160 protein-coding genes, 3 tRNA genes, 3 rRNA genes, 8 pseudogenes and 1 riboswitch (1 of these 175 cut by a window edge) are annotated in these 230,686 nt (G+C 69.8%); of the genes and pseudogenes, 103 read left to right on the top strand and 71 right to left on the bottom strand.

All coding sequences use genetic code 11. The annotated features are described in order from the left end of the window. On the top strand, window positions 1-58 hold the 3' end of the coding sequence (locus CWS50_RS11420) for an ABC transporter ATP-binding protein (RefSeq protein ID WP_127842891.1). It extends 1,070 nt beyond the left edge of the window; the window shows 58 of its 1,128 coding nt (coding positions 1,071-1,128); its start codon lies beyond the left edge, outside the window; its stop codon occupies window positions 56-58. Window positions 59-290: 232 nt separating this feature from the next. Next, window positions 291-1,657, top strand: a pseudogene (locus tag CWS50_RS11415) (DUF4032 domain-containing protein). 332 nt (window positions 1,658-1,989) lie between these two features. Here the strand turns inward: CWS50_RS11415 and CWS50_RS11410 are convergent. The 15 genes from CWS50_RS11410 to CWS50_RS11340 all read right to left on the bottom strand — a co-directional run bounded on the left by CWS50_RS11410 (window position 1,990) and on the right by CWS50_RS11340 (window position 15,162). Further along, on the bottom strand, window positions 1,990-3,231 hold the full coding sequence (locus tag CWS50_RS11410) for a hypothetical protein (protein WP_127842890.1): 1,242 nt from the start codon (window positions 3,229-3,231) through the stop codon (window positions 1,990-1,992). 79 nt (window positions 3,232-3,310) lie between these two features. After that, window positions 3,311-4,318 carry a 23S rRNA (guanosine(2251)-2'-O)-methyltransferase RlmB gene (gene rlmB / locus CWS50_RS11405; RefSeq protein ID WP_127842889.1) on the bottom strand — a complete coding sequence of 336 codons (1,008 nt, stop codon included), beginning with the start codon at window positions 4,316-4,318 and terminating at the stop codon, window positions 3,311-3,313. 38 nt (window positions 4,319-4,356) lie between these two features. Then, window positions 4,357-5,937, bottom strand: coding sequence for a cysteine--tRNA ligase (cysS, locus tag CWS50_RS11400; RefSeq protein ID WP_127842888.1), 1,581 nt, complete (start codon window positions 5,935-5,937; stop codon window positions 4,357-4,359). 64 nt (window positions 5,938-6,001) lie between these two features. Beyond that, on the bottom strand, window positions 6,002-6,526 hold the full coding sequence (ispF, locus tag CWS50_RS11395; RefSeq protein WP_243118568.1) for a 2-C-methyl-D-erythritol 2,4-cyclodiphosphate synthase: 525 nt from the start codon (window positions 6,524-6,526) through the stop codon (window positions 6,002-6,004). 176 nt (window positions 6,527-6,702) lie between these two features. Further along, the gene (locus CWS50_RS11390; RefSeq protein WP_127842886.1) at window positions 6,703-8,376 is read right to left on the bottom strand and encodes a PTS ascorbate transporter subunit IIC; all 1,674 of its coding nucleotides are present in this window, start codon (window positions 8,374-8,376) and stop codon (window positions 6,703-6,705) included. 66 nt (window positions 8,377-8,442) lie between these two features. Then, window positions 8,443-9,426: a PTS sugar transporter subunit IIA gene (locus tag CWS50_RS11385; protein WP_206610414.1), complete on the bottom strand. Its 984-nt coding sequence runs from the start codon at window positions 9,424-9,426 to the stop codon at window positions 8,443-8,445. Between the two features lie 203 nt (window positions 9,427-9,629). Then, window positions 9,630-10,430, bottom strand: a complete 801-nt coding sequence (locus CWS50_RS11380; protein ID WP_127842885.1) for a hypothetical protein — start codon at window positions 10,428-10,430, stop codon at window positions 9,630-9,632. After that, entirely contained in the window at window positions 10,430-10,966 is a 537-nt protein-coding gene (locus CWS50_RS11375; RefSeq protein ID WP_127842884.1) for a hypothetical protein, read from the bottom strand. Before CWS50_RS11375 ends, CWS50_RS11380 begins: the two co-directional genes overlap by 1 nt. Further along, window positions 10,963-11,409 (bottom strand): hypothetical protein, encoded by a 447-nt coding sequence (locus tag CWS50_RS11370; protein WP_127842883.1) that lies wholly within the window; start codon window positions 11,407-11,409, stop codon window positions 10,963-10,965. Before CWS50_RS11370 ends, CWS50_RS11375 begins: the two co-directional genes overlap by 4 nt. Then, window positions 11,406-11,912, bottom strand: coding sequence for a hypothetical protein (locus tag CWS50_RS11365; RefSeq protein ID WP_127842882.1), 507 nt, complete (start codon window positions 11,910-11,912; stop codon window positions 11,406-11,408). Before CWS50_RS11365 ends, CWS50_RS11370 begins: the two co-directional genes overlap by 4 nt. Next, complete coding sequence (locus tag CWS50_RS11360; RefSeq protein WP_127842881.1) at window positions 11,909-12,406, bottom strand: hypothetical protein; 498 nt, start codon at window positions 12,404-12,406, stop codon at window positions 11,909-11,911. Before CWS50_RS11360 ends, CWS50_RS11365 begins: the two co-directional genes overlap by 4 nt. Next, complete coding sequence (locus CWS50_RS11355; RefSeq protein ID WP_127842880.1) at window positions 12,403-12,921, bottom strand: hypothetical protein; 519 nt, start codon at window positions 12,919-12,921, stop codon at window positions 12,403-12,405. Before CWS50_RS11355 ends, CWS50_RS11360 begins: the two co-directional genes overlap by 4 nt. A gap of 13 nt (window positions 12,922-12,934) precedes the next feature. Next, complete coding sequence (locus tag CWS50_RS11350) at window positions 12,935-14,008, bottom strand: hypothetical protein (RefSeq protein WP_127842879.1); 1,074 nt, start codon at window positions 14,006-14,008, stop codon at window positions 12,935-12,937. Further along, window positions 14,008-14,292 (bottom strand): hypothetical protein, encoded by a 285-nt coding sequence (locus tag CWS50_RS11345; protein WP_127842878.1) that lies wholly within the window; start codon window positions 14,290-14,292, stop codon window positions 14,008-14,010. Before CWS50_RS11345 ends, CWS50_RS11350 begins: the two co-directional genes overlap by 1 nt. Window positions 14,293-14,484: 192 nt before the next feature. Then, entirely contained in the window at window positions 14,485-15,162 is a 678-nt protein-coding gene (locus CWS50_RS11340; RefSeq protein WP_127842877.1) for a uracil-DNA glycosylase, read from the bottom strand. 412 nt (window positions 15,163-15,574) lie between these two features. On the opposite strand from CWS50_RS11340, the gene CWS50_RS11335 reads away from it, so the two are divergent. From CWS50_RS11335 to groL, 3 genes are all read left to right on the top strand, one after another. Continuing rightward, a complete protein-coding gene (locus tag CWS50_RS11335) occupies window positions 15,575-16,216 on the top strand; it encodes a LytR C-terminal domain-containing protein (RefSeq protein WP_127842876.1) in 642 nt (213 codons plus the stop codon). Then, window positions 16,213-17,565, top strand: a complete 1,353-nt coding sequence (locus CWS50_RS11330) for a glycoside hydrolase family 15 protein (RefSeq protein WP_127842875.1) — start codon at window positions 16,213-16,215, stop codon at window positions 17,563-17,565. Before CWS50_RS11335 ends, CWS50_RS11330 begins: the two co-directional genes overlap by 4 nt. Window positions 17,566-18,065: 500 nt before the next feature. After that, window positions 18,066-19,691 carry a chaperonin GroEL gene (gene groL / locus CWS50_RS11325; protein WP_127842874.1) on the top strand — a complete coding sequence of 542 codons (1,626 nt, stop codon included), beginning with the start codon at window positions 18,066-18,068 and terminating at the stop codon, window positions 19,689-19,691. Between the two features lie 138 nt (window positions 19,692-19,829). On the opposite strand, the gene CWS50_RS11320 is transcribed toward groL, so the two are convergent. The 7 genes from CWS50_RS11320 to CWS50_RS13675 all read right to left on the bottom strand — a co-directional run bounded on the left by CWS50_RS11320 (window position 19,830) and on the right by CWS50_RS13675 (window position 28,262). After that, window positions 19,830-20,123 (bottom strand): WXG100 family type VII secretion target, encoded by a 294-nt coding sequence (locus CWS50_RS11320; RefSeq protein WP_127842873.1) that lies wholly within the window; start codon window positions 20,121-20,123, stop codon window positions 19,830-19,832. Window positions 20,124-20,419: 296 nt separating this feature from the next. Further along, window positions 20,420-21,733 carry an HD domain-containing protein gene (locus CWS50_RS11315; protein WP_127842872.1) on the bottom strand — a complete coding sequence of 438 codons (1,314 nt, stop codon included), beginning with the start codon at window positions 21,731-21,733 and terminating at the stop codon, window positions 20,420-20,422. A gap of 108 nt (window positions 21,734-21,841) precedes the next feature. Next, window positions 21,842-23,500 (bottom strand): sensor histidine kinase, encoded by a 1,659-nt coding sequence (locus CWS50_RS11310; protein WP_127842871.1) that lies wholly within the window; start codon window positions 23,498-23,500, stop codon window positions 21,842-21,844. After that, the gene (locus tag CWS50_RS11305; RefSeq protein WP_127842870.1) at window positions 23,500-24,237 is read right to left on the bottom strand and encodes a response regulator transcription factor; all 738 of its coding nucleotides are present in this window, start codon (window positions 24,235-24,237) and stop codon (window positions 23,500-23,502) included. Before CWS50_RS11305 ends, CWS50_RS11310 begins: the two co-directional genes overlap by 1 nt. A gap of 134 nt (window positions 24,238-24,371) precedes the next feature. Next, on the bottom strand, window positions 24,372-24,962 hold the full coding sequence (locus CWS50_RS11300; protein ID WP_127842869.1) for an NYN domain-containing protein: 591 nt from the start codon (window positions 24,960-24,962) through the stop codon (window positions 24,372-24,374). A gap of 189 nt (window positions 24,963-25,151) precedes the next feature. Then, window positions 25,152-25,991: a PspA/IM30 family protein gene (locus tag CWS50_RS11295; RefSeq protein ID WP_127842868.1), complete on the bottom strand. Its 840-nt coding sequence runs from the start codon at window positions 25,989-25,991 to the stop codon at window positions 25,152-25,154. A gap of 168 nt (window positions 25,992-26,159) precedes the next feature. Further along, window positions 26,160-28,262, bottom strand: a complete 2,103-nt coding sequence (locus tag CWS50_RS13675; protein ID WP_243118319.1) for a TPM domain-containing protein — start codon at window positions 28,260-28,262, stop codon at window positions 26,160-26,162. Window positions 28,263-28,379: 117 nt separating this feature from the next. Here CWS50_RS13675 and CWS50_RS11285 point away from each other — a divergent pair, with 117 nt between their 5' ends. Further along, complete coding sequence (locus CWS50_RS11285) at window positions 28,380-29,372, top strand: type 1 glutamine amidotransferase (RefSeq protein ID WP_127842867.1); 993 nt, start codon at window positions 28,380-28,382, stop codon at window positions 29,370-29,372. 131 nt (window positions 29,373-29,503) lie between these two features. Here the strand turns inward: CWS50_RS11285 and CWS50_RS11280 are convergent, their stop codons facing one another. Then, window positions 29,504-31,180 carry a DNA repair helicase XPB gene (locus CWS50_RS11280; protein ID WP_127842866.1) on the bottom strand — a complete coding sequence of 559 codons (1,677 nt, stop codon included), beginning with the start codon at window positions 31,178-31,180 and terminating at the stop codon, window positions 29,504-29,506. A 143-nt stretch (window positions 31,181-31,323) separates the two neighbouring features. Here CWS50_RS11280 and CWS50_RS11275 point away from each other — a divergent pair, with 143 nt between their 5' ends. The 9 genes from CWS50_RS11275 to CWS50_RS11235 all read left to right on the top strand — a co-directional run bounded on the left by CWS50_RS11275 (window position 31,324) and on the right by CWS50_RS11235 (window position 45,073). Then, on the top strand, window positions 31,324-33,738 hold the full coding sequence (locus tag CWS50_RS11275) for a helicase-associated domain-containing protein (protein ID WP_243118318.1): 2,415 nt from the start codon (window positions 31,324-31,326) through the stop codon (window positions 33,736-33,738). A gap of 69 nt (window positions 33,739-33,807) precedes the next feature. After that, the gene (locus tag CWS50_RS11270; RefSeq protein ID WP_164860137.1) at window positions 33,808-34,908 is read left to right on the top strand and encodes a DUF3027 domain-containing protein; all 1,101 of its coding nucleotides are present in this window, start codon (window positions 33,808-33,810) and stop codon (window positions 34,906-34,908) included. 157 nt (window positions 34,909-35,065) lie between these two features. Further along, a complete protein-coding gene (locus CWS50_RS11265) occupies window positions 35,066-36,544 on the top strand; it encodes an NCS2 family permease (protein ID WP_243118317.1) in 1,479 nt (492 codons plus the stop codon). 238 nt (window positions 36,545-36,782) lie between these two features. Next, window positions 36,783-37,454: a metal-dependent transcriptional regulator gene (locus CWS50_RS11260; RefSeq protein WP_127842862.1), complete on the top strand. Its 672-nt coding sequence runs from the start codon at window positions 36,783-36,785 to the stop codon at window positions 37,452-37,454. A 303-nt stretch (window positions 37,455-37,757) separates the two neighbouring features. Beyond that, window positions 37,758-37,939: riboswitch (cyclic di-AMP (ydaO/yuaA leader) on the top strand. 3 nt (window positions 37,940-37,942) lie between these two features. Then, window positions 37,943-38,803 carry a C40 family peptidase gene (locus CWS50_RS11255; protein ID WP_127842861.1) on the top strand — a complete coding sequence of 287 codons (861 nt, stop codon included), beginning with the start codon at window positions 37,943-37,945 and terminating at the stop codon, window positions 38,801-38,803. Window positions 38,804-39,013: 210 nt separating this feature from the next. Next, the gene (locus tag CWS50_RS11250; RefSeq protein WP_127842860.1) at window positions 39,014-39,946 is read left to right on the top strand and encodes a universal stress protein; all 933 of its coding nucleotides are present in this window, start codon (window positions 39,014-39,016) and stop codon (window positions 39,944-39,946) included. A 127-nt stretch (window positions 39,947-40,073) separates the two neighbouring features. Next, window positions 40,074-40,146 (top strand) — tRNA-Arg (locus CWS50_RS11245). Between the two features lie 170 nt (window positions 40,147-40,316). Next, window positions 40,317-44,798, top strand: coding sequence for a DNA helicase (locus tag CWS50_RS11240; protein WP_127842859.1), 4,482 nt, complete (start codon window positions 40,317-40,319; stop codon window positions 44,796-44,798). Further along, complete coding sequence (locus CWS50_RS11235) at window positions 44,795-45,073, top strand: hypothetical protein (protein WP_243118316.1); 279 nt, start codon at window positions 44,795-44,797, stop codon at window positions 45,071-45,073. Before CWS50_RS11240 ends, CWS50_RS11235 begins: the two co-directional genes overlap by 4 nt. 236 nt (window positions 45,074-45,309) lie before the next feature. Here CWS50_RS11235 and mscL read toward each other — a convergent pair whose 3' ends face one another. The 3 genes from mscL to CWS50_RS11220 all read right to left on the bottom strand — a co-directional run bounded on the left by mscL (window position 45,310) and on the right by CWS50_RS11220 (window position 47,366). Next, window positions 45,310-45,693 carry a large conductance mechanosensitive channel protein MscL gene (mscL, locus tag CWS50_RS11230; protein ID WP_127842858.1) on the bottom strand — a complete coding sequence of 128 codons (384 nt, stop codon included), beginning with the start codon at window positions 45,691-45,693 and terminating at the stop codon, window positions 45,310-45,312. Window positions 45,694-45,783: 90 nt separating this feature from the next. Further along, on the bottom strand, window positions 45,784-46,539 hold the full coding sequence (locus tag CWS50_RS11225) for an SAF domain-containing protein (protein ID WP_127842857.1): 756 nt from the start codon (window positions 46,537-46,539) through the stop codon (window positions 45,784-45,786). A 164-nt stretch (window positions 46,540-46,703) separates the two neighbouring features. Further along, window positions 46,704-47,366, bottom strand: a complete 663-nt coding sequence (locus CWS50_RS11220; protein WP_127842856.1) for a 5-formyltetrahydrofolate cyclo-ligase — start codon at window positions 47,364-47,366, stop codon at window positions 46,704-46,706. Window positions 47,367-47,541: 175 nt separating this feature from the next. On the opposite strand from CWS50_RS11220, the gene CWS50_RS11215 reads away from it, so the two are divergent. The 4 genes from CWS50_RS11215 (at window position 47,542) to CWS50_RS11200 (ending at window position 51,233) form a co-directional block, all read left to right on the top strand. After that, a complete protein-coding gene (locus CWS50_RS11215) occupies window positions 47,542-48,753 on the top strand; it encodes a molybdopterin molybdotransferase MoeA (RefSeq protein WP_127842855.1) in 1,212 nt (403 codons plus the stop codon). A 118-nt stretch (window positions 48,754-48,871) separates the two neighbouring features. Then, entirely contained in the window at window positions 48,872-49,567 is a 696-nt protein-coding gene (locus CWS50_RS11210; RefSeq protein ID WP_243118315.1) for a GNAT family N-acetyltransferase, read from the top strand. Between the two features lie 221 nt (window positions 49,568-49,788). After that, window positions 49,789-51,060, top strand: a complete 1,272-nt coding sequence (locus tag CWS50_RS11205) for a hypothetical protein (RefSeq protein ID WP_243118314.1) — start codon at window positions 49,789-49,791, stop codon at window positions 51,058-51,060. Window positions 51,061-51,160: 100 nt separating this feature from the next. Continuing rightward, window positions 51,161-51,233 (top strand) — tRNA-Ala (locus CWS50_RS11200). A gap of 814 nt (window positions 51,234-52,047) precedes the next feature. On the opposite strand, the gene CWS50_RS11195 is transcribed toward CWS50_RS11200, so the two are convergent. Beyond that, complete coding sequence (locus CWS50_RS11195; RefSeq protein WP_206610413.1) at window positions 52,048-52,788, bottom strand: SDR family oxidoreductase; 741 nt, start codon at window positions 52,786-52,788, stop codon at window positions 52,048-52,050. A 357-nt stretch (window positions 52,789-53,145) separates the two neighbouring features. Between CWS50_RS11195 and CWS50_RS11190 the strand changes: the two genes are divergently transcribed. The 14 genes and pseudogenes from CWS50_RS11190 (at window position 53,146) to CWS50_RS13875 (ending at window position 73,546) form a co-directional block, all read left to right on the top strand. After that, window positions 53,146-53,622 carry a DUF4342 domain-containing protein gene (locus CWS50_RS11190; protein WP_127842852.1) on the top strand — a complete coding sequence of 159 codons (477 nt, stop codon included), beginning with the start codon at window positions 53,146-53,148 and terminating at the stop codon, window positions 53,620-53,622. A gap of 507 nt (window positions 53,623-54,129) precedes the next feature. Further along, window positions 54,130-55,703 (top strand): 16S ribosomal RNA (locus CWS50_RS11185). A gap of 539 nt (window positions 55,704-56,242) precedes the next feature. Next, window positions 56,243-59,431, top strand: a 23S ribosomal RNA gene (locus tag CWS50_RS11180). 211 nt (window positions 59,432-59,642) lie between these two features. Beyond that, a 5S ribosomal RNA gene (gene rrf / locus CWS50_RS11175) occupies window positions 59,643-59,759 on the top strand. The 16S, 23S and 5S rRNA genes sit together here, the layout of an rRNA operon. Before the next feature lie 339 nt (window positions 59,760-60,098). Further along, window positions 60,099-61,317 (top strand): annotated as a pseudogene (locus CWS50_RS11170) (IS110 family RNA-guided transposase). 564 nt (window positions 61,318-61,881) lie between these two features. Beyond that, entirely contained in the window at window positions 61,882-63,690 is a 1,809-nt protein-coding gene (locus CWS50_RS11165; RefSeq protein WP_164860136.1) for an asparagine synthetase B family protein, read from the top strand. Then, on the top strand, window positions 63,690-64,847 hold the full coding sequence (locus tag CWS50_RS11160) for a glycosyltransferase family protein (protein WP_127842850.1): 1,158 nt from the start codon (window positions 63,690-63,692) through the stop codon (window positions 64,845-64,847). The genes CWS50_RS11165 and CWS50_RS11160 overlap by 1 nt, the downstream gene beginning before the upstream one ends. 5 nt (window positions 64,848-64,852) lie before the next feature. Then, window positions 64,853-65,632, top strand: coding sequence for a geranylgeranylglyceryl/heptaprenylglyceryl phosphate synthase (locus CWS50_RS11155; protein WP_243118567.1), 780 nt, complete (start codon window positions 64,853-64,855; stop codon window positions 65,630-65,632). A 29-nt stretch (window positions 65,633-65,661) separates the two neighbouring features. Beyond that, the gene (locus tag CWS50_RS11150; RefSeq protein WP_127842848.1) at window positions 65,662-66,753 is read left to right on the top strand and encodes a glycosyltransferase; all 1,092 of its coding nucleotides are present in this window, start codon (window positions 65,662-65,664) and stop codon (window positions 66,751-66,753) included. Continuing rightward, window positions 66,750-68,330, top strand: coding sequence for a carbamoyltransferase C-terminal domain-containing protein (locus tag CWS50_RS11145; RefSeq protein ID WP_127842847.1), 1,581 nt, complete (start codon window positions 66,750-66,752; stop codon window positions 68,328-68,330). Before CWS50_RS11150 ends, CWS50_RS11145 begins: the two co-directional genes overlap by 4 nt. Then, window positions 68,327-69,181, top strand: a complete 855-nt coding sequence (locus CWS50_RS11140) for a hypothetical protein (protein ID WP_127842846.1) — start codon at window positions 68,327-68,329, stop codon at window positions 69,179-69,181. Before CWS50_RS11145 ends, CWS50_RS11140 begins: the two co-directional genes overlap by 4 nt. 908 nt (window positions 69,182-70,089) lie before the next feature. Then, window positions 70,090-71,197, top strand: a pseudogene (locus tag CWS50_RS11135) (IS630 family transposase). 922 nt (window positions 71,198-72,119) lie between these two features. Beyond that, complete coding sequence (locus CWS50_RS11130; RefSeq protein ID WP_127842845.1) at window positions 72,120-72,989, top strand: glycosyltransferase family A protein; 870 nt, start codon at window positions 72,120-72,122, stop codon at window positions 72,987-72,989. 68 nt (window positions 72,990-73,057) lie between these two features. After that, window positions 73,058-73,546, top strand: coding sequence for a serine acetyltransferase (locus CWS50_RS13875; protein WP_279221954.1), 489 nt, complete (start codon window positions 73,058-73,060; stop codon window positions 73,544-73,546). Here the strand turns inward: CWS50_RS13875 and asnB are convergent. The 3 genes from asnB to CWS50_RS11110 all read right to left on the bottom strand — a co-directional run bounded on the left by asnB (window position 73,527) and on the right by CWS50_RS11110 (window position 76,788). Next, the gene (asnB, locus tag CWS50_RS11120; protein ID WP_127842843.1) at window positions 73,527-75,365 is read right to left on the bottom strand and encodes an asparagine synthase (glutamine-hydrolyzing); all 1,839 of its coding nucleotides are present in this window, start codon (window positions 75,363-75,365) and stop codon (window positions 73,527-73,529) included. The genes CWS50_RS13875 and asnB overlap by 20 nt on opposite strands. A 77-nt stretch (window positions 75,366-75,442) precedes the next feature. Next, entirely contained in the window at window positions 75,443-76,174 is a 732-nt protein-coding gene (locus CWS50_RS11115; RefSeq protein ID WP_127842842.1) for a hypothetical protein, read from the bottom strand. Continuing rightward, window positions 76,174-76,788: an ATP-binding cassette domain-containing protein gene (locus CWS50_RS11110; RefSeq protein WP_127842841.1), complete on the bottom strand. Its 615-nt coding sequence runs from the start codon at window positions 76,786-76,788 to the stop codon at window positions 76,174-76,176. Before CWS50_RS11110 ends, CWS50_RS11115 begins: the two co-directional genes overlap by 1 nt. A gap of 674 nt (window positions 76,789-77,462) precedes the next feature. On the opposite strand from CWS50_RS11110, the pseudogene CWS50_RS13270 reads away from it, so the two are divergent. Next, window positions 77,463-78,428: pseudogene (locus tag CWS50_RS13270) on the top strand (glycerate kinase). Between the two features lie 256 nt (window positions 78,429-78,684). Here CWS50_RS13270 and CWS50_RS11090 read toward each other — a convergent pair. Further along, a complete protein-coding gene (locus CWS50_RS11090; RefSeq protein WP_243118313.1) occupies window positions 78,685-79,455 on the bottom strand; it encodes an IclR family transcriptional regulator in 771 nt (256 codons plus the stop codon). 378 nt (window positions 79,456-79,833) lie between these two features. On the opposite strand from CWS50_RS11090, the gene CWS50_RS11085 reads away from it, so the two are divergent. The 3 genes and pseudogenes from CWS50_RS11085 to CWS50_RS11080 all read left to right on the top strand — a co-directional run bounded on the left by CWS50_RS11085 (window position 79,834) and on the right by CWS50_RS11080 (window position 82,220). Continuing rightward, window positions 79,834-80,832, top strand: a complete 999-nt coding sequence (locus CWS50_RS11085) for a GntT/GntP/DsdX family permease (RefSeq protein ID WP_341472747.1) — start codon at window positions 79,834-79,836, stop codon at window positions 80,830-80,832. Further along, window positions 80,738-80,950: pseudogene (locus CWS50_RS13870) on the top strand (GntT/GntP/DsdX family permease); the annotation flags it as partial. The gene CWS50_RS11085 and the pseudogene CWS50_RS13870, both read left to right, overlap by 95 nt. Window positions 80,951-81,001: 51 nt before the next feature. Beyond that, a pseudogene (locus CWS50_RS11080) lies at window positions 81,002-82,220 on the top strand (IS110 family RNA-guided transposase). Between the two features lie 108 nt (window positions 82,221-82,328). Here CWS50_RS11080 and CWS50_RS11075 read toward each other — a convergent pair. Then, a complete protein-coding gene (locus CWS50_RS11075) occupies window positions 82,329-84,365 on the bottom strand; it encodes a dolichyl-phosphate-mannose--protein mannosyltransferase (protein ID WP_127842837.1) in 2,037 nt (678 codons plus the stop codon). Window positions 84,366-84,399: 34 nt separating this feature from the next. Here CWS50_RS11075 and rsmI point away from each other — a divergent pair, with 34 nt between their 5' ends. Further along, entirely contained in the window at window positions 84,400-85,410 is a 1,011-nt protein-coding gene (rsmI, locus tag CWS50_RS11070) for a 16S rRNA (cytidine(1402)-2'-O)-methyltransferase (protein ID WP_127842836.1), read from the top strand. 14 nt (window positions 85,411-85,424) lie between these two features. On the opposite strand, the gene CWS50_RS11065 is transcribed toward rsmI, so the two are convergent. Further along, window positions 85,425-86,465, bottom strand: a complete 1,041-nt coding sequence (locus CWS50_RS11065; protein ID WP_127842835.1) for a hypothetical protein — start codon at window positions 86,463-86,465, stop codon at window positions 85,425-85,427. A gap of 255 nt (window positions 86,466-86,720) precedes the next feature. Here CWS50_RS11065 and metG point away from each other — a divergent pair, with 255 nt between their 5' ends. From metG to CWS50_RS11030, 7 genes are all read left to right on the top strand, one after another. Then, entirely contained in the window at window positions 86,721-88,574 is a 1,854-nt protein-coding gene (gene metG / locus CWS50_RS11060) for a methionine--tRNA ligase (RefSeq protein ID WP_127842834.1), read from the top strand. Between the two features lie 21 nt (window positions 88,575-88,595). Then, window positions 88,596-89,537 carry a TatD family hydrolase gene (locus CWS50_RS11055; RefSeq protein WP_127842833.1) on the top strand — a complete coding sequence of 314 codons (942 nt, stop codon included), beginning with the start codon at window positions 88,596-88,598 and terminating at the stop codon, window positions 89,535-89,537. A 342-nt stretch (window positions 89,538-89,879) separates the two neighbouring features. Further along, complete coding sequence (locus CWS50_RS11050; protein WP_127842832.1) at window positions 89,880-90,875, top strand: G5 domain-containing protein; 996 nt, start codon at window positions 89,880-89,882, stop codon at window positions 90,873-90,875. A gap of 111 nt (window positions 90,876-90,986) precedes the next feature. Continuing rightward, window positions 90,987-91,898: a resuscitation-promoting factor gene (locus CWS50_RS13865; RefSeq protein WP_279221953.1), complete on the top strand. Its 912-nt coding sequence runs from the start codon at window positions 90,987-90,989 to the stop codon at window positions 91,896-91,898. A 41-nt stretch (window positions 91,899-91,939) separates the two neighbouring features. Then, window positions 91,940-92,854, top strand: a complete 915-nt coding sequence (gene rsmA / locus CWS50_RS11040) for a 16S rRNA (adenine(1518)-N(6)/adenine(1519)-N(6))-dimethyltransferase RsmA (RefSeq protein ID WP_243118312.1) — start codon at window positions 91,940-91,942, stop codon at window positions 92,852-92,854. Beyond that, window positions 92,851-93,828, top strand: a complete 978-nt coding sequence (locus CWS50_RS11035; protein ID WP_127842829.1) for a 4-(cytidine 5'-diphospho)-2-C-methyl-D-erythritol kinase — start codon at window positions 92,851-92,853, stop codon at window positions 93,826-93,828. The genes rsmA and CWS50_RS11035 overlap by 4 nt, the downstream gene beginning before the upstream one ends. After that, complete coding sequence (locus CWS50_RS11030) at window positions 93,828-95,810, top strand: ABC-F family ATP-binding cassette domain-containing protein (RefSeq protein WP_127842828.1); 1,983 nt, start codon at window positions 93,828-93,830, stop codon at window positions 95,808-95,810. The genes CWS50_RS11035 and CWS50_RS11030 overlap by 1 nt, the downstream gene beginning before the upstream one ends. A 121-nt stretch (window positions 95,811-95,931) precedes the next feature. Here CWS50_RS11030 and CWS50_RS11025 read toward each other — a convergent pair whose 3' ends face one another. Beyond that, the gene (locus tag CWS50_RS11025) at window positions 95,932-96,474 is read right to left on the bottom strand and encodes a hypothetical protein (RefSeq protein ID WP_127842827.1); all 543 of its coding nucleotides are present in this window, start codon (window positions 96,472-96,474) and stop codon (window positions 95,932-95,934) included. A gap of 335 nt (window positions 96,475-96,809) precedes the next feature. Here CWS50_RS11025 and CWS50_RS11020 point away from each other — a divergent pair, with 335 nt between their 5' ends. From CWS50_RS11020 to CWS50_RS11010, 3 genes are read left to right on the top strand one after another with little or no spacing between them, the layout of a single operon-like run. Then, window positions 96,810-97,280, top strand: a complete 471-nt coding sequence (locus tag CWS50_RS11020) for an FHA domain-containing protein (protein ID WP_243118311.1) — start codon at window positions 96,810-96,812, stop codon at window positions 97,278-97,280. A gap of 10 nt (window positions 97,281-97,290) precedes the next feature. Beyond that, complete coding sequence (locus tag CWS50_RS13655; protein ID WP_243118310.1) at window positions 97,291-99,777, top strand: FHA domain-containing protein; 2,487 nt, start codon at window positions 97,291-97,293, stop codon at window positions 99,775-99,777. Then, window positions 99,777-101,282, top strand: coding sequence for a serine/threonine-protein kinase (locus CWS50_RS11010; RefSeq protein ID WP_127842826.1), 1,506 nt, complete (start codon window positions 99,777-99,779; stop codon window positions 101,280-101,282). Before CWS50_RS13655 ends, CWS50_RS11010 begins: the two co-directional genes overlap by 1 nt. Window positions 101,283-101,426: 144 nt before the next feature. On the opposite strand, the gene CWS50_RS11005 is transcribed toward CWS50_RS11010, so the two are convergent. The 7 genes from CWS50_RS11005 to CWS50_RS10975 form a co-directional block, all read right to left on the bottom strand. Next, a complete protein-coding gene (locus CWS50_RS11005; protein WP_127842825.1) occupies window positions 101,427-103,361 on the bottom strand; it encodes an RDD family protein in 1,935 nt (644 codons plus the stop codon). After that, window positions 103,358-105,919 carry a transglutaminase-like domain-containing protein gene (locus tag CWS50_RS11000; protein ID WP_127842824.1) on the bottom strand — a complete coding sequence of 854 codons (2,562 nt, stop codon included), beginning with the start codon at window positions 105,917-105,919 and terminating at the stop codon, window positions 103,358-103,360. Before CWS50_RS11000 ends, CWS50_RS11005 begins: the two co-directional genes overlap by 4 nt. Further along, window positions 105,916-107,202 carry a DUF58 domain-containing protein gene (locus CWS50_RS10995; RefSeq protein ID WP_243118309.1) on the bottom strand — a complete coding sequence of 429 codons (1,287 nt, stop codon included), beginning with the start codon at window positions 107,200-107,202 and terminating at the stop codon, window positions 105,916-105,918. Before CWS50_RS10995 ends, CWS50_RS11000 begins: the two co-directional genes overlap by 4 nt. Further along, a complete protein-coding gene (locus CWS50_RS10990; protein WP_127842823.1) occupies window positions 107,199-108,164 on the bottom strand; it encodes an AAA family ATPase in 966 nt (321 codons plus the stop codon). Before CWS50_RS10990 ends, CWS50_RS10995 begins: the two co-directional genes overlap by 4 nt. Window positions 108,165-108,271: 107 nt before the next feature. Next, window positions 108,272-114,208 (bottom strand): fibronectin type III domain-containing protein, encoded by a 5,937-nt coding sequence (locus CWS50_RS10985; protein ID WP_127842822.1) that lies wholly within the window; start codon window positions 114,206-114,208, stop codon window positions 108,272-108,274. Beyond that, window positions 114,205-114,645 carry an FAD synthase family protein gene (locus CWS50_RS10980; protein ID WP_127842821.1) on the bottom strand — a complete coding sequence of 147 codons (441 nt, stop codon included), beginning with the start codon at window positions 114,643-114,645 and terminating at the stop codon, window positions 114,205-114,207. Before CWS50_RS10980 ends, CWS50_RS10985 begins: the two co-directional genes overlap by 4 nt. Then, window positions 114,645-116,129, bottom strand: a complete 1,485-nt coding sequence (locus tag CWS50_RS10975; protein WP_127842820.1) for a sugar transferase — start codon at window positions 116,127-116,129, stop codon at window positions 114,645-114,647. Before CWS50_RS10975 ends, CWS50_RS10980 begins: the two co-directional genes overlap by 1 nt. Before the next feature lie 507 nt (window positions 116,130-116,636). On the opposite strand from CWS50_RS10975, the gene CWS50_RS10970 reads away from it, so the two are divergent. The 4 genes and pseudogenes from CWS50_RS10970 to CWS50_RS10955 all read left to right on the top strand — a co-directional run. Then, window positions 116,637-118,211, top strand: a complete 1,575-nt coding sequence (locus tag CWS50_RS10970; protein WP_371854776.1) for an oligosaccharide flippase family protein — start codon at window positions 116,637-116,639, stop codon at window positions 118,209-118,211. Further along, window positions 118,189-118,905 (top strand): CDP-alcohol phosphatidyltransferase family protein, encoded by a 717-nt coding sequence (locus CWS50_RS10965; protein ID WP_127842819.1) that lies wholly within the window; start codon window positions 118,189-118,191, stop codon window positions 118,903-118,905. The genes CWS50_RS10970 and CWS50_RS10965 overlap by 23 nt, the downstream gene beginning before the upstream one ends. A gap of 142 nt (window positions 118,906-119,047) precedes the next feature. After that, window positions 119,048-119,992 carry an O-fucosyltransferase family protein gene (locus tag CWS50_RS10960; protein WP_127842818.1) on the top strand — a complete coding sequence of 315 codons (945 nt, stop codon included), beginning with the start codon at window positions 119,048-119,050 and terminating at the stop codon, window positions 119,990-119,992. A 212-nt stretch (window positions 119,993-120,204) separates the two neighbouring features. Next, window positions 120,205-121,459 (top strand): annotated as a pseudogene (locus CWS50_RS10955) (transposase); the annotation flags it as partial. An 843-nt stretch (window positions 121,460-122,302) separates the two neighbouring features. Here CWS50_RS10955 and CWS50_RS10950 read toward each other — a convergent pair. Together CWS50_RS10950 and CWS50_RS10945 are read right to left on the bottom strand one after the other, a co-directional pair. After that, on the bottom strand, window positions 122,303-123,508 hold the full coding sequence (locus tag CWS50_RS10950; RefSeq protein WP_127842817.1) for a glycosyltransferase family 4 protein: 1,206 nt from the start codon (window positions 123,506-123,508) through the stop codon (window positions 122,303-122,305). Beyond that, window positions 123,505-124,638 carry a DUF1972 domain-containing protein gene (locus CWS50_RS10945; RefSeq protein ID WP_127843426.1) on the bottom strand — a complete coding sequence of 378 codons (1,134 nt, stop codon included), beginning with the start codon at window positions 124,636-124,638 and terminating at the stop codon, window positions 123,505-123,507. The genes CWS50_RS10950 and CWS50_RS10945 overlap by 4 nt, the downstream gene beginning before the upstream one ends. A gap of 665 nt (window positions 124,639-125,303) precedes the next feature. Between CWS50_RS10945 and CWS50_RS10940 the strand changes: the two genes are divergently transcribed. The 4 genes from CWS50_RS10940 (at window position 125,304) to CWS50_RS10925 (ending at window position 133,241) form a co-directional block, all read left to right on the top strand. Further along, the gene (locus tag CWS50_RS10940) at window positions 125,304-127,109 is read left to right on the top strand and encodes a WD40 repeat domain-containing protein (RefSeq protein ID WP_127842816.1); all 1,806 of its coding nucleotides are present in this window, start codon (window positions 125,304-125,306) and stop codon (window positions 127,107-127,109) included. 261 nt (window positions 127,110-127,370) lie between these two features. Continuing rightward, entirely contained in the window at window positions 127,371-128,882 is a 1,512-nt protein-coding gene (locus CWS50_RS10935) for a WD40 repeat domain-containing protein (protein ID WP_127842815.1), read from the top strand. Window positions 128,883-128,979: 97 nt separating this feature from the next. Next, window positions 128,980-129,687 carry a hypothetical protein gene (locus CWS50_RS10930; RefSeq protein WP_127842814.1) on the top strand — a complete coding sequence of 236 codons (708 nt, stop codon included), beginning with the start codon at window positions 128,980-128,982 and terminating at the stop codon, window positions 129,685-129,687. 521 nt (window positions 129,688-130,208) lie between these two features. Next, the gene (locus CWS50_RS10925) at window positions 130,209-133,241 is read left to right on the top strand and encodes a LamG domain-containing protein (protein ID WP_127842813.1); all 3,033 of its coding nucleotides are present in this window, start codon (window positions 130,209-130,211) and stop codon (window positions 133,239-133,241) included. Window positions 133,242-133,486: 245 nt separating this feature from the next. On the opposite strand, the gene CWS50_RS10920 is transcribed toward CWS50_RS10925, so the two are convergent. Further along, complete coding sequence (locus tag CWS50_RS10920) at window positions 133,487-134,584, bottom strand: glycosyltransferase family 2 protein (protein WP_127842812.1); 1,098 nt, start codon at window positions 134,582-134,584, stop codon at window positions 133,487-133,489. 266 nt (window positions 134,585-134,850) lie between these two features. Here CWS50_RS10920 and CWS50_RS10915 point away from each other — a divergent pair, with 266 nt between their 5' ends. Together CWS50_RS10915 and CWS50_RS10910 are read left to right on the top strand one after the other, a co-directional pair. Continuing rightward, window positions 134,851-135,879, top strand: a complete 1,029-nt coding sequence (locus tag CWS50_RS10915) for a glycosyltransferase family 2 protein (protein WP_243118565.1) — start codon at window positions 134,851-134,853, stop codon at window positions 135,877-135,879. Beyond that, window positions 135,876-136,865 (top strand): glycosyltransferase family 2 protein, encoded by a 990-nt coding sequence (locus tag CWS50_RS10910; RefSeq protein WP_127842810.1) that lies wholly within the window; start codon window positions 135,876-135,878, stop codon window positions 136,863-136,865. The genes CWS50_RS10915 and CWS50_RS10910 overlap by 4 nt, the downstream gene beginning before the upstream one ends. Here the strand turns inward: CWS50_RS10910 and CWS50_RS10905 are convergent. The 3 genes from CWS50_RS10905 to CWS50_RS10895 all read right to left on the bottom strand — a co-directional run bounded on the left by CWS50_RS10905 (window position 136,862) and on the right by CWS50_RS10895 (window position 139,786). Beyond that, window positions 136,862-138,127: a hypothetical protein gene (locus tag CWS50_RS10905; protein WP_243118308.1), complete on the bottom strand. Its 1,266-nt coding sequence runs from the start codon at window positions 138,125-138,127 to the stop codon at window positions 136,862-136,864. The two genes, CWS50_RS10910 and CWS50_RS10905, sit on opposite strands and share 4 nt — an antisense overlap. A gap of 134 nt (window positions 138,128-138,261) precedes the next feature. Then, window positions 138,262-139,023: a YveK family protein gene (locus tag CWS50_RS10900; protein WP_127842809.1), complete on the bottom strand. Its 762-nt coding sequence runs from the start codon at window positions 139,021-139,023 to the stop codon at window positions 138,262-138,264. A gap of 88 nt (window positions 139,024-139,111) precedes the next feature. Next, complete coding sequence (locus CWS50_RS10895; RefSeq protein WP_127842808.1) at window positions 139,112-139,786, bottom strand: TetR/AcrR family transcriptional regulator; 675 nt, start codon at window positions 139,784-139,786, stop codon at window positions 139,112-139,114. 183 nt (window positions 139,787-139,969) lie between these two features. Here CWS50_RS10895 and CWS50_RS10890 point away from each other — a divergent pair. The 7 genes from CWS50_RS10890 (at window position 139,970) to CWS50_RS10860 (ending at window position 156,364) form a co-directional block, all read left to right on the top strand. Then, window positions 139,970-140,041, top strand: a tRNA-Gln gene (locus CWS50_RS10890). Between the two features lie 175 nt (window positions 140,042-140,216). Continuing rightward, complete coding sequence (locus CWS50_RS10885) at window positions 140,217-141,215, top strand: bifunctional UDP-N-acetylglucosamine diphosphorylase/glucosamine-1-phosphate N-acetyltransferase GlmU (protein WP_127842807.1); 999 nt, start codon at window positions 140,217-140,219, stop codon at window positions 141,213-141,215. Window positions 141,216-141,353: 138 nt separating this feature from the next. Next, window positions 141,354-142,337: a ribose-phosphate diphosphokinase gene (locus tag CWS50_RS10880; protein WP_127842806.1), complete on the top strand. Its 984-nt coding sequence runs from the start codon at window positions 141,354-141,356 to the stop codon at window positions 142,335-142,337. A gap of 338 nt (window positions 142,338-142,675) precedes the next feature. Beyond that, the gene (locus CWS50_RS10875; protein WP_127842805.1) at window positions 142,676-146,701 is read left to right on the top strand and encodes a DUF5979 domain-containing protein; all 4,026 of its coding nucleotides are present in this window, start codon (window positions 142,676-142,678) and stop codon (window positions 146,699-146,701) included. Between the two features lie 312 nt (window positions 146,702-147,013). Then, the gene (locus CWS50_RS10870; RefSeq protein WP_127842804.1) at window positions 147,014-147,991 is read left to right on the top strand and encodes an aldo/keto reductase; all 978 of its coding nucleotides are present in this window, start codon (window positions 147,014-147,016) and stop codon (window positions 147,989-147,991) included. A gap of 203 nt (window positions 147,992-148,194) precedes the next feature. Further along, window positions 148,195-152,091 (top strand): transcription-repair coupling factor, encoded by a 3,897-nt coding sequence (gene mfd, locus CWS50_RS10865; protein WP_127842803.1) that lies wholly within the window; start codon window positions 148,195-148,197, stop codon window positions 152,089-152,091. A 451-nt stretch (window positions 152,092-152,542) separates the two neighbouring features. Next, window positions 152,543-156,364, top strand: coding sequence for a DUF5979 domain-containing protein (locus CWS50_RS10860; RefSeq protein WP_127842802.1), 3,822 nt, complete (start codon window positions 152,543-152,545; stop codon window positions 156,362-156,364). A gap of 142 nt (window positions 156,365-156,506) precedes the next feature. Here the strand turns inward: CWS50_RS10860 and CWS50_RS10855 are convergent, their stop codons facing one another. Genes CWS50_RS10855 through CWS50_RS13035 form a run of 3 tightly spaced genes read right to left on the bottom strand, consistent with a single transcriptional unit; the run spans window position 156,507 to window position 162,105 of the window. Further along, a complete protein-coding gene (locus CWS50_RS10855) occupies window positions 156,507-157,862 on the bottom strand; it encodes an isochorismate synthase (RefSeq protein ID WP_127842801.1) in 1,356 nt (451 codons plus the stop codon). Beyond that, complete coding sequence (locus CWS50_RS10850; RefSeq protein ID WP_127842800.1) at window positions 157,859-158,758, bottom strand: SDR family oxidoreductase; 900 nt, start codon at window positions 158,756-158,758, stop codon at window positions 157,859-157,861. The genes CWS50_RS10855 and CWS50_RS10850 overlap by 4 nt, the downstream gene beginning before the upstream one ends. Next, complete coding sequence (locus CWS50_RS13035) at window positions 158,755-162,105, bottom strand: AMP-binding protein (protein ID WP_164860134.1); 3,351 nt, start codon at window positions 162,103-162,105, stop codon at window positions 158,755-158,757. Before CWS50_RS13035 ends, CWS50_RS10850 begins: the two co-directional genes overlap by 4 nt. 230 nt (window positions 162,106-162,335) lie before the next feature. On the opposite strand from CWS50_RS13035, the gene CWS50_RS10840 reads away from it, so the two are divergent. From CWS50_RS10840 to CWS50_RS10760, 17 genes are all read left to right on the top strand, one after another. Further along, window positions 162,336-163,328 carry a FecCD family ABC transporter permease gene (locus CWS50_RS10840; protein ID WP_164860133.1) on the top strand — a complete coding sequence of 331 codons (993 nt, stop codon included), beginning with the start codon at window positions 162,336-162,338 and terminating at the stop codon, window positions 163,326-163,328. Then, a complete protein-coding gene (locus tag CWS50_RS10835; protein WP_206610412.1) occupies window positions 163,325-164,410 on the top strand; it encodes a FecCD family ABC transporter permease in 1,086 nt (361 codons plus the stop codon). The genes CWS50_RS10840 and CWS50_RS10835 overlap by 4 nt, the downstream gene beginning before the upstream one ends. Window positions 164,411-164,555: 145 nt before the next feature. Beyond that, complete coding sequence (locus CWS50_RS10830) at window positions 164,556-165,410, top strand: ABC transporter ATP-binding protein (RefSeq protein ID WP_127842797.1); 855 nt, start codon at window positions 164,556-164,558, stop codon at window positions 165,408-165,410. A gap of 50 nt (window positions 165,411-165,460) precedes the next feature. Beyond that, window positions 165,461-166,567: a Fe2+-enterobactin ABC transporter substrate-binding protein gene (fepB, locus tag CWS50_RS10825; protein WP_127842796.1), complete on the top strand. Its 1,107-nt coding sequence runs from the start codon at window positions 165,461-165,463 to the stop codon at window positions 166,565-166,567. Between the two features lie 135 nt (window positions 166,568-166,702). Next, window positions 166,703-167,659, top strand: coding sequence for an isochorismatase family protein (locus CWS50_RS10820; RefSeq protein WP_127842795.1), 957 nt, complete (start codon window positions 166,703-166,705; stop codon window positions 167,657-167,659). After that, entirely contained in the window at window positions 167,656-175,851 is an 8,196-nt protein-coding gene (locus tag CWS50_RS10815; RefSeq protein ID WP_127842794.1) for an amino acid adenylation domain-containing protein, read from the top strand. The genes CWS50_RS10820 and CWS50_RS10815 overlap by 4 nt, the downstream gene beginning before the upstream one ends. 362 nt (window positions 175,852-176,213) lie before the next feature. After that, a complete protein-coding gene (gene eno, locus CWS50_RS10810) occupies window positions 176,214-177,500 on the top strand; it encodes a phosphopyruvate hydratase (protein ID WP_127842793.1) in 1,287 nt (428 codons plus the stop codon). A 230-nt stretch (window positions 177,501-177,730) separates the two neighbouring features. Continuing rightward, entirely contained in the window at window positions 177,731-178,303 is a 573-nt protein-coding gene (locus CWS50_RS10805; RefSeq protein ID WP_243118307.1) for an FtsB family cell division protein, read from the top strand. Next, window positions 178,300-178,818: a DUF501 domain-containing protein gene (locus CWS50_RS10800; protein WP_243118306.1), complete on the top strand. Its 519-nt coding sequence runs from the start codon at window positions 178,300-178,302 to the stop codon at window positions 178,816-178,818. The genes CWS50_RS10805 and CWS50_RS10800 overlap by 4 nt, the downstream gene beginning before the upstream one ends. A gap of 90 nt (window positions 178,819-178,908) precedes the next feature. Next, on the top strand, window positions 178,909-179,979 hold the full coding sequence (locus tag CWS50_RS10795) for a Ppx/GppA phosphatase family protein (RefSeq protein ID WP_127842792.1): 1,071 nt from the start codon (window positions 178,909-178,911) through the stop codon (window positions 179,977-179,979). Then, window positions 179,976-180,992: a type I 3-dehydroquinate dehydratase gene (locus tag CWS50_RS10790; protein WP_243118305.1), complete on the top strand. Its 1,017-nt coding sequence runs from the start codon at window positions 179,976-179,978 to the stop codon at window positions 180,990-180,992. The genes CWS50_RS10795 and CWS50_RS10790 overlap by 4 nt, the downstream gene beginning before the upstream one ends. 327 nt (window positions 180,993-181,319) lie before the next feature. Further along, window positions 181,320-181,898 (top strand): 50S ribosomal protein L25/general stress protein Ctc, encoded by a 579-nt coding sequence (locus CWS50_RS10785; RefSeq protein ID WP_127842791.1) that lies wholly within the window; start codon window positions 181,320-181,322, stop codon window positions 181,896-181,898. Window positions 181,899-181,917: 19 nt separating this feature from the next. Continuing rightward, window positions 181,918-182,529: an aminoacyl-tRNA hydrolase gene (gene pth, locus CWS50_RS10780; RefSeq protein ID WP_127842790.1), complete on the top strand. Its 612-nt coding sequence runs from the start codon at window positions 181,918-181,920 to the stop codon at window positions 182,527-182,529. 268 nt (window positions 182,530-182,797) lie between these two features. Continuing rightward, window positions 182,798-183,850: a DUF2599 domain-containing protein gene (locus CWS50_RS10775; RefSeq protein ID WP_127842789.1), complete on the top strand. Its 1,053-nt coding sequence runs from the start codon at window positions 182,798-182,800 to the stop codon at window positions 183,848-183,850. Window positions 183,851-183,995: 145 nt separating this feature from the next. Further along, window positions 183,996-184,406: a hypothetical protein gene (locus CWS50_RS10770; RefSeq protein ID WP_127842788.1), complete on the top strand. Its 411-nt coding sequence runs from the start codon at window positions 183,996-183,998 to the stop codon at window positions 184,404-184,406. A gap of 11 nt (window positions 184,407-184,417) precedes the next feature. Then, the gene (locus CWS50_RS10765) at window positions 184,418-184,903 is read left to right on the top strand and encodes a hypothetical protein (RefSeq protein ID WP_127842787.1); all 486 of its coding nucleotides are present in this window, start codon (window positions 184,418-184,420) and stop codon (window positions 184,901-184,903) included. A gap of 9 nt (window positions 184,904-184,912) precedes the next feature. Then, window positions 184,913-185,401 carry a hypothetical protein gene (locus tag CWS50_RS10760; RefSeq protein ID WP_127842786.1) on the top strand — a complete coding sequence of 163 codons (489 nt, stop codon included), beginning with the start codon at window positions 184,913-184,915 and terminating at the stop codon, window positions 185,399-185,401. Here the strand turns inward: CWS50_RS10760 and CWS50_RS10755 are convergent. From CWS50_RS10755 to CWS50_RS10735, 5 genes are all read right to left on the bottom strand, one after another. Beyond that, entirely contained in the window at window positions 185,398-186,147 is a 750-nt protein-coding gene (locus CWS50_RS10755) for a response regulator (protein WP_127842785.1), read from the bottom strand. The two genes, CWS50_RS10760 and CWS50_RS10755, sit on opposite strands and share 4 nt — an antisense overlap. After that, complete coding sequence (locus CWS50_RS10750) at window positions 186,129-187,880, bottom strand: sensor histidine kinase (protein ID WP_243118304.1); 1,752 nt, start codon at window positions 187,878-187,880, stop codon at window positions 186,129-186,131. The genes CWS50_RS10755 and CWS50_RS10750 overlap by 19 nt, the downstream gene beginning before the upstream one ends. 213 nt (window positions 187,881-188,093) lie before the next feature. Further along, on the bottom strand, window positions 188,094-188,993 hold the full coding sequence (locus CWS50_RS10745) for an ABC transporter permease (RefSeq protein ID WP_127842784.1): 900 nt from the start codon (window positions 188,991-188,993) through the stop codon (window positions 188,094-188,096). A 79-nt stretch (window positions 188,994-189,072) separates the two neighbouring features. Further along, window positions 189,073-190,026 carry an ABC transporter ATP-binding protein gene (locus CWS50_RS10740; RefSeq protein ID WP_127842783.1) on the bottom strand — a complete coding sequence of 318 codons (954 nt, stop codon included), beginning with the start codon at window positions 190,024-190,026 and terminating at the stop codon, window positions 189,073-189,075. 376 nt (window positions 190,027-190,402) lie between these two features. Then, window positions 190,403-191,050: a septum formation family protein gene (locus tag CWS50_RS10735; RefSeq protein ID WP_127842782.1), complete on the bottom strand. Its 648-nt coding sequence runs from the start codon at window positions 191,048-191,050 to the stop codon at window positions 190,403-190,405. 326 nt (window positions 191,051-191,376) lie between these two features. Between CWS50_RS10735 and CWS50_RS10730 the strand changes: the two genes are divergently transcribed. The 7 genes from CWS50_RS10730 to CWS50_RS10700 all read left to right on the top strand — a co-directional run bounded on the left by CWS50_RS10730 (window position 191,377) and on the right by CWS50_RS10700 (window position 200,618). Beyond that, entirely contained in the window at window positions 191,377-192,399 is a 1,023-nt protein-coding gene (locus CWS50_RS10730; protein ID WP_127842781.1) for a Bax inhibitor-1/YccA family membrane protein, read from the top strand. Window positions 192,400-192,540: 141 nt separating this feature from the next. Then, window positions 192,541-192,948: an FKBP-type peptidyl-prolyl cis-trans isomerase gene (locus CWS50_RS10725; protein WP_127842780.1), complete on the top strand. Its 408-nt coding sequence runs from the start codon at window positions 192,541-192,543 to the stop codon at window positions 192,946-192,948. A 339-nt stretch (window positions 192,949-193,287) separates the two neighbouring features. Next, window positions 193,288-195,174 carry a dihydroxy-acid dehydratase gene (gene ilvD / locus CWS50_RS10720; RefSeq protein WP_127842779.1) on the top strand — a complete coding sequence of 629 codons (1,887 nt, stop codon included), beginning with the start codon at window positions 193,288-193,290 and terminating at the stop codon, window positions 195,172-195,174. A gap of 273 nt (window positions 195,175-195,447) precedes the next feature. Then, window positions 195,448-196,311, top strand: a complete 864-nt coding sequence (locus tag CWS50_RS10715) for an ATP-binding cassette domain-containing protein (protein WP_127842778.1) — start codon at window positions 195,448-195,450, stop codon at window positions 196,309-196,311. Window positions 196,312-196,327: 16 nt separating this feature from the next. Beyond that, window positions 196,328-197,254: an ATP-binding cassette domain-containing protein gene (locus CWS50_RS10710; RefSeq protein ID WP_127842777.1), complete on the top strand. Its 927-nt coding sequence runs from the start codon at window positions 196,328-196,330 to the stop codon at window positions 197,252-197,254. Then, window positions 197,251-198,813 carry an ABC transporter substrate-binding protein gene (locus CWS50_RS10705; RefSeq protein ID WP_127842776.1) on the top strand — a complete coding sequence of 521 codons (1,563 nt, stop codon included), beginning with the start codon at window positions 197,251-197,253 and terminating at the stop codon, window positions 198,811-198,813. Before CWS50_RS10710 ends, CWS50_RS10705 begins: the two co-directional genes overlap by 4 nt. A 20-nt stretch (window positions 198,814-198,833) precedes the next feature. Then, a complete protein-coding gene (locus CWS50_RS10700) occupies window positions 198,834-200,618 on the top strand; it encodes an ABC transporter permease subunit (protein ID WP_127842775.1) in 1,785 nt (594 codons plus the stop codon). A gap of 187 nt (window positions 200,619-200,805) precedes the next feature. On the opposite strand, the gene CWS50_RS10695 is transcribed toward CWS50_RS10700, so the two are convergent. The 3 genes from CWS50_RS10695 to CWS50_RS10685 form a co-directional block, all read right to left on the bottom strand. Beyond that, window positions 200,806-201,729, bottom strand: a complete 924-nt coding sequence (locus CWS50_RS10695; protein WP_127842774.1) for a glycine betaine ABC transporter substrate-binding protein — start codon at window positions 201,727-201,729, stop codon at window positions 200,806-200,808. A gap of 79 nt (window positions 201,730-201,808) precedes the next feature. Continuing rightward, the gene (locus CWS50_RS10690) at window positions 201,809-202,657 is read right to left on the bottom strand and encodes an ABC transporter permease (protein WP_127842773.1); all 849 of its coding nucleotides are present in this window, start codon (window positions 202,655-202,657) and stop codon (window positions 201,809-201,811) included. Beyond that, entirely contained in the window at window positions 202,654-203,958 is a 1,305-nt protein-coding gene (locus CWS50_RS10685; RefSeq protein ID WP_127842772.1) for a quaternary amine ABC transporter ATP-binding protein, read from the bottom strand. The genes CWS50_RS10690 and CWS50_RS10685 overlap by 4 nt, the downstream gene beginning before the upstream one ends. Before the next feature lie 369 nt (window positions 203,959-204,327). On the opposite strand from CWS50_RS10685, the gene ilvA reads away from it, so the two are divergent. Continuing rightward, the gene (gene ilvA / locus CWS50_RS10680) at window positions 204,328-205,998 is read left to right on the top strand and encodes a threonine ammonia-lyase, biosynthetic (protein ID WP_371855173.1); all 1,671 of its coding nucleotides are present in this window, start codon (window positions 204,328-204,330) and stop codon (window positions 205,996-205,998) included. 218 nt (window positions 205,999-206,216) lie between these two features. After that, the gene (locus CWS50_RS10675) at window positions 206,217-206,771 is read left to right on the top strand and encodes an NADPH-dependent FMN reductase (RefSeq protein WP_127842771.1); all 555 of its coding nucleotides are present in this window, start codon (window positions 206,217-206,219) and stop codon (window positions 206,769-206,771) included. 83 nt (window positions 206,772-206,854) lie between these two features. On the opposite strand, the gene CWS50_RS10670 is transcribed toward CWS50_RS10675, so the two are convergent. Then, complete coding sequence (locus CWS50_RS10670) at window positions 206,855-207,463, bottom strand: DUF1269 domain-containing protein (RefSeq protein ID WP_127842770.1); 609 nt, start codon at window positions 207,461-207,463, stop codon at window positions 206,855-206,857. A 394-nt stretch (window positions 207,464-207,857) separates the two neighbouring features. Continuing rightward, a complete protein-coding gene (locus tag CWS50_RS10665; protein ID WP_127842769.1) occupies window positions 207,858-208,460 on the bottom strand; it encodes a LysE/ArgO family amino acid transporter in 603 nt (200 codons plus the stop codon). A 55-nt stretch (window positions 208,461-208,515) separates the two neighbouring features. Here CWS50_RS10665 and CWS50_RS10660 point away from each other — a divergent pair, with 55 nt between their 5' ends. Continuing rightward, window positions 208,516-209,451: an ArgP/LysG family DNA-binding transcriptional regulator gene (locus CWS50_RS10660; RefSeq protein ID WP_243118303.1), complete on the top strand. Its 936-nt coding sequence runs from the start codon at window positions 208,516-208,518 to the stop codon at window positions 209,449-209,451. Between the two features lie 293 nt (window positions 209,452-209,744). Next, complete coding sequence (locus tag CWS50_RS10655; protein WP_206610411.1) at window positions 209,745-211,709, top strand: ABC-ATPase domain-containing protein; 1,965 nt, start codon at window positions 209,745-209,747, stop codon at window positions 211,707-211,709. 132 nt (window positions 211,710-211,841) lie between these two features. Here CWS50_RS10655 and msrA read toward each other — a convergent pair whose 3' ends face one another. The 3 genes from msrA to trhA form a co-directional block, all read right to left on the bottom strand. Next, entirely contained in the window at window positions 211,842-212,552 is a 711-nt protein-coding gene (gene msrA, locus CWS50_RS10650) for a peptide-methionine (S)-S-oxide reductase MsrA (RefSeq protein WP_127842768.1), read from the bottom strand. A gap of 157 nt (window positions 212,553-212,709) precedes the next feature. Further along, window positions 212,710-213,195, bottom strand: a complete 486-nt coding sequence (locus tag CWS50_RS10645; protein WP_127842767.1) for a GreA/GreB family elongation factor — start codon at window positions 213,193-213,195, stop codon at window positions 212,710-212,712. Window positions 213,196-213,446: 251 nt separating this feature from the next. Further along, the gene (gene trhA, locus CWS50_RS10640; protein WP_127842766.1) at window positions 213,447-214,169 is read right to left on the bottom strand and encodes a PAQR family membrane homeostasis protein TrhA; all 723 of its coding nucleotides are present in this window, start codon (window positions 214,167-214,169) and stop codon (window positions 213,447-213,449) included. A 325-nt stretch (window positions 214,170-214,494) separates the two neighbouring features. On the opposite strand from trhA, the gene CWS50_RS10635 reads away from it, so the two are divergent. Both CWS50_RS10635 and CWS50_RS13860 read left to right on the top strand, forming a co-directional pair. Then, window positions 214,495-215,274, top strand: a complete 780-nt coding sequence (locus CWS50_RS10635; protein WP_127842765.1) for an isoprenyl transferase — start codon at window positions 214,495-214,497, stop codon at window positions 215,272-215,274. Window positions 215,275-215,431: 157 nt separating this feature from the next. Beyond that, on the top strand, window positions 215,432-216,421 hold the full coding sequence (locus CWS50_RS13860) for a restriction endonuclease (protein ID WP_127842764.1): 990 nt from the start codon (window positions 215,432-215,434) through the stop codon (window positions 216,419-216,421). Window positions 216,422-216,604: 183 nt separating this feature from the next. Here the strand turns inward: CWS50_RS13860 and CWS50_RS10625 are convergent, their stop codons facing one another. From CWS50_RS10625 to xseA, 3 genes are all read right to left on the bottom strand, one after another. Beyond that, on the bottom strand, window positions 216,605-217,549 hold the full coding sequence (locus CWS50_RS10625) for a carbohydrate kinase family protein (RefSeq protein ID WP_127842763.1): 945 nt from the start codon (window positions 217,547-217,549) through the stop codon (window positions 216,605-216,607). Between the two features lie 184 nt (window positions 217,550-217,733). After that, complete coding sequence (locus CWS50_RS10620; protein WP_423243483.1) at window positions 217,734-218,102, bottom strand: exodeoxyribonuclease VII small subunit; 369 nt, start codon at window positions 218,100-218,102, stop codon at window positions 217,734-217,736. A 101-nt stretch (window positions 218,103-218,203) separates the two neighbouring features. Continuing rightward, the gene (gene xseA, locus CWS50_RS10615) at window positions 218,204-219,643 is read right to left on the bottom strand and encodes an exodeoxyribonuclease VII large subunit (protein ID WP_127842762.1); all 1,440 of its coding nucleotides are present in this window, start codon (window positions 219,641-219,643) and stop codon (window positions 218,204-218,206) included. A gap of 102 nt (window positions 219,644-219,745) precedes the next feature. On the opposite strand from xseA, the gene CWS50_RS10610 reads away from it, so the two are divergent. Both CWS50_RS10610 and CWS50_RS10605 read left to right on the top strand, forming a co-directional pair. Further along, window positions 219,746-220,792, top strand: a complete 1,047-nt coding sequence (locus tag CWS50_RS10610) for a 4-hydroxy-3-methylbut-2-enyl diphosphate reductase (protein WP_127843416.1) — start codon at window positions 219,746-219,748, stop codon at window positions 220,790-220,792. A 357-nt stretch (window positions 220,793-221,149) separates the two neighbouring features. After that, window positions 221,150-222,565, top strand: a complete 1,416-nt coding sequence (locus CWS50_RS10605; protein ID WP_371855181.1) for an amino acid permease — start codon at window positions 221,150-221,152, stop codon at window positions 222,563-222,565. A 203-nt stretch (window positions 222,566-222,768) separates the two neighbouring features. Here CWS50_RS10605 and CWS50_RS10600 read toward each other — a convergent pair whose 3' ends face one another. Then, entirely contained in the window at window positions 222,769-224,163 is a 1,395-nt protein-coding gene (locus CWS50_RS10600; protein WP_127842760.1) for a DNA recombination protein RmuC, read from the bottom strand. Between the two features lie 339 nt (window positions 224,164-224,502). Between CWS50_RS10600 and ychF the strand changes: the two genes are divergently transcribed. The 3 genes from ychF to CWS50_RS10590 all read left to right on the top strand — a co-directional run bounded on the left by ychF (window position 224,503) and on the right by CWS50_RS10590 (window position 227,120). Further along, entirely contained in the window at window positions 224,503-225,588 is a 1,086-nt protein-coding gene (gene ychF / locus CWS50_RS10595) for a redox-regulated ATPase YchF (RefSeq protein ID WP_127842759.1), read from the top strand. Window positions 225,589-225,711: 123 nt separating this feature from the next. Beyond that, window positions 225,712-225,810 (top strand): hypothetical protein, encoded by a 99-nt coding sequence (locus CWS50_RS13855; RefSeq protein ID WP_279221952.1) that lies wholly within the window; start codon window positions 225,712-225,714, stop codon window positions 225,808-225,810. Then, entirely contained in the window at window positions 225,807-227,120 is a 1,314-nt protein-coding gene (locus CWS50_RS10590) for an ApeA N-terminal domain 1-containing protein (protein ID WP_306821247.1), read from the top strand. Before CWS50_RS13855 ends, CWS50_RS10590 begins: the two co-directional genes overlap by 4 nt. Window positions 227,121-227,273: 153 nt before the next feature. On the opposite strand, the gene CWS50_RS13640 is transcribed toward CWS50_RS10590, so the two are convergent. The 3 genes from CWS50_RS13640 to CWS50_RS10575 all read right to left on the bottom strand — a co-directional run bounded on the left by CWS50_RS13640 (window position 227,274) and on the right by CWS50_RS10575 (window position 228,733). Continuing rightward, window positions 227,274-227,498, bottom strand: coding sequence for a hypothetical protein (locus CWS50_RS13640; RefSeq protein WP_243118302.1), 225 nt, complete (start codon window positions 227,496-227,498; stop codon window positions 227,274-227,276). 128 nt (window positions 227,499-227,626) lie between these two features. Next, on the bottom strand, window positions 227,627-228,082 hold the full coding sequence (locus CWS50_RS10580) for a prevent-host-death protein (RefSeq protein WP_127842757.1): 456 nt from the start codon (window positions 228,080-228,082) through the stop codon (window positions 227,627-227,629). 129 nt (window positions 228,083-228,211) lie between these two features. Then, a complete protein-coding gene (locus CWS50_RS10575; protein WP_127842756.1) occupies window positions 228,212-228,733 on the bottom strand; it encodes a DUF4256 domain-containing protein in 522 nt (173 codons plus the stop codon). 318 nt (window positions 228,734-229,051) lie between these two features. Here CWS50_RS10575 and CWS50_RS10570 point away from each other — a divergent pair, with 318 nt between their 5' ends. From CWS50_RS10570 to CWS50_RS13255, 3 genes are all read left to right on the top strand, one after another. Next, on the top strand, window positions 229,052-229,462 hold the full coding sequence (locus CWS50_RS10570; protein ID WP_127842755.1) for a GNAT family N-acetyltransferase: 411 nt from the start codon (window positions 229,052-229,054) through the stop codon (window positions 229,460-229,462). Window positions 229,463-229,637: 175 nt separating this feature from the next. Then, a complete protein-coding gene (locus CWS50_RS13260) occupies window positions 229,638-229,907 on the top strand; it encodes an HXXEE domain-containing protein (protein ID WP_206610410.1) in 270 nt (89 codons plus the stop codon). A 35-nt stretch (window positions 229,908-229,942) separates the two neighbouring features. Next, window positions 229,943-230,143 carry a hypothetical protein gene (locus CWS50_RS13255; protein ID WP_206610409.1) on the top strand — a complete coding sequence of 67 codons (201 nt, stop codon included), beginning with the start codon at window positions 229,943-229,945 and terminating at the stop codon, window positions 230,141-230,143. Between the two features lie 128 nt (window positions 230,144-230,271). On the opposite strand, the pseudogene CWS50_RS10560 reads toward CWS50_RS13255, so the two are convergent. Continuing rightward, window positions 230,272-230,619: pseudogene (locus CWS50_RS10560) on the bottom strand (PIN domain-containing protein); the annotation flags it as partial. Window positions 230,620-230,686: the final 67 nt, after the last annotated feature.

Genomic DNA, 230,686 nt, shown 5'->3' with positions numbered 1-230,686 from the left:
CCGCCCGGGTGAGGAGCACATCTTCTCCTCAGCCACCGGCACGCGGCTTCCCTCCTGATGCCCTCTCCCGGCCTGGTGGCGCACCCCGGTGCGCCACCAGGCCGCACCTGCTCGTAACCTCCTCACGGCGGGTCCTGCCCCTGGCTACCGGAGCGGGACCCGCCGTGGTGGTACCGGGGCGCCACGGCCCGGTACCGCTCTCCCCGCTCCCCCTCCCGCCGCCCGCCTTGTCCTGAGGGGCGAGGCCCGGGGCGCGCACCGTCAGTCTGCCGACCTGAGAGGATGAGCCCATGCCCCAGTCCATGAAGATCGCTGCGGTGACCATTGACCCCGCGCTGCTGGACCTTCCGTGGGAGACGCCGCTGGAGCGGTGGCCTGCAGAGGTCCTCGCCGCGCTGCCCCGTGGCCTGTCGCGGCACGTCGTGGCGCTTCGTCAACCTCTCCGAGCGGGGTGATCGCCGTCAAGGAGATCGGTGAGTCGGTCGCTCACCGGGAGTACACGCTGCTGCGGGACCTGGTGCGCCTGGGCGCGCCCTGCGTCCAGCCTACTGCGGTGGTCTCAGGACGCACGGACCTCAACGGAAGCCTGCTGAACTCCGCGCTCGTCACTGAGCACCTGTCCTACTCCCTGCCCTACCGTGGCCTGTTCAGCCAGTACATGCGTCCCGAGACCGCTACCCGCCTTATCGACGCCCTCACGGTCCTCCTGGTGCGGCTGCACCTCCTGGGCTTCTACTGGGGCGACGTGTCGCTGTCCAACACCCTGTTCCGGCGTGACGCCGGAGCCTTCGCGGCCTACCTGGTGGACGCGGAGACCGGTGAGCTCCACCCCGACGGGATCACGGAGGGCAAGCGCCTCTACGACATCGACATCGCCCGGACCAACATCATCGGTGAGCTTATGGACCTCCAGGCAGGTGCGCTGCTGGAGCCCACTGTGGACACCATAGCGGTGGGGGACCGGATCGTGGCCCGCTACGTCGAGCTGTGGGACCTTCTCACCGCTGAGGAGTCCTTCTCCTTGAGGGAGCGGTGGCGGGTGCGCAGCCGTATCGAGAGGCTCAACGAGATGGGCTACGACGTCGCCGAGCTCACCATGACCACGGACGCCGGCGGCACCTACATGTCCATCCAGCCCAAGGTCGTTGACGCAGGCCACTACCACAGGCAGGTCATGCGCCTGACCGGCCTGGACGTCCAGGAGCGTCAGGGCCAGCGCATGCTCAACGACCTGGAGGCCTACCGGGCGATCTGCGGTCGCAAGGACGACCCCGTCGAGCTGGTCGCCCACGCCTGGCTCTCGGACGTCTTTGAGCCGACCATCATGGCTGTCCCGCTCGAGTTGCGCCGCAAGCTGGAGCCCGCAGAGATCTTCCACGAGATCCTGGAGCACCGCTGGTACATGTCGGAGCAGCGTCAGGGCGACGTGTCCATGGAGGACGCCACCGCCGACTACGTGGCGACGGTCCTGCCCCAGCACCGTGACGAGCGGGCGTTCCTCGCCACGCCGGACACCCAGGAGATCGAGGCGGTCCCCGTCTCGCAGGAGGCTGAGCCGCAGGACACAGAGTTCGCTGCCCTCGACGCGCAGACACTTGCTGCCTACGAGGCCAACCCCTTTGGCTTCACCGCAGGAATGAAGTTCAAGGGGGAGTGAGGACGGCTCCCCCGGCCCTCGGGGACGGCTGCTGGTACGTGCCCGCACCCATCATGCACATCTTCACTGGCTGCGACGCCCGGCGCCAGCGGACTGGCCCGCATCGCAACCGCATCACTCTGCGGGAAAGACCATCCGGGTTGGCCCCACACCGCCTGCCACAGACTTGATGATGTGCAGCACCCACTCTTCTGCACATCATCGGCCTGGCAGCCCGCGCAGCAGCCTCAGAACCCTGCGGGCCGCGTTCCCGGCCCGACCTGGAAGGACCGTGAAGATGTGCAGCAGCCGGGGCTGGAGGGGCTGGTCCCAAGGAGGGTGAGGGTGCGGTGTCAGGCCCCGAGCTCCTCGGCGACCAGAGCGGTCTCCCGGTCTGCCCGGCGGCGCAGCTCGCGGTGGCGGGTCCACGAGGCCAGCGAGACCTCGGTGACGGCATCGACAATGAGGAAGGTTCCCAGAGCCACAAGCCCTCCTGACAGGCTGCCCCCGCTGCGGTGCCGACGCACCGCAGCACCCATGAGCGTCCCGCCCAGGCTGGCCTCCAGGAGGGTGACCGCCCTGACAGCCCAGGGCATGTCGGTGACCGTGCGGACGTAGGAGTGCCAGAGGGCGGAGCCGGGGGAGGAGGGGTCCTCCAGGAACAGCCCGACACTGCGGCCCACGGCGTTGGACAGGCCCCGGGGCTCGTGGACGACGACACCCGGCACCTCGACCGGGGCCAGGCTGCCCGTCAGCACCTTGAGCACCCAGTCGGGAAGGCCCAGCGCCTCGATCATTGCCTGGAAGCCCTCGACACCTGGCCGAAGCACAGCGGCCGCCGCAGCCTCCAGGTCCGCACCCGGCACGGCGGCAGCGATGTCAGAGGCGTCCTTGCGGTCGGCGAGCACCTCGTCGGCCAGGGCGCGCAGGGCGGGACCCGGCTCCTTGACGGCGCCCCACACGTGCAGCGAGCTCATGCCCCAGGAGAAGACGGCGTCCTCCTCCGGGTCCCCGGTAGTCACGGCGCGCACCGACATGTCCTCCGAGTCGGAGGTCAGGACCAGGGCCGGGAGGGACTCCTCGTCCCAGCCGAAGGCTCCCAGGCCGTTGCCCTCCCCGGAGTACATGATGATGCGGCGGTCCAGGCCAGGCGCGGAGGCGACCGCCAGGGGCCGTTCCAGGAGCGTGGCCTGCAGGGGAACCATGTAGGCGCTCACGGGGGAGACTACGACAGTGCGCGCGCTGGCGGCCCCGTGGGTGGTGGCCGGGGGCAGCGTGAGGTCGGTCGGCAGGGCGTTGAAGGAGGCCGGGCCGACAGCGACGTCAGCCGTGAGCTCACGTGCCAGTGACTCCACCAGCTCACCGACCCCTGGGCCGGGGACGACGCCCCCGCGGGAGGGAGGGGTGACAGCCACGCGTCCGTCCGCGTCGGTCATCAAGGTGAGGCTGAGCAGGTGGGCGGTGGTGGGGAACCACTCAAGGCGGGCGACGACGCTGCGGGCGGCAAAGGCGGCAGCAACGGCCTCCGGGGCCGCGCCCGGGGCGACAAGCACCCCGTCGGTACGGTTCCAGCGCTGGGGCACGGCTTGGGCCATGGGGACCTCCTGTGGTGGGCTGGGCCTATTGTGTCAGCAAACAGGGCCCGGTTGTCTGTGGGGAGAGCGCCAGTGAGTCCTAGCGGGTGCCGACCTCGGCCGCGCCCCGTGCCTGGCGGCGGAGGCGGTCGACCTCGTAGAGGCTGATGCTGGTGGCGACTGCGGCGTTGAGGGAGTCCACGGAGCCGGTGATAGGCACTGAGACCAGAAGGTCGCAGGTCTCACGCACCAGACGGGACAGGCCCCTGCCCTCCGAGCCGGTCACGACGACCAGGGGGGAGTCGGCCAGGCCCATGTCCTCCACGTGCGTCGTGGCGCGGGTGTCGAGCCCCACCACAAAGCACCCCTGCCTCTGGAGGCGTTCCAGGCAGCGCACCATGTTGGTCTCACGTGCGACGCGCACCCGTGCCGCCGCGCCTGCGGAGACCTTCCACGCGGCTGCGGTGACGCCGACGCTGCGGCGGGCGGGGACGATGACCCCGTCGGCGCCGAAGGCTCCAGCGCTGCGCAGGACGGCTCCCAGGTTGTGGGGGTCGGTGACCTGGTCCAGGGCCACGAGCAGGGGGGTGCGGTCCCGGCTGCGGGCGCCCTCCAGCAGGTCTGCCGCGCTCACGTACTGGTAGGGGGGCACCTCCACGGCCACGCCCTGGTGGGCGGCGCCCTCGGTCAGGGCATCCAGGTCCGCCCTGCTGGCTTCCACGACGGGGGCGGCAGCCAGGGCGGCACGCCGTACTACCGCCTGGAGGCGCTCGTCGTCGTCGGCCGAGGCGGCCATGAAGACCTGGGAGAAGGGCACGGAGGCGTAGGCGGCCTCTGCCACGGCGTTGCGGCCGAACACGATCTCGCTGCTGCGGGAGACCCGGAGGCGCTCGCGGGTGCGGTGGTGCTGCTCAGCGCGGCTGGGGCGCTCCTGCTGCGCCTGAGCCTGCTGCCTGGCCCGCGCCCTGGGGTGGCCGACGCGGTCCTCCGCCTTTGGCGTGGGTCCTCTGCCCTCCAGGCCGCGACGGCGGTTTCCGCCGGACCCCTTGGTGGGGCCCTTCCTGCCGCGTCGGCGCAGGGCGCCGTGGCGACGGTCGTTTCCAGGCATCGCTGGGTGCCTCCTTAGCTTGTCGTTCCTGGTCCTGGTCAGGCCAGGTGCCAGCGGGCGCCGACGGGTGAGTCCTCGACGACGACCCCTGCCTGCGACAGGGCGTCACGCAGGGCGTCCGCCCGGGCCCAGTCCTTAGCGGCCCGGGCCTGGGCGCGCTGGTCGAGGAGGTCGGTCACCAGGTGGTCCAGGGCGTGCGCGGCCGCGTCGGACCCGCTTGTCGACCTTGCGGCCCCTGCCAGGCAGGAGCGCCACGGATCGCTGAAGGGGTCAAGCCCCAGGACGTCTAGCATAGCGCGCAGCTCCAGGGCGGCCTGGCGCACGGTCTCAACTCCGGAAGGCGCGGCCCCGGCTGTCCCCGCGTCGGCGGCGGCGCCCGCGCCGTCGTGGCCCGCCTGGGCCAGGGCCATGTTGAGCCTCTTGAGGCAGGCGTGCACCTGGGCCATGGCGCCCGCCAGGTTGAGGTCGTCGTCCATGGCGGCGGCAAAGGCCTCAGGCAGCGCCAGCCGCCTCAGCCCAGCCTGGTCGGTGCTCCCCAGGTCCCCGCAGAGCTCCTGCGCCCGGGTCAGGGCACTGGTCAGGCGCTCCCACAGGGAGGCGGCCTCGGTCAGGGTCTCCTCGGAGAACTCCACGGTGGAGCGGTGGTGGACGGTCCCCATGGCCAGACGCAGGACGACCGGGTCGTGCGACCTGAGGAGCTCGGCCACGGTCAGGGAGTTGCCCAGCGACTTGCTCATCTTGGCGCCCTTGATCGTGACCCAGGCATTGTGGACCCAGTGCCGGGCAAAGCCCCACCCAGCGCCGTGGGACTGGGCCTGCTCGTTCTCGTGGTGCGGGAAGCGCAGGTCGATCCCACCCCCGTGGATGTCGAACTCCTCGCCCAGGTAACGGTGCGACATGGCCGAGCACTCCAGGTGCCACCCGGGACGCCCGCGCCCCCACGGGGCGTCCCAGGCGGCGTCCTGCGGCTCGCCCGGCCTGGCCGCCTTCCACAGGGCGAAGTCCCGTGGGTCGCGCTTGTCCGCCTCGGTGTCCTCCTGGTCCTCCTGCTGCGGCTCCTCCTCGGTGGAGGCCAGGTCCTCGGGACGCTGGTTGGTCAGCGAGCCGTAGCCGGGCAGGGAGGCCACAGAGAAGTAGACGTTGCCAGCCTCCCCCGTGTAGGCGTGGCCGCGTTCCAGCAGGCGGGTGACCAGGCTGATCATCTCCGGGACGTGGCCGGTGGCGCGAGGCTCGTAGGTTGGGGGGGCCACGCCCAGGGCGCGGTAGGCGGCGTCGAACTCGCGCTCGTGACGCTGCGCCCACGCCCACCAGGCGACGGGGGGGACGGCTGCGGCGGAGCGGGTAAGGATCTTGTCGTCGATGTCGGTGACGTTGCGGATGAGGACGACCTTCTGGCCCTGGCGCTCCAGCCACCGGCGCAACACGTCAAAGGCGATGGCTGAGCGCATGTGCCCGATGTGCGGGCTGCCCTGGACCGTGGCGCCGCACAGGTATATCGCGACCACTCCCGGGGTCACGGTGGGGGCCAGGGGGACGACCTCCCGGGCTGCGGAGTCGTACAGGCGCAGGGTCGGCTGGGGGGCGGGGGAGCCGGCAGGCACGGCAGTCACTGTAGTCACCGTCCCACCCTACCGGGGTGTGACGGTGACCGGGGCTGGAAAGGCTGGTGACCAGGAGACGGGGTCAGGAGGCGCGCCAGGCCGGGTGAGCCGGGTAGACCAGTGCGGTGGCCACCGCAGCCAGCCCCTCCTCCCGTCCCAGGAACCCCAGGTGGTCGGTCGTGGTGGCGCTGAAGGTGACCCGTGCCGAGGCCGCTGCTGACAGCGCCGCCGCCGCCTCCGCGGTACGGTCGGCCACCCGGGGGCGCTGCCCGACCAGCTGGACGGCGACGTTGCCGATCTCGAAGCCGGCCTGGCGCACCCGCCGGGCGGTCTCAGCCAGGAGGAGTGCCCCTGAGGCCCCCTGCCACCGTGGCTCCGCCGTGCCGAAGACGCTGCCCAGGTCCCCCAGGCCGGTAGCGGACAGGAGGGCGTCACAGCAGGCGTGCGCGACGACGTCGCCGTCGGAGTGACCCTCCAGCCCGGTCTGCCCGGGCCACTCCAGGCAGGCCAGGTGCAGCGGGGTGGTGGAGCCGGGGGCGGCGAAGGCGTGCACGTCGGTGCCGATCCCGGTCCGGGGCAGGTAGTGGACCACCTGGTCGAGGTCGATGGTGGCGGGGCCGGTCGCGTGCCGGGGCTGGCGGCGGCGTGGCGGGGCCAGGGGCGGCGCGGCGTCGGGCGGTGAGCTCCTGGGCGAGGTGGGTGTGGTGGGTGCGGCAGAGGCGTTAGGGCCGGGCTGAGCGGTGTCGGGCAGTGGCTCAGGGAGTGCGGTGCTGGTCATGAGAACTAGTGTGCCTGAGTGGGGCCGGTGCTGTCCTGCGGGAGGGGCGGCGGGGGAGGGGCCGGAGCGCCGGCCGGGGGTCTCACGCGCGGGTGGCGCCGGGGTGAGGTGGGGGAGTCGTCTGTCGTGCCGGAGACGGTTCCGGCCTGCTGCCGTGGCGACGGCGGTGCCTGTGACGCCTCTTGTGACGCTGCGTTACCCGTGGCCTCGGCGCCGGGGGCGGCTGCGGCCTGACCGCCTGTCCGGGGACGGGCCGGGGCGGGGTCCCAGCCGGGCTCCACCACCCGGCGCTGCACCACGATGGCTGCCGCCAGGAGCCCTGCGGCCACCAGGGCGAGCACCACGCCTCCTGCTGCGGTGCCGGTCCGGGCGCCGTACCCGATGAGAAGGCCGAACCAGCCGAAGTCGGTGTCGCCGAAGGTGGTGGCAGCCGTCTCCAGCGTCCCTAGGACCCGCAGCAGCAGCGCGGGGAGGAAGGTCACCAGCAGGCCGTTGACGAACCCGCCCGCCACCGCACCCCGGCGCCCACCAGTGGCGTTGCCGTAGACGCCTGCCGCGCCCCCGGTGAAGAAGTGGGGGACGAGCCCGGGCAGGATGAGTGCCAGACCGAGGGCGGGCCCCAGCCAGGTCCCCAGGACCGCCAGCCCGACCAGCCCCCCGGTGAAGGAGGAGAGGAACCCGATGAGGACGGCGTTCTGGGCGTAGGGGAAGACGATCGGCGCGTCCAGCGCCGGGACGGCCCCGGGGACCACGGCCTGCGCGATCCCCTGGAAGGCGGGGACGAGCTCGCCCAGGATCGTGCGGACCCCGAACAGGATGACAGCGACCGCGATACCGAACTGGAGGCCCTGGGTCACCGCCTGCATGAGGTAGTTGCCGACGTCTGTGGCCCCGTCCGCGAAGGCTGTGAAGGCCACGTCCGAGCCACGCCGTGCCAGGTAGGCCACGGCCAGCACCAGGTACATGACCACCATGGACAAGGCGGTGGACACCATGGAGTCGCGTAGGAAGCGCAGGGACTCCGGCACCTTGAGGTCCTCGGTGGAGCGGGAGCGTCCCCGGGGGTCCACCAGCCGCCCCACGGCTCCTGCTGCGATGTAGCCCAGGGTGCCGAAGTGGCCGATGGCGATGGAGTCGTCCCCGGTGACCCGCCTGGTCCACGGGTGCGCCAGGGCGGGCAGGGACACCATGAGGACTCCCAGGAGCAGGGCTCCCAGGGCGACGACGACCGGTCCCGGCATGCCGGCGGAGGCCATGACGATGGTGATGAGGGTGGCCATGAACAGGAGGTGGTGGCCGGTGAGGAAGACGTAGCGCAGCGGGGTCAGGCGGGCCAGGAGCAGGGCTACCACGAAGCCGAGGATCATCAGCCAGGAGACCTGGGTGCCGTACTGCTCCTGGGCGATGCCCGCGATCGCCTCGTTGGTGGGGACGACGCCCCGGGTCCCCAGGCTGCCCTGGATCATGGTCCCCAGGGGCTCCAGGGAGGCGGTGACCAGGCCCGCGCCGGCACTGACCAGCAGGAAGCCGAGCACGGCCTTGATAGCGCCTCCCAGCACCGTGCCGGTGCCTCGCCGCAGGGCGACCAGGCCAGTGGCCGTGATGATGCCGATGAGGAAGGCGGGGACGCTGAGGATCTCGTTGACGACGAACTGGGCGATGGTGGCAAGGAGTGACACAGTGGTCTCCTGCGGTTGGTGCTGGTGGTCAGGACTGGTGGCTGGACGGGGCGGGCGGTCGCAGGCTCACACGGCGTAGGTGCGGCGTAGCGCGGCGTCGAGCTCGGTGTGGGAGGTGAAGTCCTCAATGACCTCGACCGGCACACCGGGGTCGCCCAGGGTCTGGGCGATGGCCCCGGAGGTCAGGAGGAGGTCGGCGTCCTTGGCCCTTCCCCTGGCTGAGATCGTGTCGGTGGCCTCGACCCTCAGGTAGGGCAGCCAGCCCCAGGTGTCGAGCACCTGCTCCAGGGTGTTCTTCAGGAACAGGCTGGTGCCCAGGCCGTTGCCGCACACGGTGAGGACCAGTCCCGTGGAGGCGACGGTGGTCTCAGTGCTGGCTGCGCTGCCTGTGCTGGCTGCGCTGTCTGCGGCGGCCTCGGCGGTTCCCGGGTTCCCCTTGCTGTCGGCGCCCTCGGGACTGCCTGTGCCTCCGGCGGCCTCGGTGCTCCTGCCGACGGGCGGTCCTGCCTGCGGTGGCCGCAGGGCGTCGAGGACCTCCTCGGGGGTGGTGGCGTTCTCCAGCCGGTGGCGGCGCTGCGGGTCAGCCAGGATGGCAGCCAGGTCCGCCAGCGCCCTCAGGTGCGCGGTGCCGTCAGCGGCGGCCAGGGCCATGACGACGCGGACAGGGTCGTTGGTCTCGTGGCCGAAGGCGACGGGGGACGTCAGGCGCACGTAGGACAGGGCGGTGCGGGTCACAGAGTTGTCGCCGTCGCCGTCGTCGGGGCGCGCGTGAGGCAGTGCCAGGCCGGGTGACAGCACGATGTAGGGGCCGTGCTCCTCCACCGAGCGGATCATGGCCTCCGTGTAGGGGGCGGCGCAGGCCCCGGCCGCGACCAGGGCGTCACCGGCTTCCCGGACAGCCTCGCGCCAGTCGGAGGCGGTGGCTCCCAGGCGGACGGAGCGGGTGTCGACCAGGGTGGGCAGGCTGGGCGCGTCGGTGGGGTCGGGGCGGGGGTCAGGCTGGTCGCGGGGCTCGGGCACGGTACCCTCCTTGGTCGCGTGAGTGCCCACGGCGGCTCCTGGGGCTCCCGGGAGGCGGTAAGGCCCCGGAAGACGAGGCCTGTCGGCACATATAGTCTACAGCACACGGCGGATGTCGTCGGGGTGTGGAGCCGTTGGTATGTGGAAGCGGGTCACAGGCCGTGGGGCGGGGGCGAGGGTGGCCGCTCGCTCCCGCCGGGGATGTCGTCACGGTGCCCGCTGCGGGCGCCGGGTCAGGCAAAGAACCAGGGGACGGCGCGCAGCCAGGCGATCATGGCGGTGGTGGGATCCATGATGAGGTCGTCGGGGTCGTCCCCGCTGCCTGGGCTGCGCCCGGCAGCCTGAGCCAGCGAGCGGGGGTAGAACTCGTAGAGGCACTCGGGGACGGAGAACGTGTGGAGACTGGAGTCCACCTGCCAGTCCAGGACGCCTGGGACCCGCACGCTGGCCGTGATGATGGAGATCGACCATGTCTGGTTGACCAGGCCCTCGATCAGCGGCGTGGTATCACCGGCAGCCCCTGGGTGCGAGCCCGATCGCAGCCGCTTGCCGACCCTGGTGAAGATGCTGGCCAGGGGAGAGAGGTCCCCGCCCTCGCTCAGCAGCCCAGTGGCCTCGGGCGCGGGCACCACCACGGGCTCCGCCTCGACGAGGGGGCGCGGGTGGAAGTCGAGGAACTCGGCGAAGGCGGAGGGGACCTCGCAGGCGTCCAGCCCGTAGACGTGCAGGCCGTCTGTCAGGCTCTTCATCATGGTTGTCCGGGAGGGGCCGATCCAGGCCAGGACCTGGCGCACCCCCTCGCGCGGACCCAGGCGGACCACCTCCAGGTAGCGGCTCGCGGTGGCCCGCCCTTGGAAGGCGGGGGCGGCGGCCTGGGTGAGGCCCACGTCGTCGATGATCCCGGCCTTGCGCAGCCTCCGGGCGAGACGGTCCTCAGGGATGGGGTCGCCCTGGCAGAGCGCCTCGACCGTCAGCCACTCCTGGTCGGAGAGGATCGCCACAGGGTTGGGCGTGTCCGTCCTGAGCCGCGCCATCAGTGCACCTCCAGGGTCTCAGACATGGTGGAGAAGAAGGGGACGGTGACCGGGCTGGTGCTGGTGGGACAGGTGAAGGTCGCGGTGACGCCGCGTCGCAGCCTGCCGTACCTGTGCGTCTCGACCCAGCTGCACTGGTAGAAGGTCAGGGAGTGGTCGCTGGTGTCGATGTAGACGCCCAGGCGCAGCAGGCCCGCCGAGGCGCTGCGCGACCGCCAGCCGAGGAGGTCGATCATCCGCACGCCCGCGATGGTCTCCATGACCTGGGCGGTGCTCGTGCGGAACCACTCCTCCTCCGGGACGTCCTCGGGCAGGCGGACGGTGGTGATGACGCAGCTGTCCACGAACCCTGGGGCGGAAGGCTCTGAGGCGGTGCACACCAGGTCGATCCCGTCCTCGTTGCTGGCGTTGACCGGGGCCACGCCCAGGTCGGGGAAGTCGGCGTCCACGACCTGCCAGGTGGCGGGGGCCGTCACGGTGGTGAGGTGTCCGCGAAACGTGGTGGTGAGTGGTCCGTAGGGGGCTGGCTCAGTCATCGGGGCTCCTGTTTCGGCGCTGCTGATCGAGTCGGGGGTCCTGTTTTGGCGCTGCTGGTGCTGGTGCTGGTTGCGGCCAGGGCGGCGCGGCGGCGTTCCAGGCGGCGCGCGGCGTGCCACTGGGGGTACATCCACCGGGGCAGGGGGATCGGGAACCGGAAGACGAGTCCGAGGATCAGGAGGAGTCCTGCGAATATCGAGGCGGCGGTGCGGGCGTTCTCCGCGCCGGGGAACAGCGGCTCGGACAGCATGACTATACCAATGATGGTGAAGGCCAAGCCGCCGACTGGGGCGAAGAAGGCGGTGCCGTTCTTGACGTCGGACAGGGAGTCGTAGCGCTTGCCTGCCTGGGTGTCGGTGAACATGGCCAGCGCCCAGAACGCCAGAGTTGGTATGCCCAGGAAGCCAAGGCACCCGATTCCGACCAGGGTGTTCTCGCTCATGCGGTTTGTCCTTCGCCGGGAGAGCGGCTTGGTGGCTCCTGTGCTGAGCCCGCCTGCTGAGGGGGTGCTGGAATGGTTGCTGGTGGCTGTGGGGTCCTGTTGGCTCTGGTGGTGCTGGTGGTGGTGCTGGCTGCGGCCAGGGCGGCGCGGCGGCGTTCCAGGCGGCGCGCGGCGTGCCACTGGGGGTACATCCACCGGGGCAGGGGGATCGGGAACCGGAAGACGAGTCCGAGGATCAGGAGGAGTCCTGCGAATATCGAGGCGGCGATGCGGGCGTTCTCCGCGCCGGGGAACAGCGGCTCGGACAGCATGACTATACCAATGATGGTGAAGGCCAGGCCTATAACGGGCAGGCAGAAGGCGGTGCCGTTCCTGACGTCGGACAGGGAGTCGTAGCGCTTGCCTGCCTGGGTGTCGGTGAACATGGCCAGCGCCCAGAACGCCAGAGTTGGTATGCCCAGGAAGCCAAGGCACCCGATTCCGACCAGGGTGTTCTCGCTCATGCGGTTTGTCCTTCGCCGGGAGAGCGGCTTGGTGGCTCCTGTGCTGAGCCCGCCTGCTGAGGGGGTGCTGGAATGGTTGCTGGTGGCTGCGGGTCCTTATTGGCGCTGCTGGTGGTGCTGCTGCTGGCTGCGGCCAGGGCGGCGCGGCGGCGTTCCAGGCGGCGCTCGGCGTGCCACTGGGGGTACATCCACCGGGGCAGGGGGATCGGGAACCGGAAGACGGCTCCGAGAATGAGCAGCAGGATCGCGACTGCTGAGGCGGCGATGCGGGCGTTCTCCGCGCCGGGGAACAGCGGCTCGGACAGCAGTGCGGCGCTGCCGATAGTGAAGGCCAGGCCTATGGCGGGCAGGCAGAAGGCGGTGCCGTTCCTGACGTCGGACAGGGAGTCGTAGAGTTTGCCTGCCTGGGTGTCGGTGAACATGGCCAGCGCCCAGAACGCCAGAGTGATCACTCCTAGAAATAACCCAATGGCAAGCCATACTGTGTCGCTCATGCGGTTTGTCCTTCGCCGGGAGAGCGGCTTGGTGGCTCCTGTGCTGAGCCCGCCTGCTGAGGGGGTGCTGGGGTGGTTGCTGGTGGCTGTGGGGTCCTGTTGGCTCTGCTGGTGCTGGTGCTGGTGCTGGTGCTGGTGGTGGTGCTGGCTGCGGCCAGGGCGGCACGGCGGCGTTCCAGGCGGCGCTCGGCGTGCCACTGGGGGTACATCCACCGGGGCAGGGGGATCGGGAACCGGAAGACGAGTCCGAGGATCAGGAGGAGTCCTGCGAATACTGAGGCGGCGATCCGGGTGTTCTCCGCACCGGGGAACAGCGGCTCAGACAGCACTGCGCCGCTGCCGATGGTGAAGGACAGGCCTATGGCGGGCAGGCAGAAGGCGGTGCCGTTCCTGACGTCGGACAGGGAGTCGTAGAGTTTGCCTGCCTGGGTGTCGGTGAACATGGCCAGCGCCCAGAACGCCAGAGTGATCACTCCTAGAAATAACCCAATGGCAAGCCATACTGTGTCGCTCATGTGCTGTCCTTTGCTAGTGGAACAACTTGCTAATTCCCTTATTGACGGCGTTGGCAAACGTTTTGCCGGCCTTGGATCCAGCGAATCCGCCAATGGCTCCACCAATAACCGTTCCAGCGGCAATGCCGAGCGGCCCGCCCAAGGCACCAATCATGGCTCCGGCCTGGGCGCCAGCCCAGGCTCCTCCGTACCCTCCAAGCCCCTGCGCGACGGCCTGGGTCCCTGCCCGGGCAATTTTCTCTCCCTCACCCATGCTGGGGTTGGCGGAGTCCTTCTGGTACTGCTCGAGGCCGCCAAGGCCACCGCTGACCGCGCCGGAGGCCCTCCCGGCCCACTTCATGGCGGTGGTGCCCAGCCTCCAGTAGGGCTGCGTCCTCCAGTTGCCGGGCACGGCGGGCTTCTGGTGCGCCGCCTTGGAGACCCAGTTCTCCAGCTTGGTCTTCTGCCAGAGCGTGGACAGAAGGCCCGTGGGGGAAGTCGCGGGCGCGAACTTGCCCCGGCGGTGCACCTCCGCCCAGCGGGCCGCCGTGACACCGCGACTGGCCCAGCTGTAGGCGGTGTTCGCCGTCGCGGCCGCCCCGGCCGCCCCGCCGGGGCCTTCCGGCTCGACCCCCGAGACCTCCTGGCAGGCCGCCTGCAGGTCGTCGTGGGCGGTGGACTCGTCCTGCCTGATGACAGAGAGGTCCTCATCCAGCTCGCTGTAGGTCTTCTGCTTCTCCTCGTAGTCCGGGTCCGAGGCCTCAGGCTCCAGGATGAGGTCGCCTGAGACCACCAGTCCTGCCTCCGAGGCCCGCGCCCGGGCGTCGTCCAGCCGAGTCTTGACTGAGGACATGGTCTGGGCGAAGGCGTTCACCGCCGTGGACAGCGAGGAGGTCTCCGAGCTGAGCGTGTCGATCGTGGTGCTCTGCGTGCCCAGGCTGGTCTCCGCCGCTGTCGCGGTCAGGCCGGTGTTCTCCGACTGGATCAGGCTGCGGGCCGACGTCACGGTGGCCTCGGCGTCGCCGACCGTGGTCGCTGCCGTGCTCAGGCTCGACGCGAGGGTGAAGGCCGTCTCCGGGAGGACGAGGACTGTGACGTCCAGCGGCATCAGTACGGCCCTCCCTCGAGCTGCCGCGCGCCCTGGGCGCTGGCCTCGTCGACCTCGACGAAGTCGGCCCCCGCCCGGCGCAGGCTCGACGCAATGTTGGTCAGGCCCGTGGCCGTGCTCGCGGTCCGCGAGGACAGCGCGCTGACCGCCTGGCTGACCAGGCTGGTTGAGCGGTCCAGGCCGGAGACCTCCGGGAAGTCTGCGCCGCTCAGCTCCCCTGACGCGGCGTCGGCCTTGCTCGCTGCGGTGTTGAGCGTGTCCGGGCTGATGGACAGGTCCGCCATAGGAACCACGACCTTTCGCGCCGTCTGAACGTGCCTGCGACAGCTGACCCTAATCTGGGTCTATATGCTTCCGCAACCAGCGTCACGCTATCATCACGTGAGGCTTGTCGCCAAGGCGTGCCGCCGTGGCAGCGGCACTAGTGGCACTAGCGGCACTGCGGGGTTGCCCCGCCCGGCCCCGGTCCTTCCGGATCAGGGCAGGCGCCAGTCCACGGGCTGCGCCCCCAGGGACTCCAGGGTCTCGTTGGCTCGGCTGAAGGGGCGTGAGCCGAAGAACCCGCGCGAGGCGGACAACGGCGAGGGGTGGGGCGAGGCGATGACAGGTGTGTCCCCCAGCATGGGGGTCAGGGACTGGGCCGGGCGCCCCCACAGGATCGCCACCAGCGGGCCGCCGCGCTCCACCAGGGCCTCAATAGCCCGCTGGGTGACGGTCTCCCAGCCCCACCCCTTGTGCGAGGCCGGGGCGCCTGGGCGCACGGTCAGGACCCGGTTGAGAAGCATGACGCCCTGCTCGCACCACGGGGTCAGGTCCCCCGAGCCCGGCTGGGGCACATCCAGGTCGGAGACCAGCTCGCGGAAGATGTTCTCCAGGCTGCGCGGGGGCCGCACCCCGGGGGCCACGGAGAAGCTCAGGCCTACCGGGTGCCCTGGGGTCGGGTAGGGGTCCTGGCCCACGATGAGGACCTTGACCTGGTCCATGGGGTAGGTGAAGGCACGCAGGACGTCGGTGCCGGCGGGCAGGTAGCCGTGCCCTGAGGCGACCTCCTCGCGCAGCCTGGCCCCGATCTCGTGGACAATGGGCTCTACCGGGGCCAGGGCGCGTGCCCACGAGGCGTCAACGAGCTCGGACAGCGGTTTGGCGGAACTCACCCCAGAAGCCTAACCAGGCCAGTGCCCGCCCGCGACCATGGCTGCACATCTTCACTTGGCGGGCGCGGTGCCGTTGCTGGCGTGCGAGGCCTTCGAGCTGGTTGTATCCGCCCAGTTCCGCCAGATTCCTATAGGTGGGCGGCTGGAGGCCGTGGGGCGGTGGCTGTGGGAGCGTGTCTATGATGTGCAGCAGGAGTCGTTCTGCACATCATGGGCACGGTGTCGGTCGGCAGATCCCGGTGCCTGGCCTGGCCGATGCCCATGATTCCGCGAGACCCTGCTCCTGTCCCCGCAGCCATGAGGACGGGGCGCAGGCTGAAGATGTGCAGCAAGGGGTGCGCGAGGAGCGGCGGGGTGCGCAGCGGGGCTTGTTGGTCCCCACGATCGGAGTCGAGGCCGGTATCTTGGGAGTGTGAGCGAGTACAACTACCCGGAGGACGAGTTTGACGTCAGTGAGGACGACGCCCCTGTCCCTGTCGGGGTGCACCGGGCGCAGGCACCTCGCTGGCGGGGCTGGGTGCCCCTGCTTGCCGTCATCATCGTCGTCCCGGCCCTGGCTTGGGGTGTGGTGACTCTGCTCGGGCAGCGCGGCGGTGACGGGGACTCCCCCGGTGGTGCTGCGGTGGCCTCAGGCGCGGCCGACGACGGAGGCGGCCAGACCCCGGGTGGCGACGGGGAGGACGGCGCCGATCAGGAGACCCAGGACCCCGGTGCCTCGCAGGAGGCTACAGACGACCCCACGCAGGACCCCACCGACGCCTCGGTGGACTACACGCTGGGAGTCACCGTCTACAACGGGACGACGACCAGCGGCCTGGCAGGACGCAGCGGTGATCGGCTCAGCCACGCCGGCTTCGCCTCGGTCACGGTCCCCGAGGGTGTCTACCAGGGCTCTGAGCCCACCGAGACGACCATCTACTATGCCAGCCCTGAGGACCGTGGCACGGCAGAGGCCGTGGGTGAGCAGCTCGGTATCGACAACGTCGTCGAGGACGCCGCCAGCGCCTCGTCCAACCCCATCGTCATTATCCTGCGCGAGGACTTCCAGGAGTGACCCCGGCGGCACGTCCCGGCCGCCGCGATGTCCTTGCTGCTGGGGCCGTGTCTGCTGGGGCCGTGTCGCTGGCAGCCGGGGTGTGGGGCGTCCCCCGGCTGCACGCCGCGCTGAGGCCTGATCCTGAGGCCCTGAGCGAGGGCGTGGTCGTCGGGGCGCACGGTACCCTCCAGGTGCTGCCTCCAGGGGAGGGCGTGGACTACCTGCCGGGGACCCGGCTCCCGGCCGACCCGGCTTCCTGGGGCATGGACCCGCAGCAGCGCGACGAGCTGGCCGAGCGCGCGGCCCGGCGCCAGCAGGGGGCGCGTCTGCCGCGCGGGAGGTGGGGGTCGCTGGCTCGGGAGGCACTCGCCGACCTCCTGGCCCTGACCGGGCCGACGCTCGTGGGCGACGGTGCGGCAGGGGGCGTGCTGGACTTCCCTTCCGGTGCCGTGGCCGCCGCGCCGGTGGGGGGCTGGCGCTACGTGTGGCCCCGGGACGCCTCCTTCGGCGCGGCGGCCCTCAGCAGTGTCGGCCTGTACCGGGAGGCTCTTGGCGTCCTGGGGTGCCTGGCCTCCTGGCAGGACGAGTCGGGAGCCCTGGAGGCCCGCTACACCCTCAGCGGGAGACCCCCTGACGACCGGCCTCGCCAGACTGATGGCGTGGGCTGGCTCATGTGGGCTGTGGGGCGCCTGCTGGCTGACGGCGCCTCCGTGGCCGAGCTGGAGGAAGCCCTGGGTGCCTGCCTGGTCCGCACGACCTCCCGGCTCCTGCGGCTCACGGATACCGCCTCCCACCTTCCGGCGGCCAGCCCGGACTACTGGGAGGTGCCCGAGTCCGTCCTGACCCTGGGCACGGCCGCGCCGGTGCTGCTGGGCTTGGAGGCTGCGCTGGGGCTCGCCCGGGCGGGAGCGGACCTGGGGGTCGCCCCGGGGGAGCTGGAGGAGCGGGTTGCCACGGTGCGCCAGGCGGTGGAGCGTGGCTTTGCCCCCGGATGGGGTAGGCACGTGCGTCAGGACGACGTCGACGCGGCACTCGCCTTTGTCCTGCCGCCCTTCACCACGGAGCTGGCCGGGGCGCGTGAGGTGAGGCAGGACGCCGTAGCGCGGATGTCGCGGCCCGCCGGGGGCGTGGCTCCCGGCTCGTCCTGGCGCAGGGACGGCGTGTCCTGGACCCCGCAGACGGCCCTGCTGGCGTGGTCAGGTGTGGTGCTGGGCATGGAGGAGGGGCAGAGGCTCCTTGGGTGGCTGGAGTCTCACCGTACCCGGGCGGGGGCTCTCCCGGAGAAGGTCCTGGCTGACGGCTCCCCGGCGGGGCCCGCCCCCCTGGCCTGGACCTCAGCGCTGGTGGTGCTGGCTGCCGGAGCGTGAGCGGGGCTGGTTCCAAGATCCGAGGGTGTACGTGGAACGTCAGGTGGCTGCCGGAGCGTGAGCGCGAGCGGGGCTGGTGCTCCCCGGGGGTGTCGACAACGCGGCATGCAGGGGGACAGAACCAGAGGGGTACTGTCCAGGGGCGGGTGGTCCCGGGCTGAGGCCGATGCCCCGCCCGGAGGTGGGTGGTCCCGGGGCTGGGTGGGTCAGGTCTGTGGGTCAGCTCCGTGGGCCAGGTCCTCAGGTGGTCCCGGGGTGGGAGAGAGGGTACGGTGACGAGTCGCTTCGCCGTCGGAGGATTCCTGGGGACGTCAGACCTGAGCGTCTTGCACTCAAGCCCCGAGAGTGCCAGCATTGCGGTTAGCACTCGGAGCCTTCGAGTGACAACGCACATGGCTGGGCCGTGAGGGTCGGTGCCGGGCGTGACGTGAACGCCCGGGACTGGTCCGTCCGTCGCGGGCGCGGGTCGGCCGCACCTACCACGCAGTGGAGGAGACCTAATGTCCAAGATCATCGCCTTCGACGAGGAGGCCCGCCGCGGCATGGAGCGCGGCCTGAACACCCTGGCTGACACAGTCAAGGTCACTCTCGGCCCCAAGGGCCGCAACGTGGTCCTCGACAAGAAGTGGGGCGCCCCCACGATCACCAACGACGGCGTGACCATCGCCAAGGAGATCGAGCTGGAGGACGCCTACGAGAAGATCGGTGCCGAGCTCGTCAAGGAGGTTGCCAAGAAGACCGACGACGTCGCTGGTGACGGCACCACCACCGCCACCGTCCTGGCCCAGGCCCTGGTGCGCGAGGGCCTGCGCAACGTGGCTGCCGGTGCCAACCCGATCGCCCTGCGTCGCGGCATCGACAAGGCCGTCGAGGTTGTTGTCGAGCGCCTGCTGGCGGACGCCAAGGACGTGGAGACCCAGGAGGAGATCGCCGCCACCGCCTCCATCTCCGCCGCTGACGAGCAGATCGGTGAGCTGATCGCTGAGGCCCTGGAGAAGGTGGGCCACGAGGGCGTCGTGACCGTCGAGGAGTCCAACACCTTCGGCCTGGAGCTTGAGGTCACCGAGGGCATGCGCTTCGACCGCGGCTACATCTCGCCCTACTTCGTCACTGACGCCGACCGTCAAGAGGCCGTCCTGGAGGACGCCTACGTCCTGCTGGTGGAGTCCAAGATCTCCAACGTCAAGGACCTGCTCCCCCTCCTGGAGAAGGTCATGCAGGCGGGCAAGCCGCTGGCGATCATCGCTGAGGACGTCGAGGCCGAGGCCCTGGCTACCCTGGTGGTCAACCGCATCCGCGGGACCTTCAAGTCCGTGGCAGTCAAGGCCCCCGGCTTCGGGGACCGCCGTAAGGCGATGCTGCAGGACATGGCGATCCTCACCGGCGGTACCGTCATCTCCGAGACAGTCGGCCTGAAGCTGGAGAACGCCACCCTGGAGGACCTGGGCCAGGCCCGCAAGGTAGTCGTCACCAAGGACGAGACCACCATCGTGGACGGTGCTGGGGACAAGGAGGCGATTGACGCCCGTACCTCCCAGATCCGCATGGAGATCGAGAACTCCGACTCCGACTACGACCGTGAGAAGCTCTCTGAGCGTCTGGCCAAGCTGGCGGGCGGCGTGGCCGTGCTGAAGTCCGGTGCCGCCACCGAGGTGGAGCTCAAGGAGCGCAAGCACCGCATTGAGGACGCCGTGCGCAACGCCAAGGCAGCGGTCGAGGAGGGGATCGTCGCTGGTGGTGGCGTGGCCCTCCTCCAGTCTGCGGCCCAGGCTCTGGAGTCCCTGGAGCTGAGCAACGACGAGGCTACTGGTGCGGCGATCGTCAAGGTGGCTGTGGAGGCCCCGCTCAAGCAGATTGCTGTCAACGCCGGCTTTGAGGGTGGCGTCGTGGTGGACCGCGTGCGCGGCCTGCCCATCGGCGAGGGCCTCAACGCCGCGACCGGCGAGTACATCAACCTGCTGGAGGCCGGTATCGCCGACCCGGTGAAGGTGACCCGTTCCGCGCTGCAGAACGCGGCCTCCATCGCCGGCCTGTTCCTCACCACCGAAGCCGTTGTGGCGGACAAGCCGGAGCCCCCGGCTGCTCCGGCCAACGGTGGTGGTGACGAGATGGGTGGCATGTACTGATCTGCCACCCTGCGGCCTGGGCCGGGTCAGTGAGCCACTGAGCCGGACCTGGTCGCTGAGCCACGGTGGGGTCGTCTCTCTCACGAGGAGGGGCGGCCCCACCGCTTGTGCGCGTAGGCGTGCATGCCGACGGCGTCCTCAGGCGCGCCCGAACCGCCCGGTGTTGGCCGACTCGGCGTCGTCATAGGAGGTCGCGGCCTGGTCCAGAGCCAGGCTGATCGTCTCCAGGGTGGCCTGGACCTGGAGCTGGGTGAGCCGCCACTCCTGCGCGCACACGGCCATTGAGGCCGAGGCTGCCCCGGCCCACACGTTCTCCAGCGCCCCGATGTCGGCCTGCATCCCGTCAACCTCGGTCTGAATGGTGGCGATACGGCTGCGCGCCCGCGCCGCAGTGTCTGCGATGGCGCTGGTGTCGACAGAGAAGGCAGGCATGACAGGGACCCTTTCATCAGTCTGGTAGGTGACGCCTGGCGGCGTACGCCCACCCTAGGGGCCAGGAGGTGCTGGCCGGGCTAGAGCCAGCCGTCCTTGTGGGCTGCCCCTGCATCCGCCCGCCTGTGGTGCCGGGAGGGTAGGAGGCGGAGGGCCTGGTAGGTCGGTCAGGTAGTAAGCTCGTGCGGTTGGGGGCTGCCTGGTGGTAGTTGACATCAAGCGGAGCCGACTAGTCTGTGTGGGCAGCAAGCCCAGTGGGCTGGCCCGAGCTCGTCTGGACCGTCTCCCTGTCGTCCCTAGCTGTCCCTACCCCAGCTCGCAGGATTGCCAGAGCGTGCCTCGCGTAGCTGCCTGGCTTCCTGGGCCTTCTCCCTGAGCCTCTCGGTGAGACGCAGACGAGCCGCCTCCGCCTGGGCGCCCCGGTCAGCAGCGGGCTCGCCCTCTGCAGGGTAGCGGGAGCGCGGGGCTGCCAGGAGAAGGTCGAGGTCCTCGGCGCAGGACTCCATGGAGGTGCTCAGCGCTAGGTCCGTGTCCGTGCTCCTGTCAGCCGACCGGACCGACCTCCCGTCTGCGGTCGGCGGGACGAGGCGGGGAACCCCCGTGGCAGGTGTCCGTGGGGAGGAGGCGGATACCGGCGTCGAGGAGGATGCCACGGGAGGCGTTGAGGACGGGGGCAGGGCGACCGGTGCCTCGACGGAGCTTGTGACCTCGGCGGCCAAGGAGGATGATGGCACCGCGACGCTCCCGGCTGTCCGGGTACTCGCAGCAGCCACGGTGGTGCTGCAGTCGCGAGGTGGGCGAGGGTCGTCAGGCTCCTCGGCCAGGCTGGAGGAGGAGCAGTCGGCAGAGCGGGGCTGGCGGCTCGGCGCAGACTCTGACTGCCAGGGGCAGCAGTCGGTGTGCTGCCCCGCCTCGTCCGGGGTGAGTCTGGCCAGCTTCTCCGTCAGACGCTTCCTTTCTGCCTCAAGGTTCTGCCGTGCGGGCAGCTCCCAGTGCTCACCCAGAGGGGAGTGGAAGAGCCTGTCACGGCCCAGGAGCCTGCCCACGATCACCAGGCGGGTCTCCAGGTAGGTGGCCAGGGGGACGTGGGCGTACTCCTCACGCAGCAGCCGCAGGTACTCCTTGTAGGTCTGCGGGTCCACCGCGAGCGCGCCCAGGTCCGCGTCGGCCAGGGCTGCCGCGTCCATGTCACCGGTGTCCGGGGTGTGCCCTCTGAGGCTGAGGATGAGGTTCCGGACGCGGGCCGTCGTCGGTTCCGGGACGCCGAGGTCGCCCAGGTCGTGGACAGCCACCTCGGCGGAGGCCTCCTCGTTCTCGCCGCTGCTGTGCTGCCTGGTCTCCTGCGCACTGGTGGAGAACACGCAGCCGTGGTACCAGGTGGCGACCCGCATGATGTCGGGACTGTGGGACTCGTCCGCCAGCTCATCGACACGCGCCAGCATGTCGATGAGATGGCGGAGGTTGTGAAAGCGGCGGTCCGGGGTGGACCACCGCTCAATGAGGTGCTCACCACGGGAGTGGACCTGCTCGGCGGAGGCCGTGGCGCCTAGTGCCCGCAGGCTGCGGGCGAAGGCGGGAAGAAGCCACTGCGGCGCGTCGGTGACGCCCATAGGTCTGTCTCCAGGATCGGGTAAAGGACAACTGCCATCGTAGGACTACCTGCTGGAGGAAGTCGAAGAAAGAGTGTGTCTCTCCCGCCACGTCCTTGTGCCTGCCCTCTAAGTACCTGCCTCCTGATGAGCGGGATGACCGGGGCGGCCCGTCCTCCTTCCCGGAGGCGACGGGTGCCCTGTGGTGTCGTCAGGCAGCGGCAGCTCGATGTGGACTGTCGCGCCGCCCCCGGGTGTCTGGAGCATCTGCACGGTGCCGCGGTGGCGCTCCACGATGCCCAGCACGATCGACAGCCCCAGGCCAGAGCCTCCTGTCTCACGGTTGCGTGAGGAGTCGGAGCGGTAGAAGCGCTGGAAGACCTTGTCTGCCTCGTCGGGGGGGACCCCGGCTCCGTGGTCGCGGACCTCGACGACGGCCACCTGGTACTCCGCAGTGTCGGTGCTGACCCTGGACGCGGTGCTCGTTCCCACCGCGATCTCCACCGGTGTCCCGTCAGGAGTGTGGCGCACCACGTTACCCAGGAGGTTGGTCAGCACCTGGCTCAGCCGGTCCTTGTCCCCCACCACCGTCACCGAGGGGGCGTCCTGGCCCGCCGCCTCCGCCTCAGGGTCGAGCGGGACGAGGGCACAGTCCCGGTCAGGGGCCAGGACGGCCATGTCGGACAGGGCGGCACCAGCCAGGTCGGTGAGGTCCACCTCGGTCATGTCCATCTGCCGACCCTCGTCCATGCGCGCCAGCTGGAGGAGGTCGTCCACCAGCCGTCCCATGCGGTTGGACTCGTCCTCAATGCGCCCCATGACCTCGCTCGTCTTCTCGGGCGAGACCCCGCCCATCCGGTAGAGCTCCCCGTAGCCTCGGATCGCGGCCAGCGGGGTACGCAGCTCGTGGGAGGCGTCGGATATGAAGCGTGTCATGCGCTCCTGGGCCACCACCTGCACGGAGAAGGCGTGCTCGTTCTGGGACAGCATCGTGTTGAGCGCCCGCTGGAGGGACCCCACCTCTGTCGTGGGCGGCTCGGTCACCAGGATGCGGGCGGAGAGGTCCCCCTGGGCGATCCTTCCTGCCACGCCCTCGATCTGGCGCAGCGACCGGAAGGATCGGCGTACCAGGTAGGTTGCGGTCAAGGCGCCTAGGAGGATGATGATGATGTCGGAGAAGAGCACCACCAGGTTGGTGCGCTCCAGGGTGCTGGTGACGTCCTTGAGGGGGAGGGCGATGGCGACGACGCCGATGTACTCCTGGGTGCGGTCATCCTGCATCAGCATGATGATGACCCGCCACTGGCTGGCGGGCTGCTCCGACTCCACGGTGACCAGCTGCGGGCGGCCCTCGTGCTCGAGAGCGGTCTCAAGGTCCAGGGCGTCACCGAGCCTGGGCGTGCCGTAGCGGGCTGCTGTCCGGGGGTTGATCCACGGGCCGTCGTTCTGGCCGTTCTCGTTCTTCGCCTCGACGTAGTAGGTGGTGGGCAGGTCCCCGTTGCCGGGGTTGTTGCGGATGGCCCGGTTGCCGAAGGCCTCGGCCGTGGTGGTCAGCTGCTCGTCGATCTGTCCCAGCATCTGGTTGCGTAGCACGAGGCTGACTACGAAGGAGACGATGACCAGGCCCAGGGCGAGCAGGACGGTGATCATGACAGCGAGCCGGGTCCTCAGGGGCAGTGCCTGAACCGGTCGCTGGATCGCCGTGATCGGGTGCCACCGGCCCCGTTTGATAGGGCGGTGCTGCTTGCTGACCGGCCGTGAGGTCCAGGCGCGTGCGCGCGCCCTCATTACTCGCTCTTGGGCTCACGCAGCATGTAGCCCACGCCGCGGCGAGTCTGGATGAGGGGGACCACGGGCTGACCGTCCCGGCCTGTGATCTGGTCCACCTTGCGGCGCAGGTAGGAGATGTAGGACTCGACGATGGCCGCGTCCCCGTTCCAGTCGTACTCCCAGACGTGGTCGAGGATCTGGGCCTTGGAGACCACGCGGCCGGCGTTGAGCATGAGGTAGCGCAGCAGCTTGAACTCGGTGGGGGACAGGTCGACCTCGACGCCGGAGCGGTGGACCTCGTGGGCGTCCTCGTCCAGGATCAGGTCCGCGACGTGGACCACCCCGTCGTCCTCGTTCTCAGTGGCGTGCGTGCGCCTGAGGATGGCACGTATACGGGCGATGACCTCCTCCAGGCCGAAGGGCTTGGTCACGTAGTCGTCGCCCCCGACCGTCAGTCCCTGCACCTTGTCCGCCATGTCGTCACGGGCGGTGAGGAACAGGATCGGGGTCGTGACGTCACGCTCGCGCAGACGGCGGGCAACCGTGAAGCCGTCCATGTCGGGGAGCATGACGTCCAGGACGACCAAGTCTGGCTCCCCCCTCTCCACGTTCTTCAGCGCGCTGTTGCCGTCGCCGGCCACGGAGACCTCAAAGCCGGCGAAACGTAGTGATGAGGCAAGTAGGTCACGGATGTTCGGCTCGTCGTCGACGACGAGCAGATGAGCTTCGGTGCGAGACTGCTGGGAACGCTCCATGAACGACACCTTCCCCCTCGGTCCTGGGCAACTCCTGAATGTTATCAGTGCGAGCGCTGCACCGGAGGGGGTGAGATCGGGGTGGGCGGATGTGCCGGGCGGGTCGGGGCACCAGCGGGTGGTGCCCGGCGGACTCAGAGGAACTTCGCGGGGTCGAAGTCGGCCAGGGGGATGATGCGCACTCGCGGCAGGGCGATGGTGAAGGCGTCCACGTCGCTCTCCAGGTCGTGGATGGTCAGGCCTCGGGCCTCCAGCGCCGCGAGGTGGGTGTTGAGGAACTCCCGGAAGCACAGGACCCCGACACGGGCTCCGGCGTCCAGGAGCCTCTCCACCTGGGGGATGTAGTCACCGTCGTGGGAGCCGAGGAGGACGTGGACGTCCTGGCCCGCCTCGACCTGAGCGGCCAGGGTGTCCAGGGTCCGCTGGATGCCGGTGTCGACGACCTTCTCCTCGGGCAGGCCCGACCCTGCCAGCGGTACTGGGCGGTAGTCCATGGCCAGCAGGGCCTGGATGAAGCCCATGGGCATGTGACCTGAGGTGGCGTTGAGGAAGAACAGGGCGCGGGCACCCTCCTCGCCCTCGGTGCTCGACAGCTGGTCGCAGTAGGCGAGCACCCGATCCCACCGAGGGCGCTCGTCCGGGTCGGGGCGACGTCCCAGGACGCTCATTCCCAAGGTGGCGTCGATGTTCTCCCCATCGACGAAAAGATAGGTAGAGGCGGTCATGGGGTCATGGTAGTGGTGTGCTCCAGGAATGCGGTGTCAACACGGTGTCAACGCAGCCGGTGCGCGCGCTGCGCCGCCGTGGTCCTGTCCGTCCGCCGGTGCTTTGTCCCGGTTTGTGCCGCCGGGGCTGCGGCTGAGGCGGGTGCAGCCCCGGCAGGGTGGCGGGAGCCTGGTAGGAGGTCAGTGGGATCAGTAGGAGGAGCCGTCCTCGCTCGGGCGGGTCTGCGCCTTGAGCTCCTCGAAGGCGGCGTCAAGCTGTGCCCCGTCACCTTCTGTGATCTGCGCGGTGGGGGTCGTCGGGGGGAGCGGCGTGGCCTGGCCGGTCTTGAGGGCGGCCAAACGGGCCTCTGCCTCCATGCTGGTACCCGAGGCCTCCAGCTCAGCGAACTGGGACTCCAGAGAGGACCCGGCCAGCTCCGCCTGCCCTGCCGCCTGGGCCTCGACCCGACGCACCTGGTCCTCGTAACGGGCCAGCTCGCTGGTGGGGTCCAAGACGTTGATTGACCGGATCGCCCCTTGGACCTTGACCTGGGCCTGGGCGGTCTTCTGCCGGGCGAGCAGCTGGTCCCGCCGGGACTGGAGCTCACTGAGCCTCAGCTCCATCTGCTGCAGCCCGTTCTTGAGCTGGTCGACGACCTGGCGCTGCGAGGCGATGAGAGGCTCAGCCGCCTTGGCCTCGTTCTCGGCGTTGATCTGCTTGGTCAGGGCGACCTTGGCCAGGGAGTCCCACTTGTCGGCCCCGGCGGCGTCCCCTGCGGCGCGCAGCTGGTCCGCCTTGCGCGAGGCGGCCAGGGCCTTGCCGCCCCAGTCCCGGGCCTCGGCCAGGTCGGCCTCGTGGTCCTTCTCCGCCAGGCGCAAGTTGCCCACGGTCTGCGCGACGGCGTCACGGGCCTCGGCGATAGAGGTGGAGTAGTCGCGTACGAGCTGGTTGAGCATCTTCTCCGGGTCCTCGGCCCGGTCCAGGAGCGCGTTGATGTTGGCGCGGGTCAGCTGGGCGACGCGTCCCAGGATCGACTGCTTCTCAGCCATGGGTGCAAGTCCTTCTGTCGGTGCGCGGCGGCGCAGGTCCGCAGCACGGTGGTGGGGCCGATACTTCCAGGTCCTCGGCGCGGCAGGCAGGTGGTACGGCGCCCTGATCGCTCAGGGCATGATGGTGGCGCGGTATCCAGCCGTGCGGGGTTCCAGGCGTCACATGGGTCAGAAGCCGCCACCGCGACCTCGGAAGCCGCCGCCCCCGCCGAAGCCTCCTCCTCCGCCTCGGAAGCCGCCGCCCCCGCTGAAGCCTCCGCCAGGGCGGGGCCCAGGTGCGCCCCAGCCCCCGTACCTGCGGGGTCCTGAGCCTCCACCGAACAGGATGCCTCCCAGGACCAGAGCACCCAGGGTGTCAGCGCCAGGCCCGTTGAACGAGCCGCTGGGGCCGCTGCCACCCCTCACGTCGGCCTCCGCCAGTGCCTGGGCCTGCGCCACGAGAGACTCCCCGGCGGCCACCTCGGCCAGGGCCGCTACCGGGTCCGCCTTCTGTGCCGTCGTGGCGGCGCTGGCGTGCCTGGAGGCCTCGCTCAGGGCGGTGCGCGCCGAGGCGCCCACCACGCCCCGGTGGGTGGTGATGTAGGCGGTCACTGCCTCCACCTGGGAGTCCAGCCGACTCAGGCGGGAGCCGACCGAGGCCCGTGCGCGAGAGATGTTCTCCTCCTGCTCCCGTGCCGGTGCCAGGGCGGCGTCAATGGCGGCCTCAGCCCGTGCCAGGTGGTCGAGTGCCGCCAGTGGGTCCCCCGACGGGCTGGGCCCGCTGGCGGCCCGCCCCTCCTGGACCGCCGCCTGCGCGTCCTCCACCAGGGGGCGCAGGGTCGCCTCGGGTACCGCGTCGGCAAGTCGCTGCGCGTCTACCAGGTCAGAGGAGATCGAGGCGATAGCCGCCTCCAGGGCCTCGCCCGCCCTCTGAAGGCGCTCCCGCGCGGTGGTCACCTGCGCTGCCAGGTCGTCCGCCTGGGCGATGGCCCCCTGGGCGATGCGCACCTGCTCGACGGCTGCGGCATTCTGCCCCTGCTCGATGCTGCTGCGGGCCTGGTCCAGGGCGGTGCGGCCAGCCACCAGGAGCCTGCGGGCCTGGGAGGGGGCCTCGGAGACGCTGGTGAGGGAAGGGGCCGGGTAGGCGGCGTGCAGGGTCACTAGCAGGCTCTCGGCCACAGTGATGGCCTGCTCGGTCTCCTCAGCCCTCTGGGCGGTCTCCGCGACAGAGGTCGGCAGGCTCGCCTCGATCCCCCGGCGCGCGCTGAAGGCCTGCGCCTGGACGCGGATCTCCTCCACCGCAGCCTCACAGCGCCTGAGGATCTCGGCGCTCATCTGGCGCTGCTGCGCCTCGGTCTCAGGGACGTCGTCATCCAGGGCCTGGCGCAGCTCGAAGGACCGAGCCACGTGCTCACGCGCCCGGTCCAGGGCGGCGGTAAAGGCGTCTGTCGCGGACAGCCCGAACTGCGCCTGGGCGTAGGAGAGCTCCTCGGCCGCGGAACGCACGGTGTCGTCGGCGTCTACCAGGGCACTGCCGGCCCGGACCCGCAGCTCCTCAAGAGGCAGGGCGTCAGACTGCCTGTCGCCCCCGGCCCCCGCGCTCGTGGCGGTCGCCCCGCCCTGGTCCTTCCGTCTTCTGCGCGAGGCAGCCCAGGCTGCGGCGCCACCGCCCACGGCGACAGCCCCCACCCCCAGGGACAGGACGGCCGGGCTGACCGAGCCGGATGCGCCCATGCTCTCCGGAATGGAGGCGACAGCGGCGTCGTAGCGCTGCTCGCCCAGCTCCTCCCTGAGGGCGTCGTCAATGCGGTCGAGCTGGGAGTCGGAGATCCGGGAAGTGCCTGCCCTTGTCTGGAAGCTGTAGGTGCGCGCTGACGGGTTGTCGCTGGGGATGTTGATGACCAGGACGGCGTCGTCGTCGCCGAGCCTGGTGTCGTTGAAGACCGCCTGGGCGGTCTCCGTCGCGCTCCTGCCGGGGTCGGAGACGGTCAGCACCCACAGCCCGACCCCGTGGTCGGAGGCCATGCGGGCGACCACGTCCTCGGCGGCCGACCGGTCCAGGATCCCCAGCTCGTCGGTGACGTGGCTGGTCAGGACTGTCGGGGAGCCCGAGGCGTCTGAGGGTGCGCCTGAGCCCGTGCCGTGCGCAGGCAGCACAGGTCGTGTGGCTCCCGGCTCGGCGGCGGGGGCAGCCAGGGCGCTGACGGGCACAGCCAGGGTCCCTGCCAGGAGGAGGCCGCAGGTGGTCAGCAGGGTCAGGACGCGGGTGGGAGGCGAGGGTGCGTGCGGCATCAAGGCCATGGTCGCTGCCAGGTGGGCGTGAGGCAAGCCCGTCCTGCCCTTTTTCGCCCAAGGCGGCAGGCGCGGCCGACCCGTGCCAGCGGCGGGGTGGTGGCTAGCATGAGTGGTATGCGCGAGACGACCAGTACGCATGTCCCGGACAGGGGCGGACCGCGGCCCCGGCGTCCGGAGGGCTCCGGCTCCTGCCGGGTCCCGGACGGTCGTGTGGTACCCACGGCCTCCCCGCAGGCATCTTCCCTGCGGACAGCCTTGCCTCCCCCGTCGGCCTCCCTGACGGTCACCGTGGTCCAGCCCGAGGAGCGCGCCCCGCTGGGGCGGCTGGGGGAGTGGCTGCGCGCCGAGGGTGTCGGGCTGCGTACGGTCAGGCTGTGGCGCGGGCAGGAGGTGCCCGCTGTGGAGCAGGTTGACGACGCCCTGGTCGTCCTGGGCGGTGCGATGAGCGCTCATGACGATGGCACCTGCCCGTGGCTTGCGGACCTGCGTGGACTCCTGCGCCACGCCGCCCGCAACGACCTCCCCACGGTGGCCGTCTGCCTGGGTGCCCAGGTGGCCGCCGAGGCCCTGGGAGGCCAGACGGCGGTGCCCTCCCCGCACGGCAGGGAGGGTGGTGTCGTGGACCTCCACCTGACCCGGGCGGCACGAGAGGACCCGCTGCTCGGCCCGGCTGCCGAGGCTGCAGCGCGCGAGGCTGCCGACCTGGGCCTGCCCGTGTGGCACGACAGGCGCCTGCCTGCCATCGTCTCCCACGACGACGCCGTGGTAAGGCTCCCCGACGACGCGGTCCTCCTGGCCTCCTCGGCTCAGTGCCCCCTCCAGGCGTGGCGGGTCGGAGGGCTCCTGGCCCTCCAGCACCACCCGGAGTCCTCGCCCCAGCGGGTCGGCTACTGGCAGGCGCGCAGCGTGCTGCGCAGCCAGGGTGTCGCGGGGGCGAGCACCATGGACCAGGAGGACATGCCCCGGTGGGCAGTGGCTGCTGGCGAGCGCGCCCAGCGCCAGGCGCAGGAGGCAGACCCTGTCATCCGGGCCTTCGGACGGGCACTGGCCGTCTCCCTGGTGGGACAGGCCCGGGGGCGTGGCGCAGGCCAGGGAGGCCAGGGGTAGCGCGGAGGCAGCCCTGGGGCAGGCAGGTGGCGCCAGGAAGCGCGTGGTGCGGATCGCCGCCACGGGTGTCCGTGACGGCGGAACCTGCGGCAGTACCTGTCGGCAGAAAGGCCGGAGGGGCCAGCAGGGGACTACAGGAGGTCCTCGGCGTCCACGACCTCGTAGGCGTAGCCCTGCTCAGCCAGGAAGCGCTGCCGGTGGGCTGCGGTCTCCTGGTCCGCCGTGTCCCGGGTGACCACGGTGTAGAAGTGCGCCTGGCGCCCGTCCTCCTTGGGGCGCACGATCCGCCCCAGCCTCTGGGCCTCCTCCTGCCGCGAGCCAAAGGTCCCCGAGACCTGGACGGCCACGCTGGCCCCGGGCAGGTCGATGGAGAAGTTGGCCACCTTGGACACGACAAGCCGCTCCACCTCCCCGGCGCGGAAGGCGTTGTAGAGGCGCTGGCGCTGGCGCACCGTGGTGTCCCCGGTGATGAGAGGTGCCCCCAGGCGCTCGGCCAGCTCGCGGACCTGGTCCACGTACTGGCCGATCACCAGTGCCTGCTCCCCCGGGTGGCGGGCCAGCAGCTCCTCCACGACCTCCACCTTGGCCGGGGCGCAGGAGGCCAGACGGTAGCGGTCCCGCGGCTCGGCGGTGGCGTAGGCCATGCGCTCCCCGGCGGTAAGGGTCAGGCGCACCTCGGTGCACACGGCCGGGGCGATCCAGCCCTGGTTCTCCAGGTCCTTCCACGGGGCGTCGTAGCGCTTGGGGCCGATGAGGCTGAACACCTCCTCCTCCCGCCCGTCCTCACGGACCAGGGTGGCGGTCAGCCCGAGCCTGCGACGGGCCTGGAGGTCCGCTGTCATGCGGAAGACCGGTGCAGGCAGCAGGTGCACCTCGTCGTAGACGATCAGGCCCCAGTCGTGGGAGTCCAGCAGGTCCAGGTGCGGGTAGACGCCCTTGCGGCGGGTGGTCAGCACCTGGTAGGTCGCCACGGTCACCGGCCGGACCTGCTTGCGCGCCCCCGAGTACTCCCCGATCTCGTCCTCCTCCAGGGAGGTGAAGCGGACCAGCTCCCCCTTCCACTGGCGCGCCGAGACTGCGTTGGTCACCAGGACGAGCGTCGTCGTCGAGCTGCGGGCCATGGCCGCCGCCCCCACGAGCGTCTTGCCCGCCCCGCAGGGCAGGACCACCACGCCCGAGCCGCCCGACCAGAAGGCCTCGACCGCCTCCCTCTGGTAAGGACGCAGACGGAAGGCCCCCGGTGCCCGGGCGTCCACCTCCTCCTGGCTGGACTCGCGCAGGCTGAGGGGGTGGGCCTCGCCGTCCACGTAGCCTGCCAGGTCCTCGGCGGGCCAGCCCAGCCGGATGAGCACCTGCTTGAGGTGGCCCCGCTCCGAGGGGTGGACGACGACGTCCTCCTCCCCCAGGCGCTGGCCCAGCATGCCCGTCGTGCGCCGGGAGCGCAGCACCTCCTCGAGCACGGGGACGTCCAGGGCGTGCAGGACCAGGCCGTGCGCCGGGTCGGTGAGCAGCTGGAGGCGCCCGTAGCGACCCATGGTCTCCGCGACCTCGCTGAGCAGGGAGTGGGGCACGGGGAAGCGCGAGTAGCTGACCAGCGCGTGGACCACTGTCTCCGCGTCCAGCCCGGCCGCGCGGGCGTTCCACAGGGCCAGAGGGGTGATCCGGTAGGTGTGCACGTGCTCGGGGGCGCGCTCGAGCTCGGCAAAGGGGGCGATGGCCCGACGGGCTTGCGGGGCGTCAGGGTGTGACGTCTCCAGCAGGACGGTCTTGTCGGACTGGACGATGAGGGGTCCCTCAGAGGTGGGCATGCACGGAAGTATCCCAGTGCGGAGCACGGTTGTGTCCACCCGGTTGCCTGTCCGGAGATGGCGGGGCTGTGGGGGCGGGGCGGGGGGCGGGTTGAGGGCGGGGCTGCCTGTCGCGGTGCCTGTGGTGGCGTAAGCTGGGGCAGGTGAGCCCCGACGCCTCCCACCAGGACCTCGCTGCCTACCTGGCTTCCCTGCCTGACCGCGAGGTGGCCTCGTTCCTGCGGGCGCGACCGGACCTGGCCCGCCCGTCCTCGGCCTCCTTCAGCGCCCTGGCGGCCCGCGCTGCTGCCCGCCCTAGCGTGGAGGCTGCCCTGGCGCGCCTGGACGCACCCACCCTGGCGCTGGCGGAGGCCGTCGTGGCGCTGGCGGGCCTGGGTGCCCGTGAGGGCATCGGTGACCCTGGTTCTCCCGGTGATGCGCTGGGCCTGGAGCCCGACGAGGCACGCAGTGCGCTGCACCACCTGGAGCGCCTGGGGCTCGTCGTCGAGGGCAGGCCCGTGACAGGCCTGGTTGAGGCGGTGGGTCCCGCTCCCTTTGGGCTGGGACCCCCGGCTGCCACGCTCCCCGCCGTCCTGCCGCCACCCCTGGAGGTTCTTGAGAGGTACGCGGCTGACAGCGGCGAGGTCCCTGTCGGGCTCTGCGGTGACGAGGTCTCCGGCGGCGGGACACTCCCGGGACAGGTGCCCGGTGAGGCGGTCGTGGTCCTGCCCCGAGCCGCCGTCTCCCTCCTGGCGGCTCTGGCCTGGGGTCCTGCCTCAGGGGTCCTGGGCGCCAGGGGCTATCCCCCGGAGGTCGAGCCGCTCCTGGGCCTGCGGTGGCTGGAGCGCGGGCACGACCCTCGTGGCGGGAACCGGCTGGTCCTGCCTCGTGAGGTGGGGCTGGCCCTGCGCGGGGGACGGCTGGTCCGTGAGGCGCTCCGGCCCCCGGACCCGGGCGCCCTGGCAGTGGCAGAGGTGGACGCCGTCGCCTCGGAGTCCGCCTTCCACGCGGAGGAGATGGTCCGGCTCGTTGGCCTGCTCCTCAGGCAGTGGCGGCACGACCCGGCGCCGGTCCTGCGCAGCGGCGGGGTGGGGGTGCGTGCCCTGGGTCGCACCGCACAGTCCCTGGAGCTGGACACGGTGCAGGCCGCCACCGTCATTGAGGCTGCTGCCAGCGCGGACCTGCTGGGGCTGGACGAGACCGGGACGTCATGGCTCCCCTCACGCGTGGCCTCCGACTGGCAGGAGGACCCGACTGCCGCGCGCTGGGCGCCGCTGGCCGCAGGCTGGGCGGACAGCGCGCGCACACCGTGGCTGGTGGGGACCCGGGACGAGAGCGGGACGCCCAGGCCGGTCCTGGGTGCTGACCTGGAGGCGGGCTGGGCGCGTCGGCTGCGTCGGCGGGTCCTGGGGGTCCTGCTCGACCTGCCGGAGGGGGCGGTGGCTTCCGCCGAGCTGGTGCGTGCCGTCCTGGACTTCTGGCGGCCCCGGTGGGTGGTGCCGGCCGAGGCCGTGAGCGCGGTTCTGGCGGAGATGGAGATGCTGGGCCTGACAGGGGCCGGCGCCTTGTCCCGCAGCGGGCGTGCTCTCGGGCACAGGCTGGTGGCGGGGGACCGCTCCGCCCAGTCGGCTGCGGGGCTCCTGGCCGTGCTGGAGGAGGCCATGGCCCAGGACCTCCCTGACACTGTGAGCACCCTTCTGCTCCAGTCGGACCTGACAGCCGTGGTCCCAGGGCGTCCAGAACCACGGCTGGCTCGTCTTCTGGAGCTGGCCAGCCGGACGGAGTCGCGCGGCGGGGCGCTGACCGTGCGGTTCACCCCCGAGTCGGTACAAGGTGCCCTTGACGCCGGTGCCACCGCCTCGGAGCTGCTGGCCGCCCTGGAGCACTTCAGCCCTGTCCCGGTGCCCAGCGCCCTGGAGGCAGTGGTCCGCGACGCCGCCCGCCACCACGGCGCGGTGCGTGTGCGCCCCGTGTCCAGCGTCCTGAGGGTGGCCGACCCTGCGGTGGTGGCGGGGCTGGTGAGTGACTCCCGGCTGGCAGGCCTCGGGCTCGACGAGCTGGCTCCCGGGCTCCTGGTCTCCTCCTCCCCCTCCGTCCACGTCCTTCGTGCCCTGCGTGAGGCAGGACTGGCTCCTGCCTTGGAGGACGGCTCGGGACGCCTTGTCCTGACGGCGCCGGACGCCGAGCGGCCGACTGCGGTGGTGGACCCGGCTCGACCGGGTCGCGACTACTCCCCGCAGGCCGCACGACGTCGGGGACCGGGCGACAGGGACCTCGCCGCCGTGGTGGGCAGGCTCCGGGCAGGGCAGGAGGAGCGCCGGATGGCGGGAGCTGGTGGTGCAGCGGCGTCGGCGGCTGACCCGGGTCATGTCCTGGGCCTCCTGCGTGAGGCGCGCTCCTCGCGCGCGGTGCTGCGGCTGAGCCTGGCGGGTGCTGACGGCTCGGTGCAGGAGCGGAGGGCGCGTGTGGTCGCGGTGGAGCCCGGGAGGGTGCGGCTGCGTGACCTTGACCGGGAGACCGAGCTGACGGCGGCCGTCCACCGGATCGTGTCGGTGGGGCAGGAGCAGGGGCAGGAGTAAGGGGAAGGGGACATGTAGCCGGGTGCGGGTGGCGGCCCGCGCCGTGCCGCTGCCTCTACACTGGGGGACGTGACCGAGACCGTACCTGACACGATCCCGCGCCCGGGGACGCTTCCTGCGGCGCCGGTGCAGGCCCAGGCGGCCAGGGACAAGCCCCTGAGCTCTGCTGCGGCGGTTGACCTGGCCCGTCGCGCGCTGGCGGAGGTTGCTGCGGCTGATGCTGTGGGGGACCACGTCGCTGCCGCCTACGACGCCGAGCGTCTGGTCACCCACCTGTTTGACTGCGCCATGCCCGGGTACCGGGGCTGGCGCTGGGCGGTGACACTCAGCCGCCCACCACGCAGCCGTACTGCCACGGTCTGCGAGGTGGGGCTGCTGCCCGGCGAGGACGCGCTTCTCGCCCCGGCCTGGGTCCCGTGGGCCGACCGGCTCCGTCCCGAGGACCTCGCGGCCGCAGGCCGTGCGCCTGCTCCGGCGGACGGCGACGCCGACTGGCCGGCCGAGGAGGAGGTGCCCGGGGGAGGTGCCCTGACGCTGGAGGCGCTGAGGCCTAGGAGCCGACGGGTCCGTGGCACTGAGGGCGGTACCGAGAGCCTGGCCCGCGCCGCTCAGCGTTGGTACGGCAGTGCTGTCTGTACCTCCGGTGCTCCCCGTGCCCCTGGCTCCCGGGGCGCGGGTGCGGGCGAGATGGCGACCTGCTCCGCCTACGGCTTCTTCCTGCCCCTGACAGGGGCAGTGCGGGCGGTGCTCGGTGAGGGGGCCGCTGGTGCGCCAGCATCCTGGCAGCCGAGGTCCCAGCAGGCTGACAGCCCTGAGGGCTGTGGCGGTGAGGGCTGCCGTGAGAGCAGCGGTGGGTACCGTGGTCAGGACCGCAGTGCGCAGCCTGCCGGTGGGGCACAGCCCCCACCCCCGGCAGGCCCGGCTGCGGGTGGTGCTGTGGCCGAGAAGCCTGGGGAGGCTGAGGAGGTGATGGAGGAGCCAGTGGAGCCGACGGAGGAGGACCGTGCGGCCTCAGCCCGTGCTGCGGTGATGGACCTGGCCTCTGGCCTGACAGCTCCTGCGACCTGTGGGGACGACACAGGACAGGACGCGCCGGGGCGGGACGGTGGCACTCCTCCTGCCACGCCCTGGACCCTGGAGGACCTGGAGGCTGTCCTGCCCAGGCACTGAGCTCGTCCCCCGGAGAGCAGCTCACGGCGGGCACGGGGCACAGGCAAGGGGGCGGCTGCCTGGCAGACCTCGTTGTCCGCGGTGCTGTCTGCGGTGCTCCTGCGATACTCCTCGCGGTGTTCGCCCCGGGTGACAAGACGTGGGAGAATCCGGCCACGTGAGCACGACACCACCCCCGAAGTCCCCGACGACGTCGTCACCAGCCCTGCCCCTCCTGGACCGCTTCTTTCACGTCACCGAGCGCGGCTCAACCCTGGCCCGGGAGGTCCGCGGCGGCATCGTGACCTTCTTCACGATGAGTTATATCCTGGTTCTCAACCCCCTCATCCTCTCCACAGAGCACGAGGGCGTCGCGCCCCTGGGCACGACCCAGCAGATCGCCGCCGGTACCGCGCTGGTGGCCGGGCTCATGTCGATCTGCATGGGGGTGGTCGCCAACTACCCGATGGCCCTGGCTGCTGGCCTGGGGATCAACGCGATGGTCGCCTACACGTTGGTCGGCACAGGCGGGATGACCTACGCCGACGCCATGGGCCTGGTGGTCATCGAGGGCGTCATCATTCTCCTCCTGGTCCTCACCGGCTTCCGTGAGGCGGTGTTCAAGGCGGTGCCCGCCCATGTCAAGACCGCCATCTCGGTGGGGATCGGCCTGTTTATCGCCCTGATCGGACTAGTGGACGCCAAGGTGGTGCGTCCCGGGGGCACCCCGCTGGAGCTGGGGCTGGGGGGCTCCCTCCAGGGGTGGCCGGTCCTGGTCTTCCTCCTGGGTCTCTTCCTCATGGTCGCCCTCCACGTGCGCAGGGTCAGGGGCGCCCTGCTGATCGGCATCATCTCCTCCACGGTTGTGGCCGCCCTCATTGAGGGTGTCCTCCACCTGGGGGCGTACAACGACGACCCGGACAGGGGCCCGGTCAACCTCACCGGCTGGTCGTTGTCGGTCCCCACCCTGTCGGGGTCCCCCGTGCAGCTGCCGAGCCTGGCCACGCTGGGCGAGTTCAGCCTGCTGGGCAGCCTGGAGAAGGTCGGGGCTGTCTCAGTGGTCCTGCTGGTCTTCTCCCTCATGCTTGCCGACTTCTTCGACACCATGGGCACGATGGTGGCCATCGGGGCCGAGGGCGGGCTCCTGGACGAGCAGGGCAACCCGCCCCGGACTCGTGAGATCCTCGTGGTGGACTCCCTGGCGGCCATTGCCGGCGGTGCGGGCGGGGTCTCCTCCAACACCTCCTACGTGGAGTCGGCGGCGGGCGTGGGCGAGGGGGCGCGCACCGGCCTGGCCGCAGTCGTCACCGGCTGTATGTTCCTGCTGAGCATGTTCCTCGCCCCGGTGGTCTCCATGGTCCCCTACGAGGCGGCGACCCCGGCACTGGTCATCGTGGGCTTCCTCATGATGACGCAGGTGACTGACATCGACTGGCGGTCCGCCTCGACCGCACTACCTGCCTTTGTCACCATCATTATGATGCCTTTCTCCTACTCCATCACCAACGGTATCGGCGCGGGCTTCATCACCTACCTGGTGGTCCAGCTCGCCACGAGGCGGGCCAGGCAGGTCCACCCGCTCATGTGGGTGGCCTGCGCGCTGTTCGTGATCTACTTCACCCTGGCGCCGATCAGGTCGATACTGGGGCTGGACTAGCCGGGCTGGAGCATCCGGGGCTGGGTCGGCTGACGGCGGCGTCGGCTGCGTCCGCTGCCCGTCGGTCCGGCCCCGTGAGACAGGCGGGTCGGCAGGGCCGCCTGCCTGCCTGACGGATCCGAGCCTGCCACTGCATATTCTGTGAGAGGACGCATGGCAGACAGAGGCCCTCCCCCCGGGCCTCAGCCGGGAGCCGTGCTGTTGTATTTCACCCAGGCCAGGCAGGAGGCTCAGGCGCATGAGCGATCTGATCGACACCACCGAGATGTACCTCAAGACCGTCTACGAGCTGGAGGAAGACGGTGTTCCTCCGCTGCGGGCGCGCATCGTGGAGCGGCTGGGCCACTCAGGGCCGACCGTGTCCCAGACGGTCGCCCGGATGGAGCGTGACGGCCTGATAAAAGTTGCCCAGGACCGGTCCCTCAAGCTGACCGACGAAGGCCGTCGCAGGGCCACGGAAGTTATGCGAAAGCACCGTCTTGCTGAAAGACTGCTTCTGGACGTGGTGGGACTGGACCGCAGGCTGGTCCACGAGGAGGCCTGCCGGTGGGAGCACGTCATGAGCGAGCAGGTTGAGGAGCGCCTGGCCCAGATCCTCGGTGAGGTGACCACCGACCCCTTCGGTAACCACGTCCCCCCGAAGGGAACTGACCACCCCGCCCCCGCAGGGGACGAGATCGGTGCGGACCGTGCTGCGGGCGGCGAGACGACGTCCGCTGTCATACGTCGTGTCGGAGAACCTATCCAGGCTGACGGGGAGCTCATCGCCCTCGTGGAGGACGCGGCCCTCGTCGTCGGGGCGCAGGTGGGGCTGCGCCGCACGGCAGGGGGGGTGCGTGTCACCGGGCCGGCAGGTGATCCTGTCGTCCTGCCCGACGACGTCGCGCGCCACCTGTTCCTGGAGCGCTGACCGGGGCAGTCCCGTTAGCTGTCGCACGGTGCCGGTGTCGACCGTCCGGGGTGGACCACAGATGCGGTCTTTCTCACTCTGGCTCGCTCTGAGCCGTCTTTCTGTGGAGGCTGCTGCCCTGAACAAGGGCGTTGCCGCCCGAGGGAACCCAGGGGAAAGGTATTCCGGTGCTCGGTACGTGCTTGGCTTCACACCAATGTGTGTGACCCTCCCGTGACGGCGCGGCTCCAAGTCATGTAGCGTTCTCGACGTCGCCGGAGCGACCCCCTGACAAGGTCCTCCGGTGATGCTTCGGAACGAGGCTTAGTCCTGCCGCTCGGTCCGGGGCCAGTGAAACAACAACGTGGCAGGAACGGGGGAACCAATCATGGTCGTCCGGGCAGCGCCCGGTTGGCCTTGGGGTGAAGCCCGCAGAAGACCCTGCGGGCCGGGCGTCTCCAGTCCGAACCCGACAGCTCACCTCGTCGGCTACCCAGGAGAAAGCATTCATGTCCTCACGAACCACAGCACGTCACCGCAAGGCCACCCGCGCCCTGACCCCGCTGGACGACTTTGCTCCCACCGCTCGTCGTGGTCTTGCTGTCGCAGCCACCTCCGGTCTCGCGCTGACCATGATCGCCTCTGGTGCCACGGCTGCTGGCACCGCCACTGAGGTCGGCTCTTCCGCAGGCTCCCTTGAGGCCTCCGGTGTCGGTGCCCTGGCCGCCTCGGCGCGCGAGGCCGCCGCCACTAACGCCGCTGTCACTGTCGCGGACAACGTGCAGTGGGCCACGGACGCGACGACCCAGGTGCAGGCTGTCGCTCCCGTCGTCGAGGAGCCCGAGCCTGAGGTCGGCGAGGCGACGCAGGCCACCGAGGCCGTCGCTACCGAGGCCGAGTCCGTCACCGAGCCCCAGGAGGAGGGTGCCACCGAGGAGGCGGTCGCCACCCAGGAGCAGGTCGAGGAGACCACTGTCGAGAGCGTCTCCGCCCCTGCGACTGAGGTCACCCCGACCACGGAGGCTGCTCCGAGCGCTGCCTCCACCTCCTCGGTCGTCGCCATCGCGATGCAGTACGTGGGTACCCCCTACGTGTGGGGCGGCTCCAGCCCCTCCGGTTTCGACTGCTCCGGCTTCACCTCCTACGTCTACTCCCAGGTGGGGATCTCCCTGCCCCGTACCTCTGGCGCGCAGGGTGCTGCAGGCTACGCGGTCTCTGCTGCGGAGGCCCAGCCTGGTGACCTGCTCTACTGGCCCGGTCACGTCGCTATCTACGCTGGCGACGGCATGCTGATTGAGGCCGCCAACCCGGGGACCGGTGTCGTCTACCGTCAGATCTGGGGCTCACCGACCTACATTCGCCTGGGCTGATTCTCCCACCACGCTTTTCACTGCCTTTCGGGGGCGGGCACGGCGCAAGCACGTGCTCGCCCCCGAGCGGTGTCGTGGAGCTCCCGGAACGAGGAGGGGCGTTCTCCTTCAGGAAACGACCCGCGTCGGCGCGTGTGCTGACCGCCACAGGTTGTTTCAGGGCAGAATGACCAAGGACACAGACTCGCCCCGGAGGAAGGGAACGGACCCATGGCTGGAGATAGTGTTGTTCTTGTCGGAGTTGACGGCTCGCCGCAGTCGTTGACCGCCGTGGACTGGGCGGTGGCACGGGCCTCGCGCCAGGGATGGCGAGTTCACGTCCTGTGCGCCTACTCCCTGCCGTCCTTTACGACAGCCTCACTTGACGGCGGCTACGCGGCGCTGGACGACTCGGCTATCCGCTCCGGCGCCCAGGCGGTGGTTGACGAGGCTATCGCGAGGGCGCAGGGGAGCGGGGTGACGGTGACCTCCTCCCTGGAGACCGGTGACCCGGCAGGAGTCCTGGTCGACCTCTCCGACGAGGCGACGCTGGCAGTCGTGGGAACCCGTGGGGGCGGCGGGTTCGCGGACCGGCTCCTGGGGACCGTCTCCTCGGCGCTGCCAGCCCACGGGCACTGCCCGACCGTCGTTGTGCCTCAGCGTACTCAGGGGGCTGACTACACCCCTGTGCGGCGGATCGTCGTCGGGGTGGACGGCTCGTCCTCGGCGCGCAAGGCCTTGCACTGGGCGGTGGCTGAGGCCCAGGCGTGGGGGGCGGAGCTGACGGCGATTGCCGCCGTCCCGATGGCGTCTGGCGCTGGCGCACTGGCCTGGCTGCCTGCAGCCGTTGACCGGGACCAGGTCCTCGCCGACGTCCGTTCCGGGCTGGACCGGACGGTGGCTGAGGCGCTGGAGGGGCGTTCCGAGGTGGTTGTCCGCCGGCACGCGCTGGACGGTAACCCAGCTGAGCTGATGGCGGAGTTCTCTACCGCTGTGGACCTGGTCGTGGTGGGCTCCCGGGGGCGCGGCGGCTTCTCCGGCCTGCTCCTGGGCTCGACGAGCCAGGCTGTGCTGTCTCACGCCTCCTGCCCCGTGATGGTGGTTCCCTCGCGCAGCAGGGACGAGGCCCCGTCGCGCACCTCGACGCCGTGGGGGCGGGCCTAGCCGGTCGCGGCCTGGGGCTGCCTGGGGCTCCTGCACGACGGCCCCTGGCCGTTCCTGGGCGCTCCCGTGGTTGTGTCGCGCTTGTCGGCTGGGTACCGGGCCTGGCTCCTGGTAGGCTTGCGCGCACGCCCTCGTAGCTCAGGGGATAGAGCACCGCTCTCCTAAAGCGGGTGTCGCGCGTTCGAATCGCGCCGAGGGCACGCAGCATCCTACTCGCAGGGGCGGTGGGAGTCGTACGGCTTCGCAGCGTCCCGGACCGGGCGGTGGCGGTGCCCGGCGGCGTGGGCTGGGGGTGGTTGTAGGAAGACAGCCCTCCTGGCACCGACGAGTCTCCACGATCTCACTGCGGCAGCCCGTTATCTTGGGCGCTATGACACCTTCGTTGTTCTCCTTCGGCCGCAAGCGGCGTAAAGCCGCCTCCAGGGCGAAAGAACGCGAGGCTGCGGAGGCGCCACACCGCTTGGCACCCCCGCCTGCTCCCTCTGGGACTCCAGCGGTGGAGCCGGACGCTCCTGCCGCTCTGCCTGAGCTGCCCCGCCCAGTTCCCGAGCCTCCGATCACGGAGGAGGACGGACTGCGACGAGAGCAGATTGAGGCGGCTCTTGAGGCCTGGCGCAGCGAGCTGGTGGACCTCGGGGGCGTGGCCAGCCTGGACGACATCACTGTTGTCGACGGCGTCGTCGACCTCACGGCGGCGCACCCCTCGGGGCTGGCCCAGCTCTACGCCGGACGCGCCACCCACCTGTCCAGCCTGGTCCGCGAACGTGCTGCCCTGGGGGACGCCCGTCAGTCGCTGCGCGAGGTCGCCTCCAGGACAGAGCTCCTGGCCCGGAGGTTCGGGGTGGCTCCGGTCTACCTGGCTATCGGCGTCGCGACGTGGAACGAGACCGTCTCGGCCTCAGACACCCCGGACGGTGACGGCGGAACCGCTGGTGCCAGCGAGCCTCCTGCGGACGGCCCAGGCAGCCTCGGTGTCGGTGAGAGAGCAGCGGCGGCCGGGGCCGCCCAGGGGGTCGACGAGGACCGTACCGTCCAGATCCCGCAGGTGGCGCGTATCGCTGCGGAACAGGCGGCGCAGGCCGCGATGGCGGCCGCTGGTTTCATGTTCCCCGAGGAGCCGAACAGCCCTCGTGTCCGCACGGTCAACGCCCCGGTGCTCCTGCGCCCGGTGCGTCTGACCAACGCCACCGCGGACGCCACGCTGGCTCTGGAGCCGAGCATTGAGGTCAACCCGGTTCTTATCAGGGCGCTGCGCCGGTACCAGTGTGCCACCGACGTGGAGGCGATCGCCCAGGCCGCCCTGTCGGCCGAGGGCTTCACCCCCCGCTCAGCCCTGGCGCGCATCGGTGCCGTGGGGCGGCAGTACCTGCCTGGCTTCGAGTTTCACGAGCGGCTTGTCGTAGGCGCCTTCGTCCACCCGGGTCAGGCCCTGGTGGAGGACTTCGACGCTGTTATTGAGCGCTCGCGGACCTCGGCCCTGGTTGCGGCGCTCGCAGGTGACGAGGGTGCCCGCACCGCCTTGGAGGTGGGTCTCCCTGATCCTGACCTGAGGGACCGCGCTCCTGAGGCGGAGCGTGGCGTGGGCGACCTCGACCCGGCACAGCTGGCAGTCATCGAGGCCGTGGGCACGGGGGCGAACCTTCTTGTCGACGCCCCGCCAGGCTCCGACGTCCCAGGCACCCTGGCAGCCGTGTTTGCGGATGCCGCCGCGATGGGGCGCACGGTTGTCCACGTGCCTGCGACCAGTGCCGACGGACATGCGGTAGCGGCCGCGATGCGTGAGGCCGGGGCCGGGGCCATGGTCATCGACCTCACGGAGGACCCGGCCTGGCGCCAGCACGCCTCCGAGGCGATCCGGGAGGCGCTGGGGGTCCAGCCCCCCGCGCTGGACGTGGCTGGCATCATGGAGATGCGTGAGCACCTGCAGCAGGTACGCTCCCGTCTGGACCGCTATGTCGGGGCGCTCCACCGCTCGCGCCAGCCCTGGGGGGTCTCGGCCTACGAGGCCTTGCAGACGCTGGCAGAGCTGACAGGGCGTCGCTCCTCCAGAGCCACCACCCGGGTACGTGTCAGCCCCGACCTCCTGGAGCGCCTGGACGAGGAGGGGCTGGAGCGCGCGCGTGGACTGCTTCGTCGCGGTTACGCGCTGGGAATCTTCACCTCTGAGGTGTCCACCAGCGCCTGGAACGGGATCGCCGTCAGCGACATGGACGAGGCCACTGACGCGCTGGTCCACCTGCGCGCCCTGGGAGAGCTGCTGCCAGGCGTGCAGCGTCATGTTGAGCAGACAGCCCAGTCGACGGGTCTGGCCCGGGCAGGGACCCTGTCAGAGTGGATGGACCAGCTCCGGGTCCTCGACGGCGTGCGCGAGTCTCTTGACGTCTTTGTGCCGGAGGTCTTTGAGCGTTCTGCCGCTGACATGGTGGCGGCGACGGCGACACGACGGTGGCGGGAGGAGCACCACGTCACCATGGACGGTGCCCGCCGCCGTCGCTTCACCAGGCAGGCCAAGGACCTCGTCAGGCCTGGGAGGGTGGTCAGTGACCTTCACGGCGAGCTGGTCAAGGTCCAGCGCTGCCGGGAGGCCTGGCGCCGCTACGACCCTGACGACGGCTGGCCCAGCCTGCCTCACGGCCTGGACGAGATGACCCGCGCGGCCGCCACGGCTCATCGCGCCGTTGAGGAGGTCCAGCCGATTCTGGCTCGTACCCAGGACACCTCGGTGCTGGTCGACTACCCCCTGGACGAGCTTGTCGATTACGTCAACGCCCTGGCTGCCGACGACCTGACGGCGCAGAGGCTTCCCGAGGTCAACCGAATCCGGGCCGAGCTGGAGAGGCTGGGCCTGGGGCCCCTTGTCGAGGACCTGGCGCAGCGCGGGGTCGAGGAGGGCCGGCTGGACAGCGAGCTGACCTACTGCTGGTGGTCATCGGTGCTGGCCTACATCCTGCGTGAGGACCCCGACATAGGCGGGCTGGACGCCCGGGCACTGACGGAGCTGTCCTCCCGGCTGCGTGACCTGGATGCCGCACAGTCGCAGTCCCTGCCCGGGCCGGTGACCCAGGCCTACGCACGGCGGGTGCGGGCTGCGGTAGAGGCGGACAAGGATGACGCCCGGGCGCTCTACATCGCGCTCGCCCGGGATGACGGCGTGCCCATGCGTGAGATCCTGGCGGCCCACCCGGTGGCCCTGCTGGCCAAGCCGGTGTGGATCATCCCGCCGACGCTGGTACCGCAGGTCCTGGACCCGATGGCTGTGGTGGACCTGGTGGTCATGGACGCGAGCGGGCACCTGCCGGTGTCCCAGGTCCTGCCCACCTTCGTGCGTGCTGAGCAGGTCCTGGTCGTCGGGGACCCGCGCCGCTCCTCCAGCGGCATGGCTGCTGAGCTCGGTCCTCTCCTCCCCTCGGTGACCCTGCCCACCTTCCGCAACACCTTGGACGCCGGGATCGCCGCCTTCCTGTCCTCCCACGGCTACCAGGGCGTGGTGGACGCGGTCCCCTCCCCGCCGGGAGAAGGGACCCTCAGCCTTGACCTCGTGGACGGCAGGGGCATGCCTGCTCCTGGGCAGACTGCGGTGGAGACGGTGTCGGCGGAGGTGGACCGCGTCGTCGACCTGGTGATCGACCGGGCACTGACCTGTCCTGAGGAGTCCCTGGGGGTGGTCGCCCTCAACACCCTGCACGCTGACGCGGTGCGCTCAGCGGTGGCCCAGGCGGTGGCGGGCTCCCCGGCCCTGGAGCGCTTCTTCTCCCCCGGCGCGGACGAGCCCTTTGTCGTGGTGGACCTTTCCGGGGCTCGTGCCCTGCGCCGTGACCACGTCATTGTGAGCGTCGGCTATGCCAAGACCCCCCACGGCCGCACCATCCACAGCTTTGGGGCGATCTCCGACCACGACGGGATGGTTGGCCTGGTGGAGGCCCTGTGCGCCTCACGGGGGCGCACCCAGGTCGTCTCCTGCCTGGCGGCCGACGACATCGATCCTGAGCGTCTGCGGTCGGCAGGGGCGCAGCTGCTGCGCGAGGTGCTGGCGCGCGCTGAGGCAGCGGCGATTCCCGGCGGTTCTGCTGGCAGGGTCCCGGACCGCCTCCTGGTGGACCTGGCGGAGCACCTGTGGCGCAAGGGGCTGTCTGTGGTCCCCCGGTACGGGGTGGAGGGAGGCGTGCGTATCCCCTTGGCGATTGGTCACCCGGACTACCCTGACGAGCTCCTGGTCGCGGTGCTCACGGATGACACCGACTACGTGGCCGAGCCGAGTCTGCGTCGCCGTGACCGGCACCGGGTGGAACGGCTGGAGCAGCGGGGGTGGCGCGTGCACATCGCATACTCGGTCGGGGTCTTTGTGGACCCACAGGCGGAGGCGGGCCGGGTCGAGGACCTGGTGCTGTCCGAGCTGGTGGCACGCCAGGAGGCCCGGGCAATGGCTCCGGGGGAGGCGCTTCCCGACCACGTTGACGACACGGAGCCGACCCTGCCAGCAGCCTCGGGCTCTGCTGCTGCGGTCTCCCGGTCCTCTCTGCCCAGTGCGCCTGCCCCAGTGGGCCCGGAGGCTGCCTCCTGGGTGCCCGTGGCTGCAGACCGTGCCCCGGCTCCGGCGCCTGCGCCGGAGCCCAGCGACCCCATGGCCGTGCCGTGGGACAACCGAGTTCAGCGCCCACCTATCGCCCAGGGGCTGCCGCTGCAGGCCTACTCCGACGACCAGCTGGATGACCTGGTGGCCTGGATCCGCTCCGACGGCGTGGTTCGTGAGGAGGAGGAGGAGATCGAGGAGCTCAGGGCGGCCCTGGCGCTGCGCCGACGTGGCTCCGGTATCGATGCTGTCCTGACCAACGCGGTGCGGCGGGCACGGTGAGCGTGTCCTCAGGAGGCCGCCGCAGGCACCGGAGGGTTGTGGTCCTGTCCTCCAGGGACCGGGATCGTGTGGCCCGTGGCGAGGTGCCTGAGGACCTGGCGCAGGCTGGCTCCACCACTGGCGCCCTGAGGAGCGCGGCTGCCTGCGGTGAGACTGGTCCCGGCAGCGCCTATGACAGCAGCGGTGGCGCTGGCTGGGCTGACGGCGTCGTCCGTGCAGGCGATGCCGACGCTAATGACGCCCGTCTGCTGCGTGACGTCCCACCCCACTGGTAGTCCTTCCAGGCGCTGGGACGGTTCTGGTGCCAGGGGGCTGTCCGGGACGGGCCTGGGCTGTGCGGCCTCGTCCCTGCCGTGCCCTCGCCATGGCCCGTCGCAGGTCTCCACAGGTCATCCCTGCGCGCAGGACCCCCCGGCCGCAGCACGCAGTGTGGTGTGGGTGCCCTGGCCAGGGGGTCCTGTGGCTAGATGCCTGCGACAGCCTGTCCTGGCTGCCGCAGGGTGGGTGGTGCCTAGCCCCGCTGCTGGGAGAGCAGGTCCCGGATCTCGGTCAGCAGCTCGACGTCGGTCGGCTCGGCGGCCTCCTCGGCCGCCTTCTTACGACGCTCGTTAAGCCTGTTCATGGGCATGACGATGCAGAAGTAGACGGCTGCGGCGACAAGCAGGAAGTTGACGACCTGGGTGACGATCGTGCCGGGCTGGATCATGTCCGAGCCGTTGATGGAGAACTCACCGACGGAGTCGAAGTTCGGCTGGCCCACCAGGGCGCCGACAATACCCATGATGACGTTGGTGACGGCCTCAACGATAGGGGCGAAAGCAGCGCCGATGATGACGGCGACGGCGAGGTCGAGGACGTTGCCCTGGGAGATAAAGTCCCTGAAGCCCTTGATCATGTCGGTCCTTTCATAGTGGCGCTGGCGTCTCAGCCATCATGCGCCATCGGGGGAACGGAACAGGCGCGCTCTGCAAGCGGCCACAGCGGCTCACGGGCTCAGGACAATACCGAGCGCTCCAGTGGTGGCCGCAGCGGCAACCAGGGTAGCGTCACCTGAGGAAACAGCAATGGTTATGAGTGTGACTTTCGTCCCTGTTCCCCAGGGGGTGCTGTCGTCACCCGGCTGGGTCATGAGGACCCGTGCCCGTCGTGTCAGCACGGTGGTCTGTGGCCTCTGGGTGGATACCGGGCTGGACAGGACAGGGGGAGCCTCCTCAGAAGGGCTCTCAACGGCCTGCGCGATGCTGCTGGTGGCACGTGCGTCGATGACGTCTACCTGCGCCCCTGGCTCCGCCAGCTCTGCTCCGACACCGACCGGTACCTGGACGACTCGCTGGTCGGGATCGAGCCCCTGGGTCAGTGCCGCGCTCGTCATGGAGCTCGTGAGGACCGTTCCAGGCTCCAGGGTGATGGCTGAGCGCTGCCCGACCACCTCCTCCCCGGCCAGGCCGGACTCGGGCAGCCCCTGCGCGGGGACGTTGCGTCGGGCCACGTCGTCCTCGGTGACGAGCGCGCCGGCGCTGACCTCCCTGGCGGCCACCAGCACCTCCTGCGTCGGGGGCGGGGCGGGGCGCAGCACGTTCAGCGCCGCCACCACTGCGGTTGCCAGGCAGGCGGCCACGACCAGGTGCCGGTGCCTCCACAGCAGGCGGGAGGGGCGTGGTGCTCGGGTACGGGGCTGTGTCCGCGGTCGTGGGGAGGGGGAGGAGGGCCTGGTTCGGTGTGTGCGACGACCTACGATCATGCGGCCATGGTGCCGGTCCTCCTGGTTATCAGGTGCCCCCGGCACTGCTTCCTGTTGACGAGGCGGACCAGGTCCGGTCTGTGGTGACCTGTCCTGCTCTCGCCTGAGTGGGCGGCCCGGGGCGGGTGAGGCCGGTCGGCGCGCGAGGGGCGGTCGGGACGGGGTCAGGCCGGGGGCGGGCCGCTGGAGGAGAACTGCGAGCCCTCCAGCAGGAACCACTGCTCCTCGCAGATGATGGCGTCAACACGCTGGTCGTGCGGCTCGACCGGGAGATGGTCGGTGAACAGCTCGTCGGGGTGGACGACCGCGAAGGCGGGGGTGCCGTCGCGGCGCAGGGGCAGCATGCGGTCGTACCAGCCGCCTCCTTGTCCCAGCCGCTGGCCTGAGCGGTCCACCGCCAGGGCCGGGACGATGAGTGCCTCTGCCTGTGCCACTGCCTGTGCGGGCAGTGCCTGCCCCCCGGGCTCGGGCGGGCGTCCCGGTGAGCGCTCAGCCAGGTCGTGGCTGCCGCTGAAGCGGCCCCAGCAGCGGGCCAGGCGTGGGCCCAGGACGGGCAGGAGCACCTCCACCCCCTGCTCGCCCAGCCGTTCCAGCAGGAGCCGGGTGCAGGGCTCGGACCCCACGGAGACAAAGGCGGCCACGCACCGGGCGCCGTTGACAGCCTGGAGGGCGTGGCTGGTCAGTGCCTCGCACCCGGGGCCGTGGCCGTGGGTGGGATGGCGGTGGAGGGAGGACCGGCGGTCCCGGAGCACCTCGCGCAGCCGCTCCTTGGCGTCGTCAGTCGTGAGGGCTCCGGTGTCGGGGAGGGGGCGGGCGCCGTTGCTCATGACGTCATTGTCTCAGGTTCCCTCAGCCAGGTACATACCGGGTGCGTACGGCGGGCGTATGAGGTGCGCGCACCTGTCGTGCTCCGTGTGCCCACTCGTGACTCCACTCCGCCCTGCTGGTGCTGACGGTGAGGGCTGCGCGGTGGTTCCTGTGGCTGGGCGGTAGCCTGGGGCCATGAGAACAGTCGCCGAGCACCTGGCTGCGTGCCTTGAGACTGCCCAGGCGGCTGCGCCGCTGGACGTCGCCCTTCCTGACGCCGTGGAGTGCGTGCTCGCCCAGGACGTCGTGGCCGGGGCAGACCTGCCTGTAGTCGACCTGGCGGGAGCTGACGGCTACGCCGTCGCCTCCGCCGACCTGGCAGGCGCCTCCCTCGCGGCCCCCGTCACCCTCAGGGTGGTGGATGCCGTGCGGGCCGGGGAGGGGCGCTCCGGCCGGCTGGTGCCCGGCTGCGCGGTCCTGGTTGACTCCGGGGCGGTCATGCCTGTGGGTGCCGATGCCGTGGTGCCGTGGACGCAGACCGACCGTGGTGCGGACCGTGTCGCGGTCTACAGCGCCGTGCCTGGAGGACATGGTGTGCGCCACCGTGCGGAGGACGTCGGAGCCGGGGTGACGGTGCTGGCCCGAGGCACCAGGGTCACTGCCAGGCAGGTGGCCCTGCTTGCCAACCTGGGACTGAGCCGGGTGCCTGTTCGCCCCGCCCCCCGTGTCGTCGTGGTCCCGGTCGGGGGCGAGCTGGTCGAGCCGACGCCCGTCCGTGAGGTCGAGGAGGTCTGTGACGCTAACGGTGCCGCCCTGGCCTCCGCTGTGACCGAGGCCGGCGGGCAGGCTTTCAGGGTGGCGGCGGTGCCCGATGACCCGCGTGCCGTGCAGGAGACCCTGGAGGACCAGCTGGTGCGGGCCGACCTCATCGTGACCACCGGTGGGCTCTCGGCAGGCCAGAGCGACTGCGTCAAGGAGGTCCTGGCGCCGCTGGGGACCGTCCGCTTCGACTCGGTGGCCATGACGCCGGGCAGGCAGCTGGGGCTTGGGACGGTCGAGGGCACACCGGTCTTCTGCCTGCCCGGGGACCCGGTCAGCGCGCTCATCGCCTTTGAGACCTTTGTCCGTCCGGTCCTGCGTCAGGTTGCCGGGTACACCAGTCTGCACCGCGGCTCTCTTCCCGCCGCGGTGTCGGTGGGCTGGCACTCCCCGGCGGGGATGCGCGAGTTCGTCCCGGTCCGCCTGGTCGGCTCCCCCTCGCGCGGGTACCGTGCTGAGCCGACGGCACAGCCTGGGGCCGCGCGGCTCTATGGCCTGGCCAGAGCGAACGCGATCGCCGTGGTCCCGGAGGACACGCACACCGTCGTCGCCGGGGACACCCTGCACTGCCTTCTTCTGGACACCTGACGGGGGCGGGGCGTACCGCCTCTCGTCCGGCTATGGTCAGGGTATGCGCAGACTGGTCCCCACACGCAGGCAGCCGGATCGAGACTCGGAGGACTCTCAAGCGAGGTGGTGGTCGTGGGTGGCTGACCTGCCCCGGCGCAGGTCGGCGGTGTCCTCCCGCTACCGGTGGCCTGTGCGCCTGTGCCAGGAGGACGTCGCTGTCCGAGGCCTGGTGCGGGGAGCGGGCGTGGTGTGCCTGCGAGAGCTGCGGCCTGGCGACGAGGAGGAGTGGCTCCGGCTGCGCCTGTCCGAGGCGGGTCGGCTTGCGTCCTGGGAGGCGACCTGCCCTCCCGGGGCGCAGGAGGACCTGCCCGAGTTTCCCGACTACGTGCGTCAGCAGGCGCGGCACGCCCGGCAGGGGCGGGCTATGCCCTTTGCGCTGGAGGTCGACGGGGTGCTGGCGGGACAGGTGAGTGCCGACCCGATCCAGTGGGGGTCCGTGCGCAGTGCCCAGGTGGGCTACTGGATCGCCTCTGCCTATGAGGGGCGGGGGGTGATGCGTCTTGCTGTCGCCATGGTCGTGGACCACCTGATGGGAGCCCAGGTAGGCCTGCACCGCGTCGAGGTCAATGTGCGTCCGGGGAACCGGCGCAGTATTGCGCTGTGCCGCGCGCTGGGACTGCGTGAGGAGGGGCTGCGTCGTGCTTTTATGCATATAGCCGGGGACTGGGCCGATCATGTGTCCTTTGCGGTTCTTTCTGAGGAGCTCGGTGGCGCGGGGATGGTGGCGCGGCTGGAGGCGCGAGCTCGGCCACGAGGCGCGTGTGACTCATGAGGTCATCGATACGCTGGTGGTTAATGAGTTGAAAGGTAGACGTGGGTGTGGACATTTCCGGCTGCCCGGCCGACGACTTGCCGACGCACGGAGTGTTCCTCCGATGCTGTGCTCGTTGATACGCATACGGTTGAGATGTGGGAGTTGAGGTCTGGGCGTTCGCTGCCCTCGTCGCAGTTCTCGCTGTGTACCTTTTCCCGTTTCTGGTGCGGCGTCGTGAGATGACTGGCCAGTCCAACATCCAGGACCGCTACTCTGCTGAGCTGCGGGTGCTGGACACGGGAGCCACGGCGGCGGTTGCTGACGGTGGGTGCGGGCGCGGCGGGCACGCGGAACTCTTTCGACGGCGACCGGAGGTCAAGGCGATGAACAGGCCCGCGGTGAGGAACGTAAGAGCCCTGCGCACAGAGCGTGAGCTCGGGCGTGCCCGGAAGGCCCATGCCCAGGCTCGGGAGCATCGTCGAGTGGCGGCGGCCCACCGTGGTGTCCTTGCCTGCGTCCTGCTCGGGGTCTCCCTGGGGGCGTGGGTCGTGGGGGCGCTGACGGTGCTGCCCTGGTGGCCCGCCCTGGTGCCGACGGCGCTCATGGGGGTCTCCATGGTGGCGGGACGACGGGCAGCGGTGGCCTCGGCGCAGGCCGACCGGCGCGAGCGGCACCGGATCGCTGAGCTGGAGCGCGAGCTGACGGGACTGACTGGGCGGCGTCCCACGGTGCCAGTCGTGGCCAGCAGACCTTCTCTGCGCACGCAGGCGCAGCCCGAGTCGCAGTCGCACACCCAGGCGCCGGGCTTTGACGACGCCGTCCTGTCCGGGCAGCAGCAGGCCTCGGTCCATGTCGCGCCCCGGTTCGTCCAGGAGTCGTTCCGGGTGCGGACGCAGTCAAGGACGTCCCCCCGGACTGAGAGCTCCGCTACCTCGGTCCAGGTCAGGACGACTGACGAGGTGCCAGACGCAGCAGCGGCCGCCTCGGCGCCTGTGCGGGGCGCCGCGACGGCGGGCGCCGACGGCGTGAGTCGGCGGCCTGGCCCGCAGGCCTCTCGGGCGGGGTTGTCGGAGGAGCTGCGGAAGAGCCCTGCCTCACCGCCTGAGGCAGGTGACGGTGGTGACGCCGAGGCTGTGGGTCAGGTGAAGGACGGCGCCTCGGTGGGCCGGGCCGTCACCGCAGGCGACCTCCCGACGGCTGGCGCGCGGCAGGACGCCACTCAGGACGAGCCGAGCCGGGGGCGTGCGGGGAAGGGGCGTGCTGAGGTCCCGACGGCGACGCCGCCCCAGGGCTGGCGCCCGGTCCATGTTCCTGCCCCCACCTACACGCTCGCTGCCCGGGCGCCTCGACGTGCCTACGAGGAGCCGGTGGTGGAGCAGGGCGGCTCCGCCCCGGTGCCAGCCCGTCCGAACCGGGTCAGGACCTTTGCCGCACCGGACTTTGAGGAGCGTGACTTCCAGCCGATCGACCTGGACGCCGTCCTGGAGCGTCGCCGTGCGGCAGGCGAGTAAAGCGGCAGGTCGGTGAGCCTGCTGGCTGCTGGGTGGGCGGTCTCACCGCAGGTGCCGTTGGCGTAGGCGACGGCGGTGGTGCTACCATCATGGGGCACCTGGGGCTATGGCGCAGTTGGTAGCGCGTCTCGTTCGCAATGAGAAGGTCGGGGGTTCGAGTCCCCCTAGCTCCACAAGGAACGACTGGGTCAGGATCGGCCTTGGAGTGGGTCACGCGGTGCCTGCTTTGCCTGCCTGAGCACGATGCTGGTGTCCCCACTGCGGTCAAGTCTCCTGTGCTAGGTCGTCATGGCGTGCTCAGGGGTCCTGCCCCAGCCAACGTCCCTCGGGGGTGAAGCCCGGCTGGGGCGGGTGGATGAACACTGTGATGAGCGAGCCCAGCAGGTGGAGCAGCGCGTAGGCCCAGCACACTCCGCCGAAGCCGGCGAAGGCAGCAGCGCAGTTGTGATGGCAGGGCCGAGGAAGGCGCTCAGGCCTGAGGCCAGGTTGTGTGCCGAGATCGCCGCACCACGGTGCTCCGGGGCGACAGCGGGGACGATTGCGCCCGTAGGAACGAGGGCGGAAAGCCCATCCCCAGCAGCGTGGCGGCAGCGCACAGGAGCCAGAGGTTGCCGCCGACGACCTGGGGGACGTAGTAGAAGGTCAGGGTCCTTGCAGCGCAGAAGCAGCGTGAGGCAGATGATGGTGCCCATGCTCGCCCAGGGCAGTGAGATCCACAGGGCGCGGTAGTCCCCGACGGCGGGCACGATCCAGCTGGGCAGGTAGGCTCCGAGCACGTCGATGCCGATGGAGTAGGAGGTCCAGAACCATCCCATGGCTGAGGCGAGCCTGGAGGTGGCCACGGTCTGGGTGAGGTCCTAGAGTCTCGCATCTCGCAGGTTGGTACTTTGTTGACCCCTGCTTTGCTGACCCCGGCTGGCTGGCCGCGTGGCCGGTGGCGCCCGCCGGCGTCTGCCGGTCGGCGCCACCGGCATCAGGGCAGAGTGCCTACCTGTTGGTGTAGCCCCCGTCGATGGGCAGGCAGACTCCGGTGATCATGGCCGCCTGGTCGCTGAGGAGAAAGACAATGGGGCCGGCGATGTCGTCCTCGGAGGCCCACCGCCCCAACGGCATCTGTTCAAGGAATGGGCCCTCGATCTCGGGCCGCCCCCAGTACCAGGCAGACATAGGGGTCATCACGACGGTCGGGTTGACGCTGTTGACACGGATGTTGTAGCGGCCCAGCTCCAACGCGCTGACCCGGGTCATGTTGTCCATCGCCGCCTTGGAGGACCCGTAGGCGATGTGCCCGGTGAGTCCCACGAGGCTGGCCTGGCTGGAGACGTTGACGATGGAGCCGCCCCGGCCGTGACGGATCATCTGCCGCGAGGCGTACTTGGTGACCAGCAGCGTGCTGCGGGCGTTGACCGCCATGACCGTGTCGAAGACCTCGACGTCAGCATCCTGCGGCGTCTCGATCGCCCCTCCCCAGCCGGCGCAGTTGACCACGCCGTCAAGGTCTCGTCCCTCGACAGCGTCACGGACCTCGTCCTCCTTGGTGACGTCGAAGCGCAGGGCAGTGGCGCCGGTCCGGGCGGTGAGGGCACCCAGGGCCTCCTCATTGCGTCCGCATGCCAGTACCTGGGCGCCGCGAGCCGCCAGCATGCGCGCGGTCGCGCCTCCGATCCCTCCGCTCGCGCCTGTGACCAGGACTGTTCGTCCGTCGAAGTCGCGCATGGTGTCGTGCATGGTCCTGTCCTCCAGTGTCACCTCGTCGTGATGGGAAGGCGTCCCGGACACCCCTGGTCCTGCATGGTTGGCTGGCGCGTCGCGAACGCCACCACCATGCTGGCACTACTTGGTCCTGGTGTCACGGTCCTGGGCCACGGGCTGTGATCGGTCCCCGTCTGGGAGGTGCCGGGACGTGTCACGGACGTCAAGGCGCCCGGGGCGGGTAGGTGCGGCGGTGTCCGCTGTGCCGACCTCGCTGCCTGATCACTGTCTGGGCACTCCAGCGCAGGTTAGGGACCGCAGGAGCCGGACCCAGGGGAGGATCAGGGTGCTCCCCGATAGCAGGGGCAGGCGACAGCGAGCAGACTGGGCCGCATGACGACACAGACACCCGGGGCAGGCGACCGACAGCAGCCTGGTACCAGTCAGCAGGGCGGTTCTCGCACGGTCCTGGAGTGGATCGACGTGGCTGGGGACCAGCTTCTCGTTACCGTGAGGCAGCTCGTGGCAGGTGGCAGTGTCCGCCGCGTGATCCTGCGGGACTCCTCGGGGCGGGAGCTGCTCACTATTCCGCTGACTGCTGGTGCGGTAGTCGGAGGTGTCACGGTCCTGGCCGCACCAGTGCTTGCCGCTGTCGGCGTTGTCGCCGCCATGGTCACCAGGGTGACCTTGGAGGTGGAGCGTACTGATGCTGGGCCTGAGACGACAGCCGCTGGCTATGGAGCGGGTGGGAAGGCGGACGGAGTGGTGCCAGCAACCGGCACGGACCCGGCTCCTGAGGCCCTCCTCTCCCTCCCGCCGGGGGAGAGGAGGGCCGATGAGGTGTCCCCGGCCGCCGGCGAGACTGACTGAGGCGGGTGGAGCGGGGCGAGTGGAAGGAGGGCTGTCGGCCCGGAGCCTCTGGCTGCAGGTGGGCCGACGGCGACGTTTCGAGGCTGCCCTGGAGCTGGAGCGAACGAGTGTCGAGGGTCACTCGCCACAAAGTTGACCTGGAGTTCCGGAGGTGGTTAAGTACTCGTCTGTCGCCGGAAAGGGCAGTGCCCGGAACGGAGGCATACCAGACTCAATAACGTTCCGCTGTGTGGGTTACTCCATTCTGAGGTAATTGCAGCAGTCTTGGTGCGTTGTCGGGTTGCTCTTGCTGGGTTGTGCTGCTGCTGGTGTGGTGGTGTGGCTGGCTTGTGGGTGTGTTGGTTTGAGATCTCGATAGTGTGTCTTGTTTTCTTTTATGCCTGTGTGGGTGGGGCTGTTGTGGTCTGCTGCGCGTGTGTGTGGTGGGCTGTGGTGGTTCTGCCTGGTTTGTTGTGCTGCGTGTGGGGCTGCCTGTGTGGGTGGTCGTGCGCGTGGTTGTTCTTGTTTTTTTTGGAGAGTTTGATCCTGGCTCAGGACGAACGCTGGCGGCGTGCCTAACACATGCAAGTCGTACGGGCTGCGCCTGCTTTTTTGGTGGGTGTGGTCAGTGGCGAACGGGTGAGTAACACGTGAGCAACCTGCCCTCCTCTCCTGGATAACCTCATGAAAGTGGGGCTAATACGGGGTGTGCTCGTGCTGGTCGCATGGCTGGTGCGGGATAGGGCCTGCCTTGGGTGGGTCTGGTGGGGGATGGGCTCGCGGCCTATCAGCTTGTTGGTGGGGTGAGGGCCTACCAAGGCGGTGACGGGTAGCCGGCCTGAGAGGGTGGGCGGCCACACTGGGACTGAGACACGGCCCAGACTCCTGCGGGAGGCAGCAGTGGGGGATATTGCACAATGGGCGCAAGCCTGATGCAGCGACGCCGCGTGAGGGACGGAGGCCTTCGGGTCGTGAACCTCTTTCGCCAGCGGAGAAGGTCCTGCCCGTGTGGTGGGGCTGACGGTAGCTGGGTAAGAAGCGCCGGCTAACTACGTGCCAGCAGCCGCGGTAATACGTAGGGCGCTAGCGTTGTCCGGAGTTACTGGGCGTAAAGGGCTTGTAGGCGGCTGGTCGCGCCTGCCGTGAAATGCCCCGGCTCAACCGGGGGAGTGCGGTGGGTACGGGCCGGCTTGAGTGCGGTAGGGGAGGCCGGAACTCCTGGTGTAGCGGTGGAATGCGCAGATATCAGGAGGAACACCGGTGGCGAAGGCGGGTCTCTGGGCCGTTACTGACGCTGAGGAGCGAAAGCGTGGGGAGCGAACAGGATTAGATACCCTGGTAGTCCACGCCGTAAACGTTGGGCACTAGGTGTGGGGGCTCTTTTCCGGGGCGCCCGCGCCGCAGCTAACGCATTAAGTGCCCCGCCTGGGGAGTACGGCCGCAAGGCTAAAACTCAAAGGAATTGACGGGGGCCCGCACAAGCGGCGGAGCATGCGGATTAATTCGATGCAACGCGAAGAACCTTACCAGGGCTTGACATGTGGGTGCGGGCCGCGGAGACGTGGTCTTCTCCTGCCCCGCTTTTTTGGTGGGGTGGGGGGTGCCCTCACAGGTGGTGCATGGTTGTCGTCAGCTCGTGTCGTGAGATGTTGGGTTAAGTCCCGCAACGAGCGCAACCCCTGTCCCGTGTTGCCAGCACGTGGTGGTGGGGACTCTCGGGAGACTGCCGGGGTCAACTCGGAGGAGGGTGGGGACGACGTCAAATCATCATGCCCCTTATGTCCTGGGCTTCACGCATGCTACAATGGCCGGTACAGAGGGCTGCGGTGCCGTGAGGCGGAGCGAATCCCTTAAAGCCGGTCTCAGTTCGGATCGGTGTCTGCAACTCGACACCGTGAAGCCGGAGTCGCTAGTAATCGCAGATCAGCACTGCTGCGGTGAATACGTTCTCGGGCCTTGTACACACCGCCCGTCACGTCATGAAAGCCGGTGACGCCCGAAGCCCGTGGCCCTACGGGGAGCGGTCGAAGGCGGGGCTGGTGATTGGGACGAAGTCGTAACAAGGTAGCCGTACCGGAAGGTGCGGCTGGATCACCTCCTTTCTAGGGAGTTGTGGTGGCTGCCTGCTGGGTGCCTGGTCCTGGGCCTGTGGTGGTCTGGGGGTGGCTGGTGGGTGGTCCGTGCGGGTGTGGGAGGGGACGGCTGCTGTCCTGGTCCTTGTTGTTGGGGGCTGGGGGTGGTGGTTGCTGCTGGCTGCTGGGGCCTCGTGCTGTGGTGCGGGGTGCTGGGGTGGTGGCGGGGCACGCTGTCGGGTTCTGGGGCCTGTGCGTCCTGGTGGCCTGGTCCTGGCTGGTGCGCGCGTGCGCGTGTGGTGGCTGGGGCGTGGGTGGGGTGGTTGTGAACTGTATAGCGGGCGCGAGCGTCGGGCTGCCGTGCTGTGCCTCCTGGTTGTTCCCCTGGCGTTGTTTGTTGGGGGTTCGTGGTCCTTGGGTGGGCCGGTGGGGGGCTGGTGTGGTGGCCTGTCGTGGTGTTGATTTTCGCCGCCCGCGCGCGCGTGTCCTGGCTGGCCTGGGTGGTTCCTGGGTGGTGGGGCGTGTGGGTGCGGGTGGTGTGGTGTGTTCTTTGTGTGCTGTGTTGTGGTGTGCTTGTTTGTGTGGGCGCTCGGTGGATGCCTTGGCACCAGGGGCCGATGAAGGACGTGGTGGCCTGCGATAAGCCTCGGGGAGCCGGCTGGCGGGCTGTGATCCGGGGGTTTCCGAATGGGGGGACCTGGCACGAGCTGTGTCGTGCCACCCGTGGCCGGGGCGTGTGCCCGGGTCGTGGGGGGTGACGCGGGGAAGTGAAACATCTCAGTACCCGCAGGAGAGGATATTCCGTGAGTAGTGGCGAGCGAAAGCGGAGGAGGGCCAAACCGTGCGCGTGCGTGGACCCGGCAGGGGCTGCGCGTGCGGGGTTGTGGGGCCTGGCCGTGGCTCTTCTGCCGGAGGGCCGCGTGGTGCTCGTGCTGGCAGCCGAGTCCTCTGGGAAGGGGAGGCGTAGAGGGTGAGACCCCCGTAGGTGAAGCCGGCTGGGCGCGCGTGGGCTGGGTTCCCGTGGTAGCACGGGGTCCGTGGAGTCCTGTGTGAGTCTGCCAAGACCGCTTGGCTGCCTGAATACCTCCTGGTGACCGATAGCGGAGCAGTACCGTGAGGGAATGGTGAAAAGTACCCCGGGAGGGGAGTGAAAGAGTACCTGAAACCGGGCGCCTGCGAGCCGTCAGAGCCTCCTGCCGGTGTGGTGGGGGGTGGTGGCGTGCCTTTTGAAGAATGAGCCTGCGAGTCAGTGGCGTGTCGCGAGGTTAACCCGTGGGGGGCAGCCGTAGCGAGAGCGAGTCCTGTCAGGGGCGGTTCAGTGGCGCGTCGTGGACCCGAAGCGGGGTGATCTACCCATGGCCAGGCTGAGGCGCGTGTAAGAGCGCGTGGAGGGCCGCACCCACCTGGGTTGAAAACCGGGGGGATGAGCTGTGGGTAGGGGTGAAAGGCCAATCAGACTCCGTGATAGCTGGTTCTCCCCGAAATGCATTTTGGTGCAGCGTCGCGTGGTTCCCGGCGGAGGTAGAGCGACTGGGTGGCTGATGGGCCCCACAGGGTTACTGAGGTCAGCCAAACTCCGAATGCCGTCGGGGTGGAGCGTGGCAGTGAGACCGCGGGGGATAAGCTCCGTGGTCGAGAGGGAAACAGCCCGGACCGCCGGCTAAGGCCCCTAAGCGCGCGCTAAGTGGGAAAGGATGTGCGGCCGCGCAGACAACCAGGAGGTTGGCTTAGAAGCAGCCATCCTCGAAGGAGTGCGTAACAGCTCACTGGTCAAGTGGTCGTGCGCCGACAATGTAGCGGGGCTCAAGCGCGCCGCCGAAGCCGCGGGCCCGTCGCGTGTCCCTGGCTGTCCTGCCTGTGGGTGGGGTGGTCCCAAGGGGTGGCGGGTGGTAGGGGAGCGTCCCGCACGGGGTGAAGCCCCGGGGTGACCCAGGGGTGGACGGTGCGGGAGTGAGGATGCAGGCATGAGTAGCGATACTAGGGTGGGAAGCCCTAGCGCCGAATGACCAAGGGTTCCAGGGCCAGGCTAGTCCGCCCTGGGTGAGTCGGGGCCTAAGGCGAGGCCGACAGGCGTAGTCGATGGATGACGGGTTGACATTCCCGTACCGGCTGGGTACCGACCGTGCTGACGCGCGGGTGCTGACCTGTCCTCGTGGTGGTCTCCTGGCGGCCTGTGGCCGTGGGGGGGCCTGGGGGCGGGGACCCTCCGTGCTGGTAGGCAAGCGTGTTAACAGGGGTGACGCACAGTGGTAGCCTCCGCGGGCCTGATGGCTTGGCCCGTCCAAGCGCGCAGCCTGTCCCCCAGGCAAATCCGGGGGGCGGTCCTCCTGCCCGTTTGGGGTGGGGGGGCGGTGGTGAGGCGTGATGGTGACCCTGCCCGGTGGGGTGGGGGAAGCAGGGTGATCCTGGGGTGCCGAGAAAAGCCTCGACGCGATGGTGCCGGCCGCCCGTACCCTATACCGACACAGGTGGTCGGGCAGAGCATGCCTAGGCGCACGAGTGATTCATGGTCAAGGAACTCGGCAAAGTGCCCCCGTAACCTCGGGAGAAGGGGGGCCCGGGCCCTGAGGCCCCGCGCGGGCTAGGGGTGAGGGCCGCAGAGACCAGGGAGAAGCGACTGTTTACTAAAAACACAGGTCCGTGCGAAGCCGCAAGGCGAGGTATACGGACTGACGCCTGCCCGGTGCTGGAAGGTCAAGAGGAGCCCTCAGCCCCCTCATCGTGTGGGGGTGAAGGGGCGAGTCCAAGCCCCAGTGAACGGCGGTGGTAACTATAACCATCCTAAGGTAGCGAAATTCCTTGTCGGGTAAGTTCCGACCTGCACGAATGGCGTAACGACTTCTCCGCTGTCTCGACCATGAGCTCGGCGAAATTGCACTACGAGTAAAGATGCTCGTTTCGCGCAGAAGGACGGAAAGACCCCGGGACCTTTACTGCAGCTTGGTATTGGCGCCCGCCCCGGCCTGTGCAGGATAGGTGGGAGGCTGTGACCCCCGCGCGCCAGCGTGGTGGTGAGCCGTTGTTGGGATACCACCCTGGCCGTGGCGTGCGCCTGAACCTCGGTCCGTGACCCGGGCCAGGGACAGTGCCTGGTGGGTAGTTTAACTGGGGCGGTTGCCTCCTAAAGGGTAACGGAGGCGCTCAAGGGTCCCCTCAGCCTGGTCGGCAACCAGGTGGTGAGTGCAAGCGCACAAGGGGGCCTGACTGCGAGACCGACGGGTCGGGCAGGTACGAAAGTAGGAGCTAGTGATCCGGCGGCCCCGTGCGGGTGGGCCGTCGCTCAACGGATAAAAGGTACCCCGGGGATAACAGGCTGATCCTGCCCAAGAGTCCATATCGACGGCATGGTTTGGCACCTCGATGTCGGCTCGTCGCATCCTGGGGCTGGAGCAGGTCCCAAGGGTTGGGCTGTTCGCCCATTAAAGCGGTACGCGAGCTGGGTTTAGAACGTCGTGAGACAGTTCGGTCCCTATCCTCTGCGCGCGCAGGAGACCTGAGAGGGCCTGTCCCTAGTACGAGAGGACCGGGACGGACGAACCTCTGGTGTGCCAGTTGTCCCGCCAGGGGCACGGCTGGTTGGCCACGTTCGGGACGGGTAACCGCTGAAGGCATCTAAGCGGGAAACCAGCCTCAAGACGAGGTCTCCACCACCTTGCGGGGTGGGAAGGCCCCCAGCAGACCACTGGGTGGATAGGCCGGAGGTGGAAGCGGGGTGACCCGTGGAGCCGACCGGTACTAACAGGCCGACACAAGCACCCACACGCGCAGCCTCACGTGCTGGTGCGCCAGCCAGGAGCACGCACTGGTGCCACCACGACGACAGACCCCCCCCACTGTGGGGGGCGCGCCCGCTGTACGGTCCATGACCACCCCACCCCACCACCCCCCTCACACACAGAGGGGTGGGTGGGTGGCTGCCAGGCACCCACCCACCCCCCAGAAGGGGGGGTTGGGGGTCCCGGACCACGTCTCGGTGGTCACAGCGGCAGGGTCACGCCCGGTCCCATCCCGAACCCGGAAGCTAAGCCTGCCAGCGCCGATGGTACTGTCCCCGCCAGGGGACGGGAGAGCAGGACACCACCGAGCACACACCCACCCGGGGGGAGGAGGCCACCACGGCCTCCTCCCCCCGCTCCTTACCCCACCGACACCCCCCACCGGGGGGCCAGCAGGGACAAGGGACACCCGTTACCTTGTTGGTGGTCCCTGGTGGTCCGGGGTCGGGCTAGCCGCTGTGGGTATGATATCCTGCCCCTGTCTATGCAATGATCCGGGGGGTATTGTCACCCATGGTGGCGGGCGGATGGTGACCGCTGATAAGGGGGACGGACCGAGGCACCTTAGCCCTAGAGTCCTTTCGTAACGTGGGTGCGGGACCGTCTGCCTGACAGGCTGACCCACCAGCACACGGAAGGGCGCAGAATAATGGGTATCGAGGACGTGGACGTCTTCGTCGGTATTGATGTGGGTAAGGCTGAGCACTGGGCGACCGCCCTGACTACCGGCGGGAGGAAGGTCCTCGACAAGGCCCTGCCCAACGACGAGTCCAGGCTTAGAGGCCTGTACGAGCGGCTCGGCAGCCACGGCCGAGTCCTGGTGGCGGTCGACCAGCCGGCGACGATCGGCGCCCTGGCGGTCGCGGTCGCCCAGGCCATGGGTACCACCGTGGGCTACCTGCCCGGCCTGTCCATGCGCCGCATCGCGGACCTGACACCAGGCAGCGCCAGGACCGACGCAAAAGACGCGGCCGTGATCGCCGAGGCGGCCCGCACCACGCCCCACACGCTCAGGTCCATCAGCACCTCGGACGAGGACGCCGCCTCCTTGTCGATGTTGACCGGTTTCGACCTGGACCTGGCCCGCCAGGACCAGCCAGACCGCAAACCGTGTCCGGGGCCTGTACACCCAGATCCACCCAGCCCTTGAGACTGTGCTGGGGCCGTGGCTGGAGCACGACGCCGTGCTGGAGGTGATCGCCGCCTGGCCCACGCCACAATCACTGAAGAAGGCCGGCAGGGCGCGTATTGACGCCAAGCTCAAAGCCAACGGGTGCAGACGGCACACCACCTGGGCAAAGACAATCACCGACGCCCTGGGCAAGCAGACAGTGGTGGTCGTCGGCACCGACGCCGCTGGCGTGGTGCTGCCCCACCCGGGCCCCGTCCGGCTCACCACCTCCTGCACGCCCAGCGCGACGACGTCGCCGCCCAGGTTGAGGCCCTGGTGGAGGCCCACCCTCCTCACGCCGGTCCCTGGCCACCGGTGCCCGGGGTGGGGGTCAGGACCGCCGCCGTCTTCCTGGCCGAGACCCTCGGCAGATCCTTCGACACCGGCGCGCACCTGGCCTGCCTGCGCAGGCCTCACCCCACTCACCCGGCGGTCGGGGTCCTCCGTCCGCGGTGAGCACGTCTCCCACGCCGGCAGCAAGAGGCTCAAACGCGCCATGTTCCTAGCGGCCTTCGCCGCCCTCAGGACAGACCCGGCATCCCGCGCCTGCTACCAGCGCAAACGAGACCAGGGCAAGCGCCACAACCAGGCCCTGCCCGCCCTCGCCCACCGCCGCATCCTCACCCTCTACGCCATGACCCGAGACGGCGCCCTCTACACCCCCCAACCAACCCAACAACTACCCGCCGCCGCTTGACAAACAACATAGGGCCACCCCCCGCCTGATCACCTGCGTCCTGGATCCCGCACCCGGCAAGGAGCCCGTGACGCACCGGAGGCGGCCCTGGCCATCCTGTCTTCCCTGGTTGGCGGGGCGCGGTAGCGACCGGCTGCCGGGAAGTGGGTGGGTGCTTCCTGCGCGTCGGCCTGGGATGTGAACGTGATTTACATCTCAAAACAGAGTGGGTTCTTGCGCTCGCGCCCGACCGCGTGGGTATCGTATTTTGTCATTTCCGGGTGACCGGCGCCCCGTTACTGGCGCCTGTCGCAGACCGCAGCGGGAGAGGCGGGTGGCGTGAGCGCGAACAGGCTGGTGGGGGCTGCCGGATGTGGTGTTTGACTTCCTGGCGGCTCAGCGTGGTGAGCGGGCGTCCTGGCGCCAGCAGGGCGGAGAGGACTTCCGGGGGTGGTTCTCCACGATGCCTTCCTCCAACGGGAGTGTCCAGCTGCCGCCAGCGAGTATCGGGGGGAGCGTATGTGCGGAATCGCTGGTATAGTCACACCCAGGTTGTCACCTGACACTGAGCCGCGCGTGACGGCCATGCTCGACAGCATGGAGCAGCGAGGGCCCCATGGCTCCCGCGTCCAGACACTACCGGGGCACGGCGCCTTCGGGCACATGGCACTGCCTCTTTATGCCAACGCGACGGAACAGCCCTGGGTGGCCGATGATGGCACCGCCGTCACATTCAGTGGTGAGATATACAACGCGCGCGAACTGTCCTCAGAGGAGTTTGGTGCCGACACCAGGTTCCCCGGGGAGGCCCCCCTCCTAGCACTCATGGTCAAGCACCATGGTGCTGCGAGTCTGTCCCGACTCCGCGGGATGTACTCGATCGCGATATGGGATCCCCAGCGGGCCGAGCTGACCCTGGCACGAGACCGGCTCGGCAAGAAGCCGCTCTACTACACCTGGCAGCCGTCCGAGGCCGGGGACCGGGGCGAGGTGGTCTTCGCCTCCGTGCTCGACGCCCTGAGCTCGGGCCTGCACGACAGCCCGCCACCGGCGACGGAGGTGCTCACCGACTACGTGCGCACACGCTGCGTTCCCGCCCCCGGGACGGCCTTTCGCGGAGTCTTCAAGATCCGCCCCGGCGAGGTGATGACGATTCGGCACGGAAAGGTCTCCGCGCTACTCAACCGGTCTGTGCGAGGGGCCGGACCAGCACCCCGCACACCGGCACCGGACCTTCGGACCCTGCTGGCCCGCGCCATAGACCGCCGCACGGTCCCACTGTCGCAGCAGCCAGGGCTGTTGTTCAGCGGAGGGGTTGACTCGACGGCAGTCGGTGCGCTCCTCAACCGAGTAACCCCAAGACCGGTCGACGCCTTCTGCGTCGTGAGCTCGTCGGAGGAGGAGCGCTGGATCCGCCTCCTCGCCGACGACATGGGTGTGCGTGTCCACGTCGAGCACCCCAACGTGGACGACCTCGCGGACGAGTCGCTAGCGGCCCTGCAGGACCTGGACGAGCCCATGGCCGACCCGTCGCTGGTGGTGACACGCCGTGCCGCACGACTGGCCTCATGTCACACAGAGGTGGTACTGACGGGTGACGGCGCGGACGAGCTGTTCTACGGGTACCGGTGGTTTGAGGTACAGCATCTGCTGCACCTCCTGCGCCGCGTGCCCGACCCGGTCGTGAGGCAGTCGCTCCTCACCCTGGGATCCCAGAGGCTGCGCGGACTGGGACTGCCCATCACCCCGTTCGCCGCCGACATCGCCGCCAGCGTCGGCGCCCCGCCGGACAAGCAATTTCTGCTGGCGCACGCAGGGGCACCACCCGAGACCCTCCTCCGGCTCCTCGGCGGCTCCACTGCCGTCCACCCCGAGGACCACCGGACAGCCCGCAGCCGCGACGACGCGCTGGCGCGGTCCCGCGATGGCATATTCCGGCGCTTCCTCGTTGACCTGGTTATCACGAAGATCGATCGCGCGACCATGGCGTATGGTGTTGAGGCGCGTTCACCTTTCCTGGATGAAGACCTGGTCGCCTGGGGGCTCTCGCTCCGCCCCACGGACTGCCGTAGGGGACGGTTGGGCAAGGCACCCGTGCGAGCGCTGGTGAAGGACCTGGTGGGTCGACGCCCGGCGCTGCGCAGGAAACAGGGATTTCGTGCCCCCCTGGCGGCGGTCCTGCGAGGCCCCTTGCGCCCGCTCGTCGAGTCACGGCTGGCCAGCGACCGCTTGCGCGACACCGGACGGTGGGACCCTGTCACGGTCGACGAGCTCGTCCGGGACCACATGGTCCGCGGGGTGGATCGGACTCAGATCCTGTGGACGCTGCTCGTGTACGAGTCCTGGCGGGAGAGATGCGCTCAAGGGCACGAAGTGGGGGTGACAGCGCCCTGATGGCTATCGTGAACGTGTACGCCGCGCGCACCTGGGGCGCCATGGGCAATTTCGTGGCGGCTGCCCACCTCAGCCGAGTGCTAGCTCGCGACGGACGCCATACAGTCACCGTCACGGCATCGGAGGATCTTGTGCCGTTCATGCGAAGCGCCGGGCACGAGATTCGAGATATAAATCTGTTGGCGAACAGCCGGGAGGAACTCAACCGGACCTACCGGGGCTTCGCAGGTCGTTCCGCGGAGGCGCTGCCGCCGGGCTTCGAGACCAGCCGGACGGCTCCCCCGGTCGACCTTGGTGGCGTGGTGCAGGACCTGGAGCGGCAGCGCCCCGACATCGCCGTGGCAACCAAGGGGGTCATCGCCAGGATGCTGGTGTGGGCGGTCCGGGAAACCGGGCTAAGCACCAAGATCTGGCACTATGTGACGAACCCCGGCCTAGCCGAGATGCCCATGCACCACTGCCCGGACGCTCACGTCACCTCGGTACCGTGGCCGGGTAACAGGGACCGCCTGCTCCAGCTCGTGGCGCTCCCTCGCGCCAGCGTGCGTGTCACTGGTCCCCTGCTCGCCGCCCGTTCGATGCCGCCCGCCCCGGCAAGCTCCCCTGAGCCGCGACGTCCCGTCATCCTGCTATTCAACAACCGAGGCGGTTCCGTCTTCCCTGACGCCGTCGAACACCTTCTTCGGGCGCGGGACGACTTTAAGGTGGTCTACCTCACCGTGGACCAGCCCTCCGAGGCGGCCGCTCTGTCGAAGCCATTCGTCTCGCGGGGCTGGGAGATACACGAACGGCTTCCGCAGGAGCGGTACTTGCAAATCCTCGCAGAAGCATCGTGCTCCCCCGGCTCCTTCCTCGTGTGCAAGGCGAGCCCCGCAACCGTGTACGAGGCGGCCTACCAGGGAATTCCGCTCCTCGCGCTTCCCTCTGGGCTCCCGCAGGAGGAGTGGGTGCCGGAATTCGTCCTGCAACACGATATCGGCCGCACGGTGTACTCCGCTGATGAACTGATCCGGTGCATGGATCTCTGGCGGGTACCCGGCGCGACCGCCAAGATCCGAGCCGCGTGCGACCGTTTTCGCCGCACCCGGCTGAATCAGGCGCAAGCGGAGGAGAACGTCCTCCGCGTCGCGGACGACCTACTGCTCGAAGGAGTGTGAGCCTGATGCAGGGAGCGACCCCAGGGTGGCGCGCTCGCGAGCTGGTGACCTATCTTCACGACACCACAGGTTCGGCAGTCTGTATCATCGACCCGTTCAAGCTGGCCGACGACGAGGTTCTGGAACGGGCGGAGGCGGCAGAGGAACTCGGTAGCCCGTTCATCGTCCTCGCCTCCACCGACCACCCCAATTTCAGGGAACGGATGACGACTCTCGTCCCAGAGGTGAGCAGGGCCGTCTCCGTGCCGACTCTCCTGCATTTTCCTCCGACCCGCGGAGAAGGCCTTCCCGTCGTCCAGGGCGCGGCCGGATACCTGTGGCCGGCGCTCCTCATGAGTCGGGACCCCTACTTCGTATGGCAGAGCCTGCTGGAATCAGCCGCCCGGTGGCCCGCCCTCCTGGCCGGCGCCACGCCTCCCGAGCCCATCCTGTGCGCCGCACTGACCGTGGGCCCGGACTACCTGAGCGAGTCCGTCCTGAGCACGTACAGCCTGGAGGAGAGCCGTCAGGCCGTCCATGAGACCGCATGCCTAGTGCGAGTGCTCGGCCTGGACATGGTCTACCTCTACTCGAGGAACCAGAGGGTGGACCCACGGACGTGCACGATGTTCCGAGAGGAGATTCTTCCTGACCAGCTGATCTTCGTAAGCGGCAACATACGCACCGGCGAGGACATAGCGCAGCACCTGGATGCAGGCGCAGACTTCGTGGGGTTCGCCGGCGCCTGCGAAGGACCCGACTGGCGCGAACGCATGCCCGACCTCCTCACCATGAGGAGCGTGTGACGGTGGCTGGCACCGCCCTCCTCCGTCGCATGATTTCGCGCGGTGTCTCCGACGCACCCAACCATGACAGGACGGCCCGGTACCGTGCATCAGGAGGATGGCGCCCGCTCGCCGAGCTCGCGATAGGGGGCGACGTGATGATGGTCCTGCCCACGCGGCCCGCACGCCTGTCGCCAGAGGCGCTCACGGACACAGCTCGCGAACTCTCGGCCCAGGCAGTCGCCGCAGAGAGGGCGCAGGGGTACCAGGTCGCGCTGGTCGTCGTCATCCAGTACGCCAGCAGCCAGGAGCGACGGCTCGCCGAGTCACATGGGGACGCCCTCCTCGCCCTTGACGACCAGCACATCACCACCGTGGTCGCCTCCAGGGCCGGCAAGATCGCAGCGCTCAACACCGCCTTCCGGCTCGCGGCGCCGACCGTGCGCTTCGTGGGGTGGGTCGACGACGACGTGGAGCTGGGCCAGGGAACGCTCACCCGCCTCCTGCAGGAGATCCGACGCATGCCAGCACCAGCTGCAGTAGGTGCCACGAAGGTACCTCATCGCTCACCTCACCGGACAAGCCACGCGCTGGCGCGAGCCAAGGGGGTCATGCCATCAGCGATGAACTATCCCCATGGGTGCGCGATGATCGTAACGGCAGACGTTATAGGGCGCGGCATACCGGAGCGCTACGCCAGCGACGACGGTTGGGTGTGCTTCCAGCTGCTGGACCCAGCAGCGGACAACGCCCTGTGGAGGATGCGCCTGGTGCCCGTAGCCTCGGTCAGCTACATCGTCGGAGGCGCTCTCTCGTCAACTCTGCGACGTCTGCGGCGCCAACGCATCGGGCAGCTGCTGCTGATGGCGGAGGCGCCGGCGCCGGTCAGTCGCTGCTACCTTCACCACTGCCTGCTGAACGGCGTGAGCCTCCTGCCGATCACCCTGCGGGAGGGGCGGATCAGCACAACGACACTCGAGCGCTGCCTGTACTCGTGGGTCCATGTCCTCAGCACTCTTCTGCTGGCTGGCGAGCTGGCCCTGAGGGGACTGCTCAGGCTCCCGCTCAGCGGGATCGGGTGGGGAAGTCCGACAACAACTGATCGGAATGCCGTTCTCACAACAAGGAGGAATGAGAAATGAAAGTTCTTGCTTTGCACTCCGTTGGTCACGACAGCGGCGCCGCCGTAGTCGAGGATGGGCGCGTTATCTACAGCATCGAGACGGAACGACTCACTCGGCGTCGATACGACCACAGGGTCGACTTGGCCATAGGCGCTGTCACCAGTCAGCCCGAGCACCCCTTGAACAGCTTCGACTGGGTCGCGCTGACAACACCTATCGGTCATCCCGCGGCGACGGTGCCAGATCAGGCTCAGGTTATGGAGCGCCTGCGGGGACGGCGCGAGCTTCACGTGGAGACGACGTGTGAGATCAGGGGGCAGAGACTACCGTGCATAGTGGTCACCCACGAGGTCAGCCACGCGATGCTGGCCGCCCATTACTCTGGATACGCCGAGGACTGTCTGGTCCTTGTGAACGAAGGTCAGGGACAGTTCACGCAGAATGCCCTATTCACCTATCGCGACGGCCACCTGGACTGGGTTGACAGCGACGTCCTTCCCTGGTGGGGCCGCGGACTTGGCTGGACCGGCATGGGCGTGCTATTCGACATGGGGAACAGCCCCGGCGTAGCGGGCAGGCTGATGGCGTTGTCGGCTTACGGCCAGCCTGACAAGGCTATTCGCGAACAACTGGTCGGAATACCGGACAGGATCGTCACTGACCGCTCCTACGCCTACGACGTCGCCACCGAGCTGCGTGACGCCCACTTCGCGGACGGCTTCCAGCGGCGAGCCGACATAATATGCACCTTCCAGGAACTCTTCACCCAGGCTGTCACCTCGACCGTAGCTGAGGCGATGGAGCGCCATCAATGTGGCGCATTGGCCTTGGGAGGCGGTTGCGCCCTGAATATCGTCACCAACACTGCGCTGCGAGATATTCACGGACTGGCACCGTCTATCGCCCCGGCATGTAACGACTCTGGTCACCCTCTGGGTGCTGCCGCCTACGCCTGGTACCTGCTATCAGGAAGCCACCTGCTTCCCTTCTCGGTTTACAACGTCGGCGTCGAAGAAACGCCGTCGCAGCGTCGTGAGGCGCTTCGTGCAGGCAACCTGACTCCGCTCGCCTACGACGAGGACACTGTGGTGGAGGTTCTGGCCGAGGGAGGAGTCGTCGCAATGAACCACGGTCTCGCAGAGAGCGGGCCGAGAGCACTCGGCCACAGGTCACTGCTCGCCAATCCTCGTATCAAAGGCATGAAGGAGAGGGTCTCACAGAGACTGAAGGCGCGCGAGTGGTATCGTCCTCTAGCGGGACTGATGACGAAGGAGAGGTTCGCCGAGATGCTGCCGGGATGCCCCGACAGCCCTCACATGCTATTCGACTACAAGATTCCAGCATCAATGATGCCGGAGGCACGGCATCGTGACGGCACGAGCCGCCTGCAGACCCTGTCGCGGAGCAGCGATCCTGTGCTGCATAGCCTGCTTACGAGTTTTTCGGCACGCACGGGAGTGCCTGGACTGATCAACACCTCCCTCAATTCGGCTGGGCGGTCAATCGCTCAGACCACCGACGACATGCTGACCGACTTCCTGCGGACGGAAGTCGATCTGTTCGTGAGTGGCGACTTCATGGCGAGGCAGCTGTGACTGAAGCGCAGTCCAGCAACCTGAAACCGGCCGATCGCCTCTACCTGGTTGATCTTGGTCGCCGCCTGGACGATGCGCAGGCAGAATGCCAGCGCGCGACGACCGCAGTCCTGAATGATGTGGACGCGTGCGACGAAGTCTGCGCGCGCGTGCTTCACGCACGCGGTTACTTTCGGGTTCCCACGATGATGTGTGCCTGGCTCGATGAGGACACCACCACCAGGCTGGCGCCAGCGCTAGCAATGCATATTTTTGGAATGAAGCTGATGGACGACACAATCGACGGGGACACCCCCCTGTCGCGAACAGAGCTCGTCTGTGCGTCCGTGGCACTCTGCCAACGGGCCACTACGCTGCTTGCCAGGTCCGCCCCAAGTGCTGTCGAGCTGCTGAGGGACTTGGAAGAGTCTCTCCTGACTGTCTGTCGACAGATGGTGGCAGGCGGACGCAAGCCGCCCGACTCGGTGGCTGAGTGGGCGGAGGCCGCTTTGGGATTCGGAGGAGATTTTCTCGCCATGTACGGACGACTGGCATGCGTGGCGGGAGGGCGGCCTGCTGCGGCCGCCTCCGCGGCCGCAGCAGGCCGAGCGCTGGGCATCCTCATCGCGATGAGTGACGACTGGGCGGACTATGAGAAGCACCATGAACGTGTGGGCAACCTGCGCTATATCGTTGGCGACGACGACGAGCGCCGCGCTGAGCTGCTCGCTTTGGCGAGGAAGTGCGCCCGGGAAGGCATCGACGCTGCGTCGGCGCAGGACCCAGACATCGACCTCGCCCCTGTTATTCGATGGCATCTGGACGACCTGGCCTCAACTGTAGATGGTTTAGGACCGGTTTACCTCCGATGAGGCAGCATCCCGTAGGGGCGTTGTCGCCTCACGTATACATCGTAGGCCCGCCGGACGGCCTCAGAAACGCACGGCTGGTTGATGACCTACGGTCCCAAGGATGTCTCCCGACCCTTACTCCGGGCTGTCCCAGGGATCTCCTGGAACGCCTGCCCGCAGACTTTGTTGATGCCACCCGATCGGCTGTCCTGAAGCACCGAGCCCTTCTGCCGGGGGAGGTTGCCGCAGCGTTGGCGCACCGCTCGGCGGTCGAGCTGGCTCATGCTGACCACCAGCCCTGGGGAGTATTCCTTGAGGATGACGCCGAGATTGAGGAGGGCTTCGGGGATGTGTTGCGACGCTTGTTGCGCCTGTCGTTCGCAAGACCGGTAGCGCTGAGTCTCTACCGCGACCCCCTGCTGAGGACGTTGCCGGAGTTCGGGCACCCGTTGTTGCGTCGTCCTGTGGGCCTGCCCGAGGGGGCGGTGGGGTATATGCTCAATCGTGCGGCGATCAGTACGTACCCAGTCGACGGACCCGTCACGGGTGTCGCGGACTGGCCATACCCGTGGGTCGCACGGGTGTCTTTTTTTCAGGTTTGTCCCGTTGTGGTTCGTGCGGGGGACTACCCATCAATGATTGGAGCATGGCGAGGATGGGAACCAGTTTCAGCTCCTGTATGGAAACGCATCACCAACGTTATGTCCATCGTTAGTTCCTCACGGTACTTTCGACACCACCACGTGTATGGCCGGTGGAGAGACTACGCCGTGCAAGAGTACGGCCGCCTGCTGCATACGGTGGCAGGCGTGAAGCTCTCGGCGCACCAGCATGAACGTGGGACTTAAGAGCGGACCCCGCGACCTGATAACCCTAGTGTCGCGTGTCGTTAGTTGTTGGACGGTTGGTGTTGTGAAAAGATCGGGAGCATGGCGAATCGTCCTGCTCCTGGTCTGGTGCTGCGTGAGGGCAACCGTGAGGTCCTTGAGTCCTGGACCCGGTCGCGCAGCGTGCGGTCTGGCCTGGCTGCCAGGTCGCGGATCGTCCTGCTGGCGGCCCAGGGCGTGTCAAACACCGAGATCGCCCAGCGCGTGGGGTCTCGCGCCAGACGGTGGTGACCTGGCGGGGCCGCTACCTGGCCAGGGGCCTGGAGGGGCTGGACGACGCCCCGCGCCCGGGACGGCCCCGCCGGGTCGACCACGCCAGGGTGGTGGCCGCTACACTGACCCCACCCCCGAGGTCGTTGGGGATCACGCACTGGTCGACCCGCCTGCTGGCACCCCGCCTGGGGGTCTCGCCCGCCACGGTGGCCCGGGCCTGGCGGGCCTACGGGATCCAGCCCTGGCGGGCGCAGTCCTTCCGGTTCTCCACCGCCCCCGAGTTCGTCGGCAAGGTCACCGACGTCTGCGGGCTCTACCTGAGCACGAACGAGGACGTCCCGGCCAGCGCGATCGTGCTCAGCGTGGACGAGAAGTCCCAGATCCAGGCCCTGGACCGGACGGTTCCGGTCCTGCCCATGCAGCCCGGGCGGATCGGGCGCCGCTCCCACGACTACCACCGGCACGGCACCACCACCCTGTTCGCCGCCCTGGAGGTCGCCACCGGCCGGGTCACTGCGGCGCTCAGGCCCAGGCACCGCCACCAGGAGCTCCTCGCCTTCCTGCGCCAGGTCGAGCGGGCCCACCACGACGCCGTCGACGAGCAGGGCCGCCCCGTCGAGCTGCACCTGATCATGGACGGCTACGCCACCCACAAGCACAAGGACGTACGTGCCTGGCTGGAGGCCAACCCACGCTTCCACGTCCACTTCACCCCACCCACGCCTCCTGGACGAACCTCGTCGAGGTCTGGTTCTCCCTCCTGGAGCGCCAGGCGCTACGACGCTCGGTGTCCAGGTCGGTCAAGGACCTCAACCACACCATCCGCACCTACGTCAACGCCTGGAACAAACGTGCCCACCCCTTCATCTGGACCAGGACCGCCCAACAGGTACTCACCAAAGCCAACCGTCCAACAACTTCAAGCACGCGACACTAGGGCTGTGTTGTCGGCGAGTCCTGCACGTCGGAGGAGGATGAGATCATGATCCTGTGGATCCACGGCGTTGTACCAGCGAGTGGCGCGTCGTGCATCCAGCACCATGGGACAGTTGGGATCACTCGGTCCGTCGAGGTGTCAGGCACTAGTCGTGACGCATGTGGCGTCAATCAACTGACGGGGGACGCATCTCCACTGCGCGCCCCTCGCACGCCGCTGGCCCTGGGGCTACCAAGGGGCCACTGGGATGATGCCAAGGGACGTGGTCCCACCCGCCTGCGGCGGGCGCCTCCACCACACCGTACACGTAGGACCTGCCGGTCTCCGGCGGCGCCCTCAAGGCGGACCAGCATGATGTGGAGGGATGCGCGTTCGGCAGCTGCTGCGCACTCGACTCGTGGCTCGATCTCGGCAAGCTCGAGTCGGCCGCTGACGTCTGGGCCGCAGTCTGCCGTTACCAGAACGCCTGGCAAGCGCCCTGCAGACCCTCGTACGCCGAGCTGCTCATGGAGCACTCGGGCTACCCCGATCGCCATGCTCCACGTCACCGCTGAGGCGGAGCAGCCGGCCACCTGGGATTCCGACAGCAGCGCGTCACGTCCTCTCCAGCGCATGTTCCTGCGCGGCACTCCCTACGACGCCGTTGAGCAGCAGCGTCACGTCGGCGGCATTAAGGACCACCTCCTTTCGGACTACCAGCACCATCTTCAGTCGACCTCGCTTTTCGGACCTCGGTGGGCGGTTTCGAGCGGGTTGACGCCGCACCCGGGGCCCGTACGACGCTGCTGGAGACCATCTGCCCTTCAACCGACCCAGGTGCCGACCGCGCGAACTGAGCGGCGTAGCACCAGCTCCGTCGGACACGGTCTGGCATGCTCTGCACATCCGCCTCAGAGGCCACGGACATTGTGAAAGGATATCTATGGAACTGTCAGGTCATGTTGTGGTGTCCGTACCGACCCGTCACTGCACGGACCACCTGTATCAAGCGGTGAGGAGCGTGCTGAGTCAGACCTATGATGACCTCGAGGTGGTCGTGGTTAGTGACGGGGACGACGACGGGCCGTGGGACGTCCTGGCGTCGATCAAGGACCCTCGTCTCAAACGAGCCCGGCTGACATCCTCCCGAGGCCCCTACTTCATCCATGACATGGTCCTGCGCTCCGCCACGGACGCGCGGTGGCTCCTCATTCAGGACGCCGATGACTGGTCGGAGGAGTGTCGGGTCGCGACCCTCCTGGCGGAGCTCATGCGTCGCCCGTTGGTCGGAGTCACGTCTGGACAGTTCTACGAGGGCCTGTACCAGAGCTACGCCACCACATTCTGCGCGCCGCTGCGACCGGACTGGTATCTGGACCGCGCTCGCCATCACGGGCTGTACTCACGAGAGGGCCTGCTTGCTGCTGGTGGCTACTTCGGCGGCACGGCTTACGCCTTCGACAGTTTTATCGTCAACTCTCTTTACGTGTGCAACGCTCTCGGTTACGTTGATGTGCCACTGTACCATCGACGGCGGCGCAACGGCTCGCTCTCCCGGTCGAGGACGATCGGAGTCGGAAGCCCTGCACGAGCGGACTACGTAGAGCGTCTCGTGCACGCCTGGCGGGATCTTCTCGCGCACGCCGAGAGCCGATCTTGCGACAAGTCGTTGCTGCCGGCTGTCGCACGGCTGGTCGATTCCTTGGTGACCTCCGCCCAGCGGGCCGAACAAGCCCGTGCCGTGTCCCAGCTGCGCGAAGGCATGACGGGGCTCCGCCCGGGCGAGGTTCTTGAGATCGGGCTGGAACAGTGACGCTCAGCGTGTTCGGCCGCCTGTGTCGGGCAATGAGGCCCCGTGGGACCAAGGCCGATCCCTCCGTTATGGCACTCATCCGTTCCGACCTGGAGGCCAACCGGGGCAACGTGAAGGCCTTGGCTGTGCTGCCGCTGTTCAGGGCCACCCACGCCATCCGTCAGGACTCGAGGCTGCCACGGCCGCTCCGCCTTCTGACCGTGGCGACCTATCGCTTCGTCACCGAGGGCGTTCTGGGCGTGGAACTTCGCTCTGGCGCGCGGGTGGGGTCAGGCCTACGGCTGGATCACGGCGTTGGATTGGTGGTTCATGACGGCGCGGTGCTCGGGAGCCACGTGCTGCTCCGGCACAATGTGACGATCGGTGTCGCCCGGCGCGGAGGCGCCTGCCCTGTCATCGGCGACAGGGTCGAGTTCGGCGCAGGAGCGGTTGTGGTTGGTGGTATCACTATTGGTGAGGATGCACATGTGGGCGCGAATGCCGTCGTGACACGTGATGTGCCACCCGGAGGCAAGGCCCGCGCTCTTCCCGCCGTCATCACTGGGCGTGGCGGCTGAGACCGGCCGCCGAGGGACGCGGCCCGCCGCCCGGCTCCCAGAGCGTCAGCATCAGCAGAGGCCATACGATGCGCGACAGGGGCTCGCCTGCACGTTGGCGCGCAACCATGTCCAGCGCGATCTCTGGCCGTGCGATGCCCCGTGCCTCAAGAGACTCCTTGCGGATGGTCTCCGACACGAGGCTGCGCAAGGGCCCACGCAGCCAACGCTCGGTAGGGGTCTCGAACCCGCGCTTGACCGCCTGCCGCGACAGATGAGGCAGGCGGCAGGCCACAATATCCCGCAGGACCCTCTTGCCCACGATCAGCCTGTCGTCGAGGGCGAAGGACAGGTTGACGACGCAGGGATCGAGCAGGGGCGCCCGCGCCTCCAGCGAGTTCGCCATACAGGTGCGGTCCGTCTTAGCGAGGAGCTGGTCGGGAAGATATCCCATGAAGTCGGTCAGCATCGCCATCCTCCGCACGCTCAGATCACTGACATCGAAGGCTGCCGTGGGAGGATAGGGTGGCACGCTGAGCCCCGCCAGTTCACCGCTGACCAGCGGGTCCCACGAGGCACTCACCAGCGTGTAGATCTCCGCCAGGGAACGTCCCAGGAAGCGTAGACGTGACGAGCGTAAGCCGCGTGGGAGGCGCTCGACCAGCGGCCGGAGCGCGTGCGCACGGGACGCCGGTCGTCCGAGTCTCGACAAGCGAGAGTATCGACGGTACCCACCAAAGCACTCGTCCCCACCATCACCTGTCAGGCAGGCCGTGACGTGCTGAGCCGCACAGGCGGAGAGCACCATCAGGGGCACCGCGCCCGGGTCAGCGAACGGCTCACCGAAGACCCGTTGCACGGCCAGGACCGTGTCGACCAGCTCAGGGTCCTTCAGAGGGACCACAACGTGATCCATCCCGAGCGCGTTGGCAGTGGCCCCGGCGGCACTGGCCTCATCAAGGTCCCGGTCCTGCCAACTAAGGGTGAAGGCCGTGACAGGGGCGTCATGCTGCTCGCCCGCTAGCGCCGCGACCAGCGACGAGTCCGTGCCGCCGGACAGGAGCACTCCGAGGGGGACGTCGGCTTCCAGCTGGCGGCTGACCGCCCTCCGCAGTGCCCGCTCCACTTCCCAGTGGTCGGAGATCCGCGTACGCTCCTGGCCCGTGGTCACCGCCTCGATGGCGCTCCAGTACGGTGCGATCCGGGTGCGGCCTCTCGACAACTCCAGCACCGAGCCGGGTGGCAACTGGCGGATGCGGCGATGGATCGTCCACGGCGACGGTACACACCGCCGGGAGAGCAGCAGAGCGACCGCCTCCGGGTCTATGCCGCCGTCATCCCATCCCAGTGCAGTCAGGGCACCGATCTCAGAGGCGAAGGCGAACCGCCCACGGTCCTCGAGGTAGTACAGGGGCTTCTCACCGACCCGATCGCGAGCCATCCACAGGCTCCCGGCCCGACGGTCCCACCACGCCAGCGTGAACACGCCCTCGAACCGCCGCAGGGCATCCACTCCGTGCTCCTGCAGCGCGGCGACGACGATTTCACCGTCGCACCGGGTCGTGAACCTGTGCCCCCTGCCCTCGAACTGCCGCCGAAGGTCCCTGCGGTTGCAGAGCTGGCCGTCGAACACGAGCACGAGCGAACCGTCGGCGGAGACGACGGGCTGCACGCCTCCGGTGCCGAGGTCTCCGACGACGGGGGGGCGATGGCCAAGGGCGGTGCCGCCCTCATGCCACCGGCCCTCCCCATCAGGTCCACGATGAACAAGACGCGCGAGCATCGCCACCAGGCCCTGTCGTGCGTCCGGGTCACCGACGACGCCGGCCAGGCCGCACATCAACTCAGTTTCCGAGGAAACGGACCGGCGTCATGCGCGCCGACACCTCTGGCCAGGGCCACGGGTACCCGGTCCTCTTAGCCGCTGGACGGGCCGGCTGTCCGGGCTCCGGAGCCCGGCAAGGCCTGCGCTCGTGGCAGAAGCACCAGGTGCCTGCGCCTGCGCAGGCGAACAGCCGACACCACGAAACCCACCAGCAGACATGCACCACCGTAGACAGCGGCATGCAGCCACGAGTCCTCCAGACTACCCACCCCGTCGACACCGTAGTTCAGGAGGTTACGGGTTGACCACAGAGGCAGTATCTCGGCCAGGGAACGCCCCGGGTCCACGATCGTCTGCAGACCGACGACCATGATGAGGACCAGCATCCCCTCAAGCTCGCGGGGGATCAGGAGTCCCACGACCATCCCCACCGGAACGGGGAGCGCTGCGGACAGCAGGAGGGCCGCGACGACCGACCACCCGTGCAGGACGTCCTGGTCGAGCACGAGCCCTACGGCGTATAGCGAGCCGACGACGAGGGCGACCCCCAACAATGCCAGCAGCCGGCCCACGAAGATCTCCCATGCGCGGACCCCGGCCAGACGCAGGCGCGGGTCCAAGTCTCTCACGGTTTGCTGTGCGAACAGGGAGACCGTCCCCACAGCCCACGCCAGCCCCATGCAGCCCATGCGCAAGGCCTGCCAGCCGGCGTCCGAGCGTCGCGCAGCGTAGAAAACGAGCGGCAGCAGCATGAGCAGCACCAGGACCCACCCTCGGCCGAAGAGGTCGCGCAGGGTCATCTCGGTGGTACGGAGCACTCGCATCACTCGGCCCTTCCCCCCAGGTCGAGGACGAAGTCCACACGGTGCAGCTCGCGCAGCATGTGCGTCACGACGACCACCGCGATCCCCTGCCTGCACCAGGACTCCACGAGGTCCCAGAAGTCCAGGTAGGCACCCTCGTCAAAGCCCTGGTACGGCTCGTCCAGGAGCAGGACATCTGGCCCGCCCATCATCGAGCAGACCAGGTTGACCTTCTGCGCCGTACCGCCACTCAACCTGCGAACCTGTCTGCGGGAGTCCCTCATGTGCAGGGCAGAGGCGATCTGCTCTCCTTGACGTCGTGCCACGGCGGCGGCGAGGCCGAGACCACTGCCGAGCCACGTAATGTGATCCTGCGCCGTGAGACGGGGCGCGAGGTCCGCGTGCTGCGGGCAGTACCCGAGCCGTCCCGTCACACGCACCTCACCGGCGGTAGGGGACACGAGGCCGGCGCAGATCTTCAGCAACGTCGACTTGCCGCACCCGTTCGCCCCCACAACGGCCAGGGACCGCCCAGGCGCCACCGTGAAGGAGACATCCCTGAACACCTCCGTCCGCCCGAAGCGTTTACTTACCCCCCTAACGGCGAGGGCTGGCATGCTGTCCGCAGCGCTCATGTAGCCATCCACTCCTCCAGATCAAGGTCGGCTACTTGGAAGTCCCACTAGCGCGGGCCTGAAGTAAGATTAGCAGACCAAGAGGCCGCGCGGATAGGATCTGTTGTCTAGCACACGTCATTGGCCCGCTGGATGAGTCGTGCCATCGAGACACGCCGTGGTACCAGACGCCCGTAGGCTCGGTGCGTGCCTGCTGACCAAGAGCGTGAGCGGGTGGTCCGGTGGCCTTGGTGACGCCACCGACACCCCATCCGCACCGTCCTGCGCATCCCTGCCAAGAGGGCCAGTGCCATGCTCGAGCAGCTCCGAGGCCCTCACACGAGTCGCGCTCAGCCCCACAACCATCACCACCACCGCAGCCGCCCTCGTCATAACCAACCTCGACCACACACCCTAGTGAAAAAGTCTCACTATGCTGAGACGTGCCAGATCCCTGGTCCGCACGGGACCAGGCCTGCACCTTCACGCCCGCAGGTCCTGGAGGAAGGCCGTCCTGGCCAGCCGACGCCGCGGACGATGACCCTGCTCCTGGGACGCCCCTGGGACCGCAGGCGCCCCTGTGTCCTCGTCCCCGCCTGTTCCCTGCACCCGTTCACGCACCCCGCGCCAACCAGGTGTGAGACCCTGGGGCATGACCACCTACGTCCTGGCCCCCCGACTCCTTCAAGGAGTCCATGACCGCCCTGGAGGCGGCCCAGGCGATGGCGGCGGGCGTGCACGACGCCAACCCGCAGGCCACCTGCCTCCTGAGACCAATGGCTGACGGGGGCGAGGGCTTTGCCGAGACCCTGGCCGTCCCGCTGGGCGCGCCGCGCGAGGTGCCCGTGCACGACGCCCGGGGCAGGCCTGCGCGCGGCGCCCTCTACCTGGCAGGAGCCACCACGCCGACGGCGCTGCTGGACGTGGCCACCGCGGCGGGGCTGGAGCAGGTGGCCCCGCCGCACCGCGACATCATGCGGTCCAACTCGCTGGGCGTGGGAGAGCTCGTCCTGGCGGCCCTGGACCACGGTGCCCGCGAGATCGTCGTCGGACTGGGAGGCTCGGCCACGAACGACGGCGGGGCCGGCATGCTCACGGCCCTGGGGGTCCGCCTCCTCGACGAGCACGGGCTGGATCCCGTCCCGGAACACCTGGTCCGGGTGGCCAGCGTGGACGCCTCCGGCCTGGACCCCCGACTGGAGGAGGTCACGGTCCAGGCCGCCTGCGACGTCTCCTCCCCCCTGCTGGGCCCCAGGGGGCCAGCGCGGTGTTCGGCCCCCAGAAGGGCGCGACCAGCGAGCAGGTGGCGCTGCTGGACAGCCTCCTGTCCCGCCTGGTCTCCCTGACCACGACGCCCGACGGGCGGTCCGGTACCGAGGTCGCGGCCCGGCGCCGGGGCCGCGGGCGGCCTGGGGTGGGCGCTCATGGCCTTCCTCCGTGCCCGGATGCGTCCAGGTGTGGAGCTGGTCATCGAGGCCAGCCGGCTGCCGGAGGCGCTGGAGGGGGCCACCGCCGTGCTCACCGGGGAGGGCTCGGTGGACAGCCAGACGCTGACCGGCAAGACGGCGGCAGGGGTGACCCGGGCGGCCCGCGCCGCAGGCGTCCCGGTCGCCATCTTCGCCGGGCGGGTGCAGCCCGGTGCCTCCGTGCTCCTGGAGTAGGGGGTGAGCGACCTGGTCCAGGTCACCCCGGAGGGCACCCCCTGGAGCAGGCCCTGGCGCAGGGTGCCCAGAACCTGCGCTCCGCCGTGGCCCGGTGGGTGTCAGGCCGGTCCCAGGGCAGCAGCCCGGCCCCGGTCTGAGAAGGCTGGCACTCCAGCAATCTATAGAGGCAGGGAGGCCCGGTCCCGGCAGCCTACTGGCCCAGGAGGCGCGCCAGCACGCAGTCGTGCCCCGTGCAGCACGGCACCCGCGGCCCTCAGGCCTGGGGGACGGCCGGCGCCGAGCCCTCGATCCGGGCACGTGCCTCCTCCGTGACCTCAAGGATCTGCTCCGTGTGGGTCTGGCTCAGTCGGCTGCGCGGAACCGAGCAGCTGATGGCGTCACGCACCGGGACGTCGTAGCGCAGCGCGAACCCGTAGCAGCTGATGCCCACGATGTTCTCCTGGTCGTCCACGGCGTAGCCGCGCTGGCGCGTGCGCTCTAGGTCGGCGGCGAGCACGGCCGGGTCCCTGACGGACATGGCTGTCAGCGGGGGCGGGAGCACCTCGGGAGCCGACGTGCGGTTGTGGGCCATGATCGCCTTGCCCAGGGAGGTGTACACGGCAGGCAGGCGGCGCCCGACCCTCAGCAGGACGCGGGTGTACTCGTGCGACTCAGCGGTGGCCAGGTACACCACCTGGTCGCCGTCGAGCCGGGCCAGGTGGACGGTCTCGCCCAGCCGCCGCGCGGCGTCCATGATGACCGGCCGCACCAGGCGCACCCGCGGGTCGCGGTCAAGGTAGCTGGTTCCTGCCAGGAGGGTGCGGATGCCGATGGAGTAGTGGGTGCCCGTCGGGTCCACGGCCACCCACCCGCGCCCCACCAGGGTCTGCAGCAGCGCGTAGACCGAGGACCGTGGCGCGCCCAGGGCGTCGGCGACGTCGCGCAGGCGCGTCTGGGTGCCCTGTCGCCCGGCCAGGTACTCCAGCACGTCGATCGTGCGCGCCGCCGACTTCACCTCGCGCACCCCACCACCGTCCGCTGACACGGGTCTCCCTCCTCTGAGCAGCAGGACCTGGGGCCTGTCTACCACAGCACCGAGCCGACAGGACGTCATCACGCTCTCTTTGTGCCGTGTTGTCCTTATATGTAAATATGAGACACGACTGGGGATGACCGTCCAAGTAAGAGCTTGACGCCTCGCCCTCGGCCCTGGCGGAAGAGTCAGCAAAGGAGCACCTCATGCCGCTCGTCATCGTCGCCGTCGCGGTCGTCCTGCTCGTCCTCCTCATGACCCGCCTCAGGCGAACGGGTTCGTCGCTCTGCTGTCCGTCTCGGCTCTGGGGGGTGTGTACGGCGTCGCCTCGGGCACGCTGACCTACGAGGATCCTGACAGCGGGGAGCCGGTCCCCGGGGCCTCGCCCAGATCCCCGAGATCACCGAGAGCGGCCTAGGCGGCCAGTTCGGCTCCACGCTCCTGGTCATCGGCCTGGGCGCCATGATCGGCCGCGTTGTCGGCGACGCCGGGGCCGCGCGGCGCATCGCGGTCACGATCATCGATAGGCTCGGCGAGCGCGGTGTGCAGTGGGCCATGACCGTCACCTCCGTCCTTATCGAGGTGACCATGTTCTACGAGGTCGCCTTCGTCATCATCGTCCCGGTCGCCTTCACCCTGGTCCGCGCCACGGGCAGGCCCCTGCTGTGGGTCGGGCTGCCCATGTCCATCACCCTGTCCACGATGCACAGCTTCCTGCCACCCCACCCCGGCCCCACGGCAGTAGCCGGCTTCTACAACGTCTCCGTCGGCCTGACACTGGCCATCGGTCTGGTCGTGGCCCTGCCCGTGGGTGCGCTCATCTCCTGGCTGTGGCCGCGCCTGTCCCTGGTCAGGAGGATGAGCCCCCAGATCCCCGAGGGCCTCATAAGCGACAAGGAGCTCACCGAGGAGCAGATGCCCGGCCTCCTACCCTCGCTGTCCGTCGCCCCCCTGCCAGTGGTGCTCATCGCCGGGGCCGCCATCTACGACATGACCCGGTCGGCCGACAACCTGCTGACCGACGTCATCGCCTTCGTCGGCTCGCCGCCCGTCGCCCTGCTCGCGTGCCTGCTCGTCGCGTGCTGGGTGTTCGGCCCCCACGTCGGACGCACCCTCTCGGAGGTCGGCGAGTCCATGTCCGGAGGGGCCAGGGCCATGGCCATGATCCTCATGGTCATCGGGGCCGGTGGTGCCTTCAAGGAGGTGCTCGACGCCATCGGGGTGGACGAGTACATTGCCGAGGTCACCCGGACCTGGACCGGTCAGCCCGCTCCTGCTGGCCTGGCTGATCGCTGTGATCCTGCGTATCGCCCTGGGCTCGGCGACGGTCGCGGTCACCACGGCCGCCGGGATCGCCGCCCCGCTGGTCACCGGCTCGGTGTCACCTGAGCTGATGGTCCTGGCCACCACCTGCGGCTCGGTCGCCTTCAGCCACGTCAACGACCCCGGGTTCTGGATGTTCAAGGAGTACTTCAACCTCTCCGTCACCGAGGCCATCAAGACACGCACCACCTACACCACGGCGCTCAGCGTCCTGGGGCTGGCAGGGGTCATGCTCATGAGCGTGTTCATCCATGCACACACAGACAACTTGACAGGCTCCAAGGCTGAGCACTGGGCGACCGCCCTGACTACCGGCGGGAGGAAGGTCCTCGACAAGGCCCTGCCCAACGACGAGTCCAGGCTTAGAGGCCTGTACGAGCGGCTCGGCAGCCACGGCCGAGTCCTGGTGGCGGTCGACCAGCCGGCGACGATCGGCGCCCTGGCGGTCGCGGTCGCCCAGGCCATGGGTACCACCGTGGGCTACCTGCCCGGCCTGTCCATGCGCCGCATCGCGGACCTGACACCAGGCAGCGCCAGGACCGACGCAAAAGACGCGGCCGTGATCGCCGAGGCGGCCCGCACCACGCCCCACACGCTCAGGTCCATCAGCACCTCGGACGAGGACGCCGCCTCCTTGTCGATGTTGACCGGTTTCGACCTGGACCTGGCCCGCCAGGACCAGCCAGACCGCAAACCGTGTCCGGGGCCTGTACACCCAGATCCACCCAGCCCTTGAGACTGTGCTGGGGCCGTGGCTGGAGCACGACGCCGTGCTGGAGGTGATCGCCGCCTGGCCCACGCCACAATCACTGAAGAAGGCCGGCAGGGCGCGTATTGACGCCAAGCTCAAAGCCAACGGGTGCAGACGGCACACCACCTGGGCAAAGACAATCACCGACGCCCTGGGCAAGCAGACAGTGGTGGTCGTCGGCACCGACGCCGCTGGCGTGGTGCTGCCCCACCCGGGCCCCGTCCGGCTCACCACCTCCTGCACGCCCAGCGCGACGACGTCGCCGCCCAGGTTGAGGCCCTGGTGGAGGCCCACCCTCCTCACGCCGGTCCCTGGCCACCGGTGCCCGGGGTGGGGGTCAGGACCGCCGCCGTCTTCCTGGCCGAGACCCTCGGCAGATCCTTCGACACCGGCGCGCACCTGGCCTGCCTGCGCAGGCCTCACCCCACTCACCCGGCGGTCGGGGTCCTCCGTCCGCGGTGAGCACGTCTCCCACGCCGGCAGCAAGAGGCTCAAACGCGCCATGTTCCTAGCGGCCTTCGCCGCCCTCAGGACAGACCCGGCATCCCGCGCCTGCTACCAGCGCAAACGAGACCAGGGCAAGCGCCACAACCAGGCCCTGCCCGCCCTCGCCCACCGCCGCATCCTCACCCTCTACGCCATGACCCGAGACGGCGCCCTCTACACCCCCCAACCAACCCAACAACTACCCGCCGCCGCTTGACAAACAACATAGGGCCACCCCCCGGGGGGGCGGTCAGCACAGCCAGCGACCAGGCAACAAGGCAGGAACCCAGGCCGTCCAGCAGCAGGGACACCCCCCGGGGGGGGGTCACACCCACGACCCCAGCAGCATGTGCCACCGCCAGAACTCGTAGGACACCACCCACCCCACCCACACAGGCCACCAAACCACCGCGAACGCTACGGCCGATGCAACTACCACGCCAACCAGGACCACACCACCACGGCGTACAGTTCCGGAGGGCACAGCCGTCCAGTGCTGGACGACAGGTGACAACTTCCCCGGCACCCGCAGCGGCCACCCCGGACCGGCCACCACCGGGTCGTCCCGCTGTCCAGAACCAGGCGCCACACCCCTATCGGCGCTGGCCGCTGTGCCAGGCCCGCTGGGGTCAGCTGCCTTGTCCTGTCCGCTACAGTCCCGCCCACGGGCGTGCCCGTCGTCAGCCTCGGCCTGGAGAGCACCAGAGGACAGCCGTGCCCGGCTGCCGGGCCACCGCCATGTCGTCCTGGCGAACAGGCCACTTCCTCCTTCAGCGGCGGTAGGCGGCGTCCCCGGGCGCGGAGGAAGCAGGCCCGAGGCCATGCCCAGCCCCAGCACCAGCACCAGCACCACAAAGGGTACGAAGGCTACCGTGTAGAAGGTGAAGATGGTGCGGTCGGGGTACTGGAACCACGGCACGTACAGGCCCAGGTAGCCAGCGAGCGGGACCCAGGCGCGCCAGTCGCGGCCGACGGTCGCCAGGAGGACCACGGCGACTAGCGCCACGCAGGCGGCCCACCATATCGGGATGTTGCCGATGGAGGTGATGGCTTGGACGCACCGCTGCGATCCGCAGCCCTGTCCTGCCATCTCCTCCTCGCCAACCCAGTAGAACGAGGTCGGTCGCAGCTGCAGCAGCCATCCTGCGGGGCGGGACTGGTAGGGGTGCTCGGAGTCCAGGCCCACGTGAAAGGTGTACATGGACAGGTGGTACTCCACCAGGTCGTTGAGGGCGTCAGGCAACCAGGACCGTGCCGTTCCCCCTACCGCTCGCTGCTGCGCGGCCCAGCCGTGCTTGTAGGCGCTGTCGTGCGTGAACCACGACCACCACATGAGGAGGTAGACTGCGGCGGCCGTGGGGACAAGACGGATAAAGTCACCGATCCCGCGTGCAATGGTTCCCTCCAGGAACCACGCCTTCGCCTGCACCTTCCTCAGGGCCTGGGTGTCCCACACCACGACCATGACTCCCACAACCGCCAGCAGGTACAGGCCGGACCACTTGATGGAGCAGGTCAGCCCCAGTGCCGCTCCTGCTGCCCACAACCAGGGGCGCGCGTGCGCGCGAGGAGCGAGGTGGCCAGCGCCCGTGCCGGCAAGGTCCCGGGCCAGCCTCGCCCGGGACCACTGGCGGTCGCGCACCACGCAGTACATCGTGAGGGTCGCGAACAGGCCCACGAAGACGTCCAGCAGCCCGATCCTGGACTCGGTGAGGGCGACCCCGTCGATGGCCAGCAGCAGCCCCGCCAGCCCCGTCAGGACCGGGGAGCCGGTCAGGCGGAATGTCAGACGGGCCAGGAGTACAACGGTGAGGATGCCAGCGATCGCGGGGACAATCCTCCAACCTACCGCAGACTCGGGTCCAAGGACCTGCATACCCAGGCCGATCAGCCACTTGCCGAGCTGGGGGTGGACAACGAAGCTGGGCTCTGTCGACATACCGGAGAAGTCCCCCGCCGCGAACAGCTCGTCCGACCCTTCAGCCCACTGCGCCTCGTAGCCCACGGTCCACAAGGCGTAGGCGTCCTTGACGTAGTAGATCTCGTCAAACATGAGGCTGCTGGGGTGAGCCAGCCCGACAAGCCTGAGCAGGGCGGCAACGAGCCCGGCCACCCCGGTCGCCACCCAGCCTCGGACCCGGACGGCCCGGGGAGCCGTCCACCCCACGGGCTCAAGCCCCAGCGCGGCGCGGAGGTCGTCCTCAGTGCGATGGCCGTCCGCGAGGCTGCCGGGAGGAGCTGGGGCCACAGCCCCCTCGGTGCCAGACGGGGGTGGGCTGGCCGCGTCCCGCAGGTCGGCTCCAGGCGTTTCTGCCTGTGTGTCGGCAGCCTTGTCGGGGGACGACGTACTCGCTGTGGTCACTCCGCGAGTCTAGGGGGGCGGTCATACTGGCCCCATGGATGACCGCACCTTCTCCGCTGGCAGCGTTTCCGGTGCCCCGGGGCCCGAGAGGGCTCAGGAGGACCTCGCCGAGCCTGCCAGGTGTGCCCTGTCGGCCCCGGCCTGCGAGCGGAGACGGGACGGTGCCGTGGTGCCGGTCGGCGATCCTGGCGTATCAACGGCCTCCGGGCCGCAGCCGGGGACTATCACCCTGGCCGCGACCCCGATCGGTCATGTGGACGACGCCTCCCCACGACTGCGCAGCCACCTGGAGGGGGCGGACCTTGTCGCTGCGGAGGACACGCGACGCCTGACAAACCTGATGCGGCGACTAGGCGTGGTTCCCAGGGGGCGGGTGGTCTCCTTCCACGAGCACAACGAGTGTGCTCGTGCCGCCGACCTTGTCTCTGCCGCCCAGGAGGGACGCAGCGTCGTCGTGGTCTCGGACGCGGGTATGCCTGCGGTCTCGGACCCGGGCTACCGTCTTGTCACGGCAGCAGCCCAGGTCGGTGTCCCAGTTACTGTGCTTCCCGGCCCCTCAGCGGTGCTCACCGCCCTGGTGCTGTCGGGGCTACCGACCGACCGCTTCTGCTTCGAGGGCTTCCTGCCCCGCAAGGACAGCGAGCGGCGCCGGGTGCTGCACGCCCTCGCGGCCCAGACGCGCACCATGGTCTTCTTCGAGTCGCCTCGTCGGGTCGGCACCACCTTGCAGGTCATGGCCGAGGTCCTCGGTACCGACCGGCCCGCCGCCCTGTGCCGGGAGATGACCAAGACGTTCGAGGAGGTGCTCCGGGCAGGGCTGGGCGATCTCGCGAGGCTCGCTGCTGACGGTGTCCGGGGGGAGGTCGTTCTTGTGGTTGCTGGCGCCCGGCCCCCGGTGGCTGACGCCCAGGCGGCGGCCCGCGAGGCTCTTGCCCTGGCAGACAACGGTACGCGGCTCAGGGAGGCGGCAGCCCAGGTCGCCGGGGCAGCCGGGCTGCGTCCCAACGAGGTCTACCGTGCCGCGCTGGCCCAGCGGGGTCACTGAGCGCGCCAGGCCAGTCAGCCTCGGGACCACCCCCCTTGGCCGTGTCCGCCCTGGTACCTGCCGTAGTAGGAGCCTGTGCCCTGGGCGGGAGGCGAGGCCGTTGGCGAGGCTCCGGCAGGAGGCTGCTGCGCGTCCGTGGCTGGTGACGTGGGTGATGAGGTCGGCACGGCGCGGCCGCTGCTGGTTCCTGGGGGAAGGCTGTAGCCCTGCCCGGGCGCTGTGTGTGCCGCGTAGCCAGTACTGGCCGTCTGCGTGTGTGCGTAGGTCCCGGGCTGTGCAGCCACTGGCGGGGCGGCGGCAGCGGGGGTGGTGGCCGGGGGCTGGGAGCTCCGGCTGCTGCGGCGCCTGGTGAGCCAGATCAGGCCGCCGACGGCCATGACAAGGCCAGCCGTGCCGATCAGCGCGGTGACCACCTGTGCGACCAGGACACCCCCAATGAGCCGGAAGACGTCGCTCACGCTTGTCGTCAAGCCAATATAGACCTCCTGCTCGGTGCTGCTGGTACAGGTGATGGTGTAGTCGCCGGCCTCATTGGTGACGAAGGTCGCGAACAGGGTGTGGTTGTTGACGGTGACGGTGCCGGTGATGTTCGTGCTGACGCTGACGTCGTCATCGTGTGGTGAGGCCACCCGGCAGCTCGGGGTGGACCCAGAGTCGTCGTAGTACAGGCCGTAGGTGGTGTTGCCCTCTAGCTTGGCCTGCATCTCGTAGCCCGTGCTGAGCTGGCTGAGCGACGCCGCACTGGCGACGGGACGCAGGCTGGCGTAAAGGAAGAGGGCGGCACCCAGGAGCAGGAGGAGGATCCCTGCTACCAGCAGGACCACCGGCCCCCGTAGCGACCTGGAGGACGCGTCGCCTCCGGGTCCAGACGGTACAGGCGACGGCCCCGGGGATGTCGTCGCGTAGGGGAGGGGCTGACCTGCGGGGCCGTAGCCGTAGCCAGGCACCGCGCCAGGGGTGCTGGCAGGACCGGGGTGGCTGGAGCCCGTGCCAGGGCCGTGGCCAGCCGGGTAGGGCGAGGGGCCTGGCGGCTGAGATCCTGGGAACTGAGTCATGACTGGCCTTCGTGATGCTGCGTGGACTCGTGAGAAGGACCGGGGCACTGCCGACGCGGGGCTGGCGGCGCTGGCGGCGGTGACGACAGCGCCGCAACACTGGACGGCAGTGCGCACGCTCCGACCAGGGCCACCATAGCGTCAGACCTGCGTGCCTGTCCTTCCGTGTCCTGCAACGCCGTGACGTCGTCCACGGTGTCCACAGCGGGCTTGTCAACCACGGTCGAGCCTGGCGCGAGCAGATAAGGTGACCCCATGACCCACATCCTGTCCGCAGTCGCCTGGCCTTACGCCAACGGCCCGCGCCACATCGGCCACGTCGCCGGCTTCGGAGTCCCCTCCGACGTCTTCTCCCGGTACATGCGCATGGCGGGTCACGACGTGCTCATGGTGTCGGGCACGGACGAGCACGGCACCCCGATCCTCGTCGCTGCCGACGAGGAGGGGGTCAGCGCCCGTGAGCTGGCGGACCGCAACAACCGTCTCATCGTCGAGGACCTGGTGGCCCTGGGCCTGTCCTACGACCTGTTCACCCGTACCACGGCAGGCAACCACTACCGGGTGGTGCAGGACATGTTCCGAACGGTGCGGGACAACGGCTACATGGTTCAGAAGGTCACCCGCTCGGCCATCTCCCCCTCCACGGGCCGTACCCTGCCGGACCGCTACATTGAGGGGACCTGTCCTATCTGTGGCTCCTCCCGGGCCAGGGGCGACCAGTGCGACTCCTGCGGCAACCAGCTGGACCCCACCGACCTGGTCAGCCCGCGCTCGCGGATCAACGGGGAGGTGCCTGAGTTCGTGGAGTCCACCCACTGGTTCCTGGATCTGCCCGCCCTGGCCTCCTCCCTGGGGGCCTGGCTGGAGGAGCGCGCGGCCTCGGGGACCTGGAGGCCCAACGTCATCCGGTTCTCCCAGAACCTTCTCGACGACGTGCGCCCCCGGGCTATGACGCGCGACATCGACTGGGGAATTCCTGTCCCGGGCTGGGAGGACCAGCCCACCAAGCGTCTCTACGTGTGGTTCGACGCCGTTATCGGCTACCTGTCGGCCTCTGTCGAGTGGGCCCGGCGCAGCGGGGACCCCGAGGCCTGGCGGGCATGGTGGAACGACCCTGCCGCCCTGTCCTACTACTTCATGGGCAAGGACAACATCGTCTTCCACTCCCAGATCTGGCCGGCCGAGCTCCTGGGCTACGACGGCGAGGGGGACCGCGGAGGAGCGGCCGGGGACCTGGGGACCCTGAACCTGCCCACCGAGGTGGTCTCCAGCGAGTTCCTCACCATGGAGGGCAGGAAGTTTTCCTCCAGTCACGGCATCGTTATCTACGTACGTGACTTCCTCCAGAGGTACCAGGCTGACGCCCTGCGCTACTTCATCTGCGCCGCCGGGCCGGAGACCGCCGACGCGGACTTCACCTGGGCGGAGTTCGTGCGCCGCACCAACGGGGAGCTGGTCGCGGGCTGGGGCAACCTGGTCAACCGCACCGCCTCCATGATCCACAAGCGCTTCGGGGCCGTCCCGGCCCCCGGAAGGCTCCAGGACGTGGACCGTGCCCTTCTTGACGCCGTCGAGGCCGGGTTCGCCACGGTGGGTGGCCTCATCGCCCGGCACCGCCAGAAGGCAGCCCTGGCAGAGGCGATGCGCCTGGTGGGTGAGGCGAACAAGTACGTGGCCGACACCCAGCCCTTCAAGCTCCGGGGGGAGGACGAGGAGACCCGGGAGCGGCTGGCCACCGTGCTCCACACGCTGGCCCAGGTCGTGGCCGACCTCAACCTCATGCTCTCACCCTTCCTTCCCCACGCAGCCAACGACATCGACAGGATCCTGGGCGGTGAGGGGACGGTGGCGCCTATGCCCCGTGCCGAGGAGGTCGACGAGCTGGACCCGGAGGTCCTGCCGGAGGCCCTTGCCGGACGCCAGGGCTACCCGGTGATCACCGGCGACTACACCGGCGCGCCGACATGGGGGCGCCACCAGGTCGTCGTGGGGGCGGAGGTCGCCAGGCCTGTGCCCGTGTTCACCAAGCTGGACGAGGCAGTCGTGGAGGAGGAGCTGGCTCGCTACGCAGCCCTGGTGCCTCCCGAGGCCGACGACGCCGGTGCCTGAGCAGGCAGACGGGAGCAGCCTGTGAGCCCCAGGAGAACAGATCGGTCGTGGCCACCCGCCGACGCCGTCGAGCCCCTGGCCCTGCCGGTCACGGACAACCACGCCCACCTGCCCGTGCCTGCGGACGTGAGCCTGCCCGGCGGTGCCCAGCCGGTGCGCGCCGACGAGCTGGTCGCCAGGGCGCAGGCCGTCGGGGTGACCAGGATCATCACCTCAGCCTGCGAGGTGCCGACCTGGAAGCCCTCGCTGTCCCTGGCCCAGGACCTGGCGGGCGTGCGGGTGGCCCTTGCCGTCCACCCCAATGAGGCCGTGGCCCACGCGGGCGTGCGCGAGGTCGGCCCTGACGGCCTGGAGCCGCGTACCAGCGCGCACCACGAGGAGCCGCTGGACGACGTCCTGGCCCGGCTGGAGCAGGTTGCGCGTACTCACCGCGACCTTGTGGTGGCGATCGGGGAGACCGGTCTGGACTACTTCCGCACCGGTCCGCGAGGGGCGCAGGCCCAGAAGGAGGCTTTCCGTGCCCACGTCGCCCTGGCCAAGGACCTCGACCTCCCGCTGCAGGTCCACGACCGTGACGCGCACGAGGACTGCGTGTCGCTCCTCCTGGCTGACGGGCCTCCCCGGCGCACGGTCTTCCACTGCTTCTCCGGCGGGACCTCGCTGGCGGCAGCCTGTGCGGACAACGGGTGGTACGTCTCGGTCGCGGGTCCGGTGACCTACCCCTCCAACGGGTGGCTGCGTGAGGCCTTGGCCACTGTCCCGGCGGAGCTGCTGCTGGTGGAGACCGACGCCCCCTACCTTCCGCCCAGGCAGTGGCGTGGTCGCCCCAACGGCTCCTACCTCATGGGTGCCACGGTGCGCTGTCTGGCCGAGCTGCGGGACAGTGACGAGGAGCGCATCTGCCAGCGTCTTCAGGAGACGACCCGGCTCGTCTACGGTACGTGGCCGGAGGCGGTGGTCTGAGCACGATGCCTTGCCACGATGCCTTTCGTGCTTTCCGTACCTCCCGTGCCTGCGGCTTCGTTGTCGGCACCGACGCTGCCGCGCCGGTGCCGACCCTGCTGCCGCTCACGAGGTGCTGCCACCGGGGCTGGCGGTGGCGCCATCAACTGCGTTGTCAGTGCTGCTGTCAGTGTTCTGTCAGTCGCGCCCCAGGGCGGGACCAGTTGAGACCTGCACCGTTTCTGTCGCACGTGAGCGGGAGGCGGGATGTGAGCAGATGCCGGGATGTGAGCAGATACATTGTCGTTTCCGCTGTTTGTCCGCTACCGTGGCCCGAGTTCGTCGAGCAAAGGAAGTCATATCGTGGGTCGTCACTCTCAGACAAGCTCTCTGAACACCACCCTGGTGGAGCTCGGTGCCCTGGCCTCCAGGGGCCTGACTCCCGCCAACGGGCACGGCAGGCGGCGCGCCGAGGGTCCTGCAAGCACCCCCTTCGCCCCCATGCTCTTCCGTGCCGGCGGTGTGGCTGCTGCCCTGTCGATCGCCGTCTCTGGTGGCGCGTACGCGGCTGTCTCCTCCCAGGGTGAGGAGGGCACCTCCGCCGACGGCGCCTTCGGTGCCCTGGGCGCGGAGGCGCCGACGCCTGCGGAGCAGGGAGGCGGCCAGGCTACCGTCGTGGAGGGGTCTGGTGCTGAGGTGTCGACGGTCACGGAGGAGGCTACTGAGGCTCACGGGACCGTGGAGCAGGAGACGGGTGACCTGCCTGAGGGTGAGAGGCGGGTGGTGACCGAGGGTGCTGACGGTGTGGTGCGTACGGTCTACCAGGTGACCACTGTTGACGGTGAGGAGGTCTCGCGTCAGGCGGTGTCCTCGGTGGTGGTCTCGGAGAAGGTTGACGAGGTGGTCCAGGTCGGCACCGGTGCGCAGGAGGCGGCCGAGCCTGCTGCCGACTCCTCCTCCGGCGGCTCCTCGGAGGAGCCTGCCCCGGGTGACTCCTCTGACACCTCCTCCAGCGGAGCCGGGGACGTGCAGGCTGCCGCCAGTGGGGGCACTGACCCTGCCAGCGCCCAGGCGATCGCGAAGTCGATGATGGCTGGCTACGGCTGGGACGACGCTGAGTTCTCCTGCCTGGTCAACCTGTGGAACCGTGAGTCCAACTGGAACTACCAGGCTCAGAACCCCTCCTCAGGCGCCTACGGCATCCCGCAGGCCCTGCCGGGCTCCAAGATGGCGGAGACTGGTTCGGACTGGCAGACCAACCCGGTGACTCAGATCACCTGGGGGCTGGGCTACATCTCTGGTCGGTACGGCACTCCCTGCTCCGCCTGGGCGCACTCGGAGTCTGTGGGCTGGTACTGACGAGTCCTCCAGGGTTGTGCGCGACAGGTTGCCCCTCTGCGGCCGGTCGGCTACGGTGACCCCCACCGTCAATGAAAGAGGGAGGGTCTCGTGGGTCGTCACCTGAAGAGCGTGTCCGAGAGCGACAGCCCTGACCGTGCGGACGCAGCCGTGGACTCGACGGCGAGTCGGCGTTCCGCCTGGCTGCGTGCGGGTGTCGCTGCTGCCGTCTTGTCGCTGGCCCTGTCTGGCGGCGCCTACGCGGCTGTGCGGGTGACTTCCGGAGGGTCCTCAGGGCAGGACACCTCGGCGGCGTCGCTGGGCGGTGAGGCTCACCCCTCTACCGCCCAGGGAGAGGGCGTCGTCGTGGAGGGGTCTGGTGCTGAGGTGTCGACGGTCACGGAGGAGGCTACTGAGGCTCACGGGACCGTGGAGCAGGAGACGGGTGACCTGCCTGAGGGTGAGAGGCGGGTGGTGACCGAGGGTGCTGACGGTGTGGTGCGTACGGTCTACCAGGTGACCACTGTTGACGGTGAGGAGGTCTCGCGTCAGGCGGTGTCCTCGGTGGTGGTCTCGGAGAAGGTTGACGAGGTGGTCCAGGTCGGCACCGGTGCGCAGGAGGCGGCCGAGCCCACCGCGTCCACCTCGGAGGACTCCTCCCCGTCCTCTGGTGGCTCCTCCGGGCAGGAGACCGAGGCGTCCCAGGAGCAGCCCTCAGACACCAGCGGCTCACAGGAAGGCTCGGAGGGCGCCGGCTCCGGGGGTGAGGCATCCTCCGGGTCCTCTGGCTCCTCGGAGGCAGGCTCTGACGACGTCTGGGCGGCGCTGGCCCAGTGCGAGTCCGGAGGAGACCCGACAGCAAACACTGGTAACGGCTATTACGGGATGTATCAGTTCTCGTTGAGCACCTGGCAGGCCTACGGTGGTTCCGGCCTGCCGTCAGAGGCCTCCGCTGCTGAGCAGACCGCTGTTGCCAAGCGGCTCCAGGCAGCGGCCGGATGGGGCCAGTGGCCCCACTGCGCCGCCCAGCTGGGGCTGCTCTGACCACGCGCGTGCCAGGAGTCGAAAGAGGCTGTCGGGAGACGGTGCACGCGGGCCAGCGCACATGCCAGGACTCCGGCCGGCAGGCGGGCAGGCTCCTCGGGCCGACTGAGGTCCGCAGCCTGTGCCGTGACCTGGGGATCCGTCCCGCCAAGGCCCTGGGCCAGAACTTCGTCCACGACGCCGGTACCGTGCGCCGCATCGTGCGTACCGCCGACGTGCAGAAGGGGGAGGCGACTCTTGAGGTGGGACCGGGACTGGGCTCCCTGACCCTGGCTCTCCTGGAGGCAGGCGCGCAGGTGGTCGCCGTTGAGGTTGATCCCGTGCTGGCCGGAGCGCTGCCGCAGACTGTGGCCAGCCACATGCCCTGGGCGTCCCACCGGCTGAAAGTCGTGACGATGGACGCGCTGAGCCTGAGCGGGCCCGAGCACCTGGAGGGCCTCCTGCCGACCCGGATGGTGGCCAACCTGCCCTACAACGTGGCAGTCCCCGTGCTGCTCACCGCTCTGGCCCGCCTACCGAGCCTGGAGACGCTGACGGTCATGGTCCAGGCGGAGGTCGCTGACCGTCTCGCCGCACTTCCGGGGTCGCGCACCTACGGCGCCCCGAGCGCCAAGGCCGCCTGGTACGCCTCGGTCCGTCGCGCAGGAGCCGTGTCCCGAGGTGTCTTCTGGCCGGTTCCCCGCGTCGACTCCGCGCTGGTCCACCTGCGGCGGCGGGAGCCTCCAGCCACCCGTGCCTCCCGGGATGAGGTCTTCGCCGTCATTGATGCTGCTTTTGCCCAGCGTCGTAAGACGCTGCGGCAGGCGCTGGCTCCCGTGGCGGGCAGCGCCGCTGGTGCCGAGTCGGCTCTTCGTGCCGCCGGTATCGACCCCGGTGACCGTGGTGAACGCCTAGATGTGATGGCCTTTGCCACTTTGACCCAGCACCTGCGCCGTGTCTGTGAGGAGCGTCCATGAGCCACCTGCGTCCTGTTTCCGGCCCGACAGGGTCCAGTCCCGCCCGCTCAGGCTCCGCCACCTCTGTGCGGGTGGAGGCGCCGGGGAAGGTCAACCTGTTCCTGTCCGTGGGAGCGCCCAGGAAGGACGGCTATCACCCGCTGGTGACCGTCTTCCAGGCGGTGCGTCTGATCGAGACGGTCACTGCCCGGCGCCAGTCGAGGCAGGCCCACGGCAGGGTGAGCCTGGTCCTGGAGGAGCCCGACGCCATGGTTCCCACCGACCACTCCAACCTGGCTGTCCGGGCGGCTGGCCTCCTAGCCGAGGCGACGGGGGTGACTGAGGGGGTTGACCTCCTGCTGCGCAAGCGTGTCCCTGTGGCCGGGGGCATGGCCGGGGGCTCGGCGGACGCGGCGGCGGCGCTGGTGGCCTGCAACGCGTTGTGGGGGACAGGCCTGGACGTCTCCGAGCTGACGGTCCTGGCGGCCCGCCTTGGCGCGGACGTCCCCTTCCCGCTCCTCGGGGCGACGGCGATCGGTCGTGGCCGAGGCGACACTGTGGCCCCTGTGATGACCCGTGGTACCTACCAGTGGGTGCTTGCCCTCCAGGAGAAGGGGCTGTCGACCCCGGAGGTCTTCGCGCGCTTCGATGAGCTGGGTGCTGCTGTCGGCACCCACCCGGTAGCCGAGGAGGTTCCCGGTCCTCTTACCGCAGCGCTGCGCAGCGGGGACCCTGTCGCCCTGGCTGCCACCATGCGCAACGACCTCCAGGACGCAGCGGTAGACCTGCGTCCCGAGCTCGCCGAGGTGATCAGGGTTGCCCAGGAGGCCGGTGCCCTGCGTGCCGTCGTCTCGGGGGCGGGACCAACGGTGGCGGCGCTCGTTCGTGACACCGGTGCTGCGCAGCGGGTCCACCGCGCGCTGCGCGCCTCAGGCCTGTGCTCGCGGGTGCTGCGTACTGACGCCCCGGTGGCTGGCGCACGGGTGGTGGGCTGATGGCGCACCTGCTGGGCACCGAGGGGCTTGAGATCTCCGTCGGGGGACGACGGCTGCTGGAGTCGGTCACGCTGGGAGTGGACGACGGCACGCGCGCCGGTGTCCTGGGGCCTAACGGTGCGGGCAAGTCGACGCTTCTGGCGGTCCTGGCTGGCAGGCGTGAGCCTGAGGCGGGACGCGTGACCCGGGCCGGGGGCGTGGAGCTGGTTGCGCTCAGCCAGACGGACTTCCTGGTACCAGGCACGACAGTGCGCCAGGCGGTCCACGGCAGCGTGCCCGACTATGAGTGGGCTTCACAGCCCTCGACGCGTGACATCCACTCGGGACTGTTGGCGGGTCTGGACCTGGACACTGAGGTGGACAGGCTCTCAGGAGGGCAGCGGCGTCGTGTCGCCCTGGCTGCCGTGCTGGCCTCACGGGCCGACGTCGTCATTCTGGACGAGCCGACCAACCACCTTGACGTGGAGGGGGTCAGCTGGCTGGCCCGTCACCTTGACAACCGCTTTGCTTCCAAGGGCAGACGACATGGGGGCCTGGTGGTCGTCACTCACGACCGCTGGTTCCTGGACGCGGTGTGCACCAGCATCTGGGACGTCGTCCCCGGTAGTGACCCGGGAGGAGGCAGGGCGCAGGTTCCCGGGCACGTCCAGACCTATGGCGGAGGCTACGGCGCCTACGTCCTGGCACGTGCGCAACGGGAGCAGCAGGCCGCTGCTGCTGCTGCCCGGCGACGGAGTCTCCTGCGCAAGGAGCTGGCCTGGCTGCGCCGTGGGGCGCCGGCCCGAACCTCCAAACCTCGCTTCCGCACGGAGGCTGCCGAGGCCCTCATCGCTGACGAGCCGCCGCCCCGGGACTCCGTACAGCTGACGGCCATGGCCTCGGCCAGGCTGGGCAGGAAGGTCGTCAACCTGGAGAGTGTCAGTGTCAGCTACCCCCGTCCAGGAGAGGGACGCCCAGGACAGGGGGACCCTGACGGCAGGCACCGCGTCCTGCACCAGGTGACATGGCGTCTGGCGCCCGGTGAGCGGGTTGGCGTGGTCGGGGCCAACGGCGCGGGAAAGACCACCTTGCTGCGACTGCTGGAGGGCGTGCAGCAGCCGGACCAGGGCAGCGTCGAGCGTGGCAGGACCGTCCAGGTTGCGGTGCTGTCGCAGTCCACCCACGAGCTCGACGCCCTGGCGGACATGACGGTGGTGGAGGCAGCGGCCTCTGTCGGCGAGCGGGTGGTGGTTCCAGGCGGCGGGGGGTCAGGCAGGGAGCTGACCGCCTCCCAGCTCGTTGAGCGCCTGGGCTTCACACGGCGGCGTGCCTGGACCCGGGTGCGTGACCTCAGCGGCGGAGAGCGAAGGCGGCTCCAGCTGCTCCGGCTCCTTATGGCGGAGCCCAACGTGCTCCTGCTGGACGAGCCCACCAACGACCTAGACACCGGCACCCTGGCTGCTGTGGAGGACGTTCTCGACTCCTTCCCGGGCACCCTGGTCGTTGTCTCCCACGACCGCTACCTTCTGGAACGTGTCACTGACCACCAGGTGGCGCTCCTGGGGGACGGGTCGCTGCGCAGCCTTCCCGGAGGCGTGGAGCAGTACCTGGAGCTGCGTCGCGATGGTGGCGGGACCCAGGACGGCCCGCGCGATGGTTCTCGTGGGCAGGTGGGGCCACGCCGTGACGGTGACGGTCGTGCTGGCACTCGGGGGAGACGCGGCGCGGCTGGCTCGGCCGACGGGTCAGAGGCATCCGACGGGGAGGTCCTCACCGGTGCCCGCCGTCGTGAGATGAGCAAGAGGCTGGCCCGTGTCGAGCGCAGGCTGGAGACGACGGCCGCTGACGTCCAGCGGCTCGGTGCGCGGATGGCTGAGCTCGCCTGTGACGCCTCCTCCGGGAAAGAGCTGGCCGAGCTGGGCAGGCAGCTGGCCCAGGCGGAGGAGAGCCGGGCCGCCCTGGAGGAGGAGTGGCTGGAGACGGCGCAGGCGCTGGAGGGGTGAGCAGGCAGGCCTGGCTGGTGTGGGCGGTGGAGGGCCGCCCACACTGAGGCACTGAGTTGAGGCACTGAGCTGAGACGATGACAGGGTGACGAGACAGGGTGACGACGGGGCGCAGACGGGACTAGACGGGCGCGACCTGGCGGGCCAGCTCGACGAGGTCGTCAAGGTGGGGTGAGATAGTGCTCACGCTGGCGCCCCACAGCCGCATCACCAGGTCTACCGGGACCGTCGGCAGACCTGCCAGCCGGAGTACCAGCGCTCCCTGCGTGGGGCCCGTGCTGTCCCCAAAGGCTGAGAACCCCGCCATGTCGTGACCTGGGCGCAGGCGGACCGGCTCTGCCTGTGGCAGCATCTGGGCGATGATCCTGCGCTGGGTGGCCCGGCGTCCCTCCTTGGACCCGTCGTCCTCGGCGATCTCCAGGCTGAGGTCGACCATGAAGGGAGGCTTGGCGGCGTCCTCTATGTGCATGAGACGGGCAAAGCGCCCCTGACGCTCCATGGCCTGGAGCTCCTCCAGCAGCGACTCCAGCTCCGAGCGCCACTGCGGCCCGGTGACGCCCAGGTAGGCGCTGCGGTGCCTCGCCTCCTCCCGTGCCCATCCCGGGGGTGGGAAAGGCGGGATGATCACCCAGTACTGGGGATCAGGCGTGACAGCGATCTGCACGTCGTGCTCCTTCCGAGACCTGTGGTCCGACACAATGTAGTCGCCTAGATGTCTACGATGTCTGTCTTGTGAGAGACCGAGGGCCGCACGTGACGATGGTGCCAGCCTCGACGGGCAGGCGGGCTGTCCGAGCGCTCGTAGATACGGGGCTTCTTCTTGCAGTCTTTGCGGTGACTGCGCACCACGGCATCTTATTCGCTCTTGGCGCCACTGCGGGTCTTATGGCTGTGATGACTCTCATGACAGCATTGACAGGCGCCTCCCCCGGGGGTCTGGTGACCGGAACCCGGCGCCGTCGGATTGCCTCCCAGGGCACGGTTCCAGGCTGGGCCGCAGTGACTTACGCAGTTTTTGTCCTGCTGGCTGCCGTTCCCACAGGCGGGGCCGCCGCGCTGCTCCTGTGGCTAACTGCACTACGGAGCGGAGGCAGGTCGTGGTTCGACCGCATGGCGGGTACGGTCCTCATCTCCTCGCGGGCGGTCTCTGCCAGCTCATGCACGCTGCTCCTTGACGGGGAGGCCGTCGCGGTGACCGGTCCGCTGGTGCTGGGGCGCCAGCCCTCGCCCCTCGACTCCCACCCGCAGGCGCGGCTCGTGGCGGTCCTCCGGGGTGATGACTCGGTGTCAAAGACCCATCTGCTGGTCTGTCCGGGTGCCGACGGCGTCCTCATGACGGACCTTGGTTCCACCAACGGTACCTACGTGGAGGACTCGCACGGAGCTCACCGCCTGTCTCCAGGACAAGAGGAGTACGTGCGACGTGGTCGGCAGGCATACTTGGGTGACGGAGTGTGCGTCGTCCGCTGAGGAGAAAAATATGACTGACAGTACGGATAAACTTGCGTGGTGGTCTGAGGGGCCGTGGACAGGCGTCGCCACGGCCCGCGCGGTGATGCTTCTGCCTCCCACGGTGCCTCAGGACCTTACGGAGCGTCTGTGGCGGCTGCTGCGCAGCGAGGAGGCGTCCCTGACCCAAGCCCTGGACGAGCTCGTCATCGGTATGGGGGGGCGCCTGGGATCGATTCCCGACTTCGCGCTCGCGGTGTCCGCCCCGGACGGCATGATGCACGTGGCGCTGCGGGGCTCAGCCCAGCTGGAGGTTGACGGTCAGGCCCTCGACGCCTCCAGCGTCACTACCTGGCTGGAGACGGCCTACGCCTCCCCGAGGTCCGTGGTGGCGCGCTCGCCTGAGCGGCCCGGGTCCGTCTACCGCCCGGTTGCTGACGCTGTGGTGGTTGCGGGAGCCCTTGCACTTGGCAGTGACGGCGACCGCAGGCCGGGCGGCTCTGGCAGCGAGCCGGGGCAGACGGCTTCCGGCGCCGGGGAGTCGGACGACGACGCCGACCCTGAGCGAGCCCCCGCTGCTCGGCTCCGGCGCAGGTCCAGGGCTGTCACCGACCAGTCCTACGCCTGGTCCTCCGACCGGCCTTCCGGGCTTAGTGACCAGAGCGTCGGCCGGGACGCCGGGGCGGCCCCGGCCCTGGACAGCCCGGGCGCTGTCCCGGACGAGCGGGGCGCCGATGCAGTCAGCCGGGAGGAGGATGCTGCACCGTCCTCGGCACCTGGCGATGCAGGCGCCGACGCAGGGGGCGGGCTCGCATCTGCTGACATCGCCACGTGGGCTCAGCAGGATCAGGGGGACTCCGAGACGGTCCAGGAGACGCCTGAGGCGGCAGGAGACGACGACCGGCCGACGCAGGTTCCTGTCTCACCCCCTGGCAGCGGCGGTACGGCTGAGGTGGCTGCCCAGGAGGAGCGGGAGGAGACGGGTGCCGGCCCTGAGGGCTCGGCGGACTCAGAGGAGTCGACGGACTCAGAGGACTCAGCGGCTGAGGGTGCTGATCGTGACGCAGGTCATCGTCCTGGCCACGGTCCTAGTGACGGTCCTGCTTATGGACCTAGCCGCAGCGCGGAACACAGCACCGTCAGCACTGCCCCGGCCCAGAGCGGACGGCGGACGTGGGCCGAGGCCTGGACCGGCGAGTGGACCGGTGCGATGCACCGTCTGGCCCGGTCGCAGGCCTCTGGTGCCCTGGATGAGGTGTCCGCAAGGGGTGAGGGCGGCAGGCAGGACTGGGCGCGGCCAGACGCCCCGCCTGCCCCGTCTGAGGAGGTTCCAGCGACGGCGGCGACTCCCTCGGACGCGGCTGCACTGTCTGCGGCTCCTGTCGTCACTAACTTGCCTGGCTCTGGCGGCGGTCAGGGAGAGGGGCGCCTCGGTGGCACTGGCAGTCCCGCCGACGGCGGTACTAATGACGGTACGAACGTCGGCACTGACAATGGCCTTCTTGACATCAGTGCTGGCAACAGTGCTGGTGGCGGTGCTGACGGCGGCCTTGGCAGCGGTCTTGGTACTGGTCTTGACACCTCTGCTGACGCCGCTCCTGCTGGCTCAGACGGTGGTTCCGAGAGTGGCTCCGGGGGCGACTCCGACGAGCCGGGCGGCGCTGGTGCCCTGGTCGACGACACCGCTGCCGGGGAGCGTGCCGGGGACCACGACGGGAGCACGCTCTCCGATCTTCCTGAGGACCTCTCGTACCGGCTGCGCGACGAGATGGTCGGTCCGGACGAGCCCGAGGAGGAGACGATGGCGCAACCTCCTTCCAGCACCTGGGCCGGGCCGAGGAGCGAGGAGGGCCTCTCAGGAGGCTCTGTGTCACAGAGGGAGGCGGCTCCCCGGGTCGCTAGGGCGAGACCCTACGGTGATCACGACGGTCACACCGTCTCGGGCCTTCCTGAGGACCTGGTCGGCGAGCTGATCTCCCTGGTAGGTGGTGACGTGCCCGGACCGGGTGCGACAGCCTCCGTGGTGCCAGCACCGGCACCGGAGCCCACCTCGGTGCGCGTGGTGCTGTCGGCCGTGTGCGGCAACGGGCACCCCAACCCGACGAACTACACGACCTGCAGGCAGTGCGGGGCGGACCTCAACCGTCCGGCCAAGTCGGTAGCCTGCCCCTCTCTGGGCCGCCTCACTACCTCATCCGGCGAGTCCATCGACCTGGACCGTCCTGTCCTGGTGGGACGTAGCCCGGCGCCGACAGACGTCCCCACCAGCAGCGACGTCCCGGTACGCGTGCTGACGGTCCCCAGCCCCAACCAGCTGGTCTCGCGAAACCACGTCCTCATCGACCTGGACGCCTGGAGCGTGCTCGCCCAGGACCTGGGCAACTGCAACGGCACTGTCCTCACCAGGGAGGGCGAGGCCCCGGTGCGCCTGTCCTCCTCCGCCCCGGTGCTGCTGCGCAGCGGCGACGTGCTTGATGTCGGTGACGGGCAGGTCCTCACCTTTGAGAACCTGCCCTGATGCTGGGCCAGGAGACAACGCCTCCTGTTATTGCCGGGTTCACCCATCTCGGTGTCCTCGGCTCCGGGGGCTACTCGACGGTCTATCTCTTTGAGCAGCAGATGCCGCGTCGTGAGGTGGCCGTCAAGGTCATGAACGCGGACGTGGCAGACAGGAGCGCCAGCCGTTTCGAGTCCGAGGCCAACCTCATGGCCCGGGTCTCCTCCCATCCGGCTATCCTGTCGATCTACGGTGCTGGCGTGTCAGCCGACGGCCACCCCTTCCTGGTGATGGAGTACTGCCCTCCCCCGACCCTCGGGGCGATCCTGCGTCAGGGTGCCCTGAATGTCGCAGAGGCTCTGTCAACCGCTATCCAGGTCGCGGGCGCGGTGGAGACCGCGCACCGCGCCGGGATCGTCCACCGTGACATCAAGCCCGCCAACATCCTGTTCACCACCTACCGGCGTCCGGTGCTGTCGGACTTCGGGATCTCCGTGATGAGCGGCCCGGAGGGGACTGAGGAGCTCAGGGGCATGAGCGTGCCTTGGGCGCCGCCGGAGCAGCTGGTCGGGATCCGCTCGGCAAGTCCTGCCTCCGACGTCTACTCCCTCGGTGCGACGACCTATGCCATGCTGACCGGGCACAGCCCCTTCGAGGTCGGTGGTGCGCCCGACGTCTACGAGCTGTCCCGGCGTATCGTCAAGGACCCGCTGCCTCCCCTGGGGCGTCAGGACGCCCCGCCCTCTCTGCACCGGGTCCTGTCCGTGGCGATGGACAAGAGCCCGCAGGCCCGCTACCCCACGGCCCTGGCCCTTGCGCGTGCGCTCCAGCAGGTCCAGGCCGAGCTCGACCTGCCGGTGACGACTGTCGACCTGTTCCAGGAGGCTGACGCTGCGACCGCACGTCCTCCCCATCCCGAGGAGGACGACGCTGCCACCAACATGGGAGTCTTCAGTCAGGTCCACAGGACGAGTGACGGGCTGACGGTACGGGTGGACCCCGACGACCCCGCACAGCCCGCCACCGTCCCTGAGGCTGTCGACGGGGACGCTCACGCGGGACGGCGCTGGGAGGCCGTCGGCAGCCCTGTCACCCACTCCCGCGAGGGCAGGTTGCGCGCAGTCGTGGGGGTGGTCCTGGCCGTGGTTCTTGTCGCCGTCGTTGTCGGTGTGGTCCTGGTCGCCCGCGCTCGGGAGGATCATGGGCAGTCATCCTCCTTCGAGACGATGGTGCCGCCTGCCGGGGCCGCCGACCCGCTGGGCAGTGGCGTCCCCCTGCCGAGCGACGTGAACGGAACTGCCAACGAGGACGGGACGGTCACCTTCTCCTGGGACCCGCCGTACGAGGAGTGGGCTGGTGGCTACCTCGTCCGGGAGGTCGTCCCGGACGAGGACACCGCTGTGGAGTCCACCAGGCGCACCTCGGTGGTGGTGGAGGCGCGTCCCGGGCAGACATGCCTGGAGGTCTCAAGCCTGCGGCAGGACGGCAAGGCCTCCCCGGCCGTTACTGCCTGTGTCGCCTCCTAAGGCACTGCTACCAGGGTGCGGCCCTGCGGACCGGCAGGTCTGTGCAGTATCCAGGCAACAAAAACGTCATAGGACAGCGGAACTTTATGTTGTCCTATGACGTTTCTGTTGTTCTTCTGCTACTCCGAGCTGTTCTGCGCCGGTCTAGCTGACGACCTCGACACGGAAGCCGATGCGGCCGAAGAACACCGTCTCTCCCTCGCGCGCAGCCAGGGCTACGTCGGGAACCGCCGGGACGGTGGACCCGTCCTGACGCTCCACCCTGGTGCCGTTGGTGGAGTGCAGGTCAGTCACCCACACGCCGTCCAGCAAGGGGAAGATCGCGGCGTGCGTCTTGGAGACCGACCGCGTAGGGTCCGTCAGGGCGATGCGCTCTGCGCCGGGGTAGGAGGAGATGTTGTCGGGGTCGCGGCCGACGACGGTTGGCTCCTCGACAATGAGGGGTTTACCACCCAGCTGTGGGACAAGGCGTACTGACAGTGAGGGACTGAGCGAGCCGTGGTGACGCGTGCCGTGCGACGTCGCCGTCGCCTCCTGGGGTACGGCGGCCTGGGGCGGCGTCGAGGCGCTGCCCGAGACGGGGGCAGGCGGAGGCGCGGCCCGGTGCGTGCCCCGCATCTGCGGCACCTCAATGGTGGGAGGCACCAGAGGCTGTCCCGTCGTCTGGGAAGTCTGGGACGGGGAGCTCTTGCCGGAGGCTGAGGCGGCTGACGCGACGTCATCTGGGGACGGGACCCCCTGGGGGTCGAGAAGGTTGATCACTGAGCCCCCGGAGGAAGGGTGCTCCGGGCTGGCTGGGCTCTCTGTGGCGGCGGGGTCGGTTCCCGCTCGGAGGCCGTCCGCGTGGGCGGAGTCGGGAGCCGGCCCCTGCTGAGGAGAAGCAGGAGCACTGCCTGGCACCGGCCCTGACGACCCGCCCCTGGGACTGTCCTCGATAGCCGTACGTACCGTGTCGGGAAGGTTGTCCATCGTGGTGGAGTCGAGCACTGTCGGGACCGAGGACCAGGGGACTGAGTCGATAAGCGCCTGGGGCGAGTGCCCGTCGGTGGGCACGGCTCTGGTCGTGTCCGAGGTGCTGGAGACCTGCGCGGCGCGGGTGGCATAACCTCTGGGGCGTGCCGTGGGGAACGTGGGTTCCCTCTGTGGCTGGTAGGCGGTGTGTACCCCGCTGGCCGGCTCCACGCGGGGGCGGGTAGAAGGAGTCTGAGAGCTGTTGGCTGAGGCGGTCGGTGACTGGTTCAACCGAGACTGCGCCCTGTGCAGTGGTTCTTCCATCGGCGAAGATGCTACGTCGTTCGCAGCGGGCGCGCCTGTGCTGGCGAGCGCGTCCGACGGAGTCGTGGAGGGGGTGGGCTCAGACGGTGCCAGCCGCCGCAGCCTCCGGCGGGCGCGCGGGGGGCTGGGGTGGGCCGTGGGCCAGGGACCGGTCGCGAGCGTGGGAGAGGACGCGGCAGCCCCGGCGGTGGCCGAGGCTTCTGGGCGCGTGGGCTGAGGCGCCTGGCGAGGGGAGGTGTCCGAGGACGCTTCCGCCGGTGCTCCCGGCCCTGTATCCGTCTGGGGTGTCACGCCATGGTCAGCGTGGTGGTCGGTAGCATTGTGCGTCGGTTGAGGCTGGGCACGGGGCATGGACAGGGCCGTCAGGCCTGAGATGCGGTCGTGCCAGCCACGGTGCTGCGGGTCCTCGTTCACTGAGCGAATGAGAAAAATCACTCCGAGGCCCAGGGTCGCGGCGGTGACGACGACTGTCAGGTCGGTGTAGACGAACACGCCCAGGGGCGAGGGGGCCAGGGTCCTGGCGTCGACCAGACGTACCCCCATGACCCGGCCTCCCAGTGACCAGCCGGTACGGGCCAGCAGAAGGCCCCGCGCTGCCACAACTATGACAAGTGCCACTATAACGCTGAGAGGGAGCGAGCGTCCTGCGGCCAGGTGGAGCAGGGCGGTGAGCAGGACCACAGCACTGAGGTCGGCGGCCACGTCAATGGCTCCAGCCACCAGGCGTGCGCGCGCAGGGGCCGGGCCTGCCAGCAGGGCCGGGTCGCCCGGGCCTCTGCGGGAAGGAAGAGAGCTCGTCGTCATGATCGGTACCTCCTGGGGGGACGTCGACGAGGAGTCCGTCCGGCCGGGTGCACGAGCGACCGCAGGGACAGCCGAGCCTGGAGCCTGCGCAGCCGCGGGCGGTCCGCGCTCATAGCACGAATGATCGCGTCGCAGGAGCTCCACAGCTCCCCTAGAGCGTACGACGTCGGATCGTCTGGGCCGAACACCTGGGTGTCGACGGCGTTGGCAAATGTCGGTAGGTCAGCTTGGGGAAAGTGGGGGTCGAGCTCGTGGGCCGCCTCCCGGCGGGTCGCGCCCCAGGAGGGTGCACGGCCCAGGTCGCGTGCCCGGTCCACCAGCTCCTCCCAGGACCCCAGGGCCGAGTCCACGCCGGTCCTGCGTCGGCGTCTCAGGCGTCGCAGGACCTTCCACCCCACGATGGCGCCCAGTACCGCTGCCAGGCCCAGGATCGAGCCTGCCGCCAGGAGGACCGCCCGCAGCGGCCCTGAGCCCTGGTCCTCCTCCGTGCCGTCGTTGTCAGGGTCCTCGTAGGACGGAGGAAGGTCGGCGGGGTCCTCCTCCGGCAGCGGGGGCTGGAGGACCTGGGGCTCGGGGTTGGAGACCTTCTGCGTCGTCTGCTGCTGGGGGACCTGGTCGCGGTCGGGGGTGACGTCGACGGCGACCCACCCCAGGGACTCGAAGGGGACCTCGACCCAGGCGCTGATGTCAGCCCCGGTGACCGTCGTGGCGTCCCCGTCCGTGGACGGGTTGAACCCCATGACCACCCGGGCGGGGATCCCCAGGGAGCGGCACAGGAGCATCATGAGGACGGAGTACTGCTCGTCGTCACCCACCAGGGACTCCGCCTCCACCATGGAGGCGATCCGTGCCGCGCCGTGCCCGGGGGAGGAGGGGCTCTGGGAGCCGTCGGAGTAGTAGCTGGTGCGCAGTCGCTGCTGGAGGGCGCGCACCTGGGACAGCGGGTCGGACTCGCTGCCGACGATCTCCGCCGCGAGCGCCACGACCGAGGAGGGGACCTGCTCAACCGGTCCCAGGGAGACCTGCGCCAGGGAGTCCGTACTCATCTGGCTCTCGGACGGTGGGGCGTAGGGGCGGACCGTCTCGGCCAGGACGTCACCCTCGACCAGTCCGGCTGTGAGGATCCCGGTGGCAGAGAAGGCGTCGTAGTACAGGCTCTCGCTGAGCTCGGCCCGGCGGGGGCCGGAGACCTCGATCCGCTCCGTGGCTGAGACCGTGGGAACCCAGGGGAAGGAGTATCCCCTGACTGACAGGGTGACGGCCTGGGCACGTCCCGGGGCGGTCGGTGCCGGGTAGGACGTCGCTGCCGAGCCACTGAGGGAGGTCTGAGCGCCCACGCGCTCGAATCGTGACCCTCCCACAGGGCTTTCCCCGACACGGGCTGCCAGGCCGTCGTAGGAGTCGAGGGCGGCGACACGCACCCGGGTGCCCTCCGGGGCTCCTGACAGGGCCAGGAGCTCGGTGTCTGCCAGGTCCGTCTCGATGCTGCGCACCAGGGACAGGGGCGTGGCGTACTCGCTGAGGCTCAGGGGAGGCTCGAGGACGTCGCGCAGGACCGTTCGTGCCGCAGGGGTCAAGGGGTTGACGACAAGGACCAGGCTGAGGGCGCTCACGGTTGTCGTCACCGCCAGGGCCGCGCCACGGCGGGTGGCCCTGGACATGGCCACGGGGGCCGGGGCGGAGGTGAGGCTGCCGGGTCGGCCGGAGCCGGTGTCGTCGCTGAGGGCTTCCTCCACGCGCAGGCGTCGGCGTCTCAGGGAGGCCGTCGACCACAGCAGGAGGAGCCCGGCTGCCAGGGCGGGACCCAGCAGCCTGGGGGCGACCTGTGACTGTCCGCCCCAGGCGATCGCGACCAGCGGAGTCACCATGGCCACAGGTCCCGCGAGGACGTCACGGCCGGAGAGGACCAGGCGGGTGGCCAGTCCGGAGACGCTCAGGCAGGTCAGCCAGGGCAGGACGGTCATCGCCGTGAAGGAGCCCAGGGGCAGTGGCACGCTCAGAGAGTCTCGCCACACGGTCACGCTTGCCGCCAGGACGGCCAGGACCGCCTCGCGCCCGGTACCGACGTCGGGGAGCAGCCACGGGGCCATGACGACGTGGACGACCGCCAGGGCCGCTGTGGTCGGCAGCGCCGTGAGCCGCAGGGCGGAGCATCCCAGGGCAGTAGCAGCTCCTGCCCCGATGCCGTACAGGGCAGCCAGGTAGCCCGAGGTCCCGCCGAAGACGGGCAGGAAGGGAAGGGCGCCCGCTGCCAGGAGCGCGGTGGTCAGCACCACCTCCAGCACCGCTGTCGCACGCCCCGGGGGCTCGGGCCTCTTCTGGAGGACCTGGAAGCGGTGGTCGAGCAGAGGCCGCCGCGAGGAGGGAGGCGGAGGAGCCGGTGGGGTGAGCCGGCGCGCGGGACGGGTCGCCTCCCCCTTGCGCGTGGTGCTGCGCGGGGCGGGCTGCCCGGTCAGGTGCCCGGGAACGTGGGTCTCGTGGGAGGCGGGTTCCTGGGCGCGCAGACCTGGGGCGTGGGCCGGGCCGAGGCGGCGGAGGAGGGCGGGCAGCGGGCTCATGCCGCCTTCCTCAGTGCTGTAGGGAGCTGTTCGAGCCGGTCCAGGTCCACCACTGGGAGGTCTCCTGCGTGCAGCCGGGACAGCGGGCGCTGACCGGTGCGCAGCGCCAGCATGGACACAGAGGGAGGGACCAGGGAACGGGCTGCGGCCAGGACGGCCCGTGAGGTCTCCTGGCCGGTGACCAGGACCACGACAGAGGCCTCGGGGGAGGTGGCGCAGCCGTGCCTGGCCAGGTCGTCACAGGTTCCTGTCTCCTCGCGCACCTCCAGGAGGCAGGAGGTGTCCAGCAGCCGCAGCGGCGAGGCCGTGGGCAGGGAGGTCTCCTGGGTGAGCAAACGGACCTGCCTGCCGTCCCTGAGACCGTCGACCGCCAGGGAGCAGGCCACCGACACCGCTGTCTCGAAGTCCTCCTCGCCCGCGTAGTCCTTCGCCCGGACTGACAGCAGGACCAGGAGGCTGGACCTGCGGGTCTCCTCGAACTGTCGCACCATGAGGCGGCCGGTCCGCGCCGTGGTGCGCCAGTGGACGTGGCGCCGGTCGTCTCCGGCGACGTAGTCGCGCAGGGCGTGGAAGGAGACGTCGGAGCTGGACAGGTCCTGGGTGACTGCGCCCTCAATGTCCCGCAGCGTCCCGTGCAGGACCGCTCCCAGACGCAGCGTGCGGGGGTGGATGTGGACCGTCTGGGCGGTGGTGCGGGCGCGCTCCAGGTGGAGCAGGCCCACAGGGTCGCGGGCTACCGACACCACTGGTCCCACGACGACGACGCCACGGCGCCGGGTCGGCAGGACGAACCCTCTGTCGTGGCTGCCTCCTGGAGGCAGGGCCGGGACCACGAACACGGCCCTTCCCGCACCTACAGGCATCTCCATGCGGGCGGGCAGGAGCGGACGGGAGCGCGTGCTGGTCACGGTCACGCGGAAGAGGGCGTAGTCGCCGACCGTGACATAAGGGTCCAACAGGGAGTGCGTGACGCTGTGGCCCTCGCGGGGGAGCAGCCACAGCCCGGCGCTCAGGACGACTACGCCCAGGACGGCGGCGGCCCCCCACGCCTCCTGCCACCCGAGACGGCTTCCCAGGAGGAGGCAGCAGGCCAGTACTGCCAGGCAGGTCCAGCCGACCGGACTGAGGGCGCGCACGAGCCGGGAGAGGCGACGGGCGCGGATCCGTAGGAGGGACATGGCAGGCAGGCGCAGGCTGAGGCCCTGGGGCTGCCTGCCGACCGGGGCGGAGGAGGGCGTGGCGCCAGGAGGACTGCCGGGGCCGGGGGAGGGGGTCGCTGTCACGAGCGTCGCGTGGGTGCGGGCACCGACGACAGCGCCGAGGTGACGACTCCTGCGGCGGTGGCTCCGGTGAACTCGGCGTCAGGGTCCATGACCAGGCGGTGGTCCCACACGACGTGGGCCAGGTCCTTGACGTCGTCGGGCAGCACGAAGGTACGGCCTTGGGCGGCTGCCCACACCCGTGCTGCCCGCGTCATGCTGATGGCGCCGCGGGTGGACACGCCCATACGGGTCTCGTCAGCCTGGCGCGTGGCCTCGACCAGGGTGCTGATGTAGTCCAGGACTGATCCCTCCACGTGGTTGGCTGCCGCGAGGTCCGCCATGGAGGCCACGACGGAGGAGGCCACGACGGGTGCCAGGTCCCGGGAGCGGTCAGGCCTGGCTGAGCCTGCCAGGATCTGGGTCAGCGCCTCCTGCGCCGGGTAGCCGATGGAGGTCTTGAGGAGGAAGCGGTCCAGCTGGGCCTCGGGCAGCCGGTAGGTGCCGGCCTGCTCCACGGGGTTCTGGGTGGCGATCACCATGAAGGGTCGTCCGACCTCGTGGCGGGTGCCGTCCACGGTCACCGTGGACTCCTCCATGACCTCCAGCAGCGCGGACTGGGTCTTGGGGCTGGCCCGGTTGATCTCGTCAGCCAGGACGATCGAGGAGAAGACGGGGCCGGGGTGGAACTGCCAGGAGCCGTTGGCCTGGTCGAAGACCGTCACGCCGGTGATGTCGCTGGGCAGGAGGTCCGGGGTGAACTGGATGCGCGAGCTCGTGCCCTGTACGGAGGCCGCCAGGGCGCGTGCCAGCGCTGTCTTGCCGGTTCCGGGGGCGTCCTCCAGCAGGAGGTGTCCCTCAGCGAGCATGGCCGTCAGTGCCAGGCGGATGACCTCCTCCTTGCCGAGAAGGGCCTGTCCGACGTTGGTGACGATCGTGGAGAAGGCCTCGGCGAACCAGGTCGCGTTCTCCTGACTCAGGGGCATAGACAGTCCTCCTCTGACTTCCGGTGGGCTTTCCTCGGGCGGGGGCGGGGCGCGGTGAACGGGCCCGGACCATGTCGCTGGTGCCGGGCCACAGTGCGGCAGGCGTCCTACATGTCCACCTCGTCGCAGGCCCAGTCCGAGTACTGGCCCGCGCTGTTGCGGGCGCGTACGCAGGCCTGCGCGTCGTCGTCGTCGGCGCGGAAGCCGAAGGACTTGCCCGAGTCGAGGGAGGCCGGACCCTCCCACTTGTCGTCGTCATCGGCCCGCCACCTGCGCTCGTAGGTGTTGGGCAGGCCGCCGGAGGCGCCTGGGCTCCAGGAGCACACCACATGGTCGCCGCGGCCTGCGGAGCAGCTGATGGCGGGCGCGCTGGGCGGGCCGTGAGGGGTCACGGAGGCTCCGGAGACCACCGAGGAGGCTCGCTGGTCGCTGCTGACGACCCTGGCGTAGACGGTGTAGCTCTTCCCGTCGGTCAGCCCCGAGATGGTGGTGCTGGAGGTCCAGGTGACTTGGTCGACCGAGTACTGGACGGTCAGGTCGGAGGACGCCCAGCCGTTGCCGGCGCGTGCCGAGGCGCTGACCTGGATCCGGCCGTTGGAGCCGGTGGCCTGCGCGGAGGGGGCGGAGGGAGCCAGGGGCTCGGTCCTGTGGGTGTACTCGGCGGACGAGGAGGAGGTGGATCCTGCGTCGTTGCTGGCCACGACGGTGAAGGACCAGGTGCCCGAGGTGGCGTTCACGGTGTAGGAGGTCGAGGAGCCGACGTCCTTGCTGCCGCTGCCCTCAGGGCCGGAGTACCGGACGGTGTAGCGCACGGGGCTGCCGTTGGCGGCCGCGGGGCTCCACGAGACCGTCAGCGAGCTGCCGCTGGCCCTGACCTGGGGCGTACCCGGGGGGCCCGGGGCGTCGTAGGGTGTGGCTGACGCGGAGGGGCTGGAGTAGGCCGAGGGCTCGCCCGTGGAGGGGACGGCGCGTACCGTGGCCGTGTAGGCGGTGCCCGCCGAGACTGACGGCGCCCGCAGGGTCAGGGACGTCCCCTGTGTGGTGTGGGTAGTACCGTCGCTCAGGCGCACCTCGTACCTCATGGTGGCACCCTCGATCGGTGGCACGGCGCTCCAGGACACCGTCAACTCCCCCTGGCCTGCCGACAGCACGGGGGCAGCCGGGACGTCGGCGGCGACGCTGAAGACCTCCGGGGGCGAGGGCGCCGACGGCACGGAGTCGCCGGCGGCGCTGGTGGCTACCACCTGGAAGGAGTAGCTCCTGCCCGGCGTCAGCCCGGTGGCCTGGCAGGGGGACCCCGAGCAGCTCCACCGCCCGGCCCCGCCCACCTCGGTGAGCGTGTAGCCGGTGACCGGGGAGCCGTTGTCCGCGCCCGGGGACCAGCGCACCGTCATGGCGGTGGCACCGGTGGCCTCGGCGCGCACCGCGGTCGGTGCCTCGGGCGCGGCGGCGACCGTGACGAGGACGGTCCCGCTCACCTCGCGGTCCGGGGAGCCGGTGGCGTCCATGACACGGTAGGAGACGCTCATGCGGCCGTGGAAGCCTGTGGCCGGGGAGATGGTCACGGTGGTCCCGGAGACGGAGACGTCGCCCTGCCCCGAGTCCACCTGTGGGGTGCCGTTGAGCGTGACCGGCTCGTCCGGGAACGGGTTCGTCACCAGGGTGGCGATGTCCACGCTCACGGGGGAGCCGTCAGAGTCGAGGGAGGCGGGCACGGTCGTCATTAGCGGGCGTGCCGAGCCCCCGACCCGCAGGGGCAGCGTGCTGGTCACGGGGTCGTTGACGCCGTCGGAGACGGTGACCTCCACACTCCCCGCCGTGCCCTCGTCCGCCCCGGCCAGGGCAGTGACAGACAGGGTGGAGCCGCTCAGCGCCACCTCGAATCCCTCAGGCGCGCTGCCCACGGAGAAGCTGAGCGTGTCCGTCTCGTCGGGGTCCGTCGTCATGCTCGTGAGGTCCACGGCCACCGGTTCCTCACCGGGGGCCGCAGTGATCTCCGTGGGGGTGAGGACGGGAGGGGTGTTGCTCGTGGCGTCCACGGTGACCGGCAGGGTGAGGGTCGCGCTCAGTGCCTCGGGACCGGTTCCGTCGGCGACAGTCAGGGTGACGGAGGTCCGGCCGGTGAAGCCGTCGTCCGGGGTGAGGCGCAGTACGCCACCGCCGTCTGCCAGGGTCGCCTCCTGGGTCCCGGCACCGGTGTGGACCGTGGAGGGGTCGGTGACCACTGCGGAGGTGCCTGCGCGCGTCAGGACGTGGGAGGACAGGGGTATATCGGTGGGTGTGTCGGCTGGGACGCGCACCGGTACGGAGGCGGCGTCCAGGCGGGGACGCAGGGCGGAGCGTGACGGCACCACGACGACCGCGTTGCCGGTGAGCCCGTCGGCGTCGGTGACGGTGTAGAGCACCAGGCGAGGTTCCTCGCCCACGGTCAAGGTGATTGAGTCCTCACTGACCTGGACGTCAGGCTCGTCGGTGCTCAGGGTCAGGTCCCACGGAGAGCCGTCGGCGTCGAGGTCGTTGTCGAGCACCGGGACAGTGACCACTCCCTGGGCGTCCACCTGGTCGACGGTGACGTAGTCGTCAACCCCCACCGGGCTGGCCAGAGGCGCCTCCCGGGAGACCTGGACCGTGACGGTGCCCGTGTCCAGGCCACCTCGGCCGTCGGACACGGTGTAGGTGACGGAGTAGACCCCCTCCTCCTGGGGCAGGTCGGCGACGAGCCGACCGCCACGGGTGGACACCCCGAGAGCAGGGTCGGAGGGGGTGGGGGCGCCCTCCAGGGAGAGGGTGTCACCGTCAGCGTCCAGGTCGTTGGACAGGACGTCGACGGCCACAGTCCTCCCGGGCTGGGCGACGACCAGGTCGTCAGTAGCGACAGGGGCGATGTTGGTCTCGGTGGCGGCGGCGACCCCGACACGGACCGTGGCCGTGGCCTGGGCACCGAGACGGTCCTCGACGACATAGGTGAACGTGTCTGTCCCGGTGGCGTCCTCCAGGGGGGTGTAGGTCAGCCACGTGGAGGACACGTCCACCGTTCCCAGGGACGGCGCCTGGTCCAGGCCGACCAGGCTCACGGAGTCGCCGTCGGGGTCGATGCCGTCCAGGGGGACGGTGACGGCTGCCGGGGACGTGGAGACCGTGCGGGCCTCCAGCCCCCGTGGTGAGGGGGCTGAGTTCGCGTCGTCGTCACGGGGGCGCACCTCAATAGTGACTGCCCCTGAGGTCGCCTGGCCGTGGGCGTCGGTCGCCGTGTAGGACAGGGTGGTCCGTCCCGCCTGGTCGTCGGCGCGGAAGCGCACCGTGTCCTGGCTGACCCAGGCTGTCCCGAGGTCCTGCCCTGCCAGGCCGAGCTCGGGGGAGACGGACAGGGCCAGGCCTGAGGGTGAGGAGTCGTTGTCCAGGACAGGGACGCTGACCACGTCTCCGGCGCGCACCACCGCGGTGTCGTCCCCGACCACGGGAGGCTGGGGGTCGGTTGAGGCGACAGGGACGATCGAGACGGTCCCGGTGGTGGTGGCCGTCCCGTTGGTGACGGTGTACTCCACGGACGTGCCGGGAGGGACAGGCCCCGCAGCCGAGACCTGCAGCAGGGAGTGCTCCACGACCGTGACCGTGACCCCGGAGTCAGCGGGAGCGGTGACGGACTGCAGCACCAGGATGCCCCCGGAGGGGTCGAAGTCGTTGGACAGCGGGTCGACGGTCGTCGCGCCCGAGTCCGCCAGGAGCGCGGTGTCGTCCTCCACCTCCGGGGGCACGGTCGCCTCGGCCCGGGCCACGACGTCGATGCGTACGATCCCCTGGGAGGTGCCTGCTCCGTCCATGACGTCGTAGGTCAGGTAGAGGGTCTGGTCCTGGCCGGAGGCCTCGGAGGAGTCGGTGGAGAAGGTGAAGACGCCCGCCTGCTGGTCCACCGAGACCTCGGTGCCGGTCGGTGCGTCCTGGACGTCGGCCAGGTGCAGCGGCGTGCCGGAGGGGGAGGTGTCGTTGTCCAGCGGGGAGACCACCACCCGCGAGCCGGCCACGACGCGGACGTGGTCGGCATTGGCCACAGGAGGGGCTGTCTCCGCTGTCCTGACCTCCACGGACACGGTCCCGGTGCTGGTCTCCTGGCCGTCGGAGACCACGACGGTCATCTCCCTGGTCCCCGCGCCGGCGCCCATCTCCCTCACGGTGACGGTGCCCTCGCTGGAGGCCTTGACGTCCAGGCCCTCTCCGTGGGCGGAGACAAGGTAGAGGTCGTCCCCGTCAGGGTCGAGCCAGCTGCCCAGGACGCTCAGGGAGCCAGCGGCTCCTTCCGTGACGGTCAGGCTGGGGACGGTGGTCTGCTCGGGGGCCTCGTTGACCTCCCAGCCGTGGACCTCCACCGTGGCCACGGCGGAGTCGCTCATTCCTCGCCCGTCGTCAGCCGTGTAGGGGACGGAGTAGGTGCCGGTGGCCTCAGAGGGCACCTCAAGAGTCAGGGCGAGCCCCCCCTGGGCGGGTGCGGCCGTGACAGTCCCCCCGGTGTCCAACGGCGTGGCGGTGAGGACGTCTCCGTCAGGGTCGGAGTCGTTGGCGAGGACGGGCAGGAGCGTGGAGCGCCCGGGTCTGGCCCCGAAGGTGTCGTCACTGGCCTCGGGGGCGTGGTTCTCCTCGGTGCGCTCTGGAGGGGACTGGGCCTCGGAGGTGTCGGCGGAGTCGTCCTGGACGTCGGAGGAGTCGTCGGTCTGGGCTGTGACGTCGGTCCAGTCGTCAAGCAGGACAAGCTCCTCGTCTGGGAGCCAGACGCTGCCAGTCTCCAGGTCGTTGAGCACGATGGCATCGCGGTTGACCCGGAACACCGGGGCAGAGGACGTGGCCAGGGACTCGTCATGGAGGGTCTCGTTGCCGCCGGTGATCCCGGAGCACTCCCGGACGAACTGGCCCGACCCGGACCAGGCTGCGTAGACACAGCGGCCCAGGCGCACCGGCTGGGCCGCGACGCCCTCAGGCGCCGTGCCCGCCTGGGCGTCCCCGCTGTCCTGGCCGGAGGATCCGGAGCCGGCGGGTATCTCGGTCACTTCGCCCCCGTCCAGGGGCACGGAGACCAGGGCGGTCCGGGAGGCGACCAGGACCGAGTCTGCTGACGGACCGGCCTGCTGCAGGGTCAGTCCGGGCTGGCCCAGGTCCGTGGTGCCTCCCTCGGGCAGGTGGAGGACTCCGGTGCCCCGCTCCAGGACCACGGGCTGGTCCCCGACTGCCGTGACCGCCAGATCGGTCCCGGGGGTGGGGGAGAGGGAGGTGGCAGCAGCTGTCTCCCAGCCGTCTGCGGTGGCTGGCAGGGAGACCAGGGACCCGGTCGTGGCTGAGACCGCGTGGATCGACCCGTCCTGGCCCGCGACCGCGGTGACGTCGGGCATGCTGCTGATCAGCGGGGAGACCGCCGCCAGGGACCCGACCGCGTCAACCGTGGTGGCCCGGACGGTGCCCTCGGCACTGTTGACAGCGACCACCCGGTCACCTCCCTGGAGGACAGTGTCCGCCTGGGAGAGCTGGGTGTGCTCAGAGAAGCTGACCTGGGCCACGTCCACGGTGGCGACTGAGCCGTCGGTGGTATCGGGTACCAGGACGTCTGCGGCGTCCTGGGTGACGTCGAAGGAGGCCGAGGTGGTGCGGATCGCCCCGTCTACCTCCCGCGACGGGTAGTTAAGGCGGGCCACCAGGTGGTCGGAGGCAGAGGTCACCCAGACGCCGCCGTCGTGCAGACGCAGGTCCGCCTGGGCTGTACCGTCGTGCAGCCAGGCAGCAAGGACCAGGACGGTGACGCACAGCAGGGCTGTGAGCGCGGACAGCCGCTGGCGTACCAGGAGCCTGCGGGTCAGCCGTCGGGTCGTGCCGGGGAGACCGTGGAGACCACGGGGAGCGGGCAGGCGGCGGAGGACAGGCAGATGCTGACCCAGGCGTGCGCCCAGGCTCCGGTGACCGGCTGCTGCCCTGCGGCTGCCACGGGTCGCGAGGCTGCTGGTGGGGCTGGGGCTCTCGGGGGCAGGGGGAACGGGGACGGGAGCCGGATCTGCTGAGCTCACTGAACCCCTTGGTGGCTGTGCGAGGCGACCTCCTGGAGCAGCGTGCGCCGCAGCATCGTGGAGGAGGTGGTGGGGGTGTAGGGCAGGTAGACGACGCGGGCGCCGACCTCTGCCATCTCCTCCTCAAGGCGTAGACCCTTGTCTGTGCCCTGCCAGTCCGTGCCCTTGAACAGGATGGTGAAGGGGGCGCGGTGCCACGCCAGGCGCTTGTCCTGGTCGTAGTCGGGGACCACGGCGTCGACCATGCGCATGGCGGCGACCATGGCCATCCGTTCCGTCAGGGGCACGATGGGGGGTCGTCCCTTCATCCGTTCCAACGACTCGTCTGTGGCTACACCCGCGATGAGGTGGTCGCAGCGCTGGGCAGCCTCCTTCAGGATGTTGAGGTGCCCCACGTGCAGCATGTCGAACCCGCCGGGTACGTATCCCACGTGCATTAGTAGGCTCCCTTCCCGCCGATGACGGCGCGCAGCGTGTCGGCGAAGATCCTCGCGTCCAGCGCCCCGCCACGGTTGTCCACGTAGTGCCTGTCCAGTGCCACGGTGGAGGCCCAGGACAGGTCGGAGCGCCCGGAGACCTGCCACAGGCCCGTCATGCCAGGTTTGACCAGAAGCCGTCGGCGCGCCTCGGCATCGTACTGCTCGACCTCGTGGGGGAGCGCGGGACGGGGGCCCACCAGGCTCATCTCGCCGCGCACCACGTTAAGCAGCTGGGGCAGCTCGTCGATGGACAGGCGGCGGATGGTTCGTCCCACACGGGTGATACGAGGGTCCTCCCTGTCCTTGAACATGACCTCGTTGCCTGCGTCCCCGCCCGCGCTGACCACGGAGTCCCGACGCTGGTCAGCGTCGGAGTACATGGAGCGGAACTTCCACATGGTAAAGGGGACGCCCTCCCGGCCCACACGCTCCTGGGCGTAGAACGCAGGGCCGGCGGAGTCCAGGCGCACGGCGAGGGCGGTCACCAGCAGCAGGGGCGAGGCTGCCAGGAGCAGCAGGGAGCCCACCAGCCGGTCGAACAGCGACTTGCCCAGGTCGCGTGTGCGACGTGTCCTCACAGCGATGAGCCCGGTCCAGCCGTTGGTGATGGACAGGCCGCGCATGCGTCCCGGGACGACGTCCTGCAGGCCGGGGGCTACGATGAGGCGGGTCTGGGTGGACTCCAGGCCACGCATGACTGTGACCAGGTCCTCAGGCAGCACCGACCCGACCGTCATGACCACGTCAATCTGCTCCGCCCGGACCACCGAGGCGATGTGCTGGGGGCTGCGGACCGGTGCCGCCGGGTGCACCGAGGCCTCCTGGCCGGAGGACAGGTAGCCTACGATGAGGAACCCGTCCATCGGGTGCCTGCGCAGGTGGGTGAGCATAGGCTGCGCCCCGGGGCCCATGATGATAAGGGTCCGGCGCAGGCCGTAGCCCTCCAAGCGGCGTCGGCGCAGCCACGCGGACTCGACCTGGCGCCCAGCCATGGCCAGGATGACCTGAGCCGCGAGCCCCATGAACACGGCTGTCTCGGTGGGGGTGGCGGTTGAGGCGGTGCCTGCCAGCAGCTCTGCGACCGGCATCCCTGCCAGGAGTGCGGCTGCGGGGACAGTTGCCAGTCCTGCCGTGAGGAGGTGGCCCGCTGACGGGCTGCCCTGCTCGATCGTGTCCATCCCCAGGGCCCCTAGGAGCCAGGCGGTGACGATCATGAGCAGCCCGGTCAGGAGGACGGGCAGTGCTGCCTCGGGGCGTCGGACACCTGCGACGACCCAGGCGGGCAGGGCGACGGCGCACAGGTCGTTGAGGACCAGCCAGGTCATCAGGTCTGCGCGCACGCGGGCCCAAGGGCTGCGAGGGGCGGGGATGGTGGTGCCAGGCCCCGACGAGGGTGGCTGGCGCTGCTCTGGCACCGGCAGCGTCAAGGGGGAGGTGGTCAAGGCGGGCTCCGTGAGGGTCTGTGTAGGGGCAGAGGCGAGTCGGCTGGGGAGCCTGTCGCCCCCGCGATTTCATGAATGCTACTGATATCTGCGACGGATTATGTGGTAAGTGGCAAAGATCGCAGTGGCGCTCCCTGGATTGCTGGATATTAAAATGCTACACGACGTCTCAGCCTTGCAACGGCAGCCTGTCTGCACCATGTGGAGAGGGAGCGTCCAGGAAGTGTTCAGGATCCCTGGGAGCGCTTGCAGTTGAGCCGTTTTGTGGCTGCCCTCCAAATGTTGTGGCGCCACGTTGAAAAAATCACGGGTTGATAAAGAAACTGACGTTAGGCTGATCTTTGTCCCGGACCTCGCGGGTCTTCCTCGGCCTGTGGGTGGACGGTCCGTGCGGAGCCTCGGCTCGCGTCGGGGCCTCGGCTGGGCAATCATCTACCTGGTGCCCGCCGCCCGGGGCGGGGTGTGCGGCGCCGGTGACTACGAGCCGAGGAGCGTGAGCAGAGGAGCATGAGGAGGATGAGGTTCCCTGGCGGCGTCGCCGCTGCGGGTGGGCGGGAGACGGCCGGCGGCCGGGGCGAGCGTCCTGCGGGACGCAGCGCCTGGTCGTCCGTCGGTCGCACTGCGGCGGCCAAGGTGGTGGTGATGGGGGTCTCGGGACTGTTCGGCCTGGTCAACACCCGTCTCATCATCGGGCACTTCGGCACTGATGCCTACGCCCAGTACGGCCTGCTGGCCACGTTCCCCAACCTCATGCCCTTCACCGACCTGGGGATCGGGGCGGTGATCCTCAACGCCGTGGCGAGCTCGGCGGACCCTGCCCGGGACTCGCTGGTACGACGTACCATCACCACGGCGATCCGGGTGCTGCTGTGCTCGGCCCTGGTGATCGCCACGGCGGGCGTGGTCATCGGCCTCCTGGGGCTGTGGCCTGCCCTCCTGGGTGCGCGCCTCATGGAGGGCGGCGGCAGGACGGCTACCCTCTGCCTCCTGGTCTACGCGGCGGCTCTTCCCCTGTCCGTGGGGCAGCGTGTCGTCATCGGCCTGGGCCGCTCGGCGACCCAGGTCATCAGCCAGGGTGTGGTCTCGCCCGCCATGACCTGCATGCTGCTGGCGGCCGTGGTGACCCGCACCGGTGCCGGCAACGCGGTGTCGGTCTACTCCTACCTCGCCAATGTCCTGGTCTCGGTCATCTGCGTCGTCGTGGCCTGGCGTGCTACCAGCCCGCTGCTGCGTGAGGCGGTGCGCGACGTGCCCCGTGTGCGCAGCGTCCGTGGGGTCAGCGTCCGTGGGACAGCGGGGCCTCAGCTGGTGCAGTCTCTGGTGATCCCGGTCGCCTTCCAGACTGACCGCCTCCTCCTGTCCCACCTGGGGGCTCCTGACGCCCTGGCCCAGTACAACCTGGCCGCGACCTTGTTCAACCTCCTGACCCAGACGGTCATGGTTACCGGTGTGGCCATGTGGCCGCTGTTCGCCAGGGCGCGGGCGGACCGGCGCACCGAGAGCCCCTTCAGGCCCGCAGCAGCCTTCGCGGGGGCGGGCCTGCTGGCCGCTCTGCTGCTGGCGGGGGCGACCCCCTGGGCCGCCCGGGTCCTGTCGGACGGGGAGATCACGCTGCCCGTAGCGCTTGTGGGTGCCTACGTCCTCTATGTCGCCGTCGAGGCGGCCAAGCAGCCTCTGGGCATGTACATGACCGACCCGCGGGGCCTCCAGTTCCAGGTAGGGCCGGTCCTGGTGCTCGTACCCGCCAACCTCGCCCTGTCCTGGCTGCTCATCGCACCGATGGGTGCGGCAGGTCCTATCGTCGGCTCCCTCGTCTCGGTGGTCCTGTGCCAGATCCTTCCCTACGCTTGGTGGGTGCGTCGCGACCTTCGCCGTCGGCGGGCGGGCTGGTCCGGTTCCGACGGTGGCATGGAGGCCGTGGACGCCTCGGGGGCCGCAGATGATGACGTGGGTGGCCAGGACAGTGCCCACGACACCCAGGAGCCCACCCAGGAACCCGGTGCTGCTCCTGCCCCTTCAGGGGGCCAACCTGTACTGTCCCCACCCGAGGAGGGTCACCATGACCACGACGAGCGTCGCTGAGAACATCCGCGCCCTGTCCGGCGCGCAGAAGTCCCGGGCGGGGGCACCCTTGTACTCCCGGCTTGTCAACCGCCCCGTCGGCCGGGTCCTGGCGGCTGTCGCCCACCGCCTGGGGATGACGCCGGACCAGGTCACCTGCCTGTCCGGCCTGTGCACGGCCGCAGGGATACTGCTGATCGCCCTGTGGCGGCCTACGGTGGCAACGGCGACAGTCACCTCCCTGCTGCTCATGCTCGGCTATGCACTGGACTCTGCGGACGGCCAGCTCGCCCGCCTGCGTCACGGGGGGTCTAAAGCAGGGGAGTGGCTTGACCACGTCGCTGACGCGGTCAAGCTTGCGACCATCCACGGAGCGGTTGCGGTAGGCCTCTACCGGTTCTCCGGACTGCCCGACACACTGCTGCTCGTGCCCCTGGCCTTCGGGGCGGTCCAGAACGTCCACTTCTTCAGCTACATCCTCACCTACCAGCTGCGCTACCACGGGGGGACGCCCCTGGCTCGCGACGAGGGGCGGGCTGGCATGCTCAAGTCTGTGCTGTCGGTACCTACCGACTACGGGCTCCTGTGCCTGGTCCTGGCGGCCCGGTTCTCACCCGTGGTTTTTATCTGGGTCTACGGCCTGATGCTTCTGGGCTATGCTGGTTATGTCCTTCTGGCCCTGCCCAAGTGGTATCTTGAGATGAGGCGGCTGTAACCGGTGGGTGACATCGGGTGAGTGACCTCGTGCGGAAGAGCCAGGACTGCGCGCCCGGGCGGGGCCGCACACGCTGAGCGCTCTGGGCGCACTCGGCACAGGGGTTGCTCCCGCCCCGGAAGGCAGGGAGCCAGGAGGTACTATGCCGCTCTTGACTGGCCGTCAGGCGCTTCTGGTCCGCACGGGCCGCCTTGACGGGCTGGGCAACCGTGTCCGCGCCCTGCTGTCGGCCCAGGCCCTGGCTGAGGCAGAGGGGCGCGACCTGTACTACGTGTGGAGCACTGGGAAGTCCTTCGGACCACGTATGGAGGACCTGTGGGTGTTCAGGGCAGGGCGGCGGGTTCCCCGCCTGGTCTCCGCAGCACTGGCTGCCCGCGCCCCGTTCCGGCCGCCTTCAGGCGTCCTTCTGGGACCCGGGCTGCGAAGTGAGCACCTGTGGCAGATCCGCTCCCACGGCCTGCCGGTGACGTGGGAGGACCCCGCCTGGCAGGGTCAGGCAGATGACACGGCCCGCGCGGCCGGATGGGGCGGTGCCCACACCCCACGACCCTGGGGGCACTACCTGCGCGAGCTTACGCCGGTCAGCCCTGTGGCTGAGGTGGTGCGCTCCTTCTACGACAGCCGCCTTCGGGGACGTCCCTACGTCGGGGTCCAGGTGCGTACCCACCGCGTGTCCCACACCCGTACCCTGTGCTCCTCGCCCCTGGAGTGGTTCGTGCAGCGGATGCGCCAGATCCGCTCCGAGCACCCGGAGGTGGCCTTCTTCCTGTCCTGCGACACCAGGGAGGGGCAGGACAGGCTCATGGAGGAGTTTGACGGGTGCCTGGCCCTGGAGGGCAAGGGCGGCTACAACACGACCCAGGGTGTGCGCTCCGCAGTGGCGGACCTCTATCTGCTTGCCGGTGCACAGCACCTTGTCGGGGCCGCGCACTCCAGCTTTGTCGAGATGGCGGTGCTCCTGTGCGACGGCCTGGTCCCCTTCGAGCGCCCCGGGCAACCCCTGGAGGGACGGGTGGACCTGAGCCTGGGAGGGGTGGTGGACCCGCTGAGGCCCGCACTGAGGGCGGGGTCGTGGACGCCGACCTAGGTGCGGGTGTGGGGTTGGGTCTTAGCGGCCTAGGTGTACTTCCTTGTGAGGTTGTGTACGGGGCGGGTAGTGGGTGAGGGGTTCGGGCATGATGCGGCCTGGCCTCGGGGTTTCGTGGTTGAGGGGCTGAGGCGGGGGTGAAGGTGTCGTTTCGTCTGGAGTGGTGTGGGTTGTTGGGGTCTGTCGTGTTTCAGGGGAGGGACACCTTCGAGGTGGGGACTGCAGCAGGGTTGTGCTTGTTGGTGGGTGTCGGGACCGGCTGGGTCAACGTGCTTGCTCATGGTGGTGGAGTGCTGCTGGCCGAGACGGTGCGCGCCCGCGGGCTGGACGTGCTGCTGTCACAGGTTCTGGCGCCGTGGTCCAGGCTGCTGGCGCGCCATGACCCGGTCAAGGTCGTCCTCGACCTGGCGCTGTCGCTGGTGGTTGAGCGCGCGGTGGTCCTGGCCAGGGCGCGCCGCGCGGGCTGGACCCTGGCCGGAGCGTGGGCGCTGACGGCCGCTGTCAGCGCCCAGCGGCCGCTGGTCACTGATACCGGCGCCACCTTGGTCACCGCCCACCCTGACAATGAAGGAGGGGGGTGGCACCGACCTTCAAGAAGGGCAGGAAGGGGCTTTGGGCTCCGTCCCTTGACCGCGTGGACCGACCACGGTCCCCAAGGTGCTGGCGAGAACGCCGCGGTCATGCTGCGGCCCGCGAGCGCGGGGTCGGACACCGCCGCCGACCATGAGGCTGTCATCGCCGTGGTGCTGGCCCGTGTGGGCCTGGGCCCCGGGCCCGGACGCAAGGTGCTCGTGCGCACCGACGCTGCTGGTGGGACCAAGGCCACCTTGGCCGCCCTGGAGCGCAGAGGGGTGTCCTGCAGCGTCGGACTCACCCTGCCCAGTGACATGTCGCGGGCCTGCAGGCTGGTCCCCGCCCAGGCCTGGACCCCTGCCTGCGGCGCCGACGCGGCTCCCGCGAGGCGGCGGACGTGGCAGGGCTGACGGACCTGGTCGACGTGGGCGGGTGGCCCAGGGCCACGCGTGTCATCGTGCGCCGCGAAAGACCGCGCCCCGGCGCCCGGCCCAGGCTCGACGACGTCGACGGCTGCCGGCTGACCGCCTTTGGGACCAGCACCAGGACCGGCCAGCCCGCCGACCTGGAGGCAGGCCACCGCCAGCGGGCCAGGTGTGAGGACCGTGTCCGCCGCGCAGGGCACCGGGGTCGACCGCGTGCTGCTGCAGGCCCTCGCGGCCAACCGCACCTGGTGCCAGGTCGTGGCCCTGGCCCGCGACACCCTCGCCTGGGCGCAGGTGCTCTGCCTGGCAGACCACCCCGCCCGCAGGTGGGCGCCCAAGCCCGTGCGCCACCGCCTGCCCAGCGTGCCAGCTGTCATCACGCGCCACGCGCGGCGCGCCACCACCCGCTGCAAGACCCCCAGCCCCCTTCGCCGACCTGCTGACCCCAGCGATCACCACCCTGCGCGCACGCCGACCCACAGCACCAGCAAACCACCACCCACCCACGACCCCCAGGAAGGACCCCGCCAGCAGGCAAGGCCCACCCACCGCGACCACACGCCCCACCCCGCCACACCCACACGCCACAACCAACCCCACCCCAACAAGCCCGAACCCCCACAACCCCACCCACCCCACCCACGAAACAACAAGGCTACGACGCTCGCGTCACCTGACCGGGGCACTGATGACTGACGCTGACGCGGTCTTGACGTCTGAGGGGTGTGGGCGGCCCGTGCGAGCGGGGCCTGAGACTGCCGGGAGGTCGAGACCAGCGGGAGCCTGAGACCGCTGGGGGCTGGCCGGGGTCTGCTGGAGGCTGGCTGGGGTGGGGCGTGTACGTGTCGGGGCCGTTCCAGGTGGGGCGCAGCGGTGCGGGCCTGCCTAGCACCGCTCTCGCCTGGGTGGAGGATGTCGGTGTGAGACGCAGCAGCGCCAGCCAGGCTCACACGCCAGGGCGCTGCCAGCGTCCCAGTACGTCCCGGTGCGCTGGCACCAGTCCTTCCCCTCCTGACACCTTCCACCCAGGCCTGGCCCGCGCCAGCCCACCTCGCGCGGGTCCCGCAGAGGTAGAACTACCCAAACGGACAACCCCACCCCTTCCCCGAAGACGTGGCAACGAGATCGTGGCCACGAGAACCGGGGCCTGGGACGGGGCACCTTCCCTGAAGAGGTGACAACGAGCACACGCGGCGCCAGGCCCTCCCAGACCACCAGGCGCCCACCGACCTCGAACCAGCACCAGCAACCAGCTCCCGGCACAACCTCCCGAGGAAGCACACCTAGCCCCCACCACAGTCACGAGCCAGTCTCACCCACACGCCCCCCGGCTTTCCTGGCTGCCCCGTGGTCGTCTGACAAACCACGCGGGAGCATCCCTGTCGGCCAGGGACTCGGCGACGATGCCGACCATGGTGGCGCGGTAGCCCTCGACAGAGAAGCGTGCTGCGGCGTCCTCGGCAGCCTGTCGTGCCAGCAGGGCGGCCTTGCCCGGGTGGGCCGCCAGGTCGCCCAGGGCCTGGGCCAGGGCAGCCGGTTCCTCGGGCGGGACCAGGAGGCCGGTCACGCCGTCAGTGACAACCTCTGCCAGGCCCTGCACCCGGGAGGCCACCAGCGGCCGCCCCGCGTGCATGGCCTCCACCGCCGTGTTGCCGAAGGGCTCCGCCCGGGAGGGGACGGTCACGACGTCGGCCGTCTCCAGCACCGGCCACGTGGGGTGGACGTAGCCGAGAAAGCGGACCTGCCCGGCCAGGTCCGGCTGCGCGGCCCGCCGACGCAGCTCCTCCTCGTACCACTCGTACCCGGGAAAGACGGAGCCGCACACGGTCAGGGAGGCGTCCGTGCCGCCGCGACGCAGCAGGGCCACAGCCTCCAGGACCACGTCCACGCCCTTGCGAGGAGACAACCGCCCCACCATGACGACATGGAGCGGTGAGTTTGCCTCACGACGACGCAGCGGTACCAGGGGCTCGGGTGGCCCCGCCACACCGTTGTGCACCACGGTGGTCCGGGAGGCCAGCCGGGGCAGGACCGACAGGAGCGCGTCCCGGGCAGCCGAGGAGTTGACCACGATCCTGGAGGCTGCGAGGAGCGGGGCGTTGAGACCGGAGCGGATGACCCGGTGCTGGGTGCTCTCCGCCTCGTGGACGTGGGCCAGGACCGGTAGGCCTGCGGCGCGCCCGGCCAGCGGCCACCACGGGAGCGTCACCGTGTTGGTCAGGACCAGGTCGGCTCCGCTGGTGCGGACCAGTCGGCGAAGACGGTCGGTCTCGACTGCGGCGTGGAGTCCCAGCGAGGTCAGCCCCCCTGCCGTGAGCAGGGCCTTGCGCAGCACCGTGAAGGGCGTGACGGCGACCTGCGCCCCGGCTGCGCGTAGGACAGGGCGCAGAGGGCCGTCGGTAGGAAGAGCCACCTTGACCGTGTGGCCGGCACCGAGGAGGGCTCGGACCGTCTCGACGAGCTGAAGGTCGGAGCCGTAGAGGTCCGGGGAGGGGTGGGCGACCAGGATCGTGCTCACAGGCTCCTCCTCCCGGTGCGTCGGCCGGAGGGGCGCATGGCTACGGGGCCGCCCAGCGCCAGGCGGAGGGCCAGGGACTCGTAGCGGGCGGCGACCTGGTCCCAGTCGTAGAGGCGGGCGCGGCGCTGGGCGGCCTGACCGCGATCAGCCTGGGCGCCGGGGTCGGACTCGGCGGAGGCCACCAGGGCGCTGACGTCCTCGGGAGTGCGCCAGTAGCGGCCGGTGTCTCCCAGGACCTCCCGGTTGAACCCGACGTCGAAGGCGTCGACGGCGGCTCCGGCGCCGATAGCTCGCAGCAGCGAAGGGTTGGTGCCGCCCACGGAGTGCCCGTGGAGGTAGACCAGCGCGCCGCAGTAGAGGGCGTCGAGCAGCTCCTGGTCCCAGACGCCGCCCAGCAGGCGGACCCGGGAGTCCGCCAGGGACCTGATCCGGGCGGTGTAGGCGTCGGCGTAGGGGGCGGAGCCGACGACGACAAGCGGCAGCCTGGCAGCAGAGCGCACGTAGCCCTCCACAATGAGATCGACATGGTTCTCTACCTCGAAGCGGGCGACAACCAGGTGGAAGGAGCCTGGGGCCAGGCCCAGCTCCGCCAGGCGGGAGGTACCTGTCCTGATCACAGGGGCGCCATAGGAGATAAGGTCAGTGGGTGCACCGAACTCCTGGGCGTAGTAGTCGGCGATGCCCTGGGCGTCGGCGATGAGGGCGTCCGAGAAGCGGACGGCAGCGGCCTCGGCGGCCCGGTAGTAGTGCCTGCCTGCGGTGCCCCACTTGCCTCGCTGCCACTCCAGGCCGTCAACGTGGGTGGCGACGGGCACGCGGGCAGCTCGTAGCGCCGGCAGGAAGGGGGCGTTGGCGGAGTTGAAGACGAAGGCCATGTCCGGGCGGGTACGCCGTAGCAGGTGGACAACTGACAGCGCTGTGTGGCTCAGCGTCTCCAGGCTGCGGCTTCTGACAGCCGGGAGCTCGACAAGGCGCATCCCCAGGTAGAACTGCGGCAGGGGTGTGGACGGCTCGGGGTTGCGGCAGTAGACGAGGACCTGGTGCCCTCGTGCCACCAGGCGTGCGCCGACCTCCTCGACGGCGGTCTCGAAGCCGCCGTAGCGTGCCGGGACACCGCGTGTCCCCAGCATGGCGATCCGAAGTCGGCCCGGGTCGGCCGCCCGGCGGGCACGGTGGGTGCGGGGGCGGAAGAGCGTGTGGGATGTCGTGGTCACGGTGGCCTTTCACGGGCGGGCAAGGAGCGTCGTCGGGCGGACGTGGGCGGCTGGTCGGGGCCGCCGAGGACCCGGCCAGCCTACCGATGGCGTGGCGGTCCCTGTGGACCGAGGTCTCCGGTCTCAGTGGTCCCCTGCTGTGGAGAGTCGTCGGCATGCTTGCTTACCCCCCGGTGCTCCTGTCATCCTGTACGAACTGAGCGCTGGGTCCTGGTGGCACAGGGCAGCGTCTCAGGATGTCCCCGGGCGCGCCCTGGGCTCCCACTCTTAAGGCGTTGGGGAGGGTCTGTCGGGTGCCAGCCTGTCCCAGGCTCCCCGCCTCCTCGAGCATGATCGGAGAAGCTGTGTCCCGTACCCTCCCTTGCCGTGCCTGGTCTGCGACTGCTGTTACAGCCGTTACTGCGCTGATAGCACTGCTTCTCGCCTGTGTCGCACCCGCTGTCCCCACTTACGCGGCGCCTGCGCAGCATGCGGGTCCGGGTGCGTGGCCTGGCCCCAATGTCCCGCAGGACCAGGAGGACGGGGCGCAGGCGGATGAGGAGGACCCGGCGGAGGCCCCGCAGGAGGATCCCCAGGAGGGGGTGAACCAGGAGGCGCCCGGGGCGGGTGCTGACGAGCTGCCTGCCACGGTGTCGGCGGATGCGTTGCCGACGGTGCAGGTTGATGGTGTGGTGTGGGACCAGGTGGTTGTGGGTGGCACGGTGTATGCGGTGGGGAGCTTCTCGTCGGCGCGGCCTGCGGGTGCTGCTGCGGGGGTGGGTGAGGTGGCTCGTGGCAACGTGCTGGCGTATGACATTGCCACGGGTGAGCTGCTGGACTGGGCTCCGGTGGTCAACGGGGTGGTGAACTCGGTGGACGCGTCGGCTGACGGGTCGGTGGTCTACCTGGGTGGTGACTTTACGTCCCTCAATGGTGAGGTGACGTGGCGTGTGGGGTCGGTGGACGCTGTGAGTGGGCGGCGGGTGCCGGTGGGTGCTTCGGCGAACGGGTCGGTCAAGGCGGTGGAGGTGTCTGCGGACGGGTCGACGTTGTACGTGGGGGGTGCGTTCACGCAGGTGAACTCCTCGGCCCGTCAGCGTGTGGCGGCGGTGGACCTGGCCACCCAGAGGCTCACCAGCTTCTCCCCGACTGTCGAGGACTATGTGGTGCGTGCCCTGACCGTCTCCCCGGACGGGGGCTCCGTGGTCGTCGGAGGCTCCTTCACCACCGTGGGTGGGCTCCAGTCGCCGGGACTGGCAGTGCTGGAGGCGGATGGCACCGCTCGCCAGCCGGGTGCTGGCCGGGTGGTCGGCGCCGGGGGGAGCAGGAGTGCCGTCATGGCTCTTGCCGGGGACGAGCGTGGCTTCTACGGGGTCACCTACTCCAGGACCGGGTCCTTCGAGGGCATGTTCCGGGCCAGCTGGGACACGGGCGACCTGGACGTCATGGCAGATTGCCACGGCGACTCCTACGACGTCTACCCGGCTGGGGACGTGGTCTACGTGGCCAGCCACGCCCACGACTGCTCCAACATCGGGGGCTTCCCGGACGCTGCGCCGAACCAGTACTGGCACGCCCCGGCCTTCACCAGCGATGCCACCGGGGAGACCCTGCCTACCACCGACACGAACTACTACGACTACTCAGGCCAGCCTGCGGCTACCAACCTGCACTTCTACCCCTCCTTCCAGATCGGCTCGTACACGGGGACCAGCCAGGCGACGTGGACGGTGGAGGGCAATGACGAGTACGTGGTCTACGGTGGGGAGTTCCTCTCGGTCAACGGCACCGCCCAGCAGGGCCTGGTCCGCTTCGCCCGTCGTGACATCGCCCCCAACCAGCAGGGTCCCGTGAACAAGGGCGGTGCCTACCCGCTGACGGCGTCCTCTGAGCAGGCGGGCCGGGTCGACCTGTCCTTCTCCACTAACTGGGACCGTGACGACCAGGCCCTGACCTATGCCGTCTACCGGGATGTCGACGCAGCTCGTAGCCTTGAGGACTTCCGCGCGCAGGAGCCGGTGTGGAGCCAGCAGGTGAGCTCCTCCTTCTGGCAGATCTCGACCCTGGAGGTGGCCGACGAGGTCGATCCTGGTAGTACTCACAGCTACGTTGTCGTCGTGTGGGACCAGTGGGGGGCCTGGACGCGCTCGGAGTGGGTGAGCCTGACGGCTGCCGAGCCGGAAGGCGGGGCGGCGGCGGACGCCGGTGAGGACGCTCCTGCCGGAGGCGAGGCGGGGGCGCCGGCGGGGGAGGAGCCGGCGGGCGCTGGTGCCGACGCTGACGACGCTGTCGACGGGCCGGTGGGCGGGGCTGGCGCTGGTGCTGACGGTGACGGTGCTGAGAGCCCCGACAACCGTGACCAGATTCGGGGTGGTTGGCGTGAGAACGGGAAGAGAGATAGATTCTAAAACAGTTGAGCACGCAATGACCCGCTAGGCGACGATGCCGGGCTGCGGTGCGGGAGCGGGGACGAAGGCAGTGTGGGGCGGCCGCTCTTGTGTGATAACTCACGCGGTGGTAGGTGGGTTTCTGTCGATGTGCGTTATCTAAGAGTTACAGATGTACTAATCTGCTGGGCAGCGGCCTGTGGCCGTGTCTCGTGAACGGGCAGCCTTCCGCTCTGGCTGTGCCACCATCTCCTTCTTCTCTGCCTGATCGGAGTAGCTCTGATGAGATACCACCGCGCCCGTGGTCGTACCCGCAGTCTTCTCGTGCTCGCGGCTGCCCCCTTCCTGACGGTGTCGCTCCTGGTCCCTGCGGCTCCTGCGCCTGCTGCCGACGCTGCGGCGGCTGTGGCCTCGCCCGAGCCTCTTCCGACCGTCCAGGTCAACGGCGTGGTGTGGGACCAGGAGGTGGTGGGTAGCACCGTCTACGCCGTGGGGAGCTTTGACGCGGCGCGCCCGGCTGGCTCCCCCGAGGGCGAGGACGAGGTCCCACGTGCCAACGCCCTGGCCTACGACATCGCCACGGGGCAGCTGCTGGACTGGGCGCCGACGGCCGACGGGGCCGTCAACGCCGTCGCGGCCTCCGCCGACGGGACGACCCTGTACCTGGGAGGCTCCTTCACCTCGCTCAACGGGGAGGCCACCTGGCGCGTCGGGGCGGTGGAGGCTGCTACTGCCGCCCGCAGGCCGCTGGCTGCCTCCGCCAACGCCACCGTCAGGGACCTTGAGGTCTCGCCCGACGGCACCACCTTGTACGTCGGTGGCGACTTTACCCAGGTCAACTCCTCAGCCCGTCAGCGAGTTGCTGCCGTGGACCTGGGGACGCAGACCCTCACCGGCTTTGCCCCCGAGGTGAGTGATCACGGCGTGCGCGCTGTGGCGGTGTCCGTGGACGGGCGGTCGGTGGCCATTGGGGGCTCCTTCACCGAGGTCAACGGGTCGAGCCGTCCCGGCGAGGGCATGGCCGTCCTGGAGACGGACGGGACGCTGCGGCCTAACCAGGTCAGCTCGGTGGTGAGCAACTCGGGCGACAGGTCGGGAATCATGAGCCTGGAGGCGGACGCCCAGGGGCTCTACGCTGTCTCCTACTCCAGGACTGGTGAGTTTGAGGGGATGCTCCGCGCGGACTGGGACACCGGTGAGATCACGCTCATGGCCGACTGCCACGGCGACTCCTACGACGTCTACCCGGCTGGGGACGTCGTCTACGTGGCCAGCCACACTCATGACTGCTCGAACATCGGAGGATTCGCGGACCTGGACAACGAGTACCGGCACGCTGTCGCCTATGCCGCCTCCCCTTCCGGGACCGTGCAAAGGAACCGGGTACCGGGATACGTGAGCTACGAGGGGAACCCGGCGACGACGCTTCTGGACGGGTTCCTGCCCCAGTTCCAGATCGGCTCGTACACGGGGACCTACCAGGCGACGTGGACGGTGGAGGGCAATGACGACTACGTGGTCTACGGCGGGGAGTTCCTCGCGGTCAACGGCACCGCTCAGCAGGGGCTGGTCCGCTTCGCCGCGCGCGGTGACGCGGGTGCGGGAGCTGAGGCCGACGCGGGTGCGGGTGATGCCGGTGCGGGTGATGTCAACGGGGGTGACGCTGCTGCGGATGATGGAGGCGGCGGGAACGACGGCGCGGACAATGACGGCGGCGACGGCAATGACGGCGAGGACAACGAGCAGGACGCCGAGGGTGCTGAGGCGGGGCGTGGACGCGGTGGTCGGCGCTGACGGCGCACGCAGTGAGCCAGGCGGTCGCCGGGCAGGGAGTCCTGATCGTGACCCGCGTGGTGTGACGTCCTGGCTGCGACGCCGTACGCTGCCACTCGTGTCACCATACCGAGCACCAGCCCGAGTGCCAGCCCTCCTACTTCTTGCCGCCGCTCCTGCCTTCCTCCTGACGGCCTGCTCATCCCAGGGCGAGGGCCGGGACTCGGCAACGGCCTCCGCCTCCTCCTCCGTGGCGGCGCAGGCCTCCGAGGGGGCCAGCAGCCCGGGGGCCTCCTCGGAGGAGTCGTCGGCCGCTGAGGAGACGCCCTCCCCGCTGGGGACCCCCGACTCGGCAGCACCTGAGGAGGACGTCGCCACGCCCGGGAGGTCCGGGGATGAGGAGGCTGTTGCCGCTGGGGACCTGTCTGCTGACCAGCTGGACGCGGTGACGACCGACGAGGCAGTGACGGTTGAGGACGCGGCAACAGTCTCGATCGACCCGATCACTGCCACGGACCTGGAGGCTGGCCCCGGTGAGATTGGCGGCCCCGGAGTTGTGGTTCCTGTCAAGGTGACGAATACCTCAGGTTCTGATCTCCCCCTGGCGGGCCTGGTGACAACCCTCACCTATGGCTCTGAGGGGGTGCCTGCCGGAGAGGTGGGACTGGCTTCCGACGAGGTCCCGGCGTCGTTGGCCCCGGGCGAGACGCTTGTCATTGAGCGAGCTTTTTCCGTCCCAGCCGAAGGGCTCGACAGCCTCCAGGTCGTTGTTGACCTGGGGGCCGACTACCCCGCAGCGGTCTTTGAGGGAGCCGCCTCCGGCTGAGCGGCCGCGCTGGCTTCCCTCGTGCCCGTGCTCGCTGGCTCTCAGGGACGCCTTCGGGGCGAGGGCCAGGACCTGGGGACGTCACCCCGTGACCGTCGGTCCTGTCCGGCGTGGTCGCGGGGTGACGTGTGGATGCGTACGGCGGGTTCTGGGTGAGGCGGCTCCGCGCTCTGTGGTCGTGGGGCGCTGGACGCGTCAAGGGCTCGACGCCCTCGCGCGCTGGCAGGTGCCGTCCTGCTGGGGGATCCTGCTGGAGGCGACGGTGTGCGGCACGACAGGGTTGGGCCACGGTGTCAGCAGCGCGCCAGCCAGGCGCTAGCAGGACGTCAGCAAGGTGTCAGGGACCTGGGGACAGTTGGGGGTAGGCCTGAGGAGAAGTGGTGATAACCACCAAGACGACGCGTGCGGCTTTGTCGTTGTACGCTTCTTCCGCGGCTCCCTCCAAGCCGCTCCAGGCGCCACTTCCCCAACGTGGCGTTTCCCTTCCTTCTGTGCCCATGAACAGCGTGAATGGAGAACGTGTGAGCGTCCCCCGCCCGGTGCGCAGCCTTGCCGCTGCCGCCTCTGCCTTGTGCCTTGGCGTTACTGCCCTTGTCGCCCCGGTCTCGTCCGCCGTCGCGGACGAGGTGTCCGAGCCTGCTGAGCCCGCAGCCATTGGCGGGGACCCCACCACGGTGTCGGCGGATGCGTTGCCGACGGTGCAGGTTGATGGTGTGGTGTGGGACCAGGTGGTTGTGGGTGGCACGGTGTATGCGGTGGGGAGCTTCTCGTCGGCGCGGCCTGCGGGTGCTGCTGCGGGGGTGGGTGAGGTGGCTCGTGGCAACGTGCTGGCGTATGACATTGCCACGGGTGAGCTGCTGGACTGGGCTCCGGTGGTCAACGGGGTGGTGAACTCGGTGGACGCGTCGGCTGACGGGTCGGTGGTCTACCTGGGTGGTGACTTTACGTCCCTCAATGGTGAGGTGACGTGGCGTGTGGGGTCGGTGGACGCTGTGAGTGGGCGGCGGGTGCCGGTGGGTGCCTCGGCGAACGGGTCGGTCAAGGCGGTGGAGGTGTCTGCGGACGGGTCGACGTTGTACGTGGGGGGTGCGTTCACGCAGGTGAACTCCTCGGCCCGTCAGCGTGTGGCGGCGGTGGACCTGGCCACCCAGAAGCTCACCAGCTTCTCCGCCCAGGTGGACAACCTCTACGTGCGGACCATCGTCACAGCTCCTGACTCCAGCGCAGTGGCTATCGGCGGGGCCTTCACCTCTGTCGAGGGCTCCGACAAGCCTGGGTTCGGCGTTGCGGTCCTGGAGAATGACGGGAGCCTGCGCCGGAACAACATTAGCTCGGTCGTGCGTAGCGCGGGAATCAACGCCTCGGTCATGGACCTGGAAGCCGACGAGCAGGGGCTCTACGGGGTGGCCTACTCCATGACGGGGTCCTTCGAGGGCATGTTCCGGGCGAACTGGGAGACCGGTGACCTGGATGTCATGGCCGACTGCCACGGCGACTCCTACGACCTCTTCCCCACCTCCGAGGTCGTCTACGTCTCCAGCCACGCCCACGACTGCCGTAATATTGGAGGCTTCCCCGAGCAGCGCCGCTTCCACAACGCCGTGGCTTACACCAACTACGCCACCGGCACCGTCGAGACCAGCTACGCCCGTGGCTACCACAGCTACCCGGGCCAGCCTGCGGCCACGAACCTGAACTTCTACCCGGAGTTCAAGCCTGGGACCATCACCCGCACCAACCAGGCGACGTGGACGGTGGAGGGCAATGACGAGTACGTGGTCTACGGTGGGGAGTTCCTCTCGGTCAACGGCACCGCCCAGCAGGGCCTGGTCCGCTTCGCCCGTCGTGACATCGCCCCCAACCAGCAGGGGCCTATGAACAAGGGCGGCGCCTACAAGGTGACGGCCAGCTCCTCGCGCGCCGGGGTGGTCACCGTCTCCTTCCCGGGTAACTGGGACCGTGATGACAAGACCCTCACCTACTCCGTCTACCGGGACACCCGGGACTCCGAGCCGATCTCGACCCAGACGGTGACGGCTGGCTACTGGGAGCTGCCTAACCTCAGTGCGACCGACGTCGTCGAGCCGGGCAGTACCCATCGCTACCGGGTGGTGGTGACTGACCCCTGGGGGGCCTGGACCCACTCGGACTGGGTAACAGTGACTGCTGCGGAGGGAGAGGCCCTGTCTGACTACGGGGCTCGTGTCCTGACTGACGGCGCGGCCCACTACTGGCCCTTGGACGAGGAGAGCGGCGAGGCTGCCCAGGACCTTGTCGCTGAGCGGGACCTGCGGCTCAGTGGCTCGAGCTACAGCTGGGGCGCGGAGTCCGTCCTGGGCTCGGGCTCTGCCCTGTCCCTCGCCTCTGACCGTAACTCCCAGAGCAGTGCCGCTACCGCTACCTCGTCGGTGGCGCCGACAGCCTTCTCAGTGGAGGCGTGGGTGCGTACCACCTCCTCCAGCGGCGGCGCGGTTGTGGGCTTCGGCTCCTCCGCCACGGGCAGCTCCGCCAGCTATGACCGAGTGGTCTACATGCGCAATGACGGGACGCTGAGCCTCATGCTCAACCCGGGAGCACCGAGCACGGTGACAACCTCCGAGAGCTACAACGACGGGCAGTGGCATCATGTTGTCGCCTCGCTGAGCCCCACCGCTGGTGCCACCCTGTACGTTGACGGACGGCTGGAGGCCTTTGAGTCCACCATGACCACCGGCCAGAGCTACACCGGTTTCTGGCGGGTCGGTGGGGACACCCTGGAAGGTGTCAGCGGCGCGCCCTCGACGCACTACATCGAGGCGGACGTTGACGAGGTCGCGGTCTACGGTGTCCCACTGGGACCCAGCCAGGTCGCTGCGCACTACACGCTGGGCTCCGGCAAGGAGGTGGCCCAGGATGAGGCCGACGCCGACGCCCCTGCCGTGGGGGACGTGCTCCTGGCCGACGACTTCGACCGCACTACTACCCGTGGCTGGGGCAGCGCCCCGACCGGCGGCCCCTGGAAGGTCACCTGGAACGCCCCGTCGTTCTCCACCGACGAGTCCCAGGGCCGTATCGCCATGGAGGGTGCTCGCTCGTCCTCCTCGGTGAGCTCGCAGGAGATCGACTCCACCTCGACCGAGACCGTGCTCGACTTCTCCCTGGACTCTGCGCCCGGTGGTAACGGAGCCTTTGTCTCCTATGTTGCTCGCGCCAATGACGCTGGCCGCTACCAGGCCACGATGCGTGTGGGCTCTGCCGGGGCTCCCGTTGTCACGGTAGCCAAGGTGGTCGGTGGGCTGGAGACCGCCCTGGGGACCATCGTCCTGGATGAGCCCTACACGGCGGGTCAGGACCTGCACCTGCGCCTGGTGGTCTCCGGTGAGGAGTCCACGACGCTCCAGGCCAGGTTCTGGGCCGGGGACACCGAGCCGCAGGACTGGGGGGTCGATGTCGTGGACACCGAGAAGACCCTCAACGAGGCCGGGACCGTGGGGATCACCACCTACATGTCCGGGTCAGCTGGTCCGGAGACCGTCACCCTGGCGGTTAGCAACCTCACCGTCACCCAGCACTGACGGCGCTAGCTGAGGCGGGCTAACTGACACGGTGCCAACTTTCTGACAGTGCTACCCTGCCCCTGGGTCCTGACAGCCCGGGGGCAGGGCGCGTCCCGCAGCAGTCGCGGTCGCGTCCTGCGGGTAGACGGAGGTAGCACTGGGGCACTACCGGGCCGGGAGGCCGCCGGGCAGGCTGTGGGTGCCACTCCACCGCGCTCAGGCCGCTACCCTGACTGGGTGGTGTCCTCCTCCGCCGGTGTCGCCTAGGTGCCAGGCCGCAGGATGGGCTCCGTGGGGTCCGGAAGCAGTCCCTGCCGCGCCTGACGCAGCAGTGTCAGCCCGTCGCGAGTCGCTGCTGCTGCTGTGCGCAGCGGCTGGCGCGAGCCCAGCAGCTGGCGCCGACCGCCGCGAAGCACGGTCTCGCGGGCAGCAGCCAGGGCGGTCACCGCCCAGCGCCGCTGGTGAGGACGGTCCAGGTGCAGCCCGGCATAGAGCAGCCGGTTGCGTATGTTGTAGTAGTAGTAGGTGTCCGACTTGGCGCGTGTACTGTGCTCCTGGGCGTGCGTGCCACCCTCGTCGTGGGTGGCTGTCGCGTCACGGGCCAGCACCAGGCTTCCTCCGGATGCCAGGACGCGTGAGGAGAAGTCAACATCCTCCCAGTACAGGAAGTAGCGGGCGTCAAAGCCTCCCACCGTCTCGAACAGCTCACTGGACAGGGCCAGGCAGGCCCCGGACAGCCAGGGATGTGTTCCCCCTGGCGGTACGGGCCTCCGGGAGCGGCGCGAGCGCATCGAGCCGTCAGCCAGGCACACCACCGCGCCGTCGGAGACGGTGCGGCCGCTGGAGTTGGTGAGGACCGGGGCCACCAGGGCACTCGGGTTCCCCGCTGCCCTGGTGGCCAGCCTGAGCAGGCTGGGGCGGTCGATGACAGCATCCGGGTTGAGCAGGACAAGCAGCTCAGCACCCTGGTCGAGGGCCTTCGCGGCGCCCAGGTTCATGCCCGCGCCGAACCCGAGGTTGGTCGGCGGCAGTACCGTGGACCAGCCGTGCTCCTCCGCCAGACGAAGGAGGGCGGTACGTGCCTCAGGGCTGGAGTAGCTGTCGACGACGACCACGGCCGCCTCCGGTGCGGCCTGGGCGACCTGGGCGAGGTTGCGGCCCAGAAGAGAGGCGGAGTCGTAGCTGACGACGATGATCGCCGTGCGTGACAGCAGCTGGGCACCCGAGGTGGGGCACAGGTGCGGGGGCCTCCAGGTCTTTTCTGTCGGCTGAGGCTCACGGGACGGCAGAGCGCTGGTACCGGTGGCCGTGCCCGGGGACAGGCGGCCGTGGTCGTCATGAGGGGCGGGCTGGGTAGTCATGTCACGAGCCTTCCGAGGGTATGGGGCACAGGGTGGCCCGAGATGCGGCCAGGACTGCCGGTGCCTGGTGCCGACGCGGCAGGGGCAGGACGAGTGTGTGCAGAGATAGTACCGTTGGCGGGTGCCGCCCAGGCTCCCGGCAGGGGATGGCAGGCGAGTCTCGCACTGGTGCCGGTGCTGGGTGCGTGCCACGGCCGCCAGCGGCGGGAGAAGCTAAGGGGAACCAGGAGGGACAGGGCGTGGTGGAGCCGACGCTGACCATTGCGATGCTGACGTACAGGCGCAACTCCTACCTGCAGGCGGTCCTGCCCCTGCTGGTGGACCAGGCGGCCAGTGTGGCGCCCTGGGCGCGTGCCCGGGTCCTTGTCGTCGACAACGACCCAGCAGCCGGAGCGCGGCCGGTTGTGGCGGCTGTGCTGGACGAGTACGTGCCCCAGGATCCTGTGGGTACTGTCGTCGGCTCCGTAGCCGCCACGACAGGCCGGGCAGGCGTCGGCGACGTGCAGGTTGAGCTGACCTACGTCCACGAGCCTGAGCCAGGTATCGTCGCCGGGCGCAACCGTGCCCTGGACGAGGCCTGCGACGACGACCTCCTGGTGTTCATCGACGACGACGAGACCCCCGAGCCACGCTGGTTGCCTGCCCTGGTGGCACAGTGGAGGACCACACGGTGTGCTGCGGTGACCGGGCCGACCCCGGCTGACTTCGCTGAGCCGCCCCCGCCGTGGGTGGAGGCCTCGGGGGCCTTCGACTCCTGGCAGGCGGAGGACGGCAGCCAGGTGGGTAGTGCTGACACGGGCAACCTCCTGCTCGACCTGGCGGTCGTGAGGCGTCTGGGGCTGCGCTTCGACCCCAGGTACGGGCTGACCGGGGGTGAGGACTCCCTGTTCACTCGGCAGCTGACCCGGGCTGGGGGCGTGATCCGGTTCGCCACCGGGGCGGTAGTCAGGAAGAAGGTTCCCCGGCAGCGGGCCACCCGGGCCTGGGTGCTTCGTCGTGCCTACCGCTCCGGCTCCTCCTGGGTGCGTGTGCGCGTGGACACGGCGGAGGGTGGGCGCCTCCCTCTGCGAGTCGCCTATGCTGCCAAGGGGACAGCCAAGGCGGCAGTGGACTGCCTGCGTGGCGCAGGTGCCCGGTTGCGGGGCGACCTGGCTGCCCAGGCCCGCTACGAGGTCTCCTCCTGCGGTGGGCTGGGAATGGTGGTGGGTGCCTGTGACGTGCGGGTGCGGGAGTACGGGCGGCCTGGAGGCCGACCCGCGCGACGGGTGGGGCGCTCCGCAGGAGGGGGCCTATGAGCGGCACAACAGCGGACGCACCCCGGTCGGCAGCCGTACTGACCGTGGCTGTCCCGACGTTCCGCCGTCCGCGTGAGGTTGCGCGTACCGTGGCTGCGGTGCGCGCCCAGCTGGGTGACGTGGTGCCCGGGTACGTCTCGCGTGCCGAGGTGCTCGTTGTGGACAACGACCCGGCGGGCTCGGCTCGTGAGGCTGTCGAGGAGCGTGTGGAGACCGTGCCCGGCTCAGGGAGTCCTCCCGGGGTGGTCCGCTATGTCATGGAGCCCAGCCCCGGGGTGGCTGCGGTGCGTAACCGGGCTCTGGAGGAGGCGCAGGACAGCGACCTGCTGGTGTTCATCGACGATGACGAGACCCCTGAGCCGTCCTGGCTGGAGTCCCTGCTGAGGCTGCGTGCCGCCACAGGCTGCCAGGCGGTTGCCGGGCCGGTGGTCCCTGACTACGAGGTCGAGCCTGACGCCTGGGTCGTCGCGGGGGGGTTCTTTGTCCGTCGGACCTGGCCCACGGGGACGGTCAGGCCGGTGGCGGCCTCCAACTGCCTGCTGCTGGACCTCAGGTTCGTGCGGGAGGCAGGGCTCGTCTTCGACGAGGCCTTCGGTGCGACCGGGGGTGAGGACACGCTCTTCACCCGTCGGCTCACCGACAGCGGTGGTGTCATCCGCTGGTGCGACGAGGCTCGTGTACGCGACCACGTCCCGCAGGCGCGGTTGGACCACCGGTGGATTCTGCGCCGTCAGCGCTCTCACGCCGCAACGGCGGTCCGTGTGGAGCTGGTCCGCGCCGGGGCGGGACTGCACGCGGGTATTCGCGGACGTGCCCTGCTCGGTGGCGCCCTGCGGGTCGGCGCTGGTGGTCTGCGGATGGTCGTCGGGCTCCTGCCGGGGCAGGTGCGGCACGCTGCCAAGGGTGCCCGGCTGGTGGCGCGGGGGCAGGGGATGGTCGGTGCTGGCCTTGGTCGCAGGAGTCACGAGGAGTACGGCCGCTCCTAGGGGCGGCTCGGGGGCACAGGGACAGGACGCCGGGCAGGCACGCTGGTCCCGACAGCCTTGCTCCGGCCCAGAGGGGCCTGCACCATCGCGCTTCCCAGGACCAGGGGCAGGTAGGCGGGCAGCACCGCCCAGGGGCCGACAAGCACGTTCTGGACGACGACAAGGCTGGCGACGCACAACCAGGGTGTCACGCGGAGGCTGCCCAGGTTCCGCACCATGGCGAGGACGGTGAGCCACAGGATAGTCAGCACCAGCGCCGCCCCCGGCAGGGAGCCGGCGACCCAGACGTCGGCCAGTCCGGAGTGGAGCTCGAAGCCGTTGCCAAACATGAAGTTCTCCACGTACCCGTTGGCAGGGTCGTATCCCAGGGCCGCCATGCCCTCCTTGGCGACGCGGACGTCCTCGTAGCGGGGCATGACCCCGGCACCGTAACCCCAGGGGCGGCTGAGGAAGAGCGCCCAGGAGCCTCCGAGCTCGGGGCGGGCGGCCAGGAGGAAGCCTGCGGGTCCCGAGGCCTGGGCCACGGTCCGTTCCTGGGCGTCCTCGCCCAGGGAGCCGGTGGAGGAGGCGAGCAGCACCCCCAGGACGGCAGCAGTGCCGACGGCGGACAGGGCCAGGACCTGGGTCAGCGCCAGGCGCCGAGGCTGGTCAGGCTGCCACCCCAGCCAGGAGGCGAGTGCCTGCCAGCACACGATCCCTGCGGTGACGACCAGGAAGGCTAGGCTTGAGCGCGCGTCCGAGACCAGGAAGGTGGCGGCCAGGGCGGCCAGGGCGGCCAGCTGGACCAGGCGCCCGTACCGGTCCGTGGCGGTAAGGACCACCAGGCTCACCGCCGCACCGACACCGAACTTCCACGGGTTCGGGGAGCTGCCTAGCAGACGCAGGGAGTCCAGCACCATGCCGCTGCTCAGGGCCAGGGCGGCGCTGCGGGTGCCTAGGCGCTGTGCCGCCCAGACGAAGGCGGCCACCGAGGCGGGCACGCCCAGGAGACTCAGGATGATGTTGCGCTGGGCGGAGGCCATGACGCTGAAGTCTGGGTCCACGAGCCATGACAAGGCCAGCCCGGTGAGGGCGGCCAGGACCGCTGTCACCAGAAGAGGGGAGAACAGGCGCTGGCGTCGTACTGCGGACCACGTCACGGGCAGTGCTGCCAGTGCCACACAGTCCGCCGTGGCCATGGACCCGACCAGCTCGCGACGGGTTCCGACCAGCACCATGAGGAGGGCTGCCAGGACCAGGACGTTCCTGCTCTGCAGACGCACGTGCTCGGCGAGGTCCTGGTGCCGCCGTGCCCGCGCCTGCCCACCCTGCGCAGGAACGGGGCTGTGCCCGGCAGTGCCCGGGCCTGCTCCCTGTTGTCGGGGTGCCCGGCCGTGCCGTGCACTCGTGACGAGAGTCATCCGGCTCGCGGCCGCCTGGTGGGGCCACCAGGGTAGGAGTCCTCTCCGGCGCGGGCAGAGCCCTCAGCGTCTCCAGCCCCTCTGGTGCTCCTGGCGTCCTTCTCCCCGTCCCTGGGCCGTCCCAGGAGCACTAGAGGGGCGATGGTGTGGGCCTCAGGGTCCCTGCGCTGGAGGACGTAGAGCAGCAGCGCCATCCCAGTACCGGCTGCCAGGCCCACGGCGGCGCCGATCATCGTCGTGCGTGAGCTGGGCAGGCTAGAGGGGGTCGAGGGCAGTGAGGCTGCGTCCAGGACGGCCAGCGTGAGTGTCAGGTCGCTGTTCTGGCTCCTCTCGGACAGGTCCCGGGCGGCGGAGTCCAGTGCTGCGACCTCGGCCTCGGCGATGGCCTGGGCCTGGCCGGGGTCGGAGTGGGAGGCCTGGATCTCAATGATGATCGTCTCCGTCTTGGTGGAGATGGTGACAGACCGGCGCACCTCGTCCTCGCTGAGCCCCGTGGCCTCGGCAACCTGGGACAGGGCGGCCTCCGAGGTCCCCATCTCCACGAGGGTGGGCATGATGTTCTTCATGTAGTTGAGGACGCTGTCATTGGTCTGGGAGGAGTCGGGTTGCTCGGTACCTACGTTCGCGCTCGCGGTCGAGGTGTACACCGGGGGAGTCAGCAGGCCGAGAGCAAGCCCCAGCACGGCGCCCAGGACGACGTGCAGGGCGACAAGAACAGCGTTCTTGCGCAAGGCGGCGACGACAGTTTCCGGGTCCATGGGCTCCGTTCCGGTGGTGGCTCCGCTGATGGCAGGAACAACCAGACTAGCGTGTGTGCGGTCAGTCTGCCCGGGACTGCCCGGAACGTTATGACGCCGCCGTGACGTCGTCGCTGCTGTCGGCTCCGTGGGCAGAGGCGTCGTCGGCCTGGAGCGTAGGGCCTGGTTCCAGCCTGCTCAGGCCGTTCCAGGCCAGGTTGACCACGTGGGCGGCGACCTCCTCCTTGCTCATTGTGCGGTTTCTCAACCACCACTGCGACGGTGTCGCGACCATTCCCACCAGCATCTGGGCGTATAGGGGGGCGGTGCGCGGGTCGAGCCCACGGGCGCGGAACCGGGAGGCCAGGATCCCGGAGACCTGGACAGCGACGTCGGCCAGCAGAGTGGAGTAGGAGCCTGCGGCCCTGTCTGAGCTGGCGGACAGGATGCGGAACCCGTCCGAGGAGCTCTCGATGTAGGTCAGCAGCGCCAGGGCTGCTCGCTCGGTGAGGACGGACGAGGACCGTGCGGAGCCGAGGGCCTCGGTGATCGTCGCGGAGACCGCAGCCAGCTCCCGGTCGACGATGACGGTGTACAGGCCCTCCTTGCCCCCGAAGTGCTCGTACACCACGGGCTTGGACACCTGCGCCCGTGCCGCGACCTCCTCAATGCTGGTGGCCTCGAAGCCCTTCTCTGCGAAGAGGCCCCGGGCGACGTCGATGAGCTGCTCCCGGCGCTGGGAGGCACTCATCCGGTGGGAGCGTTTGCCGTTTCTGGGGGACATGGGTCCATCATGCCGTTCCCTTTGCGTGACTTCACGCCTTCTCCGGGAGGTCAGACACCTGCCGTCGTGGAGCCGCGACAGCGCCGCGATGGTATTCCGGCCGCGACGACACCTGTGCGGCTCCGCCCGCATCCTGCTGCCTCCGTGAGACACTGTGCCCGCACGCCTCCCCAGAGGCGGCGTTCCGCCCTGGTGTAGTGGCAGCACGCAGGCCTTTGGAGCCTTGAGGCCCGGGTTCGAGTCCTGGGGGCGGAGCGACGTACCATATGGTCTGCCCAGGCTCGTCGGGCGCGGAAGGTGCTCGACGTGTGCCCTGGGTGCCCTAGGTACGCACAAGTAGTCAAGAGGCACGTCACAGGCGCGTCGCCAGCCAGTCATCCGTCCGGCGCACCGGGTTCCCGGCTGCCGGGCACCACCGAGGAGAGGACACGTGGCTTCTACCGCTCCCGCCGCCGTCATCGTCATGGCCGCTGGTCAAGGAACCCGCATGCGCTCGGCCACGCCCAAGGTACTGCACACCATCGGTGGCCGCAGCCTCCTGGGCCATGCCGTGACCGCTGCCATGGGCCTGGCTCCGCAGCACCTGGTCGTCGTCGTGCGCCACGAGCGCGACGCCGTCGTCGCCCACCTGGCCCAGGTGGCGCCGCAGGCCGTCGCGGTGGACCAGGACGAGGTCCCCGGCACCGGACGTGCCGTGGCCTGCGGGCTGGCGGCGCTGCCTGAGGACCTCACCGGAGGGGTCGTCGTCACCAGTGGGGACGTCCCGCTGCTGGACACCGCCACCCTGGAGGCGCTCGTGGCCCAGCACACCGACCGAGGCGACGCCGTCACCGTGCTGACCACTGAGCTGGAGGACCCCACCGGCTACGGGCGTGTCCTGCGTGAGCCAGACGGCGCGGTCGGCGCGATCGTTGAGGAGCGCGACGCCACCCCGGCCCAGCGGGCGGTCAGGGAGGTCAACGCCGGCGTCTACGTCTTTGACGCCGGGCACCTGAGGCAGGCTCTGGCGACGCTGGGAACCGACAACGACCAGGGGGAGGTCTACCTCACCGACGTCGTTGCCCACGCTTACCGGGCCGGGCGCCCCACCAGCGCCCTTGTGGTTGATGACCACTGGCTGGTGGAGGGGTGCAACGACCGTGCCCAGCTTGCTGGGCTTGGTGCCGAGCTCAACCGTCGTGTCCTGTCCGGCTGGATGGCCCAGGGGGTGGGGGTGGTGGACCCCGCGTCGGCCTGGGTGGACGTCACCGTGGAGCTGGCCCAGGACGTCCTCCTGGAGCCTGGCGTCCTGCTGCGTGGGAGGAGCCGCCTGGGTCAGGGCGTGCGTGTCGGGGCCTACGCGATCCTGGAGGACGTCGAGATACCGCCGGGGGCCGTCGTGCCTCCTTTCAGCCACCTGGGTGCTGATGACACCGCTGGTGAGCGCTGAGACCGGGGCGGGAGCCTGGCGGGCACCTGCTCGCGGCTCCCGCCGGCACCAGCGGCAGTGTGCGCCACTGCACGGCTGCCGCAGCACAGGTACGGCCACGCACCACAGCCGCGGCGGCGGCGAGAAGGGATCTATGTCATGACGGGCATCATCACCACCGGCGAGAAGCGGCTGGTCATCGTCTCCGGGCGGGCTCACCCCGGGCTGGCCCAGGGGGTCGCCGCAGAGCTGGGGACGGAGGTCCTGTCCTCCACCGCCTACGACTTCGCCAACGGGGAGACCTACGTCCGCTTCAACGAGTCGGTGCGGGGCTGCGACGCCTTCGTGCTGCAGTCCCACGGTGACCGTGTCAATGACTGGCTCATGGAGCAGCTCATCATGGTTGACGCCCTCAAGCGGGCCTCGGCCAAGCGTATTACCGTGGTGGCGCCTTTCTTCCCCTACGCCCGTCAGGACAAGAAGCACCTGGGGCGCGAGCCCATCTCGGCCCGTCTGGTGGCGGACCTGTACCAGACGGCGGGCGCGGACCGCCTCATGAGCGTGGACCTGCACACCTCCCAGGAGCAGGGGTTCTTTGACGGTCCCTGGGACCACCTGTGGGCGCAGCCTGTCCTGGTGGACTACGTGCGGACCCGGGTGGTCCCCGCCAACGCCACGGTGGTCTCCCCGGACGCGGGACGTATCCGTGTGGCCGAGCGCTGGGCCAGCGCCCTGGGCGGGACCCCCCTGGCCTTTGTCCACAAGACGCGTGACGTCACCTGCCCCAACGAGTCCGTGGCCAACCGGGTGGTCGGTGACGTGGAGGGGCGCTCCTGCGTCCTGGTTGACGACATGATCGACACTGGGGGCACGATCGCCAAGGCGGTCCAGGTCCTGCTGGGCTCCGGAGCCAAGGACGTCATCGTGGCAGCCACCCACGGCGTGCTCTCCGGGCCTGCGGTAGACCGTCTCTCCTCTTGCGGCGCGCGTGAGGTCATCGTCACCGACACGCTCCCGATCCCTACGGGCAAGCAGTTCGAGCAGCTGACGGTCCTGCCGATCGCCCCACTGCTGGCCCGCGCCGTCAAGGCCGTGTTTGATGACGGCAGCATCACCTCCCTCTTCGACGCCATGGGCGCCTAGCCGTCCCGGCCGGGCAGGCCGACTGGCTGGGTGGTCGCCCTGGCGCTCGCGGTGCCACGGGCACGGTGCCAGTCCGGGTGGATGCGGGGGCGTGGTGGGCCGGGATGTCTCACGGAGGTAGCGACGTATTTCTCCGCCTCCTGATGTCTGGGATCACGATACTAATAGGCTGTGGTCGGCAGGGGGATTCGTACTGTGAGGCCGGGAACGCATGGCGGACGTACGGCCCGTTATCTGGGCATCGGTTGCGTAAAATACTGTGTCCACTGGCTTCTAGCGTTTGTGGGTGGCGGGTGGGCCTCCATACTCTGGATTGTCATATTTCCCCAGGAGCAGTGATGCTCAGTCTCGAGAAAGTCTCGTCTATGAAGTCCAATGCCGTTGGTGCGGCGGTGCCCGGAAAGGGTGCCTTCCGCACAGGTACGTGCCTGGCCCTGCTGGCCATGGTGCTCACCCTGGTGGTCCCGGTAGTGGTACCCGTCCCCGCACACGCTGACGTCAACACCGGCATCAAGGTGTCCAACCTGGCACTGGCCAAGACCGACGCTTCGGAGAACCCGGAGTCCGGGCAGCTCGTCGCGGGCACATCCATCGCCCTGCTGACCTTCAGCTGGGACGCGTCCGAGGCCGGGCTCAAGGACGGGGACTCCTTCTCCGTCGGCCTGCCTGCCGAGCTGAACTTCCGGGTGCCCCAGACCCGGGCCTTCACCCACATGATCGACGGGCAGGAGACCGAGGTCGGTACCTGTGCGATCACGCAGACGACGATGACCTGCACCTTCAACGAGGTCCTGCCGGACCAGATCGCGAAGGGGTACAAGAACGTCTCCGGGGCCGGCAAGATCCAGACGCTGGCCGTCGCCGCCACGACCGAGGAGGAGCTCCCCTTCACCATCAACGGCTCCGAGACGGTCTCCGTGGACCTGCCCGCCGAGGGCGGGATCCTCGGGCAGGTGGCCAGGTACACTCCTGACGCCCTGACCAAGGGCGCCACCGGCATGTCCGAGCTGTCCACCGGGGTGACCTGGACCATCGGCTTCGGGGCCGAGAGGCTCCAGGAGGAGTACGCGGCCAACGGGCTCAACAGGGTCTTTGACGGCAAGACCGTCCACGAGATCGAGCTCACTGACCTCCTGGGCCCCGGCCAGTCCTTCCCTGAGGACCTGTCCAGGTGGCAGCTCATCCGGCGCAACTCCGCGGACCAGCCCGACCCGCAGACTGCCCGGGTAGTCCTGGCCAACGGCGCCGAGTCCTCCAGGACCACCGAGCTGGGCGAGTTCAGCGTCAAGGTGGTCTACGGCCAGGAGACCGACTCCGGCCAGAGCGCGCGGATCGTGCTCACCGGCCCCTTCGCCCCCAGCAGCAACTACCAGTTGATCTACACCGCCGCTGTCACCGCCGAGGACGGCAAGGCCGTGCCCGGGTTCCGCTACGAGAACTACGTGGCTATTGACGGCACGACCTTCGAGCGGGACGCGTCCAGGTCCTTCCTGGACTCCTTCTCCCTCACCGTCACCATGGAGGCCGGCTACGGCACCTTCTCCCTGGACAAGTACCTGACCGGTCCCGCCTCCGACCACGTGCCCGCAGGCTCGACCTTCACCGTCAACCTGGCCTACGAGCTGCCCAACGGCGCGACGCAGGACAGCTACCCCGGCTGGACCGCTCCGGGGACCCTCAACGACGCCAGGACCGGTGGCACCGCCTCCTTCGAGGTCACCATGGGACGCAAGAACGTCTTCGTGGGCCCGGACCCGTCGGTGACCTTCCCCGCCGGGACCGTGGTGACCCTGACCGAGGCCGCTCCCTCCATCGCCCTGCCTGAGGGCTACAGCTGGGGCGAGGGCCTGTTCGTGGTGGGTGGGGTCCCGACCAGCAGCCTGACGATCCGGGACCAGCAGGTCCTGGGTGCTGAGCTGACCAACGTCGTCAAGGCCGACCCCTCCACCTTCGAGGTCGTCAAGACCGTTGACGGTGCCCCGGGCGCGGAGTCCAAGGACTACTCCTTCACCTACACCTGCTCCGACGGCACCGAGGGGACCCTGACAGCCAAGGGTGACGGCCAGCCGGTGCGCGCCACCGACTCCTTCGAAGTCGGCACCACCTGCACCGTCGCCGAGTCGACCGACTCGGCCGAGATCAGCGGCTACGACCTGGAGGCGCCCCTGTCCCAGCGTGTGCGTGTCACCGCCGGCACCACGGTGGTGGCCCAGGCCTCCTTCACCAACACCTACACCGCTCGTACGGGCACCTTCACCATCGCCAAGACGGTGGCTGGTGACGGTGACTTCTCCGGTGACACCTTCGCCTTCGACTACACCTGCTCCGAGGGCACGACGGGCAGCCTGGAGGCTCCCGGTACCGGTGAGGCGGTCAGCGGCCCCGAGCTTCCCGGGGGCACGACCTGTGAGATCAGCGAGGACGCCCAGTCCGCGGCCCGGGAGGGGTACTCCGTGGACTCTGAGCTGTCGGCGTCCACAGTGACCATCTCCCAGGACGCCCCGGTGGCCGTGAGCGCCACCAACACCTACTCCCAGGACACGGGCACCTTCTCCGTGGCCAAGTCCGTGGCTGGTGACGGTGACTTCTCCGGTGACACCTTCGCCTTCGACTACACCTGCTCCACGGGTGAGAGCGGCACCCTCCAGGTCCCGGCCGACGGGACCGCGGTGACATCGCCTGAGCTGCCCGCAGGCGCCCAGTGCGAGGTGAGCGAGCAGGAGGGCTCCGCCGCCAGGCAGGGCTACTCCGTGGACACCGGGCTCTCCGCGACCCAGGTGACCGTTGTCGCCGGCGAGGACACGCCCGTGAGCGCCACCAACACCTACTCCCAGGACACGGGCACCTTCTCCGTGGCCAAGCAGGTGGTCGGCGACGGTGACTTCGGGGGCGGCTCCTACTCCGTGACCTACCAGTGCGTGCTGCCTGACGGCACCACGCAGACCGACACGCTCAGCGTCACCGGTGGTGCCACCGTCAACGGCCCGAGCCTGCCCGTGGGCACCCAGTGCACGGTCAGCGAGGAGGACGCCTCCCAGGCCGGGTACGCACTGGCGACCAGCACGACGGTGGAGGGCCAGACCGGCTCGTCCTTCGCCATCGCCAAGGACGCCACCACCGCGGTGGTCCTCACCAACACCTACACTCAGTTGACCGGAGGCTTCCAGGTGGCCAAGACGGTTGAGGGCGACGCCTCAGCCAAGGCCCCCCAGGAGTTCGTCTTCGACTACACCTGCACCACCGAGGACGGGTCCAACCCCTCCGGCGAGGTGAGGGTCAAGGCTGGCGAGTCCGCGCAGGTGGGGGTCCCCGTGGGTGAGTGTGTCGTCACCGAGCGCGCTGCCGACGTGGATGGGGCTGACCGCTCCACCACCGTCACCGTGGACGGCTCGGCCGTCGAGGGCGAGCAGGCCACGGTCACGGTGAGCGAGGGCTCCGGCGTGGCGGTGGAGGTGACCAACACCTACACCGCGCACCGGGGCACCTTCTCGGTGGCCAAGAAGGCTGAGGGCGCTGAGGTCAGCGACACGGAGTTCTCCTTCTCCTACACCTGCACCGACGGCTCCCAGGGCATGCTGAGCGCCAAGGCGGACGGTCAGGTCGTCGAGGCTGAGCAGACCTTCCCGGTGGGCACCGAGTGCACCGTGACGGAGAACGAGGGCGCCGCCCAGGTGGAGGGCTACGACCTGGCCGCGTCCGGGGAGCAGGAGGTGGCTGTCACGGCCAAAGGCGAGGTTGTCGCCACGACCTTCACCAACACCTACACGGCCCACACCGGCACCTTCAGCCTGACCAAGGTTGCCACCGGCGCGGACGACGAGATCGCGGACAAAAAGTTCTCCTTCTCCTACACCTGCACCGACGGGTCGGAGGGCACGCTGAGCGTCAAGGCGGGCGAGACCGTCAGCCCTGACAAGCAGCTCCCCCTGGGGACCACGTGCACGCTGGTCGAGGACACCGAGGCGGCCGGGATTGACGGCTACACGCTGACGGGTCCGTCCAAGGAGTCCCTGACGGCTCCGATCGTCAACAAGGACCAGGTGGTGGCGCTGAAGGCGGTCAACACCTACGAGAAACCGGAGCCGAAGGAAACCGACCCCTCGCAGGAGCCGACTGAGGACCCGAGTGAGGAGCCGACTGGGGAGCCCACGGACGGGTCGAGTGCCTCGGCTGCTGCGAACGCCTCGTCCGGTGTGGCTGGTGTGACCACTGGCTCGGCAGATCCTGGGAAGACCCAGGCGAGCTCCGCGGCCCGGCCCACGGGCTCCCTGGCCAGGACTGGTGCCACGGTGCTGCTCCCGGTCGCCGTCGCCCTGGCAGCAATTGCCGGAGGGGTCGCGCTCCTGCGCCGCCGCCGGTCGTGACGCCCGCCCTGTGAGGACGACCGCGCGACCACCTGCGGGCCCAGGACCGTGACCCAGGCACCCTGGCAACGGTACTGAGCCCCACACCAAGGAGGGGGCCGCCCACCACCCACCGGTGAGCGGCCCCCTCCCGTCTTTGTGCTGCCACGTCACGCGCTGTTGCGGTCGGCACAGGGGGCCTCGCACAGGGGTCCTCGCAGGGCCAGCCTGGGGTCTTGCGCGACGCCGTCCGCACGGGGAGTCTTAAGGTGCCTCCACGGGCAGCGCGTACCGGCAGGACGTACGGGTAAAGCGGTTAAAGGAGACCCAGACATGGAGTACACGACCCTCGGCGCCACGGACATCACCATCCCCAGGCTGTGCATCGGTGGCATGAGCTTCGGGGAGGTCTTCCCCGACACCCACCAATGGGTCATCGACCAGCCTGCCACCCAGGAGGTCATCGCCCGGGCGCTGGAGCTCGGTGTCAACTTTATCGACACCGCGAATGTCTACGCCCGGGGCACCAGCGAGACTTTCATCGGGCAGTCGCTGCGCAACCTCGGCGTCGGCCGTGAGGACGTGGTGCTGGCCTCCAAGGTCTACTTCAACGAGGGGCACCTGTCGCGTGAGGCCATCGAGCGTGAGATCACCGGCACCCTGGAGCGCCTGGGCACTGACTACCTCGACCTTTACATCATCCACCGCTTCGACTACGACACCCCCATTGAGGAGACCATGGAGGCTCTCCATCGGCTTGTTGCCGACGGGCGCGTGCGGGCACTGGGTGCCTCGGCCATGTACGGCTACCAGCTCCACACCATGCAGGTGGTGGCCGACGCCAGCGGGTGGACCCGGTTCTCCAGTATGCAGAACCATTACAACCTGCTCTACCGCGAGGACGAGCGTGAGCTCATCCCCGTGTGCCGCCAGTATGACGTCTCGCTGACCCCGTACAGCCCGCTGGCCTCCGGCCACCTGACCCGCCCGACCTGGGACTCCGACTCGGTGCGCTCCACCACGGACACGGTGATGCGCAGCAAGTACGACGGTGGGCGTGAGGTGGACATGCCGATCGTCACCCGGGTGGCTGAGGTGGCGCAGCGTCGTGAGGTGGCCATGTCCGACGTGGCACTGGCCTGGCACTGGGCCAAGGGCGTGGCTGCACCGATCGTCGGCTGCTCAAAGCCGAGCCGGGTCGATGACGCCGTGCGCGCCCTAGAGCTGGAGCTCAGCGAGGAGGATGTGGCCTACCTGGAGGAGCCCTACCAGGCCCACGAGCTCGTCGGCCCCATCCCGCACGGGGCCTGAGCGGTACAGCCCACCTGATTGCTGCACATCTTCGGGTCCGTCTCGGACGCTACTGAGGTCCTGCTCCGCGCAGTGGCGTCACTCTGCTGACAGGTGGTAGGTGGAGACGTCCTGAAGATGTGCGGCCAGGGTGGGGAGGGGTGTCCACACGCTCGGCCCCGGAGCGAGTGCCCCTGGTCCCTGACGGGCCTACACTCTGCGCCGTGCGCCTGACCGCCCTCCTTCCCCCGCTGCTGACCGACCCGGAAACCGTCCGGACCGTGCGTGCCGCAGCCGCGCCCGTGCGCGGCGAGCACAGCCTGGTCGTGGCCGCCGGAGCCCGGCCCGCTCTCCTGGCCGCCATGGCATTGGGTGAGGACGGCGTGGCCGCAGCGGCCGGGCAGCCGCTCCCCGCAGGTTCCGCTGGCACAGGCTCTGCCCACACACACGCGGCAGTCGGCCCGGCTGACGCCACTGGTGCCACCCACCCACCCGGCAGCACACCCCTGCTGGTGGTCACTGCCACCGGACGGGAGGCCGATGAGCTCGCCGCTGCCCTGCGCTGTTATCTGCCGGACCCCGACGTGGCTGTCTTCCCCGCCTGGGAGACTCTTCCGCACGAACGGCTCTCGCCGCGCTCGGACACCGTGGCCCGCCGCCTGACCGTCCTGCGCCGCCTAGCCCACCCCGAGGACGGTGAGCCCGCGACGCCCGGCGGCACCTCTGCCGGGCAAAGGTCTGGGGAAGGAGGCGGAGGCGAGCCCGCCCAGCCCGTCCACGGCCGGGCCGACCCGCCGACGGCTCCGCGCGGCCCCGTGCGCGTCCTGGTGGTTCCCGTCCGGGCTCTCCTGGCCCCCGTCATCGCGGGGCTGGGCGACCTGGAGCCGGTGCACCTGGCCCCCGGGCTGGCCACCAGCCTGGAGGACGTGGCCCAGCGCCTGGAGGCAGCCGCCTACACGCGCGTAGACATGGTGGAGGCCCGTGGCCAGTACGCGGTGCGTGGCGGCATCCTCGACCTGTTCCCACCTACCGAGCCCCGTCCGGTGCGCGTGGACTTCTTTGGCGACGAGGTCGAGGAGGTCTCCTCCTTCGCCGTGGCCGACCAGCGCACCATTGAGGTACTGCCCTCGGTGACCGCCACCGCCTGCCGCGAGCTCGTCCTGACCCCACAGGTGCGCCAACGTGCCCACGACCTGACCGACTCCGTGCCCGGAGCCGCCGACATGCTGGACAAGATCGCTCAGGGGATCGCGGTGGAGGGCATGGAGTCACTGGCCCCGGTCCTGGTGGACCGGATGGTCCCCCTGCTGGAGCTGGTGGGGGACCGGCTGACCGTCCTGCTGGAGCCCGAGCGGATCCGTAAGCGGGCAGAGGACCTGGCGGCCACCACCACTGAGTTCCTGGCCGCCGCCTGGACCTCGGCCGCCTCCGGAGGCACCGTGCCGGTGGACCTGTCCGCTGCGGCCTTCGCCCACCTGGGTGAGGCGCGTGCCCTCGCCCTGGGCTCCAACCTGGGGTGGTGGGCGCTCACCTCCTTGCCGTCGGGTCCCGACGACGAGCAGCTGGCGCTGGTCGATCCCCGCACCTATCGGGGAGAGCTGGACACAGCGGTCAAGGACCTCGGCGAGATGGCCCGGCAGGGCTGGAGCGTCGTGGTGGCGACTGACGGCCCGGGGCCGGGGCGCCGCATGGCCCAGCTGCTGGCTGACGGCGACGTTCCCGCCCGTGTCGTCACCCACCTCACCCAGCCTGAGGAGCTGGGCTGGCAGGACACGGGCGAGGGCGGCACCGGAGACGGCGTGGTCCGGGTCACCCAGGTCTCGGCCGGGCACGGCTTCCTGGCTGAGGGGCCGCGCCTGGCCCTGGTGGCTGAGTCCGACCTGACCGGGCGGGCACCTGCCGCCCCGAGCCGGCGGCGTACCCTGCCTGCGCGGCGCACCCGGCGCAGCGTGGACCCCCTGTCCCTGCACGCCGGCGACCTGGTGGTCCACGCCCAGCACGGGGTGGGGCGTTTTGTGGAGCTGACCCGCCGCAGCGTGGGCACCGGCCGGGCAGGGAAGGCGGCAGCCAGCCGGGAGTACCTCGTCATTGAGTACGCCTCCACCCGTCGTGGCCAGCCCGGTGACCGCCTCCTGGTGCCCACTGACGCCCTGGACCAAGTCACCAAGTACGTCGGTGGGGACAACCCGGCGCTGAACAAGATGGGGGGTGCGGACTGGCAGAGGACCAAGTCACGTGCCCGCAGGGCGGTGCGTGAGATCGCCGGTGAGCTGGTGCGCCTCTACGCCGCCCGCTCGGCCACCACGGGCCACGCCTTCTCCCCGGACACCCCCTGGCAGGCCGAGCTGGAGGAGGCCTTCGCCTACACCGAGACCCCTGACCAGCTGGCCACCATTGACGACGTCAAGGCGGACATGGAGAGGACCCAGCCCATGGACCGCCTCGTGTGCGGGGACGTCGGTTACGGCAAGACCGAGATCGCTGTGCGCGCTGCCTTCAAGGCCGTCCAGGACGGCAAGCAGGTGGCCGTCCTGGTCCCGACCACCCTCCTGGTCAGCCAGCACGCGGAGACCTTCACCGAGCGTTACGCGGGCTTCCCGGTCACGGTCAGCCAGCTCTCCCGTTTCCAGGATGCGGAGGAGTCCAGGAAGGTGCTGGAGGGCCTGGCCTCGGGCGCTGTTGACGTGGTGATCGGCACCCACCGTCTCATCACCGGCCAGGTGCGCTTCAAGGACCTAGGCCTGGTCATCATTGACGAGGAGCAGCGCTTCGGGGTGGAGCACAAGGAGACGCTCAAGGCCCTGCGCACCGACGTGGACGTCCTGTCCATGTCCGCCACGCCCATCCCACGCACCCTGGAGATGGCCGTCACCGGCCTGCGGGAGATGTCGACCCTGGCCACGCCGCCGGAGGACCGCCACCCGATCCTCACCTACGTGGGTCGTTACGAGACCAAACAGGTCAGCGCCGCGATCCGGCGTGAGCTCCTGCGTGACGGCCAGGTGTTCTTCGTCCACAACCGGGTGGAGGACATTGACGCCACCGCCGCCCGGCTGGCCGAGCTCGTCCCCGAGGCCCGTGTCGCCACAGCCCACGGCCAGATGGGCGAGCAGCGCCTGGAGCGCGTCATCGACTCCTTCTGGCGCAAGGAGATCGACGTGCTGGTGTGCACCACGATCGTCGAGACCGGCCTGGACGTCACCAACGCCAACACGCTGATCGTGGACCGCGCCGACCGCATGGGCCTGTCCCAGCTCCACCAGCTGCGCGGGCGGGTGGGCCGGGGCAGGGAGCGGGCCTACGCCTACTTCCTCTACCCCTCCGACAGGCCCTTGACCGAGACTGCCCTGGAGCGGCTGCGCACTATCGCCTCCAACGCTGACCTGGGAGCCGGGATGCAGGTGGCCATGAAGGACCTGGAGATCCGTGGTGCGGGCAACCTCCTGGGAGGGGAGCAGTCCGGGCACGTCGCCGGAGTGGGCTTCGACTTGTACGTGCGCATGGTGGCTGAGGCCGTGGACACCTATAAGAAGTCCCTGGTCGGCAAGGGGGGCGTCCTCCCCGGCCAGGTTGGTGACGTCTCCGGTGCAGCCGGGGACGACCCGGGGGACCTGGGGGACGCTGAGCTTCGGGTAGAGCTGCCCGTGGACGCCACTGTCCCGGAGGACTACATCCCCCACGAGCGGCTGCGCCTGGAGGCCTACACCAGGTTCGCCGCAGCCCGTACTGACGCCGAGGTCGAGGACGTGCTCGAGGAGCTGACCGACCGCTACGGCCCGGTGCCCGAGCCCACGCGCCTGCTGGCTGCCCTGGCCCGGCTGCGCGCCCTGGCAGCCCGGCTCGGGGTCGCCGAGATCGTCGCCCAGGGCAAGTCGGTGCGGTTTGCCCCGGTCAATCTCAACGACTCCGGGCGCACACGGGTGGCCCGCCTCTACCCGGGCACCGTCGTCAAGCCCGCCACCCGCACGATTGTCGTTCCTGCCCCGGGGGCCTCGGCCCGCATGGGATCGAGCGCGGTCGGTGGGGAGGAGCTGCTGTCCTGGGCAGAGGTGCTGCTGCACGCCGTCGTTGAGGGTGACGACTCCTACGAGACGGAGGCAACCCGGTACCGGCGCCGTTGAGCGGGAGGGGCGGCTGACCTGGCTGTCTCTGCGGCCCGGTGGTGGCATGGGGCTGGAGTCGATCCTGGTCCTGGGTGCCGCCGGAGGGTCCGTGCCCGGCTCGCCTCAGCTCGGTATCCGGCATCGGAGCACGGCTCACCTCCCGCCCCAAAGCTGCATTACAATGACAATCACGGTTGTATGATGGCGATAGTTTTGACTTCTGGTCGTGAGGTTGACGACGCCCGCACCCGTTCCATCGGCTCGCGAGCGCCCGGGGAGATGGGCAGGTGACAACGCGGCTGCGGCCTGGTTGGAGGATGGTGACACTAGCGGTTTGCCACGCTGCTGCTCTGGGATTTAGGACGGTGTGATTAGATAGGCGCCCGGTTCTGTCCGCACGAGTCTGACCGCGCGAGCGGCCTCCCTGCCGGCCTCGACCAGGCCCCAGCCCGTCCCAGATTGGAGCACTATGAGGATCTCGTCCTTGAGGGTCTCGCCCTCCCAGCCCGTCGCCCGCCCTCGTGCGGTGGCCCGAGGCGTGGCGGCGTGCTTGCTGGCGCTGGCTCTCCTGCTCACCATGCTCACCGCCCTGACGGCTCCAGCGCGCGCGGCACAGAACCTTGATATCGACGTCACTGTCACCTCCCTGGACAAGTCTGACGCCAACGGCAACGTCCAGTCGGGCTTCCTGCGGGTGGGCGACGTCGCCAAGCTGGCCTTCACCTGGGACGCTGGCGACACCGACGTCAGCAGTGGGGACTACTTCAGCATCGACCTGGGGAACGCCTTCAGGAACCGCGAGTACCCCAGGACCAACCCGATGACGGTGACGGTGGGTGGCCAGCAGGTCACCATCGGCTCCTGCCAGCTTCAGGAGCACACCATCACCTGCACCTTCAACGATGAGGTCGAGACCATCAAGGAGCAGGGAGGCTCCCTCCTGCGGGGCTCCGGGGAGGCCCTGCTCATTGCCGCCCAGGTCGTGGAGGCCGAGACTGTCGACATGGACCTCAACGGCACCACCACCGCCGTGGACCTGCCCGGGACGGGAGGCATCCTGCCGCAGGCGCAGCCCACCTACCGTCCGGCGGCCTTCTCCAAGGTGGCTACGCCCCTGGCAGCAACCTCCACCACCGTGCCGTGGAGCATCACGATGGGCGCCGCCCACCTGGAGTCGGTCCTGCCCGGGTTCGTCGCTGACGGGACCACTGAGTCCACCGTGGTCCTCACCGAGGAGGCCGGTCCGGGCCAGGCCTTCGTGACCAATCTGAACAGCTGGGTCTTCCGCCGGGCCTCCTCCGCGGAGTCGGCGACCTCCCTCAACCTGGTCAACGCTGCGGGCCGGGTCTACAACTCGCCGGGTGAGGACTTCACCTACACCGTCGAGTTCAACGACGACGCCACCGTGGCCACCATGACGATCACCGGCATCTTCCAGCCGGACACGAACTACAGCCTCAGCGCACCAGCGAGCATCAACAGCGGAACGGCCGTGGAGGGCGTGATCTACCGCAACTCCGTCACCCTGGAGGGCGCTGACGTCACAGCCAACGCCGAGCGCTACTACACCGACTCCTTCAAGATCGCCGTCGAGCTGGCCAATGGCTTCGGCGGCTTCGAGATCACCAAGTACCTGGACGGCCAGGCCCTCGACGAGATCGCTGCTGGCACCACCTTTGACGTGGACGTGGCCTACACCCTGCCCCAGGCCGCCAGCGAGTACACCGGCTGGACCCCGCCAGGCACCCTGGCCGATGACGGCCTCACCGGCACCACCACCCTGACGGTGACCATGGGGAAGGTGACGGTCTACCCGGGCTCCTTCCCCGCAGGGACCCAGATCACCCTCACTGAGGACCCGGCTACCGCCTCCCCGGACGCCTCCGCCTACCAGTGGGGCGACCCGGTGTTCCGGATCGGCAACCGGGTGACAGACACCTTCACCGTGGGCAACCGGACCTCCACGGCGCTGGGCCTGACCAACACCGCAGACTACAAGCCGGGCACCCTGGCGGTGGCCAAGACCGTCACCGGCCTGGAGTCAGCCGCCCCCAGGACCTACTCCTACAGCTACACCTGTGGGGGCCTCACGGGCACCATCAGCAACGTCCCCGGGGACGGGACCCCCGTCGAGGCGGATGCCACCATCCCCGCAGGCACGGAGTGCACCGTCACCGAGGATGTGGACGCCGCAGCCATGGACGGCTATGACCTGGCAGCTCCCGACCCGGTGACCGTGACGGTCCTCCCCTCCGAGGAGGCGGTGACCGAGGCGGCCTTCACCAACGCCTACACCCGCCACACCGGGACCTTCTCAGTGGCCAAGCAGGTCGGCCCTGAGGATGTCCCCTTCCTGACCGACACCTTTGACATCGGCTACACCTGCACCACGCCAGAGGGCGAGGAGGTCTCCGGCACCCTCCAGGTGACCGGTGGCGGTTCCGCTGTCGGTGGCCCCACCCTGCCGGTAGGGACCACCTGCAGCGTCAGCGAGCCGGAGGAGACCACTCAGCGCGACGGCTACAACGTCTCCACCCTCATCACGGTTGACGGCACCGAGGGCTCCCAGCTGACGATCGCCAAGGACACCACCTCCGAGGTCAGCGTCGTCAACGCCTACACGGCGCTGACCGGTGGCTTTCAGATCTCCAAGGAGGTCACCGGTGACGGCGCCGGCCTGGCTGACTCCCAGACCTACGTCTTCACCTACACCTGCACCGGGGGTAACGGAACCACGACCACGGACACGGTCGAGCTGGTCTCCGGCGCCACCACAGCGGTCACTGACGTGCCGGTGGGCAGCTGCACCGTGAGCGAGGCCGACGCCTCCGTGGACGGAGCGGACCTCACCACCACCTGGAGCGTGGACGGGGAGGAGGTTGACGGCGAGGTCACCTTCGACGTCGCCGACGGGGCCACCGCAGTGGTCCAGGCCACCAACGACTACACGGTGCACCGCGGAGGCTTCTCTGTGGCCAAGGAGGTCACCGGTGCTGAGGAGGCGGACCTGTCCGACAAGGAGTTCGGCGTCACCTACACCTGCACGGACGGCAGTACGGGCATGCTCGCGATCGGGGCGGACGGGCAGTCCGTCTCCGGCCCGCAGGTGCCGGTGGGCGCCGAGTGCACTGTCAGCGAGGACACCGCCTCCGCCTCCCTGGCCGGGTACACCCTGACCGCCCCGGAGGACCAGACGGTGACGGTGGAGGCCCGTGACCAGGAGACGGCGCTGACCCTAACCAACGCCTACACCCGTCAGACCGGTTCCTTCGCGGTGAGCAAGGCCGTGGATGGGGACGGGGCTGCTCGGGCGCCGCAGAGCTTCTCCTTCACCTACACCTGCACCGGCACTGACGGGAGCGCGACCACCGGCACGGTGGAGACCGTCGACGCTGGCAGTGCCGTCGTCAGTGACGTCCCGGTGGGCCGCTGCACCGTCAGCGAGGAGGACGCCTCCGTGGAGGGGACGGACCTGCTCACCCAGGTGGTCGTGGGCGGGGAGCCAGTCGCGGCTGAGGAGACCTCCTTCGCCGTGACTGACGGCGGCATGGTGGCCGTGGTGGCCACCAACACCTACACCCTGCACCGAGGTTCCTTCTCCGTGACCAAGGTCGTCGAGGGTCTGGAGGAGGATGCTGAGGGCACCGAAGGCCCTGGGGACCCCGACGCGCAGGCTGCGCCCAGGGACTACCTCGTCACCTACACCTGCACCCTTCCCGAGGACGCCGCTGACGCCGAGGGTGGTGCTGATGAGGGGGTGGTCAGCGACGAGGTCACCGTGCCTGCGGGCATGACGGTGACCAGTCCGGCCCTGCCGCTGGGTACGGAGTGCACGCTGTCTGAGGACGCTGACTCCGCCCAGGTCGACGGCTACACCCTGGAGGTCCCAGAGGACCAGGCTGTCACGATCACCACCCAGGACGCCGTGGAGGAGCTGACCGTCACCAACACCTACACCCGGGATGTCGAGCCGACACCGGAGCCCAGCGAGAGCCCGGCACCGCAGCCCAGTGAGGACCCGAGCCAGGACTCGACGCCGCTGCCCAGCGAGAGCCCGGCACCGCAGCCCAGTGGGGAACCCAGCACCGAGCCCTCCACCGTGGCCACAAGCGGCTCCGCGACAGCGCCCTCGGAGTCCTCGGAGGTTCCCGCCAGTGCGAGCCCGTCGCCGGGTGGCAGCTCTGTGGCAGGGTCGCTGGCCAGGACCGGTGCTGCGCTCCTGCTTCCCGCTGTCGCCGCCCTGGCGGCGATTGGCGGCGGCAGCCTTCTGCTGCGCCGCCGCAGGCAGTGAGTTGAGCCAGTGAGCTGAGCCTGGGTGCTGGGACCCCTTGTGCCAAGAGGTCCCAGCACCCTTGGTCTTCCTGGTACGTGCGGCCGGGCTACGTCGGTACTGGCTCGCCAGTACTGTGCGGCAGGGGTGGGCGGTGCTGAGGCTATCTGAGGGGCTGTCTAGGGCTGTCCAGCGCGTCCGAAGGAGCCGGTGCGCCGTTGAGGTGGTCCAGGTGGCTGAGCGTACTGAGCATGGTTGACAGCTTGGCTGCGGTCTCTGCGTGCTCCCGCTCGGGGGAGGACCCCTCGACGATGCCTGCTCCCGCCTGGACCCTCAGGTGCTGGCGCGACAGGCAGGCCCCGCGGATGACCAGAGACCAGCGCCCGTCCCCGCTGGAGTCGGTCCAGCCCACCAGCCCGGAGTAGAGCTCGCGGCTGCGCCCCTCCAGGGAGCGGATCACCTCTGCGGCCCGGGCGGTCGGTACCCCGCACACGGCTGGCGTGGGGTGGAGGGACAGGGCCGCGTCCAGGCAGGAGACGCCGGGCCTCAGTCGGCCGGTGACCCGGGTGCCCAGGTGCCACATTGTGTCCGTGGCCAGCAGGGAGGGGGCGGATGGGACCTGAAGGTCGTCCACGACATCGCCCAGGGTGGCTGCGACCTGGTCAACGACGAGAGCGTGCTCTCTCATCTCCTTGGGGGAGCCCGTCAGGCGCGCCACGGCCTGCGTGCGCTCGACACTGCGCGGCAGCGACCCGGCCAGGGGGGCGGTGAGGAAGAGACCGTCCCGCGTGTCTGCCACTACCTCCGGGGACGCGCCCAGCCAGGTCCGGCCCTGGACGTCAGTGGCGCAGTAGACGTCCGCGTCCCGGTGCCTGTCCGTCATGAGACGGCCCACAAGGCACGAGGCAAGCCGGGCAGGGTCGAGGGAGTCGGGCAGCGCGACATCGACCCACCGGGACAGAACGACCTTCTGGAGGCCCTCGTGCCCGAGGAGGTCCAGGACCGTGCGGACGTTGTCCATGAAGACGGTGTCTGTGAGGCCCGTGTCGGTGACGCCGGTGTCTGTGAGGCCGGTGGCAGCCTCGGCGAGGGTGCCACCGGTCAGAGCGGCGCCGGTGGCAGGGGTGTCGGTCAAGGCTGCCAGGGGACTGTCCTGCGGCGGGCGCGGTACCTGGCCGCCGTGCCCCGGCAGGGCTGGCGGGTCCTGGGGGGCGGGGCTCGGCGTGCTCCAGCGGCGGGGGCGCCAGGACACCGAGCTGGTGACTCGCAGGTGGGCAGGCTCTGACAGGTCGAAGGGGATGAGCCCGCACAGCACGTGGGCCTGGCCGGCCTCCTCCTCTGCGTGACGCAGCACGGCAAGCAGGTCAGAGACCACCGACCGGGGGTCTGGGGCCAGGACCGGCTGGAGGAGCCGCCCTCCCTGGGCGCGCATCTCCCAGTGCCGCGAGGCGAGGAGGAAGTCGGGCAGGGGCTCAGGGGGGTCGTCCGTGCGCGCGGGCTGCGGCAGGCTGGTCGTCATCGTTGGCTCGTCCCTCCGTCAACCGCCAGCTCGGCCAGGGTGATATGACGTGCCCCCTCCGAGACCAGGAACGCTACTGTGTGGGCGACGTCGGCAGGCTCACCGACACGTCCCAGAGGGATACCGGGCTGGAAGGCTTCTGGTGCACCCCTCACGGTCTGGGCGCGGCGGTCCTGCCCCGCCCACATGGCGCGGACCATGGGGGTCAGTGTGGTTCCCGGTGCCACGACGTTGCACCTGATCCCCGCAGGACCGAGCTCGAGCCCCAGGCTGCGGGTGAACTGCGAGGCTGCCGCCTTGGAGGCGCTGTAGGCGGCCAGGCCGCTGCGAGGACGCAGCGCCGAGTTGGAGGCGACAGTGACCAGGCTGCGGGTCCTGGCGGGGATGTCCCCGGGGTCCTGGCTGGTCATGTGGCGCGCCGCCGCTGTGCAGACGTTGACGGCTCCCAGGGCGTTGACGGCCATGACCCGCGCGGCCTGCTCCGCCGGGGTGTCCAGCGCGGGGCCGTGGACCAGGACGCCAGCGGCGTGGACGACGGCGCGCAGCCTGTAGGAGCGGGTTACCTGCTCGAAGAACGCCTCGACGCCCACGGCGTCGGTGACATCAAGGACGCACCACCTCACGCCCTCCTCCGGAGGTGCTTCCTGAGGCGCTGGCACCCCGGGACCAGGCTCGGTCCCGCCTGCGCCCGTAGCGGGCGGGAGCGTGGCTCGGCGGTCCGCCTGGCTGCCTGCGGGGCGGCAGGAGCCGTCGTGCGGCGGGTGCAGGTCGGTGCCGATGACAGTGGCTCCGCCGTGCTCCTGCGCCCGGGAGGCCAGGAGACCTACCACGGCGGAGCCGATACCCCCGGACGCGCCGGTCACCACGATGGCCTGGGGCAGCCCGGTGCTGGTCATGCCCGCTCCCCGCTGACCCGAGTCCCGCTGACTGCCCTGTCGGTGCCGCCGACGGGGGCAGCGTCGACAGGTAGGACCGCAGCGGCTGAGGACGGGGGGCCGCCTGCCTCGACGGCGGCTGCGTCCTGGCCGCTGAGGTCCTGGCCGGGGAAGAAGTGGAGGAGGCCGTCGATGATCCCGCCCCGCCAGCAGGCGTAGTCGTGCCCCCCGACGTACTCCCGGTAGGCGAGGTCAACGCCCCGCTCCCGCAGGACGTCGCGGAAGCGCCGGTTGCATCCCAGCAGGTGCCCCTCCATGGTGCCGACCTCCTGGAACACCCGGACAGGAGGGCGGCTGGGGCCGACGTGATCCTGCCACAGGCGCAGCTGGGCGTGTGTCGGCTCTCCGCAGGCGTCAGCCGGCCACCAGAAGGCGCCTGACTGGACGATGGCGTTGGAGACGAGATCGGGGCGTCGGCGTACGAGGTCGGCTGCCGCCAGCCCGCCCAGGGAGGCTCCCGAGACGGCGCGCCGGGCGGGGTCGCGGGGCAGGTCGGCCTGCTCGGCGGCCCAGGCCAGCACCTCGGTGGCCAGGCAGTCCGCCAGTTCCGGGACCATGCCGAGCACCTCGGGTCGGCGCCGGGGGTCCGCGGGCGAGAAGAGGACGGCCGCGACCGGCAGGGACTGCCCTGAGGCGTTGAGCCGGTCCATGCACGGCAGGAGGGGGACGTGGCTGGTCAGGACCTGGCCGTCGGAGGCGATGAGGAGCGCCTGCGACTGACCGTGCTGGGCGGCGGGAAGGTGGCACCACACCTCCAGGTCCAGGCCCAGGACCGAGGAGGTGACGCGGCCCCGTACCGTGCGGCCCTTCGGGAATGGCGTGCCGGTGGTACCTGTGGCGGGCGCGACGAAGGGCTGGGGAAGGGCTCCCGGCAGGCTGATCACGGTGGAGCGTGCCCCGTCGACCCTGACCACCTCGTGCCTGGTGCTCAGCGGCTCGGCCCGGTGCAGCGCCCTGACCCAGGCCTCCCGGTCCCGGCCCAGGTGAAGGTCGAGGTCGGGTCCCACCAGGAGTGAGGTCGTGGCCCGTAGCCCGCGGGGCAGCACGAAGGCCGAGGCGTGCACCGGCACCCCGTGCACGGTGTGGCGCCCCAGGACGAAAGGGGAGAGGTCCTCCTTGTGCATGTGGGTGATGGTGTCGAAGACGGCCACGGCTGTCTCGCGCGGGTCGGCGACCGCTCGGGCCAGCGTCACGGTGCAGGTGCCAGGCTCCGGCCCGTCCTCCACCAGGTAGCCTCCGCCTGCCTCCAGCCGGGCCAGCAGGTGCCCCAGGTCCTGGCCGTCGTGCAGCAGCCGCCTGACAGCGTCGGGACGCTGGGGCGGGACCGCAGGCAGGAAGTCCGGGTCCAGCCCTCGCCTGCGGTCCCGGGCGGCGGGTGCAGTCCGCGCTGCCGGAGGCTGGGCGCCAGGGTCCCGGATCTGGGCGACACTGGTCTTGCCTACGGCGGTACGCGGCAGTGTCGTGACCAGCAGGACCTTGTCCGGCATCTTGTAGGTGGCCACCGAGCGCTCGCGCAGGAAGGAGCGCACCTCGGTGAGGACCTGTGCCGGAGACTGGTGGTGCCACGGGGAGGTGGTGTCAGGGCGGAGCACGAGGTGGGCGACGATACGCTCACCCAGGACGGGGTCGGGCTCCCCGGTGACGGCCGCCTCGAAGACGTCGGGGTGGGCCTGCAGGTGGTTCTCCAGGTCCCCGGCGGCGATCTTCTCCCCGCCCCGGTTGATCTGCTCCTTCGCCCTGCCTACGACACGTAGGTTGCCCCCGGGGCCGCGCACCACCACGTCCCCGGTCCGGTAGAAGCCGTCAGGGGTGAAGGAGGCCCGGTTGTGCTCGGCAGCCCGGAAGTAGCCGCGGATCGTGTACGGCCCCCGGGTCAGCAGGTGCCCTGCTGTGCCGTCGGGCACCTCCCGGTCCTGGTCGTCGACGACGAGGACCTCGTCGGCGGGGCTGAGGGGGCGGCCCTGGGCGGACACGATGACGTCGTCGGGGTCGTCGAGCCTGGTGTAGCAGACCAGGCCCTCGGCCATGCCGAAGACCTGCTGCAGGCGGCACCCCAGCTCGGGCCGGACCCGGCGGGCGACCTCCTCCGGCAGCCGTGAGCCGCCCACGTGCAGGACGCGCAGGGTCTCCAGGGGGTCTCCCCGCCTCCCGCTGCCCGCCTCGACGGCGTCCGCGGGCCGCCCTGACCCGGGCGACCTGGCGGTCTCGTCCCTGCTGGTCCTGGCGGCCTTGGCAGTCTTGGCGGCCCGGGCCAGCCACAGCAGCACCATAGGCGGCACCAGGGCGGCGTGGGTGACCTTCTCCTGCTCAATGAGCCGGAAGGCGGTGGCTGCGGAGGGGTCGGGAGCCATGACCACGCTGCCCCCGGCCAGGAGCTGGCCCAGGATGCCTGCGGAGCTCATGGCGAAGTTGTGGGCGCAGGGCAGTGCGCACAGCAGGGTGGTGTCGCGGTCCACCCCGCACAGCCCGACGCTGGCGCGCACGCTGTAGAGGTAGTCGGCGTGCGTGCGGGGGATAAGCTTGGGGGTGCCTGTTGATCCGCCGGAGAGCTGGAGCAGGGCGACGTCGAAGGGGTTCGGTGCGGCCAGGTCCGCCCCCTCTGCCTTCCTGGGGCTGGACCTCTTGAGCGCCTCGTAGGTGACAGGGGAGGAGGTACCGGAGGGAGTACCAGTGGTGTCGGTGGCGTCCCCGGCGCCCTCGGCACCACCGGCGTTCGTACCGTGCTGCGTCTCCCCGGGCCCGGAGGTGTCCTGGGCCGGCTGGGGGACGACGACGTGGACCAGGTCCGGGAGACCGGCGCGCAGCCGGCGTCCCATCGCCACCTGGTCAAAGTCACCGCTGCGCTCGGAGCTGACGTAGGCGCGTGCCCGGGCGTGGTGGGCGAAGTCGGTGATCTCGCTGGCCCTGTGGGCGGGAAGGCTCATGACAGGCACCGCTCCGACCCGCCACAGCGACAGCAGGACGGCGACGAACTCGGCGCAGTTGGGCAGCTGGACCACCACTGTGTCCCCGGGGCGCAGGCCCAGGCCCTGCCACCCGGGGCACAGCGCGGCGACCTCCTCCTCCAGGCGCGCGTAGGTCCAGCGGTGACGGGGGTCGATGACAGCCAGGCGGTCCCGGGTGCCCTCGGTGGGGCGGGCGACGTCGCCCAGGAGGTCCGTGGTCCAGTAGCCGTCCTGGCGGTAGCGGCGGGCGAGCTCGGCGGGGACCGGGGTCCAGCCCGGGCCCAGACGGCTGCGGCCGCCGGTCACGTGGGGGCTCTCCCCGGGTCTCTCCGTGTCACGCGGTGGTGAAGAAGTGATTGACACAACGCCACCCTACACCTTAGGTTAAGCTCATCTAAGTACCCCTGGTAAAGGTGGTGGAACCTGGAGTGGTCGAGGGCGGAGCGGGGAGCGGCTTGCGGGTGGGCGCCGTGGGAGCCGCGGAAGAGGACAAGCCGCTCGGGGCCCGGTCCCCTCGGGCTGCCCAGCTTGGCCGCCGCTGCAGCCGGGGCCGCCTGAGTCGGCAGGGTCAGCGGCCTCGGCAGGCGCGGTCCGTGCCGTTCCGGCTGGCGGTGGTCCTTGCCGCCCTGGTTCTTGTCGTCGTGTGCGCGCTCGCCTCGGTGAGCGTGGGCTCCTCCGCCCTCACACTGGGTGAGACCTGGGAGCACCTCACTCATCCTGACTCCTCCGTCTACGACTCCGTCATCGTCAACACACTGCGTCCCCGGCGCACCGTCCTGGGGCTCCTGGTGGGGACGGCCCTGGCTGTGGCCGGCGCGCTCATGCAGGCGGTGACCCGCAACCCGCTGGCGGAGCCCGGGCTCCTGGGAGTGACCTCGGGGGCCTCGCTGGCCGTGGTCCTGGGCTCCTGGCTCACGGGCGCGACGTCGGCGCCCGAGCAGCTCGGGCTGGCAGCCACGGGCTCCCTGACGGCCACGGTCGTCGTCTACCTGGTGGCCTCCCTCGGCGGCCCGGCGACCTCGCCCGTGCGCCTGCTCCTGGTAGGGGTCGCCTTCTCCGCCGCCGCCTCGGCCGCGATCCAGGCCCTCCTGCTGTCCAGCCCTCGCACCTTCGCCAGCTTCCGCTACTGGGACGCGGGCGCGCTGCTGCGCACCGACGTCCCCCTGGGGGGCCTGGCCGCAGTCGTGGCCGTCGGGACGCTCATCGCCCTGTCGTGCTCCCGGGGACTGACCAACCTGTCCCTGGGCGACGACGTCGCGGCAGTCCTGGGAACCAGGGTGGCGCTGGTGCGTGCGCTCAGCCTGGTATCCCTGACGCTGCTGTGCGGCGCGGCCACGGCGGCTGCGGGTCCTGTCAGCTTCGTGGGCCTTATCGTGCCACTGGCCGCCTCCTGGCTCATGGGGCCTCACCGGGGGTGGATCATCGTCCTCAGTGCCCTGATGGGCCCCTCCCTGGTGCTGGCCGCCGACGTCGTGGGGCGGGTCATCAGCCGTCCCGGCGAGATCCAGGTGGGGCTCCTGACAGCCTTCGTCGGCTCGCCGGTTCTGCTCGTCATGGTCCTGCGCCTCAAGGACGCCCGGCTGTGAGCGCGACCTACCAGGAGTCCGGGCGCCCTGTGGCAGGGTACTGGTGGCTGAGGCTGCCACGCCTCGGGCGGGCGGGGTGCTCGCTGCTGCTGACCCCCCGCCACCTGCTGGTAGGTGCGGTCCTGACGCTCCTGTGCCTGGCCACTGCGGTCCTGGCCCTGAGGACAGGAGCCATCCCCCTGGACTACTCCCAGATAGGCGAGGTCCTGACCGGAGGAGGCTCCCGGGGGGACCGGGTCGTCGTGCTGCAGTGGCGCCTGCCGCGGATCGCCCTGGGCGTGGTCGCGGGGGCGGCCCTGGGCGTGGCCGGGCAGCTGTTCCAGGTCGTGACCAGGAACCCCCTGGGCTCCCCCGACCTCATCGGCTTCTCCACGGGGGCGCAGACCGGGATCCTGGTCAGCGTCTTGGTCCTGCCCGGCACGGCGCTGTCGGTGCTGTCGGTGTCCCTGGCCTCCCTCCTGGGCGGGCTGGGCGTGGGCACGGTGGTCTTCCTGCTCTCCGTACGGGGAGGGTTCGCTGGCATGCGGCTGGTCCTGGCCGGTATCGCCATCAGCTCGATGCTGTCCTCGGTCAACCGCTGGCTGCTGCTGCGGGTGGACCAGGACACTGCCTTCGGGGCGCTGAGGAGCTCCACCGGGACGCTGTCGGCAGCCACGTGGCCGGTAGTGGTTCCGACCTTCCTCGGTGTCCTGACCGTGCTGGCCCTCCTGGCCCCCCTGGCCCGTCAGGCGCGGATGCTGCCGCTGGGCGACGACCTGGCTGCGGCGCTGGGGACGCGGGTGGGCCGCCTGCGCACCAGGCTCGTGCTCCTGGGGACGGCGCTCGTCGCCCTGGTCACCATGGCGGTGGGCCCCGTCGGCTTCGTCGCCCTGGTCTCGCCCCACCTGGCTCGTCTCACGGCCCGCGCGGAGGTCCCCCCGGTCTACGTCACGGGCGCGGTGGGGGCGCTCCTGCTCCTGGGCTCTGACGTCGTCAGCCAGAGGCTGCTGGCCTCGATGCCGGTGGGAGTGACCACGGGGGCGGTCGGAGGCACCTACCTCATGTGCGTCCTGGTGGCGGCCGCCAGGAGGCGGCGGGGATGAGTACTTCTACCTGGCCTGCCGCGCTGACGGGCAGGGAGCGGACGGGCAGGGACAGGACAGCAGGGGGGCGCACGTGTTCCGCGCGGGACCACGTGGAGCCGCGCAGAACCATACGGAACTACGTAGGACAGACAGGAGACCACAGATGACGACCCGGCTGAGTACCCGGCTCGGTGCACGGGAGGTGACCATCGCCTACGACGGGCACACGGTCTCCACCGACCTGGACGTGGAGGTCCCCGTCGGCGGCTTCACCGCCGTCGTGGGTCCCAACGCCTGCGGGAAGTCCACGCTGCTGCGCTGCCTGGCGCGCCTGCACCGGCCCTCCCACGGAGCCGTGCTGCTTGACGGCGAGGACATCTACCGTCTGGACACCAGGACCGTGGCCAGGAAGGTGGGGCTGCTGCCGCAGTCCACGCTGGTGCCGGACCGGATGAGCGTGCACGACCTGGTGGCCCGGGGACGCTTCCCCCACCAGGGGATGTTCCGGCAGTGGTCGCAGGCTGACCGTGACGCGGTGGATCGGGCCATGACCCTCACCGGTGTCCAAGACCTGGCGCTGCGGCCCGTCGACCAGCTCTCCGGCGGGCAGCGTCAGAGGGTCTGGCTCGCCCTCGTGCTCGCCCAGGACACCGAGACGGTCCTCCTGGACGAGCCCACCACCTTCCTCGACCTTGCCCACCAGGTCGAGATCCTGCGGCTGTGCCGTGCGCTCAACGAGGAGCAGGGGCGCACCGTCGTCGCGGTGCTCCATGACCTCAACCACGCTGCCCGCTGCGCCTCGCACATGATCGTCATGCGCGACGGCCAGGTGCACGCCACGGGCAGCCCCGGCGACATCGTGACCGAGCAGATGGTGCGGGATGTGTTCGGTCTGGACGCCGTCGTGGTGGCGGACCCGGTGGCGGGGATGCCCATGGTGGTCCCCCGCGACCTGGGGGAGGCCGACCCCGCCCGTACGCCCTCGGCCGCGCGTGGCGAGGACAGCCGCGCGGCCTGACTCAGACCTCCCGCCGCCGCGCGGCGGCGGGAAGAAGAAAGGAAGGAAACATGAGCACCTCTTCTCCAGCGAGCTCACCAGCGGCGCGCCGTCCGAGACGGGGACTGGACCTGCTCCTGCCCGTCGTTGCGGCCCTCCTGGTGGCCGTGCTGCTCGCCGTGGGCCTCACAGCCTGCGGCAGCGGCTTAGGCGGCTCCGACGACGCCAGCGGCTCCGCAGGCACCGACCAGGCCGTGGCCTCGGCCAGCGCGGACGGCGGCTGGCCGCGCACCGTCCAGACCGATGACGACACCGACGCCGAGCTCACCCTGGACGCCCAGCCCGAGACCATCGTCTCCACCTCCGTCACCCTTACCGGCTCCCTGCTGGCGGTGGGCGCCCCGGTCGTGGCCTCCGGGGCCACGGCGCCCGACCAGGAGGGCCTGAGCGACTCCAGCGGGTTCTTCCTCCAGTGGTCTGACGTCGCCCAGGAGCAGGGGGTCGAGGTCGCCTACGAGAACAGCGCTCCCGAGGCGGAGAGCGTTGCCCAGTACTCCCCGGACCTCATTGTCGTGGCCAAGACGGGGGGTGACTCCGCCATGGACATCATCGACCAGCTCCGTGACGTCGCCCCGGTCCTGGTCGTGGACTACGGCACACGCTCCTGGCAGGACGTCACCACCCTGCTGGGCGAGGCCACGGGTCAGGAGGAGCAGGCCGAGGAGGTTGTCTCCGACTTCGACAGCAAGGTGGCACAGGCCAAGGAGTCGGTCACCGTGCCCGAGGGCGACACCTCGGCCTTCATCGTCGCCGGTGACGACTCCGGGGACGCCATGGTCCTGACCGAGGAGTCCCCCCAGGTCCAGCTGCTCACCGAGCTGGGCTTCACCATGGCCGCCGTCCCCGACGACGTCCAGGGCGAGGAGTCCATGGGCGAGCGGGGCGACATCATCGAGCTCTCCGGGGAGAACGTCCAGAAGGGGCTTGTCGGTGAGAACTGGGTCGTCGTGGCCGCCGACCAGGCGACCAGGGACACGATGGACAGCAACGAGGCCTACACCACTGCTGCCCCCGTGCGCGACGACAAGGTCTCCTACATGCCCTCCACTACCTTCCGGCTGGACTACTACTCCGCCCAGGAGATGCTCGACGCCCTTACCGAGTCCTACTCCGGGTAGCCGCGGCGAGGGCGGCGGGCAGGTGCCCGGGAGGTCCTGAGAGATCCCAGGAGGTCCCGGGGGACCCAGGAGGCAGGAACCTGCTCGCCCGCCCCGTCCCAGCCCCGACAGACCCTGTCAGCCCAGGAGCGAGAGATGATTCCCCAGGCAATTCGATACCAGGCCCCGATACAGCCCCTGCCGCCCTCACGTGCTCCCTGGGAGCTCGACCCCGACCGGGCCGTGCTCCTGGTCCACGACATGCAGGAGCACTTCCTGTCGGCCTACGTGCCGGGGGAGGAGCCGCTGCCCGGGCTGCTGCGAGGCGTGGCGGAGATGGTCAGGCTGGCCCGTCCTCGGGGGGTGCCGGTGGTCTACACCGCCCAGCCTGCCCACCAGGGCCGCCGGGAGCGGGGCCTGCTCCACGACCTGTGGGGTCAGGGCGTCGCAGACGACGAGCGCGCCGCGATCGTGGCCGACGTGGCCCCCGGGCCTCGTGACACCGTGCTGACCAAGAGGCGCTACGACGCCTTTGAGGGGACCGGCCTCCACGAGCTGATGGGCTCCCTGGGACGCGACCAGCTGGTCATCACCGGCGTCTACGCCCACATCGGCTGCCTCGCCACGGCGCTGCGGGCCTTCGTCCTGGACGTCAGGCCCTTCCTGCTTGCTGACGCGGTGGCGGACTTCAGCGCTGAGGAGCACCGTATGGCCCTGGAGCTGGTGTCGCGTTCCTGCGGCGTGGTCACGGACCTCGCCCGGATGCGTCAGGTCCTGGGAGAGCGGGAGGGCTCCGGCCAGCCCAGTCAGCAGCCTGACCAGCAGGACCGGGACGCCTGGGCGGCTCAGCCCTACCCCACCTCCCTGGGGGAGCTGGCGGCACAGCTGGAGGAGACCACCTCCACCCCGGCTGACAGCATCACGCCTGACAGCGAGCTGCCGTCGATCGGCGTGGACTCCGTGCGCCTGATGATGCTCACCGAGGCCTGGAGCACGCTGGAGGTCGAGGTGGACTTCACCGACATGGTCCAGTGCCGCACCGTGGCCGACCTGGCGGACCTCCTGGAGACCACCCACGGGTTCACCATGGCGGCCCCGCAGGAGACGTCGTGAGCACGGCCCTCACACCTGCGCAGCAGGGCATCTGGCTGTCCCAGCAGGTCCTGGCCGACGAGAGCGTCTACGGGGTAGCAGAGGTGACCAGGATCCAGGGTCCCCTTGACACCGGGGCGTGGCTGGCGGCGGCGGACAGGGTCCTCCACGACGTCCCGGCCCTGCGCACACGCCTGGTCGTCAAGGGGCGTCCGGGTACGGGCAGCCCAGGTCACCGAAGCCCGGACGGCGTCGCCCCCGACCTGACGGTCCCGGTGGGTGCCGTCGGGGAGGCGGATGAGCGGCAGGCACCCACCGCAGGGGAGGGCCTGCCACGTGTCGTGCTCGACGCCGTTCCTGCGAGCGCCGGGCTTGTCGACCTCAGGCAGGATCCCCGGGGAGGGCAGGAGGCGGCCCGGCAGTGGGTGCTCCAGCACCTGGGGGAGCCGATCGACCTGGAGCGGGGGGTGGTGTCCCGCGCCTGCCTGCTCCTCACCGGCCAGGACAGTGCCCAGTGGTTCCTGCGGGTCCACCACCTGGCGCTGGACGGCTACGGGTTCGCCCTGGTAGGGCGTGCGCTGGCCCGTGAGTACTCGGCCCGGCTCTCCTCCCGGGGTACCCGGCCCCCTGCCGCCCCGGCCCGCGGTGGCGCCGCTGTCGGCACGGACCCCGGCACCGAGGCCGGCAGGAGCACCGGCAGCCCTGCGGGCGCCGACCCTGAGGCGGTAGGAGCCTACCTGGAGGCCGTCGCGCAGCAGGCTGCCTACGCCCGTAGCCCTCAGGCCAGGGAGGACCGCGCCTTCTGGCAGGGGCAGGCCCCCGGTGCCCCGGCTGTCTCCATGGCCCCGGGCGGGGACCCCTCCAGGGCGACCCACCACCCGGTGGAGGCGCCCAGCACGTCCGCAGGTGCCGACCCTGCGGTACTTGTCGCGGCCCTGGCCGTCCTGGCTGGGGTGGTCCACCGGCGTGACGAGGCGGTCGTCGGTGTCCACGTCATGAACCGGTCCAGCCAGACGCTCCTGCGGACCCCGTGCCACACCCAGAACGTCCTGCCTGTGCGCGTCAGCCTGGACCCGGACCAGAGCGTGGGCCAGCTGCTCACCCAGGTCTCGCAGGCCTGGCAGCGCTGCCGGGAGCACCAGCGCTACCGGCACGAGGACATCCGTGCCGACCGGGGGCTGGGGGTGTCCGAGGCGCTCTGCGACGTCGCCCTCAACATCGTCCCCTTCGGCGGGGCTCGACGCTACGGCAGGGCACGGGGACGTAGCGAGGCGGTGTGGGAGGGGCCGGCCGACGGGCTGGTCCTCGACGTCCGGCCCGGCCAGCCGGACGGCCCCATGGGCCTGGCAGCCCCGGCAGGCTCCCTGAGCGAGTCGGCCCTTGCCGGGTACGCCCGGGTCCTGGAGACGCTTGTGAGCCGACTCAGCCGGGCAGCCCACGGCACAGGCACGCCTGAGGTGCCCGAGGCCGAGAGGACCGGTGACGCGGACGAGTGCCTGCGCGACCTGCTCCTCAGCCCGGAGGAGCCCTACCCGACGGGCTCCCCTCACGCCCTTGGCCTGCAGGCGCTGCCCCCCGAGCTGGAGGAGGTGGTCGGCCTGCCTGACTCGGGGCAGGCGCGGGGCGCGACCGACCCGGTGTGGGCGGTGGGCGCGCTGGACCGTGCCCGCCTGGCCACCAGCAGCCGACCCCGGCCACCCGGTTCCAGCCAGGAGCACCTCTGCGCCCCTGACCGCCTCCTCAGCTACGAGGAGACGGCCTCCTGCGCCCACCGCCTGACCCGTCTGCTCAGGGAGCTCGGCGTGGGAGCCGGGGACAGGGTCCTGCTCTACCTGCCCCGGAGCAGCTGGATGGTGCTGGCGCCCCCGGCGGTCCTGGAGGCCGGGGCCGCCTTCGTCCCCTGTGACCCCCAGTGGCCTGCACGGCGGCTCAGCCAGGTCGTCGAGGACGTGGAGCCTGCCGTGGTGGTGACCACCTCCGCCCTGGGGCAGGGACCGGCTCTGCGGCAGGCGCTCAGCCAGGCAGGGGGGACGGGGGCGCGGGCACCACAGACCCTGGTTCTCGACGCCGACAGCGTCCGTGCCCGGATGGAGGCCCTGCCAGCGGGGCCGGTGGCGCCCGGCGAGCTCGACCGCCCGGTCAGGGGCGAGGACGCCGCCTACATCCTGTTCACCTCCGGCTCGACCGGACGCCCCAAGGGAGTCGTGGTTGAGCACCGCAACCTGGCCAGCTACGCCAGGGCCTTCGACCTGCTCTACGTGGACAGGGAGCTGGTCGCGGCGGGCAGGACCGGAGGGGCGGGGCAGGTGGGGCGGGAAGGACAGCCGGGGAGCACGGCAGGCGCAGGGAGCGCGCAGGAGGGCGTGGTGCTGAGCTACAGCCACGAGTACTCCCCGGCCTTCGACTCCGCCCTCAGCCCCCTGGTCGCCTTCCTCCACGGGCACCGCCTGCACGTGCCTACCGAGGAGCAGCTCGGCGACCCTGTCGCCCATGTCCGGTTCCTCCAGGACCACGCCGTCGATGTCATAGACCTCTCCCCGGCTGTCCTGGAGGAGCTGCTGGAGGTCGGGCTGCCCGTCGGCGGGGACCGTGGGAGCCGGGGTCACGCGGTGACCAGTCTGTTCATCGGTGGTGACACCTGCTCCGTCCCGCTGTGGGAGCGGCTGCGCCAGGAGACGCGTCGCGGTGTCTTCGCCGCCAACGGCTACGGCCCCACTGAGAACACGGTGGAGGCCACCGTCGCCTGGGTGGCCGACCACCCGGAGCCGAGCATCGGCCGCAGCCTGCCCGGGCAGGAGGCCCGGGTGCTGGACCACCTGGGCCGTGCCCTGCCGCCGGGGGTGGCCGGTGAGCTCTACCTGTGCGGCAGCTCGGTGGCCCGTGGCTACCTCAAGGACGACGACCTGACACGCTCACGGTTCGTGACCGCCGCCGACGGCTCGCGGTGCTACCGCACCGGCGACCTGGTGCGGCGGGAGCCCGACGGCGCGCTCACCTTCATGGGGCGTGCCGACTCCCAGCTGTCGCTGCGCGGCGTGCGCATCGAGGCTGCAGAGGTCGAGGCAGCCCTGGTCACCCAGCCGGGGATCCGCCAGGCCGTGGTCACGGTGCGCGACGACGGTGACGGCGCCAGGCTGGTGGGCTACGTCGTGCCCACGCAGGAGCAGGCGCCGCTGGACACTGCCGGGGTGCTCGACCGCCTGCGCGACCTCCTGCCTCCCTCCTTCGTCCCCACCACCCTGGTGCGCCTGGAGGCCCTGCCGCTGACGGAGCGGGGCAAGGTGGACCGCAGCCGTCTGCCCGCCCCCGGGCGTGAGGTCGGCGCAGGTCTGTCCTGGGAGCAGATGGACCCCGACCAGCAGGTGGTTGCCTCTGTCTACGCCGAGGTCCTGGACGTGCCTGCCCACACCCTGCGTAGCCACACCGACCTGTTCGCCATGGGAGGCCACTCCCTGACAGCAGCCCGTGTGCTGGGCCGACTCACCCAGGCGGGGTACCAGGGCCTGCACCTGAGGGACCTCTTCCGGGACGCCAGCGTGGAGCGGGTGGCTCGTCTCCTGGGCGGGACAGGTCCCCGCCCGGCCTGCGCTACCGTGCCGGTAGCGGGAGGGCAGCCCGGTGGCGGCGCGGGGAGCCCAGAGGACGCGGTACCCCCGGTCCCGGCGTCCCCCGTGGGAGAGGGCTGGCCCCTGATGACCGCGGCCCAGCGTCGCCTGTGGTTCCTGGAGCAGGAGCAGGGGCCGTCCCCTGTCTACGCCATCCCGCTCGTGCTCGACGTCGCCGGGCACCTGGACACCCGGGCGCTGGAGGCAGCAGTCGTGGACACCGTGCTGACCTACCCGGCGCTGCGGACCTCCTACCCGGTTGGCGAGGACGGCCTCCCCACTGTTGCCACCTGGCAGGAGGCGGCGGTACGTGAGGCCGTCAGGCTGGTCGTGGTGGACCGCGACCCCCACGACCCCGACCTGGTCGGCAGCCTCGACACCAGCATCGACGTCACCGCGCAGCCTCCGGTGCGCGCCTACCTCGCCCAGGACGCCGACCGGCAGCGCCTGGTGCTGGTCATCCACCACGTCGCCGCTGACGGCTGGTCGCTCAGGCCTGTGGTGGACACTCTCGCTGCCGCCTACCGAGCCCGTGCCCGGGACCTGGGTCGCCAGGACCCCCCGGATCCGGGACAGGACGGAACGGGGCGGGCCGTGGTGCCTGGCCCGCGGCCCGCCCCCTCGCCGCCTGCCTCGGTCTCCTTCCCGCGCGTCCCGCCGCCCACGCCGTCGCCCCTGCTCCCGGTCGCCGTACCGCCGGCCCCGCTACCTGCCCCCGCGCCTGAGGCCCTGTCCTGGTGGGTCGAGAGGCTGCGAGGCCTGCCCGAGGAGGTCCCGCTGCCCCTGGACCGGCCTCGCCCCCGTCAGCGCGACCACCGGGGCGGGCAGGTTCGGGTGTCCCTGGGGGCCGAGCGCTCAGCCGCCGTGGAGGACCTGGCCCGAGCCCACCAGGCCAGCCCGTTCATGGTCCTCCACAGTGTGCTCGCGGGCCTGCTGACCCGGTGCGGCGCAGGCTACGACATCCCCATAGGGACGATCTCCTCGGGCCGTACCGACGCCCGGCGCGAGCAGGAGGTCGGGTTCCTCGCCAACACCGTGGTGACCCGGACCAGCACGGAGGGCAACCCCTCCTTCACCGAGCTCCTGGCACGGGTCCGTGAGGACACCCTGGCCGTGCTCGAGCACGCCGAGGTGCCCTTCGACGCGGTGGTCGGCGCCGTCAACCCCCGGCGTGACTCCAGCCGCCACCCCCTGTTCCAGGTCATGCTCGTGGCCCAGGACACCGGAGGCCTCTCCTTCGACGCGGGTGCGGGAGCGCCTCAGGTCAGCGTGGGAGTGGAGGGGACCGGCACCTCCAAGTTCGACCTGACCTGGGAGGTCAGCTTCTCCGAGGCCGCCGGGCGCGCCCGCCGTGGGGCGGGCTGTGCTGCCGACCCTCCTACCGCATCCAGCCTGCCTGTCCCCACCAGCCTGCCGGGAGACTCCGGCTCCTGCGGGTCGGAACGCAGCGCCTCCTCCATGGGTGAGGGCATCTCCGTGCGCCTGGAGTACGCCACCGCCGTCGTCGACCCGGCCACGGCGCAGGCCATGACCCGCTGGTTCCTCCGGCTGCTGGACCAGGTGCTGGAGGACCCGCGCTCGCGGCTGTGGGACCGGGCGCTGGAGGAGAAGGCCCGGGAGCAGGCCCTCCAGGAGGCAGCCAGGATGCTGGGGGCCAGGGTTGCTCTGCCCGAGGTCACCAGTCCCGCGCTGCGCCGGGCCAGCCTGGGGCAGGCGCTGGAGGCCGCCATGGAGGAGTGGGCCGGGCGCGAGGCGCTGACGGTGCCTGACGAGCTCGGTGTACCTGGCGCCGGCGCACCTGGTGCGCCCGGTGCGCAGCGTCTCACCTACGCCGCCCTGGAGCGGGTGTCGGCGCGGGCCAGGGACGTCCTGCGTGAGGCCGGGGCGGGACCGGGACGCCGGGTGGCGCTCCTGCTGGGACGCAGAGGGGTCCAGGTCGAGGTGATGGTCGCGGTGCTGCGCACCGGGGCCGCCTACGTCCCCCTCGACCCGCAGTACCCCGAGGCCCGGCTGGCCGCCGCCCTGGAGGACTGCCAGCCCGTGGTCCTGGTCCACGACCTGCCTGACCTGCCCGATGACCTTCCCGACGACCTTCCCGTCGGCGTGGAGGGGTCTCCCCTGCCGCCGGGGCTGCGCAGCGCCCTGGGACCGCAGACGGTGGTGCTGTCCACCCGTGACCTGGAGGGAGCCGGAGGCGGTCCGCCGGGACAGGCTCCTCTCCTCAGGAGGTCTCCCGGAGAGGTTGCGCCACCGCCGTCGTCTGCGGCCTGCGCCGATGACCCCGCCTACGTCATCTTCACCTCCGGGTCCACCGGCCGCCCCAAGGGGGTCGAGGTCACCCAGGACAACGTCCTGAGGCTGCTGCGCACCACCGAGCACCGGCTGGGCCTTGGTACGGCAGACGTGTGGACGTTCTTCCACTCCTACGCCTTCGACTTCTCCGTGTGGGAGGTCCTGGGGTGCCTCCTGACCGGAGGCAGGCTGGTGGTGGTCCCCTACGAGGTCAGCCGCAGCCCCGAGGAGATGCTGGCCCTGCTGGAGGCCGAGGAGGTCACGGTCCTCAGCCAGACCCCCTCCGCCTTCGCCCAGCTGGCTGCGGCCGACGCGCAGCGCGACGAGGCTGTGGCGCAGGAGGCGCAGCCCGGCCAGGTCAGCCAGCCCGGTCCGGGCCTGCGCGTGGTGGTCCTGGGAGGTGAGGCGATGGACCTGGACGTGGTACGGCGCTGGTTCCGGCGGCACCCGCCAGGATCGCCACGGGTGGTCAACATGTACGGGATCACTGAGACCACCGTGCACGTGACCTACCTCGAAGTTGACGAGGACACCTCTGGGGTCAGCCCGGTCGGACGTCCCCTGGAGGACCTGGCCGTCTACCTCCTGGACGAGGGCGGCCACCCGGTACCTGCGGGCGTGGTCGGGGAGATCCACGTCGGTGGCGCCGGGGTCGCCTCGGGGTACGTCAACCAGCCTGGGCTGAGTGCTGAGCGGTTCCTGCCGGACCCCTTCGCGCGGGCTGTCCTGGAGGGGGCCGGGCCGGACGCGGGCACAGGCGGCCTGCCTGGCGCGGCCGGGGGTGCTGGTACACGGGCAGCCCCGGCGGAGGCGGCGGGGCCAGGCGCCTCGGGCCGGGCCGGACAGGGCCGGATGTACCGCTCCGGCGACCTGGCCGTGCGCACCAGGCAGGGCGACCTGGAGTTCAGGGGGCGTGCTGACAGGCAGGTCCAGCTGCGGGGCTTCCGGGTCGAGCTGGGGGAGGTCGAGGCCCGGGCGCGCGAGGTCGAGGGCGTCCGCCTGGCCTACGCCCGGGTGGTCCAGGTGCGGCAGGGCGACGAGCGTCTTGTCCTCTACCTGACGGGACCTGACCCGGCGACCGCGGACCCGGCGCTGCTGCGCCGCCAGGTCGCACGCCGCCTGCCCGGCCAGATGGCCCCGGCGGCGGTGGTGGTCCTGGACCGTCTAGCCCTGACCGTCAACGGCAAGCGCGACGACGCGGCCCTGCCCGTCCCGCAGCTGCCCCGCTCGCAGGGGCGGGCGCCGGCCACCAGCACCGAGAGGCTCGTGTGCGAGCACGTCGCCCGGGTGCTGGGTATCGAGGAGTGCAGCGCCGAGGACTCCTTCTTCGACCTGGGCGGGCACTCGATGCTGGCAGTCTCGCTGGTAGCCGCACTCAGGAAGGCCACCGGGCGCCCCCTGCGGGTCGGTACGGTCATGACCCACCCGACTCCCGCCCTGCTGGCCGCCCACCTGGACGAGCAGGACCCGGAGCGTCCCGGCGACACCGGCCTGGGCGTGCTGCTGCCCCTGCGCCCGCCGGACGACCGCAGGCCTGGGAACGGGCAGGGTCCCGGTACGGGCCTGGGAGGACTCTTCTGCGTCCACCCGGCTGGCGGCCTGTCCTGGTGCTACGCCGGTCTGCCCCGCCACCTGGACGGGCTGCCGGTGTGGGGCCTGCAAGCCCGTGGGGTCCTGGAGCCGGGCTCGCAGCCCGCCTCCCTGGAGGAGATGGCCCGCGACTACGTCACCCAGGTCCTCCAGGTCCAGCCCAGCGGCCCCTACCACCTGGTGGGCTGGTCCCTGGGCGGGATGGTCGCCCACGTCATGGCTGTGCTCCTGCAGGAGGCAGGGCACCAGGTGGGGGTGCTCGCCCTCATGGACGCCTACCTCTCGGAGGCGGCGACCGGGGCCGTGGAGCCGCCGCTGGCTGACGCCCTGTCTGCGGTCCTGGCCATGGCCGGGATCGATGACGACGTCCTGGCCGGACACGAGGAGGACCTTGCCGCCGTGGTCAGGGCGCTGGAGGAGCGCTCCTCGCCGATGGCCGGGCTGGAGCGCAGCGTCCTGGAGGCGCTGGTGACCACCTACCGCAACACCACCCGTATCCTGCGGGAGTACCAGCACCGGGCCTACCGGGGGCGGGCGCTCTTCCTCCGGGCAGCCCGTGGCGGGATCGGTCCTGAGCACGATCCGGGTGAGTGGGACCCCTACGTCACCGGGGGGCTGCAGGTGGTGGACGTCGACTGCACCCACCGGGAGATGACCCAGCCGGGGGCGCTGGGGGTTATCGGCCCGCTCCTGGACCGTGTCATCCGCTCGGACACCAGCCCGTAGCGCCAGGGGGCGGCCGCGCCCTGGCGGGGCCGTGGTGAGGTTGCGGGTGAGACTGCGGCGGGGCCGTGATGAGGTCGTGCGGGAGCGTGGCGGCGCCCGTCCTCCAGAGGAGCTCTCACTGGCGGTCTGCCCCTGGTTTCGCGCCTGGCGTGAACCCCGTCATGACCGGGGGACCAATGCCGGTATATGTCGCACGCGCTACCGCTAGGCTAGGGCCGCACCCTGGTCGCCACCGGACTGGGCGGGTGCTCGTGAGCGCCGGCCGGGGCCGAGGGGGATCAAGACCAGCAACCAGGCCTCGCCAGGCCAGACCCGGTCGAACTGACCAGGTCGAACCAACTAGGACGAACAAGGAGCTGCAAGTGGCCCTCATCGAGAACGTTCACGCCCGCGAGATCCTCGACTCCCGCGGGAACCCCACCCTTGAGGTCGAGATCCTCCTGGAGGACGGCTCCTCCGCGCGCGCCGCCGTCCCCTCCGGCGCCTCCACCGGTGCCTTCGAGGCCGTCGAGCTGCGTGACGGCGACAAGGGCCGTTACCTGGGCAAGGGGGTCGAGAAGGCTGTCGCCAACGTCAACGAGATCATCGCCCCGGAGATCATCGGCTTCGACGCGGCCGACCAGCGCGGCCTCGACCACCTCATGATCGAGCTGGACGGCACCCCCAACAAGGGCAAGCTGGGTGCCAACGCCATCCTGGGCGTCTCCCTGGCCGCTGCCCAGGCCTCCGCGGAGGCCGCCGGGCTGGACCTCTTCCAGTACGTGGGCGGCCCGGGCGCCCACGTACTGCCCGTGCCCATGATGAACATCCTCAACGGCGGCTCCCACGCGGACTCCAACGTGGACATCCAGGAGTTCATGATCGCCCCCATCGGTGCCTCCACCTTCCGCGAGGCCCTGCGCATGGGCGCCGAGGTCTACCACGCCCTCAAGGCCGTGGTGAAGGACCGTGGCCTGTCCACCGGCCTGGGTGACGAGGGCGGCTTCGCCCCCAACCTGGACTCCAACCGCGAGGCCCTGGAGCTGATCGTCGAGGCTATCACCAAGGCTGGCTACAAGCCGGGTGCCGACGTGGCGCTGGCCATGGACGTGGCCTCCACGGAGTTCTTCGACGAGAGGACCAGGACCTACCGCTTCGAGGGCGAGGCCCGTGACAACGCCTTCATGGTGGACTACTACGAGAAGCTGGTGGCGGACTTCCCGATCGTGTCCATCGAGGACCCGCTCAGCGAGGACGAGTGGGAGGACTGGAAGGCGCTGACCGACAAGATCGGTGACCGTGTCCAGCTTGTCGGGGACGACTTCTTCGTCACCAACCCCGAGCGCCTGGCCAAGGGCATCAGCATGGGTGCGGCCAACGCCCTCCTGGTCAAAGTCAACCAGATCGGCTCGCTGACCGAGACCCTGGAGGCCGTGGAGATGGCCCACCGTGCCGGGTTCCGCTCCATGACCTCCCACCGCTCCGGCGAGACCGAGGACGTCACCATCGCCGACCTGGCCGTGGCCACCAACTCCGGCCAGATCAAGACCGGCGCCCCTGCCCGTGGCGAGCGCATCAACAAGTACAACCAGCTCCTGCGTATTGAGGAGGCCCTGGGCGACGCCGCCGTCTACGCGGGTGCCGGCGCCTTCCCGCGCTTCCAGGCCTGATCCTGGCCCCTCCACAGAATGTACCGAATCCTCATAGTGAGGACTGGCGTGCCGGTCCACTATGAGGATTCGGTACGTTCACGAGGAGTCGGTGCAGCCCGCGACGACCCGCAACGCCTCCTGGGGCGCGGGTCTCCCAGGGATGCGGCCTCCCTGGGACGCCTGGCGGGTGAGCGACGCAGCACGGCGGGTCCTCGTGACCAGGGTCGTGCTGAGGCACCATGCCTGCCATGGTGCCCAGACGACCTGTGCCTACCCGCTCCCGGGGCCGCCGCGGCTCGGGAGATCGTCCCGGGACGAGCGCCTCGGAGCACGCCGCGTCGTCCCCCGTGGAGGCGGCGCGGGGACACTACGACGACGGCGCGGTAGTCGGCGCGGCAGCGGCTGAGCGGGGAGTGCCGCCACGGGTGGTCACCCTGGTCCTGGTCTGCCTCATCGCCTTCGCCGTCGTGTTCACCTCCTTGCGGGCCTACCTCTCCCAGCAGGCCCAGTACGACGCCGTCGTGGACCAGATCGAGGAGGCCCGGGCCACCTCCACCGCCCTGGAGGAGGAGCTCGAGCTGTGGGAGGACGAGGACTACGTGCGGGCGCAGGTCCGTGAGCGCCTGGGCTACGTCATGCCGGGGGAGACCTCCTACGTGGTCGTCGGGGCGGAGCAGTTCGAGGACGGCGCCCGGGGGGAGGTCGGTGGGGACCAGGAGGACCAGGACTCACCCTGGTACACGACCCTCCAGGACTCTGCCCGCGCGGCTGGCCAGGGTGAGGAGCCGGACGAGGAGCACGGTGAGGAGCAGGACGGGTGAGGGGACAGGCACAGGCGGTCTCCTCTGTGGTGGGCCAGGCCGACCTGGAGGTGCTGGCGGACCAGCTGGGGCGGGTGCCCCGGGGGGTGGCTGGCGTCGCGGCGCGTTGCGTGTGCGGGCGTCCCACAGTGGTGCGTACCCTTCCCCGCCTGGAGGACGGGACACCCTTCCCCACCACCTACTACCTCACCCACCCGGCGGCGGTGCGGGGGTGCTCCACCCTGGAGGCCGAGCACCTCATGGAGGAGCTCAATGACGAGCTGGGGCGGGACGCGGCGCTGGCCGCGGCCTACACCCGCGCCCACGAGGACTACCTGGCGCGTCGCCGTGAGCTGGGACAGGTGGAGGAGATCGAGGGCGTCTCCGCAGGTGGGATGCCTGTGCGCGTCAAGTGCCTCCACGCCCTGGTGGCCCACGCCCTGGCGGTGGGGCCGGGTCTCAACCCGGTCGGGGACCGGGTGCTGGCCCTCCTGCGTGAGCGCGGTCTGTGGGATCCTTCCTCCTGTGCGTGTTGACCACCTCCGGCTACTGCCTCCACCGCCTCCGCTACCAGCCTCACCTCCGCTGACGGCACTGACGCCTCCGTCGACGCAGAGAGACCACCGATGACCCGAGTCGCCGCTATTGACTGCGGTACCAACACTATTCGCCTGCTCGTCGCCCAGGCCTGGCGTGACGACCTTGGCCGGGCGCGCCTGGAGCCGCTGCGCAGGCGCAGCCAGATCGTCCGCCTGGGCCAGGGGGTGGACCGTACCGGCCGCCTGGACCCGCAGGCCCTGGAGCGGACCCTGGCTGCCGTGGCCGACTACGCCGAGGACTGCCGTGAGCTGGGGGTCCCCGAGGGGCCGGGTTCCCGGCGGTTCGTGGCCACCTCCGCGACCCGTGACGCGGACAACCGTGACGACTTCACTGCCGGGGTGGCCCGCCTGGTGGGGGTGGCGCCCCAGGTGGTCAGTGGGCAGGAGGAGGCCCGGCTGTCCTTTGTCGGCTCCCTTCTGGGAGACGGGGGTGCTGACGGTGTCGACAGTGCTGGTACTACTGGCACTGCTGGTGCTGAGAGGCTCGTGGTTGACCTGGGCGGCGGCTCCACCGAGCTGGTCCTGGGAGGCCGGGAGCCTCGCAGCACAGTCAGCCTGGACACTGGCAGCGTGCGTGTCACCGAGCGTTTTCTCACCGGGGGTACTGGCCTCCAGGCCCTGGCTGCTGCCCGTGACGAGGTGCGTGCGCTGCTGGACCAGGCCGCAGAGGTGGTTGACCTCGCCGCCCCTGCACGTCTGGTGGGCCTGGCGGGTACCGTGGCCACGGTGACGGCCCACGCCCTGGGCTTGGAGCACTTTGACCCCGACGCGATCGACGGAGCCGAGCTGGGTGTGGAGGCCGTGCTGGCATCCTGTGAGGCGATCACGGGCTCGACCCCCCAGGAGCGGCAGCGGTGGGGCTACCTGGCGCCGGGGCGCCGCGACGTCATCGCCGCGGGGGCGCTGGTGTGGGCGGAGGTGGTCGGCAGGGTCGCGCAGGAGACGGCGGCGGCTGGGCGGCCCCTGGAGACGGTGACCACCAGCCTCCACGACATCCTCGACGGTATCGCCCTGTCCCTGGTGCCTCCCGCTGCCCCGTCCTGGGCGTGCACGGCGGCGGGGCACGGGGAGCCAGCCACCCCGGGGGAGGAGCCGTGAGCCCGGCAGGCGTCGTTGGCGGGGCAGGCTCCGCAGGCCCGGGGGGTGCTGACGGCGCCGGTGCGGCGGCAGGCCCGGCACCGAGCAGGCCGCTGCCACGGGTCCTGGACTGGGGCACCACGACGATCGGCCTAGGCGGCCCGGCGGTCGCCGTGTCCCTGACGGGGCCGACGCTGGCCCAGGCCCGGCAGCAGGCTGCCCGTGCGATGGCAGCGGGGGCGGATGTGCTGGAGCTTCGGGTGGACCTGCTGGAGCCGGTGCGTAAGCAGGTGGCCGAGGCTGCTCGGGCCTGCGGGGCCAGCCGGACGGGTGGGCACGTGCAGGAGGCTGAGACCGCTCAGGCTGCCAGGGCTGCTGGGGTCGCCCGGGTGGTGCTGGAGGCGGTGGAGGCCGTGGGGGCTGTGGTTCCTGAGCCTCCCGGGTCCCCTGGGGTCCCCGGCAGACAGGGGGGTGGCGCTCCTGTGCTGCTGACGTGCCGTACCGCTGCGGAGGGAGGCCGGGCCGACATCAATGACGCCTTCTACGAGGCCCTGCTCCTGGCGGTGGTGGAGGGCGCCGCCGGGCTGCCTGCCCCCCTGCGCCCGGTCGCGGTCGACGTCGAACTGGAGCGCGGCTGCCTGGAGCGCGTGGCGCGGGCAGCCCACGTGGTGGGCACCGACGTCGTCGCCTCCTTTCACGACGTCACCGCCACCCCCGGGGAGGCGGTCCTGGAAGACGTGCTGGAGCGCATGGTGGCCCAGGGGGCGGACCTGGCCAAGGTGGCGGTGTGGCCCACCGACGCCGTTGACGTCGCCCGCCTGCTGACGGTGACAGCGCGTGCCCGTCTGCCGGTGCCTGTGGCAGCCATGTCTATGGGAGCGCTCGGTGCGGTGACCCGGGTGGCGGCCGCGTTCGGCTCCGCCCTGACCTTCGCCGTTGTCCCCGACGAGGAGGGGCGGGCGGAGCCCTCCGCCCCCGGGCAGCTGCCCCTGGCGGAGGTGCGCCGCTGCCTGGCACTCCTGGGCGGACGGTAGGCCTGCTGCTCCTGCGTCCGGGCGGGGTAGTGGCTCGGGGAGGTGAGGACACTGCGGCCAGGCACAGGCCCGGGCGGGTCGGCGCTCCGGTGGCGTGGGGTGGTGCGTGCGAGGGCCGCGCCTGCCTGCCGACCCCCCAGGCGCCTCTCGTGGGCGGCCTCACCGCCTGGCGGCCCACCAGCGCGCCGGGGGTGACGTAGGATCGCCGCGTTACCCCGGCGAGGGACGCGCCCCTGCGCGCGCATCCGTGATCGACGTGGTGGTGCCTGGTCACCGTGCGCGTCGTCGCGCCCGCCGGACCACCTGATCGGCACGGAGGAGACCCTCATGGCAGACAACACCGTCACTCTCAAGGCACAGCTGCGCACCGCGCTGGGCAAGGGGCCTGCTCGGCAGGCCCGTCGTGCCGGGCAGGTTCCCGCCGTGGTCTACGGCCACGGCGCCCAGCCCCGGCACCTGCTGCTGGAGGAGCACGCCACCCGTATGGCCCTGCGTTCCAACGAGAACGCCCTGGTGGAGCTGGAGATCGAGGGCGAGCAGCCCCTCCTGGTCCTCACCAAGGAGGTGCAGCGTCACCCCGTGCGCCCGGGTGTCCAGCACGTCGACTTCCTCCTGGTCAACCGCAACGAGCAGGTGCAGGTCGAGGTCCCGGTGACCGTGGTCGGGGACGCCGCCCCCGGCACCATGCACATGGTTGAGGCTGACCACGTCGTGGTCTCCGCCTCTGCGGTGGCTATCCCTGAGGTGATCGAGGTGGACGTGACCGGTGTGCAGGCCGGGACCGTCATCACGGTGGCCGACCTGTCCCTGCCGGAGGGCGTGGAGGCGGTCTCCGACGCCGGGCTCGGCGTGGTCAACGTGAGGGAGGACTCCAGGGGATCGGCACCGGCCGAGGCTGCGCAGTGAGCTCCGGGGGGAGCCGGGCGTGAGCGCGCCCTGGCTGGTGGTGGGGCTGGGCAACCCCGGCCCCCGCTACGCCCGCAACCGCCACAACGTGGGGCGCATGGTGGTGGACGTCCTGGCCGGGCGCGCCGGGGCGCGGCTGTCCTCCCACCGTGCCCGCGCCCAGGTGGCCGAGGTGCGTCTGGGGGTGCTGCCCGGGGGAGCGCCCGGACCCCGGGCTGTCCTGGCCCAGCCCGGCACCCTGATGAACGGCTCCGGCGGCCCGGTCAAGGCGCTGGCCGACTACTACGGGGTGGGTGCGGACCAGCTGCTGGTGGTCCACGACGAGCTCGACCTGCCCGCTCACGTCCTGCGGCTCAAGCGCGGCGGCGGCGAGGGCGGGCACAACGGCCTGCGCTCGGTCTCCTCCGCCCTGGGCACGCGGGACTACGCCCGGCTGCGCGTGGGGATCGGGCGCCCGCCGGGGCGCCAGGACCCGGCGGACTACGTGCTGGGCGATGTCCCTGTGGGTGAGCGCCAGGCCCTGGCCGTGACCCTGGAGCAGGCCGCCGACGCCGTGGAGCAGGTGGTGGCCCTGGGGCTGGAGGCCGCCCAGCAGCGCCTCCACGCGCCCGCTGCGGCGCCGGAGGTGTAGCCCGCTTGTGCTGCCCTCGCGTCTCCACGCCTGGGCGGGCGCCTGGTGGCCCGGCCGCACACGGGGCCGGGTCTGCTGGGGTGGAGACGCCGGTGCCCGAGGTGAGGACGTCCCCGGCGGAGTGGGCTCACGTGTGCTGAGTCTCGGAGGAACACCGTTATCTCTGCGATATCTGTGATAAAGTTGCCGTGACAGTACATGTCAGCGGCTCGCCGGGGTGGCGGGCCGCGTGTCAACGATGACAAGGGACGATCAAGAGGGGCCTAGCATGACTCGCACTGCCAGGTACCGACGGCTTACGACCCTGACGGCTGCGGCGGCCGCAGTCGTGACCGCCCTGTTCGCCGTCGTCCCCGCCTCGACCGCGTCTGCGGCCACCGACCCGGAGACTGTCCGCGAGACCCTGGCGGCCGTGCCTGGCGGGAACCTCCTGGACGACGTCGCGGCGGTGACGCCGAGCACCAGCACCAGCCAGGTGCTGACGGTGGACACCGACGTCACCGACACGGTGGTCTCCGAGGACCCCAGCACCCCGATCCACCTGACCTCGCAGCAGGGCAAGGAGGTCAGCCTCACCCTGCCCTACGCTGAGACTTCTGAGACCGCCGTGCCGGTGGGTGACGGGGTGGTGTCCTTCGCCAACGAGCAGGGGTTCACCTCCGTGGCGGTGGTCAAGGAGGACGGCTCCGCCCAGGTGGCCCTCATGGTGGAGTCCGCGGACGCGCCCGAGCGCTACCCCTTCCAGGTGGGTCTGCCTGAGGGGGCGGCTGCCGAGGTGGCTGAGGAGGACGGCGGGGTGGTGTTCACCTCCGCCGAGGGCGAGTTCCTCGGGGGCCTGACCCCGCCGTGGGCCAAGGACGCCAACGGCACCGAGCTGGCCACCCGCTACGAGGTCGAGGAGTCCAGCTCCGGCGGCGTGGTGGTCACCCAGGTGATCGAGCACCACTCCGGCGGAGCCGCCTACCCCGTGGTGGCGGACCCGTGGCTGGGCATCGACCTGTTCAGCGAGGCTGTGTACAACCGCGACGGCCAGGAGAATGATCAGTTGGTAATCTCCGTAGTGCTGTCTAACTGGGGGCGATTTGTATATTACACCAGTGTAGTTAGCGCGGAGACGATCCTCATGACCTACGGGTGGGATGAAGTCGTGGACAAGAGGCCACGGACGGCCGACAAACTGACTATTCAACAGCAATACAATTGCCATGTTCTTTACGGGCGTCCTGTTGTTGGTGCGGGGTTTCACTGGGATCTGGAGATGTTCAGGCCTAACAACTCGCGGTGGTATGCTGTGTGGGAGCACCAGTGTAATTGGGAGTAGGCGGGAGTATGTCACTGTTGTGCTCCGTGGGTGTCACTTCTTTATACTGTCGTTCCGTCCTTAAGGGGTTCTTTAGGTGCAGGAGCCGATTATGATAGGGCAGTGGCGGACTGCGTTGCAGACCTGGGGACGGAGTGTCCTGATCGTGGCTGTGGTGCTGGTCCTCCTGCTCGGCGGATTCGTGGCCTGTACCGTGGCGATGGAGCGCCGCGATGATATTCCGGTGGACTGGGCTATATTTCTGGGGTCTTATGATTCTGAGGTATTTCCTGACCCGGTGGAGACGACGGAGAGGACCTGCGTGGATGACCTGCCCTGCCGGTGGGCGGTCACCTCGGACACCGCCGTCGTCATGATGTTCGACGACCAGGCGGAGGCCTGCCGAGCCGCAGAGACCTTGCCTCACACGGTGCGCCACGACTGGCTTGCCGTCCAGTTCACCCCCGGCACCTTGAGTGTGGAGCAACGGACCGACCTGCTGGTGCACTTTGACAGCTACAAGCGTTCCACTGACGCCATCGACAACTTCCCCTGGATCATCCGCCACTGTCCGTAGGGTGTGATGTCATGGCAGCACATACTCCGTTCCGCAGCCAGGTCCGGGAGATCGTCATTGTGGTGGCGGTCTTAGGTCTGCTGTGCGGAGGTGTTGTGGCTGCTGTCATGATGACGGCTCACTACACGGAGCGTCGTGACGACATTCCGGCGGACTGGGCAGTGGAGCTGGGGGCGCTCAACCCAGAGCTCATGCCCAATCCGGTGGAGACCACGGACCAGACGTGTACGCAGGACCTGCCCTGCCGGTGGGCGGTCACCTCAGATACTGCGGTGGTCATGATGTTCGACGACCAGAGGGACGCCTGCCGGGCCGCAGACAGACTGTCCGGCACAGTTCGACGCAGCTGGCTTGCCGTCCAGTTCACCCCCGGTGCCCTGACCACGCAGGAGCGGGCCGACCTGTTGCGGCACTTCCACATCTACGATCGTTATCCGGACAGCATGATCGAGGACCTGTCCTGGTTTCCCTGGGTCATCGAGTCCTGCCCGTCGTAGGGTGTGGTCGTGGTGGCGGTACGTGGCGCGTTGCGGGGTCAGCTCCGGGGGATCGTCATCGTGGTGGCGGTCCTGGGCCTGCTGTACGGGGGTCTCGCAGGCTGCAACGCCATGGCGGCCCGCCACGAGGCACAGCGTGCTGATGCCCTGGCGGAGTGGACGATGGAGTTGGGGACCCTTGACCCCGAGCTCATGCCTGACCCGGAGGAGACCACGGCGCAGACCTGTGTGGATGACCTGCCCTGCCGGTGGGCGGTGACCTCGGACACCGCTGTGGTCATGATGTTTGACGACCAGGACGATGCCTGCCGGGCGGCGGACTCCCTGCCCGCCACGGTGCGCCAGGACCAGGTCGTGGTCCAGTTCACCCCGGACTCCCTGGGTGCTCTGCAACGGGCTGACCTGCTGGTGCATATCGACACCTACGACCGTTACCCGCGCCGTGACGAGCGTGGCAGCCTCAGCCGGTGGGAGGCCGGAGCCGGGTCCTGCTCCTAGGCCATGAGCCCTGACTCGTAGGCGAGGACGACGGCCTGGACCCGGTCGCGCACGTCCAGCTTGGTCAGCACGTTGCCGACGTGGGTCTTCACCGTGGTGGCGGACACCACCAGATGGTCGGCGATCTCCGCGTTGGACATCCCCCGGGCCATGAGCAGCAGGATCTCCTTCTCCCGGGGGGTCAGGGAGGTGATGCGCGGGTCCTGGGAGGTGGCGGTCCTCTCCTGGTCCTCCGGCAGCGAGGAGGCAAACATCTCCAGCATCCTCCTGGTGACCCGGGGGGAGACCACGGCCTCGCCGGAGGCCACCGTACGGATGGCGGCTGCCAGGTCTGCTGGACGCGTGTCCTTGAGGAGGAACCCCGAGGCTCCGGCACGCAGCCCGGCAAAGGCGTACTCGTCCAGGTCGAAGGTGGTCAAGATCAGGATCCGGGTGCCGGGGAGCTCCCGCACGATCGTCTCGGTCGCCTCAATCCCGTTCATCCCCGGCATGCGCACGTCCATGAGGATGACGTCGGGTCCCAGCGCCCGGGCCTGGGTGACGGCAGTGGCCCCGTCGGAGGCCTCACCGATGACGTCGATACCCGGCTCGGCGTCCAGCACCATGCGGAAGCCCATACGCATGAGGGACTGGTCGTCAGCCAGGAGGACGCTCACCGGTGCGGGGTCCTCCGGGGTACCCGCACCGTCGTCGTTGCCGGATACGGCCGGGTTGCTCACGGGGTCGTTCACAGAGGCATCTGCCATGACAGTGTTCCTTCGTTCTTCTCGTCCCAGCGCAGGACCGCCCGGACCCGCCAGCCCGTGGCGGTCGGTCCGGCCTGGACGCTCCCGCCATAGACCGCAGCCCGCTCCCGCATGCCGATGAGGCCCTTGCCGGAGCCGTGCATCGGGCGGGCTCCGGGAGCCGCCTCGTTGTCCACGGTGAGGACAGCCGTGCCAGTGTGACGCTCGACGGTGACTGCCACCCGCGGTGAGGTAGGAGCGTAGCGCAGGATGTTGGTCAGGGCCTCCTGAGCGATACGGAACACTGTCAGCTGGAGGGCCTTGTCCTCAGGCAGCGCCTCCCCAGACCACGTGTAGTCCACCGGGACCCCAGCGGCGCGGAAGCGTCCCACCAGCCCGGCGATATCCGCCTGCTCCGGGGCCGGAGCCAGCGGGGTTGCCCCTGCGGAGGAGTCCGAGTCGTGGTCGGTGGCCTCCCGGCGCAGGTCCGCGATCGGGGCGCTGGGCTCGACAGCCGCCACGGTCCCCGGAGGTGCGAACTCCGGGACAGGCAGGTCGCGCACCTCGGGGGAGCGGGATGACCGGGTGCCCGTCCGGGCTGCCCGGGACCTAGCTGCCGCGCTCCGGGAGGGGCCGGGGTCGTTGCCCTCGGTGTCTCCGGCTCCTTCGGCAGGGTGAAGGTCGGGTGGGAGCAGCGCCCCGCCAACCTCAGGGGCGTCCTCGGTAGGGTCTGAGGGCTGATCCCCGGAGACGGGCGGGCTACCAGTGTCCTGCCCGACCCCGGTCAGCGCCGGGTCCTCCCGCAGCACGCCGACCAGGCGGCGGGTGTCCGCCAGTGCCCCGCGCCCGGTCTCCGCCAGCGTCTCCAGGGCCTTCCTAGCGGTGGCCGGGTCGCGGTCGATGGTAGCCGTCGCGCCGTCAGCCATGGTGATCATGACAGCCAGGGAGTGGGCGACGACGTCGTGCATCTCCCGGGCGATCCGGCTGCGCTCGTTGGAGGCAGCCAGCAGGGTCTCCTGCTCGCGAGCCAGCGCCAGGCGTGAGGAGCGCACCTCCACCTCGGTGACGCGTAGGCGTGCCGAGCGCAGGTTCAGCCCCGTCAGTACCGTGACCAGAAAGATGAGTGTCATCTGGAGCGTCACCTGAAGCGTCTGCCCCGAGGTCGCAGGGTTGCCCTCAATGAAGACTGCTGTCAGGTAGAAGACGGCCATTGTCGTGACCCAGGCGGTCCAGGTTGTCAGCGGGTGGCTGCGAGCGGCGACTGTTCCCAAGGTGATGGGGACGCCTAGCCAGGCGAATATGGTGATGACGACAGCGGCCAGCCCGAACTCCTCGATCGTAGGCGGTCGGTGGACCCACAGGAGGAGCTGCTCATACAGGGGCAGCAGGGTCAGCAGAGCCAGCCACGCCACCACGGGGTGACGCCGCCGCAGGGTCAGGGCCATAGCACCGCACAGCCAGGCGGCAAGCGCCAGGGGGTAGCGTGCCACCAGGGCCGCGACGGAGGACAGCGACTCCCCGTACTGATGGAGGGTCAGGTGGGCCATGAGGATGTTGGTCAGCAGGACCGCCACGGCGATGGCGCCGTCCACCCAGGTAGGGTGGCTGCGGTACCAGGATGTCAGTGAGCGGGCGAGGCCACGCAGGAGGCGTCGCGGGGAACGACGGCTGTCAGTACCCTCACGACCCTCAAGCGCCCCTCTTGGGGCGACCTGGGCCGAGGCAGTGTCGAGGCTGGGGGAGGAGTCGGGCATCGGGGCCAGTGTGCCACCGCAACGCACCTCACCCCGCCCGCAGGCGCCCGGCGGGCGGGGTGAGGTGCGTTGCGGTGGGTGCTGGTAGGCCAGCGGGCCGGTCCGCTCCCTGGTTGCGAGGTGCTTGGACCGGCCCGCGTGAGGGCCGCCAGCCAGAGGCTGGGTGGTGACCATGCTGTCTATCTGTCTCTACCTAGGACCTAGGTGCTTGACCTAGGCGTCACGCCGGGACAGGACGATCCAGCCGATGACGACGGGCACGACCGCCCAGGCGGCGAAGACGGTGACAGCCTGCCAGTGCTCAAGGGCGTACTGGGTGCCGCTTACCCCCCACTGAGCGATCTGGGAGAAAGGGTCCGACACGGCTTGGCTGGCGCCACCGGGCAGGAGGCCGACGGCTTCGGCGGCCTGCGGCCACCTCATTGCGAGCAGGCCCAGGGGGATCTGTATGATGAACAGCAGCACGACGGCGAGGGTGATGGTGCCGGCGGTGGAGCGCAGGAGGAAGCCCAGGCCCAGGGACATGAGCGCGATACCTACAAAGGACAGGCCAGCCCCCCAGAAGTATCCCAGGTACTCGGGGTCCGTGAGGGACCCGGCGTGCTCACCCAGGAACGGGGCGGACACCCCCCAGGCGACAAGGATGGAGACCAGGCCCAGGAGGAAGGCCAGGGCTGAGACGACGACCGCCTTGGCGGCCAGGAGCCTGCCCCGGTGGGGGACGGCGGCCAGGGAGGAGCGGATCTGTCCCGAGGCGTACTCGCCGGTGACGATGAGGGCCGCCTGGACGCAGATGACGATCTGGCCGAAGGTGATACCGACCGTGAGGCTGTCTGCCGCCTCGCTGTACGCCTCCTCGGCAGCGTAGGCGATAGCGATAGCGGCTCCGAAGGAGGCGGTCAGGAAGAGGGCGAGGCCGCTGGTGATCCAGGTGGAGCGCAGGCTGTGGATCTTGACCCACTCGGCGTAGACGGCGCGGATGAAGGTTTGGCGCCCGGTAATACGGCTGCGGTGGGGGCGCCTGGCGGAGGAGGCTGTGCTGGGGGAGGGGACTGTGTCGGACACGGCGCTGGCTGCCCGGGTGGGCGCTGCGGCGGCTGCTGGGGTAGGCATGATAGTTCCTTGGCAAAGCTGTAGTGGTTGGGGACAGGGGTGCGGCAGGTACGGCCATGGGCTCGCGGACCAGGCACTGCTAGGCGGTGGCTGGTGCCCGCCTGCGGTCGGGGGCGGCTGCTCCGGTGGCCTGCCCGGTGGTGTACTCGGTCTCGTCGGAGGTCAGGGTGAGGTAGGCCTCCTCCAGGCTGGCGTGCTGGGTGGTCAGCTCGTGGAGGGTGACCCCGGCTGCGGCGGCGACCTCGCCGACCACGTGGGCCGGAGCGGTCGTGGTGGTCAGGGTGCCAGGGCTGGGGCTGGAGGTCTCCACACCCCGGGAGGCCAGGGCCTGGGCCAGGGCGTCAGCCTGGGGGGAGACCACGCGCACGACGTCGCTGGTGGCCTGGGCGATGATCTCGTCCACCGGGCCGCGCGCCAGGATGCGTCCCCGGGCGATGACCAGGAGCTGGTCGGCGGTCTGGGCCATCTCGCTCATCAGGTGAGAGGAGATGAACACGGTGCGCCCCTGGGCGGCCAGCGCCCGGCAGGTCTCACGCACCCACTTGACGCCCTCGGGGTCCAGCCCGTTGACCGGCTCGTCCAGGACGAGCACCCCGGGGTCGCCCAGCATGGCTGCGGCGATCCCCAGGCGCTGGCCCATCCCCAGGGAGAAGCCCTTGACCCGTTTGCGGGCCACGCTCGTCAGCCCGGTCATCTCCAGCACCTCGGTGACCCTCCTGGTGGGGATGCCGTTGGACACCGCCAGCTGGGTCAGGTGCGCCCGGGCGCTGCGCGAGCCGTGCATGCCCTTGGCGTCCAGCAGGGCGCCGACCTCGCACAGCGGGGCTCCCAGGTCCCGGTAGGCGCGCCCGTTGACCCGCACGCTGCCGCCGGTGGGGCGGTCAAGCCCCATGATCATGCGCATCGTGGTGGACTTTCCCGCCCCGTTGGGCCCCAGGAACCCCGTCACTGTCCCCGGCTCCACGGTGAAGGACACCCGGTCCACGGCCGTCTTGTCACCAAACCGCTTTGTCAGCTCGACAGCCTCAATCACAACAGTCTCCTCTCGCTGGGTGAGCCAGGCCGGGGGATGGCGGAGACGGGGGCGGGGCGGAGGCAGTGGCAGCGGCGCCCCACCTCAGGTCTCCGACCGTGGATCCGGCGGCCCGGGCAGGTGGTCAGCGACCAGGCTGGAGGGCCGCTGGCTGAAACCAGGGTAGGAGCGTGGGTGAAGCGTCTGGCTCGCCCGGAAAGCTGAATCCTGGTTCCCCTGGCGTCCTACTGGAGGGGAGGGCGTCTCCTCCGCATGGAGGAGAGCGGAGGAGACACGGCAGGTATCCTGCTCAAGTGACAAAAACGTCGGAGGACAACAAGGCATCGTGTTGTCCTCCGACGTTTTTGCCGCGTCAGTGGGAGCGGTCCGGGAGGGGTCAGGTGGTCTCCTCGGAGTCCTGAGTGTCCTCGGGGGCCTCTGCCGGGACTCCCCCACCCTCGGCGATGGAGCCGGTCATGGGAGACTTGTCGATCCTGAGGGCGAAGCAGAGGAACTCCCGGTCACCGGTGTGCCACGCCATCTCCTTCGGGTAGAGGTAGAGCATCTGGAAGTCGGAGCCGTTGACGTCGGCGGAGGCGTACTCGGGGAACTGTGCGGTGCACGTGGTCTCCACGTCGGCGGTCAGGGCCTCCTCGTCATAGGTCTCGTAGGCGTCGTCAGCTGCCTCACCGGTGTGGTAGAGCTCCAGGTAGTGGGAGTCGTCGCAGTCGGTGACGTGGAGAAGAGGATTGTTGGAGGCCATGACGTCGTCAATGGTGTCGGTGAGACAGTCCCCTACCTCCAGGTCGTCCACGGAAGCAAGCGAGGAGTCCGGGCTGGCTGACTGGGAGGGGGTCTGGGACGGGCTGGCCTCGTTGCTGGGCGCACTAGTGGGGCCGCTGTTGCTGGTGGCACTCTGGGTGCTCTCGTCGGCAGGACCGAGCGTGGTCAGGGCGACAGGCTCTGCCTGGCTGCCAAGGCAGGCGCTGACAGCGAGGAGGAGCGCGGCGGCCACGGGGAGCGCGGACAGCGTGGGAGATCGCATGACAACGAGTCTGCCTGAAGGTTCTGGGGCGCGCTAGGGGCGGACGGCCTGTGAGAGACCCACGACGCTCCGATTACCTTGATTTCCCTGTCAGCGAGACCGGGAGGTCCGGTTCGGGCAGGGGGTGCCTGTACCGTCAGGACTGCCAGCACCGCGAAGGCTAGACTGGTGCCTGTCCGTGGACGCAGGTGGTGACTAGGGTGACCAGGTGGAGACGCGGACGTTCCTGTTGGTCCTGTCGATCATGGACCAGATGGCGGCTCTGTTGCGCCGTCGTGACCGATGGTACCTGGGGCAGGCCCTGACCAGCACAATGGAGAGTGACAGTGAGTAATCCCTTCTTCAGTCAGAGCCGGGCGTTTGCCCCGGGTGGGGGCGTGCGTGAGGCCGAGCCTGTGGGGACCACGCCTGGCGGGTACCCCACGATGCCGGGTTACCAGCCCGGCCACACCGGTCCTGGGCAGGTTGGCTATGCTGCCCAGCAGCAGTCCTACGGGGCCGGCCAGGGCTATGGGCAGACCTGGGGCCAGGTCCCGGGCCAGGCCTGGGGGCAGCACAGCCACGACGGCCAGGCTGGCTCCTACGGGCAGGTGAGCCCGGAGCAGGTGGCGGGCATGGAGGCCCGGTACCAGGCGCCTGCGGCCACGAGCACGGACATGCGGCGGATGACCTATGACGACGTCATCATCCGTACCGCGGGCCTGTTCGCGGTCATCGTGGTGGTCGGGGCGGTGTCGTGGAACCTGGTGACCACCCCGGCCACGACGGGCCTGGGGACCATGCTGATGCTTGTCGGCCTGGTCGGGGGCCTGGTCCTGGGGCTGGTCAACTCCTTCAAGCGGGTGCCCTCCCCGGCGCTCATCATGGCCTACGCGGTGTGCGAGGGCCTGCTGCTGGGGGGCTTCTCCGGGATCATGGAGCACCGCTACGAGGGCATCGTGGCCCAGGCGGTGCTGGCCACCGCGGCGACCTTCGTGGTGGTGCTGTGCGCTTACCGGTTCGCCGGCTTCCGGGTCCAGGGCCGCGTCCGGCGCGTGCTGCTCGTGGCCGTGGGCGGCTACCTGCTGTTCAGCCTGGTCAACCTGGGGCTCGTGCTCACCGGGGTGACCTCGGGGCAGTGGGGCCTGCGCAGCATCGAGGTCATGGGGATCCCCCTGGGCGTGGTCATCGGGCTGGCCGCGGTGGTCATGGCCGCCTTCTGCCTGGCGGTGGACTTCGAGTCCATCCAGCAGGGCGTGGACAACCGCCTGCCCCAGCGCTACGCCTGGGCCGGGGCCTTCGGCCTGGTGGTGACCATCGTGTGGATGTACATCGAGTTCCTCCGCCTGCTGTCCTACTTCCGTGACTGACACCCGCACCCGGGCAGGCACGCGAGCGGCACACCAGCGGTGCAGAGGTTGGCCAGAACTCGCTGGCGGGGCTGGCTGGTGCGCGGGGCGTGGACCCGGGACCTGGGGTGCGCTGTCAGCGGCTTCGCGTAGGCTCCTGCCATGATCAGTATGAACATGCCCTCCGTTGACGGTGCCAAGGGGACCAGGCCGTCCCTGACCTTCCCCGGCCCGCAGGCCCCCGAGGGCCTCCAGGTGCAGGTCCTGGACGCCGGGGACGGCCAGGTGGTGGAGCCGGGGGACACTATCGCCTGCCACTACCTGGGCCAGGTCTGGAACGGGAAGGTCTTCGACACCTCCTACGACCGTGGCCAGCCACTGACCTTCCAGGTCGGCACCGGGATGGTGATCCGTGGGTGGGACGACGCCCTGGCGGGACAGCGGGTCGGCTCCCGGGTCCTGCTGTCGATCCCTTCCGAGCTGGGCTACGGTGACCGGGGCGTCCCGCAGGCAGGGATCAGGGGCGGTGACACGCTCGTCTTCGTCACGGAGGTTCTGGCCGTCATGTGACCCCTGACGGCGATGGCGGAGCGCCCGGTCCGACGGCGAGCCCCTGGCTGCCTGGGTGGTGAGCCTGGCTGGAGGCTCCCGGCTGCGGGCCACACCTGGCCTGACCCGCGTGCTGAGGGCGGGCTGCCCGGACCTGGCGCCAGTCTGCTGTCCCCGGTCCGGGCGGCCGGGAATGCACGGCGACGCGTGCGTGCTCTAGGAGGGAGCACTAGGCTGGGGGCAGACACGGTGTCATCAACCTCGGGTCCTCACCGACTGCGGCGACCGGGTTGCTGCCGCTGCTGCCACGGCTGAGTGTGTCCGAGCGACGTCCCTACACACCTCCCGACAGGAGAGAACATGCCGCAGTACCGCAGCGCCACCTCAACCTCCGGCCGTAACATGGCGGGCGCGCGCGCCCTGTGGCGTGCCACCGGCGTCAAGGACTCCGACTTCGGCAAGCCCATCATCGCGATCGCCAACTCCTTCACCCAGTTCGTCCCCGGGCACGTGGGCCTGCGCGACGTCGGCAGGCTGGTCGCCTCCCAGGTCGAGGCCGCTGGTGGTATCGCCAAGGAGTTCAACACCATCGCCGTGGACGACGGCATCGCCATGGGGCACGACGGCATGCTCTACTCCCTGCCCAGCCGCGAGCTCATCGCCGACTCGGTGGAGTACATGGTCTCTGCCCACTGCGCGGACGCCCTGGTGTGCATCTCCAACTGCGACAAGATCACCCCGGGCATGCTCATGGCCGCCATGCGCCTCGACATCCCGACGATCTTCGTCTCCGGCGGCCCCATGGAGTCGGGGAAGATGGTGGCCACGGACGGCACCACCCGCAAGCTCGACCTCATTGACGCGATGATGGACGCTGCCGACGACACCGTCGACAACCAGACAATCTCCGCCATTGAGCGCCTGGCCTGTCCCACCTGCGGCTCCTGCTCAGGGATGTTCACCGCCAACTCCATGAACTGCCTGACCGAGGCCCTGGGCCTGGCGCTGCCGATGAACGGCACCCTGCTGGCCACCCACTCCGACCGCGGCGAGCTCTTCGAGCGGGTCGGGCGCCAGGTCGTGGAGATCACCAAGGCCTACTACGAGCAGGAGGACGACTCCGTCCTGCCCCGGTCCATCGCCACCAAGGCGGCCTTTGAGAACGCCATGAGCCTGGACATCGCCATGGGCGGGTCCACCAACACCGTCCTCCACCTGCTGGCTGCCGCGCAGGAGGCCAGGGTGGACTTCACCATGGCTGACATCGACCGGCTCTCACGCAAGGTCCCGCACCTGGCCAAGGTGGCCCCCTCCACCAACCTGTACCACATTGAGGACGTCCACCGGGCCGGGGGGATCCTGGGTATCCTCGGCGAGCTCGACCGGGGTGGCCTCCTGGACACCTCCACCATGACGGTCCTGCGCGGCACGCTGGCCGACGAGCTGGCCGAGTACGACATCGCCCGCCCCGGCGCAGACGGTGTGCCCGGCTCCGAGGTCAGCCAGGACAACCGCACCCGCTACCTGGCTGCCCCGGCAGGCGTGCGCACCACGGAGATGTTCTCCCAGTCCTCCCGCTGGGAGGCGCTGGACACCGACCGCAGCAGCGGCTGTATCCGGGACGTGGAGCACGCCTACTCGGCGGACGGGGGCCTGGCCGTGCTGTTCGGCAACGTGGCAACCAAGGGCTGTATCGTCAAGACAGCGGGCGTGGACGCCTCGATCCTCACCTTCTCTGGTCCCGCAGTGGTCTTCGAGTCCCAGGACGACGCCGTGGCAGGCATCCTGGGGGGCAAGGTCGCTGCCGGGGACGTCGTGGTCATCAGCCACGAGGGGCCGCGTGGGGGGCCTGGGATGCAGGAGATGCTCTACCCCACCACCTACATCAAGTCCCGGCACCTGGGCAAGGAGTGCGCGCTGCTGACGGACGGGCGCTTCTCCGGGGGCACCTCGGGCCTGAGCATTGGGCACGTCTCTCCGGAGGCGGCGGCGGGCGGCCTCATCGGCCTGGTCCGCAGTGGTGACGTCATCGACATCGACATCCCGGCACGCTCTATCTCTGTGCGCCTGGACGAGGCTGAGATCCAGCGTCGTCGCGCGCAGGAGGAGGCGCGCGGGGCGGCCGCCTGGACCCCCCGCTCTCCGCGTTCCCGCAAGGTCTCTGCCGCTCTGCGCGCCTACGCGATGCTGGCGACCAGCGCCGACCTGGGGGCTGTGCGGGACCTGGGCATGCTCGGGGCCGACTAGGGCTGCGGGCGTGTGGCGGCGCGGGGGCGTCGCTGGTGTGGTGGGGTGAGCAGCCGCAGGGGGAGCGGTAGGGGCGGCGCAAGGAGGCTGCCCTGTCAAATTTGAGAACGGTTGTCATTATGGTCTATGGTGCCTTTATGACAGGTGTTCTCAGACGCTGGGGCGGGGTGCCGCGCGGGTGCTGGCCCCGGGCGCGTGGTGTGGTGACTGCGTTCCCACCTTCTTTCGTGACGGGGTTGAGTCTCAGCTCTTCTGCCTCTAAGGTTCTTAGGTATGGCAACCCTTCTTAACTCATTGACCGTCAGCACGGGAGGACGTCAGCTGCTCAAGGACGTCAGCCTTGTCCTGTCCCCAGGGAGCCGTACTGCGCTGGTCGGGGCCTCAGGGGCTGGGAAGTCGTTGACCTGCGCCGCGCTCGCGGGGGTGCTGCCGCCAGGCCTGACGGTGACTGGGCGGCTCACGGGTGCCGGGCCAGAGTCTGCTACCACGACCAACCTCCTGCCGTTGCCCGCCTCACGTCGTCCTCTGTGGGGCCGTGTCGCGCTGGTCCCCCAGGATCCGAGCACGGCCCTGCATCCCCTGACGCCTGTGGGGCGCCAGGTCGAGCTGGCGGCTCGTGGCTCGCGGCGTGCCCGCCACCGGGCCGCCCAGCGCGTGACGGACCTGCTTGCTGCTGTCGGCCTGGACGAGCACCTCGCGGGACGGGTGCCCGGACGCCTCTCAGGAGGCCAGCGTCAGCGGGCCTGCCTGGCCCTGGCCCTGGCGGGCGACCCGAGCGTGTTGGTCGCTGACGAGCCCACCACGGCGCTGGACGTCGTCGCTCGCAGCGAGGTCCTTGACCTGCTGGTCCAGGTGACCGGGCGCGACGACGGCCCGGCCCTGCTACTGATTACCCACGACCTCCCGGCTGCCATGATCTGTGAGGACATCGTGGTCCTCTCCCAGGGAGAGGTCGTCGAGAGAGGAGCCACGCGGCAGGTCCTCGCCTGCCCTGATCACCCGGTGACGCAGGCCATGTGCGAGGCAGCCAGACGTGAAACTCTCCCGGCCGCTCTGACAGCGTTCGCCGAAGTCAGGCTCCCGGAGGCGCAGGACGTCGGTGGCCGTCGGCTGGCCCTGATGCGGCAGGCATCCTAGCGTGGAGGGCCTGAGGATGAGCAACGTCGTCCGCTCCTACCCGGACGGCTCCGGGGGTTTCCGCCCCGTCCTCGACGGTGTCAGTCTTGATCTTCCTGCCGGTCGCAGTGCTGCCCTCCTCGGACGCTCTGGATGCGGAAAGACCACCTTGCTTCGTGCGCTGCTGCTTCTGGACGTTCCGGGACCGAAGGACTCCGGGGAGATCCTGCTCGACGGCACTCCCGTGCGCCGACGCAGCGCGCGTCGTCTGCGCTCCTACCGACGGGTCGTCCAGTACGTCCCCCAGGACGCTGCTAGCAGCCTCGACCCCCGGCTCAGGGTCGTGTCGCAGGTCACCAGACCCATGCGGACTCTGGGGGTCCCAGGGAGCCGGGAGGAGCACACGGCCGCTGCCGAGGACCTTCTCACTCGTCTGGAGCTTCCTCGGCAGGTGTGGCGCTCTCGTCCGCACGAGCTCTCTGGCGGGCAGGCTCAACGTGTTGCGATCGCCCGTGCCCTGGCGCCAGCCCCTCGTCACCTTCTTCTTGACGAGCCCGTGTCAGGGCTCGATCCTGCACTGAGACGCCAGGTCCTGGAGCTCCTGGCGGGGATTGGTGCAGACCTGGCTGACGAGGAGACCATAGCCCAGCCCCAGCACGTACCAGCAGAGCAGCAAGACCGTCCCGCCCCGGCCCTGGACTGCGCCCGTCCCGCCCCGGCCCTGGACTGCGCCCGTCCCGCCCCGGCCCTGCTTGTTGTCTCCCACGACCTAGCGGCTGTCGCCCGTATCTGCAGCCGCGGGATCGTCATGGACGGCGGGGTTCTCGTCGAGGACGCGCCGATGGGTGACCTTCTGACCGCCCCGTCCCATCCCGCCTCCCGTGCCCTGCGTGACGCCGTGCCCACCCTGCCTTCCCCGCAGGGCGCCTACCAGCCTCAGCAACCTGCAAGGAGACAGATATGAACACCTCCGCACCGGTCCCCACCCGTCGCCAGGCGATCGCGATGCTAGGCATAGGAGCAGGTGCTGTCCTGGCCGCAGGCTGTGGCGGTGGCCCGTCCGAGGCCGCCGACGGCCGTGTCCGCATCGCCATGTTTAATACGCCGCGTGCCAGTATGAGCCCCTTCTCCGACGACGCGTTCATGCTGACCAGGTGGTCGTGCGCCGAGACCCTGGTCAATCTCGACGCCGAGGGCGAGCTGGTCGAGGCGCTCGCCTCCTCCTGGGAGCGCACCGACGACACCACGTGGCGGTTCACTGTCCGCGAAGGGGTCACCTTTCACGACGGAAGCGCCTTGACCGCGGAGCAGGCGGCTGCCTGCATCGACTTCGCGGCCAGCCACCCTGAGGCGCCCCGTATCCTCGACGACGTCGAGCTAAGCGTCACCGCCGAGGGCAGCGAGGTCGTCGTCACCACGGCCGAACCCGACCCGCTGCTCCCGCAGCGCCTATCCAGCCCCAGCATGGTGATCCTCGCCGAGGGAGCCTACCCCGACGCCTCTGACGGCGTCATTGACCCTATCGGCTACGGGACCGGGCCCTTCAGACTGACTGCGGTCAACGGGACGGCTACCGCCACCTTGGAGCGCTATGAGGACTACTGGGGAGAGGCCGCCACCGCGTCAGGCATCGACGTGTCCTTCGTGCCTGACGGCACCGCACGTGGCTCCGCCCTGCGCACCGGTGAGGCCGACGTGGTCGAGGCGGTCCCCTTCTCCCAGGTCGCCAACCTTGACGAGTCGCTCCTGCACGAGATCGTCACGCCGCGAACCCTGACCCTCTACCTCAACACCGCCGAGGGCGTCTTTACCGACAAGGGCCTCAGAGCCGCCGTCAGGGACGCTATCGAGCCCACCGAGCTCACCGGCACCGTCTACGAGGGCTACGCCGACGTCGCGCCCGGTCTGTTCGGCCCGGCACTGACGTGGGCCGAGGAACTGCGGTCCTGGGGCACCACGTCCTTTACCGGGGCCAAGGGCGCTGGTGCTACGGACCAGGTTCCCGGGGCCGCCAAGGCTGCCAAAGTTCCCGAGGGGACCACCATCACGATCGGTACCTACAGCGACCGTCCCGAGCTCGAGGAGGTCCTGGTCGTCATCACGGCCCAGCTGGAGAGGGCAGGGTTCACGGTCACGAACGACGTGCGCGAGTACGAGCAGATCGAGTCCGACGCCCTGGCGGGAGCCTTCGACGCCTTCCTCCTGTCACGCGGCACGGTTCTGGACTCTGGGGACCCGGTGGCCTACATGGAGTCCGACTTCTCCTCCGACGGGTCGTTCTCACTGTGCTTCCTCAAGGACACGAAGGTGGACGCCGCGCTGGACAAGGCCGCCGCGCTGGAGGCCGGGGACGAGCGGCGCAAGGCCATCATCGCTGCGGAGAAGGCGATCCTCGCCACCGGAGCGGCCGTCCCCCTGGTCAACGAGCGCCTGCTCCAGGGGGAGGCGGCAGGGCTTACCGGTGCCGAGCGGGACCCGTACACCAGGGCGCTGATTACCGCCTCCACGGCGGTCGGGCAGTGAGTCAGGCAGCAGGTGGGCTGATGGCCCGGGTGGCAGGCAAGGTGGTGGGTCTCCCGCGCAGGGCCCGCCGCCGCTACGACGGGGTGGTTGTGGCCTCCCGGGTGCTCGCCTTTAGCGGACTGGTGGCCTTGGTGGGGATGCTGCCGTGGCTGTCAGCCAACGATCCTGCCTTGACCATCCTGCGGGCAACCTCTGACGAGCGTGAGCCCACCCCGGAGGCGCTGGAGGCCATCCGGGAGCGGCTGGGTCTGGGCGACGGTCCCCTGGGCAGCATCGGCCACTGGCTGGGAGGTGTCCTCCGCGGCGACCTGGGTACGTCATGGGTGTCGGGCGGTGACGTCGCCCCCGGTACGCTGGACGCCTTCAGCGTGTCCCTGGACCTCATGGGGGCGGCCCTCCTGGTGTCCCTCCTTGTCGCGACACTGCTTACCCTGCCAGCCATGCGGGCCGGGCTGCGGGGGGAGCCCCGTCCCCAGGGCGGGGCCGTCGCGGCCCTCCTGACCTCGCTGCCGGAGTACCTCCTGGCCCCGGTGCTCCTACTGGCGCTGGCGGTCTATGCTGGGCTGCTGCCACCTTACGGATGGGGACGGGCTGCCCAGGTGGTGCTGCCAGCCCTCACCCTGGGTCTGCCCGGCGGCGGTCTCCTGGGCGGTCTGCTTGCCGACGCCGTCACGGCGACCTTCAACGAGCGGTGGGTGGCTACCTGGACCACTACTGGCATATCCCGCGCCGCCCTGGCACGGGCGGTGCTGCGTCGCGCCCTGGCGCCCCTGTGCGGCCAGGTGGGCCTGGTGGTGGTCGGGCTGACCGGGGGTGTGGTGGCCACCGAGCAGATCTTCGCGATCCCCGGGATCGGCAGGATGCTCCTGAGCTCGGCCACCGCGCAGGACGTCCCCTCCCTCCAGGCGGGGATCCTGCTCCTGCTGGCGCTGGCCGTAGGAGCAGGTGCCCTGGCAGAGCTGGTCCGTCGGTGGCTGCTGGGGGCAGCCGTCGGGACCCCGCTGCCCGCGCCTCCCCCTGTGCGCCGTCCGGGGCGTAGTGCGGGCGTCATCGCCGTGCTCGGGTCGGTGGTCCTGATAGGGATAGTCTGTGCGGGGATCGGCCGGAACCCGCTGGCCACCGGCTACGAGCGGCTAGAGGTACCCAGCCTGGCCCTGCCGCTGGGAGGTGACGCCCTGGGGCGTGACGTCCTGGCCCGCGTGGCCCACGGGGCGGTCTCCACCACGACCACCGCCCTGGCTGTGTGCCTCGCGTGCTTCCTGGTGGCCATGCTGCTGGGGCTGGTGCCTCGTGCCGCCATGGGCTTCACCGAGGTCGCCAACGCGGCCCCGCCGGTCCTGGCGGGACTGGTCGTGGCGGCCGTGACAGGTCCGAGCGCCCTGGGCGCCGCCGTGGCGGTGGGCTGCGTGGCGTGGGCGCCACTGGCGTCACACGCCGGCTCGCTCGTGCGCGAGGTCTGTCAGCGGCCCGATGTCGCCCTGGCCCCGGTGCTGGGAGAGGGAAGGGCGCGGATCACCCTGACGCGGGTGGTGCCTGCCATCGCCCCGCCCCTGGCACGTCACGCCGCCCTGCGGCTGCCGGGGATCGCCCTGGCGCTGGCCGGTCTGGGCTTCCTCGGCCTGGGCGCACAGGCCCCCACGCCGGACTGGGGACTGGCGCTGTCCGAGGCCCTGCCCTACATCGAGCGGGCGCCGTGGGCTGTTGCCGCCCCTGCCTCGGCCCTGGTGGCGCTCGCGGTGACAGCCGTGGCCGCCTCCCGGGTGAATATGTCCGTCGAGCGGCGTCGCGGCGGCGGGGACGGCTGAGCCCGGCTACGGGGGCTTGACAGGCTGGGGGGCTGAGACCAAGCGAGTAGGGTCGGCCTCAGCCCCAGCGTCGCACCGGCCCAAGTGGCCCTGTCGCACAGCATCAAGGACCGCGTACAGCCGTGCCCGTCCCGGACCACGCAAGGGACTGGTCCGGGACGGGCACGGCTGGTCTGCTGCGCTGCGCTCAGATGCTCAGCGAGTCGCGGAAGTCGGAGTTGTCCTCCAACCAGGTGCGGGCTGACCCCTCGTTGTCCGTGCCCTCGTTCTCGTTGAGCATGAGATCCTCCAGGGAGCTGAGCTGCTCGTCGGTGATCGTGAAGTCCGTGAACAGGGTGGCGATCTCAGGCATGTCGTCGGACAGGCCCTGGCGCCCCAGCGCGTGGATCTGCTCGGCGTCGCCGAAGGCGTTCTCGGGATCCTCCAGGTCGCGGATCTCGTAGGCGCTGTAGGCCCAGTGCGGGCTCCACAGGGTGACGACGATATTGTCGCCCTTGCTCATGGCGCCCTTGAGCTCGGCCAGCATGGCTGAGGTGGAGGAGGTGGTGAACTCCATCGTGTCCAGGCCGTAGGTGGGGATGACCGACTCCTCGGTCTGGGTGGTGATACCCGCACCCGCGTCGATTCCCACGATCCTGTTGTCAAAGTCGGAGGCGGAGTTGGCCAGCTCGGCGATAGAGGTGATGGGGGCGGAGTCGTTGACCGCCAGGGCGAGCTTGGCGTTGGTGTACCAGGCGCCGAAGTCCTCGACCTTGTCACCGTACTGGTCCATGTAGGACTCGTGGGTGGTGGGCAGCCAGGCGTCGAGCATGAGGTCGTAGTCGCCGTTGGCCAGGCTGCTGTAGGCGACGCCGACGTCGGCGTCAGACAGGGTGACGTCGTAGCCCTCGTCGGTGAGGATGACCTTGAACAGGTTAGAGATGGCGATGCCCTCGTCCCAGCCCGCGGGCACGCCGATGGTTAGTGACTTGCTGGAGGAGCCGTCGGAGGAGCCACCGGAGGATCCACAAGCGGCCAGGCCGGTGGCGGCCAGCACGCTGCTGCCGACGGCCAGGGCGTGGCGGCGGGAGATGCCGGGTGGGGTCAGATGGTTGCTCGGGCGGTTGCCCATGGTGATTCCTTTCAGTTCAGGGACGGTGAGGGCAGTGGCTGGCGAGTGGCGCAGCAGGTGCGGCAGGCAGAGGCAGGCCTCAGCGGGAGCCCCAGCTGCGGGAGCCGAAGGCGGCGGTCACCCGGTCCAGGTAGACGGCCAGGAGCACGACGGACAGGCCGGCCTCGACCCCCAGGCCCACGTTGACCCGCTGCAAGGCGGTGACGACGTCGGAGCCCAGGCCGCCGGCGCCCACCATGCCCGCGATAACGACCATGGACAGGGAGAGCATGATGACTTGGTTGACCCCGCCCATAATCGTCGCCCGGGCCAGTGGCAGCTGGATCTGGTAGAGGATGCGGGTGGGGGTGGCACCGAAGGCCTGGCCGGCCTCGACGACCTCCTTGTCCACCTGACGGATGCCCAGCTCGGTGAAGCGCACGCCGGGGGCGATGGCGAACATGATGGTGGCCACCACTGCCGGGACAATCCCCACGCGGAAGATGACGACGAAGGGGATGAGATAGACGAAGGCGGGCATCGTCTGGAGGAAGTCCAGCACGGGGCGGACGGCGCGGGACACGACTGTGTTCCGGGAGGCCCAGATTCCCAGGGGGATCCCGATGACGAGAGCGAAGAAGGAGGACACGAGCACCAGGGAGAGGGTGTCCATGGCGTTGTCCCACTGGTCCATGCCGTAGATGACCAGGAAGCCTGCGGCGGCGCTGAGGCCGCCCAGCCACCCACGGGCCACCCAGGCGAGCGCCGTCAGGACGATGATGACCAGCCAGAACGGGGGCGCACCCAGGAGCCAGTCGACGCCGTCGAAGCAGCTCTGGATGAGTGCGGAGACACCGTCAAAGAACGCCTCCCAGGCTGTGGTGACCCAGTCGACCGCTGCGTCGGCCCAGTCGCCGACGGGGATCCGGAAGTAGGGGCTGGAGCTCATCGTGCGTACTCTCCGTCCTTCTGCGGCTCGTCCCGGTCGTCCGCGGTGCTCTCGGGGGTGCTCCCGGTGACCTCCTTAGGGCTGTCGGGCCCGGCGTCGGTCTCGCTGCCTCCCGCCAGGGCCTGGAGCATGGCGACGCGCCGTACGATCCCTTGGAAGATGCCGTCCTCGTTGGTGACGGCCAGCGGTAGACGAGCCTCGACGGAGGCGGCGAACATCTCGTTGAGCGTTGTCCCTGGTTGCACTGCTGAGTCGTCGGGGTGGATGAATCCGTCGGCCACCTTCCTGGACGTCTCCCTGGGGGCCGTCCCCTCCCGCAGGCTGGTGGCCAGCTCCTCGGCGTAGACGGAGCCGAGCAGGCGCCTGGTGCCGGACTCCACTACGTAGGCGCCCTCCACCTTGGCGTCGTTGAGCAGCCGCAGCGCCACCTTGAGGCCGTCGCCAGGCCGGATGACCACTGGCGGGCTCTCCACCAGGGACTCCGCCGTGAGCACGCGGGAGCGGTCGACGTCGGAGACGAACCGGGCGACGTAGCTGTTGGCGGGGTCGGAGAGGATCTCCTCGGCGGTGCCGATCTGGTCGATCCGCCCGTCACGCATGACGGCGATCCGGTCGCCCAGGAACATGGCCTCGTTGAGGTCGTGGGTGATGAAGACGATCGTCTTGCCCAGGCTCGCCTGGAGGTCGAGGAGCTGGACCTGCATGTCACGCCTGATGAGGGGGTCCAGCGCGGAGAAGGCTTCGTCCATGAGCAGGATGTCCGTGTCGGCGGTCAGCGCCCGGGCCAGCCCCACCCGCTGCTGCATGCCGCCGGACAGGGCAGAAGGCATGGAGGTCTCCCAGCCCTTGAGCCCGGTCAGCTCCAGGGCGCGCAGCGCCTTCTCCTCGCGCTCCTGCCTGTCCACGCCCTGAATCTCCAGGGGGTAGGCTGCGTTGGCCAGCACGCTGCGGTGCGGCAGAAGGGCGAAGTGCTGGAAGACCATGGAGATCTTCTCCCTGCGCACAGTGCGCAGGTCCTTCTCCGACAGGTCCGCCAGGTCCTGGCCGCCAATGGTGATGTGCCCCGAGGTCAGGGGCAGCAGGCCGTTGAGCATGCGCAGCAGGGTCGACTTGCCCGATCCTGACAGGCCCATGACCACGAAGGTCTCTCCCTGGCGCACGTCAAAGCTGGCGTCAATGACTGCCGCCGTCCCCAGGCGGGCGACGTCCTCACGGCTGCTCCCGGCCTGGAGCTCCTCAACCGCCTGTCTCGATGACCGTCCGAATACCTTGTACACGTGTTCTGCGCTGAGTGCGCTCACACGGTCCCCTTCCGTTGATGATGACTCCGCCCGGCGACGTCAGCACAATTTATACGGCATCATGGCGGAGGTGGTGAGCCGTCGACAACTTGCTCACGACGGCCTCCAGCCTAGCGTGATCAGTCTCGACTGTCTGTCGTTTTGGCGTCATTCCGGCATTCTGGCCTCTCCTGGCTGGGTGGCTGGACTCGGGTTTCTTGTTGTGAGGACCTGGGAAAGCTCCGGTCGGCGACGAGGTGGCGGTGTGGTCGATTTCATAACATCGCGGTTTCCCTGGCTGAGGACCGCGGGGGTCCCGCAGGTGGGTGTGCGCCCCTGGTGCAGAGTCGCGTTTCCGTCCTTGTGCCCTGATCGTCTAAGGTGGATTGAGTGAGTTTCCCACAGGCTGACGGCGCCCTCGGGCGCGACCAGGGCGGCGGGTCTCGAGGTGCTGCGGGCTCGGCCGTGACGGACCCTGCTGCGGTGGAACCTGCCGCCAGGGCCGCTGCGACGAGTGCTGCTGGCCCCACCGGCTGGACCAGGTCGGAGTACCTCAAGGAGATCCTGCGTGCTCCGGTCTACGAGGCGGCCGAGCACACTCCCCTCCAGTCCATGGAGGCTCTGTCCTCCCGTCTGGGCTGCACGGTCCAGGTCAAGCGGGAGGACCTCCAGGCCGTCCACTCCTTCAAGATCCGTGGTGCCTACAACGCCATGAGGTCCTTGGGGGAGCAGGAGCGCTTGAGGGGCGTGGTAACCGCCTCAGCTGGCAACCACGCCCAAGGAGTGGCCCGCTCAGCGACCCTGCTGGGGATGCGGGCGCTCATTGTCATGCCCACGGTGACGCCCAGGATCAAGGTTGATGCCGTGCGCTCGCTAGGAGGGGAGGTCCGCCTGGCGGGGGACAACTTTGACGCCGCCAAGGCTGAGGCGCTGCGGACGGCCCGGGAGGAGGGCCTGACCTACGTCGCCCCCTTTGACGACCCCCGGGTGATCGCGGGGCAGGGCACGGTGGGCCTGGAGCTCATCCAGCAGGACGCCGACCTGGACTGTGTCTTCGTGCCTGTGGGTGGAGGAGGCCTGGCGTCGGGGGTCGCCGTCCTGGTCAAGCAGCTCATGCCGGAGATCAAGGTCATCGGTGTCGAGCACGAGGAGTCGGCCTGCCTGCGCGCCGCCGTCCTGGCCGGCCAGCCGGTGACCCTGACCCGGGTGGGACTGTTTGCCGAGGGCGTGGCTGTGAGACGTGTCGGGGAGGAGACCTACCGGCTGTGCTCCGAGCTGCTCGATGATGTGGTGACTGTCTCCTCCGACGAGGTCTCGGCGGCGGTGCGCGACATCTTTGAGGACGTGCGGGCCATCTCCGAGCCCTCCGGGGCCATCGCCCTGGCAGGCCTCAAGCGCTACGCCTCCGACCACGACCTGCGCGGTCAGCGCCTGGCCTGCGTCCTGTCGGGGGCCAACCTCAACTTCCACCAGCTGCGCTACATCTCGGAGCGCTCCGAGATCGGCGAGCAGCGGGAGGCGATCCTCGGGGTGAGGATCCCTGAGGAGCAGGGGTCCTTCCTCCGGTTTGCCACCGTGCTGGGAGGGCGCTCCGTCACCGAGTTCAACTACCGGTTCTCAGCCAGTCGAACCGAGGCCGAGCCCGCCCGGGTCTTCGTGGGCGTGCGTACTACCGGGGGCTACCAGGAGCGCGCCGAGATCATGGCGGACCTGGAGGAGGCAGGCTACAGCGCCATCGACCTGACAGAGGACGAGCTGGCCAAGGTCCACGTACGCTCCATGATCGGGGGGCGCGCGGCGGTGGGGGTGTCGGAGAGGCTCTTCTCCTTCCTGTTCCCGGAGTCCCCCGGGGCCCTGCTGCACTTCCTGGAGATCCTGGGGACGCGCTGGAACATCACCCTGTTCCACTACCGTACCGACGGTGCTGACTACGGGCGCATCCTGTGCGCCTTTGCCGCCGGTCCTGATGACGCCGCGCTGACCGAGCACATGGACCGTCTGGGATACACCTACAACGAGGAGACTGCTGACCCTGCGGCCCGTTTCTTCCTGGGGCGCTGAGGCGGCTGCCCGGCCGGTCCCGGGCTGGTTGCGGGACTGTGCGGAGTCCGTACAGGGCGAGACGGGTGACTGTGGTGGGTGTCATTGAACAGGCTCTGGCGGGTCCGGGTATCAGGTCCTAAGGTGATTCATGGACCAAGTATCCCGGTGGGCGAGCGCCAGGAAGGCCTGAGTGCTCGCCGTCCTTTCTCATTTTCTGTCCTGCCAAGGAGAACACTATGACGCGTGTCGCCGTCGTTGTCGGCTCTGTCCGCCCTAACCGGATCGGTACCTCCATTGCCCAGTGGGTCGTGGACCAGGCCAGTACCGTGGAGGGGGTTGAGGCCGAGCTGGTTGACATCGCCGCATACGACCTCCCGTTCTTTGCCGAGGAGCTCCCCCCGATGGTGGGTGCCCCCACGAACGAGGCTGGTGCTGCCTTCAACCAGGCGCTGCAGGTCTTTGACGCGGTGGTGTTCGTGGCCCCAGAGTACAACTACTCCATCCCGGGTGCCCTGAAGAACGCTATTGACTACCTGGAACCGAAGGCCCTGGCGAACAAGGGAGTGGGGCTGGTGGGCTACTCCTACTCCAACGGCATCCGTGCCGTGGAGCATCTCAAGCAGATCGTCACCGGGTTCGGCGGGGCGGTCGCCAGCCCGCAGGTCTACCTCTCCCTCAACACCGACGTCGCCGATGGGGCCTTCGCCCCGGCCGCCTACCACGACGGTGAGGTTCCCGCCATGGTGCAGGCAGTCGTCGCCCGTAGCGAGGCACTGGCCGCCCTGCGGTGAGTCTGAGGGTGCTGTCCCCGGGGCGAGGTTGTGCCGGGGACAGCACCTTGTGAGGCCCGACCGGGTGCGGTGCCGCCTGGATGCTAGCTTCCGATGCGGAGCCGGGACCTGAGCGCGTTGATCCTCTCCTCGATCTTCTCCTTGCGCTCAGTGCGCTTCTCCTCGCGCATCACCCGGCGGGCCTCTGCCTGGGCTGCCTCGGCTGCCGCGTGCGCGGACTCCAGCTCGGTGAGGACCTCATCGACGGAACGGCGGTGCACAGTACCGCCCAGGGGCGTCATGACGGAGTCCACGACCTCGGTGGCAAACTCGGTGACCTCGGCCAGGAGCGCAGTCTGGCCCGGGGGAACAGCGTGGGAGAACTCCGCGAGGACCTCCGCGCCGCGGTCCGCCCGCCTGATGTCGACCGAGCTGCCGATCAGCGCCCCCGCACCCCAGCCCAGCAGCATTCCCAGTGGCCCGCCCAGGACACCGATCAGCATCCCGACTAGGCTTCCGGTGGCGACCCCGTAGTCGGCGTTGTTGTCCCTGCGGTCCCGGATGCGCAGCTGCCCGTCCGTGGTGCGCTCGATGACGGCTGCCCCTGCCAGGCCTATCCTTTCCTGCTCAGAGGCCTGACGCAGTTCACTGAACGCCTGGTAGGCCTTTGACTCCTCCGAGAAGGTCACGGCAATCACGTTGTTGCTGGCCATGGTTGATGCTCCTGATTCTTCCTCAAGGACGTGAGCACATCTGTGCGTGCTGCCTAACAGGGTCTGACGTTAGTGCCTGATTTCTGCCGGGTCGAGATATCACCGTGCGGGGTGTCAGCACGGCTCACCTGGAGCATATGACGGCCTGATAACGAAAATTCTCTCAAGCCCTGGGAATGCGGCTGATTATCCTGGAGCGGGAGGGGCGGCTGGTCACCGGTCGGTCTCACAAGGCTCTCCAACTGAGACAATTCTTTTTAGTGAAGTCGGGTAGGAACGAGCCGCAGCGTTGTGCGTCGCAGGCTCTCTGGCGGGTCCCAATCGGTATGGCTCACCCAACCGGACCAATAGGTACCTGCACGCCTGCCGTGCCCGGGCTCGGGTGGGGTGTCCCCTACCCTGCGGCGACCAGATGCACAGCCACCGTGACCATGACAACCCCCACGAGGACGTCCAGCACCCGCCAGGTCGCGGGCCGGGTCAGGGGCCGAGACAAGGCGCGCGCACCTAGTCCTAGCCCAGTGAACCACACCGCAGAGGCCGCGATCCCGCCTGCGGCGGCTACCCACCGGGCTGGGCCGAACTGGTTGGTCACCGAGCCCATCATGAGGACGGTGTCCAGGTAGACGTGAGGATTGAGCCAGGTCAGCGTCAGCGTCGTCACCGCGACCGAGGTGGCGGGCCTGGTGGTGTCGGCTTCCAGGCTGGAGGGTCTGAGGGCGGAGCGGAAGGAGGTGAGAGCGAAGCCCAGCAGGTAGACCACCCCGCCCCAGCGCAGCACCTCCAGCACCCAGGAAGCTATGGAGGACACCGCGTTCACCGCGCCGGTGCCGACGAGGATGAGGACCACGTCGGATGCGGTGCAGATCGTGATAACCAGGCCGATGTGCTCACGGCGCACGCCCTGGCGCAGGATCCAGGCGTTCTGGGCGCCGATGGCGACGATGAGGCCCAGACCGGTACCGAAGCCGGTGAGGGCGGGGGAGATGAGATCCATGGGAACGACGCTAGAGTCTCGACGGAGTGAAGCCAAGCGCGATAGTCTTCATATCGTGAAGAACGTCTTCATGCACCCGGACCAGATGGCGGCCCTCGTAGCCGTGGCGGACACCGGTTCCTTCGACCGTGCGGCGAGTTGCCTGGGAGTGTCCACCTCGGCGGTGTCCCAGCGCATTCGGGCGCTGGAGTCTGGGCTGGGTCGGGTACTCCTACGTCGAGGTGCGCCGTCGACGGTCACTGAGACGGGTGCGACAGTCCTGCGCTACGCGCGCCAGCAACAGCTTCTGGCCGGGGAGATGACCACAGAGCTGGGGCTGGAGGCTGAGGCGGGGGACCCGGGAGGGCAGGGAGAAGGACCCGTCGAGCTGCCTGTGGCTGTCAACGAGGACTCGCTGGCGACGTGGTTTCCGGCGGTCTTCACTGAGGCTGCCCGGTGGTCCGACGTGCGGCTGCGCCTGGTGGCTGCTCACGAGGGACGCACCGCTGAGCTCCTGCGGGACGGTGGTGTCATGGCGGCTGTCTCGGCTGGGTCCGGACCCGTGGCGGGGTGTCGCAGCGAGCCCCTGGGCGAGGTGTCCTACCTTCCGGTAGCCGTGCCCGCTCTCCTGGAAGGGGTAGGTCTGGAGGGGGACGGAGACCGTGGCGCACCGGGTGGGGAGAGGGAGCGGGCACGCCTGTCCCGGCTTCCTGTCCTGCGCTTCGACGCGGTCGACGACCTGGAGGACCTGGTGCTGGAGGCATCGGGGCTGCCGCTGGGCCTTCCCGGGCCGAACGTGCCCGGGGCGGAGGCCTACACCCAGGCGCTCCTGGCAGGCATGGGCTGGGGACTCCTGACTCGGTCCCAGGCGGCACGCAACCCCGGTCTGGTGGCTGTTCCGGGGCTGGTCCCGGTGGTGCGCGAGCTGACCTGGTACCGGTGGCGCCTGCGCTCAGTCCTTCTGGACCGTCTTACCGATGCCGTCCACCGGGCCTTCGGCACCTCGGCCTGAGCCTGCTGCACATCTTCACAGTGGGCACCAGCGTACAGGTGCGACACAGGTGTGGAAAGGCGGCGGAAGGACGGTGGTCGGCACCAGTGGGAGGCCGTAGACCAGGCCGAAGATGTGCAGCATGGGGTGCGCTGCACATCTTCACCTCCGCCTCGGCGTGTTGAAGGCTCAGCACCCGCGCAGGACCACCACGCTGTTGGCTGTCTGTGTTTGGGAGACAGCCTGAAGATGTGCAGCAAGTAGCCATAGTGTCCTCTCGGCCGTGGGCCTGGGACGCAGGTTAAGGTGCGGGTATGAGCGAGCGCGACGGGCACAGAAGCAGGCCCCGCCCAGGTGGCAGAAGTGAGTACAGGGACGGAGGCCGTTCCCGTCAGGGGCACCGTGACAGTCGTCGGTACGAGCGCCGGGACGGGCGTGGTCACGGCGGCTACCGTGGCCGCCGCGACTACGGGAGTGACTGGCAGAGTAACCGCCGCGACCGTGACGAGCCGCGTGACGGTCTTCTGGCTGATCTCGTGGGCCACCTCCGCGCTCTGGACGGCCGCTCCTACGCCGCCTACAAGGCGGTTGTGGGGCGCTACGAGGCGCCCGGGGGGTGGGTTCTCCACGTAGACAAGGTCCAGCCCGATCCTTTCGCCCCGCCCACGCGGATCCACGTGGACGTGCCAGCGGACCTGCCTGAGCTGACCCTGCTTGAGGATGAGAGGCTGCTGGCCACTGCCGACCGGCGCCTGGCTGTGAGTGACTTCCTTACCCGGGAGCTGCACGCATGCTTTCGCGGTACAGACCTGTCGATCGCGGCCCCTGGGCAGGAGATCCTGGAACGCTCTAGCGTCGTCCTGCGCAGGGGCTCTGAGTCTGACTCCGGGGCTGAGGTTGAGGCTGCAGGGCCGGCGCGGGGTGACGAGCCCGCTGCCTCGGCTGCCGGGTGGACTGTCGAGGTGCGCGCCCGCATCGCCCTGCCGGCGCAGGGCCGCTCCATTCAGGGGCACGCCGCCTCCCGGATCGTGGAACGTGACCTGGTGCGCGAGCTGGAGACGGCCCTGGACCTGAGCGGGGAGAGAGCGCAGCGCCTGCTTGCCCACGTCGCCGCTCTGGAGGACCACCGCGCTCTGACGGAGGTCGTGCGGCAGCAGGGTTGGGTGGCTTTCTTGGCCGACGGTTCCGTCCTGCCGCGTCGCTCCGGGGTCAGCGATGAGCCCCTGACTGAGGGCGTTGCCCTGGTTGCCCCGGACTCCCTGGCTGCCACGGTCGAGCTGCCGCACGCCGGGACAGTGCGCGGAACCGTTGTCGGGGCCGGGGTGACCCTGGTCGTCGGCGGTGGATACCACGGCAAGTCCACCCTCCTGGGGGCGGTGGAGCGTGGCGTCTACCCGCACGTGCCCGGGGACGGACGTGAGCTTGTGGCTACTCTTCCTGAGGCTGTCAAGGTCCGTGCCGCCGACGGCCGCGCGGTGACCGGGGTGGACCTCAGCCCGTTCATCTCCCACCTGCCTGGTGGGCGCGACACTGTCTCCTTTACCACGCGCAACGCCTCAGGCTCCACCTCCCAGGCGGCCTCCATCGTCGAGGCGGTTGAGGCCGGGGCGAGCGTCCTGCTGCTGGACGAGGACACCTCCGCCACCAACCTGCTGATCCGAGACTCCCGCATGCGTCGGCTTGTCGCCGACGAGCGCGAGCCCATCACGCCCCTGGTGGACCGCATCGGGGCGCTGGCCCGCTCACGCGGGGTATCCACGGTCATGGTCATGGGCGGCTCCGGGGACTACCTGGACGTGGCCGACCGAGTCCTGCTCATGGACTCCTACCACCTGCGTGACGCCACCGACCAGGCGCGGCAGGTAGCGGCTGGCCAGCCGCGTGCCCTGACTGCCCTGGAGGACTTCCCCACTCCGACGGCGCGCGTCCCGCGTCCCGCCCCACCGCGGACCAGGCGAGGGCCCTCGCGCACGCGGGCGCTGGGCACCCGGGCTGTAGTCCTGGACCGCGAGGAGGTCGATGTCTCCGACGTGGCTGGTGTCGTGGACCCGGGGCAGGCTGAGGCGCTGGCGTACGCTCTGCGGGCACTGCTGGAGCAGCGGTTTGACGGGGAGTCCTCGCTGGACGAGTGCCTGCGGGACCTGGACGCGCTGCTGGACGACGAGAGCCTGGACGCCTTTGCCCAGGGACCCTGGGACCGCCCAGCATTTCTGGTGCGTCCCCGGATGGTGGATGTCGCGGCTGTCGTCAGCCGCTACCGGGGTCTGGAGCTGGCCTAGTCGTCTGGGTTGGGTGCGCGGGTCGGCTCACACAACAGAAACGTCATAGGACAACCTGGCACCGTGTTGTCCTATGACGTTTCTGTTGCCTGGGAGCGTGGCGGCGCGCCGGAAGGTACCCGCTAGGCGGCTCTAGACAGCCTGTGGTGGGAGCACGTCTACCTGGGCGGGCAGGTCGGCGACCCCCACCGGGCAGGTCACGCCGTGCGGGCCGTGGTTACAGTATCCGCCCGGGTTCTTGTGCAGGTAGCCTTGGTGGTAGTCCTCCGCCAGGTAGAACGGCCCGCCGAAGTCCGCGTACAGCTGCTCAGCGGCGTCGATGGTCGTGACGCACCGGCCCTGCCCCAGCCGGGCCAGCTCCCCCTGGAAGGCCTGCCTCAGTGCCAGGGCTGTGGCGTGCTGGGCGGCGGTCGTGGTCCACACCGCAGAGCGGTACTGGGTGCCGACGTCGTTACCGTGGCGGTTGAGCCGGGTGGAGTCGTGGTTCTCCCAGAAGACCTTGAGCAGGGACTGGCCGCCCTCGCCGCAGACGGCGGGGTCGTAGACGACCCGGACTGTCTCAGCGTGCCCGGTGGCACCGGTGCACACTTCCTGGTAGGTGGCGTTGGGCGTCGTTCCGCCCATGTAGCCCACGGCGGTGGAGACCACGCCCTCCTGCTGCCACAGGAAGCGCTCGACGCCCCAGAAGCAGCCACCAGCCAGGTAGAGGACCTGAGCCCCCTGGGGCCAAGGGCCGTCTAGCGGGGTACCGAGGACCACGTGGCTACCAGGATCGGGTAGTACCGGGTTCTCGCGGCCGGGAAGCGTGGTGCTTCGGGAAAGGCGGGCTGGGTCCAGGGTCATGGGCACAGTCTAGTCCCCGGTACACGACTGTCTGCACGTTGGAGGAGCGCCTACGCCGGACCACCGGCTGTAGCCCCGGGCGCACGACTGGCTGCGGTGTCCAGCCGTTGCCGTGACGGTCCCAGGTGCCTGTCCGGGCAGGCACGGCCCCGGATGCTCACACCCTCTGGACGTCGAGGATCTCCGCGGAGATCGTGCGACCGTTGGGCGCCTCGTAGGAGACGGTGTCACCAGCGCGGTGCCCCATCAGAGCCTGCCCCAGCGGGGCGTCTGGCGAGAACACCTTGACGCCGTCGGGGACGTCGGCGGTGATCTCCTGGCCTCCCAGGGCGAAGACCTGGTCCTTGCCGGCGATCCTCGCCGAGACGATGGTGCCGGCGGAGACGGTGCCGTCGTCGGCGGCCTGTCCGATCTGGGCGTTGTCCAGGGTCTCCTCCAGCTGGATGATACGGGCCTCGTTGAGGCCCGCCTCCTCCCGGGCAGCGTGGTACCCGGCGTTCTCCCGAAGGTCGCCCTCCTGGCGGGCGGCCTCGACCCGCTGGGCGATCTCCTTGCGCTCGGTGGTCCTGCGGTGCTCCAGCTCGGCGGCCAGTCGGTCAAAAGCCTCCTGGGTGAGCCAGGTACCCTGCGTCTGCTCAGACATACGTCCTCCTGAAGTGGTCGGGTGGTGGCATCACGCTCCCGCTGGCGGCAGCACGGGCACGAGGGCGACGCTCGGTCGTGCTGGGCGGGGACCAAGCGGGCTTAACGGGCGAGTCTACGCCGTAAACTGGGAGATCTCTGGGAGACAAGGGTGCGCAGTGGCCAGGTGGCTCCGACATTCCTGCCGTGACCTGCGCGAACGAGGAAAGTGAGACCAGCGGTACATCCCCGCTTGATGTGGTCGTGTCCGGGTCAGAGCACGGCCAGGAGGCAGGCAGTGTAGTGGCAGGCCCAGGCCGCCACGGTGCAGGCGTGGAAGATCTCGTGGAACCCGAACCACCGGGGGAAGGGGTCGGGCCTCTTGCGCGCGTACACCACGGCGCCCACCGTGTAGGTCGTCCCTCCTGCCGTGAGCAGCCACACGACCGCCGGGCCTCCAGCGCTCCAGAACTGTGGCAGGAACCAGATCGCAACCCACCCCAGGGCCAGGTAGAGAGCAGTGGTGAACCACCGGGGAGCGCTCATCCACAGCAGGTTCGTGGCTGTCCCGACGGCGGCACCGACCCAGACGATGCCCAGGACCAGGGCTGCGGTCGACGGGGGGAGGAGCGCCACGGACAAGGGGGTGTAGGTCCCGGCGATCAGCAGGTAGATGTTGGCGTGGTCGATACGGCGCAGGACCGCGGTGACGCGTCGTGACCAGTGGCCGTTGCCGATGTGGTAGATGCCAGAGTTGGTGAACAGCAGCAGGGAGCAGGTGAGGTAGACGGCGCAGGCCCAGGTCAGTGCCGCTCCTGGGGCGAGGACTGTCAGCGCGGTACAGGCGACCAGGGCGAGGGGAGCGGTGGCAGCGTGGATCCAGCCACGGAGACGGGGCTTGACCGTGACAAGCAGCGAGGCGGTGGCGTCGACGGCGCCGCGTGTCTCCGCCACGAGGGGTCGGCGACGAGGTGGCCTTGCTGCGGAGCCGACCATAGGCGTCCTCCTGGATCTTCTGGGCGCAGGGCGCGACTGGCGTGTCCGTGCCGACAGGTGCAGGCTACGGGCACGTAGGTTACGTTAGCGTAGGTTTCCGGTGCTGCTGCGAGGGGGGCGGTGAGGTGCCTGACACGTGCTCCCGACGGTTGTGCTGCCACTGCACGGACCGTGACGGGGCGCGAGAAGGCGGGTCCACGCTACCGTTGGACCTGGGCAGCACCCGTCAGGTTCCGCACCCGGGTTGGGGTGCCCCAGGGCCTCCCTGGGGTAGATGCGGGGGCTGCCGGGAAGTGCCCAGGACACCCACGAGGTAAGGAGCGGCATGGCAGGCGACAGCATCGTCTACAACCTCTACGAGCGCCGTCTGGCCGCGCGGGTTGACCCGACCCGGGTCCCGCACCACGTGGGTGTCATCCTCGACGGCAACCGTCGGTGGGCAAAGTCCATGGGTGTTGGCGCCGCTCACGGGCACAAGCGCGGGGCGGACAAGATCCAGGAGCTCCTCGGCTGGGCGGAGCAGGCAGGGGTGCGGGTCGTGACCCTGTGGCTGCTGTCTACGGACAACCTCTCCCGTGACCCGGCTGAGCTCCACCCTCTTCTGGACATTATCGTCCAGGCTGTGCGAGAGCTTGCCGCCACCGGGCGGTGGACGCTGCGCCTGGTGGGGGCCGTCGAGCTGCTTCCGGAGTCCGTGGCGCTACGTCTGCAGGAGGCGGTGGGCGCTGATCCTCAGGACGGTGACGCCCGGGAGGGCGGGCGAGTCCAGGTCAACATCGCCGTCGGCTACGGGGGGCGTCAGGAGATCGCTGACGCTGTGCGGAACCTGCTGCGGGAGCGGGCCCAGGAGGGGGCCAGCCTGGAGGACGTGGCCTCCTCGCTGAGCGAGGAGGACATCACTGCCCACCTCTACACCAGAGGCCTGCCCGACCCTGACCTGCTTATCCGCACCTCCGGGGAGCAGCGGCTGTCGGGCTTCATGCTGTGGCAGTCGGTGCACTCCGAGTTCTACTTCTGCGACGTCAACTGGCCCGCCTTCCGTCGCATCGACTTCCTGCGCGCCCTGCGTGACTACACCGGGCGGGAGCGTCGCCTGGGGAGGTGAGGCGGGAGCGCGCAGGGCTGCTCCGGGTCCCGGCGCCGTCGTGACGGCGATACCGTGACGGCGATACCGTGACAGGGCTGCCGCAGCGGGCCGTGCCCGTGCCGCAAGTCCGTCGGCCTTGCCCGCCAGTGCTGCCGGGCACCCTTAGACTCTGGCCATGGTCATCGCAGCCCTGCCCGAGGACGACGGGACGCGTGCGCACCAGGCTGGGACGGCCGACACGGCGCAGCGGGCCGCCCAGCCCTCGTGGGAGCAGCTCCTGGTTCCGCTCCTGCGCCTGCTCAATGACGGCAGGGTGCAGCAGCTGAGGGTCCTGCAGCAGGTCCTGACCGGCCACGGCCCGGCACATCACCTTGGGCCTGCGTCGGCCCTGTCGGGGCACAGTGCCAGTGACGACCGTGTGTCCCTGGCTGTGGCCCACCTGGCCCGTGCCGACGCCGTCGAGCGGCCCTCGCGCGGCCAGTACCGCATCACTGAGACCGGTCGCCAGATCCTGGCTGAGTTTCCTGACGGCCTTACTCAGGCGGAGGTGGAGGAGCTGGCCGGCTACGCCGCGACCAGGCGGCGCTCGGCGGGCAGGCACGAGCGGGTCCGCCTGGTCGTCGAGGAGCCTGGTGGGCGCACGACCACGGTCGACGCGGTGCACCAGATCGGCGACGGGCTGGAACGTCTCCGGGAGACGGTGACGGCCGAGCTGCTCCAGCGGCTTCACGCCCAGGACCTGGAGGCTTTCGGGGCGACGGTGCTGACGCTCCTGGAGGCCATGGGGTACGGCGCGCAGGGGCGCAGGCCGCTGCTGGAGCTCACTCAGGACGGGGGTGTCGAGGCCGTGATCGACGACGACCCTCTCGGGCTGAGCCGCATCTACCTGCAGGCCAAGCGCCTTGCGCCCACGGGGATGCCGACGGGCCGTCCCGTCGTCCAGGCCTTTGTCCGAGAGGTCCAGCGACGGGGACTGGTGCAGGGAATGTTTGTCACCACCGGGCGCCTGACAGCGGACGCGTGGACGCACGCGCAGCGGGCCACCAGCCGTGTCCTGCTGGTTGACGGGGAGGCCCTGGCCTGCCTGATGATGCGTTACAGCGTCGGTGTCAGGCCCTACGAGACCCTCCGGCTCCTGGAGGTGGACGAGGAGTTCTTCGCCTAGCTCCCAGGTGCCCCGGTCTCAGGACCGCCTGTCACTGTCCGGCCTCTGGGGCGCAGGACGACCGGGCGCCAGGACGGGTGCCTGCTCCTGCCTCCTGGTCCCGCCCAGCCGACAGGGTGGCTTGTCAGGTCAGGGTGAGCAGGATGACTCGGCAGGTACTGCGGGCCCCGAGGGGGCGGCCTCTCAGCCCAGCTCGGCCCGGGTGGGAGGGTTGGCGCCGGGACGTGCGACCGTGATGTCGGCGATGCGGGCGGCGTGGCGCACGATCCTCTCCAGCGCGGCCGCGTCCACGGCACGCAGGGCCTCGCGGCGGTCGGCGCCTACCAGGTCCTCGCTCCACAGGGCGTCCTCCAGGCCACCCATGAAGGAGTCGCCGGCCCCCACGGTGTCAGCGACGACGACGTCAGGATCGGCAGGCACCTCCACGCGCAGGCCGGAGCCGGTCAGCGCCAGCGCGCCCTTCTTGCCACGGGTCACGACGACCACGGCGGCCCCCAGGCCCAACCAGCGACGCAGCACCTCCTCTGTGTCCGCGTCGGGGCCGTAGAACCAGGCGATGTCCTCGTCAGAGCACTTGACCAGGTCGGCGAGGGCGACGATGCGCTCGACGATCGCACGGGCGTGCTCGGGACTGCCCATGAGCTGGGGGCGGGCGTTGGGGTCGTAGGCGATGGTGGAGGTGGCACGGTAGTCGCGCAGCACCTGCTCCACGGTGGAGCGCCCCGGCTCCAGCACGGCGGCAATCGACCCGGTGTGGACCAGGACAGGGGGCTCAGCGCCCTCGGGGCGTGCGGGGTAGGGCGGGTTCCAGTCCAGGTCAAAGACGTAGGTGGCGGCCCGGTCCTCCCCGATGGTGGCCTGGGCCGTGGAGGTACGGGCCGCGCCGTCGGCCCCGGCGCTCAGGCGGACGCCAGCGGCCTCCAGGTGGGAGCGCACCGCCTGACCGCGCTCGTCGGTGCCGATCCAGCAGGTCAGCTCGGTGTCACGGCCCAGCCGGGCCAGCCCCAGGGCGACGTTGGCCGGAGACCCTCCGGGGATGTCCACGGGCTTCTGCCCGGGGTGGATAACAACGTCGACCAGTGCCTCTCCGATGGACAGGGCGGTTCCTTGGCGGCCGGGGGCGGTCATGCTGACTCCTTCGTGCTGGACCGGGGGTTCGATGGTGCGTCGTGGCGGGCAGGTAGGCACAGCCTAGCGACATCGTCTTCCCGGCGGGGTGTCTTGGCTGGTCCGGTTCGGGCTGACGGGTGGTGAGGGCGCGGCTGGCAGGACGGCGGGCTGTGCTGCTGGCGGCAGGACCCGGGCCCGCTGGTCACTGCGGAGGCTCAGAGGCGTCCCCCTGCGCGCTGCGCCCGCGGTTGTCCACGGCGGCCAGCCGGGCGCGAGCCTGGTCCAGCCAGGCCTGGCACCGCTGGGCCAGGGCCTCGCCCCGCTCCCACAGGGCCAGGGAGTCCTCCAGTGGTACCGAGCCCGCCTCAAGACGTCCGACGACGGCCACCAGCTCCTCCCGGGCCTGCTCGTAGGTCAGGGAGGCGACGTCACTGGGTAAGTCGCTGGGCAGGTCACCGGGCAGGTCGTTGGGCGTGCCATCAGGCAGGTGGTCGGCCTGGTCGTGCCACGGCGACGGGTCGGAGGCTCCCCGGGACCGGGAGAATGACGAGGAGGACGGCTCAGTGCTCACGCCCTGATTGTCGCACGCCACGACGGGTGGCTGACACGGCTCTCGCGGCTCCTGCCCCGCCTCCTCCAGCGACCAGCCCCGCTGGCAGGCTCGCTGCCGGCTCAGTCGTCCTTATTGCTGCCCCCTGTGCTCCCAGGGCCGCTGTCCGGCCTGGTGGACCCCACCACCTGGGCCACCATGCGGCCGCGCGCGAGGACGCCCTCAATGAGGTCGCCCTTCTTGACGTCCTCGGCGCCGGTGATGACCGTGCCCCCCGGGGTGCGCAGGATCGCGTAGCCGCGGTCCAGCACGCCCTGGGGGGACAGGGCGGTCAGGCGGGCATGATCGGCCCGCAGGTCCGCCGCCGCCAGGGACAGGTGGTGGCTCAGCGCGCGGCGCAGCCGGTCACGGGCCTGGCCCAGCTCGTCCAGGCGGCCGCTGACGATCGAGGTGGGCTCGGCCAGCACCGGGCGGGCACGCAGCTGGTCCAGGGCGGCCTGCTCAGCGTCCAGGCGCGCGGTCATCAGGGAGCGTAGGCGCTCGCGGGCCGAGTCCAGGCCGGAGGTCTCCTGGGACAGGTCGGGCACGATCCGCCGGGCGGCGTCGGTGGGGGTTGAGGCCCGGTAGTCGGCCACGAGGTCCAGCAGGGGGCAGTCGGTCTCGTGTCCGATCGCGGAGACCAGCGGGGTGCGGCAGGCGGCGGCGGCGCGAACCAGGCCCTCGTCGGAGAAGGGGAGCAGGTCCTCGACGGCCCCGCCACCGCGGGCGACGACGATGACGTCGACGTCCTCCGTGGCGTCGAGCTCACGCAGCGCCCGGGTGACCTCGGGCACGGCCTGGCTGCCCTGGACGGCGACTTCACGGACCTCGAAGGGCAGTCCGGGCCAGCGCAGCCGGGAGTTGACCAGGACGTCGTCCTTGGCCTTGGCGGCTCTCCCGCACACCAGGCCCACCCGGCGGGGCAGGAACGGCAGAGGCTGCTTGCGCTCGGCGTCGAAGAGGCCCTCGGCGGCCAGGACGCGGCGCAGCTGCTCGATGCGTGCCAGGAGGTCGCCCACTCCTACGGGGCGGACGTCGTCGGCCTGGAGCTGCAGCGAGCCGCGCCTGGTCCAGAAGACTGGTCGGGCGTGGACCACCACGCGTGCGCCCTCGGTGAGCTGGGCGCCGCTGCGGGCCAGGGCGGCGTCCAGGGTGCGGGCGTAGATCGCCACCGGCATGGAGGTGTCGGCGTCGGTGTCACGCAGGGTAAGGAAGACCATCCGCGCTCCAGGGCGGCGGGAGAGCTGGACCACCTGGCCCTCCACCCACACCTCGGTCATGCGGGAGACGTACTCCTCGATCTTGGACGACAGCAGCCGCAGTGGCCACGGGTTGTCCGCAGTGGTGAGGTTGGCACGTGGTGCCAGCTCGCGCGCACCTCCGGCCAGGCCTGCCCGGGCGGAGGGGGCGGGGGAACTTGCCTGGCCCGGGGGGCTGGGAGGCTGGGTGGGTGCCGAGGCGGGGCCTGAGGCGGTGGGGCCGCTGGACGGCGGGTGAGGAGGGTGAGACGTCACGTGCCCCACTGTGCCACGTCCGTCACTGTGCCACGTCTGTCACTGCACCTGTGGGTGGCCCTGTGGCACAGTGGGGACGTGACCGTGACACGTGGGACGAACGACCCGGCTGTGGCTGCTCAGACGCCTCGGCCCGGCTCCGGGCAGCAGGACAGGAAGGTGCTGCTGGCTGCTCCCCGGGGCTACTGTGCCGGGGTGGACCGGGCTGTTGACGCCGTCGAGCAGGCCCTGGAGCACTACGGCGCGCCCATCTACGTGCGCAAGGAGATCGTCCACAACAAGTACGTGGTGGAGGCTCTGTCGCGGCGGGGCGCGGTGTTCGTCTCCGAGACTGATGAGGTGCCTGAGGGCGCGCGCGTGGTCTTCTCCGCCCACGGCGTCTCCCCGGCGGTGCACGAGCAGGCTGCGGCCCGAAACCTGGACACCATTGACGCGACCTGCCCGCTGGTGACCAAGGTGCACAAGCAGGCGGTGCGCTTCGCCAAGGACGACTATGACATCATCCTGGTGGGGCACACCGGCCATGAGGAGGTTGAGGGGACCCAGGGGGAGGCGCCTGACCACATCCAGGTGGTCAACGGTCCTCACGAGGTGGACCAGGTCACCGTCCGTGACCCGGAGAAGGTCGTGTGGATCAGCCAGACCACCCTGAGCGTGGACGAGACCATGGAGACGGTGCGCCTCCTGCGGGAGCGATTCCCCGCGCTGACCGACCCGCCCGGGGACGATATCTGCTACGCCACCCAGAACCGGCAGGCGGCGGTCAAGGAGATCGCCCCCCGGGTGGATCTCATGATCGTCGTGGGCTCGGGGAACTCCTCCAACTCTGTGCGTCTGAAAGAGGTGGCCCTGGATGCGGGGGCCACCGCCTCGCACCGGGTCGACTACGCCTCCGAGATCGACCCGGCATGGCTGGAGGGGGTCCAGACCGTGGGCCTGACCTCAGGGGCCTCCGTGCCGGAGATCCTGGTGCGTGAGGTTGTGGACCGTCTGGCCGAGCTCGGCTTCACCGACGTGGAGGAGGTACGGACCGCCACAGAGAAGATCTCCTTCTCCCTGCCGAAGAACCTCCGCGCCGACCTCAAGGCTGCAGCGGGCGCGACGGGTGGGCAGCCCCTGCACGCGCGCCGTCAGCCGGTGGCGGACCACACCTGCTGAGCCGACGGCCCGTCGGGCGTGCCTGACCGGTGGGCCTGCCGGTCGTGAGGGCTCCCGGGTTCCCGGGACTTCTGGCAGTCCGTCTGTCTGTGTGCCACTGGTTCTGGCCGCTGCCCCCGGCTCCCGGCACTCCTGGAGGCCTGCGGCTGCTGGCGCTGGCGCGCTGGTGCAAGTGCTACTGTCTGAGCGATGTCGCACCGCACCGGGACGTCGGCGCCCGCCTCACACCAGTCCGCTGTCAAGACACCTGACGCCGTGGCAGCCCCTTCCGCCGAGGCTCCCGCAGGCACGCGCTCTCCCGGCCAGGCCCCCGTGCCCGACGACAGTGGGCTCAGGCGTAGCCTGTCCAACCGCCACATGCAGATGATCGCCATCGGCGGGGCGATCGGCACCGGGCTGTTCGTGGCCTCGGGTGCCACGGTGTCCCAGGCTGGGCCGGGAGGTGCCGTCCTGGCCTACGCGGCTGTAGGGCTCATGGTGCTGCTGCTCATGCAGTCCCTGGGGGAGATGGCGGCGCACGTGCCGGTCGCGGGCTCCTTCCAGACCTACGCCACACGGTTTGTCAGTCCCTCCTTCGGTTTCACGATGGGTTGGAACTACTGGTTCAACTGGGCTATCACGGTGGCGGCCGAGCTGGTCGCGGCGGGGATCGTCATGGCCTACTGGCTGCCCGACGTCCCCTCCTGGGTGTGGGCGGCGCTGTTCCTGGCGCTGCTGACCGGCCTCAACGCGTTGTCGGCACGGGCCTTCGGCGAGGGGGAGTTCTGGCTGGCGGCCGTCAAGGTGGTCACGGTCATCGTGTTCCTCGTGGCTGGTGTGGCCATGATTGTGGGGATCATCGGGGGCCACAGCGAGGGGCTGAGCAACTGGACGGTGGGGGACGCGCCCTTCCACGGGGGAGCGCTGGCCGTGGTCTCGGTGTTCATGATCGCCGGCTTCTCCTTCCAGGGCACCGAGCTGGTGGGGGTGGCGGCCGGCGAGGCCCGCAACCCGCGTCGCGACGTGCCGCGCGCCATCCGCACCGTGTTCTGGCGGATCATGCTGTTCTACATCGGGGCGATCGCAGTGGTGGGAACCCTGGTGGCCTACACCGACCCAAACCTGCTGCGTACCGGGACCGAGGATGTGTCCTACTCGCCGTTCACGCTGGTCTTTGCCCGTGCCGGGATCGCTGCGGCGGCGGCGGTCATGAACGCGGTGATCCTGACTGCGGTGCTCAGCGCGGGCAACTCCGGGCTGTACGCCTCCACCCGGATGCTGCACTCCATGGCCCTGCAGGGGCAGGCGCCCGCCTGGTTCGCCTATGTCAACCGCCGGGGCGTGCCGGTGCGTGCCCTGGGGGCGACGGCTGCGGTGGGGGGTGCGGGATTCCTGACTGCGGTGGTGGGGCAGGACACCGCCTACACCTGGCTGCTCAACGTGTCCGCCCTGTCCGGGTTCATGGTCTGGCTGGGGATCGCCGTGTGCCACCTGCGGTTCCGGCGCGCCTACGTGCTCCAGGGCCACGACCCGGCTGACCTGCCCTACCGTGCGCCGTTGTTCCCCCTGGGGCCGGCCGTGGCCTTCACCCTGTGTGTGGCAGTGGTCCTGGGGCAGAACTATGAGGCGGTCTTCCAGGGCGAGGTGGTGCGGGTGCTGTCTTCCTACATCGGGCTGCCGGTGTTCTTCCTGGTCTGGCTGGGCCACCGTCTGGTGACCGGGTCCCGTATGGTGCCCCTGGAGCAGGTGGACGTGTCTGGGGTCAGGGTCGAGCCGGAGGCCGGTGAGCGGTGAGCTGGTGTCTGGAGCCAGCGTGCGAGCCAGTGCAGGCCTCCGCCAGGGTCGCGTCTTCCCCACTGACAGTCCCCCAGGGCATGATCCTCGGGGACCTGCTGTCTTTCTCTGGCGGCCTGGGCTGTCCCTCGGTCTCCTCGGTCTGACCTGCTGGGGCCTTGCCGGCCGCTCCGCGTGCAACACCGTACTTATCTAAGCTGTACTCAATCGCCCTCGCCCCAATCACCCTCACCTTCTTGCTGCTGGTTCTCGTCTTGCGGTTGAATCTCGTCTTGCCGTCGGTTTTCCTCTTGCGGACGGCTTTCCTGCAGTTTCTGCTGCCGACCTGCTGTCGAGAGCTCGGTGGCGGTCAGGGAGCGGAGCTGGGCGTCATCGGAGCCGATCGACGCTGGTGAGTGCAGGTCGTTTCCCAGGGTGTTCAGGGTCCGAGCGGTGACCAGCAGCCGGTTCTCCAGGGAGCCCAGGGTCTTGTTGTACGCAGTGACGCTGCGGCGCAGGGCGCGGCCCAGGTCGTCCAGGTGGTGGGCGAGCGTGCTCAGCCGGTCGTACAGGGTGCGGCCCAGCTCCAGCAGGTCCTGGGCGTCGTCGTTGACGGCGGTGCGTGCCCACGCGGTGGCGCAGGTACGCAGCAGGGCGAGCAGCGAGGCGGGGGAGGCCAGGACCACGCCGCGCCCTAGGGCGTGCTCCATGAGGGAGGTGTCTGTCTCCAGGGCGGCGGCCAGGACCGGCTCGGCCGGGACAAAGAGGACGACGACCTCGGGGGAGCTTCCCAGCGCGCGGTCGTAGCGGCGGGAGGCGAGCTGGTCGACGTGGGAGCGCAGTGCCCTGGCGTGGGCGGCTAGCAGCTCGGCGCGGCGGTCCTGGTCCTGCTGGGTGGTTGTTCCTAGAGAGGTGGCCTCCAGGTAGGAGTCCATGGGTACCTTGGCGTCCAGGGCCAGGTACCCCTCGCCCGGCAGGTGGATGACGACGTCGGGCCGGGAGGACGTCGCGCCTTCGGGGCGGGAAGGTGCCGGTGGGGATGAGGCGCCGTCGGCGCTGGACAGCCTGCCTGAGCGCTGCTGGACCAGCGAGCCCACGGTGCGCTGCTCGGCAAAGTCCACGTGGCGCATCATTCCGGAGGCCTCCAGGATACGTGCCAGCTCGACCTCCCCCCACATGCCTCGTGCGGAGCGGGAGCGCAGCGCTCCCTCCAGGGAGGCCGTGGTGCGCTGCAGGTCCCGCTCAGCGCGTGCGGTCTCCCGCAGCTGCTCGGTCAGGGTGGCGTGCTGCTGGGCGCGCTGCCTCTCCAGGGACTCCACGCGGGCGCCGACCTGCTCCAGCTGGCTGCGGACCGGGGCCAGGGCGCGCAGCACCGCCCCGTCCCGCTCCGCACGCTCCTCCGCCAGGCTGGCACGGGTGGACAGCTCCTCGGCGCGGGCGCGCCACGATGCTGCCTCCGCCTGGAGGCGGGCGGTCTCCTCGTGCTGGGAGTCCTGCCTAGGGTTGTGCTGGGAGCGACGGACGGAGATGCGGGCCACGGCCAGCGTGTAGCCCAGGGCAAGGCTGGTGGCGGATACCAGGAGCAGGAGGGGTACGAGGAGCCCGACGGAGACAGTCATGGGCACAGTGCACCACGGGAGGCCGACATGAATTCATTCCTGTTCTGTGCTGCACATCTTCAGTCCTCAACGTGAGGGTCCGGTCGAGGTTGCCGCACTGCGTGGTGGCGGAATACCGCGGAAATCCAGTATCAGACTCCGGCCTGGCAGGCTCAGCCCGAGCTGAAGATGTGCAGCAAGACCTGTGCTGCACATCTTGGGCACTGTGGCGATGGCAAGATCGACCAAGGATCAGGGAAAGACCGGGGTGGAGCGGCGTGGGGCGAGCTGAAGATGTGCAGACGTGGTGGGGGTGGTGGCATGTGGCTCCGGGGTGGGGCCTGGCCTAGACTCCGGGGCGTGGCACTCACCATTGGAATCGTCGGGCTGCCCAACGTGGGCAAGTCCACCCTGTTCAACGCCCTGACCCGCGCGACCGTCCTGGCCGCGAACTACCCGTTCGCGACGATTGAGCCCAACGTCGGGGTCGTGCCCCTGCCGGACCCGCGCCTGGACCGGCTGGCCGAGATGTTCGGCTCGGCGCGGGTTGTGCCCGCTACCGTCTCCTTTGTCGATATTGCCGGGATCGTGCGCGGAGCCAGCGAGGGGGAGGGCCTGGGCAACCAGTTCCTGGCCAACATCCGTGAGGCCGACGCCATCTGCCTGGTGACCCGGGCCTTCACTGACTCGGACGTGGTCCACGTGGACGGGCAGGTCAACCCCGCCAGCGATATCGAGACCATCGCCACCGAGCTGGTGCTGGCCGACATCCAGACCCTGGAGAAGGCGGTGCCCCGCCTGGAGAAGGAGGTGCGGGGCAAGAAGACCGAGGCCGTGGTGCTGGAGACCGCTAAGGCCGCCCTGGAGGTCCTGGGGGAGGGCACCCTGCTGTCAGCCGGGGCGGAGGCGGCCGGGCTGGACCGCGACGTGCTGCGCGGGTTCCAGCTCATGACCACCAAGCCGTTCATCTACGTCTTCAACATGGACGACGAGGGCATGAGCGACCAGGCGCGCCAGGCCGAGCTGCGTGAGCTGGTGGCGCCAGCGGAGGCGGTGTTCCTGGACGCCCAGTTCGAGGCCGAGCTTGTCGAGCTGGAGCCGCAGGAGGCAGCGGAGCTGCTGCGTGAGAGCGGTCAGGAGGAGTCAGGCCTGGACAAGCTGGCGCGGGTGGGGTTTGACACCCTGGGGCTGCAGACCTACCTGACGGCGGGGGAGAAGGAGTCGCGCGCCTGGACCATCCCCAAGGGGGCCACCGCGCCCCAGGCGGCCGGCGTCATCCACACCGACTTCGAGCGGGGCTTCATCAAGGCCGAGGTGGTCTCCTACGACGAGCTGGTCGAGTACGGCTCCGTGGCCGAGGCCCGCGCCCGCGGGCGGGTGCGCATGGAGGGCAAGGACTACGTCATGGCCGACGGCGACGTGGTGGAGTTCCGGTTCAACGTGTGAGTTGCGGCTGTGCATGCTGGCCGGGCGGATAGTGAACAGGAGTGGTTAGCCGTGTCTAACGATCCTCTGAGAATCGCTGAATCCTCAGAGTGGGTGGGTTATTGGTGGCTGCCGGAGGAGAGGGTGCCAGGTGTGCTCCGCTACGACGATGACGGCAACCTAGAGCTCTCCTTGATCGGCGCGCTTGAGGACCGGGTGGTGTCGCACCGACCCCAGATGTGACGGTCGTTTACGGACCTCGAGAGTCCTGGGACGTTGTGCACGGTGCGGCTGGTAACCGAGAGATCACCCTGCTGGGGTGCAGCCCGCTGAGAAGCAAGAGGACGTTTCTTGCTCGCGTCGACAGCCCCGACACGCAGGCCATCGTCGTGGATGCGGCACTTGTCGGGACGCATGTCAGTAGTTGGGACGACGCCGTGTTCTCTGCTGCTGAGATGTCAGTTGAGGACATGGTGAGCTGGGCTGGGACTTCAGCGTTGAAATGTACCCTGGGCTGCGACGGGGGCAAGCTTGACGGGACTGGCAGTATCTCGGTCAGTCCGGTGGAGGAGAAGTCGGTCGCGTGCGACGGGACCACCTTCTGCTTGTTGCGCCAGTACACGGCCCCGTTCATGGACTGGCGTAAGGGCGAGGCGATTGGGCGGATACGCAACTTGGTGTCAATGAGAGTTGTCCCTGAGTCCCCGTTCTCACTGAAGTCGGTGCTGGAGAAGGTGAGTCTGGTCCAGTACCTGGTCGCGCTGGCGACCCACCAGGCTGCCGGTGTCCTGTGGGTCCGGCTCGAGCCTACTGACAGTGAGATAGGTTCGCTGAGCGGTCGCTCAAGGTCTCGTCGCGGCGTCGATCTTCTGTACGCCCCTTTCGCGGTCGGTGCCCATGACTCCAAGGCTGTCGATGCTTGGCGGATTCTGTTCAGTTGCGACTCGCTCCCCTTCGAGGAGATACTGCCTCGTTGGTGCGAGGTTCGCGAGCGGCTGCTGCCAGCGATCAACATGATCATGGGGCTGCGGTACGGCTCGACTTCCTTTGTCGAGAACAGGCTCCTGACGGCGGTGGGTGCTGCCGAGGCGCTGCACCGCAGGCTCGGCATCGAGGAGAAGCCGTTCCCGGATGATGAGTTCAAGAAGGTGCGCAGTGCTCTCCTTAAACAGATGCCAGAGGAGTATCGAAGGATCTTTAAGTCAGAGATTCGTAACGACCTAACGCTTCGGGACCGGCTTCAACAGCTTGCTGGGCGTTTAGACCCTGGCGTTGTCGACCTTCTGGTTCCGGATGTCGGTCACTGGGCGGGCAGGGCGGTTCGGGCTCGTAACGACCTCGCGCACGAGGGCAGCACGCCGAAGCATAGTCTTGAAGAACTCGCCGCTGTTGTCGATGTGACAACAGTTGTTGTTCTACTTAACGTCCTACATGAGCTGGGGCTGCCAGCTGAGCGCCAGAGGGAGATCGTGCGATACCACCCGGCCATCAGTGCGGCCGCCGAGCGGGCTCGGAGGTGCTTGGTTCCCCCTGAGGGCCAGACTTGGGCGTAGCCCAGAGTATAGTTGTTTGCGCCGGTCATAGATATGACCGGCTTGCCCTGGCCGATGTGGTGGGTGCGGTAGGCCGCCGCTCCTCGGTCTGCGGGTTCCACTACGGGTCCAGTAGGAAGACGCGGCTGATCCGTCGCGTGGCTTCTTTGTTGGCTACTTCGTCTCGTTTGGATGACTTGTGTGTACCTGCTCGAGGTAGACCGTGCGTCCGTCGACGTAGTACCAGATCCGAGCGGCGCCCTTCGCCGTCGGCTTGTGCTGCCAGCGCTCGTAGGCGGCCCCGCCGCGATAGATCACCCCGAGTTCGCCTTTGAGCCGGTAGCTGGTCTGGGTCGTGGTCAGAGGGGTGCGCGTGAGGAAGTCCCAGGTCTCGGTCATCGGGTTGCGGATGGTCGCAACGAGGTCCTGCCAACCCTTTCGAGCCTCTGCGGTGGCGAAGCGGAGCTCGTACTCGGCCTTTTTTGGAGGTCGGGGGACCGGCTCGCCCTTCCTGGCTGCGGTCGCGATCAGGGGCGCTCGACGGGCTCGAGCCCGCTGCCCTCATCCAGCCACTCCACGTCAGTGCGGCCCAGGCCCGCAGCAACGGCTGCGGCGGTCTCCTTCCACGAGGTCAGCTCAGAGACTGCCAGGTGCGGCTGGTTGGTGGAGAACGAGGCTCGCGCGGCATCGACCAGGTCCTGCGTGCAGGTCTCGCGGTCTGTCGGCGACAGTGCAAGCATCCACGGGAAGGCCCGGCTCATGCGCTCGACGAGCGTGCCCGTGTCCTCCAGGGCCACCGTGATCAGCCGTGCGGCGAGGTCCAGCAGTCGTGCGCGGCCCTCGGCCTCGCGCTGCGACATGAGAACCAGCGCCTCACCGTCACGACGGGTTACCGTGACGGGGTGGTCCTCGGCCTCGGCAGAGTACCTGCTCAGGTCCGAGGAGCGCCGGGTACGCGTGGGAGCATCTGCCGCGCCGGTCATGCCTCCATGGTGTTCGGAACGTGTTCGGAAGTCCAGGGGTCGGGCGAGCATACCAGTGTCGTCTCTACCTCGGTCCGCTTGGATCACTTCAGGCATAGGTGGACGCTTGGCGCCCCGCCGCCACCCTCGCTACACCCGCAGGACGCCGCGCCAGCCGCGCGCCCCGTAGTAGGACTCCGCACCGTTGTGGTAGACGAAGACCCGGCCGAAGCGTCGGTCCCCGAACAGTGCCCCGCCCAGGGCGCGCACGTCTGCCGGGGTGGCCAGCCACGACGAGGTCTTCAGGTCGAACTCCCCGAGGCTCTGGAGGCTGCGGTACTCCGTCTCGCCCATGAGCTCGACGCCCATTGAGGCAGCCTGGCCCACAGCGCTGCCCTGCGGCGGGTTCCTCCTGCGCGAGCGCAGCGCTTCGTCGTCGAGGCACAGGCTGCGGCGGCCCGCAGGCGTCTCGGCTGCGCAGTCGTAGAAGAGGAAGGCGTCCGCCTTGGCGTCGTAGCCGACGACGTCGGGCTCGCCTCCCGTGTCCTCCATGCCTCGGAGCGCCCTCAGCGCCTCAGGGTGCTCGGTCAGGCGCGCGGCGACGTCCTCCCAGGAGAGGCCCTTGTGCCTGTGCGGGTGCGCCTCGAACCGCGCCCTGAGAGTCTCAATCATGCCGTCCCTCTCACCGTGCTTCGTCGTGCTGTGTCATGAGACGAGCCCATTGTCCCCTACGTGGTCCCCTACACGTGCGGTGCGGCGGTTTCCGCGCTGCGGCTCCTGGGCGAGGTGGTGATGCAGTGGGGTGGTTTGTCGGGTGGTGTGGCTGCTGGGGGCCGACCACCTTCTTCCCCCCAGCGGCGCGGATGCTAGAGTCCTGGTCGTGACTTCTGCTGATGCTGGTGGTGCTGTCCAGATCTCCCCTTATGATCCAATCGTCCGCGACCAGCTCCTTGACCTGTCGATCCGCGCGTGGGCGCCTGTTTTGAGGCCATGAGCGGGGACATCGCCACCGGGGTCGTGCCCCGGTTTGTCTACGGGAACTTCTATCCCCAGGGCTGGGAGGCGCGCCAGCGCTCGGACCTGGCCCAGGTCCTCGACCAGGAGGCGGGCAGCTGCGACGTCGCCAGGGTGGGTGGGGAGCTCGTGGGGTGGGTGTGCACCCGTATCCACCCGGAGGACTCCATGGGGGAGGTCCACATCCTCTGCGTTGATCCGGCCTACCAGTGCCAGGGAGTCGGGCGGGTGCTGATGGAGCGCGCGCACAGTCGCGCCCGTGAGGCGGGCATGCGCATGGTCATGGTGGAGACTGGCGGGGACTCGGGCCACACCCCGGCGCGGGCCGCCTACGAGGCGGTGGGCTACACGCGCTGGCCGGTGGCCAGGTACTTCAGGGAGCTGTGAGTGCCAGGCTGGTAGCGGCACGGCTGCCGTGAACCTGCGGGCGGCCGGTGGGTGGGGCCGGGACGCCAGCCGCAGTCGTCGCGCCTGCCCCTTCCCGCCCACTGTGGCTTCCTCGTCCTGACGGGGTGGGTGGCGCAGGGTGCTCCGGCCACAGGTGGGTAGTACCTTCAGCGGCGTGGTCTCGCCCGGTACCCTCGCCTTTGTCGGCATCGTCTTGTTCATGGTTCACGAGCTTGAGGAGATAGCCTGCGTCCGGCCTTATATTGAGCGGTGCAGGAATGACAGCAGGTTTGCCGGTGAGATGTTTGTCGCCGGTGGCGATCGGGCCTACCCCTCGACGGAGACCCTCGCGCTGATGATTGGCGAGGAGCTCGTGCTGGTGAGCCTGATCATGGGGCCGGGGTCGCCACCGGCTCTGTCGAGGTCGTCCTGGCACCGTATATAGCCTTTACTCTTCATCTGGTCCCGCACGCGCTCGAGGTGACCCGGCTCCCTGGCTGGGCGCCGGGGAGCCGCACTGCGGTGGCGCTGCTGCTGCCGTCGGTGGTGCTGGTCGTCGTCACGGCTGCCGGGCAGGTCAGTCCCGTACCCTTGGTGCTGTGGACGCTGCTGGCTGGCGCCGTGCTGCTGCTCAACCTGGCGGCTCTGCACGCCCTGGCGGGCAGGATCAAGGCGAGGTAGCCTCGGCAGGGGCAGCCGTGACTGGAGCGGCCCCAGGCGCGCCGGAGTCGTCGCCTGCGTCCTGGCTGGCACGTTCAGGAGTAGTCGCGTGCTGTCCTGCCAGTCTCAACTCTACGCCGCTTTCGCGACTACGGCCACCAAGGACTGACGACGGCGACACCCAGGGGCTCAAAGTCCTTGATATTGCGGGTGGCCACGGTCAGGCCATGGACTGCGGCAGTTGCAGCAATGAGCACATCGCGTTCTGGGCGAGGGTCGGGGACGTGCAGACGGGCGGCACGACGAGCAACTAGTATGTCCACGGGTAGAATCCTGCCTGTGAAGACGTCCAAGAGCTCCTCGTCGAGCCACGTTTGTAGGCGCGCAGCTTGTGCCCGGTCTCGTCTTCCCAACCTCGCGATTCCGACCTCAATCTCCAGGACAGTGATTGCCGACAGGAACAGGTCTGAGGGCCGACGGGCGGCAACCCATGCTCGTACACGCGCGTCAGCCTCGGGGTTTTGTGGTTGAGGGGCTGAGGCGGGGGTGAAGGTGTCGTTTCGT

This window comes from Actinomyces wuliandei, assembly GCF_004010955.1.
GTDB classification, from domain to species: Bacteria; Actinomycetota; Actinomycetes; order Actinomycetales; family Actinomycetaceae; genus Actinomyces; species Actinomyces wuliandei.
Note: the sequence above shows the minus strand (reverse complement) of the source record. Positions and strands in the feature narration are given on the sequence as shown.

Coding starts and splice junctions, on each gene's coding strand:
- CWS50_RS10775 (WP_127842789.1), top strand. CDS start 182,798: ATGACTCGCACTGCCAGGTACCGACGGCTTACGACCCTGACGGCTGCG.
- CWS50_RS10895 (WP_127842808.1), bottom strand. CDS start 139,786: ATGTCCCCCAGAAACGGCAAACGCTCCCACCGGATGAGTGCCTCCCAG.
- CWS50_RS11315 (WP_127842872.1), bottom strand. CDS start 21,733: ATGGGCGTCACCGACGCGCCGCAGTGGCTTCTTCCCGCCTTCGCCCGC.
- mscL (WP_127842858.1), bottom strand. CDS start 45,693: ATGATCAAGGGCTTCAGGGACTTTATCTCCCAGGGCAACGTCCTCGAC.
- CWS50_RS10735 (WP_127842782.1), bottom strand. CDS start 191,050: ATGCGATCTCCCACGCTGTCCGCGCTCCCCGTGGCCGCCGCGCTCCTC.
- trhA (WP_127842766.1), bottom strand. CDS start 214,169: ATGGTCGGCTCCGCAGCAAGGCCACCTCGTCGCCGACCCCTCGTGGCG.
- CWS50_RS11410 (WP_127842890.1), bottom strand. CDS start 3,231: ATGGCCCAAGCCGTGCCCCAGCGCTGGAACCGTACCGACGGGGTGCTT.
- CWS50_RS10970 (WP_371854776.1), top strand. CDS start 116,637: ATGAGGAGGATGAGGTTCCCTGGCGGCGTCGCCGCTGCGGGTGGGCGG.
- CWS50_RS10605 (WP_371855181.1), top strand. CDS start 221,150: ATGCAGATGATCGCCATCGGCGGGGCGATCGGCACCGGGCTGTTCGTG.
- CWS50_RS11250 (WP_127842860.1), top strand. CDS start 39,014: ATGGCTGGAGATAGTGTTGTTCTTGTCGGAGTTGACGGCTCGCCGCAG.
- CWS50_RS10795 (WP_127842792.1), top strand. CDS start 178,909: ATGACCCGAGTCGCCGCTATTGACTGCGGTACCAACACTATTCGCCTG.
- CWS50_RS11240 (WP_127842859.1), top strand. CDS start 40,317: ATGACACCTTCGTTGTTCTCCTTCGGCCGCAAGCGGCGTAAAGCCGCC.
- CWS50_RS10945 (WP_127843426.1), bottom strand. CDS start 124,638: ATGCTGGGGACACGCGGTGTCCCGGCACGCTACGGCGGCTTCGAGACC.
- CWS50_RS11155 (WP_243118567.1), top strand. CDS start 64,853: ATGCAGGGAGCGACCCCAGGGTGGCGCGCTCGCGAGCTGGTGACCTAT.
- CWS50_RS10645 (WP_127842767.1), bottom strand. CDS start 213,195: ATGTCTGAGCAGACGCAGGGTACCTGGCTCACCCAGGAGGCTTTTGAC.
- CWS50_RS10875 (WP_127842805.1), top strand. CDS start 142,676: ATGCTCAGTCTCGAGAAAGTCTCGTCTATGAAGTCCAATGCCGTTGGT.
- CWS50_RS10670 (WP_127842770.1), bottom strand. CDS start 207,463: ATGGCCAGCAACAACGTGATTGCCGTGACCTTCTCGGAGGAGTCAAAG.
- fepB (WP_127842796.1), top strand. CDS start 165,461: ATGAGCACCTCTTCTCCAGCGAGCTCACCAGCGGCGCGCCGTCCGAGA.
- CWS50_RS11280 (WP_127842866.1), bottom strand. CDS start 31,180: ATGCCCACCTCTGAGGGACCCCTCATCGTCCAGTCCGACAAGACCGTC.
- CWS50_RS11345 (WP_127842878.1), bottom strand. CDS start 14,292: ATGGCGGACCTGTCCATCAGCCCGGACACGCTCAACACCGCAGCGAGC.
- CWS50_RS11205 (WP_243118314.1), top strand. CDS start 49,789: ATGACTGGCCAGTCCAACATCCAGGACCGCTACTCTGCTGAGCTGCGG.
- CWS50_RS10915 (WP_243118565.1), top strand. CDS start 134,851: ATGCTGACGTACAGGCGCAACTCCTACCTGCAGGCGGTCCTGCCCCTG.
- CWS50_RS10850 (WP_127842800.1), bottom strand. CDS start 158,758: ATGACCAGCACCGGGCTGCCCCAGGCCATCGTGGTGACCGGCGCGTCC.
- CWS50_RS11010 (WP_127842826.1), top strand. CDS start 99,777: ATGCTGGGCCAGGAGACAACGCCTCCTGTTATTGCCGGGTTCACCCAT.
- CWS50_RS10695 (WP_127842774.1), bottom strand. CDS start 201,729: ATGGGCAACCGCCCGAGCAACCATCTGACCCCACCCGGCATCTCCCGC.
- CWS50_RS10785 (WP_127842791.1), top strand. CDS start 181,320: ATGGCAGACAACACCGTCACTCTCAAGGCACAGCTGCGCACCGCGCTG.
- CWS50_RS11220 (WP_127842856.1), bottom strand. CDS start 47,366: ATGAGCAACGGCGCCCGCCCCCTCCCCGACACCGGAGCCCTCACGACT.
- asnB (WP_127842843.1), bottom strand. CDS start 75,365: ATGTGCGGCCTGGCCGGCGTCGTCGGTGACCCGGACGCACGACAGGGC.
- CWS50_RS13875 (WP_279221954.1), top strand. CDS start 73,058: ATGGCACTCATCCGTTCCGACCTGGAGGCCAACCGGGGCAACGTGAAG.
- CWS50_RS10745 (WP_127842784.1), bottom strand. CDS start 188,993: ATGCCTACCCCAGCAGCCGCCGCAGCGCCCACCCGGGCAGCCAGCGCC.
- CWS50_RS11130 (WP_127842845.1), top strand. CDS start 72,120: ATGGAACTGTCAGGTCATGTTGTGGTGTCCGTACCGACCCGTCACTGC.
- CWS50_RS11350 (WP_127842879.1), bottom strand. CDS start 14,008: ATGCCGCTGGACGTCACAGTCCTCGTCCTCCCGGAGACGGCCTTCACC.
- CWS50_RS11285 (WP_127842867.1), top strand. CDS start 28,380: ATGCGCGAGACGACCAGTACGCATGTCCCGGACAGGGGCGGACCGCGG.
- CWS50_RS11320 (WP_127842873.1), bottom strand. CDS start 20,123: ATGCCTGCCTTCTCTGTCGACACCAGCGCCATCGCAGACACTGCGGCG.
- CWS50_RS10700 (WP_127842775.1), top strand. CDS start 198,834: ATGGCCCGGGTGGCAGGCAAGGTGGTGGGTCTCCCGCGCAGGGCCCGC.
- CWS50_RS11300 (WP_127842869.1), bottom strand. CDS start 24,962: ATGACCGCCTCTACCTATCTTTTCGTCGATGGGGAGAACATCGACGCC.
- CWS50_RS10910 (WP_127842810.1), top strand. CDS start 135,876: ATGAGCGGCACAACAGCGGACGCACCCCGGTCGGCAGCCGTACTGACC.
- CWS50_RS11380 (WP_127842885.1), bottom strand. CDS start 10,430: ATGGCGCGGCTCAGGACGGACACGCCCAACCCTGTGGCGATCCTCTCC.
- CWS50_RS10690 (WP_127842773.1), bottom strand. CDS start 202,657: ATGAGCTCCAGCCCCTACTTCCGGATCCCCGTCGGCGACTGGGCCGAC.
- CWS50_RS11160 (WP_127842850.1), top strand. CDS start 63,690: ATGGCTATCGTGAACGTGTACGCCGCGCGCACCTGGGGCGCCATGGGC.
- CWS50_RS10820 (WP_127842795.1), top strand. CDS start 166,703: ATGATTCCCCAGGCAATTCGATACCAGGCCCCGATACAGCCCCTGCCG.
- CWS50_RS10725 (WP_127842780.1), top strand. CDS start 192,541: ATGATCAGTATGAACATGCCCTCCGTTGACGGTGCCAAGGGGACCAGG.
- CWS50_RS10860 (WP_127842802.1), top strand. CDS start 152,543: ATGAGGATCTCGTCCTTGAGGGTCTCGCCCTCCCAGCCCGTCGCCCGC.
- CWS50_RS10665 (WP_127842769.1), bottom strand. CDS start 208,460: ATGGATCTCATCTCCCCCGCCCTCACCGGCTTCGGTACCGGTCTGGGC.
- CWS50_RS10870 (WP_127842804.1), top strand. CDS start 147,014: ATGGAGTACACGACCCTCGGCGCCACGGACATCACCATCCCCAGGCTG.
- CWS50_RS11030 (WP_127842828.1), top strand. CDS start 93,828: ATGGCGCACCTGCTGGGCACCGAGGGGCTTGAGATCTCCGTCGGGGGA.
- CWS50_RS10655 (WP_206610411.1), top strand. CDS start 209,745: ATGAGCGAGCGCGACGGGCACAGAAGCAGGCCCCGCCCAGGTGGCAGA.
- CWS50_RS11225 (WP_127842857.1), bottom strand. CDS start 46,539: ATGATCGTAGGTCGTCGCACACACCGAACCAGGCCCTCCTCCCCCTCC.
- CWS50_RS11360 (WP_127842881.1), bottom strand. CDS start 12,406: ATGAGCGACACAGTATGGCTTGCCATTGGGTTATTTCTAGGAGTGATC.
- CWS50_RS11005 (WP_127842825.1), bottom strand. CDS start 103,361: ATGACGACGAGCTCTCTTCCTTCCCGCAGAGGCCCGGGCGACCCGGCC.
- CWS50_RS11035 (WP_127842829.1), top strand. CDS start 92,851: ATGAGCCACCTGCGTCCTGTTTCCGGCCCGACAGGGTCCAGTCCCGCC.
- CWS50_RS10715 (WP_127842778.1), top strand. CDS start 195,448: ATGGCAACCCTTCTTAACTCATTGACCGTCAGCACGGGAGGACGTCAG.
- rlmB (WP_127842889.1), bottom strand. CDS start 4,318: ATGCCTGGAAACGACCGTCGCCACGGCGCCCTGCGCCGACGCGGCAGG.
- CWS50_RS10805 (WP_243118307.1), top strand. CDS start 177,731: ATGGTGCCCAGACGACCTGTGCCTACCCGCTCCCGGGGCCGCCGCGGC.
- CWS50_RS11305 (WP_127842870.1), bottom strand. CDS start 24,237: ATGGAGCGTTCCCAGCAGTCTCGCACCGAAGCTCATCTGCTCGTCGTC.
- CWS50_RS10625 (WP_127842763.1), bottom strand. CDS start 217,549: ATGACCGCCCCCGGCCGCCAAGGAACCGCCCTGTCCATCGGAGAGGCA.
- CWS50_RS10755 (WP_127842785.1), bottom strand. CDS start 186,147: ATGGCAGATGCCTCTGTGAACGACCCCGTGAGCAACCCGGCCGTATCC.
- CWS50_RS10900 (WP_127842809.1), bottom strand. CDS start 139,023: ATGGACCCGGAAACTGTCGTCGCCGCCTTGCGCAAGAACGCTGTTCTT.
- CWS50_RS10960 (WP_127842818.1), top strand. CDS start 119,048: ATGCCGCTCTTGACTGGCCGTCAGGCGCTTCTGGTCCGCACGGGCCGC.
- CWS50_RS10600 (WP_127842760.1), bottom strand. CDS start 224,163: ATGACTGTCTCCGTCGGGCTCCTCGTACCCCTCCTGCTCCTGGTATCC.
- CWS50_RS11375 (WP_127842884.1), bottom strand. CDS start 10,966: ATGACTGAGCCAGCCCCCTACGGACCACTCACCACCACGTTTCGCGGA.
- metG (WP_127842834.1), top strand. CDS start 86,721: ATGACCCACATCCTGTCCGCAGTCGCCTGGCCTTACGCCAACGGCCCG.
- CWS50_RS11260 (WP_127842862.1), top strand. CDS start 36,783: ATGAGCGATCTGATCGACACCACCGAGATGTACCTCAAGACCGTCTAC.
- CWS50_RS10705 (WP_127842776.1), top strand. CDS start 197,251: ATGAACACCTCCGCACCGGTCCCCACCCGTCGCCAGGCGATCGCGATG.
- CWS50_RS11150 (WP_127842848.1), top strand. CDS start 65,662: ATGATTTCGCGCGGTGTCTCCGACGCACCCAACCATGACAGGACGGCC.
- CWS50_RS11165 (WP_164860136.1), top strand. CDS start 61,882: ATGCTCGACAGCATGGAGCAGCGAGGGCCCCATGGCTCCCGCGTCCAG.
- CWS50_RS10920 (WP_127842812.1), bottom strand. CDS start 134,584: ATGACTACCCAGCCCGCCCCTCATGACGACCACGGCCGCCTGTCCCCG.
- CWS50_RS10880 (WP_127842806.1), top strand. CDS start 141,354: ATGACGGGCATCATCACCACCGGCGAGAAGCGGCTGGTCATCGTCTCC.
- CWS50_RS11065 (WP_127842835.1), bottom strand. CDS start 86,465: ATGACTCAGTTCCCAGGATCTCAGCCGCCAGGCCCCTCGCCCTACCCG.
- CWS50_RS10965 (WP_127842819.1), top strand. CDS start 118,189: ATGACCACGACGAGCGTCGCTGAGAACATCCGCGCCCTGTCCGGCGCG.
- CWS50_RS10710 (WP_127842777.1), top strand. CDS start 196,328: ATGAGCAACGTCGTCCGCTCCTACCCGGACGGCTCCGGGGGTTTCCGC.
- CWS50_RS11295 (WP_127842868.1), bottom strand. CDS start 25,991: ATGGCTGAGAAGCAGTCGATCCTGGGACGCGTCGCCCAGCTGACCCGC.
- CWS50_RS13675 (WP_243118319.1), bottom strand. CDS start 28,262: ATGCCGCACGCACCCTCGCCTCCCACCCGCGTCCTGACCCTGCTGACC.
- CWS50_RS11310 (WP_127842871.1), bottom strand. CDS start 23,500: ATGAGGGCGCGCGCACGCGCCTGGACCTCACGGCCGGTCAGCAAGCAG.
- CWS50_RS10830 (WP_127842797.1), top strand. CDS start 164,556: ATGACGACCCGGCTGAGTACCCGGCTCGGTGCACGGGAGGTGACCATC.
- rsmI (WP_127842836.1), top strand. CDS start 84,400: ATGGATGACCGCACCTTCTCCGCTGGCAGCGTTTCCGGTGCCCCGGGG.
- CWS50_RS11255 (WP_127842861.1), top strand. CDS start 37,943: ATGTCCTCACGAACCACAGCACGTCACCGCAAGGCCACCCGCGCCCTG.
- CWS50_RS10575 (WP_127842756.1), bottom strand. CDS start 228,733: ATGATTGAGACTCTCAGGGCGCGGTTCGAGGCGCACCCGCACAGGCAC.
- CWS50_RS10580 (WP_127842757.1), bottom strand. CDS start 228,082: ATGACCGGCGCGGCAGATGCTCCCACGCGTACCCGGCGCTCCTCGGAC.
- CWS50_RS10570 (WP_127842755.1), top strand. CDS start 229,052: ATGAGCGGGGACATCGCCACCGGGGTCGTGCCCCGGTTTGTCTACGGG.
- CWS50_RS10990 (WP_127842823.1), bottom strand. CDS start 108,164: ATGCCCCTGAGTCAGGAGAACGCGACCTGGTTCGCCGAGGCCTTCTCC.
- CWS50_RS10980 (WP_127842821.1), bottom strand. CDS start 114,645: ATGCACGTGGGATACGTACCCGGCGGGTTCGACATGCTGCACGTGGGG.
- CWS50_RS13860 (WP_127842764.1), top strand. CDS start 215,432: ATGGTCATCGCAGCCCTGCCCGAGGACGACGGGACGCGTGCGCACCAG.
- CWS50_RS11355 (WP_127842880.1), bottom strand. CDS start 12,921: ATGAGCGACACAGTATGGCTTGCCATTGGGTTATTTCTAGGAGTGATC.
- CWS50_RS10855 (WP_127842801.1), bottom strand. CDS start 157,862: ATGACGACCAGCCTGCCGCAGCCCGCGCGCACGGACGACCCCCCTGAG.
- CWS50_RS11000 (WP_127842824.1), bottom strand. CDS start 105,919: ATGAGCCCGCTGCCCGCCCTCCTCCGCCGCCTCGGCCCGGCCCACGCC.
- CWS50_RS11215 (WP_127842855.1), top strand. CDS start 47,542: ATGAGAACAGTCGCCGAGCACCTGGCTGCGTGCCTTGAGACTGCCCAG.
- groL (WP_127842874.1), top strand. CDS start 18,066: ATGTCCAAGATCATCGCCTTCGACGAGGAGGCCCGCCGCGGCATGGAG.
- msrA (WP_127842768.1), bottom strand. CDS start 212,552: ATGACCCTGGACCCAGCCCGCCTTTCCCGAAGCACCACGCTTCCCGGC.
- CWS50_RS10750 (WP_243118304.1), bottom strand. CDS start 187,880: ATGCCCGACTCCTCCCCCAGCCTCGACACTGCCTCGGCCCAGGTCGCC.
- CWS50_RS10675 (WP_127842771.1), top strand. CDS start 206,217: ATGACGCGTGTCGCCGTCGTTGTCGGCTCTGTCCGCCCTAACCGGATC.
- CWS50_RS11110 (WP_127842841.1), bottom strand. CDS start 76,788: ATGAGCGCTGCGGACAGCATGCCAGCCCTCGCCGTTAGGGGGGTAAGT.
- CWS50_RS11190 (WP_127842852.1), top strand. CDS start 53,146: ATGACGACACAGACACCCGGGGCAGGCGACCGACAGCAGCCTGGTACC.
- CWS50_RS11365 (WP_127842882.1), bottom strand. CDS start 11,912: ATGAGCGAGAACACCCTGGTCGGAATCGGGTGCCTTGGCTTCCTGGGC.
- CWS50_RS11370 (WP_127842883.1), bottom strand. CDS start 11,409: ATGAGCGAGAACACCCTGGTCGGAATCGGGTGCCTTGGCTTCCTGGGC.
- ilvD (WP_127842779.1), top strand. CDS start 193,288: ATGCCGCAGTACCGCAGCGCCACCTCAACCTCCGGCCGTAACATGGCG.
- CWS50_RS10935 (WP_127842815.1), top strand. CDS start 127,371: ATGAGATACCACCGCGCCCGTGGTCGTACCCGCAGTCTTCTCGTGCTC.
- CWS50_RS10635 (WP_127842765.1), top strand. CDS start 214,495: ATGGCAGGCGACAGCATCGTCTACAACCTCTACGAGCGCCGTCTGGCC.
- CWS50_RS10765 (WP_127842787.1), top strand. CDS start 184,418: ATGGCAGCACATACTCCGTTCCGCAGCCAGGTCCGGGAGATCGTCATT.
- CWS50_RS11145 (WP_127842847.1), top strand. CDS start 66,750: ATGAAAGTTCTTGCTTTGCACTCCGTTGGTCACGACAGCGGCGCCGCC.
- CWS50_RS11115 (WP_127842842.1), bottom strand. CDS start 76,174: ATGCGAGTGCTCCGTACCACCGAGATGACCCTGCGCGACCTCTTCGGC.
- CWS50_RS11195 (WP_206610413.1), bottom strand. CDS start 52,788: ATGCACGACACCATGCGCGACTTCGACGGACGAACAGTCCTGGTCACA.
- CWS50_RS13640 (WP_243118302.1), bottom strand. CDS start 227,498: ATGACCGAGACCTGGGACTTCCTCACGCGCACCCCTCTGACCACGACC.
- CWS50_RS13655 (WP_243118310.1), top strand. CDS start 97,291: ATGACTGACAGTACGGATAAACTTGCGTGGTGGTCTGAGGGGCCGTGG.